General features: G+C 38.7%; 148 protein-coding genes, 1 pseudogene and 1 riboswitch. Of the genes and pseudogenes, 113 read left to right on the top strand and 36 right to left on the bottom strand.

The window, feature by feature from the left end:
* The first annotated feature begins 63 nt into the window (after positions 1-63).
* The gene (locus tag AC0L7T_RS17305) at positions 64-624 is read left to right on the top strand and encodes a transposase (protein ID WP_473336956.1); all 561 of its coding nucleotides are present in this window, start codon (positions 64-66) and stop codon (positions 622-624) included.
* Between the two features lie 248 nt (positions 625-872).
* Here the strand turns inward: AC0L7T_RS17305 and AC0L7T_RS17300 are convergent, their stop codons facing one another.
* Both AC0L7T_RS17300 and AC0L7T_RS17295 read right to left on the bottom strand, forming a co-directional pair.
* Positions 873-1,946 carry a hypothetical protein gene (locus AC0L7T_RS17300; RefSeq protein ID WP_473336954.1) on the bottom strand — a complete coding sequence of 358 codons (1,074 nt, stop codon included), beginning with the start codon at positions 1,944-1,946 and terminating at the stop codon, positions 873-875.
* A gap of 5 nt (positions 1,947-1,951) precedes the next feature.
* The gene (locus tag AC0L7T_RS17295) at positions 1,952-2,572 is read right to left on the bottom strand and encodes an ATP-binding cassette domain-containing protein (RefSeq protein WP_473336952.1); all 621 of its coding nucleotides are present in this window, start codon (positions 2,570-2,572) and stop codon (positions 1,952-1,954) included.
* Positions 2,573-2,985: 413 nt separating this feature from the next.
* Here AC0L7T_RS17295 and AC0L7T_RS17290 point away from each other — a divergent pair, with 413 nt between their 5' ends.
* Positions 2,986-3,351, top strand: coding sequence for a BlaI/MecI/CopY family transcriptional regulator (locus tag AC0L7T_RS17290; RefSeq protein WP_473336950.1), 366 nt, complete (start codon positions 2,986-2,988; stop codon positions 3,349-3,351).
* A complete protein-coding gene (locus tag AC0L7T_RS17285) occupies positions 3,348-4,595 on the top strand; it encodes a M56 family metallopeptidase (protein WP_473336949.1) in 1,248 nt (415 codons plus the stop codon). The genes AC0L7T_RS17290 and AC0L7T_RS17285 overlap by 4 nt, the downstream gene beginning before the upstream one ends.
* Positions 4,596-4,802: 207 nt before the next feature.
* Here AC0L7T_RS17285 and AC0L7T_RS17280 read toward each other — a convergent pair whose 3' ends face one another.
* Positions 4,803-5,762, bottom strand: a complete 960-nt coding sequence (locus AC0L7T_RS17280; RefSeq protein WP_473336947.1) for an amidohydrolase family protein — start codon at positions 5,760-5,762, stop codon at positions 4,803-4,805.
* A 632-nt stretch (positions 5,763-6,394) separates the two neighbouring features.
* On the opposite strand from AC0L7T_RS17280, the gene AC0L7T_RS17275 reads away from it, so the two are divergent.
* On the top strand, positions 6,395-9,157 hold the full coding sequence (locus AC0L7T_RS17275) for an outer membrane beta-barrel protein (protein WP_473336945.1): 2,763 nt from the start codon (positions 6,395-6,397) through the stop codon (positions 9,155-9,157).
* 121 nt (positions 9,158-9,278) lie between these two features.
* On the opposite strand, the gene AC0L7T_RS17270 is transcribed toward AC0L7T_RS17275, so the two are convergent.
* Together AC0L7T_RS17270 and AC0L7T_RS17265 are read right to left on the bottom strand one after the other, a co-directional pair.
* A complete protein-coding gene (locus AC0L7T_RS17270; protein ID WP_473336944.1) occupies positions 9,279-10,427 on the bottom strand; it encodes a DUF4221 family protein in 1,149 nt (382 codons plus the stop codon).
* Positions 10,428-10,682: 255 nt separating this feature from the next.
* A complete protein-coding gene (locus AC0L7T_RS17265; protein ID WP_473336942.1) occupies positions 10,683-11,789 on the bottom strand; it encodes a carbon-nitrogen hydrolase family protein in 1,107 nt (368 codons plus the stop codon).
* 354 nt (positions 11,790-12,143) lie between these two features.
* Between AC0L7T_RS17265 and AC0L7T_RS17260 the strand changes: the two genes are divergently transcribed.
* From AC0L7T_RS17260 to AC0L7T_RS17135, 26 genes are all read left to right on the top strand, one after another.
* On the top strand, positions 12,144-13,703 hold the full coding sequence (locus AC0L7T_RS17260) for a neutral/alkaline non-lysosomal ceramidase N-terminal domain-containing protein (RefSeq protein ID WP_473336941.1): 1,560 nt from the start codon (positions 12,144-12,146) through the stop codon (positions 13,701-13,703).
* 369 nt (positions 13,704-14,072) lie between these two features.
* Entirely contained in the window at positions 14,073-14,780 is a 708-nt protein-coding gene (locus tag AC0L7T_RS17255; RefSeq protein WP_473336939.1) for a 3-keto-disaccharide hydrolase, read from the top strand.
* Positions 14,781-15,357: 577 nt separating this feature from the next.
* On the top strand, positions 15,358-16,476 hold the full coding sequence (locus AC0L7T_RS17250; protein WP_473336938.1) for a FecR family protein: 1,119 nt from the start codon (positions 15,358-15,360) through the stop codon (positions 16,474-16,476).
* Positions 16,477-16,717: 241 nt separating this feature from the next.
* A complete protein-coding gene (locus AC0L7T_RS17245) occupies positions 16,718-20,260 on the top strand; it encodes a SusC/RagA family TonB-linked outer membrane protein (protein ID WP_473336937.1) in 3,543 nt (1,180 codons plus the stop codon).
* Between the two features lie 20 nt (positions 20,261-20,280).
* On the top strand, positions 20,281-22,053 hold the full coding sequence (locus AC0L7T_RS17240; protein ID WP_473336936.1) for a RagB/SusD family nutrient uptake outer membrane protein: 1,773 nt from the start codon (positions 20,281-20,283) through the stop codon (positions 22,051-22,053).
* 103 nt (positions 22,054-22,156) lie between these two features.
* Positions 22,157-22,432, top strand: a complete 276-nt coding sequence (locus AC0L7T_RS17235) for a hypothetical protein (protein ID WP_473336933.1) — start codon at positions 22,157-22,159, stop codon at positions 22,430-22,432.
* Between the two features lie 240 nt (positions 22,433-22,672).
* Complete coding sequence (locus tag AC0L7T_RS17230) at positions 22,673-23,035, top strand: endonuclease/exonuclease/phosphatase family protein (protein WP_473336931.1); 363 nt, start codon at positions 22,673-22,675, stop codon at positions 23,033-23,035.
* A 414-nt stretch (positions 23,036-23,449) separates the two neighbouring features.
* Positions 23,450-24,055: an RNA polymerase sigma factor gene (locus tag AC0L7T_RS17225; RefSeq protein ID WP_473336928.1), complete on the top strand. Its 606-nt coding sequence runs from the start codon at positions 23,450-23,452 to the stop codon at positions 24,053-24,055.
* A gap of 153 nt (positions 24,056-24,208) precedes the next feature.
* Entirely contained in the window at positions 24,209-25,318 is a 1,110-nt protein-coding gene (locus tag AC0L7T_RS17220; protein ID WP_473336926.1) for a FecR family protein, read from the top strand.
* 160 nt (positions 25,319-25,478) lie between these two features.
* Positions 25,479-28,793, top strand: coding sequence for a SusC/RagA family TonB-linked outer membrane protein (locus AC0L7T_RS17215; protein ID WP_473336924.1), 3,315 nt, complete (start codon positions 25,479-25,481; stop codon positions 28,791-28,793).
* 10 nt (positions 28,794-28,803) lie between these two features.
* Positions 28,804-30,486: a RagB/SusD family nutrient uptake outer membrane protein gene (locus tag AC0L7T_RS17210; RefSeq protein ID WP_473336922.1), complete on the top strand. Its 1,683-nt coding sequence runs from the start codon at positions 28,804-28,806 to the stop codon at positions 30,484-30,486.
* A gap of 47 nt (positions 30,487-30,533) precedes the next feature.
* Positions 30,534-31,868, top strand: a complete 1,335-nt coding sequence (locus AC0L7T_RS17205) for a TolB-like translocation protein (RefSeq protein WP_473336920.1) — start codon at positions 30,534-30,536, stop codon at positions 31,866-31,868.
* A complete protein-coding gene (locus AC0L7T_RS17200) occupies positions 31,865-35,026 on the top strand; it encodes an FAD-dependent oxidoreductase (protein WP_473336919.1) in 3,162 nt (1,053 codons plus the stop codon). Before AC0L7T_RS17205 ends, AC0L7T_RS17200 begins: the two co-directional genes overlap by 4 nt.
* A gap of 24 nt (positions 35,027-35,050) precedes the next feature.
* Positions 35,051-36,127 (top strand): hypothetical protein, encoded by a 1,077-nt coding sequence (locus tag AC0L7T_RS17195; RefSeq protein ID WP_473336918.1) that lies wholly within the window; start codon positions 35,051-35,053, stop codon positions 36,125-36,127.
* 674 nt (positions 36,128-36,801) lie between these two features.
* Positions 36,802-38,040: a T9SS type A sorting domain-containing protein gene (locus tag AC0L7T_RS17190; RefSeq protein WP_473336916.1), complete on the top strand. Its 1,239-nt coding sequence runs from the start codon at positions 36,802-36,804 to the stop codon at positions 38,038-38,040.
* Positions 38,041-38,499: 459 nt separating this feature from the next.
* Positions 38,500-40,179, top strand: coding sequence for an N-acyl-D-amino-acid deacylase family protein (locus tag AC0L7T_RS17185; protein ID WP_473336914.1), 1,680 nt, complete (start codon positions 38,500-38,502; stop codon positions 40,177-40,179).
* Between the two features lie 23 nt (positions 40,180-40,202).
* Positions 40,203-40,997 (top strand): DUF1961 family protein, encoded by a 795-nt coding sequence (locus tag AC0L7T_RS17180; RefSeq protein ID WP_473336912.1) that lies wholly within the window; start codon positions 40,203-40,205, stop codon positions 40,995-40,997.
* A 71-nt stretch (positions 40,998-41,068) separates the two neighbouring features.
* The gene (locus AC0L7T_RS17175) at positions 41,069-42,598 is read left to right on the top strand and encodes a sulfatase (RefSeq protein WP_473336910.1); all 1,530 of its coding nucleotides are present in this window, start codon (positions 41,069-41,071) and stop codon (positions 42,596-42,598) included.
* A gap of 45 nt (positions 42,599-42,643) precedes the next feature.
* A complete protein-coding gene (locus AC0L7T_RS17170) occupies positions 42,644-43,561 on the top strand; it encodes a hypothetical protein (RefSeq protein ID WP_473336907.1) in 918 nt (305 codons plus the stop codon).
* A gap of 512 nt (positions 43,562-44,073) precedes the next feature.
* Positions 44,074-44,652: a YceI family protein gene (locus tag AC0L7T_RS17165; RefSeq protein WP_473336905.1), complete on the top strand. Its 579-nt coding sequence runs from the start codon at positions 44,074-44,076 to the stop codon at positions 44,650-44,652.
* Positions 44,653-44,671: 19 nt separating this feature from the next.
* Positions 44,672-45,958 (top strand): hypothetical protein, encoded by a 1,287-nt coding sequence (locus AC0L7T_RS17160; RefSeq protein WP_473336904.1) that lies wholly within the window; start codon positions 44,672-44,674, stop codon positions 45,956-45,958.
* A gap of 18 nt (positions 45,959-45,976) precedes the next feature.
* Positions 45,977-46,513 (top strand): hypothetical protein, encoded by a 537-nt coding sequence (locus AC0L7T_RS17155; protein ID WP_473336902.1) that lies wholly within the window; start codon positions 45,977-45,979, stop codon positions 46,511-46,513.
* Positions 46,514-46,880: 367 nt separating this feature from the next.
* A complete protein-coding gene (locus AC0L7T_RS17150) occupies positions 46,881-47,621 on the top strand; it encodes a rhamnogalacturonan acetylesterase (RefSeq protein WP_473336901.1) in 741 nt (246 codons plus the stop codon).
* 93 nt (positions 47,622-47,714) lie between these two features.
* Entirely contained in the window at positions 47,715-48,050 is a 336-nt protein-coding gene (locus tag AC0L7T_RS17145) for a tRNA-binding protein (protein ID WP_473336899.1), read from the top strand.
* Positions 48,051-48,179: 129 nt separating this feature from the next.
* Complete coding sequence (locus AC0L7T_RS17140; RefSeq protein WP_473343378.1) at positions 48,180-49,211, top strand: glycoside hydrolase family protein; 1,032 nt, start codon at positions 48,180-48,182, stop codon at positions 49,209-49,211.
* A gap of 239 nt (positions 49,212-49,450) precedes the next feature.
* Positions 49,451-51,805 carry a TonB-dependent receptor gene (locus AC0L7T_RS17135; protein ID WP_473336898.1) on the top strand — a complete coding sequence of 785 codons (2,355 nt, stop codon included), beginning with the start codon at positions 49,451-49,453 and terminating at the stop codon, positions 51,803-51,805.
* 92 nt (positions 51,806-51,897) lie between these two features.
* On the opposite strand, the gene AC0L7T_RS17130 is transcribed toward AC0L7T_RS17135, so the two are convergent.
* Positions 51,898-53,100, bottom strand: coding sequence for a DUF6807 domain-containing protein (locus AC0L7T_RS17130; protein WP_473336896.1), 1,203 nt, complete (start codon positions 53,098-53,100; stop codon positions 51,898-51,900).
* A gap of 258 nt (positions 53,101-53,358) precedes the next feature.
* Between AC0L7T_RS17130 and AC0L7T_RS17125 the strand changes: the two genes are divergently transcribed.
* Both AC0L7T_RS17125 and AC0L7T_RS17120 read left to right on the top strand, forming a co-directional pair.
* The gene (locus AC0L7T_RS17125; RefSeq protein WP_473336894.1) at positions 53,359-56,172 is read left to right on the top strand and encodes a M16 family metallopeptidase; all 2,814 of its coding nucleotides are present in this window, start codon (positions 53,359-53,361) and stop codon (positions 56,170-56,172) included.
* A 195-nt stretch (positions 56,173-56,367) separates the two neighbouring features.
* Positions 56,368-57,522 (top strand): annotated as a pseudogene (locus AC0L7T_RS17120) (sialidase family protein).
* Positions 57,523-57,674: 152 nt separating this feature from the next.
* Here the strand turns inward: AC0L7T_RS17120 and AC0L7T_RS17115 are convergent.
* Positions 57,675-58,856, bottom strand: a complete 1,182-nt coding sequence (locus AC0L7T_RS17115; RefSeq protein ID WP_473336893.1) for a lactonase family protein — start codon at positions 58,854-58,856, stop codon at positions 57,675-57,677.
* A gap of 118 nt (positions 58,857-58,974) precedes the next feature.
* Complete coding sequence (locus AC0L7T_RS17110; RefSeq protein WP_473336891.1) at positions 58,975-60,819, bottom strand: alkaline phosphatase; 1,845 nt, start codon at positions 60,817-60,819, stop codon at positions 58,975-58,977.
* Positions 60,820-61,071: 252 nt separating this feature from the next.
* Between AC0L7T_RS17110 and AC0L7T_RS17105 the strand changes: the two genes are divergently transcribed.
* From AC0L7T_RS17105 to AC0L7T_RS17085, 5 genes are all read left to right on the top strand, one after another.
* The gene (locus tag AC0L7T_RS17105) at positions 61,072-61,350 is read left to right on the top strand and encodes a YtxH domain-containing protein (protein WP_473336890.1); all 279 of its coding nucleotides are present in this window, start codon (positions 61,072-61,074) and stop codon (positions 61,348-61,350) included.
* A gap of 64 nt (positions 61,351-61,414) precedes the next feature.
* Positions 61,415-62,137 carry an SDR family oxidoreductase gene (locus AC0L7T_RS17100; RefSeq protein ID WP_473336887.1) on the top strand — a complete coding sequence of 241 codons (723 nt, stop codon included), beginning with the start codon at positions 61,415-61,417 and terminating at the stop codon, positions 62,135-62,137.
* A gap of 402 nt (positions 62,138-62,539) precedes the next feature.
* Positions 62,540-63,580 (top strand): Gfo/Idh/MocA family protein, encoded by a 1,041-nt coding sequence (locus AC0L7T_RS17095; protein WP_473336885.1) that lies wholly within the window; start codon positions 62,540-62,542, stop codon positions 63,578-63,580.
* A 16-nt stretch (positions 63,581-63,596) separates the two neighbouring features.
* Positions 63,597-64,940: a Gfo/Idh/MocA family protein gene (locus tag AC0L7T_RS17090; protein ID WP_473336884.1), complete on the top strand. Its 1,344-nt coding sequence runs from the start codon at positions 63,597-63,599 to the stop codon at positions 64,938-64,940.
* Positions 64,941-65,019: 79 nt separating this feature from the next.
* A complete protein-coding gene (locus AC0L7T_RS17085) occupies positions 65,020-66,486 on the top strand; it encodes a sodium:solute symporter family protein (protein WP_473336882.1) in 1,467 nt (488 codons plus the stop codon).
* Positions 66,487-66,619: 133 nt separating this feature from the next.
* Here the strand turns inward: AC0L7T_RS17085 and AC0L7T_RS17080 are convergent, their stop codons facing one another.
* A complete protein-coding gene (locus tag AC0L7T_RS17080; protein ID WP_473336880.1) occupies positions 66,620-67,459 on the bottom strand; it encodes a sugar phosphate isomerase/epimerase family protein in 840 nt (279 codons plus the stop codon).
* Between the two features lie 313 nt (positions 67,460-67,772).
* On the opposite strand from AC0L7T_RS17080, the gene AC0L7T_RS17075 reads away from it, so the two are divergent.
* The gene (locus tag AC0L7T_RS17075) at positions 67,773-68,537 is read left to right on the top strand and encodes a glycerophosphodiester phosphodiesterase family protein (RefSeq protein ID WP_473336879.1); all 765 of its coding nucleotides are present in this window, start codon (positions 67,773-67,775) and stop codon (positions 68,535-68,537) included.
* Here the strand turns inward: AC0L7T_RS17075 and AC0L7T_RS17070 are convergent.
* Positions 68,534-69,946 carry a sulfatase gene (locus AC0L7T_RS17070; RefSeq protein ID WP_473336877.1) on the bottom strand — a complete coding sequence of 471 codons (1,413 nt, stop codon included), beginning with the start codon at positions 69,944-69,946 and terminating at the stop codon, positions 68,534-68,536. The genes AC0L7T_RS17075 and AC0L7T_RS17070 overlap by 4 nt on opposite strands.
* A 311-nt stretch (positions 69,947-70,257) precedes the next feature.
* On the opposite strand from AC0L7T_RS17070, the gene AC0L7T_RS17065 reads away from it, so the two are divergent.
* The 3 genes from AC0L7T_RS17065 (at position 70,258) to AC0L7T_RS17055 (ending at position 74,501) form a co-directional block, all read left to right on the top strand.
* A complete protein-coding gene (locus AC0L7T_RS17065; protein WP_473336875.1) occupies positions 70,258-71,388 on the top strand; it encodes a DUF4221 family protein in 1,131 nt (376 codons plus the stop codon).
* Positions 71,389-71,861: 473 nt separating this feature from the next.
* A complete protein-coding gene (locus tag AC0L7T_RS17060) occupies positions 71,862-73,031 on the top strand; it encodes a hypothetical protein (protein ID WP_473336873.1) in 1,170 nt (389 codons plus the stop codon).
* Between the two features lie 309 nt (positions 73,032-73,340).
* Positions 73,341-74,501: a 6-bladed beta-propeller gene (locus AC0L7T_RS17055; RefSeq protein ID WP_473336871.1), complete on the top strand. Its 1,161-nt coding sequence runs from the start codon at positions 73,341-73,343 to the stop codon at positions 74,499-74,501.
* Between the two features lie 1,199 nt (positions 74,502-75,700).
* Here the strand turns inward: AC0L7T_RS17055 and AC0L7T_RS17050 are convergent.
* Entirely contained in the window at positions 75,701-76,714 is a 1,014-nt protein-coding gene (locus tag AC0L7T_RS17050) for a LacI family DNA-binding transcriptional regulator (RefSeq protein ID WP_473336869.1), read from the bottom strand.
* Between the two features lie 274 nt (positions 76,715-76,988).
* Here AC0L7T_RS17050 and AC0L7T_RS17045 point away from each other — a divergent pair, with 274 nt between their 5' ends.
* The 11 genes from AC0L7T_RS17045 (at position 76,989) to AC0L7T_RS16995 (ending at position 98,302) form a co-directional block, all read left to right on the top strand.
* Positions 76,989-80,039, top strand: coding sequence for a SusC/RagA family TonB-linked outer membrane protein (locus tag AC0L7T_RS17045; RefSeq protein WP_473336867.1), 3,051 nt, complete (start codon positions 76,989-76,991; stop codon positions 80,037-80,039).
* Positions 80,040-80,051: 12 nt separating this feature from the next.
* A complete protein-coding gene (locus tag AC0L7T_RS17040; RefSeq protein WP_473336865.1) occupies positions 80,052-81,740 on the top strand; it encodes a RagB/SusD family nutrient uptake outer membrane protein in 1,689 nt (562 codons plus the stop codon).
* A 170-nt stretch (positions 81,741-81,910) separates the two neighbouring features.
* Positions 81,911-83,311 (top strand): sulfatase-like hydrolase/transferase, encoded by a 1,401-nt coding sequence (locus AC0L7T_RS17035; RefSeq protein ID WP_473336863.1) that lies wholly within the window; start codon positions 81,911-81,913, stop codon positions 83,309-83,311.
* A gap of 26 nt (positions 83,312-83,337) precedes the next feature.
* Positions 83,338-85,827, top strand: a complete 2,490-nt coding sequence (locus AC0L7T_RS17030) for a hypothetical protein (protein WP_473336862.1) — start codon at positions 83,338-83,340, stop codon at positions 85,825-85,827.
* A 20-nt stretch (positions 85,828-85,847) separates the two neighbouring features.
* Complete coding sequence (locus AC0L7T_RS17025) at positions 85,848-86,954, top strand: hypothetical protein (protein WP_473336860.1); 1,107 nt, start codon at positions 85,848-85,850, stop codon at positions 86,952-86,954.
* A gap of 7 nt (positions 86,955-86,961) precedes the next feature.
* Positions 86,962-88,791 (top strand): FAD-dependent oxidoreductase, encoded by a 1,830-nt coding sequence (locus AC0L7T_RS17020; RefSeq protein WP_473336858.1) that lies wholly within the window; start codon positions 86,962-86,964, stop codon positions 88,789-88,791.
* A gap of 14 nt (positions 88,792-88,805) precedes the next feature.
* Positions 88,806-90,242, top strand: coding sequence for a sulfatase family protein (locus AC0L7T_RS17015; RefSeq protein ID WP_473336856.1), 1,437 nt, complete (start codon positions 88,806-88,808; stop codon positions 90,240-90,242).
* 101 nt (positions 90,243-90,343) lie between these two features.
* Complete coding sequence (locus tag AC0L7T_RS17010) at positions 90,344-92,023, top strand: sodium:solute symporter family protein (RefSeq protein ID WP_473336854.1); 1,680 nt, start codon at positions 90,344-90,346, stop codon at positions 92,021-92,023.
* Between the two features lie 22 nt (positions 92,024-92,045).
* Positions 92,046-94,325 (top strand): FAD-dependent oxidoreductase, encoded by a 2,280-nt coding sequence (locus tag AC0L7T_RS17005; protein ID WP_473336852.1) that lies wholly within the window; start codon positions 92,046-92,048, stop codon positions 94,323-94,325.
* Positions 94,326-94,330: 5 nt separating this feature from the next.
* Positions 94,331-96,646, top strand: a complete 2,316-nt coding sequence (locus tag AC0L7T_RS17000; RefSeq protein ID WP_473336850.1) for a discoidin domain-containing protein — start codon at positions 94,331-94,333, stop codon at positions 96,644-96,646.
* Between the two features lie 423 nt (positions 96,647-97,069).
* Positions 97,070-98,302, top strand: a complete 1,233-nt coding sequence (locus AC0L7T_RS16995) for an alginate lyase family protein (protein WP_473336848.1) — start codon at positions 97,070-97,072, stop codon at positions 98,300-98,302.
* Between the two features lie 161 nt (positions 98,303-98,463).
* Here AC0L7T_RS16995 and AC0L7T_RS16990 read toward each other — a convergent pair whose 3' ends face one another.
* The 3 genes from AC0L7T_RS16990 to AC0L7T_RS16980 are packed head-to-tail and all read right to left on the bottom strand — an operon-like array spanning position 98,464 to position 103,240.
* Positions 98,464-100,011 carry a hypothetical protein gene (locus AC0L7T_RS16990; RefSeq protein ID WP_473336846.1) on the bottom strand — a complete coding sequence of 516 codons (1,548 nt, stop codon included), beginning with the start codon at positions 100,009-100,011 and terminating at the stop codon, positions 98,464-98,466.
* A 22-nt stretch (positions 100,012-100,033) separates the two neighbouring features.
* Positions 100,034-101,188, bottom strand: coding sequence for a YncE family protein (locus AC0L7T_RS16985; RefSeq protein ID WP_473336844.1), 1,155 nt, complete (start codon positions 101,186-101,188; stop codon positions 100,034-100,036).
* 3 nt (positions 101,189-101,191) lie between these two features.
* A complete protein-coding gene (locus tag AC0L7T_RS16980) occupies positions 101,192-103,240 on the bottom strand; it encodes a TonB-dependent receptor (RefSeq protein ID WP_473336841.1) in 2,049 nt (682 codons plus the stop codon).
* Between the two features lie 150 nt (positions 103,241-103,390).
* Positions 103,391-103,592: riboswitch (cobalamin riboswitch) on the bottom strand.
* A gap of 500 nt (positions 103,593-104,092) precedes the next feature.
* Between AC0L7T_RS16980 and AC0L7T_RS16975 the strand changes: the two genes are divergently transcribed.
* On the top strand, positions 104,093-105,883 hold the full coding sequence (locus AC0L7T_RS16975) for a sensor histidine kinase (protein WP_473336839.1): 1,791 nt from the start codon (positions 104,093-104,095) through the stop codon (positions 105,881-105,883).
* Between the two features lie 65 nt (positions 105,884-105,948).
* On the opposite strand, the gene AC0L7T_RS16970 is transcribed toward AC0L7T_RS16975, so the two are convergent.
* Complete coding sequence (locus AC0L7T_RS16970) at positions 105,949-107,817, bottom strand: heparinase II/III domain-containing protein (protein WP_473336838.1); 1,869 nt, start codon at positions 107,815-107,817, stop codon at positions 105,949-105,951.
* A 516-nt stretch (positions 107,818-108,333) separates the two neighbouring features.
* Here AC0L7T_RS16970 and AC0L7T_RS16965 point away from each other — a divergent pair.
* The 6 genes from AC0L7T_RS16965 to AC0L7T_RS16940 all read left to right on the top strand — a co-directional run bounded on the left by AC0L7T_RS16965 (position 108,334) and on the right by AC0L7T_RS16940 (position 117,204).
* Positions 108,334-108,852 (top strand): RNA polymerase sigma-70 factor, encoded by a 519-nt coding sequence (locus tag AC0L7T_RS16965; RefSeq protein WP_473336836.1) that lies wholly within the window; start codon positions 108,334-108,336, stop codon positions 108,850-108,852.
* 224 nt (positions 108,853-109,076) lie between these two features.
* Entirely contained in the window at positions 109,077-109,364 is a 288-nt protein-coding gene (locus AC0L7T_RS16960) for a hypothetical protein (RefSeq protein WP_473336834.1), read from the top strand.
* Between the two features lie 376 nt (positions 109,365-109,740).
* Positions 109,741-113,166 (top strand): SusC/RagA family TonB-linked outer membrane protein, encoded by a 3,426-nt coding sequence (locus AC0L7T_RS16955; RefSeq protein WP_473336832.1) that lies wholly within the window; start codon positions 109,741-109,743, stop codon positions 113,164-113,166.
* Positions 113,167-113,176: 10 nt separating this feature from the next.
* A complete protein-coding gene (locus tag AC0L7T_RS16950) occupies positions 113,177-114,925 on the top strand; it encodes a RagB/SusD family nutrient uptake outer membrane protein (protein WP_473336829.1) in 1,749 nt (582 codons plus the stop codon).
* A gap of 31 nt (positions 114,926-114,956) precedes the next feature.
* Positions 114,957-115,649, top strand: coding sequence for a DUF3823 domain-containing protein (locus tag AC0L7T_RS16945; protein ID WP_473336827.1), 693 nt, complete (start codon positions 114,957-114,959; stop codon positions 115,647-115,649).
* A 355-nt stretch (positions 115,650-116,004) separates the two neighbouring features.
* A complete protein-coding gene (locus tag AC0L7T_RS16940) occupies positions 116,005-117,204 on the top strand; it encodes a GAF domain-containing sensor histidine kinase (protein WP_473336824.1) in 1,200 nt (399 codons plus the stop codon).
* Between the two features lie 101 nt (positions 117,205-117,305).
* On the opposite strand, the gene AC0L7T_RS16935 is transcribed toward AC0L7T_RS16940, so the two are convergent.
* A complete protein-coding gene (locus AC0L7T_RS16935; protein ID WP_473336822.1) occupies positions 117,306-117,920 on the bottom strand; it encodes a DUF2911 domain-containing protein in 615 nt (204 codons plus the stop codon).
* 736 nt (positions 117,921-118,656) lie between these two features.
* Here AC0L7T_RS16935 and AC0L7T_RS16930 point away from each other — a divergent pair.
* The 11 genes from AC0L7T_RS16930 (at position 118,657) to AC0L7T_RS16880 (ending at position 129,798) form a co-directional block, all read left to right on the top strand.
* On the top strand, positions 118,657-119,904 hold the full coding sequence (locus tag AC0L7T_RS16930) for a PAS domain-containing sensor histidine kinase (RefSeq protein WP_473336819.1): 1,248 nt from the start codon (positions 118,657-118,659) through the stop codon (positions 119,902-119,904).
* Positions 119,905-120,117: 213 nt separating this feature from the next.
* Positions 120,118-120,882, top strand: coding sequence for a type I methionyl aminopeptidase (gene map / locus AC0L7T_RS16925; protein WP_473336817.1), 765 nt, complete (start codon positions 120,118-120,120; stop codon positions 120,880-120,882).
* Positions 120,883-121,001: 119 nt separating this feature from the next.
* The gene (locus AC0L7T_RS16920; protein ID WP_473336815.1) at positions 121,002-121,997 is read left to right on the top strand and encodes a hypothetical protein; all 996 of its coding nucleotides are present in this window, start codon (positions 121,002-121,004) and stop codon (positions 121,995-121,997) included.
* Between the two features lie 116 nt (positions 121,998-122,113).
* Entirely contained in the window at positions 122,114-122,881 is a 768-nt protein-coding gene (locus tag AC0L7T_RS16915; RefSeq protein WP_473336813.1) for an SGNH/GDSL hydrolase family protein, read from the top strand.
* A 568-nt stretch (positions 122,882-123,449) separates the two neighbouring features.
* Positions 123,450-125,051: a DUF5060 domain-containing protein gene (locus AC0L7T_RS16910; RefSeq protein ID WP_473336810.1), complete on the top strand. Its 1,602-nt coding sequence runs from the start codon at positions 123,450-123,452 to the stop codon at positions 125,049-125,051.
* A gap of 62 nt (positions 125,052-125,113) precedes the next feature.
* Positions 125,114-126,622 carry a nucleoside hydrolase-like domain-containing protein gene (locus AC0L7T_RS16905; protein WP_473336807.1) on the top strand — a complete coding sequence of 503 codons (1,509 nt, stop codon included), beginning with the start codon at positions 125,114-125,116 and terminating at the stop codon, positions 126,620-126,622.
* A 196-nt stretch (positions 126,623-126,818) separates the two neighbouring features.
* Positions 126,819-127,382, top strand: coding sequence for a hypothetical protein (locus tag AC0L7T_RS16900; protein ID WP_473336805.1), 564 nt, complete (start codon positions 126,819-126,821; stop codon positions 127,380-127,382).
* 336 nt (positions 127,383-127,718) lie between these two features.
* A complete protein-coding gene (locus AC0L7T_RS16895; RefSeq protein WP_473336803.1) occupies positions 127,719-128,003 on the top strand; it encodes a rhodanese-like domain-containing protein in 285 nt (94 codons plus the stop codon).
* A gap of 2 nt (positions 128,004-128,005) precedes the next feature.
* Entirely contained in the window at positions 128,006-128,323 is a 318-nt protein-coding gene (locus tag AC0L7T_RS16890) for a rhodanese-like domain-containing protein (protein WP_473336801.1), read from the top strand.
* A 23-nt stretch (positions 128,324-128,346) separates the two neighbouring features.
* On the top strand, positions 128,347-128,823 hold the full coding sequence (locus AC0L7T_RS16885; protein WP_473336799.1) for a Dps family protein: 477 nt from the start codon (positions 128,347-128,349) through the stop codon (positions 128,821-128,823).
* A 222-nt stretch (positions 128,824-129,045) separates the two neighbouring features.
* Positions 129,046-129,798, top strand: a complete 753-nt coding sequence (locus AC0L7T_RS16880) for an AAC(3) family N-acetyltransferase (protein WP_473336797.1) — start codon at positions 129,046-129,048, stop codon at positions 129,796-129,798.
* Positions 129,799-129,802: 4 nt separating this feature from the next.
* Here the strand turns inward: AC0L7T_RS16880 and AC0L7T_RS16875 are convergent, their stop codons facing one another.
* Positions 129,803-133,084, bottom strand: coding sequence for an amidohydrolase family protein (locus tag AC0L7T_RS16875; RefSeq protein ID WP_473336795.1), 3,282 nt, complete (start codon positions 133,082-133,084; stop codon positions 129,803-129,805).
* A 99-nt stretch (positions 133,085-133,183) separates the two neighbouring features.
* Between AC0L7T_RS16875 and AC0L7T_RS16870 the strand changes: the two genes are divergently transcribed.
* Positions 133,184-134,593, top strand: a complete 1,410-nt coding sequence (locus AC0L7T_RS16870) for an NAD-dependent epimerase/dehydratase family protein (protein ID WP_473336793.1) — start codon at positions 133,184-133,186, stop codon at positions 134,591-134,593.
* A gap of 189 nt (positions 134,594-134,782) precedes the next feature.
* Here AC0L7T_RS16870 and AC0L7T_RS16865 read toward each other — a convergent pair whose 3' ends face one another.
* The 4 genes from AC0L7T_RS16865 to AC0L7T_RS16850 are packed head-to-tail and all read right to left on the bottom strand — an operon-like array spanning position 134,783 to position 139,862.
* Positions 134,783-136,141 carry a Gfo/Idh/MocA family protein gene (locus AC0L7T_RS16865; RefSeq protein WP_473336791.1) on the bottom strand — a complete coding sequence of 453 codons (1,359 nt, stop codon included), beginning with the start codon at positions 136,139-136,141 and terminating at the stop codon, positions 134,783-134,785.
* Positions 136,142-136,180: 39 nt separating this feature from the next.
* Positions 136,181-137,377, bottom strand: a complete 1,197-nt coding sequence (gene uxuA / locus AC0L7T_RS16860; protein ID WP_473336789.1) for a mannonate dehydratase — start codon at positions 137,375-137,377, stop codon at positions 136,181-136,183.
* Complete coding sequence (locus tag AC0L7T_RS16855; RefSeq protein WP_473336788.1) at positions 137,374-138,189, bottom strand: SDR family oxidoreductase; 816 nt, start codon at positions 138,187-138,189, stop codon at positions 137,374-137,376. The genes uxuA and AC0L7T_RS16855 overlap by 4 nt, the downstream gene beginning before the upstream one ends.
* Before the next feature lie 26 nt (positions 138,190-138,215).
* A complete protein-coding gene (locus AC0L7T_RS16850; protein WP_473336787.1) occupies positions 138,216-139,862 on the bottom strand; it encodes a UxaA family hydrolase in 1,647 nt (548 codons plus the stop codon).
* 406 nt (positions 139,863-140,268) lie between these two features.
* Here AC0L7T_RS16850 and AC0L7T_RS16845 point away from each other — a divergent pair, with 406 nt between their 5' ends.
* The 4 genes from AC0L7T_RS16845 to AC0L7T_RS16830 all read left to right on the top strand — a co-directional run bounded on the left by AC0L7T_RS16845 (position 140,269) and on the right by AC0L7T_RS16830 (position 144,535).
* Positions 140,269-141,264 carry a TRAP transporter substrate-binding protein gene (locus AC0L7T_RS16845; protein WP_473336786.1) on the top strand — a complete coding sequence of 332 codons (996 nt, stop codon included), beginning with the start codon at positions 140,269-140,271 and terminating at the stop codon, positions 141,262-141,264.
* A gap of 3 nt (positions 141,265-141,267) precedes the next feature.
* Positions 141,268-141,756 (top strand): TRAP transporter small permease, encoded by a 489-nt coding sequence (locus tag AC0L7T_RS16840; protein ID WP_473336784.1) that lies wholly within the window; start codon positions 141,268-141,270, stop codon positions 141,754-141,756.
* 3 nt (positions 141,757-141,759) lie between these two features.
* A complete protein-coding gene (locus tag AC0L7T_RS16835; RefSeq protein ID WP_473336782.1) occupies positions 141,760-143,058 on the top strand; it encodes a TRAP transporter large permease in 1,299 nt (432 codons plus the stop codon).
* 199 nt (positions 143,059-143,257) lie between these two features.
* Complete coding sequence (locus tag AC0L7T_RS16830; protein ID WP_473336780.1) at positions 143,258-144,535, top strand: polysaccharide pyruvyl transferase family protein; 1,278 nt, start codon at positions 143,258-143,260, stop codon at positions 144,533-144,535.
* A gap of 224 nt (positions 144,536-144,759) precedes the next feature.
* Here AC0L7T_RS16830 and AC0L7T_RS16825 read toward each other — a convergent pair whose 3' ends face one another.
* The 4 genes from AC0L7T_RS16825 to AC0L7T_RS16810 form a co-directional block, all read right to left on the bottom strand.
* Complete coding sequence (locus AC0L7T_RS16825) at positions 144,760-144,960, bottom strand: helix-turn-helix transcriptional regulator (RefSeq protein WP_473336779.1); 201 nt, start codon at positions 144,958-144,960, stop codon at positions 144,760-144,762.
* Positions 144,957-145,364, bottom strand: coding sequence for a hypothetical protein (locus AC0L7T_RS16820; protein WP_473336778.1), 408 nt, complete (start codon positions 145,362-145,364; stop codon positions 144,957-144,959). The genes AC0L7T_RS16825 and AC0L7T_RS16820 overlap by 4 nt, the downstream gene beginning before the upstream one ends.
* A 298-nt stretch (positions 145,365-145,662) precedes the next feature.
* Positions 145,663-147,507, bottom strand: a complete 1,845-nt coding sequence (locus AC0L7T_RS16815) for a RagB/SusD family nutrient uptake outer membrane protein (RefSeq protein ID WP_473336776.1) — start codon at positions 147,505-147,507, stop codon at positions 145,663-145,665.
* A 22-nt stretch (positions 147,508-147,529) separates the two neighbouring features.
* Positions 147,530-150,652, bottom strand: a complete 3,123-nt coding sequence (locus tag AC0L7T_RS16810) for a SusC/RagA family TonB-linked outer membrane protein (protein WP_473336774.1) — start codon at positions 150,650-150,652, stop codon at positions 147,530-147,532.
* 871 nt (positions 150,653-151,523) lie between these two features.
* Between AC0L7T_RS16810 and AC0L7T_RS16805 the strand changes: the two genes are divergently transcribed.
* From AC0L7T_RS16805 to AC0L7T_RS16700, 22 genes are all read left to right on the top strand, one after another.
* Positions 151,524-154,526, top strand: coding sequence for a PSD1 and planctomycete cytochrome C domain-containing protein (locus AC0L7T_RS16805; RefSeq protein ID WP_473336773.1), 3,003 nt, complete (start codon positions 151,524-151,526; stop codon positions 154,524-154,526).
* A gap of 4 nt (positions 154,527-154,530) precedes the next feature.
* A complete protein-coding gene (locus AC0L7T_RS16800) occupies positions 154,531-155,970 on the top strand; it encodes a DUF1501 domain-containing protein (protein ID WP_473336771.1) in 1,440 nt (479 codons plus the stop codon).
* Between the two features lie 110 nt (positions 155,971-156,080).
* On the top strand, positions 156,081-157,361 hold the full coding sequence (locus AC0L7T_RS16795) for a M14 family zinc carboxypeptidase (RefSeq protein ID WP_473336769.1): 1,281 nt from the start codon (positions 156,081-156,083) through the stop codon (positions 157,359-157,361).
* Between the two features lie 1,151 nt (positions 157,362-158,512).
* Complete coding sequence (locus tag AC0L7T_RS16790; RefSeq protein WP_473336767.1) at positions 158,513-161,419, top strand: SusC/RagA family TonB-linked outer membrane protein; 2,907 nt, start codon at positions 158,513-158,515, stop codon at positions 161,417-161,419.
* Positions 161,420-161,430: 11 nt separating this feature from the next.
* On the top strand, positions 161,431-163,032 hold the full coding sequence (locus AC0L7T_RS16785) for a RagB/SusD family nutrient uptake outer membrane protein (RefSeq protein WP_473336766.1): 1,602 nt from the start codon (positions 161,431-161,433) through the stop codon (positions 163,030-163,032).
* 192 nt (positions 163,033-163,224) lie between these two features.
* The gene (locus AC0L7T_RS16780; RefSeq protein ID WP_473336764.1) at positions 163,225-163,632 is read left to right on the top strand and encodes a GNAT family N-acetyltransferase; all 408 of its coding nucleotides are present in this window, start codon (positions 163,225-163,227) and stop codon (positions 163,630-163,632) included.
* A gap of 750 nt (positions 163,633-164,382) precedes the next feature.
* On the top strand, positions 164,383-167,502 hold the full coding sequence (locus tag AC0L7T_RS16775; protein WP_473336762.1) for a SusC/RagA family TonB-linked outer membrane protein: 3,120 nt from the start codon (positions 164,383-164,385) through the stop codon (positions 167,500-167,502).
* 18 nt (positions 167,503-167,520) lie between these two features.
* Positions 167,521-169,077 carry a RagB/SusD family nutrient uptake outer membrane protein gene (locus AC0L7T_RS16770; RefSeq protein WP_473336759.1) on the top strand — a complete coding sequence of 519 codons (1,557 nt, stop codon included), beginning with the start codon at positions 167,521-167,523 and terminating at the stop codon, positions 169,075-169,077.
* 368 nt (positions 169,078-169,445) lie between these two features.
* On the top strand, positions 169,446-169,742 hold the full coding sequence (locus AC0L7T_RS16765; RefSeq protein WP_473336758.1) for a hypothetical protein: 297 nt from the start codon (positions 169,446-169,448) through the stop codon (positions 169,740-169,742).
* Positions 169,743-169,992: 250 nt separating this feature from the next.
* On the top strand, positions 169,993-170,805 hold the full coding sequence (locus tag AC0L7T_RS16760; RefSeq protein WP_473336756.1) for a GDSL-type esterase/lipase family protein: 813 nt from the start codon (positions 169,993-169,995) through the stop codon (positions 170,803-170,805).
* 334 nt (positions 170,806-171,139) lie between these two features.
* Entirely contained in the window at positions 171,140-171,565 is a 426-nt protein-coding gene (locus AC0L7T_RS16755; protein ID WP_473336754.1) for a 3-hydroxyacyl-ACP dehydratase FabZ family protein, read from the top strand.
* Positions 171,566-172,114: 549 nt separating this feature from the next.
* Positions 172,115-173,023 (top strand): alpha/beta hydrolase, encoded by a 909-nt coding sequence (locus AC0L7T_RS16750; protein ID WP_473336753.1) that lies wholly within the window; start codon positions 172,115-172,117, stop codon positions 173,021-173,023.
* Positions 173,024-173,237: 214 nt separating this feature from the next.
* Positions 173,238-175,601, top strand: a complete 2,364-nt coding sequence (locus tag AC0L7T_RS16745; RefSeq protein WP_473336751.1) for a right-handed parallel beta-helix repeat-containing protein — start codon at positions 173,238-173,240, stop codon at positions 175,599-175,601.
* A gap of 253 nt (positions 175,602-175,854) precedes the next feature.
* Positions 175,855-177,351 (top strand): IMP dehydrogenase, encoded by a 1,497-nt coding sequence (locus tag AC0L7T_RS16740; protein ID WP_473336749.1) that lies wholly within the window; start codon positions 175,855-175,857, stop codon positions 177,349-177,351.
* A gap of 241 nt (positions 177,352-177,592) precedes the next feature.
* On the top strand, positions 177,593-178,267 hold the full coding sequence (locus AC0L7T_RS16735) for a hypothetical protein (protein ID WP_473336748.1): 675 nt from the start codon (positions 177,593-177,595) through the stop codon (positions 178,265-178,267).
* 198 nt (positions 178,268-178,465) lie between these two features.
* Entirely contained in the window at positions 178,466-180,793 is a 2,328-nt protein-coding gene (locus tag AC0L7T_RS16730; RefSeq protein WP_473336746.1) for a helix-turn-helix domain-containing protein, read from the top strand.
* 154 nt (positions 180,794-180,947) lie between these two features.
* Positions 180,948-181,979: an NAD(P)-dependent alcohol dehydrogenase gene (locus AC0L7T_RS16725; RefSeq protein WP_473336744.1), complete on the top strand. Its 1,032-nt coding sequence runs from the start codon at positions 180,948-180,950 to the stop codon at positions 181,977-181,979.
* 12 nt (positions 181,980-181,991) lie between these two features.
* Complete coding sequence (locus AC0L7T_RS16720) at positions 181,992-183,011, top strand: serine hydrolase domain-containing protein (protein WP_473336742.1); 1,020 nt, start codon at positions 181,992-181,994, stop codon at positions 183,009-183,011.
* 203 nt (positions 183,012-183,214) lie between these two features.
* Positions 183,215-185,140, top strand: a complete 1,926-nt coding sequence (locus AC0L7T_RS16715; RefSeq protein ID WP_473336741.1) for a glycoside hydrolase family 97 protein — start codon at positions 183,215-183,217, stop codon at positions 185,138-185,140.
* Positions 185,141-185,221: 81 nt separating this feature from the next.
* The gene (locus AC0L7T_RS16710) at positions 185,222-186,013 is read left to right on the top strand and encodes a hypothetical protein (RefSeq protein ID WP_473336739.1); all 792 of its coding nucleotides are present in this window, start codon (positions 185,222-185,224) and stop codon (positions 186,011-186,013) included.
* A 246-nt stretch (positions 186,014-186,259) separates the two neighbouring features.
* Positions 186,260-187,075, top strand: coding sequence for an AraC family transcriptional regulator (locus tag AC0L7T_RS16705; protein ID WP_473336737.1), 816 nt, complete (start codon positions 186,260-186,262; stop codon positions 187,073-187,075).
* A gap of 75 nt (positions 187,076-187,150) precedes the next feature.
* Complete coding sequence (locus tag AC0L7T_RS16700) at positions 187,151-187,603, top strand: VOC family protein (RefSeq protein ID WP_473336735.1); 453 nt, start codon at positions 187,151-187,153, stop codon at positions 187,601-187,603.
* A gap of 165 nt (positions 187,604-187,768) precedes the next feature.
* Here the strand turns inward: AC0L7T_RS16700 and AC0L7T_RS16695 are convergent, their stop codons facing one another.
* Positions 187,769-188,905 (bottom strand): DEAD/DEAH box helicase, encoded by a 1,137-nt coding sequence (locus tag AC0L7T_RS16695; RefSeq protein ID WP_473336733.1) that lies wholly within the window; start codon positions 188,903-188,905, stop codon positions 187,769-187,771.
* Between the two features lie 505 nt (positions 188,906-189,410).
* Here AC0L7T_RS16695 and gloA2 point away from each other — a divergent pair.
* The 6 genes from gloA2 to AC0L7T_RS16665 all read left to right on the top strand — a co-directional run bounded on the left by gloA2 (position 189,411) and on the right by AC0L7T_RS16665 (position 194,925).
* Positions 189,411-189,797: an SMU1112c/YaeR family gloxylase I-like metalloprotein gene (gloA2, locus tag AC0L7T_RS16690; protein ID WP_473336731.1), complete on the top strand. Its 387-nt coding sequence runs from the start codon at positions 189,411-189,413 to the stop codon at positions 189,795-189,797.
* Positions 189,794-190,399 (top strand): DapH/DapD/GlmU-related protein, encoded by a 606-nt coding sequence (locus tag AC0L7T_RS16685; protein ID WP_473336730.1) that lies wholly within the window; start codon positions 189,794-189,796, stop codon positions 190,397-190,399. The genes gloA2 and AC0L7T_RS16685 overlap by 4 nt, the downstream gene beginning before the upstream one ends.
* 69 nt (positions 190,400-190,468) lie before the next feature.
* Complete coding sequence (locus AC0L7T_RS16680; protein ID WP_473336729.1) at positions 190,469-191,107, top strand: MOSC domain-containing protein; 639 nt, start codon at positions 190,469-190,471, stop codon at positions 191,105-191,107.
* Positions 191,108-192,023: 916 nt separating this feature from the next.
* Positions 192,024-193,607: a serine hydrolase domain-containing protein gene (locus AC0L7T_RS16675; protein WP_473336727.1), complete on the top strand. Its 1,584-nt coding sequence runs from the start codon at positions 192,024-192,026 to the stop codon at positions 193,605-193,607.
* Between the two features lie 331 nt (positions 193,608-193,938).
* Positions 193,939-194,190: a hypothetical protein gene (locus AC0L7T_RS16670; RefSeq protein WP_473336725.1), complete on the top strand. Its 252-nt coding sequence runs from the start codon at positions 193,939-193,941 to the stop codon at positions 194,188-194,190.
* Positions 194,191-194,409: 219 nt separating this feature from the next.
* Positions 194,410-194,925, top strand: coding sequence for a hypothetical protein (locus tag AC0L7T_RS16665; protein WP_473336723.1), 516 nt, complete (start codon positions 194,410-194,412; stop codon positions 194,923-194,925).
* 30 nt (positions 194,926-194,955) lie between these two features.
* Here the strand turns inward: AC0L7T_RS16665 and AC0L7T_RS16660 are convergent, their stop codons facing one another.
* The 3 genes from AC0L7T_RS16660 to AC0L7T_RS16650 are packed head-to-tail and all read right to left on the bottom strand — an operon-like array spanning position 194,956 to position 198,114.
* Positions 194,956-195,831, bottom strand: coding sequence for a bile acid:sodium symporter family protein (locus AC0L7T_RS16660; RefSeq protein ID WP_473336722.1), 876 nt, complete (start codon positions 195,829-195,831; stop codon positions 194,956-194,958).
* Positions 195,832-195,875: 44 nt separating this feature from the next.
* Positions 195,876-197,153, bottom strand: a complete 1,278-nt coding sequence (locus AC0L7T_RS16655) for an ADP-ribosylglycohydrolase family protein (protein ID WP_473336720.1) — start codon at positions 197,151-197,153, stop codon at positions 195,876-195,878.
* Positions 197,140-198,114: a phosphotransferase gene (locus AC0L7T_RS16650; protein ID WP_473336719.1), complete on the bottom strand. Its 975-nt coding sequence runs from the start codon at positions 198,112-198,114 to the stop codon at positions 197,140-197,142. Before AC0L7T_RS16650 ends, AC0L7T_RS16655 begins: the two co-directional genes overlap by 14 nt.
* A gap of 129 nt (positions 198,115-198,243) precedes the next feature.
* On the opposite strand from AC0L7T_RS16650, the gene AC0L7T_RS16645 reads away from it, so the two are divergent.
* From AC0L7T_RS16645 to AC0L7T_RS16625, 5 genes are all read left to right on the top strand, one after another.
* A complete protein-coding gene (locus AC0L7T_RS16645; protein WP_473336718.1) occupies positions 198,244-201,195 on the top strand; it encodes an FAD-binding and (Fe-S)-binding domain-containing protein in 2,952 nt (983 codons plus the stop codon).
* Between the two features lie 386 nt (positions 201,196-201,581).
* Positions 201,582-202,166 carry an RNA polymerase sigma factor gene (locus AC0L7T_RS16640; RefSeq protein WP_473336716.1) on the top strand — a complete coding sequence of 195 codons (585 nt, stop codon included), beginning with the start codon at positions 201,582-201,584 and terminating at the stop codon, positions 202,164-202,166.
* A 282-nt stretch (positions 202,167-202,448) separates the two neighbouring features.
* Positions 202,449-205,568 carry a SusC/RagA family TonB-linked outer membrane protein gene (locus tag AC0L7T_RS16635; RefSeq protein WP_473336714.1) on the top strand — a complete coding sequence of 1,040 codons (3,120 nt, stop codon included), beginning with the start codon at positions 202,449-202,451 and terminating at the stop codon, positions 205,566-205,568.
* 13 nt (positions 205,569-205,581) lie between these two features.
* Entirely contained in the window at positions 205,582-207,291 is a 1,710-nt protein-coding gene (locus AC0L7T_RS16630; protein ID WP_473336712.1) for a RagB/SusD family nutrient uptake outer membrane protein, read from the top strand.
* Between the two features lie 13 nt (positions 207,292-207,304).
* Positions 207,305-208,987, top strand: coding sequence for a sulfatase family protein (locus AC0L7T_RS16625; RefSeq protein WP_473336710.1), 1,683 nt, complete (start codon positions 207,305-207,307; stop codon positions 208,985-208,987).
* 439 nt (positions 208,988-209,426) lie between these two features.
* Here AC0L7T_RS16625 and AC0L7T_RS16620 read toward each other — a convergent pair whose 3' ends face one another.
* The 5 genes from AC0L7T_RS16620 to AC0L7T_RS16600 form a co-directional block, all read right to left on the bottom strand.
* A complete protein-coding gene (locus tag AC0L7T_RS16620) occupies positions 209,427-211,151 on the bottom strand; it encodes a hypothetical protein (protein WP_473336708.1) in 1,725 nt (574 codons plus the stop codon).
* 446 nt (positions 211,152-211,597) lie between these two features.
* Positions 211,598-213,373: a RagB/SusD family nutrient uptake outer membrane protein gene (locus AC0L7T_RS16615; RefSeq protein ID WP_473336706.1), complete on the bottom strand. Its 1,776-nt coding sequence runs from the start codon at positions 213,371-213,373 to the stop codon at positions 211,598-211,600.
* A 38-nt stretch (positions 213,374-213,411) separates the two neighbouring features.
* Positions 213,412-216,807 carry a SusC/RagA family TonB-linked outer membrane protein gene (locus AC0L7T_RS16610; RefSeq protein ID WP_473336704.1) on the bottom strand — a complete coding sequence of 1,132 codons (3,396 nt, stop codon included), beginning with the start codon at positions 216,805-216,807 and terminating at the stop codon, positions 213,412-213,414.
* 154 nt (positions 216,808-216,961) lie between these two features.
* On the bottom strand, positions 216,962-218,017 hold the full coding sequence (locus AC0L7T_RS16605) for a FecR family protein (RefSeq protein WP_473336702.1): 1,056 nt from the start codon (positions 218,015-218,017) through the stop codon (positions 216,962-216,964).
* Positions 218,018-218,079: 62 nt separating this feature from the next.
* Positions 218,080-218,691, bottom strand: coding sequence for an RNA polymerase sigma factor (locus tag AC0L7T_RS16600; protein ID WP_473336700.1), 612 nt, complete (start codon positions 218,689-218,691; stop codon positions 218,080-218,082).
* A gap of 476 nt (positions 218,692-219,167) precedes the next feature.
* Between AC0L7T_RS16600 and AC0L7T_RS16595 the strand changes: the two genes are divergently transcribed.
* The 5 genes from AC0L7T_RS16595 to AC0L7T_RS16575 all read left to right on the top strand — a co-directional run bounded on the left by AC0L7T_RS16595 (position 219,168) and on the right by AC0L7T_RS16575 (position 227,863).
* Positions 219,168-220,262: a FecR family protein gene (locus AC0L7T_RS16595; protein ID WP_473336698.1), complete on the top strand. Its 1,095-nt coding sequence runs from the start codon at positions 219,168-219,170 to the stop codon at positions 220,260-220,262.
* A gap of 154 nt (positions 220,263-220,416) precedes the next feature.
* A complete protein-coding gene (locus AC0L7T_RS16590; protein ID WP_473336696.1) occupies positions 220,417-223,719 on the top strand; it encodes a SusC/RagA family TonB-linked outer membrane protein in 3,303 nt (1,100 codons plus the stop codon).
* A gap of 42 nt (positions 223,720-223,761) precedes the next feature.
* Positions 223,762-225,210 carry a RagB/SusD family nutrient uptake outer membrane protein gene (locus AC0L7T_RS16585; RefSeq protein WP_473336694.1) on the top strand — a complete coding sequence of 483 codons (1,449 nt, stop codon included), beginning with the start codon at positions 223,762-223,764 and terminating at the stop codon, positions 225,208-225,210.
* 138 nt (positions 225,211-225,348) lie between these two features.
* On the top strand, positions 225,349-226,719 hold the full coding sequence (locus AC0L7T_RS16580; RefSeq protein WP_473336692.1) for an FAD-dependent oxidoreductase: 1,371 nt from the start codon (positions 225,349-225,351) through the stop codon (positions 226,717-226,719).
* Between the two features lie 16 nt (positions 226,720-226,735).
* Positions 226,736-227,863, top strand: coding sequence for a hypothetical protein (locus AC0L7T_RS16575; protein WP_473336691.1), 1,128 nt, complete (start codon positions 226,736-226,738; stop codon positions 227,861-227,863).
* 72 nt (positions 227,864-227,935) lie between these two features.
* Here the strand turns inward: AC0L7T_RS16575 and AC0L7T_RS16570 are convergent, their stop codons facing one another.
* On the bottom strand, positions 227,936-229,801 hold the full coding sequence (locus tag AC0L7T_RS16570; protein WP_473336689.1) for a heparinase II/III domain-containing protein: 1,866 nt from the start codon (positions 229,799-229,801) through the stop codon (positions 227,936-227,938).
* Between the two features lie 157 nt (positions 229,802-229,958).
* Positions 229,959-230,567 (bottom strand): Uma2 family endonuclease, encoded by a 609-nt coding sequence (locus AC0L7T_RS16565; protein ID WP_473336687.1) that lies wholly within the window; start codon positions 230,565-230,567, stop codon positions 229,959-229,961.
* Between the last annotated feature and the right edge of the window lie 119 nt (positions 230,568-230,686).

Below are 230,686 nucleotides of genomic sequence, written 5' to 3'. Positions count from 1 at the left end.
TTGGTTTGTAGGGGTTGAGATTCTTTTGAAAATAATTTGTAGTTTAGATAATATTGGATTTTCATGAGTAAATACAACCCAAATATCCACCATCGTAGGTCTATCCGTTTAAAGGGATACGATTATGCGCAAGCAGGATTGTATTTTATCACAATATGTTGTCAGGACAGAATTAGTCGTTTTGGACAGGTTGAAAATGGGAAAATGATATTGAATGAATATGGTGAAATCGCATATGATGAATGGTTAAAAACACCAGAAATACGCAAAAACGTTGAATTGGGCGAATTTGTAATTATGCCAAACCACATCCACGGCATCATCGAAATACACGATATGGGCAATAAGGGCGAATTGAATTCGCCCAATAAAGTCAGATCGCATGATTGTAGGGGTGTTTTGAAAACACCCCTACAATCCCCATCAAATAATATTGGGGCGATTGTTCGAGGATATAAATCATCTGTTACCAGACAAATTAGGTTGTTGGGATTTAATGAAAAATTATGGCAACGCAATTATTATGAACGCATCATCCGCGATGAAAAAGCATTTCAAAATATTTCTGAATACATAAAAAATAACCCAGTCAAATGGATAGGGGATAAATTTTATTTGAAATGAACATGGAAATTCCTGTCTTGGGATAATTTGTAATTCTATATTTATGAGTAGTCCGTTACAATGCGGTAACTAAGGCTTCAGCTCCGCTCAGCCACTATTTCTGTTTCGCCCATCCAGTTGTAATTTGTAATTACACCTTCTTATCTTTTGGAATTTGTAATTCCATTACCAATTGATAACTGGTTACGATCCGAATACTAAGACTTCGACTCCGCTCATTCTCTGGTTCGTTTTCTCTTTGCCGTTAATCATTGCTTATAAGCGGAATGGTTGGATATTAGGAAAGCGGACAATCCTAGCGCTGAAATTAGCAGAGCAGGAAAACCAAATATGATCAGGAAAAAAAGTGAAAAGAAACTTATGACTGTATTTCTGGGCAAGTAGACACCTGCTGTTTTAGCATTGATCAATGCATATAATCCAAGGTTCAAGGAAATGAGCAGTAATAACAATGAAAGAGCCAGCTTAGTGTCTGGGAGGTCTGGAAAATGAATCAACAAATACAAAAGTTCAGGAGCGAGAATTTGAAGGGTACTGTAAAAGTGAAGCCAGGCCTTTCGAAGGAAAGGACGAGGTAGATTAAGAAAATAGGCTAATTTCCCTTGTTCAAATTCTTTTTTCTCCAACCAAATGGGGAAGTTGATAACTACTGCACAGAGCATTCCAAATTGTAACCACCTTTCATCGTAGGTATCTGTTGTATAGGAATAAAAGAATAATTGAAGTAAAATCAATTGGAAGATCTTGGATGCCAACAGGAGAAGAGGTCTGTGTTCTTTTAGATGTACGATCAACCAGTAAGTTCTTTTTAGAGGGATGGATTTTAGACCAAAAGGCTTTAATTGAATAAATTTTTGATCGGGTAATGGCCGAGAAAGCATGGAAAACAATAAGTTTTTATGGGCGAAAAACATAACACCTAGCAAAAACCAGAGGATAAAAGGTTGAAACCAATAGCCATTTACTATGGCCAGATAAGTTAAAAAGGAGGCATAAAAAAGTAGTAACAAGTGGTTGTAAACCCAGACGCGCAATTGATACCTGGAAAAATCTTTGGCATTAAAAAGTGCTAACTGGTGAAATACCCGGTATTTAAGCCCTTGGATTAATTTTATGTGGAAGCGGTATTGGAGCCAGCCATAGCTTAAAAATAAAAAAAGCAAGGCAGCGAAAGCAATAGGGTTTTGTAATATCCTTTCACCAATCTTGATGTGCTGAGGCGCTTCCATTAAAAGGCCCAATACAATAAAAACAACTACAAAAAAGCCAAAAAAAGCCTTGTAAAATGGGCTGACAAAAGCTTTTACAAATAAATTTTTCATAGGAGCTATAGAATCCTTCCCTTAGAAATGGTATGTACAGAGTCAAATGAGATCAAATTGATAAATTCCGTTTGATGGGAGGAAATCAAAAAATTAACACCCTTTGACATTCCAAGCTTTACCAAATCGATTAGGTTTTCCTGAGAGGCCCTGTCAATGGTAGTGAATGGTTCATCGAGGATGATCAACTTTGGATTGCCTAAAAATGCCAACAGTAAAGACGCCTTTTTAAGCATCCCTGATGAATAGGTTGCGACAGGGTTTACCATAAAGTCGGATACGCCAAAGGTCGATTTCAAATATTCAATTTGATCTCTTGAAGCTTTTTTTGCTTTGGCAACAAACAAGATGAGCTCATTCAAACTCAGAAATTCGGGGTAAATAGGTTCTGCTTCAGCATAATTGACTTTTCTCCTGAATGTCAAGGGATCTTTTTTAAGGTCTATTTTTTCTAATAGTATTTTCCCTTGAAAGGTTTGAATGCCTGCTATTGCTTTAAAAAGCGTGGATTTACCGGCCCCATTTTCACCTTGGATCAAATGAATTCCTTCTTCCAGAAATAGGGAATCAATTTCTAATTGAAATCCAGTTGGGTATTTTTTTAAGAAGTGTTGAATCTCAAGCATTTTGTGAATATAATTTAAATATACTTTGTGCCAATTGTCTTAAAGTGTAATATTTTAATAGATTAACTTTTACTTAATAAAGCATTTGTAATCAGGTGGTTATCTGGTATTTCTAATATAGCCAAAAGGCTGGGATTCAGATGTACACTATATAGAAACGATACAATTTTGGCAGTGTTGTAATTTTTATTTCATCGGTCCTGACAAAACCTTGACCCAAGCTAACTACCCGACTTTGACTATCAGTGGCCTCGAATGTGTGATAAATTTTGAGTAAGCAATTGATTATAATTAAAGCAAAAAAGTAGGAGATGGTTAAACGACTCCTAGTATAAATAAATTAATCTACGATGGTATCGTAATAAAATGATTAGGCCGTAGGTTTTCTGGTTTTTGAAGATTATATTTGAATTATGGAAGATTTGATACCACAGGAGGAGCAGGCAATGCGCGTGTTTTGGAAGGTTAAAAGGGGAATTGTCCGAGACATCTTGGATCAACTTCCCGAACCTAAACCACCTTATACCACGTTGGCCTCTACCATTAAGTCATTGGAAAAAAAGGAATACCTTGGGCATAAAACATATGGTAAGACCCATGAGTATTTTGTAAAGATTTTAGAGGCGGAATACAAAAGGAAAAAGTTCAATAACATCATAAAGGATTTTTTTGAAGGCTCGGTCGATAATGTATTGTCTTTTCTGGTAAACGAAAAGAAACTGACAAGCAAAGAATTGGAGGAGGTAAACAAATTGATAGAAAAGGGAGGCAAATTATGAGTCCATTTTGGAATTTTCTGTTGGAAGCAAGTATAGGTTTGGCCTTGGTTTGGATGGTATATAGGCTTTTTCTCAGGAACCTTACTTTTTTCAGATGGAACAGGCTTTTCCTGCTCGCAGGTGTAGTATTGTCCTTGATATTCCCCATACTTGATATTGATCTTTCTTTCCAAAATACAGTTCCTGTACAAGAATTTATTATTTCTATAAATCCAGTTGAAAGCATTGAACATGTATCCAATGCTTTACCAACCACTTCACTATTTGAGCTAATCGGATACCTTTATTTAAGTGTAGCCGTGTCAAAACTTTTAATTTTTTGGGTGGGTACTTTATTGGTATTCAGAAAGATTAAAAGTGCTACAGTTCAATCATTTAATGGTATAAAGGTTTATATCCGTCCAGATTTTAAACCCTCCTCTATTTTCAATAAGATTCTGATGCCCGAGTTTGACTATAAAAGCAATGCGCATCTACAAATTCTTCTGCATGAATCAGAACATGTTCGTCAGGGACATTCCTGGGATCTTCTCTTCCTACATTTTGTGAAATCCCTCCTGTGGATTAATCCTTTTGTATACTTGATTGAACGTGCTTTAAGAGAGGTTCACGAATACCAGGCAGATAATAAAGTGATCCAGGATTTAGGCGTAAAAGCTTATTGTAGGCTTTTGGTCAATAATTTAGCTAAATATCAACTCAACCCACTGTTTCATGGGTTTAATCAATTTCAAATCAAAAACAGAATTGTCATGATGAACAAACGAAAATCGACAAATGTAGAAAAGTGGAAGTATTTTATTGGACTACCGTTATTGGTAATCATGCTTGGCATAATGTCCTGTAATAAGGCAGCACCTATAGAAAAGGTTATGGGGTTCCGATCAGATTTTGAATTCAAGTTGAGTGAAGGTCAAAATATAAATGACTTGATTGAAGGAGATACCATTCGCTTTATGGAAAGCAAACTTATAATGAATGAAGACAATACCTATCATTTTATTGATCCAAATGGTGCAACTAAGGAGGAAGGGAAATGGAATATAAATGGCAATAAATTGACCATTATTAGTTATGATGGGAATGCGACGGAATACGATATATGGGAAGGTGAAAAATGGAGCGATGGGTTGCCCAGTGATAATAATGATGCGGATATTAAGGTAGCTGGGAAACCGAAAATAGATGCGATCCAACAGTATCTTGGTGTTTCATGGAGAAAGGATAAAGAAGGAGCCTGTTGACCAATTTGAAGGCTAAAAAAATTTGAAACCTTCTACGATCTGATCGTAGAAGGTTTTGTTTTTTTGTCAATGTAGAAATTGATGCTCACCATTCAAAATTTACCTGAGACCATGAGGTCATCAATAAAGATGAGGAATTGCACCTTCCTATTTTGTGGATTCATAATGGTATGGATAAATAACGCTACAGAGCGTCTATTTCTTATTTCAGCTTTGATTACTATTTGGGAATTTCCATATTTTCAGGGCATTTTTCCCAAGAAGTAATTCTCTGTCATGTTCGCTGTAAAAGGAGCAGTATTTGTCCACAAATTCCAATTCCTGATCCATTGGCAATTCCCACCTTGGGAAGGGATAGCCTGTGCCCCAAATAAGTTGGTCGGGACCAAATTCTTCGTAGATGGCCTTGTAAAATGGTAGGGTATCCTCATACGGATATTTTTTTATTTCTGACATTTCATAAGGTTCAGAATTGCTTATCCAAACCTGTGGAAAACGTTTTAATGCGAACATTTTTCTAAACTCTTCCCAACAATCCGCAGCTTTCAGGTCTGGTTTCCCCGCATGGTCAATTACAATTTTTACTCCTGGAAACCTTTCCGCCATGTCTTCCAACATTGGCATTTGATGGGGGAGAATGTAATAGTTGAACACCACACCCAACTTTTCTGCTTCTTTCCATAATGGATAATGCTCAGGTGAATTCAGCCAGGTTGATTTTGGATCATAAATGGGACTGAACCGCATTCCCTGAAATCCATGTTCCTTAACCCAATACTTTAAATTTTCCAAAATTTTAGGGTCTTCGGGATTAAGTAAACCATGCGCTACAAAATGGTTAGGATAGGTTTTTAGGCAGTTGGCCATATAGGAATTGTCCCAGCCATAATAACGAGGGTTTATTAAAACGCCATAGCGAAGCCCAAAGTCCGCCATTTGTTTTATCTGATTTTCTATAGGTGCTTCTATGGATACTTTTAAGTTGGGATTTTCAGGATGCTTAAAGGGGAATCGCTCATCAAAATTCCAGGTTTCTACGTGGGTATCGATGATTAAACGATTTTTTTGCGCTTTATCCAGATTTGGAGGCAATAGTGTTTCATTAAACCCCATATTTCCCATTAATGGCAAAAGCGCAAGTTTTTTAATCAAATCCCTTCTTTGCATAGTTGCTGGTGTCAGTGTAAATTAATATTGAATTATAGGATATTTTTACATAAATACAAAGAAAGTGAGATAACACGTTTGTTTTTACACTAGAAATATGGAAGTAATTGTATAAGTGGTGTATTGATGTCGTTAAATAATCCTACTACTTCGTTTTGAGGCCGTTTCTGGACCCTAATGTTCCTGTGTTGGAGTAATTTGAAATTTTATATTTAATGGTTAACCATTTAGGATTCAGAAACTAAGGCTTCGGCTCCGATCCACCAGTACTTCTATACTTAATGATTATCGATCTCCGCTCAGGCAGCGTTTCTAAACCGCCAATGTTTCTAATCTCCCTTTTGTTGTATTTCGCAATTACACCTTCATATCCCTTAGAAATTTGGCAATCATTCTTAAAATAGATTTCGGATTTTTTGAGTCAAAAAATTATTTGAAAGAGTGTGTTTTTTTAAAATTCAAAATTAACCATTGATTTTATCAGGAAATTTAATCTTATAAGGGCCATTTCCCGTTTAATCAATTACAATTCCACTTATATAAAATTAACTAAAAATTATGTTGATTTTTGTATATTTGTATGCCATCCTTTAGATTTAATTATAGATTATTACAACTAATTCTAAGTTATTATGAATAAAATTGTATTATTTATTTTTATTCTTTTCTTTATACACGGAAATTTAAGATCGCAAAATAATCTTAGGGGGAAAGTGCAGGATAAAGAGACGAGTGAAACATTACCAGGGGCTTATGTTTTCGTGAAAAATACAGCTGGAGACACTTTGGCCAATACTTTCACAGATGATAAAGGACATTTTCATTTTGCCAAACCCAAAGTTTCATCCTTTGTGCTAACTATCAGCTTTATTGGATTTGAAGATTTTGAAAAGGCAATAGCGACACCATCAGGTAGCGATTTAGGGACATTTGAGATGGTTGAAGAGGGCAGTTTGTTGGAGACTTATGAAATTGAAGCAGCTACGCTAGCAGGGGAAATGAAAGGAGATACTGTCTCTTTAAATGCAAATGCATTTAAAACCAGACCTCAGGCTAGTGCTGGGGAGTTGATCCGGAAAATGCCGGGTGTAGTGATGCAGGGGAATACAATTGAAGTCCAGGGGGAAACAGTAGGGCAGGTTTTAGTGGATGGGGAGCCTTTCTTTGGAGATGATCCAGCCATGGCCATGCAAAACCTTCCTGTTGAAATCATCGATAGAATAGAATTTTTAGATCAACTTAGTGTTCAGTCCCAATTGACAGGCTTTGATGATGGCGAAACCATAAAAACCATCAATATCATTACCAAAAAAGAAAAAAGAGGAGGGGAATTTGGAAGAATGTTTGCGGGCTATGGCTCAGATAATAATTATTTGGTAGGAGGGAGTGTTAATTTTTTCAATGGTGCGCAGCGACTGACCATTTTAGGGCTAAGTAACAATATCAATCAACAAAATTTCTCAGCGGATGACCTCACAGGTGCATTTGGTGGAGGCGATGATAGAAGAGGTGGCAGAGGAAGGAATAGCAATCCCCTTACCACAGGTGAACAACCAGGTGTTACCAATACCAATGCCGTGGGAATTAACTTCACCGATAAGTTTGACGAGGGTAAAGCGAAAATTACAGGGAGCTATTTTTTCAATGAAAGCACAAATTTCCTGAATCAAAACTCATCACGTGAATACATTCTTTCCAGCGATAGTCTACAACTATACGATGAAATTAGAAATGACAAAAATTATAACCAAAATCATCGTTTAGACCTAAGGCTGGATTATGATATATCTGAAAAACATGCCATCATATGGAGGCCCAGGTTGAGATATGAAAAGGGATCGGCCAACAGCAGGTTAAGTGCTCAAAATCTTTTTACCCCTAGTACCCCCATTAATGAAACGCAAAATATCACCAACTCAACGAATGAATCTTTCAGCTTTTTAAATGACTTCATTTACCGGTACAAATTCAATAAAGAGGGGAGAACGTTGTCTACCCAATTCGATACTCGTTTGAGCGATTCCAATAGTAATTCCAGATTGGTTTCTGTAAACAGGGATTTTCAGACAAATAATTTGGACAGTCTAATCCAAAATTCCCTAAGCAACGCAAATTCCTTCAATTATGAATTAGAAGTTGAATATACTGAGCCTATTGGAGATCACTCTCAACTAAGAGTGGAATATGAAGTTGGGAATGATATTGGAACGACGAAACAGGAGGTAGCACAAAGAGAAATGGAGTCCAATCTATTTGAATTGGATTCTACCTTAACCAATGAATTTGAAAACACTTATCTACAGCATGAAGTAGGATTAGGGTATAGTTACAATAAAGATAAAATAAGGGTTTATTCTTCATTTGATTATCAGGTATCTATTTTAGACAGTGATCGCCTATTTCCTGGGTTTGAAAACACCAATCGAACCTTTAAAAATTTTGTTCCAAGAATGGTTTTCATGTATGACGTGAATGAAAATACCAATATTAGAGTTTATTATCGGGGTGATACTGATGCGCCTTCAGTAAGACAGTTACAAGATGTAATAGACAACAGCAACCCCATTCAAATTTCAATTGGTAATCCAGACTTAGAGCAAGAATATGAGCACAGATTGTATACAAGGATTAGAAATGTAGACCCAGAAACGTCCAGATCATTTTTTATGTACATGGGGGGATCAGTGAGGTCTAACTACCTGGGAAATGCAACTTATATTGCCACTAAGGATACCTTAATTCAAGGGGATGTGTTGCTAAGGCAAGGTGGGCAATTAAGTAGACCTGAAAACCTTGATAAATATTGGGACCTTCGCAGTTATTTTTCATTTGGATTCCCTCTGAAATTTATCAAAAGCAACCTCGATCTGAGTGCCAGAGCAAACTTCAGCAATCAGCCTGGAATAATTAACGGGCAGACCAATTTTAATAGAAATATTGGTCTGGGGCCGGGAGTTGGTATCAGTAGTAATTTAGGAGAAGATTTAGATTTTAATATTTCTACCAGAGGAAATTACAATATAGTGAGAAGTAGCTTGCAAGAAAGCCTGGATAACAACTATTATACGCAAAGTACAAGTCTGGATCTATACTGGAATTTTGCCTGGGGATTTTTTGTAAGCACCAATGTAAACAACCAGTGGTATACCGGTTTGGGAGAAGATTTTGACCAATCAGTTTGGTTGATGAATGCCGATTTGGGATACAGGTTTCCACCTAGTCAGAAGTTCGAATTAAAAATGACAGTTTTTGATTTGTTAAACCAAAACACGAGTATCAACAGGAATGTTACGGATGTCTACATTGAAAATGAGAGAACTCAGGTATTGCAGCAATTTTTCATGTTGTCATTGACTTATAATTTAAGAAGTTTTGGTCAAGGAGCTATGCCTTAAACCGGTCCAAGTGGTATTTAACAATTCGCTATCTGAGAATTTGCTCAGATAGGGTTTGCCTTATGATACTGATGGTCCTATTATTTCCGATCAAGCAATATTTATTTGATTTATTTTTAAATTACTCTATTCCTAACCGAAAGAACGCCATTTCATCTTCTATATTTTCAAATATCCAGATCTTCCCATCTTTGACAAAATGTTTTTTTGGTGGGGCATTTAGTTGGGGGACCAATGATTCGGCCAGTATATTCAAGTCTTCATCAAAAATATTAAGGTAAACATCTGCTCCAGTAGCAATGTATCTACCACTCTTGGTTTTTTCCTCTCCAAACTGTTGTTTGTTAGAGAATCGATAAAACCTTTTTTGTGTTTCATCCCAAATCAGTTTTCCATAATTAATCTCCTCCATCGAATTTCTCATTACCTCTTCTCTTTCGCCCGAAGAATAATCAACCTGTTTGGGAGGAATGTAATTTTTTTTGGCTCCTAAAATCGGCGTATTCCAGCTTTTTACATAAGTACTGTCTTTGTTTGTGTCATAAATTACCGCCTCATTAAAAGAATTGTTGGTTAGGATAATTTTACCAATTGTGGAGATGGTGTAAACTGCTGCCCCATAGCTCCCGACGGATGCTCCATCCAGTAAAATAGTTGTATTGTACTCCTGAAGTTTATTTATCTCAGGCAAGTCCGTTTTTTTAAATTCTTTGCTTTTCAGATCAAAGTCTAAAATGAAATAGCCATTTTCTTTCCAATTTATAAAAACTCCCAAAAGCCGATCAGGCTGTTGAGGATCCCCAAACAACATTTTTGGATAGAAATCTGAACCAGACAGGTAATCGACAGCTATTTTTTCCAGTTCTAAATCTCTTACTTTTTTGGCATTTTGATCAAATAGGGAGTAAAATTGATAAGACCATACCATTAGCTGCTCTTCAAGGTCTAAGCTGAAACCTGAAAAATAGACAGGTATTCCATTCGGTCCTTCCTTTTCAAAAGGTATCCGTTTTTCAAGTTTTAATTCATCCAGGTTGATACGCTCTGCGATAACATCCTTACGATTAAAATTGATCAGGTAGCTCTTGTCTGCTGAAAGATCCGTAAGGTATAAATTGTCTTGTAGATAAAGAATTTCATCTCCTGGATCAACATAAACGGTGTCCATGGAAAAACTAAGCTGATCTGAAAATTCATTTTCTTGTTCGGTTTTCTTGCTACAGGAGCTGAAGAAGGTGACAAAAGCAATCCCAACAAACAATAAACGCATAGAAAAGAATTTTAAGTGAATAGCGTAGGAAGTTAAATAATTCTAATCAAACCGTCTAATTTAGTTATAATATACTTACTAATAAATTAAAAATAGGCCTCTACTTTGTAGTTGGAGTTCTGTCATCAATTCTATGGCCTCGATTCCACGAAATCACCATTGATTCGTTGATTAGTATAGGTTTAGGGTGTTTTATATTAGCAAATTTGCTGTGTAAAAAGTAAAACAAAGGCCTAAGGACAGATTTATTATTATTTAACTTTTCTTCAAAAGCTGTGAATTCCTTGCTTTGATTTGAGCCATTTCGGAATCATGCCTATGTTGATCATAGGTTTTTAGGTTAAATTCTTTCAGAATATCTGCAATGAGGACGTCTGGGGAAAGACTCTCAATGACGGACCACTCCTCCTCATGAAAATTAGTGATTCGAATTTTCCGGCCATATTTTTCCTTGATTTGATCAAAATGCCGCACAAAGGGCCAGGTATGTAAAAATGCTTTCTCAAGGTTCACAGGGGCACAATACCAATTTTTCTCCCAAAATCCCGTTTGTGCCAGTTCACTGCCAGTAATGTCCCAGAGTTTGGCGCTTCCTTTTCGTGTGCTGGTGGCAAGCACATATCGATGTTGTAAGGCCTTTGCCTGAAGGCTCTGACCACCTCCATAGGCGGATGGCCAAAAAACAATTTCAGCTTCTTTGTCTTTCAGTTTTTGCCAGCCATCTTCCCACATCACATCAAAGCAGATCTGCATACCTACTTTCCCAAAATCCGTTTGGAACACAGGAGCATCAAGTGGACCAGGGGTAAGTCCATTATTTATTTCCTCTTCTGTTATGTGAATCTTTCGGTACTCCCCAACGCGAGCCCCTTCTCTGTCCAATAAGACTGCTGAATTAAATATTCTGCCCTTTTCCTCTGTGTTTACTGCAACTACCAAGTAACAATTGTTTTCTTTGGCAAAATAAGCCATCCTACTTAATACGGTATTGGAAATGGCTAGTTTTTCTAATAGGGAATATTTTTTTGTTAGGTTGGCGGTATGGAAAACCTCGGGTAAACAAATAATGTCTGGTTGATATACCATGACCTTGTCCATTAAGGAGAAAACCCGGTCTAACATGCCTTCAGTTGTGTCCGCATAAACACCTTCTTGGGAAATGCCGGCTACCCAGACTTCTCGTGGTAGTTTTCCGGGAATGCTTGAGTTGGGAAGCGGTTGACTATTGGCTGACAAAATACCCAAGGAGGAGATGCCGGAAGTCAATGCTGCGGTCTTTAAAAATTTTCTACGGGGATTAGTGTTTTTATCCATGGGAATGGCAAATTGATTAAGTTTTGAGTTTCCGAATTGAGCATTCATCTCTGAGATAGTAATTTACCAAAGCTTTTCAAACCTTTGAAGAAAAGTACAAAGTTTTTTTTATGCAAGAGGAGGCCTAATTAGGGGATTGTTAGTTGACATTGGCTACGCTATCTTTCCTTGGTAAAGGATTGCTTAATACCCATTTGGCCATCGATTCAACTTCGATAAATCTAGCCGTTGATTATTGATGATTTTAACGTATATTCCAATTATAAATTGGTGTGGGTGCGTGAATTATGAATGACCCCAAGCCAATTCAAATGGACATTGCTGTCTCTTTAGGAGAAGGTGTCATTTATCCATCAACGTTTGGTAAATCTGAATGAGTGAAAATTCTAAAAAAATTAAAGCATGCGTATATTGATTTTTTCTACATTGTATTCTAAAAACATACTCAGAAAATCAACGGTTTTTTTATCATCTCGAGTAAATCATTTCAGTAGGCAATGCTTGTGTTTCCTTGGATTCCTGCTTCTTAGTAGCTTTGTTTTGCAAGCCAATACGGTGTTCCTTAAAAAACCATTGAGAGTTGAGGCACTTTTACAAGTAGGCGCTGCATCTTTGAAGATTACTCCTCCAGTTGGGAGTGTTATGGGAAATTCCTATGGGCTCAGTATATCAGAAGGTGTCCATGATGATATTTTTGCAAAAGCTTTGGTTTTTGATGTCGACGGGGTAAAGGGGGCATTTATAGCTTTGGATCTTATTAGCTTACCTTATGGGTTAGTGGTTCAAACCAGGGAATTGATAGCCAATAAAACAGAAATTCCTGCGGATAACGTTATTTTGACGGCTACCCATTGTCATGCAGGACCACAGATGAATCCACGATTTTTGAAAAACATAGGTGGGGAAGCAGAAAAAAAGAGTCTGGAATACCTAGAAAAACTTCCGGGAAAATTGTTAAAAGCCATTCAAATGGCAGAGGCATCTCTACAACCTGCAAAGGCTTCTATCGGAAATTTTCATGAAGAGAAAGTCAATTTTAACCGCCGCTATTTAATGAAAGATGGGAGCTTTAGGACCAATCCGGGACGCCTAAATCCACTCATCAAACGCGCAATGGGCCCTGTAGATCCAAAGGGGTCGGTGGTGCTTTTTGAGACGATGGATGACAGCCCGTTAGCGGTATTGGTGAATTTTGCCTTACATCCGGCGATTGTGGGAGGAAACCAATTTTCTGCTGATTTTCCAGGGGTTGTCTCTCAACTGATGGAGAAGGCGTATGGAGAGGAATTGGTGACGGTGTATACCAATGGGAATTCTGGGAATATCAACCATATTGATGTGAAAAACAATTCTTCACTAAGTCAATACGAAGAATCCGCTCGAATTGGAACTATCCTGGCAGCTGATGTGCTGAAAGCACTGTCCTCGCTTCGTCCGCTTGAAATCAATTCCCTTCAAGTTGCCAAAATGAAAGTAGCATTACCCATACCCAATATAGCGCAACAGAAAGTGGTATGGGCAGAGGGAATTTTGGACAGGTTTGGTAAATCAGATCCTCCAAACTTCGCAGATGTAGTGGAGGCATGGAGAATTCTTGATTTAAAGAAAGGCAATACGGTAGAGGAGGCCAGGCAACAGTATACCACAACAGTGCCTTTGACAAAGAATGGAGAGGCAATTATAAGCGAGGTACAAGTCATGGGTTTAGGTACTGAGCTTGCATTGGTTGGTTTTCCGGGAGATGCCTTTGTGGAACTGAGTTTGGCCATTAGGCTTAAATCACCATATACCAACATTATTGTTTGCGAGCAATCCGGCAATGGAAACATCAGCTATGTTCCTGATAGAAAAGCCTTTTTGGAAGGTGGATATGAAGTAAACAGTGCTCGTTTTTCTCCTGGAGGGGGAGAGCTTTTGGTGGAAGCAGTTCAAAAGCTCTTAATCGATTTATTTTATGATTGATCTATCTAGAAACCAAGACCAATATAAATTGTATTCCCAGAAATTACGGCCAATAGCTAACAATTTGAAACCGTGGGCTTCGGTTCCGCTGACTTCGGCTCCGCTCTGCCACCGTTTTAAGCCCGTTCAGGAGTGATTTTCAATTACACTTCCAATCCCATGGAAATTACAATTTCATTAAAAATGTACTCCGTTTACAATTACTAAACAAGACTTCGGCGCTGCTAAGTAGCAAATTGACAGAGGATTTTTGGTGAATTTAATGTATCTTCAAATTGAAAAATATGCTTTCCTCGGCTGTGGGACTTCTCATAGAGCTATGAGATGATTTTTCATTTCGCAAAATTGGTTTTAAACAATTCATTGATTATGGTAAATATTGCACTTCGCTTGTTTGGTTCATTAGGTGTTTTCCTAATTGTTATTGTTTTAAATTCTTGTAAGCAAGACAACCTACAGGAGGAAGTGTCATTGTTTAATGGACATGACCTAAGCAATTGGAGCTCATCTGATATGAGTTATTGGTCTGTTTCAGATAGTTCCATTGTAGGAGGGGAGGGCAAAGACTCAATTGTACACAATCAATTTATTTGGCACAAAGAAAAAGTGAAGGATTTCTATTTGAAAGTGTTGGTAAAAATGGTGCCAAATACCACCAACGCTGGCATTCAGTTTCGCTCACAAAAGATGGGTGAGGAAGCATTGGGATACCAGGCCGATATCGGTCAAGGAGTATGGGGGAGGTTGTACCATGAAAGTGGTAGGGAGAAATTACACTGGGAAGGAAAAGGTGAGGCAGCAGTTAAGAAAAACGAATGGAACACCTATGAAATTTTGGCTGTAGGTAATAATATTTGGACCGCTATCAATGGTACCCTATCCGTAGCTTATCAAGAGCCCACTGGCGAATTAGAAGGATACTTGGCTTTACAAGTTCATGCCGGTCCCTCTCAGGTAGTGAAATATAGACCCATAAAACTACTACATAACCCTGAAGTGAAGTTAGGTAAATATAGCGAGTCAGAACTAATGGAGGCATTGATAATATCCAATGGGAGCCCTTATCTGGGGGAGTAATCACTAAATCCTTTTATCCATCTTTATTGTTCGCTAAAAGTATTATTTGTGATATTCTGGTTATGATTTGGCTTTAATCAGCTACGAATTCGATAACCTTCAGCCTTTTCTAGGTGTAATTTGCCATTTCTTTATACAAGTTTTTTTGTTTACAATTCTATACCGTTGACTTCGGCGCAGCACGCAGCTTCCAATTCGATACTGCTCAGTCCACATTATATCCCTAATTGAAGCATTTTCAACAGCCTTCAATCAATAAGCAATAAAATCCACAAGTAAGTTGGAAAGGACCGCATAATGATGCCACCAAAATTATGGATAGCATTGTACAGTCCTTTTATACCCTGGCTTGGAAGGCCATCGTGACCCTGAAGAGTCAATTTTTCTTGGTAGGGTTGAATTTTAATACCCTTAATTTCCTGATGCATTGCTAATTTAATATCCAGAACATAGGGTATTTAAAATAATGCTATTTAATTACTGTATTTTTTTATTTATCTGTAAATTTTATAAAAAAATCGTCGAATATGGATAGATTTTTAAGTTTGGGGACTTATGTTGTTAAGTTTTACCAAACATGGATACATTCAATTACACCATAGAAGATTTTGTATTAGACCCATCATTTAATAAATGGGTGATGTACCCTACTGCTTCAACCAATTTATTGTGGGAAAAGATTTTGAACGAAAACCCATCCAAACTAAAGGAAGCTAAAAAAGCCAGCAGGATCATCCTTCAATTGAATATTCTAAATGAAGCCATACCTACTGAAAATGAATTGTCGGTCAAGTGGAAAAATTTGGAAACTAAATTGTCAAAAAAGATGCAAAAGGATTTGGACATTGAGGATAAGAAAATGGTTCCTTTGCACAATTTCCGCACTTTTAAAGGAGTTATCGCTCCAAAAACAAGCCGCTTAAAATCCTTAAAATATCTCAATGTCAGTGTGGCCGGTATTTTTACCTTGGCCATTGTAATGGGTTATTTTTCGAATTGGTTGTTTTCAGATTTGGAAATGTTGGAAGAAGTGAACCCAGAGATGGTCTTTGTAGGAAACTCATCCATTCCGATGGTGAAGTCCTACCTTACCCTAAACGATTACACTCAACTGATCCTTAATTCAACAAGTAATTTAAAATACAACAACAATTTCAATAAGGATAAAAGTGAAGCTTTTTTAGCTAGAGGGGCTTTATTCAACATTAAAGAAAAGCCCAAAATACCAGTTAATGTAAATTCTCAGGAAACGACCTCCACGGCTTTGGGTACCAGCTTTAATGTGCGGGCCTATTCAGGTGAACCCATTGATATTTCTTTGTTGACGGGGAAGGTAACCGTGAGCAGAGATGGCACTGATGAGGAGCCTCTTGCCTTATCCCCTGGGGAATCTGTGGAGGTAAATAATGAAAAGGATGTGTTATTAAAATCCTCTTTTGACCGGGATTTGGTGATAGGATGGACGAAGGAATGGATTGTATTTCAAAATACCCCTTTATTAGAAGCGATTAGAGTACTTGAAAACTGGTATGGGGTTCACATTCAGGTTGAAAATAAACCTATCAATCAAGTATTGCTGTCAGGGAAATTTCATGATGAAACCTTGGAAAACATATTATATCAATTGAAAATTTCTACAAATTTTGAATTTAAAATTGACAAGGACATTGTAACAATTCTCTTTAATGACCAATAAAAGATAGCCTATGATAAAATCCAAGTGTATGACCAAATTAAGGAATAGCCAAGGGAAAAGGTGATGTTATCACTATCCGATTTTGTCGGAAAATTCTAATGCATTATCCGAATTTAATTGAAACTGAGGATGCGCCAACATCCTCCGCCAATCATTCTCCGGAATGCCTTACTCTGTAAATTCTGGGGCATGTTCATCAAAACACATTCAGAATAGTTTTAAAAACAAACAAAGTAAACGTATGAAAAATCTTGTACTAACCCATGTAATTCGCATGACCAAGCTATTTACTTACGCATTTCTGGTTCAACTTCTAACCATGAGCTTTTTATTCGCATGGAATGGAAATGCCCAAATCTTGGACATTGAAGAAGCAATGATTACGGTATCCTTTGAGGATACAAAAATTGAAAAAGCATTTTCCAGCATTGAGAAAATGACCGAATACAGCTTTGTCTATACAGATAAAGCGTTGCTTGGAGCGCCCTTTGTATCAGCCGTGAGTGAGGAGCAAAGTGTATTTGAACTATTAAAGAAGATCGGCCTACAGACAGGTCTTAATTTTAAACAGGTAAATCAAAATATTCATGTCAGAAATGTCGAAGAAAGGGATCATTGGGCTCCGCAGGAATTGCAGGAAACCATGGCTGACATTAGGGTTTCTGGGACCGTTACAGATGAAAATGGTGACCCCATACCTGGTGCGACCGTTTCTGTTCCAGGTACAGCTATAGGTACAGCGACGGATTTGGATGGGAAGTATGCCTTGACTGTTGCTGAAGATGCTTCATTGGTGTTTTCATTTATTGGTTTTGAACCACAAACCATCAAAGTAGGAACACAAAGTGTAATTGATGTAATATTAGTGGAAGACATTTCATCATTGGATGAAGTGATAGTGGTAGGTTATGGGGTACAGAAAAAGATGAACCTTACTGGATCGGTAGATCAGGTAACCAGTGAGGCATTGGAGGGTAGAAATGTGGGTAATCTTACGCAGAGCTTGCAAGGACTTATGCCCAATGTGAACATTACTCCCCTGGATGGAAAACCTATCCAGTCTCCCACGATCAATATCAGAGGTGCGGGCTCTATAGGGCAAGGTGGAAACGCACTGGTTTTGATTGATGGGGTGGAAGGAGATCCGAGCATGGTGAATCCTAATGATGTAGAAAGTGTATCAGTGCTTAAAGATGCTGCTTCAGCGGCAATTTATGGAGCTAGGGGAGTTTTTGGTGTGGTCCTTATCACTACTAAAACACCTAAAAAGGATGTGGTTACCGTAACTTACTCAGGTAACTACGGAATCAAAAGTCCCGTGGTACGGCCGGATTTTGTTACGGATGGTTACACTTTTGGCAAAATGTTCAATGATATATTTTTTGCCAGAGATGGTCTATATCCACAGAACATTAATAAAACACAGACGTTTTCGCAGGAATATTTGGCGGAATTAAAAAGAAGGTCTGAAGATCCAAGTCTGCCAAAAACAGATCTGGATGAAAATGGGAATTATGTGTACTACCACAATACAGATTGGTATGGACACCTGCTCAAAAACAATTTATCTTCAACTGAACAAAATATATCTGTATCTGGTGGTACCCAAAAATCAAGCTTTATGTTGTCGGGTCGATATTCAGATCAGGGAGGATTGTTTAGGTACAGTACCGACAAATTTAAAATGTACAACCTGCGAGCCAGGGGTAGCATCGAAGTAGCTCCTTGGTTACAGGTAAACAATAATTTTGATTACTCTACCAGGTATTATTTTAACCCATTAAATACAGGCGAGGGAAGCAGTGTTTTCAGAAATATAGCTGATGAGGGACATCCAACCTCTCCAATGTTGAACCCTGATGGTACACTTTCTTATGCTTCTGCCTATACGGTGGGGGACTTTTATTTGGGAAATAATGGCTCGCATCTGGACAGAACAGTAATTCGAAATACCAGCGGGTTTGAAGCAAAATTCCTTGAAAATAAATTACGGGTAATAGGTAATTTTAACTTTCAAAACATTAATTCTGATGAGTTAAGAATTAGAACCCCTGTACCCTACAGCCCAGCTCCTGGTGTAATAGAATATATAGGCACCACGCGAAATGATATTCAGAACACTTTGGACAGGACCAATTTCATTACAGCCAACTTATACAGTGAATATGAAACCAACTTTACTGAAAAAAACTACTTTAAAGCAATGGTTGGCTACAATTATGAACAATCTACTTTTCAAAGGCATCAATATTCGAGAAATGAATTGCTTTTCCCTACAGTAAAGGATGTCAATTTAGCAGTTGGTGACAATGTTCTTGCCTCCGGTGGATACGATAAATGGAGAATTGCAGGTGGATTCTTCAGGTTAAATTACATTTTTGATGACAGGTACTTGCTTGAAGTCAATGGAAGGTATGATGGTTCCTCCAAATTCCCTTCTGGAGAAAGCTTTGCGTTTTTCCCTTCTGTTTCTATGGCTTGGAGGATATCGGAAGAGAAATTTTGGACCGTCCCAGAGCAATTGGTTTCAGATTTGAAATTCAGAGCATCCTTTGGTTCTCTGGGAAATGCCAATATTCGGCCGTATACTTTTCAAGAGCAATTTTCTATAGGTACAGGGATAATACTTGCTGGAGCAAGACCCCGAACCACCAGCATGCCAGCAGTGCTACCGGATGGTTTGACCTGGGAAACAGCAACCACTCGAAACATTGGGGTGGACTTATCAATGATAGATGGTAAACTTAACTTGACAGGGGATGCCTATTTAAGGCACACTTCTGATATGTACACCATAGGAATGACCTTGCCTGCCACTTTCGGTACCACATCCCCAAGGGGGAATTATGCAGACATGAAAACCAAAGGCTGGGAGGCAATTTTATCCTGGCGAGATATGTTTACTGTTGCCGACAAGCCTTTTACCTACAATATTCGCTTCAACATGGCAGATTGGAAAGCTGAGGTAACCAGGTACAATAATCCTGAAAAATTCCTGAATGATTACTATGAAGGTATGATGGTAGGTGAAATTTGGGGTTTTGAGACGGAAGGATATTTTACATCGGAGGAAGATGTATTGAACCATGCCAATCAACAATCAATGTTCACTCCTAGAATTGGGACTTACCAACCTGGAGATATCAAACTTAAGGACCTCAATAATGACGGAATTATTGATTTAGGGAGGAATACTGTTGCAGATCCCGGAGACCGGAAAGTCATCGGAAATTCATCTCCGAGATATAGTTATGGTATGAACCTGAATGTTCAATGGAACAATATCTACTTGTCAGGATTTATCCAAGGGGTAGGCCGCCAGGAATGGTACCCGCATCAAGAGACGGTGAATTTTTGGGGTCAATACAATAGACCTTATGGGGATATCCCAAGCTGGCATTTGAAAGAAGGCATGATTTGGTCCGAAGAGAATCCTGATTCCTTTTTGCCACGGTATGTAACCCGAGGCGGGACGGGTGGTCTGCTAAGACAGGTCCAGTCTAAATACCTTATGGATGCTTCCTATATACGTTTGAGGAATGTACAGCTGGGCTATAATTTGCCAGTCAATTTGATCAGTAGGATCAGTGTTAGCGATGCAAGGGTTTTTGTATCCGGAGAAAACCTTTGGACCTGGTCCCCACTTTACAAGATAGTTTCAAATATAGATGTGGAAAACGCTATAGCCCCCTCTGACCAAATGTATACAAGTGGTAACTCTGGAGATGGCTACAATTACCCTATGTTGAAAAGCGTCACTATTGGCCTTAATGTTACATTTTAATGACCTTCAAATTAAACATTATGAAAACTAATTATATATGGCTATTTGTATTGGGTACGTATTTTCTTACCGGGTGTGACCTGGAAGAACTGCCTCAGGCCACTACGACAAAAAATGAAATTTTCGGTACAGAAACAGGGTTAAATTTATATTCAAATTCCTTTTACGATGCTTTACCTAGCGGAAATGACATTGTAACTGAGGATTATCTCTCCGACATCAATGCTAGGAAGGACCGGATAATATTCCTCACCGAAGGTGCTTTTAATGCCAATAGCACAGAGGAAGGATGGGACTGGGGAGATTTGAGAAATATCAATTTTTTCCTGAGCAATAATACGGATGAAGCAGTGCCACTTCAGGTAAGGCAGCATTACAATGCCCTTGCGAAATTTTGGAGAGCCTGGTTTTATTATGGTAAGGTGAAAAGGTTTGGAGATGTGCCTTGGATTAACAAACCATTGGATGTCTCTGACCCCCAGTTGTATGATGGACGTGATTCCCGAAAACTGGTAATGGATTCAGTGATTTCAGACCTGAATTATGCAATAGCGCATATTAATGGGACCGATGCGAGCAGAACCATGGTAACCAGAGATGTTGCCCTTGCTTTCAAATCCAGAATTTGCCTGTATGAGGGGACTTTTAGAAAATACCATTCTGAATTGGGGCTTACTGAAACAGCAGATGCCTGGCTTTCAGAAGCAGCAAGTGCCGCAAAGGTACTAATGGATGAAAACAATTACAGTATATATTCAGGTGCTGGAACAGCACTTTCCTATAGACAGCTCTTTACAAGTGTTTCTCCTGTTGCTTCTGAAATTATATTTGGACGAGCCTGGGATGTAGGTTTAGGGCTCTTACATGGCGCCAATTGGCATTATACAAGTTCTACCTATGGTGTTCAACTAAGTCCCATAAGAACATTTATACAGACTTATTTAATGATAGATGGGACACCTTTTACGGATATTGATGGACATGAAACCATGGTTTTTTCAGAAGAAGTGAAGAATAGAGACCTGAGATTAAAGCAATCCATAAGGACAGGGGATTATACCCGCATATCCGGAAATGAGCGGGTTTCAGCACTCCCACAGTTTTCCTATACGCTCACAGGATATTATCCGATCAAATGGAGTTTGGATGACATGTATTATGATAGTGATACCAGAAACGACAATTTTGTCTCAATTTTTCGCTTTGGAGAGGTATTGTTGAACTATGCTGAAGCAAAGGCGGAGTTGGGTGCTTTAACTGATGCAGATTGGGCAGAAACGGTAGGGGCTTTGAGGGCTAGAGCAGGAATTACCGGCGGTTTGTCGGCCAAACCTACAGTGGTTGATCCTTATCTTCAATCTACTTTTTTTCCAGATATTTCCGATCCTGTGATATTGGAAATTCGAAGGGAGAGAAGTATTGAATTGTATCTTGAAGTTTCGAGGTTTGACGACATCCGTAGGTGGAAGCGTGGTGAGTTAATGGAAATGCCATGGGATGGTATTTATGTTCCCTCAGCAAACCAGCACATGGATTTAAATGATGATGGAGTATTTGATGTCTATTTCTATTATGGTGATTTACCTCCAGCTGAAGAAAGATTTCCTGGAGTTTCCTATTTGAATATCACAGCTTCTGCTGGCAATCTCCGCACCCTCTCCGATGAGACCTCTGGCGAAATTCTTTGGCTTACCACCCAACCAAGAAAATGGGAGGATAAATTGTATCATTATCCAATTCCGGAAAGACATAGAATATTAAATCCTGAACTCGGCCAAAACCCAGGCTGGTAATCAATGGTAATGGGAGTTAGTTGTGGTATTTTTCACGACTGGCTCCTTTTACATACCTTTTAATTAAGACAATTTCACTAAATTTCCTTTTACCGTTTTTTTTATGAAAAATTCATTGTTATTGCTACTATTGGTTCTAGTTATGGGCTGTGGCACAAAGGACCTTACCTTAAATGTCATTACTTTTAATATCCGAAATAATAACCCAAATGATGGCATAAATATTTGGGATGCTCGTATTCCGATTGTGAAATCTTATTTAACCGCAGCAAATCCTGATATAATTGGAATGCAGGAAGTGATGCACCGACAGGTTCTTGATCTTCAAGACATGCTTGAGGATTATGCCTATGTAGGCACTGGCAGAGATGACGGTTAAAAAGCTGGAGAATATACCCCTATTTTTTATAAAAAGGACAAGTTTAAGCTTATCGACCATTCCCAATTTTGGTTATCAGAAACTTCGGATGTTCCTGGAAGCAAAAGTTGGGACGCTGCTATTACCAGGATAGTTACTTGGGCGCACTTTGAGGACAAGGAATCCGGAAAAAAATTCTTTGCTTTCAACACCCATTTCGATCACCGAGGTGTGGAGGCCCGCCATCAAAGTGCAGTTTTAATGTCTGAAAAAATTTCGCTCATTGCTGGCAATGCCCCGGTTATTGTCACTGGTGATTTCAATATCAGAAAAGAACACCCCACTTTGGGAAATGAATTGTACGATAACTTAATCGGAACATTTAAGGCCAATAATTCTCTACTGAATGCTGCCTATGTTTCTAAATCTCCCGTAACCACAGCAGGGCTCACCAGCACAGGTTTCAATCCCGATTGGCCGGACAAGGAGGGCTATGCGATTGATTATATTTTTGTAAGCGATCCTATTGAAGTGGATGCCTATCAAGTGGACCGGATTATGGATGGGGAAGTATTTATTTCAGATCATTGGCCTGTGGTGGCAAAGATTAGTTTTAAAGATTAGCTATGGTCAAAAAAAAACCAGCCTTCGACTCCGCTCAGCCACTAGCCTTCCGGTATGCTCAGTCAAGGCCTAGCGCTTAGGCCGTGTGAAAACATATATGTACAAGAGAGGAATCCCGATTGAAGGAAAGTTTGGGCAGGTAGCGTATGCTTTTGAAATAAATCGAGTTAGCGTCAGGCTATCCGCCAGGAGTAGATGGCTTTCACCCTTTATGTGCTAAATCTTGTCAATCTAGCAAGATAAGCAATCCAGTCATGTTTTATTTAATACTTTGTTTACTAATAAGAAAATAGTTTAATTTCCTATTCATAAGCTCAATGAATTTTTAAATCATAAAAATGCCAAAAGGCAGTACATTCATTTTTAATTTATTGAATTATACCTAATTTGGGATATAAACCCATAATGCCCAAAATGTATAAGGAAAAAAAATATGAAAATTCTGTTCAAAAAGCAGATGATACAGAATATTGGAAGCAAATCAAAAAAGGGGAAAGAGCTGGACTGGAAGCCTTATACGTTAAATATACGCATGAATTATTTAGGTTGGGTATGTCCATTAAAGAGGACAGAAGTTTGGTGAAAGATTGTATCCAAGAAGTATTTTTTAATATTTGGGAATACCGTTATACTGTTAAACCTACAGACAATGTCAAACTTTACCTTTTTAAGTGTCTGAGCAATAAAATCCATAAAGAAGTTGGAAAGGATAAAAAGCGTTATGGTTTTTTGAACCTGGAATTGGAAGACCATTTTTTAAGCGAATCAGAAGTAGAAAAAGACAGTTCAATTACCAATGATAAAAAGAGGCTAGACTTGATGAAATCCCTTGGCGCACTGCCTTCCCGTCAACGTGAAGTAATACAGCTTTTGTATTATGAAAACCATTCCTACGAAGATACTTCAATTATCATGGGAATAAATGTGCAGTCTGTATATACCCTAGCCTGGAAGGCTATTGCCAATTTGAAGAAATGTTTGACCTTGATAGGTTTGTTTTTACTTACTTCAATTTCGTGATCTATTATAAATTCAATAAATTAATCCCCATTTTTTAATATCGTCATTATTTTTATTGCTAATTTTTTAATTTAATGTAATTATTAAAAAATTACTGATGAGGATGAATAGATTTTTAGAAGTCAAGACTTATGTGGGTGAAATTTATCAAAAATGGAAATTTTCAATTATACCATAGAGGATTTTGTTTTAGACCCATCTTTTAAAAAATGGGTAATGCATCCCAATGCAGAATCGAATTTGTTTTGGGAAAATCTATTGGCACAAAATCCATTGAAATACAAGGAAGCCAAAAAAGCCCGTAGGATTATCATTCAATTAAATTCCAAAAAACAACCTATACTTTCGGATTCCGAATTTTCGGTCATGTGGAAAAATTTGGATAAGCGCTTGTCGGAGGAAAATAAAGTGAAACCGATGGGTGATGATGAAAAGATTATTCCTTTGCATTCCATTAGTATTTTGGAAAAAGTGACCCACCAGCAACCCTCCCGATTAAATATTTTTGATTATTTTAATTATAGGGTGGCCTGTGTGCTGATCTTGGCTATTTCATTTGGCGCTCTTTTCAGCTGGTTGTCTGCAGATTCGTACCAATCTACCGAAAATAAGCCTTTGGTGGTATTTGAGGAGCATAAGACCGTTCCAGGGGTTAAGTCTCATCTTACTTTAAGTGATGGATCTCAAGTGATTCTGAATTCAGGAAGTGAATTGAAATACCGCAAAAACTTTGAAAAAGATAGAAGGGAAGTCTTCCTAAAAGGAGAGGCATTTTTTAATGTTACCAAGGATTCTTTAAGACCCTTTATTGTTCATTCCCAAGAGGCAACCACCACAGCATTGGGAACCAGCTTTAATGTGAGGGCCTATTTGGGTGAGACCATTGCTGTTTCTTTGGTGACGGGAAAGGTTGCTGTGAATAGAGAAGGGGTAATAAAGGATTCAGTTACTTTATTTCCTGGAGAAGCTTTGAAAATTGATATGGAAAATGATCAGTTGGTAAAGTCTTCCTTTGACAATGATTTGGTCATGGGGTGGACAAAGAAACGCATTGTTTTTCAGAAAACGCCTCTTTTAGAGGCTATCAGAGTACTTGAAAATTGGTATGGAGTGCATATTCAAATAAAAAATCAACCTACCCGTCAGATTTTGCTTTCGGGAAAGTTTCAGGAGGAAACTTTAGAAAATGTATTAGAGGGGTTGAAATTTTCTACTCGGTTTGAATTTAAAATTGAAAAGGAAAATGTTACAATCCTATTTTAGGAATAAAAAAACTGTCTATGATATAAACCCAAGTTAAAATAAGCCTAAGGATGCGCTAACATCCTCAGGCTGTTATTCTCCGGAAAGTCTTACCAGGAAATTTCCGGCATGTTCATCTAAAACCATTCTGTATAGTTTTAAAAACAAACAAAGTAAAGGTATGAAAAATCTTGTACTCTCACATGTCATACGCATGACTAAATTATTTACTTACTCATTTCTTATTCAATTTCTTTCCATGAGTTTTTTATTTGCCTGGAACGGCAATGCTCAGGTAAAGGATATTGAAGAAGTGATGATTACACTATCCTTTGAAAACACTAAAATTGAAAAGGCATTTTCCTCTATTGAGAAAATGACCGGATTCAATTTTGTTCACACGGACGCGGAATTAAAAGACGTTCCAAGGGTTAATACCTTCGGTAATGATACCCAAAGTGTCTATTCCTTACTATCGGTCATCGGACAACAAACGGGCTTGTACTTCAAGCAGGTGAATCAAAATATTCATGTTCGAAAGACAGATGGTATAGGTAAATGGAATTATCCGAAGCAGGACAAAGAGGAGTTCTTCGAAATAAACATTTCTGGAAAGGTAACCGATGAAAATGGGGAGCCACTTCCTGGGGCCACCATTACCTTGGAAAACACCACTTCAGGCACGGTTACAGATATTGACGGTAATTTTTCTATAGCTGTAAATGAAGGAACTGTTTTGGTTGTTTCTTTTATTGGATACTCGACAAAGAGAATCACAATTACGAACCAATCCCAGATTGAAATTACCATGGAACTCGATGATACTTCATTGGAGGAAGTAGTGGTAATAGGGTATGGTACCCAAAAGAAAGTGAATTTAACCGGTGCTGTGGATGCCATAGAATCGAGTGATATTATTTCCAGACCTGTGGGGCAAGCATCAACTGCCTTACAAGGTTTGGCTCCAGGGGTTACAGTTACCCAGAGATCTGGAAAGCCTGGTGCAGATGGAGGAACTATTCGTATTAGGGGAATTGGCACTTTAGGAGATTCAAATCCTCTGGTGCTAATTGACGGAGTGCCAATGAGTTTAAACGATATTGATGTCAATGAAATTGAATCTATTTCTATTTTGAAAGATGCGGTTTCAGCCGCAATATATGGTTCACGTGCTGCAAATGGTGTTATCCTTGTAACAACAAAGAGGGGCAAAGACGGAGAATTTTCTATAAACTATAGGAATAGCATCGGATGGCAACAGCCAACTGCTTTGATGGACAAAGTAAGTGGTTATGACCATATGGTTATGATAAATAAGGCTTTTGAAAATGTAGGAAGAAACCCTGCTTTTCAGCAAGAATACATTGATGCCTATCGCGAAAATGCACCTTCAGATGCTTACCCTGAAACAAATTGGCATGACGTAATGCTAAGTAATAAGGCACTTCAGCAAAATCATTACCTAGGAATAAACGGTGGGGGAGAAAAAATTAATATTCTTGGCTCTGTGTCTTATATGAACCAAGACGGTCTAATGGATTCGAAATTTGAACGAATAAACATTAGGTTAAACACGGACATTAAAGTTCGAGACAATTTAAAAATTGGAATAGATCTTTTAGCAAGGAATGATGACAGGAATGAGCCTCCTCAAAATTGGCACTGGCTGGCAAGGTACCCCCATAATATCCCAGGTAAAAATGAAAATGGATCTTGGGGAGTAGGATGGGATGGAAGCAATGGATGGGCCTCTATGGAAGAAGGTGGTTATAATTCAGATAAACGACATGAGCTGATGGCCAATTTGAAATTGGATTGGCAACCAATTAAGAACCTTAATATAAACCTTCAGGCCGCCCCAAATGTCAATTACATGCACGTTAAAAATTATAGGAAACAGGTGGATTTATTTTTTCCTGATGGTACCATAATTAACCCTAGTCCTTATAAAGCTTCTTTGAATGAACGTTTTACTAGGTCCATTAATAATAATTATCGTGCACTGGTCAACTACAACAAAGATTTCGGTAAGCATTCATTGGAAATCTTAGCAGGTACGGAGGCAGTAGATTACCGAAATGATTGGCTTGCTGGATTTAGAGATCAGTTTCCACTTGAAAATTATGATGTTCTAAATGCTGGTTCAATTGCAAACCAACAAGCGACAGGCTCAGCCCTGGAATGGTCATTATTGTCCTATTTTGGGAGGATAAATTATAATTATAATGACAGGTATTTATTTGAAGCAAACCTTAGAGCAGATGGTTCTTCAAGATTTTTGGGGGATAACAAATATGGGTATTTCCCATCCTTTAGTTTTGGATGGAGATTGTCTGAAGAAGAATTTCTTTCTACAGCCTCATGGATAAACGAATTAAAAATTAGAGGATCCTGGGGTGCATTAGGAAACCAACAAATCGGTACTTATCCGTTTGCTTCTACTGTAACCATGGGGCAAAATTATGTTTTTGGAGACAATACCCCTGCTTTAGGAGCCGCATTATTATATTCAGGAAATCGAAACATTACCTGGGAGACTACCCGAATGATCAATTTTGGATTTGATGCCAATATCGGAGATTTTGAAATTACAGGTGATTACTATGTGAGAAATACCGATGACATACTTCTTCGTATTCCGGTTCCGCGTATTGCGGGCTTAATTGAACCCTATCAAAATGCTGGTAAAGTTAGAAATACAGGTTGGGATTTAAGTGCTGGATACAGAAAGACATTTGGAGAGTTGGATTTAAGTGTTTCTGCCAATTTATCCGATGTTAACAACCAAGTTGTTGATTTGATGGGTAGTGGACCTCATATTTATGACAGAGAAATCAATCAGGAAGGCCAACCATTTAGGTCATTGTACGGGCTTAGGTCTTTAGGTTATTTTCAAAATCAGGAAGAAATTGATCAACATGCTGCGCAATTTGGGCAAGTTAGTCCTGGAGATATTAAATACGAAGACATTAATAACGATGGAATTATAAATGCAGAAGACCGTACAATTTTTGGAAATACCATACCGAAATATACCTATGGCTTTAATGTTTCCTTAGATTATAAAGGTTTTGATTTTAGTTTGTTAGGACAAGGAGTTGGTAAGGTTGATGGTTATTTAGATAATTTTGCTACAATGGCTTTTTATTTAGGTGGGACTGCTCAGGAGTGGCATATAGATTACTGGACACCAGATAATCCTTCAGCAGCTTATCCTAGATTAACTTTTAACTATCCTAATAACGAACAAGTTTCTTCTCAGTGGGTAAGAAGTGCTTCTTATTTTAGACTGAAAACTATTCAATTAGGGTATACTATACCTTCTGCTATTACAAAAAGATTAAGTCTTTCGAAATGTAGGGTTTATGCCAATGGACAGAACCTGTTAACCTTCCATAATTTTTATGACAGCTTTGACCCAGAAGCACCAGTAGGTGAGGGGACATTTTATCCTCAGGTTAAAGTATTTGTTTTTGGATTGGAGATAACCATTTAATGATAAAATCATGAAAAATACTAAAAAATTCATAATGATAGCAATGGTTGTTTTAATGTCAACCTTATTGCATTCCTGCCAAGATTATCTTGAAAAATACCCTCTTGACCAACCTTCTGATGCCACTTTTTGGAGTACGGAATCTGAGCTTCAAATGGCCATTAATTCAGTTTATCGCAGCTTGTATTTTACGGATAGAACTGCAACCCATATTCCTTTTCAGTTTCTTTTTGACTTTTCAACAGATATTAGTTGGGACAGGAATTTAAGTGTTTGGCAATTATTAGGTCAGGGACAAGTAACTTCAGTCGAACCTACTCTAATCTTTGGTGCCTGGAGTAATGCCTATGTCAATATTGGGAGCTGTAATAGGTTGTTGGCCAATATGCATAAAGCAGAAGCAGTAACCAATCCCGAAACCTTTAAGATAATTGAAGCGGAAGCCAGATTTTTCCGGGCTTATTGGTATGGATGGCTTATCAATTTATATGGAGATGTTCCTTTTACAACTGATCCTTTAGATGTTTTTGATGCGCAACTTCCTCAGACAGATAAGGAAACTATATACCAATTTATCTTGGATGAATTGGAATTGGCTGGGGAAACTTTGCCTATTGAGTATTCTGCTAATGAGAGAGGTCGAGTAACCAAAGGTGCGGCCTGGGCCTTAAAAGCCAGAATGGCAGCATTTAACAATGACTGGGATGTGGCTGCTAACGCTTCAAAGCGGATTATAGACTTAGGTATTTATGATTTGCATCCTAATTTTGATGAATTGTTTACTTATGAAGGTCAGAATAATTCGGAAGAAATATTCACCATACAATTCAGTAGGGGTAACCAGCTGACTCATGAAACTCCAGTCCACACAAGAGGAAGGCTAGCAGGAGGTTTTGCGACAAAAATTCCTACTCAGGCATTGATCGATTCATATGAATGTGTTGATGGTCTTAGGATAGACAAGTCTCCCTTATTTGATCCAGAGAATCCCTTCGAAAATAGAGATCCTCGACTTAATGCCACCTGTGTTGTTCCTGGTTCTGTTTTCTTAGGGTACCAATTCGAAACCCACCCTGACAGCCTACTTGTTTGGGATTACAATCAAAATCCGCCAAAACGAATAGATAATCAGGAAGTGATTAATCCGTACGCAACCTTTTCGGGATACCAATACAGGAAATATGTTTCTTCAGATGAAAGAGAGTTTAGAAGGGAGTCTGAGCTTAATATCATGTTGATTAGGTATTCGGAAATTTTGCTGATTTATGCTGAATCACAAATCGAATTAGGTGAAGTAAATAATTCGGTTTATGAAGCTATAAATCTTGTGAGAGATAGAGCTGGAATAAAAACAATTGATCAAGGGAAATCCATTGAGATGTTGAGGCAAATTGTTAGGCAGGAAAGGAAAGTAGAATTTGCGTTTGAAGGATTACGGTTTTTTGATATCAGACGGTGGGATATTGCTGAAGATGTCATTTCAGGGCCATTATATGGTCGGCCTCTTGGGAATTATAAACCCCATTATATACCAGAATTTGATGAAAATGGAACACCTACATATGAAGCTTACGCTGATGAGTTAAGGATGTTTGATACCAGAAGCTTTAATCCCAGTAAGGATAAATTACTTCCTATACCTCAAAGGGAATTAGACATCAATTCAAATTTGACCCAAAATCCTGGGTATTAATAATCAGAATTGACCTAATAGGTTGATTCTATAAAAAATCGATAACAATGGCTAAATATATTTTCTATCCGTTTGTTTTTGCTCTGGCAATAATAAGTTTTTATGAAAATCCTTTAAAAAATCCAGCAAGTACCCAAGTAGAAACTGAGGTATTTGTTGATATCAAAGATCCTGTCCCCATAGTTAAAGTTAGAGGTGAAGGTCTGATTCATAGGTTTCATGATACTTCTCCAATTAGTCCTTCAGGAAAATATATTGCTCTATTCAGGCTTCCTTTCCAAGACAGGTATCCAAAACCGGGTGAGTTTGGCACCGTAGTTTTAATTAACCTTGAAACTGGTGAAGAAAAGGAAATTGCCAAGTCTTTTGGATGGGAAATGCAACTTGGGGCAAATGTTCAATGGGGAAAGAATGATAACCAATTGTTTTTTAACCAGGTGGATACTTTAAGTTGGGAGTCTTTTACCGTTGAATATAATTTGGAAAGTCAAGCGTCTAGGAGGATCAATGGAGGGCTGTTTATGGTCTCCATTAATGGAGAAAAACTGGTGTCCCATAACTTGAGGAATTCTGAGTATGCACAATCTGGGTACGGTGTAATAGTACCTGATGAATACCGATCAAAAAATTTCGGATTATCTAGTGACGATGGTATTTATGTTACGGATGTGAAAACAGGAAAAAGTAGATTGGTGGCCAGCATTGAAGACATTTATAACACCGCCAAACCAGGTGTAGGGATTAATAATCCAGAGGATTATGAAATATATTGCTTCAAAGCAATGTGGAATCCACAAATGAGTCGCATAATGACTTGCTTACTATTGAAACCAATTTCTGGTGGAAAAAGAAAGGTTGCTGTAATTACCATGAATGGTGATGGATCAGATATTCGAACAGCCATATCCACAACTCAATATGGAAAAGGCGGCCACCATATGGCATGGTTACCAGGTGGTGATCATTTGTCTATGAATATGGAGGTAAATGCTGAAAAGGAGGGTTTGGAGATAGTTACCGTTAAATATGATGGAACAGAGTTGAAGGAGGTATTTGATCCAGGATCTGGTCATCCTAGTTTTCATCCAGATGGACTTCCATTGATTATTACAGATGCCTATGCACATGAGACAAGGGTAACAGCTGGGGATGGTTATGTGCCCGTTAGGCTTCTTAATGTCCGTACTGGAAAAGAAATTGTGATTGCCAAAGTTAAAACACCTCAAGTTGAGGACAGCTCTTTCAGATTAGATGCCCATCCAACTTGGGATCGATCAGGTAGGTATGTAGTGTTCAATGGTTACGATGGAGATGTACGAAGTGTATATGTAGCAGATTTAAATAGAATTATCAGCCAAGAAAAAAAACACCTAAGCAGATGAACAGGAGAAAATTTCTAAATATTAGCTTTCCGGCAACTGGAGCCATTATGATGGGCCCAGGTTTAATGAATTTACAGGCAAAGTCGGAAATATATCGCCAATTTTCAGGTAAAAGCAGTTTTGATACTTATGATGTAGTTATCAATGGTGGAGGATTTGCAGGCTATTTTGCAGCTGTTAATGCGGTAAGTGCTGGGAAGAAGGTATTGTTGATTGAAAAAAGGACCAGTCTGGGATTCGAACTTTTCGCCAAGCGAAAATTATGGATGGATGCTGCTGGTTTTGAGGGTTTCAGTTCGGAGCTTTCCAATCTTTTTTTACCTCAAGGTGAGCAGGTAGAAATGGATAATCCACTTGGCAGTGGCGTAGGAAAAAGTACTTTTGACGATGAAATATTACTGTTTTCTGGAAGTATCAGAAAGGGTATGTTAAGGAATCTCCTCCTGAAAAAAGTACATGTATTGCTAATGACGGATGTATGTGGTGTTTTTAGGAATAAAGGCGCTGTAAAGGGTGTATTGATGGCTGGTAAGCAGGGTTTGCAGCATGTAAAATGCAATAATTTTATAGATGCTTCGGATCAGGTCATTTTTAGCAGGAATCTTTTCAAACAAGATTATGAAATTGATAGGGCTGGTTTCGTCTTGGAATTGAAAAATGTTGAGAATCCTCAAAAAAAGGTTTTGCCTATTTCTTCTGACTATAATATTTTCCAGGATCAGATAACTTTCCATAGAGGAAAGCTTTCTGAAGACCAAGGATATCTTGATTTTGAATTCAAGGTTGATAAGCAAAGTTTTGAAGAAATTGAACACCAAGCAAGACATAAAGCTGCTGAACTAGGTCAAAATTTCAAAAACCTAGACCCATCTCTTAAAAATGCCGAGATCTTCCAATATGGACTTGAAACATCCTTGATTTTAAAAGATGATCAGCTGCCTGAAGTGGGTCTTGAGGGGTATTTTATGTTAAGTGGAAAACCCATAACCAGTAAAAATATCTTGGCTATTAATGAAGAAGCCAAGGAATTGATTAAATCTCTGCCACGCAATTCAAGTAATACCAAGGCTTCAACCTTAATGATTAACAGTGCAGATATTCCAATAAGACAGATCCAATTCTCCAAATTGGACGAATCTAGCTTTTCAATTCCATTACAACAGGTGACTTTTGATTACAATTCTTTGGTTAAAGACAAAGAATATTGTCAGGTTGCTGTAGCAGGTGGTGGTACAGGAGGTGCTTTTGTCGCTAAAGGAGCAGCAGGGAAAGGAGCCAATACTATTGTTGCTGATTATTTCAATGATCTGGGAGGTACTAAAACTATGGGTGGAGTCATGGGGTATTACCATGGGTTGACGAGCAATGGCTTTTTCAAAGAACAAAATGAAGTGGCAGAAAGGACAGCTTTTGAAAACAATATGTCCAAAAAGGTAGGCCGTAAATATTATCACCTGAAAGAAATTTTAAATGCTGGAGGGAGGTTTATCCCAGGAGCTATTTTCTGTGGTGCCATGACAGTTGATCAGAAAGTTTCAGGGTTTTTGATTTGTAATAATGGTAAATTGCAAACTATCAATGGAGATATCACAGTTGATGCCACTGGAGATGGGGATATTGCTTCTTTTGCAGGAGCGGAATATAGCATCGGGAATTCTCGAACAGGTGAAACGCAGAATTACAGCCAATGGGATATTCCAGGTGCAGTTTCAATTCCTACCTCAACCACAAATCGTGATTATGATGTGCTAGACACCACAAAAATTGCAGAATTGCAACGAGGATTATTTCTTTCCCATTATGAAGCCCATTTTTATGATTTTCACCCATTTCTTACCGTTAGAGAATCTCGGCTTATAGAAGGGATACATGTGTTAAATTTGTATGATGTTGCTGAAAAAACACATTTCAAGGATGTAGTTTCAATGGCAAGCAGTGATTTTGATCCTCATATTGTAGGCAGTTCCGAATTTTCTAAATGCGGTTTCTTGTTGCCCCATTCTAATGATTTGGTAGTAGAAATTCCTTATCGGTGTATTGTTCCTAAATCCCTTGATGGGCTTTTGATTGCAGGTAGGGGCATAAGCCAAACCCATAATGCCATGCAGTTTACCCGCATGTCCGCAGATATTCTGGTTTTGGGATATCTGACTGGACAAATTGCGGCAGATCTCGCATGGAACAATACAAGACCTCGTGATTTTGATGTTTCTGACTTACAGCGAGAATGGGCCGAATTAGGGTACTTGCCCAAGGACTATGACCGTCCTTCTACTGAAAAGAAAAGATTTCAACCGGAAGAAATCAATGCCCGGATTGCCCAGCTTGCAGAAGGAAAGCAGGAGTATTTATATGAATGCAGCAGGTTACCTAAAGAACTTGCAATTCCTGTATTGAAATCATATTTTGAAAAATCCGGTGATGAAAATTCAAAACTCCTTTTGGCAAAGGCCTTGGCCTGGTTTGGAGAAAGCGATGGTATTGCCCTCATTGATAAGGAACTACAGGGAATGTTTGAAGAAGAACTAGAGGATGGCTATCCTGATGGTTATGTTGATGATTACGATTTCATAAGAGGTAGAGAAAAGAATGTTTTGGAAGGGCTGTTTTGGCGAATTAACCAAAATATTGCACTATTAGCAATGACAGGTAATAAAAGTTCAATTCCAACCATTCGAAAAATAATCGAAAATACTACCTCGGGAGGAGGGGTTGTAAACAGGACAAATGATTATTTTAATGGAAGAATTGATTTAAAGATTATTCCATTCTATAACCGTATTTTAAATCTTTGCTTCTACGGAGATAGGATACCTGATGTGCAATTTATTCCGGGATTTGAAAAGTTGCTGGAAGATGAAAATATTGGAGGATTTAAAACAGTTGAATATGATGAGGTGAGATGGAGAGTCTATGGTGGTCTGCTAGAAATGTCCATAGCTGCCACACTGACAAGGTGTGGTGCCAAGAGTGGTTACCAGCTCTTGGTAAGTTATCTTGAAGACATACATTCAAATTACAAGTCTTTTGCTAGGGCTGAGCTCAGGGATGTCACCCACCAGGATTTAGGATTAAACCCCCTAAAATGGAGAAGGTTCCTATCCGAGAAACAATTCCCTAGACCCACCAGAAACTTAGTAAAATATATAGAGGTATAAACCGAAATACATCAATTAAACTTCATGTACTATTTTCAACTTCTGTATACTTCCCTCTTCCTCTTTTATTTTCAAGGGGAAGAGGTTTACTTTCAAAGTGAGAGATTAAAGGGGGTATCGTGGCAACAAAATGCGCCTCTTCACCATATTATGGATGATAAAGGGGAAGAAATAGAAATTTTTGCCAAAAAGGATGAAGAAGGGCTTTTGTATTGGTACAGAAGGGCCTGGACACCAGTTTGTCTTATCGGTGAGTGTAAATTGATTGATATCGGTATTTATTGGGACTTTACTGGTGATTTCCTTGGCTTAGAGGTTTATGGAGAGCCTCTCACCAAAACTGACCATAGCGATTTCACTCCTGAGGACTACCATAGGTTGATTGAAATTTTAGAAAATGACTGGTCACCCCTAAGAGAATATGAGTTATCAGACTTGGTAGAGGAACCTTATAAAGAATCTTCGGAAGTAGATGGTACCTCAGGGGCTACAAAAAAAGAAATTTCCGAGGAGGCTGTTGCTGATGCTGTTTATACCACGCATACCATTTGGCATTTGTCCCACGTGGGAGAAAAAGAACAATTGGTGAATTTGACGGTTGATGAATTGAACAATGATGAGGAGTTATTTTCTTTCATTTTGCAGAATGAACAATTAGACGATCATGTTGATTTTTTTCTTGGTTTATATACCAATGGGGAATTGAAGAACGATGAATATCTCAATTCATTGGTTATAAGTAGTTTGAGCCATAATGGAATGTCTAAAAATAAAACCTTGGCTATTAAAACACTATCGAAATGCAATTATTCGGACCCTTATTTCCTTCAACGATTGATTGACATTTACAATGAATTGCCTCCAAGAGAAAAGGTTCAGGCATTGAATGAATTTCAAAAAATTAATAATTTTCCTGAGGCCTTATTTCTTGCCATTGTTCAAAACCTGGAAAACCAACAAGAGTGGTACATTTTAAAGGTATTTCAAGTAATGGAACATAGGAGTCAATTTAGGAGTGAGTTGTTCAACTTGGGAAAAAACCTTACCCAAATAGATAATTCTCAACTTCATAAAATTTTAAGTGAAATTAATGTGAGATGAGTAAAGGATCGCATTTATAGCTAGGTTAATTCTATTTTATTTTTATGAATTTCCGGCTTTAACACGAAATATGCAATAGACAATCTATTAATTGCTGAAATCGCTTCAAAATACCCAATCGTTGCTGTTTTCAATTTCACCATAACGGTGCTATGCTAAAATCCCCAAACACCCTGATTTTCTTGCGATTCAAACGCTTCCTGATGATTTGGACAATCCATTTCAAATTCCGGGTTAAACCTGGATTCAAATGCTTTGAAAAGAAACAATATGAAGTTACCTTAGGTGCAGATTTGGCCAACATTGTTACGGTAATAAGTTACAACCAAATTTATTTGGCGTTCCATCACTGATTCACCTACTTTGCTACAGCACTTTTATCCCGCTGTGGTACTTTTAGTTATTGTTAAATGAATCAATAAACAGCATATTGAAAAGATGAAAGCCAGAGGGAGTAATGCAATAGGGTTTCGACTTCAATAGAGGGAGGGGTGTAACTATTAGAAAACAAGCGTATTTGGAGATTGATGCCATATAATTAAAGAACAATTCTTTAAACAGATTACAGGACCATTACAATTCATTTGGCAAGCAATAGTAAATTTTTAAAAAACAGGTAGGAGGGGAATTCTTTTCGAAAACGAGGCAACAGTTAACACCGAACAAGAGAAATTATGTACAAGAAATATTTTTTAATAGTAATTGGCTTGTATTTTTTTATAAATAAAACAGAAGCTCAGGTATTTGGATGTACTGACCCGATGGCGGAAAATTTCAATTCATCAGCTACAAATAATGATGGGAGTTGTACCTATAGTGTTACATCTATTGAACCATCTTCAAGTTATAATTTAGGAGATAACCTTACTGAAACTTCTGGCTTAATATTATGGAATAATCAAATATGGACTCACAATGATAGTCAAGATTCCAATATTTACGCATTAGATACTATTGATGGAGCGTTGATCCAAACTTTTCCTTTACCTGACATTTTTAACAATGATTGGGAAGAAATAGCTCAGGACAGTGACTATTTATACATTGGAGATTTTGGAAACAACTCCAGTGGAAACCGCACGAACCTGAAGTTACTAAGAATTAGTAAAAATTCCCTCCTAATTGATCCAATAGAAATTGACACGATAAATTTCACCTATTCCAATCAGGATGACTTTAACCCTACTGGTTCCAATAGGACAGATTTCGATTGTGAGGCTTTTGTGGTCACAAAGGACAGTGTTTTTTTATTTACGAAGCAATGGGTTACAAATAAAACCAGTGTATATTCTCTTCCAAAAGAGCCTGGAACTTATACTGCAAAGTTAAAGTCCACTTTTGATGTGCAAGGCTTGATAACTGGTTCAACCTATCTTGAATCAAAAAACATCATGGTTTTGGTAGGCTACAACGCTTTATTACAACCATTTTTATATTTACTTTATGATTTTGTCGGGGATGATTTTTTTGGAGGGAATAAGCGAAAAATTAATATTTCATTACCTTTTCATCAGGTTGAAGGAATCGCAACAAACAATGGTTTTAAATACTATATCTCTAATGAATATTTTTCGCAAGCCTCCTATTCTACCGTTCCACAAAAACTTCATATTCTCCATTTAAATGCTTACCTGGAAAATTATTTTTATCCTGTAATCACCTCTATGCCTGAAGTCAATCCGGAAAATGACTTTGTGATTTATCCTGTCCCTGCCTCAAATTTCATTAATATTAAAACAAATAAGGATCTTTCTTTTGAAAGATATACACTGACAAACCAGTTTGGTCAAGAGGTTTTAATAGGCCAATTGTCAAATGAAAACCCTAGAATTAACATATCATTTTTATCCAAGGGTTTATATATGTTGAAAGTAGGTAGCGAAAGACAATCATTTAAAGTGCTAAAAAAATAGCATTTTCATGATGTACGATAGAAAGCTCCAAAATCCGTGGTTTTAAACATGGTACCAATTTTTTTCAGCATTCTAGCATGATAAAATCCCCTATCCCATACCTGGTAAAAATATAATTATTACCTCCTGAATACTAGATTATGCAATAGGATTCAGAACCATTCGGAAAGTGTTGCTATCGAATGAAAATAGAAATGAAGTGATAGATTTAGAAGTCGTTTCAGTTCGTATTTTAATGTTTCAAGTTAATAAAGAAACTGACTTTTTAACCATTTTCACAGTCAATTTCCCGACCTATAGTCGCTATTATTAGCAGATAACTTTTATATTAGTAAATTCACTGAAAGTACTAAATATCATGGGTATAACCAGTTTTGGCGGAAGTAGTTAGAAGTGATGTAAGCAGGCAAGCTAAGGCCAGAACTCACTATATTTTACCAGACATTTAAACCAAAAAATATGAAACCCCTTCTCCAGATTTTATTTAGTGTCATCATTTTAAATGGCTGTACACCTACCGAAACCTTTGATGTGTTGATCAGAAATGGTGAAATTGTTGATGGTTCTGGCGAGCCATCCTATACTGGTGATATTGGTATTAATGCAGACACTATTTCGGCTATTGGAAATTTATCCGGAGCTAATGGTGAATTAGAAATTGATGCTACAGGATTAGTGGTTGCTCCGGGGTTTATTAATATGCTTAGTTGGGCGGTCGATGCCTTGATTGAAGATGGGAAATCTCAAAGTGACATCAGACAAGGCGTGACCCTGGAGGTTTTTGGTGAAGGCAGTTCTATGGGTCCATGGAATGATAAAATGAAAAAAGAGGAACAGGAAATGCAGGGTGATATTAAATACCCTATTAGCTGGACTTCTCTTAGTGAGTACCTCGACTTTATCGTTGAAAAAGGTATCTCAACAAATGTGGCCTCGTTTTTAGGTGCAACAACATTAAGAATACATACTGTAGGTTACGAAAATCGAGCGCCAAGCCCAGAGGAATTAGAGGCCATGAAAGCCATGGTTAAACAGGGGATGGAAGAAGGTGCACTTGGGATTGGTTCTTCTCTCATTTATGCTCCGGCCTTTTATTCCAGTACCGAAGAATTAATAGCACTTTGTAAGGTAGCTTCCAAATACGATGGGATGTACATTTCACATATCCGAAGTGAAGGCAACCAACTCTTGGAAAGCCTTAATGAATTGATTCGAATTGCCGATGAAGCCAATATTCGGGCGGAGGTCTATCACTTGAAAATGGCAGGAAAAACCAATTGGAACAAATTCGATGCGGTGGTCTCAAAGATTGATTCAGCAAGAGCGGCAGGACTTTCTATAACAACAGACATGTACACCTACACCGCTGGAGCTACAGGACTCGATGCTTCCATGCCTCCATGGGTGCAAGAAGGTGGGTATGAAAAATGGGCAGAGCGCTTACAGGATCCGGAAATTAGAAAACGGTTAAAAATAGAAATGGTTACCCCTACCAATGAATGGGAAAGTTTGATGATGGGGGTTGACTCTTATGAAGACGTCCTGTTGATCGGATTTAAGAACGATAGCTTAAAATATTTGACAGGAAAATCATTGGCGCAAGTGGCCGAAATGCGCAATACCTCTCCCGTGGAAACAGCAATGGATCTCGTCATTCAAGACGGGAGTAGGGTAGGTACGGTATATTTTATGATGTCCGAGGAAAATGTAAAAAAGCAAATTGCACTACCTTATATGAGCTTTGGCTCTGACGCAGCGTCCTATGCTCCTGAAGGGGTTTTTCTAAAATCCAGTAGCCATCCTCGGGCCTTTGGAAATTTTGCACGACTTCTAGGTAAATATGTACGTGATGAAAAAGTGATTTCTCTAGAGGAAGCGGTGTACAAACTTACTACCTTACCCGCTACCAATTTGAAAATCAAAAAGCGTGGAACATTAAAGGAAGGCTTTTATGCTGATTTGGCCATATTTGATCCGAATGAAATTCAAGACCATGCAACCTACGATAAACCCATGCAGTATTCAACGGGGATGGTTCACGTTTTTGTCAATGGAAAGCAAGTGCTCCAAAATGGAGAACATACAGGTGCATTACCTGGTCAGGTTGTTAAAGGTCCGGGATACAAAGCAATGAAATAGTGTCATAGAACTAAAGTTAAAAAATGAAGAATACGCAATCTTACCTATTGATTTTTGCTTTGACCTTTTTTATTTTAGGATGCAACAATACAAATTCGAAAGAAACGCCCTGGGAAAAATCTACTCTTTTGTTCGAGGATACTGGTACGGAAAATTGGCAGCAGAAATGGATGTTGGATGGGCTACAATCCAAAGTGATTAACAGCAAAGATGGAATGGAGCTTGTTGCAGGCCCAAAACATGGAAATGATTCCAGCCATACAGTCTTATGGACAAAGCAAACTTTTGAAGGTAATATCTCCATTGAATACGATTATACCCGAACAGATACCACAACTAGATGTGTAAACATCCTGTATTTTCATGCTGAAGGTAAAGGCGGTCCAGAGTTCCCAAAGGATATTTCACTTTGGAATGATAAACGAACAGTGCCCTCTATGCGAACGTATTTTAATAACATGAATACTTACCACATTAGTTATGCCGCTTTTTCATCCAAGGTGTATTCAGGAGAAAACGATTATATAAGATTACGCAGGTACAATCCAAACAAAGAAGGTTTGGCAGGAACGGATGTTCCAAATGACTATTTTAAGACCGGAATGTTTAAGCCTGATGTAACCTATCATATTGAGGTTATTAAATACAATGACATTATCGAAATGCATATTCAAAACAAAAACGACAGTTCTGATTATTTGGTCTGCAAGTGGGATGCATCCATATTCCCTTTATATGATTCTGGAAGAATTGGTTTACGTCACATGTATACCAGAGGTGTCAGGTATAAAAATTTTAAAGTTTGGAGGCTTGATTAAGTGCTTTTAAAAAACAGATGCCTAATTTTAAGTGTATTTGACTATTTCAGGATAAGCCCAAAAAAATAAAAATGATTCCAAACATTTCAGTTAACATTAGAAAGAGCATTATAAGCCTTATTTTCCATGGGTTTATTTTGGCGCTATTATTTCATATATCCTACACAGCAAAAGCCCAGCAGCCCAATATATTGGTGATCATTTCAGATGATTTGAATACCAATATTGGGCCTTATATGGATACGGATAACCATACGCCCCACCTTGATCGGCTTGCTTCCGAAGGGGTAAGGTTTTCCAGGACTTATAGCCAGTTTCCACTCTGTGGGCCATCCAGGGCTTCTTTGATGAGTGGGTTGTATCCAGAGACCAATGGGGTATTGAGAAACAATGATCAACTGGGTAGTTATAGAAAGGAAACTCCAGCTCTGGCTGATCATCCTTCTATGGCGGGATTTTTTAGGGAACGGGGTTATTATACCGCCAGAATTTCAAAGATTTTTCACATGGGTGTACCCGGTGGAATAGAAAGAGGAGCAGTAGGTGGAGATGATCTGGATTCCTGGGATTATGCCTACAATGTGCTCGGACCTGAAACCTTGAGCCAAGGCCAATTGGAGTTGCTATCCCCTAAAAACCTCCATTATGGTTCAAATTTCGCTCAAATGATAATTCCCGATAGTTTGGAAGGAACGCAGACGGATTATCTGGCAGCCAGCCAAGCCATCGCAGTTTTGGAAAATAGAGCGGGAAAAATCCCTCAAGGAGGCACCAACAAACAAAGGGTCAAGAAGGATGCTCCTTTTTTTCTTGCTGTTGGCTTTGTCAGGCCTCATGTACCACTCATTGCTCCCGAAAGTAGTTTTATTCCCTATCCTGTCAAGGAGGTGGTTTTACCAACTGTGAATATTGGGGACAATGTTCCACTGCAGGCTTTAAAAAGGCAAAATGAAAAGATTTGGGGAATGGATGAGTTTCAGCAGCGAAAGACCATTAGTGCCTATATGGCCAGTGTTCGGTTTATGGATGAACAAGTAGGAAGATTGCTGAATGCCCTTGATAGGTTGGACTTGAGAAATGAAACGATTGTTATATTTATGTCCGATCATGGTTACAATCTGGGAGAACATGATTGTTGGTCAAAGTCCAGTCTATGGGAGGGAAGCATTAGGGTTCCTGTCATCTTTTCTGTTCCTGGCAAGGAATATGAAAAGGCATACGGAAGCAGTTCTGAAAGTATAACAGAATTGCTGGACATTTATCCTACACTGGTGGATCTTGCTGGATTATCATCAGAGAAACCAGCCATACTTCAGGGAAGAAGTTTGCTGACACAGTTAAAAGGTGAAAGTAAGGGTATGGAAGAAAACGTTGCCTACACCATTTACAATGACGGGGCCAGTTTGCGGACGGACAAATGGCGGTATACCAGGTGGGGAGACCTTGCTTTGGGGAACAATGAAGAACTGTACGATCATTCTACTGATCCTGAAGAAAACATTAATTTGGTAGGGAATAAAGGCCATGTTGCTGTTTTGGAAAGGATGCGTAAGAAATTGGAGGAGACAAGAAATAAAGCTCAGAGCAGCTTAAATAAATAGGCAATGATGGTTGTTGTTAAACGATTGCTAGACAATAATACTTTTATGAATAAGACGATTTTTTTGCTATTAATGTTGGTTCTATCCTTTACTGCCAATGCGCAAATAAACATGGCCGACTCAACAGTACAAGTTATTGGCTATTGGAGCATCGATGATACCCAATCCTATGAAGTATCACTTGAAAAATACAAAATAATAGAAGGGGATACCTCTGCTCGAAATTTTATCAAGTACGAGGTTGATATCACCATTAAAGATTCTACCGCTGATAGTTATCTAATTGAATGGTTCTATAAAAACTATGAAATTGAAACGGACAATGAACTCGTCCAAAAGCTTTCAAAAATATCGGAAGATTTACCGGTAATTATCAAAACGGATGAATTTGGTGCAATACAAGAAGTGATTAATTGGGAAGAGGTCGGGAGTTATATGGAAAAGGCAATGGACCTTATCAAAGTGGAATTTGGTCATTTCCCTAATTTTGATCAAACCATGGCTCAGTTTATGGGGGCGTATAAGAGTAAGGCAGCCATAGAAGGAAATGCCATAAAGGATGCCCTTCAGTTTTACACTTATCATGGTGGAGCATATACGCTCAATGAAGAAATCAATGGGCAAATGCAACTGATGAACAATTTCGGAGGAACTCCTTTTGATACCGATGTGGCGGTTGTTTTAGATGAAATCGACGAGGAATCGGGATCCTCAATAATTAGAATGTTCCAAGAGGTTAATTCTGAGCAATTGACTAATGCTACTTACGATTTCTTGGAAACCCTGACTGGTCTGAAAGGGAAATTGCCTGCAAGAGAAAACTTTCCAGCATTAACCAATAAAACCTGGACGGCATCTCGCATACATGCAACTACAGGCTGGACAACTTATAGTATAGAAACGAAAGAAGTTCATGCTGAAGGAACCACCAACGTGGATGAAAGGATTATACAAATTAAATAACCTAGGACAGTCCTAATTAGGATGTGTATAGTTGAAACTATTAGCATTACCTGATGCCAAACCGGTTTCTTCAAGTAATAGCCTGGGCATTGCTTAAGCCGGGTTTAATTACAATTTTCCTTTATTCTTAAAAATGGATTTCATAATTAATTTTTACGGGCAGCTTTTATTTATCGTTCTGATAAATAAAAGCTCTTAATATCTCATCTGAGTCAAAGTCCACTTTTATACCCACAGCAGTCTATTTATTTCCTACACTGTAGTTTAGAAATTCTCCATCTTTTAGCTCAATTATTTGCAGGATAGGATCAGAAATGTTCTAAATCAAAATTGAGGCTGAGCAGAGTAGATATTAATCAATTTTTCAAGGTTTGATTGACAAATTATATCATATAAGAAGATGATTTTAGTCATGATTAGCTCTGCTGGTATAGTTTACCTTTGACCTATCAAAACAAGCCAATAGCACAGTTTTGAACAGGTATTTTCAAATCAAGCTAAACCAAACCCTTATGAATAAACATGTAAAATGGACCATATTTTCCCTGTTAGTTCTTTTCAGTACTTATGGGAATCAGGTGTTTTCACAGCAGAATTATAAAGTTGCACCCGATCCTGAAATGAAGGTTTCAGGTACATCTACCCTTCACGATTGGGACATGGTTTCCTCGGAAGCGAAAGGAACGGCTTCGCTTAGGCTTTCTGCAGGAAAAGTAACAGCAATTCAATCGGTTGAGATTACCATGCCTGTTAAATCCCTAAAAAGTGGAAAGGGACCAATGGACAAAAATGCCTACAATGCTTTGAAGGAAGCAGATCATCCTGAAATCACTTTTAAAATGCTGGAAGCCCACCAGGATGGGGGGAATGATTGGAAGGTTTCTGGAAGGCTTCAAATAGCTGGTGAAACCCAAACAGTCCCTTTTCTACTTCAAATTGTAACTGAAGGAGAAAGCATTTCTCTTTCAGGTGCAGCTGATGTAAAGTTAACCGATTTCAAAGTGGAGCCTCCAACAGCCGTATTTGGCACCATTAAAACGGGTGATCAAATGACGATCAACATAAAAATGAAACTACATCCAATTAAATAACACATTAATTTTTGCTATCATGAAAAAGAATATTTTATTTCTGGCAGGAGCTATTTTACTGTTCTTTAGCAGTTTTGCCCAACAAAATGACTTGCAATTTTGGAGGGCTTATGACCAAAGAGGAATCAATGTATTTGAAACAGGAAAGGCTGATACGGTAGCCTTTGATGGACTAAAAGTAAGGATAGGGGGGGCATTTACCCAGCAATTTCAGTCCATAAGCCATGAAAACTCGGCAACTTCCATTTTAAATGACAATGGAGTCAACATTAATCAGTTGATGGACATTGGGACGGGTTTTAACCTGGCCACAGCTAACCTAAATATAGATGTTGCTTTGGCTGATGGAATTAGATTGAATTTGATTACTTACCTTTCCTCTAGACACCACCCTGAAACCTGGGTAAAAGGGGGATACTTGCAATTTGATAAACTTACTTTCCTTAATAGTGCAGCCTTTGATAAATTAATGGAAAAGGTGACCATCAAGGTTGGACATATGGAGGTAAATTATGGTGATTCCCATTTCAGAAGATCTGACAATGGCAATGCCTTCTACAATCCATTTATTGGAAACTATATTATGGATGCTTTTGCCACTGAAATTGGTGCAGAAGTGATTTATCAAAACAATGGATTCATCGGTGTGGCCTCCATGACTGGGGGAGAAATTCAAGGCGGAATAACCAACCCAAGCAAAAGGAAACCTTCCTTTATTGGTAAACTGGGTTATGACAAAACATTGGACAATGACCTTCGACTCAGAATGACCGGTTCCGTTTACACCACTGCTGGTTCGGTGAACAATACCCTTTGGGCGGGTGATAGGTCTGGATCCCGTTATTATTTAGTCATGTCGAATACAATGGCTTCTACTTCTGATTCTTTTACCTCAGGGCGTTTTAACCCAGGGATGCGTGATAACGTGACTGCTATGGTATTGAATCCTTTTGTGGCCTACCGTGGATTGGAGCTTTTTGGTACCCTGGAACAATCCAAAGGCAAAGCAGCGAATGAAAGTGTAGACCGAACCTGGAATCAGGTAGGCATTGATGCTGTTTATCGTTTTGGGTCCAGGGATAACTATTACCTGGCAGGTCGCTACAATCAAGTAGGGGGTGAAATGCCCGATGGATTGGAACCTAGCATTTCTCGAGTACAAATTGGTGGTGGTTGGTTTATCACCAAAAATATTCTAGCGAAACTGGAATATGTCAGTCAAAATTATCAGGATTTTGCTCCTACTGACATCCGTAATGGAGGTTCATTTAATGGGTTAATGATTGAAGGAGTAATTGGTTTTTAACAAATAGAATTCAGGACTATGCGTATCGCACTGCTACTTGGCTGTTGTTTTTTCTTGATAGGGGCTTTTGAAAAAAATGCCTTGATTATCGATCAAACAGAAATCATAGTGAAAGGAAAAACATCCATTGGAAGTTTTGAATGTAGCTATGAAAGCCAAAGGGAGGGTGATACGCTTTTTTTTGATAACAAGTCCGCAGAAATTACTTCACTAGATTTTGAAATCCCGGTTAGCGCATTCGGATGTGGAAATTTTTTACTGAATAGTGATTTTAAGAAAACCCTTAAAGCTGAGGAATATCCTATGTGCCTGGTTTCCGTAAATAATTTGCAAAGAGGTTCGCAAGCTATTTTTGGAGACATTTATTTGCAAATGGCTGGGAAAGAACTCTTTTTAGAAGGAGAAACTTTTTACAAATTGAAAGATAGATTACAGGGTACCCTACATCTTTCTACTGAGGAACTGGGCTTGGATGCCACAAGCCGCTTAGGGGGTCTTGTAAAAGTGGAAGAAACAATTGACTTGGAAATCAATCTGTATTTGGAGGGATCCTGATTGATATTGACTTTTATATTGGGTTATATTGCAACAGTGACCGGGCGGAGCCGGAGCAAGCCCAAAATAGTGCGACACTTTAACGGTGGCTGAGCGAATCCGAAGCCATCGATCAATTGAACCATTCAATATTCCCTTAACTATATAGTACTTTTTAGTATCCAACTTTCAAGTTCGATCAAATTTGCACTTAAGGCCAATATCCTTCCAGAATTTTGGTATTCTTTATACCTTAATGGCGAGCTGTTTTTATAAAAATCTTAACTTTACAAGGAGGCTATCATATCAGTGTTTTGATTAGGCTTATACAATTGCTAAATCCCTGACGGATTAGTAAATAACTATTATAGATATACCCATCATTCCAATGAAAATAATTTCCCTGATACTTACTCTTTTTTGGTTTGCTTCATCTACTGAAGATTTTCGCGCCACTCATGTTTTTATGGTTGGGGATTCTACCATGGCGAACAAACCCGAACACAATCTGCCTGAATATGGCTGGGGACAGGTTTTAAATCATTTTTTCACCGATGCTATCGTTGTGGACAACCACGCGAAAAATGGAAGAAGCTCCAAAAGTTTTATTGACGAAGGATCTTGGGAAAAGGTGATTACTCAAGTGCAGAAAGGTGATTACGTGATCATACAATTCGGTCATAATGACCAGAAATCGGATACAGCAAGATATACCGGGCCTTTTGATACCTATCAAGATAACCTTAAAAGATTTATAAATGAAACAAAGGAAAAAGGGGGCATTCCCATTCTTTGCACTTCTATAGTCCGTAGGCTTTTCAATGAGAATGGCACGTTGAAAGATTCCCATGGGGATTATTTGACAGGGGTAAAGCAGGTAGCCAATGAAACAGGTGCGTATTTTATAGACATGGAGGCCAAAACGAAAAAAATGGTGGAAAGTATGGGGCCGGAAAAATCTAAACAACTGTACTTATTCTTTGAATCTGGAATTTACCCGCACCGGCCAGAAGGTAAAGAGGACAATACCCATTTGTCGCAACTAGGAGCCTTTACTATAGCTGGTTTGGCGGTAGAGGAAATGAAAGCATTGGGCATACCTTTGGTTAAACAATTGGTGGAAAAGTAAGCCATTGACCATCAAACTCACAAAAGACAAGTGATTGGCATTGTAAAGTGCAAGCATTATTGGTTTCACGATCACCCTAATTAAGGCAAATAAATGGAAGAATTAACTTGGGATGACTTTATGCAGGTTGAAATGAGAGTAGGTACAATCCTCTCCGCTGAAACGTTCAAGGAAGCAAGGAACCCAGCTTATAAATTAACAATTGATTTTGGAGAACATGGCCTAAAGAAAACTTCTGCCCAAATTACAAAACTGTATAAACCACATGATTTAATTGGCCGACAGGTGATTGCTGTAGTAAATTTCCCGCCCAAGCAAATCGCAAATATCATGAGTGAATGTTTGATTCTAGGTGGGCTTGGTGAAAATAAGGAAGTAACTTTAATTCAACCGGATAGTGCCATCAAGAACGGAACCCGAATTGGATAGCACATTCAATAATGAAAACCTGAAAAAGGAAGTCTTATCTAGTATCCTCAATACTCTTTGCTTTCAAAAACCAATACATCAAAAAAGAAATCATTAAGAATGAAAAACCTATTTTTATCAATAGCCCTTATGGGTATTACTTTGTCTCTATCCTGTTGTAATCAAAAGGAAATAACCATTAAGAAAGAAGTTTCTCAGGAGGTTATGGAGCAAATTTTTGAAGAGGTAAAAACGCCATATAAACATGGGATAGTTTTTCAGCATCCGGATACAAGTAAAATGATTGATTCACCAACCATCTTTCGACAAGATGAAGTTTGGTACATGACCTATATTGTTTTCGATGGTCAGGGATATGAGACTTGGTTGGCAGAAAGTAAGGATCTACTACAATGGGAGTCAAAAGGGAAGATAATGTCATTTACAGAAAATACCTGGGATGCCAATCAAAAAGCTGGCTATGTTTCGCTTGTCAATACGGAATGGGGAGGAGATTATAGTGTGGAAAAGTTTGAGGATCAATACTGGATGAGCTATTTGGGAGGTAATTCGACTGGTTATGAATCTGGAACACTGAAAATAGGCATGGCAAACACCACAGCATTGACAGCTACAGAAGAATGGAAAACAAATGATCGCCCTCTTTTATCGCCAGAGGATGAGGATGTTCGTTGGTTTGAAAACAAAACAATATACAAAAGCCTGGTGATTCGGGACAATGAAAAGCATACGGGACATCCTTTCGTCATGTATTACAATGCCAAAGGTGATACCGCTAACTATGAGAGTATAGGAATGGCTGTTTCTGATGACATGTTATCCTGGAAACGCTTTGGTGAGGACCCTGTCATTACAAGAGGCAATGGCATTTGTGGAGACGCCCAAATTGCAAAGTTCAATGATATTTATATCATGTTTTATTTTGGGGCCTTTTGGAAACCTGGTGCTTTTGAAAGGTTTGCCTGCTCTTACGATTTAATCAACTGGACCGACTGGGAAGGGGAAGACCTAATAGCTCCATCAGAAGATTTTGACGAAAAGTATGCCCATAAGCCTTGGGTGATAAAATGGGATGGTATTGTTTATCATTTTTACAATGCAGTGGGTAGCCAAGGTAGAGTAATTGCCTTGGCCACTTCAGGAGATTTAAAAAAGAATTAAGCAGGATAAGGTGAGGTTATTCAGGAAATTTGATTGAGCTAAACTTATTTAGTGAAATCGGACCCTGCTTTTAAGACATAACCACCATTCAAAGAGAATGCTATATTTGCAGTAGTAAAAGCGTTAAGAAAATGGCTTAACTCAAACAATGGGATTCACTCAATCTCAATATTTTTTATTTATCACTAGGGGGTAATAGGCATTCGGTTGTCATTAGATAAACAAAAGAAACTTATCTTATGAAAACTGGAGTATTTGGCCTGTTTATTTTTGCCGCTTTTTTAATAGTGAATGCAGTTTCTGCACAAAGCCCTAATCAAACAATAAGAGGGAGAGTTGTGGATACTGACAGCAAAAGTGCTATTCCTTTTGCAAATATCACGATAGACAATTCTAATCCATTAATTGGAGTGACCTCTGATATTGATGGAAATTTTAAAATTGAGAATGTAGCGGTAGGACGTATTACCCTGGCAGTTTCTAGTTTGGGCTATGAAAGGGTAACCGTTCCAAATATTTTACTGATATCCGGTAAGGAGACTGTGTTAAACATAGAGATGAAAGAATCCTTTCAGCAATTGGATCAGGTGGAAATTAGGGCTTACAAAAGAGGTGAATCTACCAATGAGATGGCGATAAGTTCCACCAAGCAACTTTCCATTGAAGAATCGAAGCGGCATGCAGGAGCGATTAGTGATCCGGCAAGGCTTGTGTCTTCCTTTGCGGGAATAATCAATGAAGGTTCTGGAAACAATGACATCATCGTGCGAGGAAATAACCCTCGTTTTATACAGTGGAGATTGGAAGACATTGAAATCCCTAACCCAAATCATTTTGCCATTGAGGGATTGACAGGCGGCCCTATCAATGCGCTGAACAGCCAAATGTTGGCCAATTCAGAGTTTTATTCAGGTGCTTTTGCTTCTCAATACGGCAATGCATTATCGGGTATTTTTGACATGAAACTCAGAAAAGGAAATGATGAAAAACAGGAATATAGTTTCTCATTAGGCGTTCTGGGCTTGGATTTTACAGCCGAAGGACCCATCAGTAAAAAGAACAAAAGCAGCTATTTGGTAAACTATCGTTACTCCACTCTTTCCTTATTGGATGACGTAGGCTTAGTGGACTTTGGTGGTGTGCCTAGGTATCAGGATTTAAGTTTTAAGTTCTATTTTCCAACCGAAAAAGCGGGAATCTTCACCTTGTTTGGATTAGGGGGAGCAAGTAAAATAGGTTTTGTCACCACGGACGAGGAAGACGAAGAGATCATCCTGGAGGATGGTTCCCAACACAGTCAACTGGCTGTTACAGGGCTCAAGCATTTTATTCCTTTGGGTAGCAATACCTACTTAAAATCGATTGTCTCTTATGGCTTTAATGGGAGTGAATTGATCGAAAAAAGGCCCTATGAAGAGGAAATATTAAAAGAATTTTATAACGCTGGGTTGAACAACCAAACGTCTCGGGTATTGTCCACATTACACCATAAAATTAATTCCAAGCACAATTTTCAAGTAGGGCTAATGTATGCACATAGCAATTTTGATTTTGAAAATAGCTATTTCAGCATTCCTGAAAACCAATATTTAAAAGGCCAGGAGAATAAAGGCGCTGCTGATTTTAGTGAGGGTTATTTCAGCTGGAAATGGAGGATTTCAGAATTGCTAACTGCGGTAAATGGGGTGCATGTTTCCAAAAGTAGCTTGAATGACAAGGTTTATCTGGAACCTAGGTTGGCTTTGAAATACCAATTGGATGAAACACAAAATATAAATGCCGCTTTTGGCTTACATAGTAAAATGGCATCTCTACCAAATCATTATGCGCTGGTTTATCAGCCCAATGGCAATTATGCTATGCCCAACAAACATTTGGAGTTGATGCAGGCTTCCCACTATGTCTTGGGCTATGAGAATTTATTAAATAGCAACTTGTTTTTAAAGGTTGAAGCCTACTACCAGCATTTGTATAACATCCCAGTTGAGGACAAAGTAGGGAGTCTCTATTCTTTAATCAATCAGGATGACTATTTTGTAGACAAAGCCATGGTGAATGAAGGGGAGGGAAAGAATATTGGTTTAGAAGTTACCCTGGAGCGGTATTTTAGCAATCAATATTATTTCCTGTTTACAACTTCCCTTTATGATTCACAATACAAAGCCAAAGGTGGTGACTGGAAAAATTCGAGATACAATGGGAATTATGTAGGTAACTTTCTGTTTGGAAAGGAATTTACTGTGGGGCGAAAAAATTCCAATGACAAAACCATTGGAATAAACTCAAGAGTTACCCTATTGGGAGGTCGAAGGTATACTTCTATTGATTTGGAGGAATCCAGAGTACAGGAAAAGCAAGTGGAGAATGAAGGTCAATACCTGGGGAACAAGGCAAATGATGTATTTTACCTTAATATAGCAGTAAGTTATCGTGTGAATAAACAAAAGCTAAGCCATGAGGTCAAGTTGGATATTCAAAACCTGACCAACAACAAAACCACGATTGATTATTTCTACAACAACGTGAAAAAAGAAATCGATGAAATACCTCAGCTTTCCATGTTTCCAGTAATGAGTTACACGGTCCATTTTTAACCTATAGCTAAAGCTTTTGAAATAGGTCTATTTTTTGTCCCCTTTGTTGCCATTCAGTGCGACAAAGGGGACAAATTTTCTTTGGATCTTTACTACTTCACCAACTTGGCCTTAACAGGAGATTTTAAACTCTTATCGATATTTTCAATGACCTCCTGATTGGCTTTTCCATTGGGTACATAATACCTGAATTTGCTCTTATAACTGGCGCCTGGAGCAATATAGAACTCCCCATCCACCATAGGGGCATATACCCAATAAGGCATAGAAGGGTGAACCCGGATGGCTTGCGGATACCTGAAATTGTCAGGAAATCCAAATACGGTGACACCGACAGTTTTATTGTCAACTTGGCCTGAAGCAGTTACCCAAGAAGCATGAGTATGATTGGCACTTTCATTCGTATGGCCCTCAGAGGTGAGAATTTTCCAAGTATTGGTAAAGTTGATGCTGTCTACATTGTTCCACTCTTTACTTCCTCTGAATCCCATTCCTCCATAATGGTATTCCAAAATGAAAAGCGTGTCGGTACTGGTATTTGTTTGTTCTGAAAATAAATCAAATAGGAAATAGTCCTCTGTTGGGTAAACCATAATTGTCCATTTTTCTCCAAGAACTTCCCCATCCTTAAGACTTAGATGACGCAATTGACTTTCGATAACTGCTGCACTCACTCCCGCCTCAGCGGTATTCAAACTTACATGTTCCACCGTACCAGTTTCGGAATGTTGATTCCAGAAGTCTACTTTTTCCCCTTTGAATTTTGTGTTTACCCAAGCATTGAAAATAGCATGGTGGTGGGTATGTCCTGCGGGAAATGCATCGGTTAGGATTTGCCCAGTCGGACTGTAAAGGGGATGAATCATGCCACTTCTCTTGTAATAGTCTGGCAAACCATTGGGAGGATTGGCTACTGCTGTTTGGTAAAAAAGAACTTGTTTGTCATCTGATAGGACTTCGACCCCTTCTGCTGTCTGATTAACCGTTACCCTACCTTTTTCATTACCTGTTGACTCCCTCAATTCAAATACAGCATTTGTCTCAGCGGGCATTTGGTCAATAAATACCATTAGGTCTCCTGAGGGGAGCACCTGGCCTGGATAACTTTTATCACTTGCTTCATTTTTAAGCAAGTAGTCACCGGCTAATGCCAGGTCCTTATCTAAGGGAATTGTCAAAGGGTAATTCTCCCTCTTAATGCCATCCGCATTTAATTCAAGGTTTAAAATCGGGGCTGATGAGCAGGCGGTTAACCAAACAAGCACAACAGGGAGGAGAAATAATCGAAAAGTCATATTTTCAGTGGAATAAATCGAGATAATTAGAAAAATAAATATCGTTAGGAATGGACATTTATCCAACTATTAATTGATCAGGCAGGGTATGTTTTTATGGAAGGCGATAGGTTTTTATTGATATTAGGGTGTTTTTTTACGTTCTTTATATGAATTTAAAAGCCGGATTATACAGTGAAACGTCCTGATGTTTCGTAGGAAGAATAGATTGTCTATTGCATATTCCGGGTTAACCCTTACAGAATATAATTAGTACAGATGAAAATTTTAAAGCCCTTTTTAGTATTGTCATTATTGTTCCTTATTCAGTCGGTAGGTTATTCCCAGGATAAGCTTGAAGAATTGGTACCCTTAGACGATAAGGTACGCACAGGACATTTGGAAAATGGGCTGAAATACTTTATTCAATACAACCCAAAACCTGAAAATAAGCTAGAACTCCGCCTGGCCATAAAGGCAGGTGCCATGCAGGAAAATGAGAACCAGTTAGGGCTGGCGCATTTTGTAGAACACATGGCTTTCAATGGATCTGAGCATTTTGAAAAAAATGAACTAATCAGTTACCTGCAATCCATAGGGGTTGCCTTTGGGAGTGACCTTAATGCCTATACAAGTTTTGATGAGACAGTGTACATGTTGCCGATTCCTACAGATGAGGAAGAAAAGCTGAACAATGGTTTTCAAGTAATGCGGGATTGGGCAGGAGGACTCTTACTGAAAGCTGAGGATATAGATGCGGAGCGGGGGATTGTAGTGGAGGAATGGAGAACCGGCCAAGGTGTAAGTCAACGCTTAAGAGATGCTTACCTGCCTGTATTGCTTCACGAAAGTCGCTATGCAGAACGCATGCCCATAGGTAAAATGGAGATTATTAGGAATGCAGCAGATTCGCTAGTCAGACAGTTTTATCAGGATTGGTACCGACCAGATCTTATGGCTGTCGTTGCAGTAGGAGATGTGGATCCCGACATGGTAGAGGAACTGATCAGAGAATACTTTTCAGATTTGAAAAACCCTGTAAATGCAAGAACCCGAGAGTATTACAATGTCCCAGCCCACAAAGAAAATTTTGTAATAATCATTACAGATGAGGAAGCACCAGGCATACAGGTGCAGCTCTATTACAAGCAGGAGGCCAGACCATCCAATACCTATAAAGACTATAAAGGCAGAATCCTTAGAACGATGTTTGGTGGTATGATCACACAAAGGTTGGATGAGATCAGGCAAAAAGCCGATGCCCCTTTTATCTTTGCTGGTGCCAGGTATGGTAATCTGGTGAAACCGCTGGATTTCTTCACCATTTCCGGAGTTGTAGGCCCTGGAAAACTCAAAGATGGGCTTTTGTCTTTTCTTACAGAAAACCAAAGGGTTGTTCAGCATGGCTTCACACAAAGTGAACTGGATAGGGTCAAACGTTCTTTATTAAATAGTTCAGAAAAGTCTTATAAGGAAATGGACAAAGTGGAGTCCAGGGCTTTAGTCGGCAGATATGTTTCAAATTTCCTCAACAATAGCTTTGCTGATGGCCCTGAAAGCAGGTTTGATTTTTATCAGGAGATCATCCCAAAAATAACCCTCGAAGAAGTAAATGGCATAGCCAGTAAACTGATCAAGAAAGAGAACATTGTCCTAATTGTAACGGCACCGGAAAAAGACAAAGAAACCTTAACGGATGAAGCTGAACTTTTGGCTTTATTGGAAAATGCTGACGCAATCGAAACTACTGCTTATAAAGAAGACTTGGTAAGAGAAGAGTTGATGCTGACCAAGCCCAATTCAGGGGAGGTGATGAATGTGTCCCACAATGAAGAGGTGGATGTTACGACCGTGTTGCTAAGCAATGGGATGAAGGTTTATTTTAAGCCTACAGACTTTAAAAATGATGAAATAATTTTCACTGCCAGTAGCGAGGGAGGAACTTCCTTGTATTCACTGGAGGACCACTACAGTGCGAATTATGCTGGCACAGCAATAAACATAATGGGTATAGGTGATTTTACACCTTCCCAACTTAAAAAGGTATTGGCCGGAAAAAATGTTCAGGTAACGCCCAATATTAGTACTTATTCGGAGAGTATCTCAGGAGCCACAACGCCCGGAGATTTCGAAATGGCCTTGCAACTGATTCATTTGTATTTTACTTCACCAAGATTGGACAAATCACTTTGGGAGGTGTTTTTAGCGAATCAGAAAAACCAATTGGAAAGTGCCAGTGTAAATCCTGATTTTCAGTTCAATAAACGAGTAAACGAAATAATCAGTAATGGTAATCCTAGAGGGAGAGGTATATATACTGCTGAACAGTTGGATTCCATAGACCTGAGCGAAAGCCTAGAAATCTATGAGGAAAGGTTTGCCAATGCAGCTGACTTTAACTTGCTCTTCACAGGCAATATTGATATGGAGAAAATGCTTCCTTTGGTAGCCCAATATTTAGGGAGTTTGCCAGGGGATTCTACGGAGATAGAAGAATTTATCGATTTGGGTTTAACTCCTCCTCAAGATAGAAAAGAAACCATTAAGGTGGGAGTGGACGAAAAAAGTCAGGTGATATTATATTTCAGTGGTGAAACAACTTACGATTTGAAAAAATCCCAGCAGCTCTCCTATTTGGGAGAGATTCTAACCATTAAATTAATAGAAACATTAAGGGAAGAAATTGGAGGTGTGTATGGTGTAGGGGCAAGAGGAAGTTTAAGCAGAGTGCCGGAAGAAAGGTTTAACTTCTCCATTTCATTTCCTTGCGGGCCTGAATCAGTCGATAAGTTAAAAGCAGCTGTTTGGGAGCAAATTCAGAAAATTCAAGAGGAAGGACCTGAGGAAGCTGATCTGGAAAAAGTTAGGGAAACCAAGCGCCTGGATCTGGAAGAAAACCTAAAACGCAATGGCTTTTGGCATGGACAGTTAAATGCTGCTATAAATGGGGGGCTCCCTTTAAATACAGTATTAGGAGCAGAGGGCCGTGTACTTGGTGTCACTGCTTCAGAAGTTAAACAGGCTGCCAATGAATTTTTGCAAAAGCCATATCTATTGGAAATCACCAGGTACCCTGCCAATTTCGAAGAATAATAGAAGCAAGGTAATTATGCTTTAATCCAAACCCAAATACGCTGAAAAGTAACATTCATCAGCAATATAAACTTATCGAAGGTGGTGAAATCAAGTAAGCTGTCTAAGGCCTTTTCAGAAAAGCAATTTGTTTTATCAAAATGTTATTTTTCATCAAGAATTGACAATTAACAATTAACAATTATAAAAACCCCAATGATCAATTTTCTAATAACGCTAATCTCTTTTTATTTCGCTGATGCTAGTCAGATTAAAGACAATATTCCATTGAATTTAGCTACAGAGCAAGACCTATTCCTAGCGGGAGAAGGGGGCTACCATACCTATCGTATTCCTTCACTCATTGTAGCTGCAGATGGCTCTGTCTTGGCATTTGTTGAAGGGAGAAAAGCTGGAAGTTCAGACACTGGAGACATAGATGTCTTAATGAAGAAATCTACAGATGGTGGGCATACATGGTCCAAGCAGAAAGTATTATGGGATAAAGGAGAAACTGTTTGTGGAAATCCAAATCCTGTGTTGGATGAAACCACTGGAGACATCCACCTATTACTCACTTGGAATAGGGGAGATGACCATGAAGGAGACATAATTGCCAAAAAAAGCAATGATACCCGCAGGGTATTTGTGATGAAATCCACTAATAATGGAGATAGCTGGTCGGAGCCTTCAGACATTACTGAAACCACCAAGGATCCATCTTGGGGTTGGTATGCAACTGGTCCTGGTATGGGAATACAAATCAAACATGGCCCGATAAAGGCCGCTTGGTGATTCCGGCCAATCACAGTTATGATGATCCATGGGGAGGTAAGGGGAGGTCCTTATGAGTATGGGGCTCATGTAATCTTTAGTGATGATCATGGCGTTACTTGGGAACTTGGAGGTACGATAAAGCCCAAAATGAATGAAAGCCAGCTGATAGAAATGGCAGATGGAAATGGTACCCTATTAATGAACATGAGGTCTTATTTGGGCAAAAATAGGAGAGTATTGTCTGTTAGCAAAGACGGTGGTGTTTCCTGGTCTGATCCTGTGGAGGCAAGCGCTTTAATTGAGCCGGTTTGTCAGGCAGCTTTTTTAAGGTATTCCTGGCCAGGGAATAAGACTGGAGACCTTGTTTTATTTTCCAATCCGGCAAGCACAAAAAGAGAGAATATGACTGTCAAACTGAGTAGGGACAGTGGCAGAACCTGGACCGCATCAAAAGTTCTCAATGAAGGCCCTTCCGCTTATTCGGCTTTGGCAGCTTTGCCCAATGGAGAAATTCTTTGCCTATATGAAAAAGGAGAAAAAAATCCTTACCAAAAATTAGTATTGGCACGCTTGTCTATAGATGACATGCGATAAATGGACATAAAGAACAAAACCACTCCCCGCATATTGGCAGGGAGTGGTTTTATATTTTAACCTGAATTAAAAGACTTTAATAAGTAACGTTAGGCAGCTAACTGACAGCAAAGCCAATTTTTTTTTTCCTTTTAGGAATTAGTGAGAAAAAATTACTCAATAAACAATTGTTCGATAAAAACTGGTCTTGGAATTTCTATGTTTTTACCGGTAGCTTCAAGCATTCCAGTTTTGTGGTCTACATTGAAAACAGCAATATTGTCTGTTTCCATATTGGCTACAAAAACAAAATCACCTTTTTCATCTACCTTGAAATTTCTAGGGTGTTTGCCACCTGAAGGAACATGTCCCTGGGTTTCTAGTAAGCCGTTGCTTTGGTCTACTTTGTAGACCACTAGATTGTCCTGACCGCGGTTACTTGCATACAACCATTGACCATCCTTTGAGAAATGGATGTCTGCTCCCGCATTGTAATCACTGTGAAGTTTGTCATTTAGCATGTCGATCCGACCAATGGGACTTAGATCGCCATTGGTCTCATCCAAGCTGTAAACACTTACTGTATTGCTCAACTCCTCTAAGGAATAAGCATAGGGAAGGCTAGGGTGGAATACGAAATGCCTGGGACCTGCACCTGGTGAGGTTTGAACAATCACAGGATTCTCGTCAACCGAACCATTGGCCTTATTAACCTTGTATTTTAAAATCTGATCAATTCCTAAATCCGAAGCGTATACCCATTGACCATCTGTGGATGGAATCATGGCATGCATATGGGCGGTTGTTTGGTTGGCATGAACACTTTTACCTGTATGTTGAATAAATGATGCCGCTTCACTTATACCTCCATTTTCCAGGATTTTAAATGTGGACAAATTCCCTCCCTTATAATGAGACAGGAACACAACATTTCCTGTGGGGTCTACGCTAATATGGCAGGGACTGGCCCCTACGGAGGAAACTTCATTGATTTTAGTGAGTTTACCCGTACCTGAAGCAATGGAATAAGCGACCACCGTTCCTGCTTCATCCTTGGCATCTTTACCTTCCCTATATGCAGCATATAAAAACTTCTTGTTGGGGTGCAAGGCCAGAAAGGTAGGACTTTCTTTGTCATGGACCGTCTGTACGGTAGTGGTGGTCAGATTTTCTCTGTCAAATTCAAGTACATATATGCCTTCACTATTGTTTTGGCTATAGGTACCGACGTAGATAATTTCTTTGGATTTTTGGGCCATAAGGAAGTGGGGAAAACTAAATAAAACAAGCAATAAAACAATACCGACTTGTCTTACCCACCTGGTAGTTGACAAGTTATCAATTTCGTACTTCATCTTCGAATATAATATTAAACCCGGACTAATCAATAAGAATTGTGGTTCCCTTTAACCTCCCTACCAAGAAATTCCTCCAATATCAGGACAATAGGATAGGATTACCCACCTCAATGGATTATTTTAATTGTTGTCTTAGCACCTGGTTGATTTTAATAAACACATCAGAGTTTTCATAGATCCCACGGAAAAGGGCTGCCTTTGGGCCATAAGCAAAAATAGGAACCATGATGGCGGTATGGTCTTCAGTAGAAAATTCAAGTTCAACCTTATGGCTTTTCATATTGCCTTGAGGAAGAGTGATTCCGCCTGTTTCATGATCAGCAGTGATAATTACCAATGTTCTCCCATTCTGGTCAGCAAATCGGAGCGCTTCAGCTATTGCCTGGTCAAAATCTATCCCTTCTTCTATTACTGTTTGACTGTCGTTGATATGTCCTCCTGAATCGATAAAAGCACCTTCTACCATAAGGAAAAAAGGCTTGTTTTTGGCCGATAAAAACTGAAGACTAGCCTTGGTAGCTGCACTCAGGTAACCTTCTCTACCATTCATAACTTTAGGCAATTCGTCTGCTGAAGCAAAAAAACCAGCTCTTTCTGAATGGCTTTTTGCCAATTCTTCTAGTGAACTGGTTAAATGAAAACCAGCTTTTTTGAGATTTAAGGTTTCATCCTCTTCAAACTTTGTAAAATCATTCTTTCCAGCCCCAATAAATAGATTTAAGGGACTTCTGGACAGGTCACTGGCAATTTCTTTGGTCATGTCCCTTTCTGTCCTGTGTGCGTAGAATGCCGCTGGGGTAGCTCCAGTTAAATTGTCTGTAGTTACGATGCCTGTAACAAAACCCTGGCTACTCAATACCTCAGGTAAATTTTTTGCAGGACTGCCATCAGGAAGTGCTCCCACACTTCTGTTCTTAACCTTGTTGCCAGTAGCCAAAGCCGTACCGGCTGCAGCAGAATCCGTTGTGAAATCATCTTCGGATTGGGTTTTGAGCAGTCCAATATTTTTGAGCTGCGTTAGGGTTAACTCATTTCCATTGCCATACATGGCAGCGGATATTTGGGCAAGCCCATTTCCATCACCTATTAAGAGGATGACATTGTCTACAGGACCGCTGATTCCATCTTTTTCAAAGGTTGGCTTGTAGATCTTGCTTACCTCAGGGGTTTTATAATAGCGGTCATTTAAATTGCTTAAATAGGCATTGGCCGCATAAGGATGATCGGTATTGATAAAATCTACTCCTAATTCACTCAAAGCCTTCCAGGATGTTTTGCTGTCTGGCGTAGCCCAAAAACGGAACGGTTTCCCTAAACCGTGTACAAGTTCAAGAACAGCCTTTATCCTTTCGATGTCTTCATCTACAAGCCTACCTTTTCCATTCCATTGCGAAAAGTTTTTGAAGCTTAAACTAAAAAGTTCAATTTTTTCCAATGGTAAATTGGAAGTCTCTTTTATACTTTGATAGTCAAAAAATACTGGGAAAGGGTAATTGTTATAGTCCGCTACTTTTGGTCGGTTTCCAGAAATAACAATTTTAACAAATGGATTGTCCTGATCTTCCCACAGCATTCCATAAGGTTTTATAGCTTCTAACACCTTGTCTAATGTGGAATAAGCTTCTGTTTTAATGTCAACAAGAAGAATAATTGGTTTTTGTGTTCCTATGCCAAGATTTTTGGCTTTCAGCATAGGATCTAAATATAGGGAGCTCAAGGTTTGTCCTTCCTTTATACTATCTTTCTCATGTGCTACATATAAAGTGCCATTCTGAAGGATTACATCTGCTTCTATGGATGCCGCATCATTGGCATAAGCCTCCCAAAAAGGTGCCTTGTGTAGGTAATCATTATGGCTGTGTATTTTACCTTCTTGCCCAAAGCTTGCTATTGGGGTCAATACTATTAAGATATAGCCTATAATAACCCTTAAAATTGTCTTTTGCTTTTTTGAATGCATCGTAGGGATGGTTTTGAAAATTTCATGCTAAATTATAATTTATGAACCGATTTAAGGTTTAAAGTTGGCTTTATTTTTAGTTTTGGGAGTGTTTCTGACCTTGGAATTGTTGTTAAGAATTTTTTTTTCAGATAAAACCATATTTTTTTAAAATTAATATCACTTTGGTATAAAACTTGTAACATATCATACATAGCATTTTAGTAAAAAGTGCTAAGCTTTTAAATTTTAAACCACAATTATAAAGACATTATGAAATCAGCGAAAATAATTTTAGGGACATTGGCAGGAGTTGCAATAGGGGTACAAATTGGATTGTTGATTGCACCTGAAAAAGGCAAAACAACAAGAAAAAAACTATCTCAGAAAGGCGAAGGTTATTTGAAAGATATCAATGGACAATTTGACCATTTTGTAAAAGGAATGAACGAAAAATTGGACAAAATGAATAAAAATATAGCCTCTGTAGCCGAGGAAACAAAGAGTAAAGGAAAAAGCTTGATTGCAGAAGCGAAAGAGAAAACCAAGTAAATTTTTTTATTGTTATGAGGCCAATGGATAACATTGGCCTTTTTTTTATTTAAATTTTAATCATATGAATTTACAAAACACAACAGCCCTTATTACGGGTGGAAACACAGGAATTGGATTTGGCATTGCGCAAGCATTGGTAGCCGAAGGTGTAAATGTGGCGATTACCAGCCGGTCTTTAAATCGGGCTGAAGAAGCTGCAGTAAAAATCCGAAAAATGGATAAATCCAAAGGGAAAATAATGGCTTTGGAGATGGATGTAAAGGATTTTAATGCCCAAAAAGAGGTGGTTGCCAAAGTGCTTAAGGAATGGGGTAAATTGGATTACTTTGTAGCAAATGCAGGAGTTGGTCATTTTGCACCCATACAAGATTTAAGTCCCGAACAGTGGCAAGATACGATTGACACTAACTTAACGGGGGTGTTTTATGGTATAAAAGCTTCTGTTGAAGCTTTGAAAGCAACAAAAGGTTTCTTTTTGACGATTTCAAGTTTGGCAGGCACAAACTTTTTCGCTGGTGGATCTGCCTATAATGCCAGTAAGTTTGGATTGACTGGATTTACTCAGGCCGTGATGCTGGATTTAAGGCAAGATGGAATACGCGTAAGTACAATAATGCCAGGTTCAGTAGCTACTGGCTTTAACGACCACAAGGTGGATGATAGTGATGCCTGGAAAATTCAAAAAGAAGACATTGGAGAAATGGTTGTAGGACTGTTTAAACTTGACGCTAGAACGCTTCCTAGTAAAATTGAAGTTAGGCCATCCCAAACACCAAAGAAATAGTTTTTTGATGTTATCAAGATTCGACCCATTTCTGTGTCAAATTGGATGGCTGAAAGCTTTATACAAAATTTCACATTTAATTACATTAAGATACCGGCTAATTTTCTATAATGGCCGGTATTTTTATGTTGCTTACATTTTTTTAGTTCCGTTCATGAAATAATGCCGATTATTTCATGATTAAAATATATAGGGTAATTCATTGAATTATAGTGTATTACCTGTTGTTTTCACATTGCTACTTGTCCTGCCGTCCATTCAGATAGCCTTTAATATGTATTTCATGTAAAATCAATCCCGACTTTTTTAAATTTTTTAGTAAATTGTTTGATTAGATTTTAATAGGCCAAATTAAAATCGCAAAATAAGTCAACAATTTATTTTAAGTATTACATACAATTTATGGACACATTGATTAAACGAAGAGATTTTATGGGAAAAGCTGCAGTGGCTGGACTTGGCCTTGGATTGGCCACGTCAACCCTTTCATTTGGCGCCCCATCTGTTAAACGAAACAAAAGTGTTGGAATAATAGGACTTGACACCTCGCACAGTATTGCGTTTGCCAAAGCCTTTAATGCTTCAGATGCTGCTTCAGATTTGGGTGGTTATAAGGTTGTTGCTGCCTATCCTCATGGTAGTAAGGACATTGCAACATCTGTAGAAAGAATACCTGGTTACATAGAGGACGTTAAAAAGCTTGGTGTTGAAATTGTGGACTCTATAGCTTCCCTTCTTGATAAAGTAGATGTAATCTTATTGGAAACAAATGATGGCAGACTTCACTTAGAGCAAGCATTGGAAGTTTTTAAATCAGGTAAAACAGTATTTATCGACAAACCGATAGCGGCTTCTTTGCCAGATGCAATCGCAATATTTGCTGCTGCTAAAAAATACAATGTGCCGGTTTTCTCCAGTAGTTCTTTAAGATTTATGGAGAATGCAGTTGCTGTAAGAAACGGTGAAATTGGTGAGGTGTTTGGTGCAGATGCATTTAGCCCAGCTAAATATGAAGTTACTCATCCGGATTTATTTTGGTATGGAATACATGGTGTGGAAACACTTTATAGCTTGATGGGGTCTGGTTGTAAAACTGTCCAAAGAACGTATACTGAAGGAGCTGATGTAGTAGTAGGCACTTGGGAAGGTGGAAAAATCGGAACTTTCAGAGGAACCAGGTCAGGTAAAGGTGGCTATGGTGGAAAAGCTTTTGGTGAAACAGGTATCCTGGACATGGGTGGCTATGGTGGCTATCGTCCCTTATTGGTAGAAATCGCCAAATTTTTCGACACCGGAATATCACCTGTTAGCGAAGAGGAAACCATTGAGATTTTCGCCTTTATGCAGGCTGCTGATGAGAGCAAGAAAATGAATGGACGATCTGTTTCCCTCGAGGCTGTTTTGGCCAAAGGAAAAAGAGATGCCTTAAAAATTAAAATTTAAATAATTACCATTCAATATGAAAAATAGTAGAAGAACTTTTGTGAAAAAGGCTATCGCTGGAGCAACATTCGCTACAGTGGGAGGGATGCTACCTGGTATGTCTGCAAAGAGTTATGGAAAGATCATTGGTGCGAATGACCGTATCAATGTAGCAAGTATGGGAGTAGTAAGCAGGGGCCATGCTGTTGGAACCAACTTTGCTAGCCAGAAGCAATGCGATGTAATTTATAGCTGTGATGTAGACATAAGGGCAGCGGAAAAATTTGCTGGATCTGTTTATGATATTCAAGGCAGAAGGCCAAAAATTGAAAAGGATATAAGAAAGGTCCTTGAAGACAAAGATGTTGATGCCTTGATCGTAACCGCTCCTGATCACTGGCATGCACCCGCAGCCATTTTGGGCTTGAAAGCCGGGAAACATGTATATGTAGAAAAACCTTGTGCGCACAATCCTCATGAAGGAGAATTGCTAATGGCAGCTCAAAAGAAATACAATAAAGTCGTTCAGGTAGGTAACCAAAGACGTTCCTGGCCAAATGTAATTAAAGGAATTGAAGAGCTTCACAACGGGGTTATCGGAAGACCTTATATGGCAAAAACCTGGTACGCTAACAACAGAGCACCCATCGGTAACGGTAAGCAAGTTCCAGTTCCTGAATGGTTGGACTTTGAATTATGGCAGGGACCAGCTCCTAGAGAAGCCTATAGAGACAATTTAATCCATTATAACTGGCATTGGTTTTGGAACTGGGGAACTGGTGAAGCACTAAACAATGGTACCCACATGGTGGATCTTGCGCGTTGGGGATTACAAGTAGAATACCCTAACAAAGTAAACTCTTCAGGTGGAAGATACAGGTACAATGACGATTGGCAAACTCCTGATACGCAAATTATCAATATGGAATTTGACAACAAATCCATGATCACCTGGGAAGGTAGAAGCTGTAACGGAAAGAAAATTGAGAGCGGAAATGTAGGTACTTTGTTTTATGGCGAAGAAGGAAGCCTATTGATTGAAGGAGGAAATTCTTACAAGATTTTCAACCTTAAAGATGAATTGGTTAAAGAGGTTAAAAATGATCAAGTAATTGACCCTACCAATACCTCTAATCCTGCGCAAGCTTTGGATGCACTTCACATTCAAAACTTTTTTGATGGGATTACAAATGGAATAGAAGTGAGATCCGAAATTGTAGGTGCTCACCAAAGTACTTTGCTATTGCAGTTGGGTAATATCTCTCAGCGTATCGGTAGGACCTTACATGTAGATTCTTCAAATGGTAATATTAAATACGATCCAAAAGCAATGGAGCTTTGGAAAAGAGAATATGAGCCAGGATGGGAGCCAACAGTTTAATACTGGTATTTAATCAAACAGTAAGGCCAAACCATATTGGTTTGGCCTTTTTACCAATTAATCACCTAAATTTTCTTACATGGAATTAAGTACCATTGACCTGATCGTTATTGGGGTATTCTTTTTATTGATGCTGGTCATAGGCGTATGGTCCTATTTCAGAAACAATGATGCTGAAGATTATTTCGTAGCAGGTGGCAAGCTTCCCTGGTGGCTGTCAGGAATATCTCATCATGTATCAGGCTACAGCGGCGCAGTATTTGTCGCCTATGCAGGCTTGGCCTATACCCATGGTTTTTCTGTTTATATATGGTGGGCACTGGGTATCGGTTTATCTGTGGTCGTGTCCGCAAAGATTTTCCCAGTATATTGGGTGCGATTAAGAAAACTGTATAAAATCCAATCTCCTCTGGAATTTCTCGAACGCCGTTACAATCTTGCCACCCAACAATTGATGGCTTGGAGTGGAGTTATTCTAAAACTATTTGACATTGGTGCAAAGTGGGCTGCCATTGCTATTCTACTTAATGTATTTACCGGAATTTCCCTTACCTGGGGCATTCTTATTTCCGGTGGTATATCATTGATGTACATTACTTTTGGTGGTTTATGGGCAGTTATCATCACAGATTTTGCTCAGTTTATCGTTCAGATAATAGCTGGCCTGGTAATGTTTTATGTCGTTATCGAAAAATTAGGAGGAATCGAAAGTGTATTCACCATCTGGGATCAGTTGCCTGAAGGAAATGGTGACGCCTTTAATGAGCCGTATACCGTTGGTTTTGCACTCTTGTTTTTGTTTATCAATTTTCTTTCCTACAACGGAGGTCAATGGAATTTGGCCACCAGGTACATCTCATCACCCACAGAACAACAAGCAACTAAAGCGGCCAGATTATCTGGTATACTTTATATCGTATGGCCCTTAATATTGTTTTTCCCAATGTGGGCAGCGCCTGTGATCTTACCAAATTTGGAAGACCCTACGCAGTCTTACGGAATTTTGACCATGGAATTATTGCCAGTTGGTTTGATCGGTTTGGTGATCGCTTCGCTTTTCGCCAATACCATGTCCATGACTTCTTCGGATATCAATACCATCTCAGCGGTAATCACCCGTGATATTCTTCCTGCGATTAGCAAAAAATTCAGTCATGGTAAATCTTCACTATTGACGGCAAGGATTACCACCTTCGTGTTCACGCTAGGGACCATTTTAGTTGCTTTGCAATTTGAAAAATTCGGAGGAGTACTTGGTTTGATCATTAGCTGGTTTGCTGCTTTGGTAGGGCCTATCGCTGTTCCAATGTTGTTTGGCCTGATTCCTTGGTTCAAGTCTTGTGGACCTAAAGCTGCCATTGGATCAATATTGGTTGGCCTTGCTGCATTCGTAATTACTAAAAATGTAGAAATTGGTAGCCTGGCGCTTGAAATAAGTTTACCAGTGTTAAGTTCTACTTTCACTTATATTCTTATTGGCTTTATTGAGCGTGACAATGTACCTGAAAAGGTTAAGAAAATGATTGAAGACATTTCTCACGAGTAAAAACAAAATGTTTAGGTTATTAATATTAAGAGGGGCCACTTTATCGAACTGGCCCCTCTTTTTATAGCTGATTTGTCATCATTGAACCGGGCTTCCCAAAGGTGAATTCCGATCAAGACAAAGCATTTAATACCTACAACTGAGCAGCTACACGCTTAAAATAGGCAATGCTTTCTTCCACATCAGGAAGATTATTCTCCCAATTGTGTTCGTATTCTGCAGAGAATGCTCCTTCAAATCCTTGTCTATGCAATTCATGAAGTACTCCAGCTACATTGCTGTTGCCTGTTCCCCAAGGGAGGTCATGTGCCTCTCTGACTCCAAATTTGTTTAAATCTTTTATATGAAGGCTGATAACTCTACCTTCCAATTGTTTAAGACAATCGACAGGGTTGAGGCCTGATCTTACCCAGTGGCCAATATCCGCACATACACCCATTAATTCCGATCTTCCCTCCAGCATTCTGGAGGCAACCTCTGGATGCCAATAATAAGAAGGTACCGGATGGTTGTGTAAAGCAAGTTTGATTTGGTATTCCTCACAAAGCTTTTCAATTTGGTCAAATTGATTGGGCTTTGCCTCTGATGTGAGAATTCCTATTCCCAATTCTTTTGCAAAATCAAATAATTTGGGCAAGTCCTCATCGCTGGCATTGACTACCCCATAGCCTACAGCTTCTATGTCATATTTTTTTAATAGGGCTTTGATTTTTGCTTTTCCATCAGCAGTTATGCCTTTAAAATCAGTAGTTTCATTGCCGGATTTACTTATTTTCTGACCAGGGTACATTTCTACATATTTCACCCCAATACTATTCAATTTTTCGAGGGTTTCTTCAAGTGAAAAAAGCCTAAAAGTGTAAGCCTGACTGCCTACTTTCCATCCTTTAGGAAGTCCCTCTTGGGCTTGAACTTGCATGGCAAGTACCATAAAGAGAGCCAACATGCTAATTTTTAGTGATTTAATGTTCATAGGTAGATGTATTTTGTTAGGTTTGGTAAAAAACTTCTTAAAATTACTTGTTTTTGCTGACAGAAAGAAATGTTTAAATTTTCACTGGTATTTTTTCCCTTTCTCTATTGATACCTATATTTTAAATGGCTAAAAAGCCATTGGTTCTTTAGCCAACTGTAGCTTCTTTTTCTAAATAAACTATATAGACAAAAAGCATGCTACTGTATAAATTTACTTATACAATCTATTATATTGGGATAAACTATGAATTGAGTAAATGTTGTCAAGCTACCCTATGAAAATTTTATTTATCAATTTATTATTTTGTTTAATGGCATATACCTACCCAAGGATGGTTTTTGCTCAGCATGAAATTTCGGCATCTACTTCCACCATTCAATTGATAGCACATAGGGGAGGAGTAGTAAACAATCAAATCCCCGAAAACAGTTTGATGGCCATAGATGAGGCGATCAATAGAGGCTATTATATGGTAGAGGTGGATGTGAGGTTGACCAAAGATGGAACACTGATCACCCACCACGACAAGAACTTTACTAGGTATTATGGGGATGACCGACTGGTAGCTGAAATGACTTGGGACGAAATTCAGGAATTAACAGGTGATTTAGGTCAAAAGGTCTTGAAGTTAGAAACAGTTTTGTCCCATTGTGAAGGGAAAATTCAAGTGATGGTGGACAATAAAATCCAGGGTTTTGAGAAAAAGGCTTTCGATGAAATCATAAGCTTGATGGACCAGTATGAAATGAGAAAAGAGGCTTTGATGATAGGTACTGAGGCGTCTACTGAATACTTTACAGGAAAGATCAAACTAAGTTGTTCTATAGATCAGTTGAAAGAGAATGTTAAAAGAAATGACTTTAACCCTAACAATTATTATCTTTTTTCCGGCACAATTCCAGCAGGGGATTTTAATTGGGCCAAGGAGCGCTCAGTTATGGTGGTGGGGGCAGTGAATACATGGGCTTATGCGCATAAGAAGAAAAATGAAACTCCAGAAGAAACCATAGACAAGCTAAAACAAGTGGGGGTAACCTATTTTCAAATTGATTCAATATATGAGACTTTTTTTTAATTGGATCTCTTCTTAGCTATAAAATCAGGATTTAAGGTTTTTGGTATGGGTGCATTTGTTTTCTCTCGCCAATTCTCAAGTAGGGTTAAAAGTTCTTCAACCTTTTTCGGATTTTCACTTACCAGGTTATTGCTTTCGGAAATGTCTTCCTTAAGGTTATACAACTCGATTACATTGTTTTCAAAGTATTGAATGAGTTTCCAGTCTCCATATCGAATAGCAGAACCGGGTCGTGTTCTGAACACCGGATCCTGACTCTCTTCATTGCCTCCCTCCAGGTAAATAGGAAAGTGCCAGAATAGTGGCCTTTTCGGTAGATTTTGGTTCTCCGTCAGTAAGGCAAGTAAACTAAGCCCATCCAAATTTTTATTTTCTGGTTTAGCAATTCCCGTCAATTCCAGAAGGGTTGGAAAGATATCAAGATTGGTAATAGGTACCTCTGATACTTGACCCGGACTTATTCTACCCGGCCAGACAGCAAAAGCAGGTACCCTGATTCCACCTTCATAATAGGCTCCTTTTCCCGCCCTTAATGGCCTTTGTTTGGTTACCTTGAAAAGGCCACCATTGTCGGTAATGAAAAATATAAAGGTGTTGTCAAAAATGTCTTTTTCATGCAATAAATCTATCAGGAGTCCTATATTACGGTCTAAATTCTCCACCATGGTAGCATATTTAGCGTTGCTTTGACCATTGGAAGGTGATTTACCTAGGTACTTCTCCAGCAAGCCAGCTACCGGTTGGATAGGGGTATGTACAGCATAGGGGGAATAGTTGAGAAAAAAAGGTTGCTTTTGGTGGTTGGCTATAAAATCGAGTGTTTTGTCCACCACCAGGTCTGTCAGGTAATCATCGCTTGTAGACTGAATACTAGGTACATTTTTGTAAGGAGGATAATAGCTACCAGGATTCCCTGCATCAGAGCCACCGATATTTATATCAAATCCTCGGGTCAAAGGGTCTTTGCTGATGTGCCATTTCCCTGCATGGCAGGTGGTATAACCGTTTTGTTGCAGTAATTCTGCGAACAATAGGTGATGATCAGCAATGGTTGGATTATTGACGGTGGGAACAAGCTTTCGGTTTTCAGATTTCCCTCTATCGGAATTGGCCACTGTATATACGCCATGGCGGGGCGTGTTCTCACCACTCATCATACAAGCCCTGCTAGGAGCACAATTGGCCGCTGCAGCGTAAGCTTGATTAAAAATCACTCCTTTTGATGCCAAAAGGTCCAAATTTGGAGTTTCATAGAATTGACTGCCCATAAAACCAGTATCTCTCCAACCCATGTCATCCACATTGATTAAAATGAGATTGGGTAAGTCTTTAGGTTCTGTTTTTTGATACCCAAAAATCTGGATTGAAAAGAATAGCAGAAAGCAGGATAAGGTTAATTCTTTATTCATTGGGATGGGTTTATTTTTTGTAAAGAATAGCTTCAGTTTAAATGTAGTTGCTAAAAGAAGTTAAAAATTTATGAAATCACGAATTTTTTTATTCATCAGTATTCCTTTTCTGCTAACTTAGACCAGGGTTAAATCTAGGAGTTATTTTTAGTAATTATTGTGTCTCCACAAATTTAATGGAAGGATAGCTTAATAATAGCATAGTTTTTCAATTGACTAAAGCACCAATAAAACAAATAGCAGCGCCTAGAAATGGGTCTTCACACAGGGTATTCACCTTATTAAAGCGTTTAAGTAGAACCTAGAATCATATGAGACAAATAACCTTTCTATTAATTGTAGGCGTATTGATTGGCTGTCAATCCAAAAATAATGATCAGGGGAGTCATGATGTATCGTATTCGGTGGATACCGTAATCATTGATTCCAAGGATCGGCTTTTAGACATCAATAAAAGTCTGTTAATATCTGATTTAAATGATGAAGAAAGTTCGATTTTTTTGTTTAACAGCTTTGATCATTCAATTGATGAAGTAAACCTGAATAGGCTTGAGTTTGTGAACAATTATCCATTCGAAGCGGAAGGGCCTAATGGAACAGGTGAGCACGTCAATTTTATTAATATTTTAAAAGATGATTTAATTTTCATCAAATCATTTAGTAAGTCTGCTCTGTTCGATAAAAATGGACACTTAATAAAGAAAATGGACTGGTTAAATTCCTTAGATTCAAAGGGAATGAAATATGGAGAGATCCCACGGAATGAAGTGGGTATTGGATCTAGTGACTTTAAGGTATTTGGGTTAAACTATAACAACAGAAAGAGTGAAATTTGGCTTGACATTTTATCGGTAAAAGATAATGCCGTAGAGCGATTTGATATAGATTCTAAAAAGTCCTACCATAATTTCGTGCTTAAGTTAGATGATCCGGAATACTACACTTTTCTTGATCCCTATGTTTTCCTTTCGTCTGAAAATGATTTTATCATGGTTAGCCATCAACTTTCAAATGAAATCTACCTTTTCAATGCTGAAGGGGCGCATGTGAAAACCGTCGATTATCAATCTAAAAGCACGCCAAAGCGTGCCAAAGACCTTAGTGGAAATTTTACATCCAATGAACAAGTCGAAGAAGCCTATCAAAGCTTATTGGAACAAGTAAGGTTTGGACCGCCGGTATGGGATGAGGTAAAGAAACGATACCTCCGTTTATCTGCCATGAGAATTTTCTCGGACAATAGGGAGCAACATTCATCGCGACCCGAAATCCAGGAGGTGAATGTTTACCTGTCCGTTTTTGATGCTGATTTTAACCTGGTATCTGAAGTGGGTATTCCAGAGTTAAGTTCTGAATTTGTAAAGTATTTTGCTAAAGATGGGAAACTATGGGTTTTTCAAAATTTTTCGGATGAGTTGGGCTTTATCGTTATTGATATTTAATTCTTTAAGCAACCTTTTTTAAAATACTCAAGTAAGCTGATTTTTCTGCGCTTGCAATAACTTACAATGGGGATCCGATTAGGTAAATTCATCTAACTCTTTAGACTTAGTAATCATACATGAATGAGGTCAATTGTTCCTAATTTATCAGCACAGAAGGGCTTAACATACCAGCCACGAGTGTAGAGCGTGGTTTAGTGAATGTACTATAAATGATATTGACGGTATTGGTGCTTTTTCTGCAACAATACTGACAAAATCTCTACCGTCATAAGTTAGATTCCAAAATAAGGAATGTTAGCACCATTTTTATTATGCCCTTGGCCTAAGCAGTGTAAAAATTCGATTTTTTTTAATCCAAGCATAGGGTTTTTCTAAATATTATCAATAAATTAATAGCTTAGTTAAATGATGTAGAGATTGTCATTATTTGTATTTCAGGCTTTCTTTATTCTTTTAAACCCCTAATAGCCATGAAATACCTGGGACCCTTCCTCCTTTTAATGCTCTGTTTATCTTCCTGCGGAACAAAGGAGATTCAGGACAGTGCCGAAACCAGCCTTAAATCGATCACTTTTGAAAAGCTTGACAGTATTCGTATCGATTATTTGGGGAACCCAATTGTGCATGATATTGATCCAATATCAAAAAGGGTACTTTTTATGGAATTCATGGAGTTCTCAAATGATATAATGGTAGCGGATTTTGAGGGGAACATTTTGAATTCCTTTTTAAAATCCGGGGATTTTCCTGATAGCTACGGTGGCCTTGTTTCTACCCTTAGGATTGACAGTGACAGCTCATTTTTCGCCTATGGTTCAAATGGATTATTAAGATATGATTTTTCAGGAAAGCTTTTATCCAAGGTAGATCACCATGATTTTCAACCACCAATATTCAGCCACATTGCTATGCGGTTTGGGATGGGAAAAATTGGGGACCGTTATATTTTTGAGGAACAGGATTACCAAGGTGTAAACCCACGTGAAAATGACCATTATAAGGATTTGTATTTGCTCTCCTGGCTTGATCCTGAAACAGGAGAGAAAGAACCTTTTCTTCAGGTCCCAGAGGAAAGTATCTTTCGAAATGGAAAATATTTCTTTGGAAATTCCTGGAAACCAATTTTCACAGTTTCGGAAGACCTTATATATGTAGCATTTGGCATAGAACCAGTTATTTATGCTTATAAAAGCATACCTCCCTATTCATTAGTTAAAAGAATTCCACTTGATCTTGAGCAATATGAATATTTTAAAGGTGGAAATGATTACGCTTCCGTCGCCAACTTCATGCATTTGCGTAATAGTACTGGAAGAATAGAAACCATTAAAAAAATTAATGGATATTATGTTGTGGCCTATTTTCCAGGATTTAATAATGCGGATATAGAGCAGAGTTTAATGAATAAATTATCAGAAGAGGCAAAGGTTTTTAGAGCGCGAATGCAAAAAAAATATCCAAATAGAATTGCCATTTTTGATTCATTGGGTAATCGGTTACACGATTATGTTCCAATAGGCTTAGTGGCAGAGGAAATGTTACTGCGTAATGGCGAACTCTGGATGCTTGAAAAGCCTGACGAAAAAGCGGAAAAGGATTATTTCCAGCTTTTTAGGGTGGGGTTGAAGGGGGTTGAGTAGGTTGGAACAGAAGGCAGAGTGTTTATTCCCCTTCTCCTATCAGGAGATAGAAAATAGTAGTGGTGAAAGTATCCAGGCAAAAGTATTTTTAACAGCATTTGACGATGGAATTAATCAAATTGGAGAAAACAGTTTCCCCAATTGAACAAAAAGCCAGCTAAACATTTTTCCAAAGATGGGAAAATTTGGATTTATGGGAATATAAATGATGAGATGGGCTTTGTTCGATTGCAATTCTAGAATAAAGAGATCCATTTTGGAGAAGTAATTCACACCAATTAATAAAAATTAAAATATTAATTCTTTATCATGACTAAACTGGTTACAAGAAAGTTCGAATTTTTAGTTGTAAAATCTGCGATCATAGCGATCGCCTTCTATTGTATTGCCTGCAGTTCAGACAGGAATTCCGGATCGGAGATCAATCTTGATTACTACCTTGAAAAAGTTGACTCCATCCGTATACATAGGGACACTGACATTAGGATTCTTGATGTGAATACCAATAATGGTCGGTATTTGGCAGTAGATAAGGTTACAGAAGAATTTTTGGTTTTGGATGAGAGGGGCAAGGTTTTGGAAGCGATTTATAGAAAAGGGGAAGGTCCCAATGAATACAACTCCACCCTTCTCGCAGCTTCGTTTAATCAGGAAGAAGACGGTTATTTAGCCCAAAGCTCGCTTGAGTTTTTAAACTTTAATGATGAGTGGGAGGTGGAAAAAAGAACACGTTTTGCTTCTTCACAAACTATTATTTTTTATTCAGGACCACGATATAGTGTTCCTTATTATCGGCTATCCAATGATTCGCTTCCTTATTTTTTCACAAATTTTTTCTCTGGTGTTATTAACATGGGTGGCAGTGAAGGAGAGATGGCAAAATATTTAATAGAGCAGTATAACCCTCAAAAGCAGGATTTGGACTGGGTATTGCCATTTGATTCCGAGTTGCTCCCAAATTTTGAAGTGGATCAGAAAAACAAGGAAAAAAATCCAACACCAATTTATGCTTTAGATAGGGAGGGAAAGTTGCTTTATTTAACCTTTGAAAGGTCTACCGAAATGGGCATTTATGACATGGCTAACGGATTTGAGTTGAAGAAAAAAACAAGTTTTAACCATGATAGTTTTTCTTTGACGAAAAAAGCCAAAAATATTGGAGTGTTTCAATTCAGTCCAAACCTCCAATTGATTTTGTATTTTGAAGGGCTTTCTGAAGCAGCTACCAAGGTGCGCAAATCCAAAGAGTCCAACTTTTTCCCATTAATGGATCCTTCCCTTTACCATGGCATCGTGATTAAAGATGGCAAGCAGGTTCAAGAAATCAGTATTCCACTTTCCTTTGATCCTATGTCAGAGATATTACCACTTCCGGGTAACCGTATTCTTTTTAGAGACAGGTATCCTGGAGATGTGGAACCGGAGTTCCATACCTATTCCATGTATTCATTGAAAGCCGAAGAACAATAAAAGCAACAATATTTCCACAATCCTAGTAATTTATTTACCAATGCATGGACAAATTAATGGGGCGGGGAATAAAAATAAGTACCCCAACGCCTTAGCGTCTTTGCGCCTTAGCGAGCAAATAAAAATGAACGCATCCGTTTTTTGATAAGAGTTTCACGCAGAGCCGCAAAGCCGCAGAGAAAATGTGTATTGCCATTAACTAAAACCAAACCCAATAATACCTGATAATAAAAATAAGTATAAACAATTATTCCTTACCCACTTTGCGTCTCTGCGCCTTAGCGAGAAATTGATTGCTCGCAGAGCCGCGAAGTCGCAAAGAAATATTTTTTGACCCTTAGCTACAATAAAAAACCCTAAAATAACAGACCAAAGGCATAAGTATTCAAAATAAGTAACCTCACCACCTTTGCGCCTTAGCGCCTTAGCGAGAAATTGATTTCACGCAAAGCCGCGAAGCCGCAAAGAATTTTTTTTTGACTATAGTTAAAACAGGACACTAAAACCCTAAAATAACAGACCAAAGGCATAAGTATTCAAAATAAGTAACCTCACCACCTTTGCGCCTTAGCGAGAAATTGATTTCACGCAGAGCCGTAGAGTCGCAGAGAAAAATTTATTGACTATAGTTAAAAAAGGACACTAAAACCCTAGACTAACTGATCAAAGACACAAGTATTCAAAATAAGTACCCCAACCACCTTTGCGTCTTAGCGCCTTAGCGAGAGATTGATTGCACGCAGAGCCGCAAAGTCGCAGAGAAAAATTTATTGACTATAGTTAAAACAGGACACTAAAACCCTAGACTAACTGATCAAAGACACAAGTATTCAAAATAAGTACCCCAACCACCTTTGCGTCTTAGCGCCTTAGCGAGAGATTAATTTCACGCAGAGCCGCGAAGTCGCAAAGAATTTTTTTTACTCTTTAAATAAAATAAAACCTTAAAATAACTGATCAAAGGCTCATATATTCAAAATATTTTTCATTTCCTTCTTTGCGTCTCTGCGCCTTAGCGAGAAATTGATTTCACGCAGAGCCGCAAAGTCGCAGAGAAAAAGATTTTATGACTAGGTAAAACAAAAGCCTAAAAATCTACAATAACTAATTAAAGGCACAGGTATTCAAAAGAAGTAACCTCACTACCTTTACGTCTCTGCGCCTTAGCGAGAAAAAGAAATTCAACGTAAATGCATTACTCACGTACTCTCCCTAATAATGATTTCTGGTTTTATTATTTCTGTCCTAATAGGGCATGACTCCCCCGAAAGTTCGATCTCCTCCAAAATGATTTGGGCTGCCAATTCTCCCATTTCAAAAGAAGGCTGGGACATGGTAGTGATGGCAGGGCTGATAAAACGACTGGTTTCATCGTCTCCAAAACCCGCAACCGATAGCTGTTCTGGAATTTTAATGCCAAGATTATGGGCAGCATGTATGGTGCCTATAGCCAGAACGTCGGCAAAACAAACGACCCCGTCTGGTTTGATTGGCAAGTTCCATAGTTTTTCCAAGGCTTGCCCCGCCTGCTCAAATCTAAAATCCTCAACTTCCACCAAATACTCTTGCTTAAAGGGTAAACCTGCCTCTTTCAACGCTTCTTGGTAACCTGCTAACCTATCCCTACAAACCATTAAAGAAATCGGACCACAGATATAAGCAATTTTGCTTCTTCCTTTATCTATCAAATGCTTAGTGATGATGTGCGCACCATTTTTATCATCCGTGCTCACTTTTGAGGCATTTAAGTTTTGGCAGGTTCTTTCCAGCATTACGACTGGAATGCCTCTTTCTATCACATGCTGTACATGTATAAAGTCTTTGGTCTCCTTAGAGAAAGCAATAATAATCCCGTCTACCCTGCTATTGGCCAGGGTTTCCACGATCTCTACTTCTTTGGTATAGGATTCCCCTGATTGAAAAATCATCACTTTATAGCCTTCCTTATAGGCGATGTTTTCAATCCCAGAAATAGAATTGGACCAAAAGTACCTGTTGATGGTCGGTACCACCACGCCGATTATCTTTGATTTCTTACTACTAAGGCTACTGGCCAAGAGGTTTGGATGGTAATCCATTTCTTTGGCCATCTCCAGAACCGCCTTTTTGGTTTCCTTCTTTATTTCAGTAGAACCTCTTAATGCCCGTGATACAGTGGCGATGGAGACATTTAATTTTTCTGCTATATCCTTTATTGTAATTGATTTTGTCATGTATTATGGGATTTGGGTATTGTATGAAAACTAGCTAACTAAGTAATTAATTATATTATTTCTGGGTAAAGGTCAATTTATGATTTTTCAATAAAAGTAATGTTTTATTGCCTTTTTCCTAAATGATAACGTTGTCGAAAACGGTTACAATACAAAAAACTAAAAATTGATAAAAAAATGATGATAATGATTGTTAAATATCCGTAGCTTAGAATTTAATTTCGATCCTTTGTGGCTTAACCACTTTGGTATGTTAACCTAAAAATAACCTAAAATGACAAGAAAACTACTTTTATTCCTATGTCTGGCTTTGTTGCTGGGTTTAGGGAATTCTTTTGGACAATCGGTGCAGGTAAAAGGTACTGTCACCGATGACACTGATCTACCCATTCCGGGGGTAAGTATCCTTGCAAAGGGTACCAATCAGGGAACTGTTACAGATATTGACGGTAATTACCAACTTAGTGTACCTGGTGCACAAACAGTTTTGGTTTTCTCCTTCTTGGGATTTAAAAACCAGGAAATCACAGTTGGCAATCAAGACAAGATTGATGTTAAACTACTATCCGAAATTTCTGACCTCGGTGAAGTAGTAGTAGTGGGCTATGGCACCCAGAAAAAATCTGACTTAACGGGAGCAGTTGCTACCATTGGAGGCAGGGATTTGGCCAACAGAAGGACAGCAAATGTTTCACAGGCCTTGCAAGGTCAGGTTTCTGGCGTAATGGTTACTCGGAACAACTCTGCTCCAGGTTCATCGGCCAATATCCGAATTCGAGGCATTACTACGATAGGGGATAGCAATCCCCTTATAATTATGGATGGGGTGCCTGTAAATAGCATTGATCATATCAATCCCAATGACATCGAAAGTATATCGGTATTAAAAGATGCGGCTTCGGCATCCATATATGGGTCACGAGCTGCTGCAGGTGTTATTTTGGTGACGACCAAAAGGGCTAAAAAAGGAGAGTTAAGCCTAAATTATAATTTTGAGTATGGTACTGAAGTACCCACTAGAATACCAGAGTACGTGGACGTAACGCGGTACATGGAGATGGTAAACGAATTGAGATGGAATGACAATGGAAATGATGGAAATGAATATCCATTGTATCCTAAAGACATGGTGGACAATTACATGGACCTGAATGCTTCAAATCCTGATTTGTATCCAAATACGGATTGGGTTGGCCTAATATTGAAAAAAAGTGCGCCTAGACAACGTCATTCGCTAGATATTTCTGGAGGTACCGATGCCATTCGGACCAAAGCTTCTTTTGTATATGATAAATTTGATGCATTGTATGAAGGAAGAACTTTCGAAAGATTTACTGCCAGAGTCAACACGGATGGCAATATCACAGATAAACTTGGTTTTACAGCAGATGTTTTTCTTAGAAGGGAAATCCTAAATCAACCCAGTATGGACCCTATCTATATGATGAATATATCTGCACCTGTTTATGCTGCAGAGTGGCAGGATGGCAGGGTTGGTGAAGGCAAGACTGGAGCCAATATTTATGGGCAATTAAAATATGGTGGCTCCCGTCAAAATTGGGAAAACCAGGTTGGAGGCCGTTTGGGCTTGAATTATGAAATCACCAAAGGCTTAAAAATTTCTGCCATTGCTTCTCCAAACTTTGGTTTTGACAAGGGCAAAAACTTTCAGAAAAAAGTGAGCTATACGGCATGGGATGACCCTACTGTAACACTAGGGAATCTTCAATGGGCCAATTCTACTAGTTTGAGCGAAACCAGAAACGACAATCAGCAATTGACCACCCAATTGTTATTGAATTACGACAAGGTTTTTGGCAAGCATACCTTGAATGTATTGGCTGGAAATGAAAGTTTTCAGTCTTTTAATGAAGGGCTTTCTGCCTCTAGAGACCAGTTTTTATTGGACAATTACCCTTACCTAAACTTAGGGCCACTTGAGTTTAGAGGCAATGGAGGCAGTGCCTATGAAAATGCATATAACTCCTGGTTTGGTCGCTTTTCCTACAATTATGACAGCAAGTATTTCCTTCAGGGAAATTTGAGGTACGATGCCTCTTCTCGTTTTGCTAGTGATTACCGTTGGGGTTCTTTCCCATCCTTTTCTGCTGGCTGGGTGCTTTCTGAAGAAGACTTCTTGAAGTCCAATGAGGCCATTTCCTTCCTTAAAATCAGAGGTTCTTATGGCACCCTTGGCAACGAACGAATTGGAAATTATCCCTATCAGTCTACCATTGGTTTCAGTAATGTATTGTTTCATCAGGGTTCCAATGTAGTGTCTTCACAGTCCTCTGCCCAATGGCAATATGCCATCCCTAATATATCCTGGGAAAAGACCACTTCTTACAATATAGGAGTAGATGCAAATTTTCTCAACTATCGATTGAGGGTTTCGGGTGAATATTTCAACAAGACCACCAGAGACATGTTGTTGCCTTTGGAAATTCCAGATTATATAGGCTTTGACAATCCTGACCAAAATACGGGCAAGATGAATACCAAAGGTTGGGAATTTGATCTTGGCTGGGCGGATGATATCAATGAACTTGGATACAGTGTTAGTTTCAACCTCTCGGATTTCAAATCTGTAATGGGTGACTTGGGAGGAATTCAGTTCTTAGGAAGTCAGGTGAGAAAACAAGGATCGGAGTTCGACGAGTGGTATGGTTATGTATCTCAGGGGCTGTTCCAAACGCAAGAGGAAGTAGACAATTCTCCGGTAATGAATGCCAATGTAAAACCGGGTGATGTGAAATATCTGGACATCAGCGGGCCAAATGGTGAACCTGATGGTAAAATTTCCCCAGAGTACGATCGAACCTTATTGGGAGGCAGTATGCCAAGGTTTATGTATGGCGGCAATATACAATTGGATTTCAGAAATTTTGACTTTGGGCTTGTTATCCAGGGGATCGGCAAACAGAATAGCCGTTTATCAGGATTGATGGTGGAACCAATCGTAGAAAACTGGGGATCTGTACCTCAAATACTTGATGGGAATTATTGGAGCACTTACAATACGCCAACAGAAAATGAAAATGTTGGTTACCCCAGGTTAACCCGTAATAGCCAGTCAAATAATTATGCCATGTCAGACTATTGGATGATCAATGGTGGCTATTTTAGATTGAAAAACATTTCACTAGGGTATACCCTTCCAATAAGTGTGGCTGAAAGACTTGGCATGCAAAACATCAGGGTTTATGGCAATGCTTCAGATTTACTGACCGTTGACAATTATCCTCAAGGTTGGGATCCAGAGGTTTCTATTACAGGTTACCCGATTACCTCTTCTTTCCTAATGGGTGTTTCTGTTCAATTTTAAACCAACTTTACCATGAAATTAAAATCAATAATATATTCCACGCTTTTGGTAGGAATGGTTGGCTGTGCTGATCTGGATTTAAATCCACTATCTGAAGGTTCAAGTGAAGCCTGGTATTCCAATGCCACAGAAGTTGAAATGTCAGTCAATGATATCTTTAGATCTGTGTTTTGGCAGGGCTATGAAGATGCCTGGACCGATGACTTTACCAATAGAGAGGCGCTAACGCCTGTTACCAATGCTACGATCAATGGAGAATGGGGGACCTTAAACACCGTTTGGGCAAATACCTATAAAGTAATTGCCCGATCAAATACCCTATTGCTCAATATGGATAAAATTCAAGGAACCGTTCCACAGGCCACCATTGATAAATTTACAGGGAATGCTCATTTTGTACGTGCAGCTAAATATGGAGAATTGGTCTTTTATTTTGGAGACGTTATCTATTCCACGGATATTTTGAGTTTGGAAGAGGCTTTTACCATGGGCCGGACGGATAAGAACACGATAAAGGAAGCTGTTTACCAGGATTTTGATACCGCAGCAAGTTTGCTTCCTGAAGCATATGGCTCATCTGAAAACAAGCTGGCAACCAAAGGAGCGGCTTATGCCATGAAAGCCCGATTTGCCATGCAAATGGGAGATTATGCCATTGCAAGAGATGCTGCTAAAGCCTGTATGGATCTGGGTGTACATGAGTTGTATCCAGATTATGAGGAGTTATTTCTCACTGAAACAAGAAATCCAAGTGAGGTGATATTTGCCATGCCAAGGTCCAGGTCTTTGAATGTTACCTGGTCTGTTAGGAACTTTCTTCCCAGGAATGTTGGAGGTTGGGGAGCGGCTTATGCTCCTTCATGGGACTTATTACATGCTTATTTATGTACGGATGGGTTACCAATAGATGAATCTCCCTTATACGATCCAAGAAATCCATTTGAAAACCGGGATCCAAGGTGTGGGGCAACTATCGTTCCATTTCAATCGAGACATCTCAATTTCATCTACCAACCCCATCCTGATTCTACTCAGGTCATGAATTTCAGTACTGGAAGCTACCAAACCAATAATGATACCCGTTCAGTAGCTGCTTTTGCGTCTTTCAATGGATTGATGCGAAAAAAAGGAGTCGATGACCAGTGGTTGTTAAATTATGCTGCAGAAAATGATGAAATATTGATGCGCTATGCAGATGTATTGCTTATGTATGCTGAAGCAAAAATAGAGTTGGGCGAAATAGATGCCAGTGTGCATGAGGCCATGAATAGGGTTAGGGCAAGAGCCTACGGTGTAGACATGGGTCAGGTAACGGAATATCCTGCCATAACGACCACTGACCAAGCGGCGTTAAGAACCATATTAAGGACTGAAAGAAGAATGGAATTTGGTTTTGAAGGCATCAGGTACAGTGATATCATCCGTTGGAAAATTGCAGAAAAGGTTCTCAATAGAGATGTGTATGGCATGCTGGATGTGGCAGAGTTAAAAGAAAAAATAGTCGATCAAAACCTTTGGTTTTTTTCTGTCACTCCTGAAATAGATGAAGATGGAGTAGCCGATCTTTCACCTATGTACGATGCAGGCCTCGTCAAGCGTTTGGCCATAAGACAATTTGAAGCGCCAAAACAATACCTTTGGCCAATCCCTTCAAAAGAGATTTTGATCAATAGCAATCTGGACCAAAATCCGGGCTATTAATCTGTCTTTAGGAAAAGCATAAAAATCCGGTCAGGTGGACTGTAATTCCCCTGTCCGGATCCTTTTTATAGGACAAAATAAAATGAAAGTTCTTTCCAACCTTTAATGGTTAAGATTTCCGAATCCAGGTTTAAAATTTGATTGGGTGTCAAATGTTTGATTTTCAAAAAATGAAGAAATATGTATTTTCATGGTATATAGGATGTATGGCCTTGTTTGTTCAACCTTTGGGAACTTTGGCCCAATCAACCACAAAAGACACTCGTCCTAACATCATCTTTATCTATGCAGATGATCTGCGATTTGATGGAGTAGGATTCAATGGAAATCAGCAAATCATTACGCCAATGTTGGATCGCCTGGCTTCAAAAAGCGTTAGGTTCAATCAAGCCAATGTTGTTTTTTCCTTGTGCAGTCCCAGCAGGGCCTCTCTCCTCACGGGAAGATATGGCAGTGCCAATGGGGTTTTGGAATTGGGTAGTGACCTCAATGCTGGTGAAATTACAATCGCCCAATATTTAAAAGATGTAGGGTACCAAACTGGAATGTCAGGGAAATGGCATATTGGAAAAGAGCCAAAAGCCGCCGGGTTTGACTTTTCTGTGTTTTTTAAGAGCAATGGCACCTATTATGGAAGACAAATCAACGATGAGGGAAATATAAGGAAAGTAGAAGAACACTGTGACCTCTATTGTGCTGAAAGGTCTGTAGACTTTATTAAAGAGGCTGCAAAAAAAGAGGCTCCCTTTTTCCTTTTCCACAATACCCAATTGCCTCATATGAACGGTGATTTAATATGGGATGCGCGGAATGAGACCAAGGAGAAGTATGAAGTTTCTGAAATGCCAGTGCCAGCAAACCGCCTGGATAACTTGTCAGATAAGCCAGAATACCTTACATCCGTAAGGAACCTCAGCCAGGCAAAAGTATATGGGTACCCAGATGAAAAAGCGATACAAAAACACACCCGGGATTATTATGCTGTAATTACGGAAATGGATGAATACCTGGGCTTGTTGTTTCAAACCATAGAGGAACTGGGTTTAAAAGAAAATACCTACGTGTTTTTCATGAGTGACAATGGTTGGATGCTTGGAGAGCATGGTTTTACCAGTAAGGTATTGCCTTATCGGCCTTCTACGAGGGTGCCTTTATTTGTAATTGGCCCCAACCTTCAACCTTTGGATTTGGATCAAATGGTTGTTAATATTGACATTGCGCCTACCATTTTAGAGATGGCAGGAGTTCAACTTCCAAATAATCTCCATGGCAAGAGCCTATTACCACTTTTAAAGCAGGAAACGGTGAATTGGAGAAGTTCTTTTGTCTATGAAGGCCTGGGCACCTATGGTGGCGCTTTACCGAACCTAACAGTAATCAACAAAGATTTTAGGTATATTGAAACTTTCGAAAACAGTAACTTGGAAAAGGTTATTTTTCGGGAATTTTATGACCAAAAGGCGGATTCGCTCGAATTGATTAATTTAATGGGATCGGAAAAAATAATGTCAAAGGTCAGCGAAGCACAAAAATTAATAAGCGAACATAAAAAAACAGTTCTACAACAATAAACTTTACCCAGACTTGAGAAATTGATATGTTAAAAAGTAATTTTCTTTACCTGTTAATGCTTATAATCCTGGTGACCTCAGCTTGTCAACCTAAGGAATCGGCTACCAAAATAACCTATCCATCTATTAGTGGTATTTACCCTCATTTGGCCTATTATAACAATGAAGGAGAATGCGGAACAGGTGCCGTGGTGCCTTGGGCAGATAAATTGTGGGTGATCACTTATGGGCCTCATCTACCCTTGGGTTCTTCTGATAAGCTTTATGAGATCGATCAAGACCTAAACATGCAAATCAGGCCTGAAAGTATTGGGGGCACCCCGGCCAATAGGATGATTCACAAAGAAAGTGAACAATTGTTTATAGGCCCCTATGCCATCGGTAAAAACGGTGATGTAAGGACAATTCCTTATACAGATATGCCTGGAAGACATACAGGAAATGCCAGACATTTGACAGATCCCGCCAATAAGATTTATTATGCCAGCATGGAGGAAGGTTTCTATGAGGTAGATGTGCATGATTTGTCCGTCAAACAATTCTATGAGGATGGAAATATTCGCAGTAAGAAAAAAGACGACACAGATACCAACCCTGCAGGTAGCTTACTGAAAGGTGCCCACGGGAAAGGGTATTATTCAGGACAAGGCGTTACTGTTTACTCAAACAATGGAGAGTCAGGAAGTAAAGCATTGGAGCAGTTTGATATAGAAGCGGGTTCACTTTCTGAGTGGGATGGCAAGGATTGGAAACTTGTGCGAAGAAACCAGTTCGTAGAAGTAACTGGCCCGGGAGGGATTTATGGCAATGCCAATCCAGAAACAGATCCGATTTGGGCAACCGGATGGGACCATAAGTCGGTTATCCTTGCTTCCAGAGATGCGGAAAAAGGTTGGTCATTTTATCGCCTTCCCAAAGCCAGTCACAGTTATGATGGCGCACATGGTTGGAATACTGAATGGCCTAGAATTAGAAACGTAGGAAAAGAAGGTGAGCCGGACTATCTAATGACAATGCATGGTATGTTTTGGAAGTTTCCTGAAAGTTTTAAAGAAGGAAGTACCGCAGGAATTCGACCAAGATCCGCTTACTTGAAAGTTGTAGGAGACTTTACCCGTTGGAATGATGGGTTGGTATTTGGGACAGATGATTCTGCCAACAAGGAATTTTTGAATAAAAGAAGTGCCAAAGGAAATATTCAAGGTCCCGGCCAGTCCAATTCCAATTTATGGTTTGGTAGTATGGACCTGCCTGATGAATTGGGACCCAATACTGCCAATGGTGCATTATGGCTCAATGAAGAAGTGACCGCAAAAGTTGCCTCCGATCCCATGCTTTTTGCCGGTTGGAATAACAGAAACCTTTGGATAAAAAATGAAGGTAAATCCGTTGTGATTTTTACTATTGAAATTGATGCCAAAGGGGATGGCAATTGGGAAACCACGGATGAGGTGGAAGTGAAAGCAGGAGAGAGTACAAGAAAGTATTTTGATCAAAACACAAGTGGTGAATGGATTCGATTAACGGCCAATCAAAATACCATAGCTACGGCCCACATGGCTTTTGCCAATCCTGAAACCAGGAAAGCTATGCAAACAGGGATTTTTAAAGGAGTCAATACCATTGAGCAAAATGATTTTACAGGTGGCTTCTTGTATGGTTTGGGAGATGATAGGAGAAAGTTAGGCTTGGTTGCCAAGTCTTATAAAGAAGGGAAACCTACAGACCTGGGCTATTATGAAATGGACGATAAATTCCAATTGGTAAAAGTGGAGGATCCCACTACCCAGCAGTTTATCAATGACAATTTTCAGATTCCTAAAAATGTGTTTGAAGTGGATGAAGCTTCAGTGCTGGTTATTGATGACAAGGGCAGAAGGTGGCGTTTACCAAAAGGCAACGAGCTTTATACCGAGCCTTCAATGGCTGGTAACCTTCGTATCTGTAGAGAGGTCGCTACCGAAAGGGATTTGTTCAATTGCCACGGTACCTTCTATGAATTGCCTGCAGAAAATGCTGACGGTTATGCTAAAATCAGACCGGTGGCTTCCCATCAGTTAAAAATCAATGATTATGCTTCTTACAGGGGAATGCTATTGTTAACAGGAGTTGACCCTGAAGCAGCAACTTCCAACGAACATATAGTGGTGTCTGATGATGGCGAAGTAGCTGTTTGGACAGGAGCAATAGACGATTTATGGCAGTTAGGGAAACCTGTGGGTAAAGGCGGTCCATGGGCCAATTCAGCAATTAAAGCTGGAACGCCATCTGATCCATATCTTTTTGCATTTTATGACAATCGTTCTCTTGAACTTACTCACGATTCGGATGAAGATGTTACGTTCACCATTCAGATGGAGCCTATAGGACATGGTCCTTGGATGGATTGGAAAGAAGTAACGGTACCTGCAGGTAAAAAGCATGTGGAACAATTTCCTGATGGCATTGAGGCAAGATGGGTACGATTGGTAGGCAACCAAAACTGCAAAGCAACTGCTCAGTTCACCTACAAGTAAGCTTTAGAAACACAATAGGCATGATTGAATATCATTCAAAATACTTGACTCGTGGTTTAACCTTATTGGTTCTCACCTTGACCCTTGCTGGATTCCATGGCAATGTAAAGTTGAGCAATAAGGTTTTGATCGAAAGTCTGGAAACGGATTCTCTGCGCTATGACATGTTTCTATTGGAAGATGACAATGGTCAGCCAGAGGGCTACATGGCAGAAATCTTTACTCCAGTTTGTCATACCAACGAGTGCTACCCGGTTTATGTGAACTTTTATTGGGACTTGCTGGGCAATTATCAAAGGTATGACGTTCCAGAGGGTGAATTACTGACCAAATTGGATCATGTTCCTTTTGATGTTGCTGATCATGACAAATTACAGGAAATCCTTAGCAATGAGAGGTCCCTACTAAAAGACTATAAAATTGAAGAGCTCGTAGGAGGCACCCAGACAGCAGCAGCCAATGGAGTGGATGCAGTGACGGGTGCGACCCTTAAAACCATAAAAAATGAAGTGATTTATGGTGCGGTATACTCTTGTTATACCTTGTGGCATTTGGCACATGGGGACATGGCAGCTATTGCTAAGGCTTATACCACCGAAAATTCCACCGAAGAACAGTGGCTTAAATTTCTGGAAAGTGGCCATTATCCTTATCAGTATTGGGCCATTGAAATGGTCTTGGCCAAAGACTTACAAGAAGATGAAAAAACTGCTGCTGCAATGTTACAAATATTGCAAAGCGATAATATTTTCCTGGCGGCCCATTTAATAAAGGTCCTTCCACTAGAAGTTTTAACTACTTTAGAAAGACAAGTATGGCTTTGGGAAACCATGGAAAATAGTCAATACCGCTTGCAAATGGATATGCTTGACAAGATAAAGGAACTGACTTTGTACCCTGAAATTCAAAACAAACTGTTAATTGGATTGAATGAAGCCAATCCAGCACAGCAGAGGAAAATGTTAGCTGTGCTCCAAAACCAGTCAAACCTTAACGAAGCCCAACAATTTCTGGCTTTAGAATACCTTCAGGCAGGAAAATGGGAGACGGAAATGATTGAACTTCTGGAAAGTCAGGAAAAATTAGACAAAAAAGTAAAAAAACAATTGTACACTCAAAATAAATAAACCTGAAATGAAACGTATATTATGGATCTTTGGCCTGCTGCTGGGCTTTACCCAAATAAACCCGTCACAAGCCCAGAACAGGGTTTTGGTGGAAGCAGAATCGTTTGAAAATACTGGAGGCTGGGTCATTGACCAACAATCCTTTGATGTATTGTACAGTTCCTACCTGATGGCCCATGGAATGGGACGTGTGGTGGAGGATGCAAGTACGCAGGTGAATTTTCAAAAGGGAGGCACCTACCATATATGGGTAAGGACAAAAGATTGGGCACCATATCCCACAGGACCAGGCGCTTTTAAACTGACGGTCAATAATACCGAAATTGAGCAGGTTTTTGGACAGAGTGGTATTTTGGATTGGGACTGGTACTATGCCGGATCCGTTGAAATGAAGCAAGGGGAGAATTCCCTTACCGCCAAGGATCTTTCAGGATTCAATGGAAGATTCGATGCCATTTATTTCTCAACTTCCAAAGCAGACAAACCTACCAATGACAACCAAAAACTCTTGACACTACGCAAGGAATTGTTGGGATTAACCGATGGTCCCGAGGAGATAGGGAAATTTGATTTGGTAGTTGTTGGTGGTGGCATTGCAGGTACTACTGCTGCCATATCTGCCGCTAGAATGGGATTAAAAGTAGCGTTAATTCAAAACAGGCCTGTATTGGGAGGAAACAATAGCTCTGAAATCAGGGTGCACCTCATGGGGAGAGTAGATGTGAATCACTACCCTAAATTAGGGCGAATTGTTAGGGAATTGGACAATGGTGATCCAGGCAATGGAAATCCTGACGAAAAAAGGTATGGGGATGACAGAAAGCTTGAAATTGTAAGGGCTGAGCCAAATATCTCGCTCCACCTCAATACCCATGTGTATGAAGTTGAAATGGATGGCAATAGCATCAAGGCAGTTGTAGGCCGGGATATTGCTACCAATCAGGAATACCGTTTTGAAAGCACCTATTTTTCCGACTGTACAGGAGATGGTACATTGGGATACCTTGCAGGTGCAGAATACAGAATGGGACGTGAAAGTAAGGAAGAAACCGGTGAATCGCTGGCTGCTGAGACAGCGGATGATTTTACTTTAGGGACCTCTAATTTATGGGCTTCCCTTGAAAAAGAATACATTTCTGATTTCCCAGAAACGCCATGGGCACTTCAGTTCTCAGATGAATACCATATAGATGAGCACAAAGCCGATTGGCAGTGGGAGACTGGCTTTGGCAATTTCAATACGATTTATGAAGCTGAACAAATCAGGGACCATAACCTTCGTGCAATTTATGGGAACTGGTCTTATCTGAAAAAAGAGAAAGCCGAGAAGTACAAAAATAATGAATTGGCCTGGGTATCTTATATTGGAGGAAAAAGAGAGTCAAGGAGATTGATGGGAGACCATGTTTTGACACAAATGGATATTCAAGACGGGGTGATGTATCCTGATGGAAGTGTAACTGCTACCTGGACCATTGACCTTCATTTTCCTGATGCCAAAAACTCCAAATACTTCGAGGGAGAGGAATTCTTTGCTGCGACCAAACACATTAGGGTGAAGCCTTATACCATACCTTACCGTTGCTTGTATTCTCGTAATATTGACAATTTGTACATGGCAGGAAGAAACATAAGCACTACGCATGTAGCATTTGGCAGTACGCGAGTGATGCGAACTTGTGGCATGATGGGAGAGGCTGTTGGTTATGCAGCTTACGTGGCTAAAAAGAACAATGCCAGTCCTAGAGAAGTATATACGCGGCACCTTGAAGAGTTTATGAGCATCATAGAATCGCCTTTGAATATTTACAACTACCCAACATTGCCAAATAAATAAAGGCAATCTCAAAGATGAATTATTTTAAAATACCAATCCTTTTATCATTGTTGCTGTTGCTGGGGGCAATGGAGGTTTCGGCAGATACCAGTCCTCCAAATTTTGTATTTATCCTGACGGATGATATATCTGCAGAGGACCTTAGTATCTATGGAAATCAATCAATTGATACGCCTAACCTGCAAAGGCTGGCGATGATGGGGTTGGTATTTGACAATGCCTATTTGACCACAAGTTCCTGCTCGCCGAGTAGAATATCAATGATTACCGGACGATACCCACACAATACTGGGGCGCCTGAAATTCATGTTGAACTGCCAACCAGTCAAAAGACATTTGTCCAGGAGTTAAAAAAAGCTGGATACCATACGGTTTTATCAGGTAAGAACCACATGGCCCCTCCCAATCAATTGGGGTTTGCAGAACATTCAGACAGCAAGCCTGCTGGAAGCGAAAATTGGCTGTCCCATTTGCAAAACAGACCCAAAAACCAACCATTTTTTTTCTGGATGGCTTCTCATGATGCCCACAGGGATTGGCAGTTCAATGACAAGGCACGTACATATCTTCCCACTCAGGTGGAAGTACAACCCTATATGTACGACGGGCCACTTACCCGCCAAGACCTCACAGGATATTATCATGAAATCAGCCGACTAGATCATTATGTAGGAATTGTTCTGGATGAATTGGAGGCACAAGGTATATTGGACAATACTTACCTCATCTTTCTAACCGACAATGGCAGGCCTTTTCCCCGAAGTAAAACCTACTTGTATAAAAATGGTATACAGACACCTTTGGTAATTGCAGGACCTAAAGTCAATAAAGGAAGAACCAACGCCCTTGTAAGTGCCATAGATGTATCTGCTACGATTCTGGAACTTGCTGGATTAAGCATTCCTGAAACCATTCAGGGAGTAAGTTTCTCCAAGGTACTTCAAGACCATGAGGTCATTATCCGCGAAGTAGCCTTTGCTGAACGTAACTGGCACCGGTACAGCATGCATGAAAGAATGGTACGGATGGGGGATTGGATTTACATAAGAAACAACTGGCCTTACAAAAGGAACCTTTCTGGAGAGTCTGATCCGCATGGTTTTCCTGCAGCAAAAGAATTGTGGGAAAAGCATGAAGAGGGCAAATTGACTCCTGCCCAGTCGTTGATCACTTTATTGCCACAGCCAGCCGAAGAACTGTATAATACCATAAATGATCCGCATAATCTTAATAATGTGCGCTATGCATCTGAAAATAAGGCAGTATTGAATCAAATGAGGCTTTTACTTACGTCTTGGACCAACCAAACCGGGGATAATATCCCCAATAATCCCACGCCTCACAAAGCCACATTAGATGGCACCTTATTGGAATGGGAACGCAGAGAAATGCCGGGAGATGCCACTTTAGCACATTTAATCAATCATCCTGGACCAATTATGATAGACTAACATTTCAAGAAGTTTTATGAATTGATGATCCAGATTAAAACTTAAAAAATTAACTGTTTTCATTAATCTACCACCGTTTACCTATAGCCCTTTACATCATTATGCATCAATTAGACTACCTGACCATATTTGTTTTCACTATTATTATTCTTGGAGCAGGATTGTCCTTTGGGAAGCAGGGAGGAGATATGAAATCCTTTTTTGCTGCTGGTGGTGCAGTTCCCTGGTCCATCAGTGGCTTATCACTTTTTATGAGCTTTTTCTCTGCAGGTACCTTTGTAGTTTGGGGTTCCATTGCTTATGAATGGGGCTGGGTAGCCATTACCATACAGATGGCCATGTGTATCAGTGGGTTTTTGATCGGTAAATACCTTGCTCCTAAATGGAAGCAAACCCGGTCGATCACTGTCGCAGCTTACCTTACCGACAGGTTTGGTAAAAAGATCCAACAATATTATACCTTTATTTTTCTGGTGCTATCTCTGGGCTATACGGGTGCTTTTCTTTACCCTGTAGCCAAGATCCTAAATGTGGTGACAGGTTTTGACATCTACTATGCCATCTTGCTTTTAGGGGGTATGATTATGATCTATACAGCTGTAGGAGGGCTTTGGGCAGTTATCGTCACAGATGTGCTCCAATTTGTGATTCTTACTGCAGCCGTCTTGATCGTTTTACCCCTTTCTCTGGAGAAGGTAGGAGGCATAAATCAATTTATAGCCGAAGCGCCAGATACGTTTTTTAATATTTTTAATGGAGAATATACCTTTTGGTTTATACTGGCCTTCGTAGGTTACAACACCATTTTTATTGGAGGAAACTGGGCTTATGTACAGCGTTATACCTCCGTGAAGGATACAGCCTCAGCGAGTAAGGTAGGCTATCTCTTTGGTATATTGTACCTGATAAGTCCTTTGATTTGGATGTTACCTCCTATGATCTACCGGGTGCTTGACCCAAGTTTGGTAGGTTTGGAAACTGAGGGGGCCTACCTGAGGATGTGCATGAGCGTACTCCCTGTTGGGATGCTTGGGCTTATGTTAGGAGGAATGATCTTTGCCACTGCCAGTTCTGTGAATACTTCCCTCAACCTGGCAGCAGCGGTATTGACAAATGATGTCTACCAACCCCTTTATCCTAAAGCAAGCCATAAGACCCTAATGAAAGTGGCTAGACTGGCAACCTTGCTATTTGGGCTGGGCACCATTGGAGTGGCTTTTATGGTGCCATTGGCCGGTGGAATTGTTGAAGTGGTCTTGAGTATAGGGGCGGTAACTGGTGGTGCCTTGTATGCCCCAGCTATTTGGGGATTATTTTCCAAAAGGCAAACGGGTAATTCTATTCTAGTAGTTACAAGTGTAAGTCTGGTGATCAACGTGTTTTTTAAATTCGTGTCACCAACCTTGTTGTCCTTTTCACTGGGTCGAAGCAGTGAAATGATTGTTGGCGTCTTTTTGCCCATAGTCCTGTTGGCTATTTACGAGCTGTACGCTATGAATAAAAACATTGAAAGTGCCCAATACCAGCGGTATGCGCTTAAAGCCCAGCCAACACAAGAAGAATTGACTGAAAGTTTAAATTCAGGTCAAAATCAAAATACCTATGGTTATAAGGTAATGGGTTGGGCATTTATCAGTATTGCTTTATTGTTTTTTGCCCTTGGTTTGTGGGGAGGAGGAGGTGGAGTTTACCTCTTCATAATGGGATTATTAATCCTTGCTTTGGGAACCTATGCTGTGCGTTATGCAAGCAGTAAGGCCAAAGCTCAGGTTCTAAAATAAAACGTGAATTCAGTATATCTTAATGATTAAAGAAAATTTTACTAAGGAAAAGCGGTCTTTAAAAATCGAATCGATTACTTCAGATCTGGTAATAGTAGGTGGAGGACTTGCAGGAACTTGTTGCGCGATTACGGCAGCAAGAGAGGGCCTAAATGTTGTATTGGTGCAAGACAGGCCCGTTCTCGGTGGCAATGGTTCTTCAGAAGTGAGGCTATGGATCTTGGGTGCAACCTCCCATATGGGCAATAACAATCGATGGGCCAGGGAAGGTGGGGTAGTGGATGAAATTTTGTTGGAGAACCTTTATAGGAACCCAGAGGGGAATCCATTGATATTGGATACCATTCTTATCGAGAAAGTTACGGAACTACCAAATATCCGCTTGCTTTTGAATACGGCCATGTACGATTTGGAAAAGAAAAGCCCGGATGAAATTGATCATGTGTTGGCATTTTGTAGTCAAAACTCAATTCAATACAATCTCAAGGCACCCTTATTTGTGGACGGATCAGGAGATGGTATCATGAGTTTTATGGCTGGGGCAGCTTTTCGAATGGGTGCCGAATCCGCGGATGAATTTGATGAAGCCTTTGCACCAGATCACCAATATGGAGAGCTCTTGGGGCACAGCCTTTACTTTTACAGCAAAGACACAGGCAAGCCTGTTCGTTTTGTTCCTCCGAGTTATGCCAATACGGAAATCTCCCAATTGCCAAGGTTCAAATCTTTCAATTTGAAAGACCATGGCTGTAGACTTTGGTGGGTAGAGTTTGGGGGAAGAAAAGATACAATTCATGAATCGGAAACGATTAAGTGGGAACTGTGGCGGGTGATCTATGGTATCTGGAATCACCTGAAAAATTCAGGGGAAAACCCTGAAGTGGCCAACCATACTTTGGAATGGGTAGGGACAATTCCAGGCAAAAGAGAAAGCAGAAGATTTGAAGGAGATTATATTCTGTCCCAAAAAGATTTGGTGGAACAACGCAGTTTTGACGATGCGGTTTCTTTTGGAGGATGGGCCCTTGACCTTCATCCTGCAGATGGCGTTTATGGAGAAAAACCCGGCTGTACACAGTGGCATACCAAGGGCGTTTATCAGATTCCTTACCGGACCATGTACAGCAAAAATATCAGTAATTTATTTTTGACCGGAAGGATAATTAGTGCCAGTCATGTGGCCTTTGGTTCGAGTCGGGTAATGGCCACTTGTGCCCATAATGCACAGGCCGTGGCCATGGCTGCAGTGCTCTGTAAACAGCAGCAAATTTCTCCTTCAGAAATCCTAAAAGAGGGTAGGGTAGAAGCACTAAAAGACAGCTTGGTTTTACAAGGACAGTACATCCCCAATCATGTGCTCAGGCTGAAAGAAGACTTGGCTCAGGACGCAGAAATTTCCGCCTCATCTACCATGCGATTGTCGGGCTTGGCCTTTGATGGTCCGTGGAAATCCCTGACCTTTGCAGCCGCACAAATGTTACCCCTTGCTTCTGGAAAGATTCCAGCCATGAAATTCCAATTTAAGGCTACCGAAAACACAAAAATAGTGGTGTCGCTGTTGAAAAGTGAGAAGAAGGGCAATTTCAGTCCGGAGATCATTTTGGTCGAAAAAGAGTTTGAATTAACTTTAGGTGAACAGTATTTAACAGTTGATTTACAGGTTAATATAGATAAAACAGAATATTATTTTGTAGCCTTTTCAGTCAATGAAAAGGTGTCTATCAGAAGCAGTCAAACCAGGGCTACAGGTCTATTGTCAGTCTTTCAAAAATTCAATAAAGCAGTAGCCACCTCTAGCCGACAGGATCCTCCTAAAGGTATTGGTATTGAGGCATTTGATTTTTGGTTGCCTGAAAGAAGGCCAGAAGGGCACAACCTGGCATTCGAGTTTACAGAAGCCATTGACCCGTATTCAACAAATTTCTTAGTGAATGGAATTTTCCGACCCACAGTGGGTACAAATGCTTGGGCAGCAGCCTTAAATGATGCCGAACCTACCATTGAGATGTTTTGGGGTAAGCTTCAGATTATTAATAGTTTAAGTGTGTATTTCGATACTGATTTTGACCATGCTTTGGAGTCTACCTTGATGGGACATCCTGAATCGGAAATCCCTTTTTGTGTAAAAGACATTCAAGTGAGTGATGGTAGTGGAAAAGTCTTGGCAAAAATCCAGGACAACCACCAAACGGTAGTAACAATTAAATTTAAAATCCCGGTACAAACGGACAAGCTGTTGCTTACATTTAAGCGGCAAAATGCGCATGTTCCGGTGGCCCTATTTGGAATAGTATGTTTGTAAATTGTATGAATAAACGTGGAATTTTGTACCCTAAATATTGGGGAATTGTAGCGCTCTTTTTATTTGGGATTTCACCAGTGCTTGCCCAAAAAAACTTGTCCTTTTCGGCCACTGCAAGCAGCAGTTCTTCGCAAGAAAATCATGCTGAAAACTTGTCCATAGATGGAGATTTACAGAGCCATTGGAGTTGCTTGGTTGAGGATAAAAATGCTTGGTTGGTTTTACGTTTTCCGGGCGCCACAGAAGTTATAAAAGTGGAAATAAATTTCGCTCCAAACGCTGTTCCCAATGAGACGATATACCTGCAATATTTACTAAATGGAGATTGGAGAACTTTCCATAAGCTGGAAAATAATAGGGCAGAAAAAGTAGCAATCCAGTTGAAAAAACCTCAGCTAATTGACCGGGTTAGGCTGGCAGCTCAGGATGGAAAAGTCATGGAAATTAGTGAAGTGCTTTTGTTCGGTCAACAATATTCGGATGAAAGTGGCTTGGAAAACAAACCCATTCTTGTCAATCAAAGCGGATACAATCTTTACCGAAACAAACGTTTTACTGCTCCCGGAATTTCTAACGATACCCCTTTTTCTATTGTAAACATCAAAACTGGAAACACCCAATTCTCAGGAAAAGTTAAAGGAGAGAAAGGAGATTTTTCAGATTTTAACCCGCTAACTGAAGATGAGTTTTTGGTCCAAATTAAGGAACTCGAATCCTTCCCATTTAGGATTTCACCCAATTGGATCGAGCGGGTCACTTACAGAAACATGATCGATTTTATGTTGGGGGCGAGACATTATACTGGTACGGTTAAAGATATCCGGCGCATCAGTTTTGCCTGGCGAGATGGTGATTTTTTCAATTGGTCCATGCAAAGTTTAGTGGCCATGTACCTGAGCAATCCGGAAGCATACGAACGCATGGAAAGAAAAGGACAGTATGTTTCCAACGACAGTTTTGCTGACAATTACAAAGGACTATGGGGGAAGTTGGAACCCTTTGCACCGGAAACACCCGATATCATTCAACTGATCCATTGGGATGCGGATGTGAAAATAAGTCAACGCTTGGATCATGAAATGCAGAAAGCGGAGTTAGCCCACTTTCTATATGCCTGGCCATACATGAAGCAGTGGCTGCCGCAACAAAACTTTGACATTGTATACCTATATGTAAAAGACAATTGGGAAAAAGAGACAGTTTCGGAGCATTCCCTTTCTCAATACAACAAAAGCAAAGAGCACAATTTGCTGTCTTTAAAGACTCAACTTGGAACGACCAAAGGAGAAATGCCTCCCGGGTATTCGGTCATTCCAAACTTGATGTTGTATGAGGTAGCCAAAAGGGAAGGGGATGCGGAAGCAGAAAAATACTTTGATGCAGCATTCAGACAAATGGCCTGGATGGTAAAAAATCTGGATTGGTCTGACCCGATGACCACCAAAGGGCAAAGGATGTCTGAGCACATGACCATGCGGGCTTTTGCTTATTTCCACGAACAGTTTCCTGACAGGGCACCAAAAGGGATTCCTGAAAAGGTAAAGGAATGGGCACAAGTAATGTTGGAACGTTCCGACAATTTATGGGACTTTAGAAAATACAGTGCCGAAGAGTGGACGCCTCCGGGTTGGAATGAAACGGGCAATATATTGGGTTTTCCTGCTGCTTTATTTGCTGCATCAGGGATTTTAGAGGAGGCGGATTTAAAGAAAGATTTGGAAATGTTGGCCTGGTCTCACTTTGAAAATTCCTTTGGAAGGAATCCTACAGGAAGGCAATTTTCCTATAAAGGACCAGAAGAAGTAGAAGGAGTAGATCTGGGTTGGTACAGTCGACATAGGGGTGGAATTGGTTTATTGGATGACGTTCAATTTGTTTTTGATGGCTCCCCAAAATCCTTCCACTATCCCAATTTTCCCGAGGCAGGGGACCTGGGTTGGACAGAAGGCTGGGTACAGTTCAATACTGCTTTTAATTTGAGTATGGCCTATATGGCCAATTACTATACGGATATTGCATTGGAGAAAACTGGTGATGGAAAATATACGGTTGCCCTCACTGCCCCACTAAATTTTGATTACAAGACCATAGATAGCGCTTCGCTCAAAATTTTCAATCAAGCTGGAGACAGCATGATGGTCCAACTAAAGGAAGATCAACCATTAGAGGTGAAATTAATTGGCGCAATTGAATTTACTGGAGATGCCATTCTTTTCGAAAACCAGAAGCTTCCGTTTGGAAAGGATGATACCCTTACCTTGAGTTATGGTTATGGGTTTTTTCAGCGGAGCCTGGTTTTGTCGGTTGCAGATTTTAACTAAACCCGAGACAGGACAAAGAGCTTTCCACTACCCGATGGAGACATTCGGCAATGAAATTGGGCCAGGTTCTACCAGCCCAATTTCATTATTTCAGCTAATTCTGTGAAGCTTAGCATTTCTTCTAAGTAGCTTTTGATTGTGGAATTTTAGTAGTTAAGGGTAATATTCCTTAATTCGAGCAATAAGATCAAATCCTATATTTTAAAGGCTTAGTATAATCATAGTAGATTAGGGTTCATTGCTTCAATTTCACCAGCCCTGGCAGGGCGTAATATCACAGCCACGGGTGTAGCCCGTGGATTAGTGAATGCACATTAATTGATTTTGGCGGTATTGCTGCTTTTTTCTGCAACAATGCTGACAAAATCTCTCCAATTCTGATTAGTTTTAAAACAGTAAACGATAAAACCCAAAATCTCCAAAATGAGCTTTAACCCAAAAATTCGAATTGCCCTTAATGTTTTCCTGTTTATTGGTTTGGTCTCCCCAAGCTTGCTTTGGGCACAGCAGGATGGCTTTATTCTTTTGGAAGGTCCTGTAATGGAAAAAGCCAGAGAGAATATAGGTACTGTTTCTCCTGAAAAAACACCTGAATTAAAGGCATTGATTATGGCAGCGGACGAGGCCTTAAGTAGCGGTCCATTTTCAGTCATACATAAAAAGCAATTGCCTCCAAGTGGAGATATCCATGATTATACCAGTATGGGGCCTTACTGGTGGCCGGATCCGGAAAAAGAGGATGGACTACCCTATATCAGGCGAGATGGAGAAATCAATCCTGAGTACTATGATTATAAGGATAAAGAGGATATGGGTGAATTACTCAATTCCTTAAAAGTTTTAAGTCAGGCTTTTTATTTTACTGGCAATGAAAAATATGCTGCTCAAGCTATCCATTTAGCGAATGTTTGGTTTTTAGATCCCGAAACCAAAATGAATCCCAACCTAAATTTTGCCCAGCGGATTCCTGGAAGAACGGAAGGCCGGGGAATAGGTATTATTGATACCAGAAAGATGGCAGAATTACCGGATCAATTTATGCTGCTCTCAAATTCCACCCATTGGAATACCTCATTTGAGGAAGGCATGAAAGATTGGTTGGCAAACTATGTGTCATGGCTTGTCAATAGCAAACACGGTAAGGATGAAGCCGTAAATGGCAACAACCATACAACTTGGTATTTTGCTCAAATTATTCCCTTGACTTTGTATTTGGGACAGACAGATAGAGCGGATAGTTTGGCCAAGGCCGGGCTGCCGTTGATTATGGAGGAAATGATTGAGAAAGATGGAACACAACCTGCAGAATTGGCAAGAACTCGTTCCTGGGATTATAGTACCATGAACCTGTTGGCGATTATGTATTATGCCAAGGCTTGTGAAAAAGTAGGTATAGATCTCTGGAGTAGGGAGAGTGAAAAAGGAGGAAGCATACAGAAGGCCTTGGATTTTTTGAATGCCTATACAAGCAAAAAGAAAGATTGGCCTTATGAACAAATAAAAGAAAGGGATTTGTCCAGATTAAAGGAGCAACTTAATATTGCTGCTTACAAGTACCAAAATAAAAAGTACAAAAAATCCGCAGACAAATTGCTATCAGCAGATAGTCCTTTTAGTTATTGGGATTTGGTGAATTTTAAGCAGATACGGAGGTAGGTAAATTGAATGGGTAAGTTGAATATTGGATTTAGTTGGGAACTAATTCTCGAATTCACATTACTTACAATGCTTATAAAGGGACCGACTTCAGTTTATAAAGACTAAGAAATAGGAGGTTGCCCCAAAATCGAGACAACCTCCTTGATACTTAATCATTATTACAAATTAAGGTCGGTAAACCCTGAGACTTCTGTTGATACTTCACCAAGCCAGCCTCCTGCGGCAAGTGTTCCGTTATAAACTTTTATAAAATCTACACCGTGGAGCTTAACCGCATTGCCTTCACTGTCATGTGCCCAGCTGATGTCAATTTGAGCAGCTTCATTGTTATTAGACTGATTGTCTGCATAACCCCAATCAAAAGAAGGGTTGGTCCAGAATGTTCCTGTGCCTGATTGGTCATAGATTTTGGTTGGAAGTAAAGTTCCGGTGAAAGAAATACTGTCTGCTTCCCATCCTGGATAATAGCTTTGACTATTAAATGTATTCTTTGGTACGAATCCTGATTGTCCCTGATTGTCTTTCCAGGAGATGTAGTTTTGCTCATTTGGATTCGTTGGCTCCGATTCAGGTCGGTAATAAGTAACTTCGTAGTTTTTGATCGCTTCGGGGTTGCCGTGTTCAGAACCATAGATCTCATACCATTCGTCATCCGGTAATCCATTTCTATTTACATCTTCAGACACCATGATGATGCCCGGTTCTGCCCAACTGCTATAGGCATTGCCTTTTACCAAAAAGTCATTGCCTTCACCATTGACAATTGTATGGTCAAAGCCCATAGTAACATAACCTCCAAAACTTCCCAAGCTGATCAATGAATTGTTAGTTAGGGCCTTTTCGGCAGTTTTCAATACGCTATCCGCAGTTATGCCTTCTGACCAAATAGGAAGCTTGTTGATTTGCTGACCAGGGGCTGGCTTAAATTCAAATAGCCTGGTCAGGTTATTTTTGTACACTGCATCATTAATGGTAATGGTAACTTGTTCAGTTCTTACGCCAAATTCATTTTTGGCCTTGAGCTGTAATAGATGTTCTCCAGCTTTTGCAAAAACATAAGTAAGGTCTTTCGTATTTGCGAGCACTTGGCCGTCATAAAGCCACTCATAATTGGCATCTGCATCGAGTTTTACCACGGCTTCAACCTTAAACCAGGCCATTTTGTTAAATACAAATCCGCCGTCTGGAATAGTGAATGAAATCACTGGTGCTGAAGCATCAAAATTGATCGCTCTGCCATCAGCAAAAACAAAAGACAATTGCCCCGCAATTTGTGCCAAAGCAATGATGTTTGATCCTGCTTTTGCTAGCTGATTTTGAGCTGAAATCCCTAGATCTACATCATCTATAACCCAGTTTCCACCTTCTCCAATGCCTATCTCGGGCATGCTATTAGGATATTCTCCTGCTGCTTTACCTGAGTCTTGGTTGTCAATCCACCAATTTCCATTATCGCCTATTTCAATAAATGAAGGCGAATCATTGACGCTCATGACAGTGCCGTCACTTAATTCTATGCTGTAGGAACCACTATTGTCTTCATAACTTTTAATGTACAATCGATTATTAAGGGCGTCCAATAAGCTCTCATATTGTGCCATTTGTTCTTTAAGGCTGTCAACATCTTTTCGTAAATCTTCAAGATCATCTTTCAGACAGGATGTTAATAGGGTGATAAATAGGAGGCATGGTACTAGTTTTTTCATCTGTTTAGATTTTAGTTAATAGTTAGTATTTATTTGCGTTTTTGAATACAAATGCGATTTGGGAGGGAATGTCACCAGTTACTTGTTCGAAAAGCAAGGAATCAGCTTTTAGGTTATAGCCGTATAGTTTTCCTAGAGAAACATAATCTCCTGCATCTGTGATGTAAATGTTTCCTGTATATGGATCTACTGCCAGGCTATAGGGTATTTTGATCTTGTCTACTAATTCTTGGGAAATAAAGGGCTGGGAGAGGAGTTCCCTGGTTTGGGTATTGATCATCGCATAGTCAACTTTAAAATCTCCCAGAGAATAGTCAAATGCTGAACCGATTACATAAGCAGTATCTCCACATATAGTAAGGTTGGAACAAGGGATGTCAAAATTGTCAATTACTTGATCTAGTTGCGTGTCGATGACATATAGGTTGGAAGGTGTATTGTAATAATCACCCCTTGAGCTGACATAAATATTACCTTTTCCATCTGCTTTCACTCGGTGCAGGTTGATGGCAACTTCTATCGTTTTGATGATCTTAAATGAATCCAGGTCAATGACTGAAATGGTGCTTTCATACTGGGGAGGACTATAACCACCAGAATTGGCGATGTAAAGTTTACCATTGGAAACAGCCATTTCTTCAGGCTGTCGGCCTACCTCTATTTTGTTTATTAGGTCAAAATTGCTTGTGTCATATTTGGCTATGAAGCCATTTGGCCTATCATTCCCTAAAGAAACCTCACCATCATAGGCACTCACATAGACAAATCCTCCATCAAAAGTTACGTAGCGACCATTCTTCACTTCCAAAACGGCTATACGTTCTGTAGTCTCAGCATCCATCACTTCCACTTTATTGGAGGCATTGATTACAGCATAAAGTTTGGAGCCATATAGGCCTAAATCATTGCCTACATCTCCTAAGCCAAGCTTTGAGCTTGGGTTTGCTGTGCCATATAAATTCCTGGTATATAGCCCTGTTTGGTAATCATAATAATCCAATGATGCCTTGTTCATGTTCATATTGCCTTCATTAAGCAGATAAAATCCGGCAATATTTGAGGCTTCTTGCTCAGGTAGCTTGTCCTCGTCAGGCAAAGGAATAAAATCATCTTCCCTACAACTCGATAGAGTGGATAGAATAAGTAGGAATAAGAGGTAGCAAAATGAGTTTTTCATGGTTTAAAAGGAGATATTGAATTTTAGTCGATAGTTTCTTCCTGGCATTGGAAAGTTTAAAACCACATCGTAATACTGGTTAAATAGGTTGTTGGTCTCCAATCCCATGGCGTATTGATGCTTGCCAAAATGATTTTTCCAGGTTAATCCCAGGTCGCTGGTATACCAGGGTTGGACATAGTTGACAGGTAAATTTGCCTTTTGGCTAAAGCGTTCACCTGTATAGATGAAGCTGAAATTGGCTTGCCAGTGCTGATAGCTGGCTGATGAGGTAAATGTTCCACTATGAACTGGCGTATAAGGAATCTGGTCTCCATACACTGTGTTGCTGGCCGTAATATCTATTGCCTTCTGGAAGGTGTAACCCATTCCTATTTCGAGTGATACGTTTGCTATTTCTTTAATGCCACGTAGGTTGGTTTCAAGTCCTTTAATTTCTACCTCATTCAGGTTCATCATTGTCCACCGAAAGAGATTGGCAGATGGCATGGCCACAATTTTGTCTTTAACTCGGTTGTAATACGCATCTATCTGAATGGAGAATGCGTCTAAAATGAGGTTGGGCTTGACCTGCAATGTGCTGCCTAAATTGTATTGTGTTGTGAACTCCGGCCTTAAAAAGGTGTTTCCTACGAAAGTGTAATAGCGGTCATTGAAGGTAGGCATTCGAAAAGACTCTTTGTAAAAGGCCCTAATGCGGAAATTCTCATTTAAGGTAAAAGGCTGATAGGAAACTGATATTACTGGGTTGAAAACTTGTTGGTCGCTTCCTTTTTGGTAAAACTTTACCTTATCCTTTACATAAGCAGCTAAAAGGTTTGCTTGTATTTCTAATCTGTCTCGATGTATGGCGCTGGATACCGCGAAGTAATAAGAAGATCTGCTAGGATAAGTGAATCGGTATAGGTTGGCATCCAGGGTATTGAAGGAATAGTCTGCAGCGATGGACACATCCCACCAAGAGTTTAGCATGTATTGATTGACTAGAGAGGTGTAGAATTCCTTTTGATTATATCGATTGTCCAGTGCACCTTCAATCGTTTGATAGTTAGGGTCTATGTACCGATTGTAATCACTGCTGTACTTCATATTGACCATCAGCTCATGTTTGTCAAAAAATGATTTGTGCAACATGCCCTGCACAAAGAAATTCTTGTCCCAAAGACGCTGATAATGACTAAAAATATTGGCAACGATGGCTCCAGGAAGTCCCCGCTCTGATTCGTAATAATAGCCTTTTAGTGATGCTTTTCCTCCTGATTTGAAAGCCTGATGAATTGTGATTTCTGCCCTGAAGGATTCGATATCTCCGTTTTGTCGGGTAGCAGTGGTGTCGTAGCCATTCTCTTTTTGGTACCGGTATTTATATTTCCCATTGGCGGTAATGTATGCTGTGTTGAAGGACACAGAAAGCCCTTCATTAATCCGGCGCTGATAAAGCAGGGATGGGTTGACCAAGCCAAAAGATCCTGTTTTGAATGAAAGTTTCGCATGCTCTTTTTCGCCCGATTCAAACACTGGGATTTTACTCTGCATGAACAGTGTGTTAGAGGCAAAGAAACCTAGAGCTGGCTGGAATATATTGGACTTTTGACCATTGAAAAGTTCTAAAGCCTCAATATTGTCCAAAGAGAATTTACCCAAATCTACCTGCCCATTTTGAGCATTTTTGATGACCACACCATCGTAGAAAACGCTGGTATGTGCAGATCCCATACTTCGGACGTTGATGGTTTTCAGCCCTCCTATTCCTCCATAATCCTTTAACTGAACTCCTGAGAAATACCTGATGGCATCAGCTACTGAAAAACTATTTAGTTTTTCCAGATCTTTACCTCTAAGTGCCTGTACCGGCATTGGAGAGCGAAAACGGGATTGGTATCTTTCAGATTCGACAGTTATCCCTTCAATATCGAAAACGGAGGTTGTATCCCTTGGGGGGAAATATTTTTTGCCATACTTTTCCTGTGCTTGGCATAGGCAAGCAAAAAAGAGTAAAGCGCACAAAAGAAGAATCGCCTCCTGCTTCGGAAGCCATTTGTAAATGATCATTAAAACTATTTGTCTAAAGGCAAATAGCTTTCAACGAAACCAACTGAAATCAAAATCTTGCGTTGCAAGACGAATTTGTTTTCAAGCTTCAATCCCCGAAAGCTTTCAATTAAATCCGGATTCTGCAATAGATTGTCTATCGCATATTTCGGATTACAAATCGTATTGGCAAGTATTCTGACTTACTCACTATTTTCCGACCTTCCCCTCTGATTATACAGAAAGTGATCATTAAAATTTGGAAATAGCTTAATGAGATTACAGCTGCGGGACAGTTCCGGATTCACACCGGATTCCAATTTAATTTCTCTAGGACAATATCCAGGAGGAAACCATTACGGCGGCGAAGATAGGATTCTATTTTCGATAAAAAAATTTCTTTTTTGAATAAAAAATGCTTGAAGGGCAAATCCTTGATTAAGGTTCCATTTTAGGAAGGGTGTCGCTCGCAGCTTATTGGATGAGGATTCCTTAGCATTTATCTTAAATGGTTACTTTTTGACCAAGTGTTTTGTACTTTAAACTAAAGTATTGTATTTATTGACGACACTTTTCAATGATGGTTTGGTTTTTTTTCCCTAGCTTAAAAGATTAGAAAATTACGAAAGGTAAATTTTGAGGACAAAGGGTGAATTAGTAGGGGTTATTGGCTTGGTAGGATTGGTGTTTTAAGCCTTAGTTTAATTGTTTGAAACCAAATCGATAGCGCAGTTTATACCACATTTTGCTAAGTCTAGAAGTTGGCCTTCCTAAATATAGGGGGGATATGAGCTGAAATGCATAACGCTAGCGTAATAGTTGGTTTTAATAAGAAATTACTAATGTTTATTGTGTTGATTAGAATGTATTTATATGCCTCTATTTGATTTTAAGACTGTTTTTTTTAGTTATATTATAGTTAATATCATTAATTTAGGATTAATTGTCTCTTTATATTTTCAGGTAAAAAAGCGGTTCCCTGATATTTCTTTAGTATTGCTTAGTTTTTCAATGCTTACACTTGGAAATATTTCAATATTTTTGCGAGGTAATATTCCTGATTGGCTATCTATACCTGTGGCCAATACCTTAATCGTTTCTTCTACTGTTGTATTATTAATTGGATTAGAGAAATTTGTCAAGTTAAAAGGACCCCAAATTCAAAATTATTTATTGATACTTGTTTTTTTTCTTGGACACGTTTATTTCAGTTTTTTTCATCCCGATTTATACATTAGAAAAATAAATTTTGCATTGGCTTTTTTGCTAATTAGTTTTCAAGTTGCTTATTTAATGTTAAAAAGGACTCCGGTAGCTATGCGAGAGGTAACTCGGCCAGTTGGGTATGTATTTATAGGGGTCTTTTGTGTTCAGGTTTTGCACATTATATACATCATTCAGAATCAACCAGACCTTGCAGGCTATTTAGATTCAACAGGTTCAGAATCTTTATTTTTAATGGCATGGGAGGTCATAATTATATCTCTGACTTATAGTATTTTCCTGATGTATAATAAACGCTTGATGAATGATGTTAATGAGCAGGAGGAGAAATTTTCAAAAGCATTTCATAAAGCTCCTTTTATAATTATTTTATCTAAACTTAAGGATGGAGAAATTTTCGAAGTAAATAAAAATGTCCAATCAATTTCTGGCTTTCAACCTTATGAATTAATTGGTTTAAAATCAGTTGATTTAAATATTTGGAATCAAAATGAAGACCGATTAAAATTCACCTCAGATTTAACCTCAAAAGGTATAATAGTAGAAAAAGAATATTTGTTTCGTAAAAAATCAGGGGAATTATTCTATGGTCTAATCTCAGCCGAAATCATCGAAATAAATAATGTGAATTGTGTTGTGTCTGTAATAAATGACATTACGAATAGAAAGCAAGCAGAGTTTAATCTTCGAAAAAGTGAAGCTTCTTTAAGAGAATTAAATTCAACAAAAGACAAGTTTTTCTCAATTATCGCACATGACTTAAAAAGTCCATTCAATGGCATTATGGGTTTAAGTGAAATCCTAAGTGAACAAGTTAGGGAGAGAGATTATGAAGGAATTGATACTTATGCTGCCATTATAAATGATTCTTCAAAACATGCCATGACATTATTGTCAAACTTGATGGAATGGTCAAGGTCTCAAACTGGCCGAATAGCGTTCAATCCAGAAACAGTTGACCTTGTTAAAATGATTCAATTGACCATTGAATTGTTGAGAACTTCATCCGAGGAAAAAGCAATTGGGATAAGTTTAAATGCACCATTAAAACTTGTTCTATACGCCGATAAAGCAATGATAGAAACTGTATTGCGAAATTTTATATCCAATGCCATAAAATTTACTTCTTTTAAAGGGAAAGTAATTATTGCAGTTGAAGAAACAGAGCTTGAATATTTATTGTCTGTTACTGACAGTGGTGTTGGGATTGACAAAGATAATATTAAAAAATTATTTAGAATTGACAATTCCTATTCCACATTAGGAACTAACGACGAAAAAGGAACAGGTTTGGGGCTCATTCTATGTAAGGAATTTATCGAAAAACACAAAGGGAAAGTAGGCTTGGAAAGCGAACCTGGCGTTGGAAGTAGGTTCTATTTTACTTTACCCAAAAACAGAGATAATGCAACTCAGAAATCCAATATAGCTGTTAATTAGCTGTATATTAAGTGATTTCAAAAGAGAAAATAGAATGGCTTTTACCTAATTGAATTTGAATAAAATTAATCCTCTGAAAGCCGGACTTTAAGGTTGCCTATACTATTTTCCAGCGTCCAGGCAGGTATTCGGATTTCTATTCGTTTCAGGTTTTCCATGGTTTTGTCAATTTCTAACGGCGGTGGATCAAGAGAAATAACAGACAGACTGTATTTATCAGTATTTAGAATTCGGAGATGAAGTGTTTTACCATCCTGCTTTAATAGGGCACCATTTTTCTCCAGGCTAACCTCAGCTTGTGTCATCATTCCCCAGGTGATACTTTTGGTCTTTTCATTGGTCTCGAAAGTATCCTCGATGAGTAGCGATCGGTCCGTGTCTTTGGTGAATTTCCGTTTTACAGTGTTGATATTGTCAAAGTACAAGTTGGTCAGGTCTATGCTTACTTCAGGCAGGTCCTGGTCTTTGAAATCTATGATCGGAGCAAAGCCTTTTACATTGAAATCTTCATCATTCACCGTGATGGTACTATGTCCCTGATTGTTTTTGGTGAGCAGGGTCCATCTTGGACAATCCTGGCAGTGGCCAGCAAGGTTAAAGCCTATTTTATTGAGCAGATAATACCTTTGATTGCCTGGATCGACTACCCAACGTACACCATTTAGGTCAAATACAAAGGTACCTGCATCCATATTTCCATGACTCAATTGGGCTTTTCCGCCTTTCATCCCAGCAAAATAACCCGAGTCGCCCCTAAAAATAGCGATAGGGTTAGTACCTTTTCCAAGCCAGTTTTGGGTTATTTCCCCAGTGTTTTTCGGATCCATCTGGGAAAGCCAAACCAGTCCAAGACCTGCAAACCTTCCTGCCTCTTTTGGGTTTTGAAAAAAGGACTGGTCAAAATACAAAGCATCACCCGTTTTTGCACCAAACCAGGACAACAAGAGGGCAACACCTCCATTGTATTTGTCACCTGAATCTGCAAAATTGAAATAGTTACCTGATGGGGCAGTGGCGTTTAGTAAGAATTCGGCACTTTTCATAAACCCGGGACTTTCTGAAATCCCAAAATCTGAACCAAGTGCAGTATGTAGCGTGTTTGAAGCAATGATCGTATAACTTGTCCCATAACCCCAATAGGAAGGGCCTTCGGGATATACGCCATCTGGGGCATATTCTTTCAATGAATTGGGGAGTTTTTCCAGGGCCCTGGAAATGGTTTTTGCAGCCAGTTCAGGCTCAATATCCGCTACAGCTAAAGATGCGGCAATCATGCCTCCATGACAAACAGCATTCCAATTGTTATGGCCATTGATCCAAAACATTCTTTCCCCATCTTCATTGAAGCTGGGTATTATTCCTTTTTCAATCAGTGCTTTCTTAGCCAGGCTGACTGTCGTCTTTGGTAAATCCTCTCCAGCCCAGTCTAGCGCCAACGCTACGCCAAAGGACATTTCCGCAATATCAAGAAAGTGCTGTGGGTTCCAATCAGAAAAGGCACAGACCGCCTTCAACTCCTCTTCTATTCGTTGCAATATTTCTGGCTGGCGTTCAATTCTGTATACCATGGCAAGTGTACTCATTCTTTGTATCAGCTTTCTGGAAACAAACAAAAGCCGAAACCCTTCGAGCTCTCTTTTTAAGAGGGGTTGGTCAAGAATGTCATTGGCTTCCTTTTGCAGGTACTGGTAATAGGATTGCATCAGAGGATCTGATTGTAATTTCTTTTTCAGAGTCCGCTCGATAGCAGGGGTAAGGATTAGTTTAGGCGACGTCCTTTTTAGATTTCTTCTTAAATAGGCAGCGGTGATCGGATTCTCCAATTTCACCTTGGTAGTTGTTGCCAGGGTTTGTGCCTGATTGTCAGATAAAAAACCTGTTACAATAAATGAAGCCAACAACAATAAAAAGCTAACTATTTGGTGAGTGCGCATGGGGTTTAAGTTATCGGATTTAGGTTTATTATTTCCTTGGTTTTTTGAAGCTTTTGTTTACAATCATTCACAATTCCATCCTTAACCATGGTTTTGTGGAGTCAATATAAATAAAATATTATAATTGGATCCGTTTGCCCTGAATTGAGGTTAAAAGGTAAATGGTTTCTTACCGTAATGGAAGGCCAATTGCCTTACCTATTATTAAAACATTATAAAATTCAATACAATGTCAATAACCCGGTAAAATGTATATTATTAAATAAGGAGAGTTAAAGCAATCTTGTAAACTATAGTCTAATTTTCCCCTAATGTTTTAGCATAATTTTAAAATCACCCGAATTTTATATGATTCTCATATTAGTCGTGTGGTTGGGTAAAAACTAAACTTAAAATTTAATTTTCTTTTTCTTGCTAATTATCACATTAACCTTTAGCTTTAATAAGTTCTATTTTTAATTCGCTTAATTTAATTTTAAGAGTATTAAACCTTTTATTCAATATACTGACTCAAAATTGGTTGATTTGGTTAAACACGATAACCGGGATGCCTTTAAAGCCATTTACAACAAATATTGGCAGAGTTTATATCGTTATGGTAGTCGAATTATCCAATGCAACCAAGAGTTGGAAGACATTATTCAAGAATTATTTGTCTCTTTGTGGATAAATAGAAAGAACTTAGAAATCAAAACCTCACTTTCTAGCTACCTTTATAAAGCCTTAAAGTATAAAATAATCAATTTTATTGAACACAATTTGGTGAAGGATAATTACCTATATTCCTTGAATAGTAAAGTTTTAGAATGCGAAGGGAGTTTATCGGTTGAAGCGAAGGATTTAGAGAAATGGATTACTATTGGCATCAATGATTTATCACCTAAAGTGAAACAAGTTTTTAAACTTAGTAGGGAGGAACACTTGTCAATAAGGGAAATTTCTTTAAAATTAAATGTTTCTGACCAAACGGTTAAAAATCAAATTAGTAAAGCCCTTAAGGATCTCAAAATTCATCTTAGCAGAATTTATGTGTAATTTTTAACATTAATTGATTTTTAACATTTAAAATTTTCACAACTTACTTTTTTGGTTAAAAATATTCAATAAAATGGACTATTTATAGTAATTAATTGTACTTTTTATATAAAATTTAATACTTAAATAAAATGTTTTTTTAGTATTAGTACCATCGGTTCATTTAACTGACATATTGTTGATATACCAAAGGTTACCTGAGGGGTTTGATATAATCTATTCCATTGAAAGAGGAAGAAGCAAGGAGCTTATTAAGAAGATACCGTCTTGGAAAATGTACTGAGAAAGAAGTGAGCATTATTGAATTATGGTTACTGTCTTCGAGTATAAAAAATGCCAGTCAAATGGACCAAAATCAATTGTTAGATGATGGATATAAAATGCTATGTAAAATTGAATATGAAATTTATTTAATAGAGGGAAAAAATTTGGAATCTATAAAAACATCTCCTCTTTCAAAGGTAAAACGTATTTTATTGAATTGTTTTCTAAAGATTAGAGGTTTTTTTTAATTTCTATTGTGTCCTATATTATTTTTTTTAATAGTTAAAAGGATAATAAAACCCAATCTTTTTCAAGCATAGGAAAACAAATGAAAAGGCATTACCTGGCTAATGGTGGCAAAGTAAAGTCAAAAGAATATAGTGGGTTTGAATACATTTAAAATTTAAAAATTAGAACGAATGCTACTATCTTATTTGGTTTTTTTTCTTTTCTAAATGGTTACTTAGGTCTCGTATAGCATTTAAATTATAAAATTAAATCAATCCATTTAACTTAAATATAAAATATGAAGAAAACCTAAGCAATTCCCTCTCGGTCCCATAACCTTTCAATTTCAAAAGCGAGGGAGAAATCTGTTTTATTATTAACATAACCCAAAAATTTATGAAAAATGAACCATGTAGATTATTAGTACTTGGTAAAGTGGTAACAAGAGGATCAATATTTCAATTGGTTGTGATGTTATTATTTTCAAGTCTAACCCTAGCTAGTAACGGCAATTCCAAAGATTTGCTGGATCAAAAGGTTAGTGTTGAAGTTAAAGATCAGACACTGAAAGAGATAATTAATAGTATTGAGCATTTGGCCAATGTTAAATTTGCCTACAATCCAAGTGAAATTGGGGAAGGAGGCAGGTTAAATTTTCAGGTAAAGAATGAAAAATTGGGCACTGTCCTGAATAAATTATTGGCTCCTAAATTCATTGACTATGAAGTAATTGGGAATCTAATTTTTTTGAAACCAAAATTTCCTACTGATAAAATAAAAGTACTGCTTGATGTTTCGGGAACTGTTACTTCTTCAGATGGGGAAACTCTACCGGGAGTCACCGTATTGGTAAAGGGCTCCTCTATTGGAACAGTCACTAATGTCGAGGGTAAATACGTATTAAACGTTCCCAATGAAAATGATGTGTTGGTGTTTTCTTCCATAGGCTATGTTACCCAAGAAATAACAGTGAGTGGCAAATCCATAATTGATGTATCTATGGTCGAAGATATGGAGAATTTGGAAGAGGTAGTGGTAGTAGGATTTGGGGAGCAGAAAAAGGTGAATTTAACTGGTGCCATTTCGTCGGTAGAATCAGATGTTTTGACTTCTATTACCTCTTCTGATTTAAGTAATTCCTTAACAGGACGCTTGCCTGGATTGAGGGTGATGCAAATCGGAGGTGAGCCTGGACAATATGACAATAGTATAGATATACGAGGATGGGGAAATATGCTAGTGGTGGTCGATGGAATCCCGCGGGAAGATTTTCAAAGAGTTGATCCAAGTACCATCGCAAGTGTTACCGTATTAAAAGATGCTTCCGCAGCAGTTTATGGAGTGAAAGCTGCCAATGGGGTCATGTTAATTACGACCAAAAAAGGTCAGGCAGGAAAAATGGAGATCAATATCAACTCTTCCTACGGCACACAGCAAATGACTGAATTCCCCAAGGCCATTCGGAACTCTATTGATAACCTGATTTTAAAGAATGAAGCAGCTTTGGTTGCAGGTAATCCATTGCCCTATCCTGATTGGGAGAAATATACCGGAGAGGATCCTGATTTTCCAAGCGTAGATTATTGGGGGTTGGTAATGAGAGAAAACTCCCCTTTGTCAAGAAACAATATTTCTTTTAATGGGGGAAACGATAAAGTAACCTATTTTATGTCAGTAGGAAGCATGCATCAGGCTGATGTGTGGAAGCAACTAGACAAATCAAATAAATCTGGCTATGACCGGTACAATTTTACCGCCAACGTTTCCGCAGAAGTCTATAAAAATTTGACAGCCAATTTTATCATAAAAGGTATGATTGACGACAGAAATCAACCTTATGAAACCAGAAATGGTGTAGTTTTTCGACAAAATTGGATGGAACCGGCATACTCACCGATTTATGCCAATAATAACCCTGATTATTATTATGATGGTCTTGCAGATAGAAATCCCCTGGCAATCATTGATGCTGACCTTACAGGTTATAGAAAATTTAGTAATAAGCGATATGAGTCTACTGTCTCATTGGTGTATAAAGTACCATCAATAGAAGGACTTCAAATAAAAGGGCTTTTTGCATATGATATGAAATACAGTTCGAGCAAACAATTCAGGAAGGCCTATAGCGAGTATAAATACAATAGTGAAACAGATGAGTACGTGATTACGGGAATCAATAACCCAACAAATTTGGAAATGGCGTTTGATGAGACCATTTACATGCAAACGCAATTATCGCTGAACTATAAGAAATCCTTTTTCGATGATAAGCATGGAATAGAAGCATTGTTATTAGGAGAGCGAAGGAGCGGATCTGGAACCTTATTTAGTGCCCAAAGGAATTATGCCTTAAATGTTTTGGAGCAGCTGGATGCAGGCCTTACTGAGAACCAGTTGGCCTTTGGTAGAGATAAGGTCTTGGATGGAAATCTGGGGCTTGTTGGCAGATTGAATTATGATTACAATACCAAATACCTGGCAGAATTCAGTTTTCGTTATGACGGTTCTTCTTTGTTCCCAGAAACCAGCAGGTGGGGTTTTTTCCCTGCCTTTTCATTGGGTTGGCGAATAAATGAGGAAGCATTTTTTGAAAATAACATTAGCGCATTTGATAACCTTAAGTTGAGAATTTCCCATGGGGTAATGGGGGATGATTCATTTGCCAATGGTTTTGAATACCTGGAAGGATACCTTTATCCATCCGGCGCTTATATTTTCGACGGGGCCTCTTTAACTGCTGGTGCTGCTCCAAAAGGCTTAAATAATCCTTATATCACCTGGTACACCGCTACTACTTCAAATATCGGTTTGGATGGTAATTTGTGGAGAGGCTTGTTGGATTTTCAATTCGATTTTTTCCAAAGGAAAAGAGAAGGACTTCTGGCCAACCGGGCTGTTGCTGTTCCCAAAATATTTGGAACAGAATTGCCTCAGGAAAATCTGGAAAGTGATCTAAGTCGTGGTTTGGAGGTAGTAATCGGTCATTCCAATCAAATTAACGGATTCAATTACAGCGTCCGTGGAAATTTTACTTATACCCGTGTGAAATGGTTACATAAAGAAGCTGCATTAGCTGGAAACTCCTATTTAAATTGGCGAAATCGATCAGAAGACCGCTGGAAAAATATGAGATGGGGATATGGATTTGAGGGTCAATTTCAAAATCAGGAAGAAATTAACAATTCACCCGTTCAAAATGCCAATGGCCATTCTGGATTGTTTCCAGGAGATGTACGTTATGAAGATTGGAATGAGGATGGAATGATCAGCGATTTAGATCAATATCCAATAGGAAGAGACAATAATCCTGAAATTTTTTATGGGTTGGACTTATCTGGGGGTTGGAAAGGATTTACTTTAAGTATATTCTTTCAGGGAGCTACCAATTATTCTTTTTTACCAACAGGACAACTTAGAGGTCCATTGGTATGGGGAAGAAATTCCTCAGAAATATTCCTTGACCGATGGCATCACCAGGACCCACTGGATTTTGATAGCCCTTGGGTTCCTGGAAGATTCCCAATTTCCCGTGATAATTTTGGCTATCCTCCAAATCAACTGACTTCAGAATACATTGTTCAGGATGTCACCTATTTGAGGATAAAGAATATTGAGGTAGGATATGCGCTTCCGATTGAATGGGTAAATAAAGTTAAAGCCCAGCAAATAAAAATTTATGGCAATGCGATGAATGTATATACCTGGAAAGGTAAAGACGTTCTTTTTGATCCAGAGCATAGGCTGGATGGATCTGAAGCCCAAGGAGGCTATAAATATCCCTTGATGGCAAATTTTAATGCAGGGCTAAACATAACCTTTTAAAGATAATCTGATGAATAAAATATATCAATACCTAGCAAGTTCAATAATTGCCTGCATGTTACTATTGGGTACTGCTTGTGATCAGGAGTTTCTAAATAGCGATCCAGTCGATATTTTGAAGGAAGAAACGATTTTAACAGATAAAACAGCCTTTGAATCGCATCTGGCTTTTTTATACACCCAAATGGCGTTTGAAAGAATTGGAATATGGCTATCCTACAATACCGATGAGATGGTCAATTGCTTTTCCGGCCAAAATACTGCTTCACTCGATGGTCCAATGACCTTTACCTCCAACACAGAAGTGTACGACTGGTGGGAAAATGGGTACAAGTTGGTCCGGAATTTAAACAATATTATAGGTAAATTTCCCGAATCTACAGCATTTTCAGGAAGTGAGAAGGAACAGGTTTTTGGAGAGCTAAGGTTTATGCGTGCTTATGCCTATTATAAGCTGGCTCGAGGATACGGTGGCGTACCTCTCGTCAAGGAGGTATTAACCCTTCCGGAATCTGGCGATCCTTCGGGGCTGTACATGGCAAGGGATAAAGAGGCAGATGTGTTCAGTTTTATTGAATCTGAGATGACGGAAGCCATTGCCGTCATGTCCACCGTTCCAGGTGAATTTCGCCTAAACAAATGGTCTGCCCTTGCCTTTAAATCCAGGGCAATGGTGCATGCCGCCAGTATTGCCACATATGGGGAACTGCAGTTAGATGAAACCAACGGGATACCAAGCTCTGAAGCCGACTTTTATTGGACATCTGCAAGGGACGCCGCCAAAGAAGTAATGGATAGCGGGTTATTTGAATTGTATGATTACGATGAAGACAAGGCGTTGAATTTCCATAATTTGTTTTTTGATGAGTCTGGCACCAATAAAGAACGGATCTTTGTTACCGCCTATAAATGGCCTATCAGAGGACACAATATAGACAGGAATACGGCTCCTTTTAGTCATAGAAGTGGAGAAGGCTATGGCTCTTACTTTTGCCCCACCCTTGATATGGTAGAGAGTTTTGAATATGAAGATTCGAAAGATGGGTCCTTAAAAATGACTGCCTCAGATGGCACGCCAATAGTTTATAATGATCCGGCGGATCTCTTTGAAGGGAAGGATGCTAGGTTTTTTGCTTCAGTCCTTTTTCCAGGTTCGCCCTGGAAAGGAACTACACTTAAGATTTACGGTAATGTAATAGAAGGCGGGGAATTAAAATCCGGATTTGGAGCAGATGGAATTGCTCAACCTGAAGCTACTTCTACAGGATTCTTATTGTCTAAATGGTCCGACCCAGCACCTCCCAGACCCATTGCTGGCTCTTCTTCAGAAGTTGACCGGATATGTATAAGGTATGCTGAGGTTTTGATGAATTATGCTGAAGCCGAGCTGGAATTGAACAATGAGCCGGAGGCTAGGAAATATGTGAATAGGATCCGACAAAGGGCTGGGATCCCCGAATACCAGCAGCCAATAACGATCGAAGATTACAGGCAAGAACGGAAGGTTGAATTTGCATTTGAAGGGAACCGTTACTGGGACATGAAAAGATGGAGAATATTCCATGAGGTAGTTTTTAATAGCGATACTTATGGTGTCTGGCCTGTATATAACCTGGACAATGATACGTATACATTTTCTAAAAAAGCATTGCCTGCGGAAAAGTTTACCAGGACCTATACACCCAATATGTATTACTATAAAATAGCCACAGGTATAATTGAAACCAATTCCCTACTCATTCAAAATCCGGGGTATTAATACTATTCATTAACCTATAAACAAGAATATTATGCGTCAAAATACAATAATTTCATTGATAGGAATTTGTCTAATTCTCTCTTCCTGTGAATTAGACAATTACGCTATGCCGGATAAAATACTGGAGGGAATGGTAATAGATAAATTGACTGGTGAAACAATTCAAACCAGACAACCTGACGGAATTAAAATCCGATTGATGGAAGAGGGGTATACCAACCCTGTTCCATATGACTTCTGGACCAAATCTGATGGTACTTTTAAAAATACCAAAATATTTTCGGCAAAATATAAAGCCTTGACTTTAGAAGGACCATTTGAACAATCCAGTGTTGTGGAAGTGGATTTAGATTTGACAAAAAATCAGAACATTACTTTTGAGGTAGAACCTTTCGCCAGATTAATGGATGTAAGTATTTCCAAAAACGGAGCAGGAATCAAAGCAACGTACCAAATTTCCCAAACCAATCCAGAAAGGAAAATATTAAGAAGTATGTTGATTTGTGCTGATTCTCCCATTATCCACCAAACGACCACCAATAAATTGTCTTCTGCTGAAAATGAACTGGAAAGCTTAGAAAATACGAATATTTATAATATGACCTTTGAGGATGAGATACCTAATCTTGAACCTGGAAGAACCTATTATGCCCGAGTGGCCGTAATGACTGATAATTCCTTAAATAGGTTTAACTATTCTCCTATAATAGAAATTAATTTTTAATAAGGATTAATTCTGAGTTTAGAAAGTAAGGTAAAGGTCTCATTGTCGCTTATTTATGAAGAAGTTTTGTCGGTAGTGTTGGCTGTTTTTGCAACACTACCGACAAACATTGGGATTATATTTTCAACTTTGTATGAGGCCGGCTAAGACTATAATGGTTTTAGCTTAATGTAAGTTTATATGCGCCTAAAATTCAAAGAATAGGTATAAATACAATTGGATTACTGTAAATTCAACCATTCAAATAATCATTTGTCCACTCAAATAAGGTTGTAAAACCTGCTGATGTTGGATTATTTTAGGTAAAAGGCTTATTTTCTGTTAACTTTCTGAAAATCTTATACCCAATATTTTTATGGAAAGTCCTATTCCCAATAATGAATTCAACAGACTTTTAGAATTGGCCGATTATGATTTGGATAATCAGAAATTGGAAAGTCAATTAAAGGAACTTACCAAATTGGCAGCAAAGGTTGCTGGTACCGATATTTCTCTGGTTAATATCATCGACAATTTTACGCAATGGAGTGTGGCCAGTGAAGGGTTCCCCGTAATGCAGCTACCAAGAGAGGAATCTGTCTGTCAATATACTATCATGGAGAATCATTCGCTTGAGATCAAAGATCTATCTAAAGATGATCGGTTTAAAAATAAAAAATATGTAACCGAAAATCCCAAATTGCGGTATTATTGGGGAGTACCATTAACTACTGAAAATGGGTTTAATCTAGGTGCGCTGTGTGTTCTGGATACTAAAACCAAAATTATTAGCCCTGAAAAAGTTGACTTACTGGAAATAATTGCTGCCGAGATCATGAACAGGATAAAAATCATGAAATCTGTAACCTATTTACAATCAGCGGCCAGGAATGCAGAAGAGAAGCAACAGCAAGTAGCACATGATATCAGAGGCCCCATAGGAGGAATCATTGGCTTGGCGCAGATAATTAAAGAACAAGGAGACAATAATCGCTTGGCCGATGTTTTGGAATTTATCAAAGTAATACAAAGCAGTAGTCAATCCTTATTGGAATTAGCAGACCAGATATTGACCTCACATGCTGGAAAACTGGCTCCCACATTAAATCCTGAGAGTGAATATAACCTCTTGATTTTAAAGGAGAAGTTAAAAAACCTCTATGACATACAAGGTGATCAAAAAAATGTTGAATTAAGCGTTGAGATTTCTGATGACAATAAGGAAATTGCATTTCCAAAAGCCAAATTACTTCAAATATTGGGTAACCTGATTTCCAATGCCATTAAGTTTACTCCTGCAATGGGCAAAGTATCCGTCCAATTGAATCTAATTGAAAAGAGCCTACAAAAAGAATTATTGGTAATTGTAGAAGATACAGGGGCTGGAATGAATTCTGGACAAATTGAAGAAATCATGAATGGAGATGGTAAAACTACTCAGGGAACCTCTGGGGAAAAAGGGTATGGCTTCGGATTACCTTTGGTAAAACACCTAATTGACGGGATGGGTGGTTCTTTAAAAATTGATTCTTCTTTGGGAGAATATTCAAAGTTTGAGGTTAGGCTACCTGTCTAAGGATGAGAGTCAAAGTGTAGAAAAAAAACTTTTAGGCGGTTAAAAAAAAAACAGCATAAATAACTTCTGATTAGAGGTTATTTATGCTGTTGGTCTATGTATTAATTGAATGCTCCTTTGAAGCCTTCCATTTTCTGGTCTACCTGAGTGTCCACCATAAAGGAAAGCTTTACTTTATCCCATCCAAATGTAACTTTTGCTACTTTATTGTCTTCTGCTGAAATGCTGTAATTCAGTCTTTCCTGAGACTCGGTTGAAGTCGAAGGGCTTACTTTTATTGAAACTGCATCATCCTTAGCTAAGGCGGCAGCATTTACTTTTCCATCCTGAATATAGGCGTAGATTGCGTTGCCTTTACTATTTAGATGAATGGTCCAATCACCAGACTGCGCTGGTGTAATGAAAACAGAGTATTTACCCGCATTTATCGCTTTTCCCCCAATGTTTACGGCAGTGCTGAATTCAATGGTAGTAGGTGCATTGGCACCTGCTCTCCATGGGGTGCCATAAGGAACAAGGTCTCCAAATATTGTTCTTCCCTTAACCGCAGGGGAGGAATATTCGATACTAATTTTAGTAAAGCCAACATTTTGTGATACAAAGCTTGCAGGACTAGGTGCTGGCGTTTGAAGCTGGGCATGAGATTGGTAAGTGGCTGAAAAAACCATTAAAATGGTAAGAGTCATTGCCAAAAGAAGATATTTCGAATTTTTCATAAAATTGGGTTTTTTGAGCTTTAAAAGGGGAAAGATACAAAAGGCTTATGAAAATTCAGCTTTTTTATTTAATGAATTTCATAACATTATTAAAATCTGCCAAGAAAACCGATGTGAAAAATTATTGTAGATCCTTGAATTTCAAATGCTATATTAGCAACCATGTAACCATGCTGTATGGTTTAATATTTAATACCTATTTATCAAGATAGTATTGAAGGGGATACTTTAGGGGTGGAAAAGGATAGGTGGTTTTTCTTATTTTTTATTTTTAGGTACGTATTGGAGAAATCCTTGTAACAACTTGCACTGATGTAGTTTCAATAAAGTTTGTGACTTTTGTTAGAAATGCCTTTTTTTAGAGATATTTTTTTTTAAGCTTAAGGCAATTCTTTACAACTTTGACAGGTAATTTCAATGATGTTTTGGTTTTTTTTTCCTAGCTTAAAATATTAAACGATAATAATTAAGCTAATTTAGGAAGAACTATTTATATCGGACAGCTTCCGGATTAAGCTGGATTCTTTTAATATAGTATATTGGTATTGGGGCGCAATAGGAGCTAACTGTTAATAAACTAAGGCGTTATAAATAATTTGATTGCCATAGAATTCAGCGGAGTTACTAAGCTAATGGAGAATAATTGAATGGTGGAAGGGGAAATAGTGAATTCAAGAATTGTAATTAATGGTTGATTTTTATTTAATTAAAGTTACTATTGGGCAGAATCTATAATATGAAGAATAAGCTGACACGCCAAGAATTAGAGAATCAGATTGTCGAGCTCAAACATAAATATGAGCTTCTCCGATCACATATTTCATTGCAAAACGAAGAAGTAAAACCAGAAATAGAATCTTCAATTTTTAATGAAAGTGAAGGAATTAATGGGAAATACACAGAATCTATCTTTAACAATATGGGTGATTCGGTCTTTGTTAAAGATGAGCACAGTAGGTTGATTTTGGTAAATGATGCATTTTGTAAAATGTTTAAGCTTCCCAGAAATGAAATAATTGGCAAAACGCTGGCTGATCATGTGCCTTTAAATGAGCGTGAAAGTTTTCTAAAAATTGATAATGAAGTACTTCACGATGGAAATGAAAATATAAATGAGGAGTCGCTGACATTAGGAGACGAAGTACGTATTATTTCTACTCGAAAATCGAGATTTATTGATGCCAACGGAAAAAAGTTTCTCGTCGGAGTAATTCGTGATATTTCCGACCGTAAAAAAGCAGAAGTGGCTGTGAAAGAAAGTGAGGCCCGATTTAGAGAACTTAATGCCACCAAAGATAAATTATTTTCAATTATAGCCCATGACATACGCAGCCCTTTTAGTAATATAATAGGCCTTTCGGATTTACTCCATATTAACATACATGAAACGGATGATAAAAATGCTGAAAAATATATAACTATTATAAATTCAACCGCTAAAAGCACACTGATATTACTTGATAACCTCCTAAATTGGGCAAAATCTCAAACCGGAGAACTTAGTTTCTGGCCAGAAAGAATTGTTTTTCCAGAAGTTATCCATGAATTAGTAGGTCATGAAAAGTCACTTGCCAATGCAAAAAACATATCCTTAAATTATAGTCAAGTAGACCAGATTGAGTTATTTACTGATGAAAATATTTTAAAAACTGTATTGAGAAATCTAATTTCAAATGCCATTAAATTCACCAACTTCGGAGGTGAAATTGATATTTTGACAACATTGAAGGGAGACGTGGTTGAAATCTCTATTTCGGACAATGGTGTTGGAATAAGCAAAGAAACAATGGATAGGCTTTTTGATATTTCTACTAATATAACATCTCTTGGGACTGCGAATGAAAAAGGTTCTGGCTTAGGTTTGGTTCTTTGCAAAGAATTTGTAGAAAGACTAGGAGGGAATATTTGGGCTGAAAGTGTAGTAGGAAAAGGTAGTAATTTTACATTTAATCTGCCATTGCGTTATCAAAATGATACTGAATAAGTAGTGCCAAAATTTATAAACATACCCTAAGCCTAAAATCACCTATCCTTGTTATTATTTTCAAATTTTAGTTGGTATAATTTAAAAAAGGTGAAATGTTAACTTATCTTTTTTAGGTCTCTTCTCGTTAGCCTTGTTGATTTTCTAAACATCAGAACGAAGTGAGATTTTACGCTTATTTATTTCTTGGGAGATTAAAATAAAAAAAAAAATATGTCAATAACAAAAGAGGCTGACCTAATTGGAATGAAAAAAATTAGCGAAGTAGTTGGAACTACACTTAAGCTAATGATAGAATACGCCAAAATTGGTATGTCGACCAAAGAGTTAGACACTTATGGTGGTGAAATTATGAAAAGCTTTGGAGCAAAATCTGCCCCATATGAAACGTATAAATTCCCGGGTTACACTTGTATTAGTGTAAACAATGAAGCTGCTCACGGTATACCTTCTGTAAATAAAATACTGGCAGAAGGTGATTTGATTAATGTCGATGTTTCTGCGGAACTAAATGGTTTTTGGTCAGATAATGGTGCCTCATTTGTGATAGGAAAGGACCTTCACAAGCATCAACCGCTAGTAGATGCCTCCAAAAACATTTTATGTAAAGCGATCAACAGTATTAAGGGAGGGGTGAAAATTGCTGATATTGGCTATTTAATAGAAATGGAAGCGAGGAAATCAGGCTTTAAAGTAATCAAAAACTTGGCCGGACATGGAGTGGGAAGAAGTTTGCATGAGGCACCTGAAAACATTCTAAATTATAGGGTTAGAAGCAATAAAGATCGGTTTAAGAAAAACACTACTGTAGCAATTGAGACCTTTATTTCAACAAAATCTACTTATGCTGTCGAATTAATGGACGGGTGGACGTTGGTAGGAAACAAAGGTGGGTATGTTACCCAACACGAACAAACAATTCTTATTACAGATAATGCCCCTATAATCCTTACAGCATCCAATGGGCTTTGGGATTAATATTGAACATGTCGCCCCTATTGAGCAAATGATAAAGCACTTGTGAAATGCGATTGCTGCCAATTAATTAAATCAATAAAATAAGAGGTTTAAAACTTACCAAAATAATAGATGTCAATATGAATACAGTAAAATGGCTACCCATTTTTTTGCTTATTTTTTTACTGTTATTTGTGCATAAAACAAATGCCCAAGAGGACTTATTAGGAACCCTGAAGTCTCCAGTAATTTTTGCAGGAAACGATTCAGTGGCCTACAGAGACCCTGCTGTTTTATTTCATGAGGACACCTTCTATTTGTTTTACACGATAGTTAAGTCTGAAAATGGGCTTATTTATTCTTATACGGCCACTAGCAATTCTAAGGATTTAAAAAACTGGAGTCAAGATAAAATCATTACGCCCAAAGGGCAGCATTTAAATTATTGTAGCCCAGGTAATGTGATCCGATTTAAAGATGAATGGATCCTTAGCCTACAGACCTATCCCAGACCCGGATTGGGTGATAAAGATCCAGTCATGTATGGAACTCCTGATGCCAGGATTTTTATTATGCGTAGCAAGGACCTGGAAAATTGGAGCGAGCCTGAATTATTAAAAGTAAAAGGGCCAAATGTAAATGAAGCGGACATGGGAAGAATGATCGATCCATACCTGGTGGAAGACAAAGATGAAAAAGGAAAGTGGTGGTGCTTCTACAAGCAGAATGGTGTGAGTATGTCCTATAGCTATGATTTAAAAAACTGGACCTATTGTTGTCATACCAAATCCGGTGAAAATGTTACAGTCCTTACTGAAAATGAGGAGTACCTTTTGTTCCATTCTCCCCACAATGGCATTGGCATTAAACGTTCCACCAATCTAACAGACTGGGAAGATTGGGGTGATTTAATGGTATTCGGTCAAGAGGATTGGGATTGGGCAAAAGGTAGAATTTCTGCAGGTACGGTTATTAATCTCACTAAAAATCCAAAGGTTGGGAAATACCTTATGTTTTTTCATGGGTCAGGTCCGAAAACCGAGGAGGAAGGGGATTTTGATAGAAATGCATCTTTAGGTATAGGTTGGAGCAATGACTTAATTAATTGGGATTGGCCTGGGAAATCCTCCAATTGAACTTCAAGTCTTTATTATTGTAGGAGATGGTTAACGCCTTATATTGGTAGCTATTCAATACCGAAATTTTTGGCAGAATTTAAGAAAAAAATCAGGATAATTTTAAGTCGAAATCAATGCAGGCATCAAGAAGAAAATTCTTTACAAAACTCGGGTTAACCGGGTTGACGGGATTAAGTTTTACGAGTATTCTTACAGCAGCCAATCAGAAAAGAAGTCCTCGAAAAAATAAAAATTGGAAAGGATTGACGATACTATTTCAAGGGGACTCAATTACTGACGGCGCACGTACTAGAAACAAGGACTGGAACCACATAATGGGACATGGCTATGCCTATCTGATTGCAAGTCGGCTTTGGTTTGAATACCCCGAGGAAGATTTAATGTTTTACAATAGAGGCATTAGTGGAAATAAGGTAAAGGACCTGCTTGACCGCTGGCAAGAGGATACCATTGACCTTAAGCCTGATGTGCTTAGTATTTTGATTGGTGTAAATGATGTGGCTAGAATTATTTCTAATGAATATTCCATAGAAGAGTGGGAGGAGAACTACAAAAAGCTTCTAAATAAAACAAAAACCGAACTCCCCAATACTACCCTTATTCTATGTGAACCATTCTTATTGATTGATGATTGGCCAAAAGAAAAAACAGTGGTTTGGGAGTCAATAATTTCCAAAATGCAAGTAATGGTCCGTCAGTTGGCCAAAGACTATAATACCATCCATGTTGACATACAAGAACCATTCAATCTATCCCTTCAAAAAGCGCCAGCTAAATATTGGGTTTGGGATGGGGTTCATCCAATGCCTGCCGGTCATGAATTAATTGCCCGTCTTTGGGTAAAAGAGGCAAGTAAAAAGTTGGATTTTATAGGGAAGTAATTACAAACTGGACCATATTTTTTATATAAAATGCTTTGTTTCTTGTAAAGCCTAAGACTTCATATTCCCTAGAGCCTGATTTTGGAGTAATTTCATCACTTAATAGAGGATCTATAGCCTGTTCGTGTATAATAGAGGGTAAGAGCAATTGACTGCAATTAATCCTTAAGCACCTCATTCCATTAAACTGAAACCTATATTGTTTATTATTTTATAGTCCATTTGTATTTTCGTTTATTTTTTTATTGTTACTTTTATTTGTGTTTTTATGAAAAAACGAAATATATCAATAGTTTTATGATGGCATTCCTTTTTCCGAGGCTTTAATAATAATGCGCTGTTTTAATTGGGAAAGAATAATGGGAGCAGGTTTTGAAATATTGCCATTCGTTCAAATATATAATGGCTATATGCAAATTAAGTGGCGCTACTTATTAAAGTTATGGGGGGAAATTTTTCTGATGCTTATTAGTAATGGATTTCAGGAGAATGGCCAAATTTATATTGTAGCAATTACCCACTACCAAACCTGCAAATAATACCACACGCTTAAAATAGAAAACCTGATATGAAAAATCATCCATTCAAAATATTTGGAGTCTTACTGTTATTTGCAATTACATATAGCTTTATAACATCCTGTCAAACGCATACTATTCAAACTGTTGAACGCTGGGCTGTACAGGAAATTCATCTAGAGGGACCTTCTGAGGGCAACCCCTACATGCAAAATACACTAGAGGCAATATTCACTAACGGGGCCTTAACAGTTACTGTTCCTGGGTTTTATGATGGCAATGGAAATTATATTATACGATTCTCCCCTGGGGAATTGGGGGAATGGTCTTATAGTACTAAAAGTAATGAGGCAGCATTAAACAACCAAAAAGGTACTTTTCAGTGTATTGAGCCGACTGCTGATAATCATGGGCCACTAAAAATCGTTAATACCCATTACCTGGAATATGTTGACGGTTCACCTTTTTATTCAGTTGGTACAACTGCCTATCAATGGACAAGTGTCAAGCAAAGCATACAGGACCAAACCATAGAAACATTAAAAACCGCACCTTTTAATAAAATACGTATGTGTGTGTTTCCTAAGCACTATGTTTATGGAAATGACGTTGAACCGTGGATGCTCCCTTTCAGTAAAAAAGACAGCATAAATGACCCTAGCCAACCCAATTACGCTTTTTTTCAAAATTTTGACAAAAGGGTACAACAACTTATGGAAATGGGTATACAAGCGGATGTAATTCTATTTCATCCCTATGATGTATGGGGGTATTTTAAAATGGGTAAGGAAATGAACGAAAAATATGTGCGCTATATGATTGCCAGACTGTCTGCTTATCGCAATGTTTGGTGGTCACTGGCCAATGAATGGGATGTACCCAACATCAAAAATGAGATTGATTGGGAAGGGATTGGCAGTTTGTTGCAAAAAGAAGATCCGCATCAGCGTTTTCGGGGAATTCACAATTGGTACCATGATGAAAGCCATTTTTATGACCACACGCGTCCTTGGGTGACGCATGTAAGCACACAAACCTATTTTTTCTTCAATGCCCTAAAATGGCGCGATCAATATCAAAAACCAATTCTTTTTGATGAAATGCGCTATGAAGGAGATGTGAATAGCAACTGGGGAAATATGAATGCCAAAGAAATGACTAGCTATTTCTGGAAGGCAGGATTAAGTGGTGTTTACGGAACCCATGGGGATACCTATAAGAATGATTCCGACGAAGAAACTGAAGTGCGTTGGTGGGCAAAGGGAGGAACATTAATGGGGGAAAGTCCTGAACGGATAGCCTTTTTTAGAAGCATTATGGAAGCTGCACCTGTAACAGAAATGAAACCCGAGCTCCTGTCTTTGTCAGGACTGGATGTACCAGATACTATTCCAGACAATAATGACGGCACATTGATTAAAGCGCTCAACAATAATATATATACTTTCCAAAAGGAGGGTGAATACTATTTAACTTATACAGAGGAGGTAGACCAGCCAGTTGAATTAAGTCTTGCTGGTACAAAAGAGTACAATTTAGAAGTAATCGACACTTGGAACATGACCATCCAACCGGTAAAAATAGTGCAACCGGGTAAGTTTGAATTTAAGACTGAAAAGCCATTTACAGCGCTTCGACTAATCGTAAAATAAAAATTTTGGTTGCCTAATTCAGGATAAATTAATTGGTTGATATAAAGCTTAAACAATGATATATGGCTCAGTTGAAAAATGAGAATGGTGTTAACCCTTCTTCTTATAAAAGGAAAATATTTGCTGTAATATGTGCGCTTACTGTGGGTATCTCGGGCTTTGTCGTGGTTAGTTATTCTAGTATAAATACCTCCCAGCAAGAACAAGATTATCCTATTTCAAAAATTCTAGAAGGGCATGATAAGGAGTCTAATAAAGAAAAAAATCAGAAAAAGGGTTTTATTGACCTAACTGGTGAGCGTATTAGTTATAAGCCACGTGTGATTAACACTACAGACTTGGGAGCTGATCCTGATGACAAACAATCTATGGTGCGGCAATTGGTTAGTGCCAACGAATTCGATATTGAAGGCTTGATCGTTTCTACAGGTTGTTGGAGGAAGACTCAAAGCAATACGGAGATGCTGGACCAAATTGTCAATGCTTATGGTGAAGTTTATGACAATCTTGCCGTTCATGCAGAAGGATTTCCAAGTCCTGAATACCTAAAGTCTATTTCTGTCATGGGACAATTGGGTTATGGCATGGCGGATGTAGGTTTAGGAAAGGACAGCCCTGGTGCTGAACTCATCATAAGTGCCGCTGACAAGGACGATCCACGACCAGTGTGGATAATGGGTTGGGGAGGAATGAATACTGCAGCACAAGCCATTTGGAAAGTGCGTGAAACGCGTTCTCCTGAAGCATTCAATAAATTTCTTAGAAAGCTGAGGTTGTTTGATATCCTGGGTCAGGATGATTCCGGAGCCTGGATAGTCAAAAATTTTCCACAAGTATTCTATATCCGTGCCACAGGAGTATATGGCTGGGCACCTTCCGATGAATACCTTGACAATCACATTCAAAATCATGGCCCTCTGGGTGCCGAATATCCTGATCGTCAATGGGCAACAGAAGGAGATTCACCTGCTTTTATGCATGTCTATCCCAATGGATTAAATGACCCAGAACAAATTGATCAGGGGGGCTGGGGCGGTCGCTTTAGTTTTGCAAAACAAGAAGGCATTAGAAGCATGTCTGAAGTGCAGAAAATAAAAGAAGATGCAGAACTATTGTTCGATCCTTATTTTATGTATGGCAATACCCCTGAAAAGGCCAAAGCAATAAAAAAATGGAGCAATGGTTACAATAACGATTTTGCTGCACGTATGGATTGGAGTATTACAAGCAACTACGAGGAGGCAAATCATCATCCAAGACCGGTGTTGAATGGCGATAAGTCCCTAAAAGTGTTAATAAAGTCGGCTAAGGCAGGATCAACCATTGAGTTAAATGCGATTGGTTCCAATGATCCTGATGGAGATGAATTAAGCTATACATGGTCTTTTTATGAGGAACCCAGTTCCTATGAAGGCTCGGTAATTATACAGGACAGTGAATCTTCCACAGCTAAAGTGTTAATTCCATCGGATGCAGTTGGTAAGAATATTCACCTTATTTTAGAATTATATGACAATGGAACTCCCAATTTATATGCCTATCGTCGTTTAATAGTTGAGGTGCTTCCTTAGGACCTTCTGGTACTAATGCAAAAGCGAGTATGATCAAAATTATGACTTGGGAAATACCACTTTTGCTACCAGCCGACCATTTCCACAGGCTTCAAATCCGGTTTTATTAAATTTTATTTTATAAATTACCATTGGTAAATGGCTCAAAGAAAATTCTTGGAAAGGCTATAGTATTTGAAAATAATTCCACAAACAATTGACAATCCTGAAGGAAATCATAGAAAAAAACGCATCAGGGAAAAAGGTTTTGGGCCTTTTTATACTGACCAATATAGTTTACATCCTAATGCTTGCCGTTACAATTCCCCAAACAATGGCATTCTCGGATGGAATGGATTTGTTGGACATGATGCCCATGGGATACGATTGGACTTATGTAGATAATTTATTCAGTAACCTTGGAGAGGAGGGACGCAGAACTTATCTGACCCTACAGTTGCCTGTAGACATGCTATACCCGTTGCTTTTCGGAATTTCTTATTGCCTAATTATAGCTTACTTTCTCAAAAAATTGAACCAACTGAAATCTCCTTTTACTTATCTTTGCCTATTGCCTGTAATGGCTGGAATAGCGGATTATTTAGAGAATTTTGGGATTATTGCAATGTTGAAAAGTTATCCTGACCTGACCAAATTTTCAGTAAAAATTACAAGTACTTTTTCTGTTATAAAGGCTACATCGACAAGTTTATTTTTTATCGTTATTATTATAATGTTACTGATTTTGGGGTTTAAAGCCATTTCTGGAAAAAAAGTTTAGGCCTATTCATTGGCAATCTTGTGCTTATAAATAACCGATAAAAAAGCGCCTGGAACTCAGTTCTTATTAGAATAAAACTTTGAAACGAATTAGCTAATAATCGCTTGAGCAGGAATTAATTTTTCTTATGTAACAAAAGTAACTGTACAGGTAAATACATTTTCACACCTTTACATTGTCAAAACAACAAACAGTTTACCGTCATTGCTGGAAACACCTTATAGGATGGTAATTGTAGCAGAATCCAGGCAATTGAATTGAAGACTAAAACTAAAACGAATAGTCGGATAGTTTGTTGTAAACAGTGTTTGAAGAGGAAATCTTAACTTGAAAAAAATGAGCTTAAAAGAAATAATAAAAGAAAAATTAGGGACGATTGTAGATGTACGAACCCCTATGGAATTTAGTGGCGGAAATGCAGAGGGATCGCTAAATATACCTTTGCAAGAGATGGATAAAAGGATTGAGGAGCTGAAAACTTTGAAACAACCTTTGGTGTTGTGTTGCGCAAGTGGTGGAAGAAGTGGACAAGCTACCCAATATTTAAAACAGCAAGGAATTGAATGTTACAATGGTGGCTCTTGGTTAGACGTTAATTATTACCAAACTCAAACCGCATAATTATGATAAATACAATCAAACAAATTTTTGGATTTGGCCCAAAGGTGGATTTTGCCGAATTGGTAAAACAAGGGGCTATTGTTTTAGATGTTCGAAGTAAGGGTGAATACCAAGGTGGACATATAAAAGGGTCCACCAATATAGCTGTGGATGCCCTAAGTAGTAATCTGGGTAGGCTTAAAGACAAGAACAAGCCAATCATTACCTGTTGTGCAAGTGGTATGAGGAGCGCCTCTGCAAAGCGAATATTAAAATCAAAGGGTTACAATGAAGTATACAATGGAGGGGCCTGGAACAGTTTGCAAAATAAAATTCATTAACAATTTTTAAAAAATAAACCAAAATGGAAAAAACCAATCAAATCGGACTCGACGCAGTTAAAAGCAAATCCTTAGCTGAAGGTTTAAACAATTTACTTGCAGATTATATGATGTTTTACCAAAACACCAGAGGTTTGCATTGGAATATTAAAGGAGACAAATTTTTCGAGTTGCATTTGAAATTCGAAGAACTCTATAACGACCTTCTATTGAAGGTAGATGAAGTGGCCGAAAGAATATTGACTTTGGGGGCCACTCCATTACACACATTTGACGATTACAAAAACGTTGCAAAGATTCAATCCGTTAAAAATGTTTCAGATGGAAAACAGGGTGTTCAAACCATTTTGGAGGCATTTAAAACAATTATTTTAAAACAAAGAGTGTTATTGTCCCTTTCAGCTGATGCTGAAGATGAAGGTACCAATGCCCTGATGAGTGACTACATTAGTGAGCAAGAAAAGCTGGTTTGGATGTATTCCTCTTTCTTAAATAAATAAAATTAAAAATAATTAAAAGCTTCCCTATTTTGAATGGTTCATTCATATATAGGGAAGCTTTTTTTTGTTATATAAGGGCAGAAGAATAGCCAACGCGAAACTTGCAGGTAAGTTTTCTCAATTATGGGACAATTTTTACTAAATTTAAGGTGTTATACCAAGACTATTGCCTAAAAATTGGACTTGATTTCCATTGCCTTTTTTAATTTATGAATAATTTTTATGAAGGAAATTTCGAAGCGCTTATCTACAGATCTTTACCGATTAGGGGTTAGAAAAGGGGACCATTTACTAATCCATTCTTCACTTAACGCTTTGGGGAGATTTCCCAATCGGGCTGAGATATTTGTCAAATTTATTTTGAATTATTTGGGCGATGAAGGAACCCTATTAATGCCAAGCCTTTCCTACAAAACAGTACATAAAACACAGCCGATTTTTAATGAATTAACCACCCCATCTTGTGTCGGAGGTTTAACGGAGTTTTTTAGGACTTACCCAGGTGTAAAAAGAAGCATTCATCCCACACATTCCGTGTGTGGTTTGGGAGCCAAAGCAGCTTTTCTCTTGAATGATCATTTAAAAGATGAGACACCTTGTGGCCCTTATTCACCTTTTGCCAAATTGCCTTTAGTGAATGGGAAGGTAATGTTTTTGGGATGTGGGACCAGACCCAATACTTCTATGCATGCGGTGGAGGAAAAATTCATACCTCCCTATTTATTTGGTGAAAAAGTAATCCACGAATTGCAACTTTCAAATGGTAAAACGCTTGTTAAAACCTATCAAAGGCATGGTTTTAAAGGATTTGAGCAACGTTATGACCGTTTGTTTAATGTCCTGGAACCTAAAGATTGTCGATTGGGAAAAGTATTGGAAGCGAAAACTGTTGTTATGGATGCCATGGCTATTTGGGAAAAAGGGATCCTGTATTTAAAACAGGATCCTTTTTACTTTGTCGATAGGGCAAACTAACTGATTATTGTGTAGCCGCATGACAAGCACAGCCACTGTGCATGTAGGTTTGTATGCTTTCATGCCACGGAAAAGCCTCGTTAAAGAGATTGTTTTCCCAATAAAAAGGCTTTCTTATTTTAGGTTCATTTCCTATTTCATCCATGGTAGTTGAATTATAGAGCCTTCCATTGATCATGGTGTGGGTGATAGAATTTGAATTTTTAATGTCCTCCAACGGGTTTTTATCCATAATGATAAGGTCTGCTAATTTCCCTTCCTTTAAAGAGCCAATGTCCTTGTCCATTCCTATGTATTTTGCGCCATTTATCGTCGCTACTTTTAGCGCATCATGATTGGACATGCCTCCCTGAACAAAACTCCATAACTCCCAATGAGCGCCTAATCCCTGCAATTGACCATGTGCTCCTAAGTTTATTTTCACCCCTTTTTCCGCAAGTGCATTGACTTGTTGGGAAGTGAGAATATGACCATTTTCATATTCCTCATCAGGTGCCATGGTTCTATGTCTGGACCGTGCATCAATTACCCCTCTGGGAGTAAAGCGCAGGAGCTTCTCATTTTCCCATACATTGGTCTTTTGGTACCAATAGTTTTCACCATTAAGCCCTCCATAATTGACAATAAGGGTAGGGGTGTAACCAACTTCTGACTGACTCCAGAATTCAAGAACATCCTTGTAAACCGGTGCAATTGGGATATTATGTTCGATGCCTGTATGGCCATCCTGCACCATGGATAAATTGTGGAACAAGGTAGAACCTCCCTCTGGTACCACATTTACGCCAAGTTCTCTTGCTGCTTGTAACACTTGTTGCCGTTGGTCTCTTCTAGGTTGGTTATAAGACTTGACCGAATTGGCTCCAAATGCTTTGGTACGACGGATAGAAGATTTTGCATCCTCTAATTTATTAATAACAGCCTTAAAGTCTCCATCCGCTCCGTATAGAATAAAGCCTGTACTAAATACACGTGGTCCTACCAGACTACCGCTTTTTATCATTTCTGACAAGGTAAATACGGTTTCACTATTGGCAGAAGGATCATGAGATGTAGTGACTCCAAAGGCAAGGTTGGCATACAATTGCCAGTTTTGTTGTACGGTAAGGCCATCTCTAAAGGCGCCGATATGTGCATGTGCATCTACCATACCAGGCATGATCGTTTTACCATTCATTTCGTAGACCTTAGCGTCTTTTGGTAGCCTTACCTTATCACTTTCTCCAATTGCAAGGATTTTGGCCCCATCTGTTACAATGGTGCCGTTTTTAATGACCTCATCTCCCTCCATGGTGATAATTGTGGCTCCTGTAAATGCTATGCTGCCGTTTGGTTGGTCCACTTCAGCGCTGAGGCCTATGCCAATGCCTTCTTCCTTCAACTCATTTTCTTCTTCGGTCTTTGCTCCGAGGAAAGAGAACGTCTCGTTAAGGTTTTTACTGTAATACTGGTCACCCAAGTTCCAATGAACGGTCTTGCTATCCTTAGACCAGTGAAGGTAGAGCCCTGCGTCCTTATCCAGCGTTGCAACGGGTACAGATTTACTTTTGTCGTCAAGGTTATTCGTTTGCCCATTGAGGACCAGGGGAGCTACGTAGGCCTTATGCAGGTGAATAAAAGCGATCCATTTATTGTCCGGACTAGGCACCAATCGGTTGCCATATTTCGATTCAATATGTGTCCTTTCGTCTTTCCCATTTAGGTCTACAGATTTCAGACTTTTGGTTAGGCTGCCAAAGAATTTACCCCCTGTTTGGAAGAAAATTCTATCATGCCCCTCTGTAAACAATGGATAATCTCCAGTGGCGGTTATATATTTACTTTTTCCTGTTTCGAGGTTTAGTAAATAAATCCCCGGGTTTTTGGTGAATGTTCGCCCTTGATCCAGGTTGCCACCTTCTTTTCTGTACACCAGCCTTTTCCCATCTTGGGAATAGGAGGGATGTCTATAAATACCCTTTTCCTTGGTTATATTGGTAGTATTTTTACTTTTCAGGTCAATTTCTGCAATCGTACCTTTGTTTAAATCATTCCAGGTAACCAATACAATCTTTTTGCCATCCGGAGAAAAAGAGGGTTCCGCTTCAAAATCTTCTCCCGATGTTAACCTTTTTGGTTTGCCATTGGGTAATTCCTTTGTCCAAACATAACCTAAAGCCCTAAATACGATGGATTTTCCATCAGGGGAGCTGCTTACATCTCTTATCATTTTGGCAGTGAAAGTTTCCCGATCAATTTGATGTTCAAAGTGTACCCGTTTTGCCAATGGCATGTTTACAGCTACAGAAAAAGGAATGATGCTTTGACTTAGGTTGGTGGTGTTTATTTTCTGCAACTTCCCTTTCGCCCATATTACCAATTCATCGCCTTTAGGCATCCATGAGAAACCTGGATAAACACCAAAAATAGCCCATGCTGTTTGCTGGTCTTTGTTTAACTGGTCATAGACCGGCCATTCTTCACCAGTTTCCAAATCATGAATGTACAATACTGTTTTGGTTCTCACCCTTTTAATAAATGCTAGCTTAGTCCCATCAGGAGATACTTGCGGTCTTGCTGCTCCGCCTGGACCGCCAGTAATAGTTTTTATTTCACCGTTCTGAAAATCATATCTCTTGATGACATAAATTTGACCATTTGGATCTCGGTTGTATTGAAAACTTCCTCCTGGAGACATATCCTCGCTATAATAAAGGTACCTGCCATCGGGTGAAACCGATGGCTCATTGACGTCTTGTTGGTCATTCTTTCGCTTGGTCAGTTGTAAGCCATCCCCTCCTGTGATATGGTATTGCCACATTTCTCCAGCGCCTAGGGACCTTCTGGAGGAGAAGTGTTTCCTAGCCACTAAATAGTTACCATCGGGCATCCAATCTGCGTTATTGAGCAGGCGGAAGGATTCCTTGGTGATTTGTTTTGCAGCTGTACCATCCTCCTTCATTACCCATATATTGTCACCTCCGCCTGCATCAGAGGTGAAGGAAATCCATTCGCCATCTGGACTGAACCTGGGTTGAACTTCAAAGGGCATTCCAGTTCTTAAAGGTTTAGCCTTGCCTCCATCTATTGGGATGGAAAAAATGTCTCCTAGCATATCAAACACAATGGTACGGCCATCCGGACTGATATCTAAATTCATCCATGTTCCTTCGTCCGTATTGAAATTAATCGAGTCAAATTCCCAATTGCCATTTGGCTCGGAAATATTCCAATCCGTTTCCTCCTGAGCCATTAAAGGGGATAGCAGAAATAACCCAAACATCCAAACTATTAAAAACTTTCGCATAATGATTGATTTTTTACATACCTACACAAAGATATAGGCAATAAAATGAATAACTTATAGAAGCGCCAACAATTTGGCCATGGACTTGTTTGTATTAAGATGAATATAAAAGAAAAAAAGGTTGTGGCCATTGCAGGCGCGACAGGATATATAGGTAAATGGTTTATGGACAGGTTTAAAGACCAGTACCATATAGTAGGTTTGAGTAGAAAGGAGGTCAATGACAATCCTGAACCGAAAATTGAATGGAGGCAGGTGGAATTGTATTCCATTTCTTCTACTACTGAGGCACTCAAAGGGGTTGACTACGCCATCTATTTGGTGCACTCAATGAATGCATCCACCAGACTTAATCAGGGAAGCTTTGAAGATACGGACTTACTTCTGGCAGATAATTTCTCAAGAGCAGCAACGGCCAATGATGTGAAACAAATTATCTATTTGGGAGGTATTTTGCCTAAAGGAGAACCCGAAGAGGAGTGGTCGCAACATTTGAAAAGTCGACTTGAAGTGGAGCGAACCTTATCTACCGGAACTGCTGCGCTGACTGCTTTAAGAGCAAGTATCATTGTAGGGCCAGGGGGATCTTCTTTTGATATGATCAAGAATCTGGTGAAAAAGTTACCTGTTTTGATCTGTCCCCAATGGACTGAATCAAAAACACAACCTATTTCACTTAAGGATACACTTACCATCATAGCTGCTTGTTTAGGAAATGAGGAAGTATATCATAAAGCCATAGAAATAGGCAGTCCGGAGGTGATGAGTTATAAGGAAATGCTTGTCAAAACTTCCATGGTGATGGGAAAAAAAAGGTATGTATTTTCTGTTCCTTTTTTCTCTCCGGGGCTTTCGAAATTATGGGTAGGGTATTTTGGAGAAAGCCCCTCTCAACTTGTCTCTCCCTTGGTGGAAAGCCTGAAGCATACCATGACGGTATCCAAGGAATTGGCTTTTGATGCGGCTACTATTAATTACCAAAGTTATGAAGAGGCGGTAAAGATTGCACTTGAGACTGAAAAAGAACCTTTATTACCTTCTTTCAAACCACTTAATAAACAAAAAAATACGGTAAGAAGCATACAGCGATTACCCAATACCCTTGGTAAAAGTGCCTATTGGGCAGCCAACCGGTACAAGGTATGGTTACCTATTTTTTTTAAATCTATCATTGTAGCGAAAGAAGACAAGGACAAGATCATTAGTCTCTACGTATCCTTTATAAAAACCCCGATGCTACAATTGTCATGGGTGAAGGACAGAAGTGATAAAAAAAGGCAACTTTTTTACATTTCAGGTGGCTGGCTGGTCAGTCGGGCAAACTATGGTTGGCTGGAGTTCAGAGAGGTATTGGGGGGTAAATTCATCATTTCCGCCATCCACGAATTTGTGCCTAAGATTCCCTGGTTCTTTTATGTAAATACCCAGGCAAGGTTACACCTTTGGGTAATGAACAGGTATGCAAAATACCTAAACACGATTAGTAAGAAAAAAAGACATTTAATTTGAAACCGAAAGCAAGATTTCGAATGGCTGTGACGGGCAAATTAAAGGATATCCTTTTAACAATTGAATACTAGATCGTTTAGTTGAAACAGTTTTTCTGTTTTGTATATATGGAATAAATTGGTCAAAAAAAATCCCCGAAGTTTATCCGGGGATTTAATATTGATTGTATTTATGTAAAGGTATAAATGGTTAGGCTTTTAAATTAGGCTCCCATCCTTTTTCATATTCTCTTTTCCAAAGGGCATTTCCTTTTTTACTATTGGTAATGTGACCATTTGAAGAATCACAAGTTAGCACCTCTCCAGTTCTGGAAGCGATGTTTGCCAGGTGGCAAAGCAACACACTTTTTGCACCTTCCTCGATAGGACTTTTTTGTTCCGCTTTTCCTCGGATAGCATCAAAGAAGTTAACAACATGAAGGGTAGACATATCGCCTCCCCCGCCTAATGCAGTGCCAGCTTCGTTGCTTTCTGATTCACTGGTTTTGATTAAATCACCTTTTCTATCATAAAGTTTGTAACCACCCCTGTCAATATATACAGAGCCATCTGTTCCATAAACGATAGTACCTCTTCCCGGACCATAAGTATTGTGTCCATTTCGGCTTTTACAGTCCCACTGAATGGTTCTATTGTCTGAGAATTTAAAAACAGCATCCATTGTATCGTACATGGTCCAGCCATCATTTGGCCAATGGTACTTTCCTGAATCTACTGAAACTTTTTCAGGAAAATCTACCTGAAGTGCCCATCTGGCAACATCTATTTCGTGGGTACCATTGTTTCCTGCTTCCGCTGTTCCATAGTCCCAGCCATACCAGTGCCAGTTGTAATTCCAGGTTTCTTCTGTATAATCCCTTCTAGGAGCAGGTCCTTGAAACAAATCCCAGTCCAATCCATTTGGCGGTGAAGCCTTCTTTTGGTTAGGAACTTCTCCTCTTGCGGAATTGTAAAAGGCTGTGGCTTTGTAAACATTTCCTATCACACCTTCATGGATATCCTTAATGATTTGGATACTTTCAGGGGAAGAGCGCTGCTGGTTACCCATTTGCACCACTTTATTGTAATGCTTTTGGTAAGCAACTAATAGTTCTCCTTCATACGGGTTGTGACTACAAGGTTTTTCTACATAGACATTTTTACCTGCCTCTAGTGCGAGCCAGGTACCTGGCGCATGCCAGTGATCTGGGGTTGCGTTGATCAAGGCATCAACTTCTTTGTCTTCCAAAACTTTAAGTAAACTGTTTTCAAGTTTTGGTTGATAATCTATGTGTTTAGAGAAATTCTTTGCAGCCCTTTCTCTTTGTGAAGGCATGACATCACAAAGGTACATAAGGTTTATATTGCTGGATTTTAATTTTACAGGCTCATAATATGCGCCCAATCGTCTTCCTAAACCAGCGATGGCTAGGTTGATCCTGTCATTTGCTCCGATGATATTTCCGTAGCTTTTGGCAGAAAACCCTACAGCTCCTAAAGAAGAAATACCCATGGTTGCCAAAGCAGATTTTTTAATAAAATCCCTCCTGCTATCATTAGATTTATTCATAATTATTCTTAGGTTAGTTGAATGTATTGTTAATAACTTTTATTCTGTTTTCATGATGCTTCTGGCAATGCCAATTTCTAAACCGCGCAATTCAGCAAGCCCTTTCAACCTTCCAATAGCTGAGTAGCCAGGGTTGGTGATCTTACCCAAATCGTCCAACATTTGGTGTCCATGGTCAGGACGCATAGGAAGTGATTTACCTATTTTCTGTTGTAATTTAACAATGGCTTCTACTACATCTGCCATAGGTACATCTCCTTCCATATGGTTGGCTTCGTAGAAATTCCCTTCTTCATCCCTCTGAGTACTTCTCAAGTGAATGAAGTGAATGTGTTCACCATATTTTTCTACCATTGCGGGTAGATCATTGTCAGCCCTGATTCCTAAGGAACCTGTGCAAAAGGTGAAACCGTTATAAGGACTATTGTTGTTTTCTAGAATACGGTCATAATCCTTGGCAGTACTCACCACTCTCGGCAAGCCAAAAATAGGGAATGGAGGGTCATCAGGGTGAATGCAAACGGACACCTTGTTTTCTTCAGCTACAGGCACTATTGCATCGAGAAACAAATTAAGGTTTTCGCCTAGTTTCTTTGCATCGATACCTTTGAATGTATCCAGTGCTTTTTGAAAATCCTCTACAGAGTATCCTTCTTCTGCACCTGGTAATCCAGCAATGATATTATTGACCAGCTGGTTCTTTTCCTCTTCAGACAAGGTATCAAAATGAGCCTTGGCCTTTTGCTTCATGTTTTCGCTGTAATCTGCAGCAGCACTTGGACGTTTAAGAATAAATAAGTCAAAGGCAGCAATGGCCTTCATTTCAAAGCGAAGTGCTTTTGCGCCGTTAGCCATTGGGTAGGCAAGGTTGGTTCTTGTCCAATCCAATATGGGCATGAAATTATAACAAACAGTGTAAACACCTTCAGCAGCCAGATTTCTGATGCTCTGCTGATAATTTTTAATGCACTCTTCAAAATTCCCTGATCGGGTTTTGATGTTTTCATGCACAGGTACACTTTCCACGACGGACCAGTTCAATCCAGCCGCTTCTATGATGGCTTTCCGCTCTTTAATTGCATCCCGTGTCCAGACCTGGCCATTTGGAATTTGATGTAAGGCAGTAACAATGCCTGTAGCTCCTGACTGGAGGATATCTGACAAACTTACTGGGTCATTTGGACCATACCAACGCATGGTTTGTTCCATATATATTGGTTGCTTATTATTGCTCATACTCCTGAATACGCGCTAAATCCCCCATCTATTTCTGTAATTGTTCCAGTTACGAACTTTGATGCTTCACTACTCAACCACTGTACAGCTCCAAAAAGCTCTTCTGGACTTCCAAATCTGGCCATTGGTGTATGGTCAATGATCTGATTGCCACGCTGTGTGAGGCTACCATCCTTGTTGGTTAGTAAAGCTTCATTTTGAGCGGTTAAAAAGAAACCGGGCGCTACAGCATTGACGCGTAATCCTGCGCCATATTTTTTAGCAAATTCCACAGACATCCATTTGGTCATATTATCAATAGCCGCTTTGGCTGAAGCATATCCCATTACACGGGTCATAGGCCTGCTGGCTGCCATGGAAGAGATATTGATGATTGACGCCTTATTTGATTTTACCAATAAAGGTAAAAAGGTCTTTATTGGTAAGAAGGTTCCCATATAATTGAGATCCATAATTGTTTTTACAGCATCTGAAGACAAGTCAGTAACCATTTGATCCGGCATGACAGTAGCTCCAGGCATATTTCCTCCAGCAGCATTAATCAAAACATCTACCTGCTCAAATTCTTTCTCCAGGTTATCTTTGATCTGGGTAAGGTCATTTTCATTGGTTACATCCGCGATGGCAGGGTAGGCATAACCGCCATCATCCTTGATTTCATTCACAAGTGTACTTACCTTTTCCTCATTTCTTCCAAGGATTATCATCTGTGCACCTTCCGATGCTAGGTGTTTGGCAATGGCTTTGCCTAAAACACCGGTTCCACCACTAATTATGATGACTTTGTTTTTTACTGAAAATAATTGAGACATTGTATGTATTATGGTTATTATTTATTTTAAAGTGAAACTCCTCGTTTCCAAGGTATAAAATCGTCCTGATTCAACAATACCGCTTTTGCTTTTATCTTACCACTAGCCACTTGTATAATATGCTCCATTAACTCATCTCCCATTTCAGGAATGGTTTTTTCACCTGAAATGATTCCTCCGGTGTCTACATCTATGATGTCAGACATTCTTTTGGAAAGTTTGTGATTGGAAGACACCTTAATAACAGGTGTGATTGGATTTCCTGTAGGGGTGCCCAAACCTGTTGTGAACAAAATGATATTGGCTCCAGAACCTGCCATTGCAGTGGTGCTTTCTACATCATTTCCCGGGGAGCACAATAAACTTAGTCCAGGTTTTGTAACAATTTCAGTATAATCAAGGATGTCTACAATAGGAGAGGTGCCACCTTTTTTGGCTGCTCCTGCTGATTTAATAGCATCCGTAATCAAGCCATCCTTTATATTCCCAGGACTTGGGTTCATGTCAAAACCAGAACCTACCGCTTCAGCGGATGCTGAATAGGCACGCATTAACTTCACGAATTTTTCTGCATTCTCATCACTGGTACACCTGTTAATCAATTCCTGTTCTACACCGCATAACTCGGGAAATTCAGATAAAATGGTTTTCCCTCCCAATGCGGCAAGGATATCGGAAACCTGACCTAAGGATGGGTTGGCAGAGATCCCTGAGAAACCATCAGATCCACCACATTCCAAACCTATAGTCAATTGGCTCAATGGCGCTGGTTCTCTTACAAGTTGATCAGCCTCTGTCATTGCCAAAAAGGTAGATTGGATGGCTTTGGTGAGGAGTTGGGGTTCGGTCCCTTCTTCCTGCTGTTCTAAGATGATTACAGGTTTTTTGAAATCAGGATTAATATTGGCTAATTTCTCTTTTAAAATCGCAGGTTGAGCATTTTGACAACCCAGACTTAATATAGTTGCACCCGCCACATTTGGGTTATTGATGTATCCGGCGATCAAGGCACAAAGGGCCTCAGAATCTTGCCTGGTGCCACCGCAACCTCCGTTATGGGTTAGGAATTTGATGCCGTCTAAGTTTTTAAATAGCTTTTCTTCCCCTGCGAGTTCTAGCGTTTCCACGCCGACTTGCTGAAGCCCTTCCTTGTCTCCATCGAGATAAAGTTGCTTCATTTGTTTTACAAAGGATTTATAGGGATTGGGCTTAGCAAAACCCAGCTCCTCTACAAAAGCCTGCTTCATGATTTCTATGTTTCGGTTTTCACAAAAAACCAAAGGTACAACTAGCCAATAGTTGGCAGTTCCTACCTGGCCATCAGGTCGATGATAGCCTTCAAATGTCCTGTTTTTCCATTTGCTTACATCAGGAGCATTCCATTCAAATGCTTTTCTTTGGCCAGTGTAGGTGGCTGTCTGATGGGCAAGGTTGCTCGTTGTGATTACATCACCTGATGCAATGGGGAACAAGGCTTTTCCCACAATTATACCATACATATAAACCTTGTCATCCTGACCTAAGTCAGAAATGGTGAATTTATGCTTGGCAGAAACACTGCTTTTTAATGTAATTTCATGATTTCCAAATTGGATAATTTCGCCCTTATTAAGGTCCGTTAACGCAACCAGAACGTTGTCGTCAGGATGAATTTGTAAAACTTTATGCACCATTTCAATTATTTGATTATCTTGAGCAATCGATTGCACAATTTATAAATAAATTAAAAGAAAAGAGGCTAAGGGCTTCTTTTTTTTAAATCCCCATTAATTTTGATGGTTTATTGTCAACATTATAAAATCATATCAGAAGGTGTCACAAAGAGAATTGACATCGAAATACCCGAATTGCTGGAAATTGGTAATTGAGGGATGGAATAAATTGCGAGTGAAACCTTCTGTGAATACTAAGCTAAGCCATTATTAGTCAGACTATATTTAAGCGTGACATTGTGTTAATTTGATTCAATGCTTGATATTAGGTTAGAGATATTGTGAATGAATTATTGAAATAAAACTTAATTCATATAATTTTAAGAAGTGAACGAATAATAGAAACCCAAATTATATTGCAATTCATATGTTTAAATTTAAAAAGACGAATTTCCCAATCTACCTAAGTTTGCTGTTTTTGGCAGCTATTTTGGTGAGCTGCTCGAAACCTGGAGGGGTAAGGATATTAAAACTTGGTCATGGATTGGATACCAGTCACCCTGTCCATGCAGCCATGTTGTATTTAGCTGAAAAGGCAGAAGAAAAATCTGATGGAAAAATGATAGTACAAGTATATCCCAACCAGCAATTAGGAACTGAGCGGGAACTTGTAGAATTGCTACAAATAGGGAGTTTGGCCATGACCAAAGTTTCCACTGCAGCGATGGAAGGATTCGCACCAGAAATTAAAATATTGGGTCAGCCTTATTTGTTTCGCGATGATGAGCAGCAGGCCAAGGTTCTGGCAGGGCCTATAGGTAAAGAACTGCTAGCAGCTGGTGAAAAATACTGGTTGAAAGGTTTGTGCTTTTATGATGGTGGTAAGCGTAGTTTTTATACCAAAGACAAGCCTGTAATGGTACCCTCAGATATTGAGGGTTTGAAAATCAGGGTAATGGAAAGCCCTACTGCAGTAAATATGGTGCAGAGTTTCGGAGGCTCGCCTACACCAGTATCTTTTGGTGAGCTTTATACAGCATTGCAACAAGGCATAGTAGATGGTGCTGAGAACAACCCTCCAAGTTTTGTTACTTCCCGACATTATGAAGTGTGCAAGTACTATTCTTTAAACGAACATACCGCCATTCCCGATATGATGATTGTAAGTACCAAAGTATGGGACTTGCTTTCCGCAGAAGAAAGAACCTGGCTTCAGGAAGCTGCTGATGAATCTGCAGTTTACCAATACAAACTATGGGAAGAATCTGTCGCTGAATCTATGAAAATTTTGGAAGAAGCTGGAGTTGAGGTACTTTACCCCGACAAAGAACCATTTAGAAAAGAAGCGGAAAAGGTCTATGAAATCATGAAAGAATCAGATCCGGAAATGTATAAGTTGGTGCAAGAAATTAGAAAATATTAAGCAATGAGCAGTCTTAAATTAAAATTAGATAAAATTGTAGGGATCATGCTAATGGTCATTATGGCTGTGATGGTTCTTAATGTTACCTGGCAGGTTTTTTCCAGGTATGTGCTCCAATCACCTAGTTCTTTTACAGACGAACTATCAAGGTATTTATTGGTGTGGTTAGGTATGTTGGGTGCTGCTTATGTGGCCGGACAAGGAAATCACCTTGCCATAGACATATTGCCAACCAAGCTGGTCGGCGAAGCCAAACGAAGATTATTAATAGTTATCAATATTGTCATCATACTATTTGTTATTCCTGTGATGATAATGGGAGGGGCAAACCTGGTTTACATTACCTTCATTCTGGAACAAAAATCTGCGACTTTGCAATTGCCGCTGGCTTATGTTTATATGATGATCCCTTTTTCAGGTCTGCTGGTACTTTTTTACCAATTAACAGACATTAAAAGTTTAATGAACAAAAAAGACCTCCAAAATATTTAAATCATGGAAGAATATTTAAGCATACTTATACTGATTGTTAGTTTTATTATTCTAATGGGTATTGGCGTTCCGGTTGCCTGGGCATTGGGTTTTTCTAGTTTTCTTACGCTTACTGTTACCATAGCCTCTGTACCTTCAGCCACCACTATAGCCCAAAGAATGGGAGTGGGGCTGGATAGTTTTGCCTTATTGGCGATCCCGTTTTTTATATTGGCAGGAGAGATAATGAACAAAGGAGGCATTGCCAACAGGTTAATTGATTTGGCAAAAGCCATGACAGGAAAACTTCCCGGTGGATTGTTGTACGTAAATGTAATTGCTGCCATGCTTTTCGGAGCCATTGCAGGTTCAGCCGCAGCGGCAGCTTCTGCCATTGGTGGTATATTGGCCCCTAGAATGGAGAAAGAAGGGTACCCTAGGGAATTAGGCGCTGCAGTAAATATCACTGCCTCTACTACTGGCTTGATCATTCCCCCATCCAATGTGCTGATTGTTTATTCTTTGGCCAGTGGTGGTGTGTCCATTGCTGCTCTATTTATTGCCGGATATATTCCAGGCTTATTGATTGGTTTATTCTTGATGATCACCGCAGCTATTTTTATCAAAAAGCACAACTTAAAGCCAGGTGAACCTACAAGTGCGAAAGAACTTGGTACAAAATTTCTAGCAGCCTTCCCTAGTTTGATGCTTTTGGTCGTTGTAATTGGAGGGATAGTAGTTGGTGTATTTACGGCAACAGAGGCATCTGCAATAGCTGTCGTCTATACTTTGGTCTTGTCCTTCATTTATGGGGAAATAAAATTAAAAAACCTCCCATCTATTTTATTGAAAAGTTCCGAAACAACTGCGATTGTAATGTTGTTGATTGCTACTTCTATGAGCATGTCATGGGCCATGTCCAGTGAAAATATTCCTCAGTCGATTAGTGCTGCTTTACTCTCCATGAGTGACAATAAGTTCATGATATTAATTATGATAAACCTGATTTTATTGTTTGTTGGTACTTTTATGGACATGACACCGGCAGTATTGATTTTTACGCCTATTTTCTTACCAGCAGTGGTGACTTTAGGTATAGATCCAATCCACTTTGGTATCATGATGGTGTTGAATTTGTGTATTGGGGTTTGTACCCCTCCCGTTGGCTCCGTTTTATTTGTTGGGGTAGGAGTGGCCAAGACTTCCATTGCTAAGGTATTCTTTCCTTTACTTCCCTTTTTCTTTGCGATGTTATTAGGCTTGCTTCTGATCACATTGATTCCAGAGCTTACCCTTTGGTTGCCATCTGTTTTTGGTTTATAAGAAATTAGACATTTAATATATTCAACTCCTCAGCCTTCGGTTGAGGAGTTTTTTTATATCCAATTAACATTAGGCATGTGAAGAGGGTGGTTCCTGATGAGATTGAAATTGCAGCCATAAATTACTTGGATCAATTGTTTTATTTTGCCTTAAATAACGCCACTTTAGTATTTTAATATAGAAAAAATTAGGAAGGATTATGGAAAGAAGAAATGCTTTGAAAAGAATTACTTGCCTTTCAACAGGGATGTTTATCGCTTCCATTACAGGTGCGATTGCAAATAATAATTCTTCAAATCCGAACAAAACCATTTTGCTGGTATCTGGCTGGCAAGATGTGAACATTGGTGATATTGCACATACACCAGGATTGATTCATGTAATTCAGACCTTCCTGCCTGATTATGAAATCATACTTTGGAAAAAATCCAAAGGTGAAAAAGTAAAGGAACTTCTTCATAAGAACTATCCAGAGGTGAAAATCATCTATGGATCAGTAGCTCAAGACAGTAGTGTGGAAAATGAAGAAGTAATGTCGGCCATTAATAAAGCAGCTATTTTGGTTCATGGCTCTGGGCCTTATGTGGTGGGGCAAGACAACCTTGAGGCCTGGATGAAATATACCGACAAACCTTTTGGTATTTTTGGTACCACCATCCAATCCATTTCTCCAGAATTAAAAAAAGTGTTGGATGCTTCCTCTTTTATTTATACCAGAGAAACCGCTTCCTTAAAGATATTGAAAAGCCATGGGCTGAGAGGAAAGGATATTTCATTTGCTCCAGATGCTACTTTTTTCTTTGATCTCTTGGATGAGGACAAAGCCTTGTCATTTTTAGAAAACCATCATTTAGAGGAGAAGAAATTTATATGTGTCATCCCCAGGCTAAGGTACACTCCCTACCATAAAATCAAAAAAGTCAATTGGTCGGCTGAAAAAATTAGGGAAGTAGAAGAAACCAATGCAAAATACAAAGAAGTAGACCATGCCAAGATGAGGGTGGCGATGATAGAATGGGTAAGGAAAACAGGGAACAAAATATTGATTTGTCCTGAAATGACCTATCAGGTAGACATTATGGATGAATTGCTGATTGATCCACTTCCGGAAGATGTGAAAAGTAAGGTGATCAAACGGGATTATTGGCTTCCGGATGAAGCCGCTTCGATTTATGCAAGGGCTCATTCTGTGCTAAGTTTTGAATGTCATTCTCCTATAATAGCTGCGGCCAATGGAACACCCATGTTTTATTTGAGGCAACCTGAAGACACCATCAAAGGACAAATGTATTATGACCTGGGCTTAGCTGATTGGGTATTTGAAATAGAAGAAACGGAGGGTAAGCAAATTGCCGATAGGTTGATGGAAAACTGGAAAGACTACAATAAAGCTGAACAAAAATTGGAGAAAGCAATGAAAAAAGTAGCCAATATTTACAAAGCTTCCTCAGGAAAAATCAAATTAGTTACCAGCTGAAGCTGACGGTTCAGTTCTTTTGATTTTCCCAAATGGTTTAACCCCGAATGAAATATTTATATGGGGGTGAAAATTATAAAGCTATGGGTGCTCGCCACTTGGGAAAATAAAGAGTAAAACATGATTTTGGCGACATTGTCGCTGTTTTTCTGCAACAATGCCGCTAAAGTCTCAACCTAAATTAAGCTGGATAAATTCCATTTTTCATGTCTGAGAATCTGGGTTTAATCTTCACTTTCATCATCAAATATTTCTTCAATTGAGCTCCCAAACAGTTTGGCGATCTTAAAAGCAAGAGGGAGACTTGGATCAAACTTTCCCTTTTCTATGGCATTGATGGTTTGCCTAGATACAGCCAGGCTATCGGCAAGGTCTGCCTGGGTCCAGTTGTTTTTCGCACGGAGTACTTTTAAATTGTTTTTCATTGGTAACGCATTTTCCCAATTGCGATTGCAGCCAAATAAGTTAGGCTAATGGCTATTACCAAAAAGGAAATTTCTGCATCACCAGAAATTAAGTTTGTAACATCCAAAAGACTATAAGCCAAGCCTCCAAATACGCCAACCCCTAATGCTATTCCCATGGCTTCCAGTTGAATTTGCTTCTCTAGTTCGTCAAGAGACTTGAGAAAGCGAATATTGGCCAAAAGCAAACCTACTGCGAAAAGTAGGTTGACAAAAACCCCCAACCAAGTCAGCAGGCTATTGTCTTGCCATAAAAATTGAGGTCCGAAAGTAACCAAAGCCACAGTCATTACCCATAAAGAAGTCCATATTCCCAAGTTTCTGGTAATTTGTTTGCGCTGTTTTTTCCAATTTTGAGTTTCCATACTGTTTTCGATTTATGTAAAACAAACTTTACATAAAGGTAAGCGTATTATTTATAAAGTCAAGTTAACTTTACATAAAATGAATTGTTTTAATACTTATTGCGCTGTATGGCCTTAAGTTTAGCGTGAAAATGTCAATTACTGTAGAATAAAGAGGCCTTGGCAATCTTTGCATTTTATTCTAAATATTTATAGACCTTCAATAACCTGAGCATATAAAAGGTAAAACTGAAACTAAAAAATAAAGCCCTGAAAAAGGTTAATTTTTCAGGGCTTTGGTATTGGGTATTAGGGTGATTTATTCACTAGTACTTTCCTCTATTGTAGTTAATGGAGGGACATTGTTCTCATATCCGGAATAACCCTTGTTTTGATTGAGTATTCCTTGGGTATTACTATTAATTGCAGGAGCAGGTATAGGCCACAAAACGTGATATGGACTATAGGTGTAGGTATCGCCATGCCTGGTTGAAACCCCTTTATTGTAAAAATCAGTTACGGACATTATTCTGTCGTAGAGGAAGTTTTCATCGGAGAATTTATCTAGAGAATAAGTTTTACCATTATAAGCCTGAATGCCAGTGTTGGCAAAAATGAAAGCCATTCTGGTAAGTTCTGTTTTTCTAGGTTCTTCGTAATACAATTCTCTAGCTCTTTCATCTAATATAGTCCCAATATTCATTTGATCAGGCGAATAGGGTGCTGCACCAGCACGTGTTCTAACCGCATTCAGGTCATTGGCAGCATTGGTTAAATCACCTTTCCAAACGTAGGCTTCAGCTCGTAAAAGGTAAGTTTCGGCTAACCTAAATATATACCAATCACTATGACCTCCGCTAGGTCTTATGTTCTGGGGTTCAGGTATAAATAGTTTGTAGTGAGGCCAGGAAAACCAACTTCTAATGGTGTCCACTACCAAAACTGTTCCTTCATTGTTTCGGAATTGTAAAGGTTTTCCATAGTAGTCATCAGTACCTTTTAAATCAGGGTTGTTATGTACCATATCCGTCATGTCCATCCAGTTTCCAGGTGCATGCCTTAGGTCGTTTTCATCATCCCATATCATGCTTTGGTGGTACCAGGTGCCACGTAGTCTACCAATGCCTCTGCCATAGTTGCTTACTTGATCAATTTCAATTCCTGGTTGATCAATTGTTCCTCGATTACCATTTGGTGTATTGATATTTGTAAACCAAAACGGTACACCTTGTCGCATGGAAGACATCCCACCTGAATTTCCTTCAGTATCGATTCGGTCCATGACCATTAAAATCGCTTCCTTATTTACATTTGCTGATTTGTTTTCAGGCCGATGTAAATCCCAGATTAAATTTTTCTCTGGGTCATTACCTGTAGAACCAAATCTATCAGTCATCAGGGAATGGGTACCTCCATCTATCAATCTTGAAGCAGAAGCAATGGCATCGTCAAATTCTCCAAGCGCAAGATTTACTTTGGTTAAAAGGTGCTGAATGGCTCCTTTAGGAACCTGTCCTTTGTCCATTACTGCTGGAACCCAAGGCTCTGCCCATTCTAAGTCTTCTTTCATTTTACGCAGAATTACTTCTCTTTTAGTGGAATAGAAGTCAAGTTTTGGATAAAGTATTTCTTCGAGAATCAAAGGTACATCTCCAAATTGGTTTGTAAGTCTATAGTACCTTAGTGCTCTATGGAAATAGGCTGTCCCTAGTATGTGGTTTCTTTCCTCTTCTGATTCGTAATCTGTTGGATCGTCAATCCTGGATATTACAGTGTTAGCATATTTTATACCCTTAAAACCTTCATACCAGTACCAACCAATTCTATTGTAATTTGCTGAATTAAGGTTGGCATCTGGTGTTATCAAAAGGTTCATGTCCTGAGCTGGACCAGATTTGTCCGTAGTACCTTCCACAGCCACCTCGGTAAAGATATGCTCGGTCAGAATTGGAGGGCCATCACCCGTAAGTTCATGCCTCATGTTTCTTTCACAGGCTACCAATGCACTCCAAAGCCCACTTGATGAGTTAAAGGTGTTTTCAGGTGCATAGAAGGACAATGGTTTAGGGTCTAGCCAACTTTCATCACAGGAGGTTGTGCTAATCATTAAACCTATCGCCAAAAGGCCTAGGTAAAATGTAGTTTTTATTATATGGATTTTCATAATATTTTTCTTTAGGCAGTTATTACAATGTCAAATCAACTCCAAGTGTAAAGATCCTTGGTGTTGGTTCTGCAGATTCGGGATCCCAAAAATTGAATTCAGGTGCATAGAAGCCTACATTTCTTACATTCATATAAAATCTTAGGTTTTCTATTTTTGCTCTTTCGACTATGGTACGTGGAACTGTATAAGCTATAGATATATTTTCCAGACGTACAAAAGACCTGCTTTGATAGACATTAAATCCACCTGCTCCACCTTCGCTTGAATAGAGTCTTGCCCATTCATTGCTTGGGTTTTCCGCAGTCCAATAAGGTAGAATATAAGAATTGGATCGATCTAAAAATCCTTGTCTGTTTTTTCTTTGATTGAAAGTACCCGAATGCCCTAAATAAGCATACATCATAAATGAAACGTCAAAATTTTTCCAGACTTTAAATTCATTTCTTAAGCTCCATCGGGACCTGGGTTCCGTAAATCCTAAAAATTGTTTGTCTTCACTAGTGAAAATTCCGTCCCCGTTTACATCTTCAATTTTGAAGTCACCTGGTCTTACGCCATAATCATCTGCTAGGTCTGCTTCAGGAGTTTGCCAAATCCCATCTGTTTTGTAGTCCCAGATGGCATCAATTGGAATGCCTAAAAACCATTTATTCTCCATGTCATCCAATTCTTCTCCATTTTTATCTAAATCTCCATACAGGCTTATTATTTTATTACGGTTCATCTGGAAGTTAATGCTTGCTCTCCAGGTTAAATTTGATCTCTGTACCAGCTGGCTATTTAGGCTAATTTCAACGCCACGGTTCCTTACTTCACCTAAATTGTCATAGACAAAGTTAAATCCCAAAATATCAGGTAGCGATCTTTCCACCAATAGGTTCGTTGTGGACATGTCATAGACTTCTATGGTTCCATCAAGAATACTATTGAACAGAGAAAAATCAATACCAAGATTTGTTGAGGTGGTTTTTTCCCATTTGAGATTGGCGTTTTCCATGGTATTTACATACAACTGACTCACAAAATACAATTCACCACTTGGTCTTTGGTAAAAATATTTACCTGTCTGTAAGTCCGATAGCGCAGCATACCTACCAATGTCCCGGTTTCCATTTACTCCCCAGGAAGCCCTTATTTTACCATAATCCAACCAGGGGATATTGACAAAGTCTTCATCAGTAAAAATCCATGCAAATGCAGCAGAAGTGAAAGTGGCTCTAGGGTTTCTTTGCCCAAAGGCAGAGTACCCATCCCTTCTTACAGAGAGCGTAGTTATGTATTTATCTGAAAGCGTATATATTACTCTTCCCATAAGTGCATCTGCTGTATGGTATTCATCTTTACTGGAAATGATAGCATTGATACCAGCTCCAATATTGTGGTATCCCAATCGGTCATGTGGTTCAAATCCCACGTTGGTCATGGTATTGTCCCAGCTTTGGTATTTTTCTGAGTTGGCTAAGAGTGTCACATCAAAATTGTGGATGTTGTTGAAATTTTTGCTCCAGCTTAAAATATTATCAACCTGCCAGAAATATACTTTTCTTTGCTGTCTGCTCGCTCTTCCTCCCATGTTTTCAAAATCCTGGTGGGCAGCCATTTCATGATTGTAACGTTCATAAAATTCATAACGAGGTGTGAAGTTTGTTCTAAACTTAATGCCAAAAGGAAGTTCAACCGCTGCAAATAATGTAGCATTGATTGTGGTTTCTTTTTGTAATCGATCCGTAAATCCTGGAGTATAGTAAGGGTGACGTCCGCCACTTCCTTCTTCGTTTGGTCTGAACCTAAGGCTCTCTCCATCTTCTAAGAAGGGTTCTGCCCAGGGTGATAAATTGACCATGTCGCCCCAGTTCACTGCAATTTGGCTTTCATCCCTATCTGCGAATTGTGTGTTCATACCGACCGTAAGCCAATCGTTAACATTGCCTTCAATATTGAACCTACTTCTAATGGTCGTGAACTTGTCACCTACGATCAATCCCTCATTGTCCAAGTAGCCCATGGACCAGTAATATTGAAAATCTTCGTTTCTACCGGAGACACTTACTGTATGGTCTTGTCTTAACCCATTTTGAAACATCATATTGTACCAATTGACACTTTCTCCAGCCTTATAGTTTGCAATCTCAAGGGGTTGCATGTTCAAGCGCTGTAGCCAAACCGTTTCTGGATCTCCTTCCGAGCCGTCATAGTCCAGCCATGTGTCTAGGGAAATGTTATCAGGTAAAGTGTTAGGGTTTGAAAATCTATAAGGTTCGAATCCTCCTGCATTTATACTTTCCATCACGTCTTGTCTCCATGAAAGAAATCCCTGAGGACCATATAAAGGCTCATTTTTTGACATCGTGGCCAAACCCCAGTTGGAATTGACCTTAATTTGGGTCTTTCCCAATTCCCCTTTTTTAGTATTGATAAGTATAACTCCACTGGCGGCTTTCGCTCCAAATACTGCTGCAGAACTAGCATCCTTTAAAACATCTATGCTTTCGATGTCATTTGGGTTGATATCTGCGAGCTGCCCATAATAAATGGCACCGTCAAGTACCAAAAGGGGACTTGAACCCGCATTTAATGAATTCCTTCCACGAACTTCCAAACTGCCTCCTCCTTTTGCGGATGTGCTCAAACCAACATTCAAACCAGCAATATTTCCTCTAAGAACGTCTTGGATTGAGTTTGGATTCTCATTTTCAAGTTTGGAGGCTGTAACTGATGAAACAGCACCTGTAAGGTCTCTTTTTCTAGCGGTACCATAGCCAATAACCACAACCTCATCTAATGAAGCGGTGTCCATAATTAAGGTGACATTCAATTCTGAACGGTTTCCTATTGCTAGAGTTTGGGTAGTAAAACCAACAAAAGAAAAAGTCAAACTCGCATTTTCAGGCACAGTAATTTTATAATTGCCTTCAATATCAGTGACTGTTCCCGTTCCCTGCCCTTCTATAAGTACCGTAACTCCTGGAAGACCCTCACCATTTTCATCAGTTACCTGACCAGATACCGTAATGTCTTCTTCAATCCTAATATCTGGTAATTCTGCTGCAGCATCTATTGAAATGCACAGCATGCAGAAACAGAGTATCAGAATTTTCATTTCTGATACTCTGAAAAATTGCTTTTGTAATAAGTTTTTCATCTTTTTTGGGTTAGAGTTTAAATATTGTTTTAGAATACTAATAGGAGAATTGATTAAATAGATCCTATATAATATTCAATAATAGTAAAACAATATTGAATATGCAATCGGTTTCATTATCAAAAAAATTGATGTACGTAAACGATTTTACAATTTATATTCTGAAAATTTGATGTTATGAAGAATTTAGTTGAAATAATACATTATTAATTGTATCAATAAATGTATTAGGATATTTATAATTTTTAATTTTAAAAATCAAATTTTAAGTATATAACAATATATTAAAATATTTATATTTCAAATATTTTAATATATTAATTATGAAATCATAAAAAATAAAAACAAATGTCATATAATTAAATTATTTAAAAAAGATTTAACTTGAATTATTGAGATTGTTTGTATTCAATACTTGTCATCCAATCATTGGGTGGAAGTTTCAATTTAAATTAAGCTCACTTTAAGTGATAACATTAATTTTCACTGGGTTCACTTTTTTGTTAAACCATGATAATGCAATAAGATCTCCAGACTACACCCTGAAGTGTTGCAATCGGAAGAAATTAAAGTTGTTTGGAGATTTTAACTTAATACCGCATCTATGCTGGGCTTGTCTAGCTGTCAGCGTCATAAATGGGGTGAAGTGGCTGATATTAGGGTGATTTCAATACCTAATAGATTGTCTATTGACTATTTCGGTTTAAAATAGCATTTCAATAAAAATTCTTTCTATTTACCGTTTGTATTACTTTTGATTTATAAGTTGGTTTTTTCCTTCATTTGCCATTGAAGTTTTTGCAAAATAAAGTAAATTGAAGATTATTCATTTCACTTTATTTATAAAGTATCAATTTCATATGGGATGTTAATGCTTAAATGGGTCTATTCTTTTCGTGTTCTAATGGCATTTTGTTCTATTGTAGGCATAGGTGCTTTGTTTTCCTGTGAACAGGAAACAAAGCAGGAAATGCCTGCTCAGGTGGACTTTAATTTTCATATAAAACCTATACTTGTACAGAAATGCTACCTCTGCCATGGCCCAGATCCTAGTAGTAGAGAAGCAGGTTTGAGACTAGACCTTGAAGAGGGAGCAATAAAACTTTTGGAAAGTGGGAATAGGGCCATCGTACCAGAATCAGTGCACAAAAGTGCTTTAATCGACCGGATCACCAGCGAAGATGAGGACTTCATGATGCCCCCGCCTTCATTAAAGCAAGCGCTTTCTGATCATGAAGTGGCATTGATAAAAAAATGGATAGAAGACGGTGCAGTATATGAGCCTCATTGGGCTTTTTTACCTGCCAAAACTGAGAAAGTCATTGGGAATGATGCTTTTAGTGAACCTATTGATGCGCTAATCGATGAAAAAATAGCCGAAAAAGGCCTGGAACCTGGCTTAAAAGCTGATAAATACCAATTGATTCGTAGGTTGTCTTATGTTCTGACAGGTCTTCCTCCAGAGGTAGAAAGGGTAAAGCAGTTTGTGGCAGATGAAAGACCGGAGGCTTATGCTGAGTTGGTGGATGAATACCTTGATAACCCTGCCTTTGGTGAGAAGTGGGCCAGTCATTGGATGGATGTGGTGCGCTATGCGGAGACCAAAGGACATGAGTTTGATTATCAAATTCAAGGGGCCTGGAGGTACCGGGATTATCTAATCAGGGCTTTCAATCAGGACGTACCTTATGACCAATTGATAAAAGAACAATTGATGGGAGACATGCTTCTTTCTCCCCGTGTTAATCCTGAAACAGGAGAGAATGAATCCGTTTTAGGTACGATGTTTTTCACCATGGGCGAAGGGACACACAGTCCAGTAGATGTAAAAAAGGATGAGGCAGACAGGATAGACAATATGATAGATGTGGTAGGCAAAAGTTTTCAGGGGCTTACTGTGGCTTGTGCCAAGTGTCATGATCATAAATTTGACCCCATACCTACTGCAGATTATTATGCGCTTTATGGGGTATTGGGAAGCACTCGATTCAGCCCTGTTCCTGTTGGTGACTCCAATTTAAAATTTGAAAAAATCTCTCAGGCGGCTGACTTAAAACAAAAAATAAAATCTTTATTGGCCAATTCATGGGTAGACTCCACAACTGCGGATACACTTCCAGTCCAACTCGTGAATTTAAGATCAACATCAGCGTATCCAGAAGGGCTTGAAGTCCTGGGAGATTTTAGAGGAGCTGATTTTCAGGACTGGAAAACGGATGGTTTTGCCTTTGGTAAAAATACTACTTTGGGAGATCCATTGTTTTCTTCTCCTAAAGGTGATTTGCAAGCATTGTCTCCGGGAATGGCTTCTAGTCAAAAATTTGGAAGGGGTATTTTTGGTGCTTTAAGGTCCCCTGACTTTATTATTGACAAGCAGTTTATAGGTGTTAGAGCAAAAGGGAAAGGCGCAAGCATCCGTATTGTAATGGAGAACTTCCAACTCATAAGCAATCCTATCTACGGTGATTTAGATCAGAAAGTAAATGAGGAAGAATGGCAAAATTATACCATTGATGTGAGCAGTTGGAAAGGCAAGAAAGTCTATATAGAAATATTGCCTGGCTCATTTATCAGACATAATTATATCCAGGATGCAGAGGCTTATATAGCCGCTGCGTATGCCATTGCTTTTGATGGTGCCTGGCAAACCCCCGAATTAAACGATCAGGAAACTAATATTTCACTTTCTCAGGCAGTACAGAACTGGAATACTGGTCAAAGTACGCCTTCAGAAATAGCCTATCTCAACCAGAAATTAAAAAAAGGCGGTCTTGAAAAGCATTTCTCTACGGCCATTGCATTAAAAGTAAAAAGTGATGCTATCGGAAGCCAGGTAAAAGACAGTGTATTCATACAAGGTGTGACGGATGGTTTTGCGGGCGGTAGTCCCATTTTTATTCGAGGAAACCATGCGGATCAAAGCGAAGAGAAAATGCCGAGGATTTTCCTCTCCGGTATATTTGAAGAACAAAAACCTTATCGTGGTGAGGGAAGTGGAAGGCAACAAATGGTAAAGATGATATTGGCAGCCGATAATCCATTAACCTCCAAAGTCATGGTAAACCGGATCTGGCACCATGTATTTGGCAGAGGAATAGTAGAGACCGTTGATAATTTTGGGCTTCAAGGGAAATTGCCTACGAATCCCGAATTGTTGGATTTTCTGTCTTTACAATTTGTTCAGCAATCCTGGTCCATTAAAACCATGATTAAAAACATGGTGCTGACCCAGGCTTTTCAAAGAAGTACAATGGGTGGAAGTGTAGATAAAGATCCTGATAATCTGTACCTGACAAGGTATTCCGTCAGACGGCTTGAAGCGGAAGGAATCAGGGATGCTGTTTTGTCAGCCGCTGGAACTTTGAATCCTAGCATGTATGGAAAACCTGTCCCAGTTCATTTGACCTCCTTTATGCAGGGGAGAGGAAGGCCTGGAAATTCTGGTCCTTTGGATGGAAATGGAAGAAGGTCTGTTTACCTTGAGGTCAGGAGAAATTTTCTTGACCGAATGATGACTGCCTTTGATAGACCGACTCCTTTTACCACTTTCGGAAAACGTGATGTGACCAATGTGCCAGCGCAATCTTTGTTTTTAATGAATGACCCTTTCATTGCAGAACAGGCAGGCCTTATGGCCACTGAATTGTTGGAGAACAAAAAGCTTTCTGAAAATGAAAAAATCGTTGAAGCTTATTTAAGGTCTTTTTCCCGGTTGCCAACAGCCGATGAAATCAGTAAAGGTTTGGCCTTTCTAAGTGAAACCAAGGCAGTAGCTGCTTCTGATGCTGAGACCGAAGAAAATTTTGACTTTCTCGTGTGGAAGGAGTACTGTCATGCCTTATTTAATATGAAATCATTTATTTATTTACTGTAAACCCATGAACAATCACAAGCCACTTCTCAATAAGGCCTTAAGTAGGAGAGAGATGTTAAAATTTAGCAGCTGTGGGTTTGGCTCGCTTGCTTTAATGGGTATGATGGGTGGTTTGAGTACTGCTTGCAAGTCTACAGACAAGAAGTCGCAACATATACTAAGCGAGTTGGCCAAAGCGCCTAACTTTTTACCGAAAGCCAAGAACGTTATCTTCTTGTACATGGATGGAGGGGTGTCACAGGTAGATTCATTTGACCCAAAACCCCGTCTTGCCAGGGAAAATGGTATGGATCCCAAATTTAAAATAGATGCGACACAGTTCAACAACAATGGTAAAATCCTGAAAAGTCCCTGGGATTTTAAGCAATATGGAGAATCTGGAATGGCGGTAAGTGAGCTTTTTCCGCATATAGCTGGCTGTGCAGATGATTTAGCCTTGATTAGGTCAATGGTATCCAATTTCCCCGAGCACACCAACGCCAATTATTTTCTGCACACGGGAAGTGGCCTGCAAGGAAGGCCAAGTGTTGGTGCATGGGTCAATTATGGATTAGGGACAGAAAACAGTAATTTACCTGGCTATGTGGTTTTGGATGGGGGATTAATTCCTCCTGGAGGGGTAGATAACTTTAAAAATGGTTTCCTGCCTGCAGATTACCAGGCTTCTATTATGAAAACCGGAAAAACTCCGGTGGCAAATATTAAGCCGGACAGCAGTTTGACAAGTCACCAAAAGCAAAAGTTGGATTTCATAAAAGAAATGGATGCGAAAGAGGAAGGGAAATCCAATGAAATTGAAGCTGCCATCAAAAATTATGAGCTGGCCTATCACATGCAATCATCCGTGCCTGAATTGACAGAGTTTTCTTCGGAAACGAAAGCTACAAAACAGCTGTATGGCTTATTTGACGAAGATATAAATACAAGAAATTATGGTGCCCAATGCCTAATGGCCAGGAGACTGGTTGAAAGAGGGGTTCGTTTTGTGGAGCTTACTTGTCCATCCATGAGCGGGATTGACAGGTGGGACCAACACCACAGTTTAAAAGATGGACATGAGCGGAATGCCCATGCGGTGGATCAACCCATTGCAGGTCTTTTGAAAGATTTAAAGTCCAGAGGGCTTTTAGAAGAAACTTTGGTGGTTTGGACTGGGGAGTTTGGTCGCACACCCTTTGCTCAAGGAGCTGATGGGAGGGACCATAATCCTTCGGCATTTAGTATGTGGATGGCTGGTGCAGGTGTCAAAGGAGGTAAGATATATGGACAAACTGACGAGTATGGATATAGGGTCGTGGATAAGCCTGTAACAATTCATGACCTTCATGCCACCATTCTTCACCTACTGGGTGTGAATCACAAGCAGTTGACTTACCATTTTGGAGGAAGAGATTTCAGGTTAACCGATGTACATGGAAACGTGGTTAAAGATATTCTGACTTGACAAGTAGACTAGTCTGTAGAAGTTCACCTTAGAAATGCAATTGGATGAATTGTGAATGCCTCCATTTTAAATGTTTAATTAAATAAAATAACGCTTACAGCTAACCATTTATGTTGTTAAATAAACTGATTCCCTTTATTTTTTTTGCCACTGTTCTGTTTACTTCCCATATACTACTTGGCCAAGATGAGTTAAAGAATCCTTTAAGAATAGGGAGTGCGAACAAGTTGAATTTTGCCGCTAGGACTGCTCAAATACCAATTATAGATAGCGATTTTCCAGGTGGAAATGTTGTCATCGATAAGGTTTTAGGTGACACTATTTTTTTTAAGCCAGATCTTCGAGATACTCCGAGGGAATGGTTTTATTGGTGTTTTACTGTTAAAAGTACAAGCAATAAAAAATGGTTTTTTAAAGCGACTAAACCCAATTCATTGACCAATTTGGGAGCGGCCTACAGTACAGATGGTGGTTATGAATGGAATTGGATTGATAAAGAAAATCACCTGGGGCCTGATCTTTTCAGCTTTGAGTTTTCTGGTAATGGAGAGCCTGTTATGCTTAGTATGGGTATGGCTTACACGCAGAAAAATTTCGATAAATTTATGTTAAAACACAAAGATTCCAAATATATTAGGAAATCAGTGCTCAGTACAACGCGAGCGGGTAGAGAAGTTGAGCAGTTGTTGATAAGTAATTTTGATTCTAAACCAAAGGTGAGGGTATTGTTTACTGCCAGGGCGCATGCTGGAGAAATGATGAGCAATTATATTATTGAGGGGATGCTTGATGCTTTGGTATCAGGAAATAACACGATGGAAAAACTGTTAGCTAAGGTTGAGATTATGATCATTCCATTTTTAGACAAAGATGGGGTAGAACAAGGAGATCAAGGCAAATACCGAAGTCCAAGGGATCACAACAGGGATTATTCCGGAGAAAGTATTTATACGAGTACAAAAGCCATAAGAGAAGACATTCCGAAATGGATAGATGGATTGCCTTGGATAGGCATAGATCTTCACAATCCCTGGATCAAAGGAGAAAACAATGAATGGGTTTATTTTGTAGGAAATGAAGACGAGAAGATTTCTGCTTCTCAAGAAAAATTCGTAAATACTTTGATCCGAACGCATAAAGGGCCCCTTACAATTGATAGCGAGACGGGCTTCCTTGCCTATGGCACTGCCTGGAACAAAGGGAGTAATTTTGAACAGGGATACTCCTTTAGTAAATGGGCTTCAGGATTTTTAGATGAAGGTTTAATAATGACCACCACCCTGGAGTTTCCTTTCGGGATCAATAACGGGCAGCTTGTTACCCAAGAAAAAGCCAGGTTATTTGGGAAGGATTTAATATTTGCAATTTCGGAGTATTTGGAGAATCCATAAGCAAATCATTAAGCTTTTTGGCCATAGAGCCTTTTAAGTTAAGGTATAATCAAGTATTCATTAACCTAATTGTCAATATTAATATACACCCCTATTCGGTGATGGGATATCTATAGGAATAGGTTAAATCTGAAATAGGCAACTGGTCTTCTATCACGTGGTGGAAGCATTTAATAATCAACAAATTGTTGCTATTCTGTATTCTACATTATTACGGCAGACAGGTTCACTGTAGCGGTGGGTATGATTCAGGTAATCCAAATGGTTATTTCCATTCATTTTTTTAATTGCCTAACATCACTTCCAATATTGAAATAGACTGGAAATTTTAAGCAATGTTAAGGCCTGGAAGTACCAAATCGATGCTGCGAAAGGGGTGGTCCTGTAGGTTATTGAAAAAGCATAAATTGATTTTTGCTGTATTGTCGCCATTCTTCTGGAACAATGCTGGCAAAATCTCAACCCAAGTTAGTTGACTAAACATTCTATTAAATGTTTTCGGATTTTGACCAAAAATATAAATGGCAATATTTTTTAAATATGACTTCCTAATTATTTTTTTTATGGAGATATAGTTCCTATTTAATTTGCTTAATAGAATATAACCCCAAACTTAATTTCATCTAAGACCAAAAAAAATGTTATCAAAGCATATTTTTACAGGAGTGGTTAAAATAGGTGAATTTCCCATTTAATTTTAGTGATTAATGTTAGTTCAATTTATTAGCATTAGACAATTTTAGTGATTTTTTAATATTGGGATTCTCTCCTTCTACCTGTTTGGCTATCAGGAAATTACATCTCCTTTTCCTTAATAATTATCGTTATATTTTATTTCAATGTTATTTAAATGAAACAAAATTATAATAAATATTAATTTTATAATATTTATTATGACTGGATTTTTAAACGATTTAATTCTATCTATATTTAAATTCTTATTTAAATTAATTAAAAATGTTCACCATATTAAGTGAATATTTTAAAAAATAATGATGAAAGGAGGTAAAATATGGTATGATTAATAGATTATGATCAAATAAATTGATTAATTCAATTGTTTGATTTAAGGAGAATAAAATTTTGTTTTAGATTTATTCATATAAAATAAATTATTGATTAAAAAATTTACCAAATTTAAATATTTAAATATGTTAAAAAGTAGAATTGTACTACTGCTATTAATAATGTTGCCTATTTGGTCAGCTTTGGCTCAGCAGAGAACTGTTTCGGGTAAGGTTATTGACGAAACAGGTGAGGCCATACCTTCAGTTTTGGTACTTATAAAAGGATCCACTGCTGGAACCACCACAGATTTGGATGGAACCTATAACATTTCTGTTTCAGGAGATGTTACTTTGATTTTCAATATGATTGGGTTTAAAGGGCAAGAAATAAGTACTAAAGGAACCAATACCATTGATGTAACCCTTCAAGAATCAAGCTTAGATTTAAATGAAGTAGTTGTTGTAGGTTTTAGTGAGGTGGAACGACAGCATTTGGCCTCTTCAGTAGAGCAACTTGATATGGATCTGGTAAAGAGCAGGCCAATTTTTAAATTGGAAGAAGCATTTAGTGGTACCATACCGGGGGTTACCTTGATGCAAGGAAACAACTTGCCAGGCAGTGTGCCAGGATCCATCTCTATTAGGGGGATAAGCACTTTGCAGAATGCAGGCCCATTGGTTATCATTGATGGAATGGAGCAATCCTTAACGGATATTGATCCAAATCAGGTGAAAAATATTACTGTATTAAAGGATGCTGCCTCTGCTGCCCTTTATGGTTCAAGGGGTGCAAATGGAGTTATCATTATTGAAACAGATCGAGGAACAACTGGGCAGTTTAAAGTTAACCTACATTCTTGGGGAGCACTACATAAACCGATAGATCTTCCCAATTTTGTTGGTGCTACTGATTATATGAAACTCAATAATGAGGCTAGGGGTCATCAAGGTCAATCCCTTTTGTTTTCTGATGAAGACATTGCAGCGTCAGAAAGTGGGAACTACACCAATGTAAACTGGCTGGATGAAGTAATGCAGAGGCAATCTTATTCCCATAATACTTCAGCAAGTATTTCTGGTGGAGGAGGAGTAGGTACATTCAATTTGATGCTTGGCTACATTGATGAGAATGGAATGAATGAATTAGAGGGGTCTAACAAATTTTCTGCTCGTTTTAATACAAATATAAACATTGCAGATAAGTTTGTTTTGCTAGCGGATTTCTATGCTCACAGATTACAAGTGGACAGACTCCAAGCAAATAATGATGGCCACGGTCTTTATCAATTGGCATGGAGAATGAATCCAACCCAACCGATATTTTACGATTCGGATTTAGAAGACAATTATATTCTTCACAATAATATTAATCCTATTGCCTCCATTAAACATGGAGGAGCTTATAATGCGCTTTATGACAGAAGTACAATCAACCTAAGACCTAAATATTTTATAAATCAAAATCTTAGTGTAGAAGGAAATGTTTCCTATATGATTAATAAGTCAGCAAATAAATACAAAAGACTGACCTATAAGTTTTTTGATGGGGATGGGAAGCCGGTTAACATCTGGAGTAACTCTGTTGGTGCTAGTCAGGGCGTCAGCCAGAGTCAAGTTACAGCCAGAGCACTTATCAATTATGAAAAGGAATTGAGAGAGGGAGCAGATAAGATTTATTTGCTTGGTGGTGTAGAAATAATGAACAATACTTACACTGATTACCGTGAATTTACTAAATCATCCTTTTTCGCAAAGCTAAATTATTCTTTCGACAACAGGTACCTTTTAGAAGCTACAGCAAGGGGAGATGGATCCAGCAAATTTGCACCAAACAACAGGTGGGGCTTTTTCCCTTCCGGTGCCTTTGCATGGAATATTCATAACGAATCCTTTATGGGTGGGCTTGTTAGCTCTGGTTTGATTAACAACCTAAAATTCAGAGCTTCATATGGTCTTATAGGTAATGAAAATGTTGATCCTTATTTATGGCAAGAGGTAGTGAACACCTGGGGCTGGACAATGAGAGTTCCGAACCCAGATTTTAGTTGGGAAAAGCAGCGCCAATCTAATTTTGGCTTGGATTTGACCACGTTCAAAAACAAGTTGAACTTTACTGCTGAGTATTATCACAAGTTTTCTTATGATCTAATTTATTCAAATTTTCCAGTTCCTCCATTGACAGGTTCCTATTACCTAACTTCTTCTGTAAATATTGGAGAAGTTGAAAACAAAGGTTGGGAGTTTTCGGCCAACTACTCTGATAAGGTTGGAGAAGTTGAATATAGTGTAGGCGGTATTTTATTTGACAACCAAAATCGTGTCTTGAAAGCTGGATATAATCGTTCTGATACACTTATTTTCAAGGACAATCAAGATAAAATATGGTATGAAGGAATTGCGATTGATAATTATTTCGGATACCAGAGTGATGGTCTTTTCCAGTCTTGGGAAGAAGTAGATGCTACCGATGCGAAATTACCAAATACCTATCCTGGTGATATCAAGTATGCCGATAGGAACGGAGATGGTGTAATTAATGATGAGGACAAAGTCAATCTTGGAGACCCATTTCCCCACATGAATTATTCTATAAATTTCAATTTAAGATTTCGTAGATGGGATTTTAATTTCCTTGGACAAGGTGTAGGAAAAAGGTTAGGTAGGCTGAATGGTCAGGAAGGATACCCTGTATTGATGGACGGTGTTAACAATAACCTTGGAGCCCCAAGTGAATACTATATGAATAATAGATGGACACCTGATACTCCTAACAGTAGATTCCCTAGAGTTTGGACAGGTACCAGTCCAAATGCGGTACTTAGTGATGTTTGGCTCAGTAACGCAGCCTTTTTTAGGGTAAAAATGCTACAGCTAGGATATACAATACCTAAAATAGGACGCAATATCAAAAGTGTAAGGATTTACTTTAATGCCCAGGATGCAATTACTTTTACCAAATGGGAGGGCTTAGAGCCAGAACGAAATGGAGGAAATGGTAATTACCCAAGAATGGCAACTTTTAGTTTGGGAGTCAAAGCCACTATAAATTAAGAAGGAAAACCATGAGAAAATTAATAATAATTATAGGATTTATAGGGTTCAGTTTGTCAGGATGTGTAGAATTCCTTGACAAAACGGATCCAACAGCAACCTCCTTTGTCGAATTCTTTAATGATGAAGAAGATTTACGAAGGGTAGTGTACAGTAGTTATCTTGATGTTTTTACCAATCCGGGCGTTCATCAGACGCTATTTTATATGGAAGAAGGGAAATCCGATAATGCTTACAGCAGGGTAGATGGTCACCATCACCAAAGAATAGCCAACGGGAATATCAATAGTACAACATCTGCATTCTTATACTATTATGAATTGCAAATGAAGCACTTGGGAAGGTTAAATACCTTTGTTGCCAATGCAAATATTCCTTACGTAGAAGATGAATCCGTTCGAACTAAGTATAAAAGTATATTGGAAGCACTAAGGGTTTGGCATTATTTTAAATTAACCTTTAGATGGGGAGATGTTCCATTTCATCTGAAACCAGCGGATTTGGTGGATGCCCTTCAGCCCACCACTCCTAAAGAAGAAATCCTAAATGAACTTTTTCCTTTAGCTGATGATATTGCTTCCAGGTTACCTGCTGATGAGTATACGTCTGATAAATACATGTTCAATCGCTATTCTTTTAAAGCAATGACCATGAGGTATGCGCTATACAATGAGCGATATGAATTGGCTGCCAAATTGGCCAAAGAAATAATGGATAGTGAAAAATTTTCGCTTTATACCAATTATGGCGATCTTTTTCAATATGAAGGTTCTTCGACAAATAATGAGGTAATTGTTCATTTTGATAAACAAAGCCATGGTAACAGAGCGACAAACTCATTCAGGGATATGGGCCCCCATTACCGTACAGGAAATGGCCAATCCTACGTAGTGCCTTTGAAATCTCTGGTTGATTCTTATTGGACCCTTCAGGGAAGATCTATTGAAAACTGTCCGTTGCATACTGAGGAAGAATACTTGCTGAATCCAAATCTTAACAGGGATCCACGGTATGAAGCGAGTATTATGGGACAAGGAGATGCATTTTATGGGGAACCTATTGATATTTACAATACCAATAACCCCATGTATTTTGAAAATCAAAGGGCTAGTAAATCAGGATATTGGTTTAAGAAATACGTTTCTGAAGCAGACGCTTTTAGGTCAGGTGGTAATTTTGATTTTGGATTGTTACGTTATGCAGAAGTACTGCTGACCTATGCCGAGGCGAAAATCATGTTAAATGACATTGATGCATTGGCATTAGAGAGCATCAATATGGTAAGGGAGCGAGCTGGACTTGACATGTCTGTGGCAGATGTAACAGGAAGTGAGTACAGTAACTTCAGCCAGGAAGATTGGATCAATTTGATCAGAAATGAAAGAAGAATTGAATTTGCAGGAGAAGGTTTAAGGTATGAAGACATTATTCGATGGGGAATTGCAGAAGAGGTGCTGAATCAACCGGCTTTGGGCCACACGCGTATGGAAAATGGAGAGATGGTCTCTTTAAAAATTGAAGACCGTTCTTTTCAATCTCATAATTACCGTTGGCCTTTCCATGAAAATAGTCTAAGAGTAGAACCAGGGTTAACTCAAAATCCAGGTTATTAAGAAATTGTAAATAGGATAATAAAAAAGGCTCACTTTTAAAGTGAGCCTTTTTTATTTAGTTACTTTTTTATATAATTAGCATCATTAGCCGATGTACAATTCTAAATATGCCGCCTAACTTTTAAAACCATCGAAATCCAGCTAGCTTAGGGGCTCAGGTTGGAGCAATGTAGTAATGTATAAAAACCGAATATGACCATTTCTATTTCAGAAACCAGAGAAATTGATATTGAACAAATTGTAGCCCTTTACAAAGCAAACAAATGGACTGCTGCTGAGAAACCCAATGAACTGAAAAGTGCATTGTTAAATTCTCATTCATTAATCTCAGCTTGGGACAAGGGGAAATTGGTTGGATTGGGCAATGCCATTTCAGATGGTTTTTTAGTCGTCTATTATCCACATTTATTGGTTCATCCCGATTATCAGGGAAAAGGTATCGGGAAAAGAATTGTAGCCAAACTTCAAGAAAAATACAAAGACTTCCACATGCAAATGTTAACCGCTGATGGGGAAGCGATGGAATTTTATGAAAAGGTTGGTTTTGAAGTAGCAGGGAAAACGCTACCTATGTGGATTTATAAAGGCAATGATCATTGAGGAAATATCTTCTACTCTACCAGCACAATATGCGAAGTGAAAGTCGCATGACAAAACTGAAGACCTAATTCCATTTTTGGAGTAAAGCACCTTGGTATTGTTTGACAAGGTCACATTATTAAATTCTTATTTAAAATATATTTTTTACTGGTAATTTTCTTTTATATTTTTAATTTTATCAGTATCATTATGCCAATATAGAGCAGAAATCTTCCCAAAAACCTTCTTTTTTCTTAAAAGTGCAGAATTATTTAATGAATTATTCACTGTCTTTGCTTATAAAAGGAATTTTATCTAATTTGATAATGAACAATTGCTTTGGCTATAAATAAAACAATATTTACACCAATTGGATATTAAAGTTAAATAGTTATATTTATTATCTTTAAAATACAAGGTTTTAATTTAACTGTGTGTTATATTTTGTTTTATAGTATAAAATAATTATTTGTACCATAGATTATAAGAATTTATAACCATGATTTTTTTGAAGTATGCTATTAATAAATTGCCCCAATTGACCCAATAATCAGCTAGTTATATGTTTCCTGACCTAAGTAATTAGGGAACATTTCAATCTTTTAACCAATAAAATGAGTCAGCCTTATGTAAAGAAAAAGCAAAAAAAGAAAAAGCCATCTATATATAGATGGCCTTCACACAAGAAAGACAAATGGGTAAGTTTCTCAGGTTCATCCATTTGATCTAATTTAATGCAGTTCATAAAACAACACTAAAGCCTACAAAGTTATGAAAAAACGACTACTCTCGGGGTATCCGTCAATCAAAATATTGATATTCCTAATGGCTATTCAGCTATTTTACCCCAATATCCATAAAGGGCATGCGCATGCCATTTATGAAGAAGTGCCTACCTCCATTAATTCTGCTGAACGCAATACGCCAAAAGTTAATTTGGTGGCAGATGTTACGGTAACAGGTACAGTAACAGATCAAAATGGTGAACCTATTCCGGGAGCAACTATTTCTTTGCCTGGAACTACCATAGGTACCGCTACTGATTTAGATGGTAAGTATTCATTGACAGTACCAGAAACATCTGAATTGGTTTTTTCCTTTATAGGATTTGAAAGTCAGCGGATAAAAATTGGTGATCGTTCCATTATTAATGTAACCTTATTGGAGTCAACGTCCTCCTTGGATGAGGTAGTAGTGGTTGGGTTTGGTACCCAGAAAAGAGCCAATGTAACTGGTGCTGTAAGTACCGTTTCAGGAGAGGATCTTGCCAGAAGGCCCGTAGTCAATACCGCTGCAGCATTGCAGGGTACAACACCAGGGCTTTCTATTCAAAACAACGGTGGTGCACCAGGAGAAGAAAGTACAAGTATTAGGATAAGAGGGGTAGGAACACTGAATAATTCCAATCCTTTGATCCTTGTAGATGGGGTAGAACAATCGCTAAGTACGGTGGAGCCAAATAACATTGCATCTATTACTGTATTAAAGGATGCAGCATCCTCTGCCATTTATGGTTCTAGAGCAGCAAATGGTGTAATTCTAGTAACTACCAAAAGAGGTGAAGATGGTGCTGTCAAGATTACCTACAATAATTTTGTGGGATGGCAAAACCCAAATTTCTTCCCTGAACCAACAGATCCTGTTACCTGGATGAGGTTAGAAAATGAGGCCCAGGCAAATGTAGGGGCCAATCCAACCTATAGTGAAACCTATATAGAGAATGTGGCTGCAGGTACCAATCCTTTACAATATCCTTTTGCGGATTATGAAGGTGGAATCTTTAATCCAAATGCTTTGCAGCAAAGGCACTCCATTTCCCTTTCCAGTGGTGGAAAATCCGGAAGAGTATTCGCATCTGTAAATTATTCTGACACAGATGGGATCCTTCAAAACTTCAATAACAAGCAGGTAACCATGCGGATAAATTCCGACATGTATGCTACTGATAAATTGACGATTAAAACCAACCTGATGTATAGGAATAGAGGCTTTAGTGGACCAGGATTTACTGGTCAGCGAATCACCCAAGCCTTATTGCATATCAATAGAAATATTGTAATGGAATATCCTGACGGAACTTATGATCTTGTTTCAGGCCAATGGAATGCAAGAGCAATGGTTCAAGAGGGAGAAACTAGCAATATAAGTGATGATGTTTTTGGTCAGTTAGGTTTTGCTTATACGATTAATGAAGCTTTATCTCTGGAAGGGAACGTAACGCTCAACACTGAATCTACAGATGGATTTGTGTTTCAAAATAGCCTGGCAGGCATGAGAAATTATTTGACTGGTGATTTGGTAAATGTTGGTGGTTGGTTTGCCACTTCGGTGCTTACAGAAAGTCAGATGAACCAACGTGAATTGAGTCAAAGATTGTATTTGAATTATGACCAAACCTTTGACAAGCACAGTATACAAGGAACGGTTGGTTATGAGGAAATTTACAATAGGTACAAGCAGATTTCTGCAACTAGAGACAACTTCTATAGCAATGACTTGCGGGATATAAACGCTGGTGACATTCAAAACCAGAAGACAAGTGGTTATTCTCAGGAGTGGAGACTAAGGTCATTTTTCGGAAGGGCAAATTATAGTTTTGACGACAAATACATGTTCCAGGCCAATGTTAGGTATGATGGATCTTCCAGGTTTGGAGAAGGCAAACGATGGGGAGTTTTCCCTTCCTTCTCAGCAGGCTGGAGAATATCAGAAGAAGACTTCCTTAGTGAAGGTGATTTGTTCAGTGATTTAAGGCTTCGAGGCTCCTGGGGTCAATTGGGTAACCAGAGTATTGGACTTTACAGGTACCTCAATACCTATAATCTTGGAACTGGCTACCAGTTTAACAATAACCTGGTACCAGGAACAGCCATCACTAGCGCAGGTAATCCTGACATTACCTGGGAAACCACTACCATGACAAATATAGGGTTGGACATGGGCTTTATGGACGATAGGATTGAAGTAATCGCGGAATATTTTTACAAATACACTGATGATATTTTGATAGAGTTACCGATACCTAGAACCATTGGTTACAACCCTCCAGTACAAAATGCAGCTGCAGTTTCTAATAAAGGTTGGGAATTGGCCGTCAATTATCATGGCGCTCCTGCTTCAGACAATGGGTTTGAGTATTCTGTAGGTTTGAATTTTTCTGATGTAGTCAGTAGGATTGAAGATTTGAAAGGTACGGGGCCATTTTTCCCAGATAAATTTACAGTATGGACTGAAGGTGAATCAATCAATTCTTTGAGAGGTTTAAAATCTCCTGGTATTTATAAAACCCAAGAGGATTTAGACAATTATCCAGCGACCATTTTTCCTACAGTTACTATTGGAGACATTATATATGAGGACTTAAATGGGGATGGTGTTATTTCTCAATCTCTTTATCCTGCAGGCGATCAATATATCATGGGGAATGAAGACCCAAGGTATGAGTTTGGAGTTCGGTTTAGTGCTTCTTATAAAGGATTCGATTTTTCTATGTTTTGGCAAGGAGTTCTTCGTCAGCAACATTCTTTGGATGGTGCTTTGATGGAAGGACCTAATTACACGAACTTTATTCCTGAAACCATGGCAAGAGAAGCTTATCACCCTGAAAGAAACCCGAATGGCACCTGGCCTATGGTAAGGTCTGGGAATTCAGCCAACCTAATGGAGTCAGATTTTTGGTTGCAGAATACCAGTTATCTTAGGTTAAAGAATTTCCAATTAGGGTATACTATTCCTCAAAATCTTGTAGCCAACCTTAGGGTTTATATATCCGGTGAAAACATGTTGACTTTTACAGAAACAGAGTTGTTCGATCCGGAAACACCTAGAGGAAGAAGTCAATTCTTCCCTCACAGCAAACTTTTCAGTGGTGGCATAAACGTCAGGTTTTAATCTAAAAAAGGAAAAGCGATGAAATTTATAAATAAATCAATAAAATACATAGGGCTCTCATATTTGGCTATTGGCTTATTCAGTTGTGATGATGGGCTGGATTTGGTGCCTCCTGGACAAGTTTCAGAACTAATTTACTGGCAACAGGAAAAGGATGCTAATCTCGCAGTAAATGGGATTTATGCGGAATTGGATGGTCAGTTAATGGTAAAAGAATTGGATGGTGCAACGGATATTGGATTTCGAGCACCTTCCGGACCTGGCTCTTTACATGATGTGACTATGGGGTCTTTTGATCCAGTCAACGCAGCGATTGGTTCTCAGTGGGACAGGTATTACAGAGGAATTCAAAGGGCCAATAATGTGTTGGCAAATATTGACAGGATAGAACAAGGAGATCAAGAATTGTTGTCCAGATACAAGGCAGAAGCCAGGTTTTTACGTGCTTTCTTTTATACCCAATTGAGCAGTCTTTGGGGGGATGTGCCACTGATTTTAGAGCCATTGGAAATTACTGATCAAATCGGGAGGACCGCAAAGTCTGAAGTGGTTGATTTTGTAATTGCTGAATTGGATCAGATAATTCAGGGAAGTCAATTGCCATTGAGTTATTCCCAGGAAGTAGGAAGGGCTACGCTAGGCGCTGCTATGGCTTTGAAAGCCAGGGTTGCCTACAGAAATGAAAGGTATGCTGTTGCCAGAGATGCCTCCATGGCAGTAATGGATTTAGGAATCTATGAACTCTATCCTGACTATGGAAAATTATTTAACTATGCAGGGCAGAATTCTTCAGAAGTGATCTTTGATAGACAATATGCAGTAGGTGGTGATACTTACAATGCCTTTTCGTTTTCTGCGGCCTCTATAGGTGGCGGATCTGTAGTGGAACCCATCCATAACTTGTTTTTAAAATATGGGTACAAAGGACCTAAAAATCCCAACAACCCTTTTGAAAACATTGATCCAAGATGGAATTTCACGACTTATTATACAGGACAGCCAATAGGTACCAGCACCTTTAACTCATTGCCGGATAGTCCGACAGCCGATAGGGTGAGGTCTTCGGAATTTTCTACAGTAAATGGCTACAACTTGAAGAAGTGGGTGGATTTTGAAGCTGACGGTACCAATCCAAATACTGGATCTATCAATATGATCTTGATACGTTATGCCGATGTGCTACTAATGTATGCTGAATCTAAAATCGAATTGAATGAAATTGACGATTCAGTCTACGAGGCGATAAATAGGGTAAGACAAAGACCAACAGTAGATATGCCTCCAATAGAAACAGGTAAAACCCAAGAGGAGTTTAGAGCAATCATCAGGGATGAAAGAGCGGTTGAATTGGCTTTTGAGGGATTACGTTTGTATGACATGAACAGATGGAAGATCGGAGAGGACAAGATTGGCACGGTAGAAGGACTGTATTACCTCAACGAAGCTAGTGGAGAATGGGAAACCATTACCAGTGGCTTGACAAGGACATTCAGACCTGAGCGGGATTATCTATGGCCAATTCCTCAAGCAGAGATTGATATCAATGATAATATGACGCAAAACCCGAATTATTAAGGATACGCTGCATTTATCAAGTTAAAGTATAGATCTTAAAGTTGAATGAAAACCCACAAACGATTTGTTTGTGGGTTTTTTTACTTAAGACTCTCCCTCAGCATTGCAATTTTTCAAATTCTATAAATTGAGAAACCTAATTTTTTGCTTAACTATGGTTAGGAAATAATTTTAACAAAAGAATTTTATCTTCTGCTAAAATCAATACTATCAAAATCATAAAAACTTAGTTATATTAGTAGGCAATAATAACGAGAGGAATTTAAAGGATATACTTTATTCGTAATGTAGCTGTTCGTTTGAAAAGCTTACACAAGCAATTTAAAATAAAAAGTAGGTATAAAAAATCTACCTATATCAACTCAACAATGTATAAAATAATCTTATTCGGTGTGACACTGTTGTTTTCTTTATCCTGCAATTTGGATAAAGAGGATGATTTTATTATTCAAGAAATTGGAAACGTTTGGTTAAGTGGCGGTTTAGCAACCTGCGCTGAACAAATACACCTTAACAATGGAGACACATTAATAGTTAATTTAGACGATATAATAACTTTTACTTCTGGAGATAAAGTAAGTGTGAAATACAAAGAAATCGGCATAAATGAATCTTGTTCTCCAAGTATTGACTGTGAAATTGTTGAGATTAAAAAAATTGAGTAAAGCCTCACGTTTTGACCACCGCAAAATTTCCTATTTAAAGCACAAATCCGGTAAGATTAAAATAAATCTGGCATCTTCTTTAATGTTGATTCCAATAATATGTGCAAGGCCCTAAAAGTCTAAATTTCGCCCTTTTTCATAAGCTACTAAACAATTCTAATGAGTTATTGGCCAAAATAACTAGGTTGGAAGTCAATGTCCAGCTATTTTTATTGCTAACTTGTTTATACTATTAAAACCTCATTATGAAATGAAATCAATAACAAAGCTCCTTTATTTTGCCCTCTTTTCCATTTGTATTATTGGCTGTAAACAGCAAAATAAGCAAGTAGCCCAAGCGGTTGAAAAACCTTCCAATACAGCGATAATACCGGTTCCAAAACTTGAAGATGACAGTTATGATTGGTTGGTGCGGCATAATGATGTGCTTGGTGTAAAAGATTCATTGAATCCAGAAATTGTTTTAATTGGCAACTCCATCACTCATTTCTGGGGAGGAAATTATCCCCCACTAAAGTACGACGATGGCAGGTCAAGAATATCCAATGGTCCGGCTTCATGGCAAGCAACCTTTAAAAACCATCGTGTATTGAATTTAGGATTTGGTTGGGACCGTACTCAAAATGTACTGTGGCGTTTGAAAAATGGGGAACTTGATGGGCTTGACCCAAAATTGGTAATTATCCATATTGGCACCAACAATACCAGCGAGACAAAAAACGCCCGGATGAACACTGCCGCAGAAATAATTGAAGGAATTGCTGCAATTTATACCAGCGTACGGACTAAAGCGCCAAATGCTAAAATTGTATTAATGGAAATAATGCCCCGTGAAGAAATGCCAGATAATCCACGCAGGAAATTAATAAACGAAACTAACCACCTATTGAAGCAATATGCAGCTGATAACAAGATAATATTGCTAGACATTGCTTCTAAAATGCTGACCTCAGATGGCCTCCTTACCAAAAAGGTTACACTTGATTTCTGCCATCCAAATGAAGCTGGATATCAAATTTGGGGCGAAGCCCTACGCCCATATATTGATAGTATTGAAGAATGAGAATCAAAAATCATTTTAGCACTGGTAGATGTCAAAAGCGGACGGGATTGGACCCTTTACTTAAGGAGCTGCTATTTTAGGTTTGGGGTAAATTCTATAAGAATTTAATATTGTATGATGGTTTTCACATTAGCCCAACACGCATTGTATTAAAAGCCTGCTTTGCTTATCTTTTTCTTTGGCGGATTTTAGTCAAATGACTGCATATTTACCTATCTTAGGAATGCAAGAATAGAAATTTTCTAAAGTGCCTATTACCCAAAGAAAGATAACCGGGACTCCTTGAGCAATGCAAGATACTGGTGCCCTATTTAATATTTAAATGAACAAGAATATGGAATCTGAAATTGAAAAATTACTACCTCATAGATTTCCTTTTTTATTCTTAGATGAAATTATTACTGCGAACGAAAAAGAAATAATAGGACTAAAAAGTTTTGACAGATCGATTGACAAAATGTTAACAGGTAGCTTTCCTGAATTTGACTTTATTCCTGGAATGATATTAATTGAATCAATGGCGCAATGTGGAGGTGCAGGTGTCAATAAAGCAGGCCTTGCGAGTGGATTTTTTGCCTTAGTAAGTATGGAGAATGTTAAGTTTTTAAAAGGAGTGACCTATAACGAAGAAATCAAATACATTATTAAAAACATTAGAGTAAGTAACAGACTAATAAAACAAAGTGGAGTGGCTTACAATGCTAAAAACGAAGCTATTGCTGAAGCAACTTGGATGTGTGCAAGAATTGAAAGTGAATAAAAATATAAAAATCAGGCATTCTGCAAAAAGTATAACTTTAATGCCAGATTGAAAGCTTCGGGAAGCTAAGGATTATTTTCAATGGATCAATGATGGACTGCTGGTGTTTAGCCCGACATTGGAGAAATGGATTTATCTCTTTTAATATTTTTTGTGCTTAAAAGTGGAGCCGTTTGAAGCTTATGGTTTTATCTTAAATACGTGCAATTTCGCCTTATCAGAAGGAAGCACTGCTTATGGCATTATTCCGCTTTCTTCCTCCTATACCAAGAAGGGGTTCAATTTCCGTTTTTAATGAAGAAGGCAGGTAAGTATTTATGGATGCTAGAAATGGGGGGATTATTGGCTAAACAGAAAAGGAGTCCCTGATAAAGCGCTTCATGGTTTAAATTCCCCACTCGCATGGCTTAAAGAATAACTGCAAAATTTATCGGAGAATATCTTTCAGCTTATTGCATTTAGAGATTTGAATATTTACATTAATGACAACATAGTTTTAAAGACTTTTGTTCTTATAGAAATAAAAATTCAAGAATTAATTCCAAATCCATGAAATCCATTGCTATAATACTATTTCTGATTGTTGCTATTCAACTGGAAGCACAACAAATAGTTGACCTCTACCCAAATGCCATTCCTAACAGCAAACTTTATTCCATGACAGAAGAAGTCATTGAGAAAAATGGTCAGGTTTCCTGGATTAAAAATGTTTCAAAACCAACATTGACATTGTATCTCCCTGAAAAAGAAATTGCTACGGGAGCGGCAGTAATCATTTGCCCAGGTGGAGGTTATTCAGGGGAGAGTTATCTGCGCGAAGGAACCCTAATTGCTGAAGCATTTGTAAGCAAAGGGATTGCAGCTTTCATCCTGAAATACCGTTTACCAAGCGATTCAATCATGATTGATAAAGCAACAGGGCCTTTACAAGATGCGCAACAGGCAATTAAAACGGTGCGACAACATGCTTCAGAATGGGGCTTGGATGCTCAGAAAATTGGGATTATGGGCTTTTCAGCAGGAGGACATTTAGCTTCAACGGCTGGAACGCATTTTAATAAATCCTATATCCCAAATGATGAAAAGGTAAGTTTAAAGCCCGATTTTATGATTCTGATTTATCCGGTAATCAGTATGACCGACGAATTGGCCCATTTGGGCTCTCGTCAAAATTTGCTTGGAAAGGATGCCTCTGAAGAACAAATTTTGTTGTTTTCAAATGAATTACATATTGACGCAAATACTCCTCCCACCTGGTTAACCCATGCAGGTGACGATAATGTGGTTACAGTTGAAAACAGCATCCGGTTTTACCAGGAATTAATTCGAAATCAAGTTCCTGCAGAAATGCACCTTTACCCAAAAGGAAATCATGGATTTGTCTTGAGTTCACCTGCTGACGAATGGATGCAGCCACTCTTTGCTTGGATGAATAAAAGTGGCATTGTTAAGTGGTGATTTTAATTTCTGTATAGGAATAAGAAACTCTTTGATCAGATAGAAGTGTAATAATGCATGCTACAATATGGGGTTATGTGTCCCTAAACTGTGGTAACCCTGTTTGATAAAAAGGCCTGATGGTTTACCGATTGATGCTATTTTTAACAGTATTAATAGGGGTAAGCTTTCAAACAATGTCATTTCCCAAAGCCCTAAAAAGATCCGGTATTAAATGAAAAAGAAAAAATCAATACTCATAGCAGTGCTAGCAACATTTATGCTCATAAGTTGTGGTACAAAAGAGCTGGATATTTATGTGAGTTCCAATGGTAATAATGAGAATGCAGGCACGAAAGAAATGCCAATCCAAACCATTGAAAAAGCCATGGAAGAGGCCATGAAGATCAGGAAAAGTAACAATGAAACGATTACCATCCATTTGAAGGAAGGAGAATATCATTTGTCAACACCTTTGGTAATCCCCCCAGAACTAAGCAATATCGCTATTATTGGAGAAGGTACAGACAAAGTAAGTGTTAAAGGTTCAACGGTTCTGAATACAAATTGGAAAGCATTTGACGAGAACATTTGGGTTACCAAAGTTAAAAAAAATGTGGTTTTTAACCAGCTTTTCATCAATGGAGAAAAGCAGATTTTGGCCAGGTATCCTAATTTCGATGAAAACGGAGGGGCCTGGCAAGGGCATGCCGAGGATGCAATAGCAAAAGAACGGGTAGCGACATGGAAGGATCCTAAAGGAGGTTTTGTACATGCCATGCACCGTGGCCGATGGGGTGGTTTTCATTATAGGATAACTGGGGTTGATTCAATTGGAACACTTATCCTTACTGGTGGCCATCAAAATAATCGCCCTTCACCCATGCACCCTGAACTAAGAATGGTAGAAAATATTTTTGAGGAGTTGGACAGTGAAGGAGAATGGTTTTTCGACAAACAGGAAAATCAACTTTATCTGTGGGCTAAGGACGGGACTGATTTAATCAATTCTACTACTGAAGTATCCACACTAAAACACCTTATCGAGGTAATTGGAAATCCAGAAAACCCTGTTAAAAATGTCAATATTGAAGGTGTACGTTTTGAACATGCCATGCGAACCTTTATGGAGGATTATGATAAGTTGCTTCGTAGCGATTGGACCATATACCGAGGAGGGGCAATTTTACTAAGCGGAACCGAGTCCATCTCTATTAAGGATTGTGAATTCACAAATTTAGGAGGGAACGTAATTTTTGTCAATGGGTACAACAGAAATACAGAAATTATTGGCAATCATATTCATGATGTTGGCGCAACAGCCATCAGTTTTGTAGGAGATTCGACTGCTGTGCGCTCACCTTCGTATCAATACAGCGAATTTGTACCTATAGCAGCAATGGATACTATTCAGGGCCCAGCCAATGATTTGTATCCGGCAGATTGTAAAGTAGAGAACAACCTGATTTATAAAATAGGTCGCATTGAAAAACAAGTGGCAGGAGTTCAGCTCTCAATGGCCATGAACATTCATGTCAAAAACAATAGTATTTATGACGTGCCAAGGGCAGGAATCAATGTAAGTGAAGGTACCTGGGGAGGACATCTTATTGAAAACAATGATGTATTTAATACCGTTTTGGAAACTGGAGATCATGGGGCCTTCAACTCCTGGGGTAGGGACCGCTTCTGGCATCCTAATAGGAAAGTAATAGACAGTTTGGTGCAGGCAAATCCTCAAATGCCTTTCTGGGATGCAATGCATACAACCATAATCCGAAACAATCGTTTTCGTTGTGACCATGGATGGGATATTGACCTTGATGATGGCTCATCCAATTACAATATTTATAATAATTTATGCTTGAATGGAGGGATCAAACTTCGGGAAGGTTTTGATAGGCTAGTTGAAAATAATATAATGATAAACAATGGCTTTCATCCCCATGTTTGGTTTGCCAACAGTAAAGACGTTTTTAGAAAGAATATCACAATGACCAAGCATTTCCCAATACGCCTTACGGGTTGGGGTAAGGAAGTAGATTATAACCTATTTCCTGAAGCTGTTTCATTGGCTTTGGCCCAGGAAAACAATACTGATGCACATAGTCTTTATGGAGATCCGATGTTTGTATCTCCTGAGACAGGAGATTTTACCGTTGCGGAAAATTCATCTGCACTTCAATTAGGGTTTAAAAATTTCCCAATGGACAATTTTGGCGTTCAAAAAGCTGAATTAAAAGCCATTGCAAAGCAAGCCAATATCCCAGAATTAAATGCCTCTTATTCTCAAGAAGAAAGCAGTAAAATAAAAAATTGGCTAGGAGGCACGCTTAAAAACGTTGAAACACTTGCAGAACAATCTGCGTCAGGTTTACACAGCATGGATGGAGTCATTGTATTAAGCGTAAGAGATAAAAGTAAATTAGCCATGTCAGGAATAACTGGTGGCGATGTTGTTGTTGGAGTTGAAGGCGAAAAAATAAAAAATATTTCAGAATTGCTCATAAAATACCAGGAAAACTTATGGCATGGCTATCTTAAATTAAGCATTGTCCGTAACCAGAAGGCACGTGAAATAAGGGTTAATTTGCAATGATTTGCATGATTATAGCTACATATTTGGTAATATTGTATAAAAATAATGGCCGAATAAACTTTTAATTCAAGGATTTTAACCTGTCTCAATTGCTTGTAGTTTATCAGGATAGTCCGAAACACAGTCGGCTACCTAATCTTATCATAAATGTTGGGTGTAAGGCAGATACTGGCTTCAAATGAAGAATTAATGACAAATTTGGCCCTTCTAACAGAATTATTCTCTAATTTTGCAAAATTTTATTTGAAAAAATATGGCAAATATCATAAATGAAATTTCAAGAACTTTTAGTGAGTACTTGATATTACCAGGATTAACAAAAAAGACCAACACCCCAGACAGCGTAAATCTAAAGACCCCTTTAGTTAAATATAAAAAAGGGGAAATCCCTAGAATTTCTTTAAACATTCCATTTGTTTCTGCCATTATGCAATCAGTTTCTGATAATGGACTCGCAATTGCTTTGGCAAAAGAAGGAGGCTTATCCTTTATCTTTGGTTCTCAGTCAATTGAAGAACAAGTTAAAATGGTAATGGAAGTAAAAAAATATAAGGCTGGGTTTGTAGAAAGCCGAGCCAATTTAACTCCAGAACATACCTTAAAAGATGTATTGGCCTTAAAAAAGAAGACGAGTTTCTCAACCGTTGGCGTAACAGATGATGGTTCCTCGTGTGGGAAACTTCTAGGACTAATAACGAGTCGTGATTATAGAGTTAGCAAGGACAATTTAGATAAGAAGGTGAAAGAATTTATGACACCCTTGTCAAGTTTGATAACCGCTAAAGATGGGATTACTTTAAATGATGCCAATGATACCATCTGGGAACATAAATTAAACAATTTGCCGATTATCGATAAAGATGGCAAATTAAAATATTTTGTGTTTCGCAAAGATTATGACAGTCATAAGGATCACCCAAACGAACTTTCAGATGATAAGAAAAGATTAGTTGTTGGCGCGGGGATTAACACAAGAGACTTTGAGGAAAGGGTTCCTGCATTAGTAGACGCAGGTGTAGATGTATTGTGCATTGACTCTTCAGATGGGTTCTCGGAGTGGCAGAAAGAAACCATTTCTTATGTAAAGGAAAAATACAATAACAATGTTTTAATTGGAGCTGGTAATGTAGTGGATAAAGATGGCTTTCTTTATTTGGCCAAAGCTGGTGCTGACTTTGTGAAAGTTGGTGTTGGTGGTGGTTCTATATGCATTACAAGAGAGCAAAAAGGAATAGGCAGAGGACAAGCTACTGCGCTTATTGACGTTGCCAAAGCACGCGATGAATACTTTATAGAAAGTGGTGAATATATTCCTATCTGTTCAGATGGAGGAATTGTACAGGATTATCATATCACATTGGCACTGGCAATGGGGGCAGACTTTTTAATGATGGGTAGGTATTTTGCCCGTTTCGATGAAAGTCCGACAAGAAAACTTCTTGTGGGTGGAAATTATGTCAAAGAATATTGGGGTGAAGGTTCCAATAGGGCAAGAAATTGGCAACGCTATGATATGGGCGGAAAGGATAATTTGAAATTCGAAGAAGGCGTTGACAGTTATGTTCCCTATGCAGGTAAGCTCAAGGATAATTTAGACCAAACAATTGGAAAAACTAAATCAACCATGTGTAGTTGTGGTTTATCCTCAATTAAGGAATTACAATCCGATGCTAAACTGACTTTAGTGTCCTCTACCAGTATTATTGAAGGTGGCGCTCATGATGTAATTGTAAAAGATGGTAAGAATTAAGGGGCTATGAAATTCTGCAGCGTAGATTCATATAATTAGATAATAAAGAAGGCTATCAGTACTCCTTGTAGGAAAATACTTTGTGTTCCAGGTCAGGGTGCATTTTAGTCGTTTATTATCTTTATCATGCTTTAATGACTAAAGAAGAAATAGTTAATACAAGTAGTGAAAATTACGCTCCTTTGTCCTTGGAATGCTGGCAGGAATTGGCAGACCAAGCCTAGCCCAATATAAGATAGTAATGGAAAATCTACCTTTATACATAAGTCTACTGTTTGGGCTAATAGTAATAGCCACAATTGCATGGTTTTACTATGTGACCCAATCTAAAACCTTTCTACTCATTGGTATTGGCTGGACATTTTTACAAATTATTCTTGGGCTTAGCGGCATTTATCAATACACAGAGGCCTTACCGCCAAGAATTTTACTCTTTGGTGTTTTCCCGACCATAATATTTATAGGATCCATTTTTTTGACAATCAAAGGAAGAGCATTTATAGATCAGATTGACCTGGAAAAACTGACTTATTTCCACAGTATTCGGATACCAGTTGAGATCGTTTTAGCTTTGCTTTATTATCAAGGGGTCGTATCTGTTTACATGACATTTGAAGGGACAAATTTCGATTTGTTTTCAGGCATAACGGCACCTATTGTGGCCTATTTGGCTTTTCGGGTGGTCAAAGGAAAAAAGAAATTCTTGTTGTGGTGGAACATCATTTGCCTCTTACTTCTACTGAACGTTGTGATAACCGCAATATTAGCATTTCCAACACCTTTTCAGCAGTTGGCATTTGACCAACCTAATATTGCCGTCTTGTATTTCCCATTCAATTTGTTGCCAACAGTTGTTGTCCCTACAGTATTGTTTGGACATTTAATAGCCATTAGACAACTTACGAAAGGGTTTTGATATTAATTAAGAAAGCCAAAAGACCTTCTTAAACCAAGAAGGTAAACGGCTGGAACCACTTAGAATGTTTAACCTAATGAGCGAAAAGTGCTGACAGTTTGCTTTTTATTCCTATTTTTAAAGGTTGAAATACGAGTAAGCGTTCAATTGCTATTTTCCTAAGCCATTGGATTCTTAAATCTTCAGAAGAAATAGTCAATGAAAGGTAAGGTAATACGCCAATTGGCAGCGGTCATGTTTACAGATATTGTTGGTTATACAGCGCTGATGCAAAAAGATGAAGCCTTGGCCGTGAGTATCAGGGGCCGACATCGGGAGGTTTTCGAAAGCCTTCATAAAATTCACAATGGTGAAATCATACAATATTATGGAGATGGTACCCTTAGTGTTTTTAAAAGCGCCATCGAAGCAACAAATTGCGCCATCCAAATCCAGAAACTTTTGCAAGAAGGCGATCTAGTACCTGTGCGCATAGGTATGCACATGGGTGACATTGTTTATAGTGAAACGGAAGTATATGGTGACGGAGTAAATTTTGCTTCCCGGATTGAAAGCATGAGTGTGGCTGGTGGTATTCTTTTGTCGGAGAAATTAAATGATGAGCTAAAAAACCATCCTACTATTGCTACAACTTCTCTTGGTCATTTTGAACTTAAGAACATTGCAAAGCCCGTTGAGGTATTTGCAGTTTGCAATGAGGGAATTAAAGTCCCTTTATTTCAGGAATTAAAAGGAAAGCAAAAAATTGCCTACAAGACCGTTGCGGTGCTTCCCTTTACAAATATGAGTACGAGTGCGGAAAATGAATATTTTAGTGATGGCATAACGGAAGAGATCATCAACGCCTTGGCGAAAATTAAGAGCCTGAAAGTTACTTCCAGGACTTCCTCTTTCTTCTTTAAAAATAAAAATATTCCAATCAAACAAATAGCGAAAGAATTGGATGTTTCTGCTATTCTTGAAGGTAGTGTTCGTTTGGCTGGCGATACAATGAGGATTACTGCTCAGTTGATCCAAACAGAGGAAGATTTTCATTTTTGGTCGGAAACATGGGACAGGAAGCTGGAGAATATTTTCGAAGTTCAGGATGAGATCAGTCTTTTGATTGCGGATAAGTTAAGAGAGCATTTTGGGCACTTTGAAATAAATGAACACCTTGTAACCAAACCAACAGAAAGTATCAGTGCCTATGAGTACTGTTTAAAAGCAAAATTTCACAAGAACAAATGGAATCCGAAAGATGTTGAAACGGCGATTTCCTATTATGATAAGGCTTTAAAGATTGACCCCAATTATTCTGAGGCATTGGTTGGAAATGCGGACTGTTATAGTTTTTTAGGAACTACTGGATTTATGCCGTTTGAAGAAGCATGGGGGAGAACTATTCAGTATACGAATCAGGCGATCGCATTAAACGATGAATCTTCAGGTGTTTATTATCAGTTGTCCAATCAATCTTTTTTTATAGGATGTGATTATGCCAAATCGCTTACTCAAATGAAGAAAGCGATAGAGATCAATCCAAACAATGCCGATGCCCAACAATTCATTTCCTTTTTATACATCATTGCAGGCAATAGGGATAAAGCAAAAAATCACCTTGATATTGCATTAAGCATCAATCCACTTTCAGATGAAACCCATTTTTTCCGGGCTTATTTCCATTATATGATTGAGGATTACGCGAAAGCCCTGGAAATGCTCAATCGCTGCATAGCCAATAATAATAAAAATATACCTGCGCACAGTATTAAAACATTGTGCTTATTGAAATTAGGAAAATACGAGGAGGTAATTACTTACTTTGATGATGTGCCTGAAGACGTGATTATTGAAGGAGAAAAAACCGGAGCCATTGCTTTGGCTTATGCGATGAAAAAAGACAAAGCCAAAACTTTAAAGTACCAACACCTATTAGAAGAACAATCCAAGGCACCTAATGGATTTACGTCTGATTCCTATTTATTTTTGATGTACGCTGTTTTAGGGGAGGCCGACAAGGCATTTCAATGGGTTGAGAAGGCCCTCCAAAACAAGGCTTCCCTATTGCTCCTTCGGTACACCGATCCTTTGGTTAATGATTTAAAAAAGGATTCAAGATATACCAAATACCATAAAGTCATTTATCCCAATTGCAATGAGGCTCAATCTATAGGCCCCAAAAAAGCTTTGTTAGATGAGGAAACTACAGAAAGCTACAAAAACCGCTTATTAGCACTTTTCGATGAGGAAAAACCCTACCTGAACAGTGATTTGTCATTGCGATCTTTAGCCAATCATTTAGAAATACATCCAAATCAACTCTCCTGGTTGCTTAATGAGAGCATTGGTAGAAATTTTAATGAGTTTGTCAACCATTACCGAGTGGAAGCTTTTAAGGAAATTGCGAATGATCCTAACAATTCCCACTTGTCTCTAATAGGCTTGGCGTATGACAGTGGGTTTAATTCAAAAACCGTTTTTAATACTTATTTTAAAAAAGAAACTGGTCTAACTCCTAAGCAGTTTCTTAAAAGTCAGAATTAAAGTGGTTTTCAATAGGTTCTGATTTATAATCACGAACATTTTACCAAAACCTCCGGCTTACTTTTGTTTCATTATTAAAATAAAATCTTTAACCCGGACTACGCAATAGATTGTTTATTCCATATTTCGGGTTTAATGTCAAAAACACTTAACGATGAAAGCAATAATAAGCACAGGGTATGGATCAGCTGAGGTTCTTCAAGTACAAGAAGTAGCAAAGCCTATACCTAAGGAAAATGAAGTTTTGATAAAAATATACGCAGCTTCCGTCACCAGAGCTGGAAGTATGATGCGCACAGGTAAGCCTTATATTGGTCGTTTATTTTTAGGTCTTTTAAAACCCAAAAATCCTATTCCCGGAACTGGCTTTGCAGGCGTGGTTGAAGCAGTAGGGAATGGGGTGAGGACTTTTAAGGTAGACGACCGGGTATACGGGGAGTCTCTAGAGATTTATGGCACACAAGCTGAGTACCTGTGTCTGCCTGAAGATGGTTTAATTACCACCATGCCTAATAATATGACTTTTGAGGAAGCTGCACCAGTTTGCGATGGGGCATTAACTTCCATTAATTTCCTAAAGGAATTGGCTGAAATAAAACCTGGACAAAAAGTTTTGATCAACGGCGCTGCTGGAAGTTTAGGTACCTCTGCGGTACAGCTTGCCAAATACTACGGGGCCGAGGTGACGGGGATCTGTAGCACCACAAACCTTGAAATGGTTAAGTCATTAGGGGCCGATCATGTTATTGATTACACGAAACAAAACTTTTCTATAAATGATCAAACATATGACATTATCTACGATACCATAGGGAAGCTGTCATTTTCAGCATGCAAAAGTTCTTTGACTGAAAAGGGAATGTATGTCTCACCTGTTCTGGGAATGCCGCTCCTTTTCCAAATGTTACGGACCTCAATATTTGGAAGTAAGAAGGCAAAGTTTTCTGCTACAGGATTAAAACCCGTTGCTGAATTGAAAATACTATTTAAAGAAGTAAAGGAAATCATTGAAGCAGGTAAACTAAAATCATTCATGGACAGGAGCTTTCCCCTGGAACAAGTAGGGAATGCCCATAGGTATATTGATAAGGGGCATAAGCGAGGGAATGTAGTTTTGGTCATGGAACATAAAACGGACAAACTTCCGATAGCAAATCCGCAATTAAACAATAGCGAATCGGCTTGAAACGATAAGACTATGAAACGGACAAAACAAATACTCAGGATAGTATTTATCCTTGCAAGCATAGGCTCTTTGGCCTTCGTACCGTGGATTTTGGTTAAGGCTTGGATAATGCCATTACCGGACACAGTTCAGGAACAAGTAAATGAAGCAATTGACTATGGCTTTGATGGAATGGTAGTCTATGTGGATAAAGCAGGCCAGTCACCCGCATTGTATACAGCCGGCTGGCATGACCGGGAAAAGAAAATACCTGCCCGTCCAGATGCCCTATTTAAGATTGCCAGTATAGGCAAGTTATATGTCGCAGTTGCTATCGCTAAATTGGCCAATGACAAACGTTTGTCTTTGGACAATACCCTTGCTGATTACTTCCCTGAACTTGTGGGGAAAATTGAATTTGCAGAAAGAATTACTTTGAGATTAATGGTGCAGCACCGATCTGGTATACCCAACTTTATCGACAATCCTGCTTACTGGGAAAATCGTCCGAATTTCAATAAGGAAGCACTTGAACTAGCCATTGAAATGCCTGCTAGTTTTGAACCAGGTGAAGATTATGAATATTCGAACACCAATTACCTGTTGCTTACCCAAATTATTGATAAAATCGTAGGGTACAACCATAACCAATATATCAAGGAGGAGATTTTAATACCACTTGGACTAAACAATACTTTTGCTTCACTTAGTGAAGTGGATATAGAGGAGGTAATGAGTGGCTATTATGTGGGGGAGGAGCAGGATTTTAAGACGGAAGAACAAGGAATGTTAGCTACTGCAGCTGACGTAGGTACATTCTTGAGAGCATTAAACGATGGCTCACTGTTTGATGAAGGGGAACAGGAAATCTATTCCTCAATTTATGTGTATGAGCATACCGGTTTGATTGTTGGCTATCAGAGTATTGCAAAATACTTCAAAGACATGGATACGGTTGTGATTCAATTTAACAATACAACTAACTTTGATGGGTATGACTGGAATCTAGCAGAAATCATGTACAGCCGTATAGTGAAAATAGTAAGGGATTAAAAATATGCATTTCAGCAAACATTAGGGGATAAGGTTGCCGCATTCACATAGACGTTAGGCCAATCCAGTAAAACCACAGGCATTCCCATTATGTTGGAGAAAATCCTTTTAAATACCTTAAAAGCATACTAGATTGAGGTATTGTTGCTTAGTAATATTCTAGCGACACATTTGGCCTCCATTAAATCAAAAAACTTGCCTGTATGAAGATTAAGATTTCCACAATTTTGGTATTGTTGGCTTTAGTAGCTTGTTCAAAACATAGTGATTTTCAGTTGTTTTCACCAAATGGGGTGCTGCAGGTAAATGTTTCAAATATTGACAATTCCAGTGCTTTTACTGTAATTAATGGTTCGGATACCCTTCTGGAATCCTCCATAATAGGACTAAAAGTAAATGGTATACGTTTTGTCGAAAATGTATCATTTAGCGACTTTAATAAGACCGAGCTTAATGAAACCTGGGAAACTATAAATGGAAAACAAGCGACTGTCAACAACCATTATAATGGATTTAATTTCAAAGTTGCAAAAAACCAGTCCTCATCTTATTGGTATGAATTTGAGTTCAGGGTTTATGATGATGGTTTTGCCTATCGGTATAGCTTCCCATCCGAAGCCATTCAAGACAGTATAAAAATTGATCAGGAATTAAGCAGCTTAAATTTCAAGGATGACTATACCTATTGGGCATACAATGGTGAAAAACACAATATAGGACCGGTTCTCAGGACTGAAAAAAGTAATGAAGAAGTTAGAACCCCTATTGTTATGAAATTTCATGACAACAGTTTTATGGCCATCCATGAAGCAGAAATAATGGAATTTGCTCCTTTTACTATAGCTGCTTCGTCCAATGATACATCACTTGGTTTCAATATAGCCTATTCAAAACGCAACCAACCTTTTAAGACCTCATGGAGGGCTTTTATGTTGGGAGAAAAGGTGAGTGATTTGGTTGAATCTGACTTGCTGGTGAATCTAAATGAACCCAGCAAAAATCAAGACTTTTCATGGGTAAAGCCGGGTAAATCTCTGTGGGATTGGCGTGTTTTAGGTTATAAAGCTGCCGATGGTTTTGAATATGAACTTAATACAGCATCCCATAAAAGAATGATTGATTTCGCTGCTGAAAATAATATTCAGTACTTGTTAATTGATGCTGATTGGTATGGCGATGAGTTCAATGAAAATTCTGATCCTACCACTACAAGAGAAGGAATTGACATTGAAGCATGTATGCAATATGCAGCCGATAAAAACATTGGGATCATCCTTTATTTAAATGATGTAGGCGCTAAAAAATTCGGACTGGAAAGGGTTTTGAAACAGTTTTCAGAATGGGGTGTCATTGGGGTGAAATATGGCTTTATGAAAGGTGGGCCAGAAGAAAAGGTGAAGAATACCAGGGGCATTGTAGCCCTGTGTGCCAAATATAAATTAATGGTAGACTTTCATGACAATCCCATTCCCCCAAGTGGAGATAGAAGAACATGGCCCAATCTTATTACCAAAGAATTTGGTCATGCTCAGGGAGATGCCAAATATTCTCATTTCCCTGAAACAGCTGTCAATCAAGTTTTAATCAATCAGATAGCAGGGCCATTGGATATGACCAATGGATGGTTTGATTTAAATAGTGCACATGTGGGTAGGCCTAAAGTTTTTGAGGAGCTACCAGGAACTGTGGTTGCAGAAGTAGCTAAGCTTATTACCATCTATTCTGGATGGATAGTATTGCCAGATAGCCCTGAAGCCTATTTTAAAAAAGAAGATTTGTTTGACTGTATTCGGAAAATGCCAGCACAATTTGATAGTTATAAAGTGCTGGATGCAGCAATGGATAAATATGTCAGCATTGCCAGAAAAGCTGGAGATGATTGGTTTGTAGGCTCCCTTACCAATAGAGAAGCACGCTCGATTACATTGGATTTAAGTTTTTTGTCGAAGGATGAAAAATACGAGGCAATACTTTATGAGGATGCCGAAAATTCTAATTTCCTTACCAACAAAGAATACTATACAATTCGAAGACAGGCAGTTGATGTTAAAACCAAACTTGATGTCCGAATGGCTGAAGGAGGGGGGCATGTGGTGTATTTTAAAAGGATTTCGAATGAAGATGAATAACAAAAGGCAACTAAAAGACATAGTATAGTGGGGTAGTAGCTAGCTAAACCATACCTTAACCATTACGCTTCAAGATCTATAATGAATAAAACACTTAAGTTTTTTCTGTACCTTATTGCATTTGCAGCATTAACCATTCTTACACAAATTGGCGGAATCGCCCTATTAATGGGAATTATTGCTTGTCGTTACTTCAATTTTAGTTACAATAGATTAGCTCTCCCGATTGTTGCATATCTCATGTTAACATTTATAATTGTCCCTATTATAGCGCCAATCTTCGGTAGAGAACGTGTCAAGAACACCAACAATATCCGACCAACCAGTGTAATTACAATACTTTTAAACAGGAATTACGTTAAGCCTCAGCTCAATGAACTACTTCAACAAACGGCAAATCAATTGCCTTCTGAATTTGAACTTCAATATTTAGACGCAAACTTTCCATTTATTGATAAATTTCCTCTTTTACCGCACTTAAGCCACAACGACGGCAAAAAAATCGATATAAGCTTGATGTATCTATCCTCTAGTGGTAGTTTAATCAACTTAAAACCTAGCAGAACGGGGTACGGAGTATTTGTTGAACCCACATCTTCGGAATTTAACCAAACAAACGAGTGCAAAAAGATGGGATACTTTCAATATGATTTCCCAAAATACCTAACATTGGGCACCATAAATATTGACATTGACTTTTCCAGTGAAAATACCAGAATACTAATTCAAAAACTTCTTAGTTGTAAACAATTAGAAAAGTTGTTTGTAGAAAAGCATTTGGTGCAACGTATGAACTTAAAAGATTCAAAAATAAGGTTTCAAGGTTGCCAAGCGGTGAGGCATGATGACCATCTACACGTTCAAATAAAATAAAAAGGTATACCATTTATTGAACAATGATTTAAACTAGTATTAAGATGGAATGAAATTCGACTTGATGATGATTTAATGAAAAGACAATGCACACTAGCACCCACCCTAAAAGGGGTAGCTAGTGTTCTGTGCTTTACGAAGTTGTTAACAATCGAGTAGTAATTCAAATGGAGCTTAATAGTGTAAATCAAGATTTCCAAGTAGCTTAAAACCTTATTCTTAACGAAAAAGACTTTCAAAGAAGCCATGAATTATCAAACATTTCAACCCCATCCAGATTTACAAGCGCTTGTAAACTGCTATTGGACTTTAGAAATCCCTGCTGAATTGAATGCTCAAAAACAAAGGATTATACCTGATGGCTGTATTGAAATGGCTTTTATCCTGGGAGATGACATAAAACGCTATACTACCGAAAGTGAATTCATTATTCAACCACGTGCAATGGTGCTTGGGCAAACAATAGAACCTTTTTATATTGAACCAACAGGTTATGTCAATACTTTTGCGATTCGATTTCACCCTTATGGTTTTGCTAACTTCGTAACCATTCCGATTAAAAAACTGGTGAATAAGGAAACGCCAATTGAATTATTGTTTGGTGAAAAAGACGCCAATGCCCTAATACAAAAGATAATTAAGGCAAGCGATAGTAGGGAACGAATAGGGGAAATTGAAAGGTTTCTTTTAGATAAGATGAATGAAAAAACAACTATTGATACTATCGTGAAATCGACCATTGATGCCCTGTTATTAACCAATGGAAGTGCTTCGATAGGGACAATTCTTAAGAAGGATCTATCCAAAAGGAGACAACTTGAAAGAAATTTTTTGAAACAAATAGGTGTTAGCCCAAAGCAGTTAGGTAAAGTAATCCGATTACAAACTGCGCTAAAAATGATGCTCAACAAAGAGGCAGAAAACCTAACCAATATCGCTTATGAAAGTGAGTATTTTGACCAAGCCCATTTTATAAAAGATTTTAAGGAGTTTACCGGAATCAACCCGAAAAAGTTTTTAGGCAATGAAAGCATGGCACTTTCTACCCTTTTTTACAAATAGTCTGGCTGACGCATTTTTACAATTTTGCACCGTACAAGTGTTCTAAATTTGTATTGTCGATTTAAAGATGACAATATGATCAAAACAATACTTTATACAGCCACATTACTAAGCTTTAGTATGATGGCCTGCAACAGCCAAAACGAATCCACAAACGATATGAAAAGCCATGTTTCCATTTTTGAAATTCCAGCCACGGATCTTTCAAGAGCAGTAGATTTTTATCAAGCAATTTTAGGCATTCCCATTGAGAAAATGGAAATGCCAGGGATGGAAATGGGATTATTTCCATACGAAGACCAAATGGTTACAGGCGTTATAATGAAAGGGGAAGGGTACAATCCTTCAGCTGATGGCCTTACGCTGTATTTAAATGGTGGAGATAACCTGCAAAACATACTTGGTAAGGTCGAATCAAATGGAGGGAAAATTATTGTCCCGAAAACAGCTCATGCGGATGTCAGTGGGTTTTTTGCCTTGTTTTTAGATACAGAAGGAAATAAACTTGGTCTACATTCGCCTAATTAGGTTGGACAGAGTGAAGCGCAAAGCATTGAACACAAAAAAAGGTTCGGGTTTTAATCCGAACCTTTTTTGTCTTTAATTGTGTATATTTCTATCGGACTTTAAAGCAGAATCTTAATCGCTTTAATAGGTGGACTGGTTTTATCGGCCCAAATAGTAACCGTGAGGTTAAAAATCTAAGGTTTCACTATCCACCATATCAATATAGCGCTTCATTTTCTTGAGAATGACTTTGAAGTGATGGGTTTCATCTCTTGTCACAAAAGTGATGGCCAAGCCCTCTGTTTTGGCTCTCCCGGTACGGCCTACACGGTGCACAAAGTCCTTAGGAGATCTAGGCAATTCATAATTTATAACATAAGGAAGCTCAAGGAAATCAATCCCTCTGGAGATCAAATCTGTAGCCACCAATATTTGTAGTTTTCCTGATTTGAAATCCTCCAAGGCCTTCAATCTTGCATATTGACTCTTCTTCCCGTGAATTGAATCTGCTTCAAATCCATTATGATAAAGCTTTCTAGCTACCGCATCTGCTTTAACGCCAGAAGAGGTAAATACCAAAACCTGGCTCATTTCATTTTCTTTGAGCAAGTGTCTTAGCAAAGGTCCTTTGCGGTCATCACTCACAAAGTAGCCGGATAAGTTTATCAATTCCACATCCTCAGCATTGTCTTTTATCTCAACTACCTCTGGATTTGAAAGCAATACCCGGTTGATTCCTGCCAACTGATCACTTAATGTTGCCGAAAACAACATGTTTTGCCTTTTGCCAGGCAATAGCTCAAAGATCTCTTGCATTTCTTTTTCGAAACCAAGATTTAACATCTTATCCGCTTCATCGAGCACCAATGTCTCCACTTTTGATAGCTCTATAGCACTGGACCTTTGCAAGTCTAGCAAGCGACCAGGGGTGGCAATTAATATATCCACACCGAAAATAGCTTTCATTTGTGGATTGATAGATACGCCGCCATAGATGGCCATCGATTTGATCGGATGGGGTAACTTATGGGACAATTCTTTAAATACTTCAACAACCTGAATCGCCAATTCTCGAGAAGGAACTAGAACCAGGACTTTAGGCTGTCTACTTTTTTTAGCTGCGGGCCCATAGGCCATTTTATTTAATATTGGCGCTACATAGCTAACTGTCTTTCCTGAGCCTGTTTTAGCGATTCCTAGTAGATCCCGTCCTTTGATTAACACAGGAATGGCTTGAGCTTGAATAGGCGTAGGGCTCTCGTATCCCAGAGAAGTAATATTGGAAAGTATCGAAGGATGGAGCTTGAGTTTTACAAAAGACATGTTTCAAATTTATAATTATGGACTTATGGCCTGAACCATACTATAATAGTACGAAAAATAAAGAAAATCCTTCTAGAGGTATTCTTTTACTATCCGTGAAGTTAAAGGTAATTGTTTTAAAAAATGAGCTTAATCCAATGCTTTTTAATTACTTAATGAATAGGGGGTTGATTAATTATATTTTAAAAACTTTTAGGAGGTGAAATAAAACATTCTTTAAAATTGAATGAGCCTGCCAAGGTCACCCATGTCTTGAATGCAAATGTAGCGGTTGAAGTATTCGTATTGCCCGAAAAAGCCCTCTAAAGGGGGCTTTTTAAACAGATTTTAGGTGCATTACAGTTAATTTGAGCATATATGAAAAAGTAGCGGTGAAAATTACTTTTATGTAGGCATCCTTATTTTTAAATCCATTAAATTAGTAAGGCATATATGGGTGGACACTACTTAGCAGTAGCCATTTACCTGCTTTATTCATTACCTTCAGAAACCAACGGCATAATAAGTGAAAATTGAAAAGCTGCACCACATCGCAATAATTTGTTCCGACTACCCTAAGTCTAAAAAGTTTTACACCAATATTTTGGGATTTACGATCGACAAAGAAATTTATAGAGAAGAAAGGCAATCCTATAAACTTGACCTTTCCTTAAACGGGCAATATTTAATCGAACTTTTCTCTTTCCCTGACCCGCCTTCAAGACCCTCAAGACCTGAAGCGAAAGGCTTGAGGCATATTGCTTTTGGAGTAAAGGATATTGACGAGGCAATTGAATATTTGAAATTAGAGGGGGTAATAGCAGAGGATATTCGAATAGATGAATTCACCAATAAGAAGTTCACCTTTATCGCTGACCCAGACAATTTGCCAATTGAATTTTACGAAACATGATAAATATTGGGCGTTATATTGATGGGTTTAATTTTCTTTTTCCCCAAAGCATAGACAAAGCGCCTTGGGAGTTTATCAATGACTTGGAAAACATAATAAATGAACGAATTCCCCAATTATCAACAAATTATAGGATTGAAAACAATATCGCAATACATAAAACAGCAACAATAGAACAGGGTGTAATATTGAAGGGGAGCGTCATCATTTCAGAAAATTGCTTCATAGGAGCAAACGCCTACTTTAGAGGGCCTATTTATTTAGGTAAATCTGTTAAAATTGGTCCGGGTTCAGAAATCAAACAATCTATAATCTTCGACAACTCAGCAATTGCGCACTTTAACTATATTGGAAACAGTATTATAGGCAAAAACATTAATTTTGAAGCAGGTTCAATTTGTGCCAACCACTATAATGAAAGGCAAAATAAAACGATTTTCATTAATTATAATGGACAGCTAATTGACACCAAAACGGAAAAATTCGGATCTTTGGTTGGTGACAATTCCAAAATTGGTGCCAATGCAGTATTGTCACCAGGCTCAATTTTAGAAGTAAACAGTATTGTCAAAAGACTCGAATTAATTGAACAATTAAAATGAACAAAAAGAGCAAGGTACAAGCCCTTTTATCATCCTCCATAAATAGTGAATTCTTGAAATTAGCGCCTTATGAAAATAATCTCAACGAATATTGGAACACCAACCACCTTTCTTTGGAAAGGCAAGGAAGAAACAACTGGTATCTATAAAAAGCCTACGAATGAACCGCTTTATTTAACGAAAAACGATGTTTTAGGCGATGAGATTTCCAATCGATTGAATCATGGAGGTTATTATAAAGCATGTTATTTGTTTTCTGCAGAACAATACCCGTATTGGAAGGATTTGTATCCAGATCTTGACTGGTCCTGGGGCATGTTTGGGGAAAACCTTACAGTAAGCGAGTTTGATGAAAGAGAGGTGTTTTTGGGGGCCATTTATAAGGTAGGGGATGCCCTGGTTCAGGTTTCCCAGTACAGAGAACCCTGCTATAAATTTGGGCATAAATTTGGGACCCAAAAAGTGCTGAAGCAATTTATTGAACATGGTTTTGGAGGTACTTATGTAAGCATTCTAGAAGAAGGACACGTTACTGTAAACGATGAATTTAAACTGGTAGAACGGCCTGAAAACAGTTTAACGGTAGCAGCATTATTTGAACTTGTATTCGCAAAAGATAAGCATCCAGAATTGCTAAAAATTGCCGCCAATAGCAAAGCCATTCCTCCCAAAAAGCGGATTCTATTAAGTAGTTTTATCGAATTATAGGGTTAATCTAGCCTGGATGAGAAAATCTTCTTAATGGTATATATATCATTTTTAGCTTCAGGCCTGGAATTTCAAGTACAATACGTTTTTACTTAAATGGTTGATTTAAACAGATTAAAACAAATTTTTAAGTTTGGTAAAGAACTTATTTTAAAGGACATTCAGGTTTTATTAAAGGCTGCTAAAAGTGGTTCATTCGACAAGAAAGAATTCCTTATAAATGAAGGATAAACAAGGAATGATGTTTTCTTTATCAAAAGCGGTCTGGTTCGCTTTTTTTATCCATCAAATACTAGGAATCTAAAATTGGAGGCCATTAGAATTTATGTTCTCCAACCATTGTTAAAAGAGGTAATAAAATGGGCTGAATCTTTAGTCTTACTAACTCAGAGAGAAAACTATTTTAGATTTTGAGACAGGTTATTAAAGACAGAAAACCCAAATTAAAAGGTGAATTATGACCGGATTCAAAAAAGGAGGTTCGGGCAATGGCCAGGTAAAAGCCTGTAGTCACGAAGGCAATCCATTGTCGATTGCCTTATTCGGGTTAAAGATGCTTAAAAATCATTAGACATGGGTTTCAACCTGTGGAATGGAAGAATATGAGAGTAGGATTTTGTGGGTATTGGTACTTTTATTCTGCTTCTATATCGCCGAAATATCGACTTATGTTTGCATCAGCACCCTACTTATCAATGTCTTCGAATCCAGGTTTTATTTCTCCTTGCTTGGGTACAGACATGCAAATTGATTTGTAAGTGGAAAATGGAATTCAAGGGAGGGATTATAACTTTCATTCCAGCTTTTATTTCCCTAAACCTTTGTAGTAATTATTTACCTTCGCTATTTTAGTACTTTGTCAGCCATTCGAGGCAAAAGCATTTTTAGTAGGCCTTTTGCTCAAAACAAGTAAATAATGAAAACCTTAAATAGTTACCTTCTTTATTGCTGCATTGGAGCAATCCTTTTGTCCTGTAATACAAAAGAATCCCCTGAACTGATAGCCGAACGTGCTTATCCGACTTATTCCGATGCTTACAAAGCACCAGATTTTATTTTTGACGATCGGATAGAGAAAATTAAAAAGATTGGTCCTGAAATTCAGAATTTAATAGAAAACCATGCCAAGGCTAATAATATCCCTGGCATTGCTTACGGAATTGTAGTAGACAATGAGTTGGTGTTTTCATCGAGTACAGGACTAATAAATATTGAGAAGGAGGTAGCTGCGTCTCCATTGTCTTCTTTTAGAATAGCATCAATGACCAAAAGTTTTACGGCTATGGCTATAATGAAACTTATGGAGGATGGAAAGCTGACTTTGAGTGATCCTGTAAGTAAATATATTCCTGAAATGGCTACACTAGAATACCTTACCAAAGATGCACCGATTATTGATATTGAAAACCTATTAACCATGACGGCTGGTTTTCCCGAAGACAACCCTTGGGGTGACCGGCAATTAGAGGTATCGGATCAAATGTTGAAAAATCTTATTGGCGAAGGTGTTTCCTTTTCCAATGTTCCTGCTTTCGAATTTGAATACAGCAACACAGGGTATGCTATCCTGGGGGATATTGTATCACGTATAGCTGGAATTCCATTTCAAGATTATATTACTCTCAATATACTTAAACCATTAGGTATGGAACAAACCTATTGGGAATACGATAGTGTTCCTGTTGGGGATTTGGCAATTGGTTATCGTTGGGAGGACGAACAATTGATATTAGAACCGATGCTTCATGATGGAGCTTATGGCGCTATGGGAGGGTTAATTACCTCAATTGAGGATTTTAGTAAATATGTCAGTTTTCATCTTTCTGCATGGCCTCCAAGGAATGATGATGACAATGGGCCTATTAGTAGGAGTTCACTAAGAGAAATGCAAACACCACAGTTTTCTAGTCTGAATTCAAATGGAGTAGACTTCAATGGGGATCCATGTGCCATGATTTCTGGCTATGGATTTGGGCTGGGCATAACAGAATTTTGCAATAATTTAAAACAGGTGGGGCATGGAGGTGCGCTTCCTGGTTTTGGGAGTAATTATAGGTTTTATCCTGAATACGGTATTGGGGTCATGGCTTTTTGTAACCTCACCTATACAAGTCCATGGCCTTTTAGCGAAATAGGAAAATTGCTTTTTGAGACATTAGAATTAAAGCCAAGACAACTTCCAGTTTCAACTATTCTTGCCGAACGACAAGCACAAATAGTCCAATTGATTCAGCATTGGGATATTGAATTGGAAGACAAAATACTGGCAGAGAATTTTTACCTTGATCAATCCAGAGAAGATCGTATGAAGGGAATAAATAATGTTTTGGATAAAGCTGGACCTATTGAGAAGATTGATGAAATTGAAGCTTATAATCAACTTAGGGGTAAATTCAAAATGGTAGCAGCGCATGGTGTTGTCAATGTCTTTTTTACGCTTACACCAGAAAAATTTCCGAAAGTGCAACAACTGGATATTTCATTTGAATCAAATGAATGAAAATGTACATGGCAGAAAATAAACGGCTTCATGTTAAGGATGGAAAGTGCATTTATTAATGGAACAGTGTAAATAGAGAAAAATAATAAGTTCCTCTAGTACCTATTTCGGATTAAAGAGCCTTTTTCTAGCCAAATCAACATAAAATTCTTTAAAATCAAGAGAAAAAAAATAAACTACCTATATTAGAAATGTTTATAAAATGAAAACCTAGTTATCAGTACTTGTTTTCTGTCTTTCCAGTGATCCGCTGATTCAATGGCATAATTGAAAAATCATCACTTATTTCAGGTTAATTAACCGGACAATTATTAATCAACACTAAAATTACATGATGCAAGCACCTAAAAAAGACAATGGCCTATTCATTGGAGGACTTGTTGCCATACTTTTGGCCAGTTATCTTTCATGGACGATGTTCTTTATATTTCTAAGCTTTATTTTGTATCCATTCGGGATAATTCTTGTTTTACTTTCAAAAAAGAAGTGGTGGATAAAAGTGCTCACAATTTTTTTACCTTTAACTTTCACCATTCCGACAGCTATGATGTTAAGGGATTTCTTTGAGTCTCTAGTCTCTTAATTATGGGGAAATGTTTCCCTAAATCAAATCCTTGAGATGACGCTACTTGCAATAAGCATTGTTAAATGATTTGGCTTTTTCAATGCTGCCTATATCGTTTGTGCTTATTAAAGGATGCCTCCTTGAACCGGGAAGATTGGAAATCTAATTGTAATGGCTACTTTAGAGGCTTTATTTGGCTTTAGCTATCCATACTGAGATATAGACTAAACAGAAAAGATGCGTAAACAAATCCTGATTAATAGATTAAAGAAATATTACCCAATGGAAAGGTTTCACGCTTTTGTTTCATTTCCATTGATTTTTATCTACCTCCTTCTTAAAAATTCTTTTTCTGATGTACTTTTTCTTTTATATGGTCTTTTGATTTGTATCATAATATTGATTCAAGGACAACACTATTGGAAATTGAAATACTACCGATTGATAGAAAAGCCTTTCAACCAAGAAAAAAACTTACATCTTTTCAAAAATGCAAAGAAATTAAATTTACTGTTGATTGGACTAATACCTGTAGTTTTTGGGATTCAACTTTTTTTCACTAACTGGAAAATTATACCTGAAAACTTAATGATTTGGGCTATTCTAGCCAATTTACTTGGCATTTTGGAACATATCAATTACTACAACCGCCAGCTGATGGTTGACAATTCATCAGACCTCGCATACATAAAGCGGAACAGAAAATTGAAAGTAGCCAGTCTGGCTAAAGATTTAAAAGAAAATCAATTTTAAAATTAGCAATAGTTGCGATTGTATTCTCTATCAATTCCCTGCCAATGCAGGTTTTTCATTTTTCCCTGCAAATATGACCACCAATATGGAGGCAATAAACATGATCAGACTGTAGATGACTACAGGGATCACCATGGCGGAATTTTGCAATAAAGTGGCGGCGATCATAATACCAAGCGTACCATTTTGTATGCCTGATTCAATACTTATGGATATTTGTTGCTTGTAAGGCAAGGCAAAAAGGCGGGCAAGCAAGAAAGCAAAACCGAAAGTAAGCACATTCAAAATTAAGGTAACCGGACCTGCCTCAGCAAAGAAACCGATAATATTGTCTTTCTCCTTAAATATGGCACCTCCTACAATGACTACAAAAAACACAATTGAAGCGATCCTCACCGTTTTATCCGCTTTTTGAGAGAGTGCAGGAAACAGGTGTTTTAAGAACATACCAATAGCGACAGGAACTAGCGTCACCCCTGTTATTTGGACAATGGTTTGCAAAACAGGCAAGGCAACGGTTCCTTCTTCACCGAAAAAGACGATGGAATAGTTGATGTACAAAGGAATAGTAACGATTGTTATGACCGAGCTCAATGCGGTAAGACTAATAGAAAGGGCCGTGTCACCTTTACAAAGGTGCGTGATCATATTCGAAGTAGGCCCACCGGGGCAGCTTGCAATGATCATAACGCCTACAGCCATTGAGCCTGTGAGCCCAAAGGCAAGGATGAGGATAAAGCCCAGCACCGGTAACATGATGAGTTGACAAAAAAGTCCAAGACTTATGGCCTTTGGAGAAACGAAGATGTTTTTAAAATCCTTAAGGCTGAGGGTAAGGCCCATGCCTAACATAATAAAGGCCAATGCCAATGGTAAAAAAACGGCGGTTAACACATTGCTTTCCATAGTTGATATTTTGGGTGGTTTATTCTATACTACTTGCATTCAATTTAATCGGGCCATAAGTACAGGGACTGAATATTTTGAATGTGCTTTTCAGCTATTTTTTCAAGATTAATTCCCAATTGCTCCTCATTAACTTTCTCTACTTGCTCACGCATCTCAATAGGCAGTTGGGAATAGCCATGAAAAGCACCTAAAATGGCACCGGCAATGGCTGCCGTGGTGTCATTGTCCCTCCCATAATTTGTAAGGAAAATTAGGGTTTCTTTGAATTTAAAGTCGCTAAATAGCATGGCCGTTAATACCTGTAAGTGGATCTCGGCAGCATGAAATGGCATGTCCTGTTGGTTTTGATCCAGCAATTCATAAGCTCTATGAATACTGGCGTTAGGTATTAAGCCTCCATCTGTACTTGTATTTTCTAATGACAAGCTATCCTTGGCCTCCAATACAATGGACCTGGCAAGTTCAAGAATCCTGTAACTGCTTCGACCTACCAGTCGGCTGGAAAAATAACCTTCAGGATCTACCTCCCTCAATACGTTCAATACTTGATTTGGATCACCTTTGGCCGTCATAGCTGCTGCAGTCATTGCTGCTGACAGGGAACTGATGTCTTTGGCCAAACCCAAATCAAAAATACTCAATTCGAAGGCTTGGTTGTATGCCTCTTCAGGCTGTCCAGGAAACATCAAGCCAACAGCTGGCGAATATAGCAAGCCGGCACAAACCATTTCTCCCCCATAAAATTTCCCCAATGCTTTATGGAAACCCTTCAAATTATTGTCTTGATAGGAGAGCGCTACCTTGTACCATTCTTGTAACCATAAAACCTTGAGATTAACGGATTCCAGGGCCAGGGTTTGTTCAGGTTTTAGTGGCTTGAGGGCATTGAAATATTTCTCATAGTCGTGAATAATATGTTTTGAAAAGGTACTTGCATCAAGTGTCAGGTTATTCTGATCAGCCATATAATCCACAATCAGGGATTTCCATCGGGTGTCATCTGTAGTACCACCCGCTGGGAGGTTGGCTTTCCAAATTCCTTCGGGAGAAACTTCCCTAACCATGGAATCCAGACCTGTGACCCAGCCATAAGTTTTCTGGATGTCTTCTCTTGCCCACATTTCAGTGGGTGCACCCATGGCATCGCCAATGGCACTGCCCACTATTAAGCCTTTAACTTTGTCAGAAAGCTCAATTTTGGTTATCTCAGAGATTTTTAAGTCGGTCTCTTTCGTGGCGATTGTGTTTTGTTTACCATCTTCACAAGACCATAATATACAGCCAATTAAAATCCATATACAATGGCTAAATTTTTTCATCAAAGATTGAATTAATAGCATAAGTTGCCAGTTCTTTTTTTTCTTCCAATGACAAAAACAAAGGAAGTTGGGCCAATCCAAACAAGCGGCGCAATATTTCTACGCCTGTATACTGTGCTAAAAGAGTGTTTTCGAGTGGATAGCTCTTTATGATTCGCTGCAGTTCACTTTCCGGTATTCTAGCCATTTTCAAATGTGCCAACATGATTGCTAAATCGAATTCAGGATCCCCAAGGAAGGAAAATTCGGTGTCAATTATTTTTAAACCCCTTCCAGTTTCAAACCAACTACCAGGATAGAAATCACCATGGATAAGCACCTCTCCCGGACGCAAATATCTTTCTCCCAAAAGATGTATTTTTTCTTTCAAGGCGGAATTGAATTTTACCATAGCAGACAATTCCTGCAAGCCTACCTGAACATCATCTAAGTCGAAGCCATTTTCGGAAAGATATGGAAAAACAAAAATGTGCTGGTGATTCAATTCTCTCATTTCCTGGTTGGTTGGGAAATCAGGGACAGCCAATTGATGAAGTTTCTTTAGATAGGTTAGCATAAGATCGGTAACTCCTTCTTTAAGCGTAGTATTTTCATCATACAGCCATAAATAGTCGCCTCCCGAGTCCAGGAACTCTATAGCCAATAGGTTGGAAGCCTTATCGAAACCCAATACATCTGGGGAAAAGTTGGCCAGTAAATTGTCTTTGTTTATTGCTTCATAATATTTGTATTCAATTTCAATTCGGTTCAATGGAGCAGGTATTTGTGGGTACTTTGCCACAAATGGACGGGATTGTTTTAATACAAAAGTGCGCTTATTTGTTTTTATGGTTAGGGTAATGTTCATGTTACCTTCCCCTGCCTTGTAGGAATCTAAAACATCTTCATCCGGATGTAACATTCCATTTCTTTTCAGATAGGCGATATGGGTTGAATCAAGCGGTTCTTTGATTAAAATCATATTGGTTTTATTAGAAAATTACCTTTCAATTTACAAATTAGAAATCATATTTTTAACAAAGGTCATTTTACTTGAATAAAATTCATCCTCCTAGTTCTTTTCTAGCATTAACTGTTTTATTTTTGGGCCATGAGTAAAAAAACTATAGACAATCCACTTTTTAGCCAATTATCGCTTGAATTGGATGGTGAGCTGCATTACGATAGTTTGATGAAAACTTTGTATGCTACTGATGCTTCAGTGTACCGGTCCCTACCCACGGCAGTGGCCTTACCTAAAAATCAATCTGATATCAAAAAACTGATTCATTTCGCCAATTCAAATAGTCTTTCATTGATTCCAAGAACCGCAGGAACCTCTCTTGCGGGTCAATGTGTAGGAGATGGGATAGTTGTGGATGTTTCCAAATACTTAAATAAAATCATTGAATTCAATAAAGAAGAAGCATGGGTAAGGGTTCAACCGGGAGTTGTAAGGAATGAACTGAACAATTACCTCAAAGAGTACGGATATTTTTTTAGTCCGATTACCAGTACTGCCACCCGCGCAATGATAGGGGGAATGGTAGGGAATAACAGTTGTGGAACCACTTCCATTGTTTACGGTAGCACCCGAGAACACGTACTTGAACTCAAGGTTTTGTTAAGCGATGGGTCAGAAACTGTTTTCAAATCCATGACACCCGATGATTTTGACCTTAAATGCAAACAAGATAACCTGGAAGGGGAGCTTTATCGGCATGTGCGAGAAGAGTTAAGTCAACCAAAAATTCAGAACAATATCAGGGAACATTTTCCCAAAGAAAGTATTCACCGAAGGAATACAGGTTATGCTTTGGATTACCTGTTGGAAACCCAGCTTTTTTCTGATAAAGAGGATCCATTCGATTTCTGTAAATTGTTGTGTGGTTCTGAGGGTACGCTGGCAATTACTACAGAGATTAAGATTCACCTTGATCCACTTCCAGAGCCTTTTGATATTGTGGTGGCTGCCCATTTTGACACCATCCATGATAGCATGAAAGCAGCACAGGTGGCCATGAAGGAAAAGCCTACAGCTGTAGAACTGATGGATAAAAACATTCTGGATTGCACCAAGGAGAATGTTGAGCAGAGTAAGAATAGGGACTTTGTACAGGGCGATCCTGCGGCCATATTAATGGTAGAATTCAGGGGCAAAACAATAGAAGAGGCAAAAAATCAAGGAGCAGTTTTTATAGAAGCCCTTAAAAAAGCTGAACTGGGCTATGCATACCCTATAATAGGTCCGGAAAGAACCAGCAGTGCCTGGGAGCTAAGGAGTGCAGGCTTGGGCCTGTTGGCAAATATACCGGGAGATAAGAAAGCCGTCGCTTGTATAGAAGACACTGCGGTAGATATTGATGACCTCGCAGATTATATTGATGAATTTGCGGAATTGATCGCAAAATTTGGTCAAAAATCAGTTTATTATGCCCACGCTGGGGCAGGGGAAATCCATTTAAGACCTATTCTTGATCTTAAAAAATCTAAGGATGTAGATGAATTTTATAAAATAAGTGAAGCCAGTGCCAAATTGGTAAAGAAGTACAATGGTTCATTGAGTGGTGAACATGGGGATGGAAGATTAAGGGCTGCATTTATTCCATTGATGGTAGGTCAGGAAAATTACGACCTATTTAAGCGGGTAAAAGCCAAATGGGATCCCAAAGGAATTTTTAACCCAGGGAAAATAGTAGATGCGCCCCCCATGAACTCCTCTCTCAGGTACGAGCCTGATCTGCCAAAGAGAGAACATGATACAAAATTTGATTTTAGCCAGGTAGGAGGCATTCTCCAAATGGCAGAAAAATGCAATGGTTCTGGGGATTGTAGAAAATTACCCAATTCCGGGGGCGGTACCATGTGTCCAAGTTATCAAGCTACCAGGTATGAGAAAGATACGACTAGAGGTAGGGCCAACACTTTACGTGAGTTTTTAACCAAAAGCGACAAGAGTAATCCATTCGACCATCCTGAAATAAAAGAGGTAATGGACCTGTGTCTCTCTTGTAAGGGTTGTACTTCAGAATGTCCTTCAAATGTAGACATGGCCACGATCAAGGCTGAGTTTCAGTACCAATATTTTAAATCCAATCCAGTTCCATTACGCTCTAAGGCATTTGCTTATATAAATTCTTTGAATGAACTGGGGAGTATGGTTCCAGGTATAGCCAATTTCTTTTTGTCCAATGGGGTCACGGGTGGCCTTATGAAAAAAGTGCTCGGAGTAGCTTCAGAAAGGCATTTGCCAGCATTAAGTCCTCAATCCTTACGCAAATGGTACAAGAAAAACTATGCGAAACTTACGGGAAAACCTGTAATTAAATCCGTGTACTTTTTCTGTGACGAATTCACCAATCACAATGATACCGCCACAGGGATTAATGCAATTAAGTTGCTTAGACATCTGGGATATGAGGTGAAGATGGTGGACCATTTAGAGAGTGGAAGAGGAGCCATGTCCAAGGGCTTGCTTGACCATGCCCAAAAAATGGCGGATAAGAACGTGGAAATATTTTCTTCGCTTATCAGTGCAGAAAGTCCGCTATTGGGCATAGAACCCTCAGCCATTCTTAGTTTTAGGGATGAATACCCGAGATTGGTAAGCGCTAATTTGAAAGAAAAGGCAAAATCCATAAAATATCACTGTGAGTTAGTAGATGAGTTTTTGGCCAAAGAAGCCATTGCGGGCAATATAAAACCAGAAAGCTTTACCAAGGAAACACGTCAGATAAAATTGCATGGTCATTGCCACCAAAAGGCTTTGTCATCCGTCAATTATTCCAAGAAAATCCTGGAATTACCGGAAAACTACCAAGTGAGTGTAATTCCTTCAGGATGCTGTGGAATGGCAGGTTCATTTGGTTACGAAAAAGAGCATTACGAATTGAGTATGCAGATCGGTGAGATGGTTTTATTCCCCGCTGTTAGAAAAGCAGCGGAAGGCGATTTGATCGCAGCCCCTGGTACCAGTTGTCGCCACCAGATCTCAGATGGAACGGGCAAAAAAGCCAACCACCCTGTTGAGATTTTATTTGATGCAGCAGGCCTAAAAGATTAAGCCCAAGCTCAACCGGATAGCAAATTGTCTGGTTGAGCATTTTTTTGTTCAGGGATATCCTACATTGAGATGCGGTATGGTGAGAAAATAAAGTATAATTGTGGCTATGTCCTAAAAAATTTATAGAATGGCTGAATTTTAACATTAAAACCACCTTATTTTGGCCGTAAATTGACCTGATAGCTAGAATATTATAACCAATCCATATAGTTTTTCTTGATAATTTTTTCTAAAAAAGTAAACTACTTATTCCGGGCTTGACCAAACAACTTACATAGTAGCCGTTACACAAAATACCGCTTGTAGGAAAAATTTATTTTGGTTATCATTGAGAACTTTATTTTCACAAATCCAAAATGAACCCAATAAGCAAAAACAGTCCAGCTATGGAGCCCAATTTTTATTGGGACATGTTAATGCAAGGCAACCGGCAGGGATTAGAAGGACTTTACAAAGAATTCATTAAAATACTTTTTAATTATGGGCTAGCCCTTGTAAAGGATGAAGATTTCATTCAGGATTGTATTCAGGAGGTATTTATAGATTTATGGAAGTACCATCAATCTTTAGGAAAAGCTGAAAATGTTAAAGCGTACCTTTTCAGGGCTTTGTCCCATAAAATATACCGGGAAACTCAGCACAAATCCAAAAGAAAGACAGAGCAATGGAATGATGGATTGGCCAATACCTTTGTGGTGGAATCTATTGAAAGTGAGCTGATTGGCATCCAAAGGGAAAAGAGCCTGCAGACCAAATTGGCCAAAGGATTGGATATATTACCCGTTCGGCAAAAGCAAGTCATTCATTTGCTTTTTTTCGAGCAAATATCCTATGAAGAAGTTTCAAAATTGATGGGGATTAATCTCCGATCAGTTTATACCCTTGCATGGAAAGCCATAGCAAATCTCAAAAAGCACATCGTTTCTGTTTTGTGCACAGTAGGGCTATCAATTCTTTTACAGTTTTACTAAGATTTACAAAAGAAATTAAAATTCCTTTGCTCCCTAAAGTACAATAGAACTGAATAACCAATATTTCAGGAACCATACAGCAACTTAATATTGATTCGCTTTAATGAAAGATTTCACCATTATTAATTAGGTTCAATGCCCTCATGACAATGATAGTTTAAATTTTGCACCCTAAACTTTATAAATGCCTATGTAAAAACTAAAACTTCCTTTAAATAGTAATACCAGATATCCAATAGTGGATGGATTTAATAAATCAATTACCCAAAATAACGAACAGATATGCAAAAAAATATACTGAATAACCTGAGTAATACTTTCAAGTTATTTGCCCTTACTTTCTTCCTACAATGCTTCACCTTTGGCTATTTGCTAGCCACACCAGAGCATGAATCATTGAAAGTGGAACACAATAGCCTTGATAATGCTAAAAACTTTTCAAGCTTAAAAGGCATTAATACCAGCCCAAACCTTCTCTGGGAAGTTCCAGTGACCATAAAAGGAGTGATTACAGATGAAAATGGAGATCCTATGCCAGGAGCTACCATTACCATAGCCAATAGTACCCAGGGAACAGTCTCAGATATTGATGGGAATTTCTCTCTTGATGTAGAAGAAGGAACTACGTTGGTAATTTCTTTTATCGGCTATACTACCAAAAGAATTCAAGTAGGTAACCAAACGCAATTCCAAATATTAATGGAATTGGACGATACAGCACTTGAAGAAGTGGTGGTTGTTGGGTACGGAACTCAAAAGAAAAGGGATGTTACCGGTTCGGTGGTGAGGGCAGATATAGAGGCCTTTCGAGAGTCTCCGAATGTTAACCTTGCCCAATCTCTTCAGGGATCTGTTCCTGGATTGAATGTAGGTCAGGTAAATAGAGCAGGGCAAAACCCCTCTATTTCAGTACGTGGTAGAACTACCCTCAGTGGCAATCAAAGCGTTTTAATAGTAGTAGATGGAATCATTTTTACTGGCAGTATGGCGGATTTAAATCCTGCAGACATTGAATCTGTTGATGTCTTAAAGGATGCAAGTAGTATGGCCATTTTTGGTGCCCAGGCAGCAAATGGAGTGATCATGATCACCACAAAAAGTGGTAAAATGGAGCAAAAGCCCATTTTCAATTATACGGGTACGGTCACCACTCAAACGCCAACCAACAGGCCAAAGCTTTTGGATAGGGATGGGTTTTTGCAAAAAGTCAGGGATCAGGATTGGCCTCAGTCTTACCTGGCACCTGATTATACTCAACCCAATCCGGATTACAATGTCGCAGCTTTATTCGAACCTACCGTCTATGCTGGTTTTGAAAATGGAACCAACTTCGATTGGTGGGATGCAGCCACTCAAAAGGGCTTAATAAACAATCATAATTTAAGTGTAAGGGGAGCTTCAGAAGCTACTTCTTATTATATTTCTACTGGATATACCAAGCAGGAAGGCTTTATTATGAATGACCAATACGAAAGGGTAACTGCCAGGATCAATTTGGACCATCAAATATTGGATTGGTTTAGATTTGGAGTTCAAACCTTTGGCTCTTTTGCTGACAATTCTGGAGAAATTCCTGCCTTAAGTCAAATTACCACCATGCCCCCATTGGTGACACCCTATGATGCGGATGGGAATGTAATTCTTAATCCTGATGGAGCCATTCGGGCCAATCCATTTTTAAGTCCATTGTCCAATGATTTTGACAAAAGCAATAATTTATTTGCCAATGTCTATATGGATATAGAGATCCCTTTCATTGAAGGGTTGAAATACCGTGTTAATTTCGGTAACAACTATAACTGGAGAAGGCATTATAGAAGCAATGTATATGGAGCAGGTGCAGCAGGAGAGGCCTTTAAAAGAAATTATAGCAAATATGACTGGACCCTTGACAATATTGTAACCTATCGCAAAAGTTTTAATAACAACCACAACCTGGACCTCACAATGGTGGTAGGTCGTAGGGAACTGAAATATGAAAGTACAGAGGCCAATGGGACCAATTATTCAAATCTTAGCTTAGGATACAATGACCTAAGTTTAGGACAGCTTCAGTTGATTAATTCCAGTGCATGGGATGAAAGTTATGTTTACCAGACGGTGAGAGCCAATTATGATTTTAGTAGCAAATACATGCTGACAGCAACTGTTCGTAGGGATGGTTTTTCTGGTTTCTCAAAAAACAATAAATTCGGAATTTTCCCTTCTCTAGGGGTAGGATGGGTGATAAGTGAGGAAAGTTTTATGGAGGAATCCATCCTTAATTACCTTAAATTTAGAGGCTCTTATGGTACCAATGGAAACCTAACCAGCAGGTATTCATCTCTGGCCAGAGTTTCCATATATCCAGCCTATGTTTTTGGGAATGGAGGGAGTACTGTTTTTGGTCAAACAGTAAACACCTTGGCAAATTCAAACCTGGCCTGGGAAACAACTACTGGTTATAATTTTGGTTTTGATTTTTCCTTATTGCAGGAGCGATTTTCAGGAACTCTGGATTATTACCAAAACACTACCAATGATTTGCTTTACAATATAAATATCCCTGAGGTTACAGGTTTTTCAAGCATTGCTACGAATGTAGGAGAAATAGCCAATAGAGGAATTGAGTTTGTATTGAGGGGGGATATCATGGAAAAAGGTGATTTCAATTGGAATGTTAGTTTTAATATTGCCTCGAATAGAAATAGAATCGTCTCCTTATTAGGCTTAGATGCAGATGGAGACGGAAACGAGGATGATTTAATCGGTAGTGGGTTATTTATAGATGAATCCATCAATTCCATTTACGATTATGAATCCGCTGGAATAATTCAGCTGGGTGAAGAAGCCCCTCCTGGATTTTTTGTAGGAACACACGAAGTGATAGATCAAAATGGTGATGGTGTAGTGGATGCCCTTGACCGTGTGATCAGAGGTAGAGAAGAGCCCTCTTATAACTTTGGTTTATTGAATGAATTCAATTATAAAAACTTCACCTTTAGGTTTTTTATTAATTCTATCCAAGGCGGTAAAAATGGCTATTTAGGCTTGAATAACCCCAATTTTGGACAGTCAGACAATGCCAGAAGAAACAATTTATTTGTCGACTACGATTATTGGACTCCAGCAAACCCAACTGCCAGGTACAGAGGTCAGGATCAGGAAGCAGGAATTGAGTACAGGTATTATGGAGACAGGAGCTTTGTTAGACTTCAGGATGTGTCGCTTTCTTATCGATTAAATAAGGCATTAATAGTTGAAAAATTAGGCCTTCAAAGCGTTAAGTTTTTTGTAAGTGGAAAAAATTTAGCTACCTGGACAAGTTGGGAAGGATGGGATCCAGAGACCGGAAGTGGTCTTGACCAATCTGGATTGCCAGTGATGAAAGGGTATTCGTTAGGCCTGGATGTAAGTTTTTAATTCTAATTTAGTTATGAAAAATATAAAATATAATTTCGTTTTCTTAGGCTTGATACTGCTGAGTTTTCAAGCTTGTGATGAATCCAGTATACTTGAGGAGATTCCATTGGACTTTGCAAGTCCTGAAAACTCCTACATAAACTATTCTGATTTTAATTCGGCCGTATATGCCCTGTATGACCAATCAAGGGAGATTCTTTCCAATGGTGAACACCGTCCGTTGGATTATTTATATGGTACCGATTTGGGTTACAATGGAGCCAATCAACTTAATGTTAGATTTGGTTCGTATTTGGCTACCCTTTTACCTACCAGTGTGGTGGCTGAATTTCATTGGCAGAGTTATTATAAGGTAATTTCAGGAGCCAATATTATTCTTAGCAGGATTGAAGGGTCAATGATGACCGCTGAAGAAAAAGCTTCTATTGAAGCCAAGGCCAAACTATTTAGAGGATTGTCCTATCGAAATTTGGCTCATCTTTATGGAGGAGTACCTTTAGAGTTGGAAGAAGTAAGTTCTCCTAAAACAGATTATGTAAGGGCTAGCAGAATTGAAGTCTACCAACAAGCAGCATCTGATTTAGAATTTGCTGCTGCTAATCTTCCGGGTATTGCGGAAGTTCAGGACGGAGAGATTAATAACCTTGCAGCCTACCATATTTTGGCTGAAGTTTACGTGTCTTTGGAAAGATGGTCTGATGCAATTCAAGCAGCTACAAAGGTAATTGATGACCCCAATACGGCATTAATGACTGAAAGATTTGGATCCTTGTCCAATGCCGAAGGAGATGTTTATTGGGATATGTTTAGAAGATACAATCAAAACCGAGGAGTTGGAAATACTGAGGGGATTTGGGTATGGCAATACGAGGTAGATGTACCTGGAGGTGTCATTTCATCTTCGTCAAAAGCAGGCCCTCAATTGGAAAGAGACCATGCGCCAAGACCATGGAGTTTCATCGTTAGAGACCCTTCAGGAGTTTCACCATTTTTACCCGTTGGCGTTTCAGATTATACCGGAGGTAGAGGTATAGGAAGATTTAGAGGAACAAATCACTTCAATTATGGAATATGGGATTACGATTGGGATGACATGCGTAATTCTGAATACAATTTCGTAAGGGATGTGTTGTTCAATAACCCGGAATCAGAATGGTATGGACAGAAAATATCTGAACATATGGATTTATTTCGCCAAAGCCTAGATGACACTATAAGGTATTTTTACCCTTATCAGTCCAAAGTGACCACTCCTGGTCAGCACCCTGCTGAATTGTATGTAGATACGGAACTAAAAACCTTAAATTCGTCAACAGCGGGTACCACATATAGCGATCAGTACCATATTCGATTGGCAGAAACGTATTTACTACGCGCTGAAGCCTATCTTGGAAATAGCCAGCAAGCAGAAGCAGCCAATGATATTAATGTTGTGCGCACCCGTGCCAATGCCAAGTTGGTATCGCCATCGGAGGTGGACATTGATTATATTCTGGATGAGCGGATGAGGGAACTTGGTGTAGAGGAGAAACGCAGACTTACATTAAATCGACTGGGTATGTTGTTTGAGCGTACCAATAAATATTGTGATGGAAGACCGGATGTAACGAATCATGGGGTGGATGTGCAGCCTTATCATAATCTTTTTCCAATCCCATATACAGAGATAGAAAGAAATATAGGGGCTGTATTGGCTCAAAACCCAGGATATGGGGCAGATTAAACGTATAAAAAATATGAAAAAGAATAATAAATTGGTGGTCCTCTTAAAGGGCCACCAATCCAAAAACAGGAAAAACCAAGGCTGGATCTTTGGTATTCTATTTATGCTGGTGGTTGCTAGCTGCGGTACCAAAACTGAAGAAAGGAGTAGTAAGCCGCCAAATATTTTGTTTGTAATAAGTGATGACCAGTCATTTTACCATACGAGTTTTGAAGGCAGTAAATTTGTGAATACGCCTGCTTTTGATCGAATTGCTACGGAAGGGGTTTACTTTACCAATGCCATGTCGGGTTCACCGGGATGTGCGCCTTCCAGAAGTAGCATCATCACCGGTAGGTATCACTGGCAAAATGAGTCCTCTGGCCAGCATGCTGCCCCTTGGCTAAAAAAGTATGTGCCTTTTGTAGATTTGTTAGAAGCCAATGGGTATAAAACCGGTAGAACAGGTAAAGGGGTTTCTCCTTTTCGATACGCCCGGGATGAGAATGATTCGCTTTGGAGAGCAACAGATGCAGCTGGAATTGAGTACAGCAAAATCAGGTATGAAGAAGGCCCTGGGGACATCAGAACCGGTGATAAAATCAGTAATATCAATTATTTCGAAAACTTTAAGTTTTTCTTGGAAAATGAACGAAAGGACAAGCCCTTTTTCTTTTGGTTTGGAGCGACAGAGCCACACCGTGCGTATGAAAAGGATTCCTGGAAAAGAACGGATAAGAAATTGTCTGATGTGGAAGTACCTGCCTTTTTTCCTGACAATGATATTGTTCGGGGAGATATGTTGGATTACGCTGTGGAGATTGAATGGTATGATCGCCACCTTGACTCCATGATCAATTATTTGGAGGAGATAGGAGAACTTGAAAATACCATTATCATCGTGACTGCTGACAATGGAATGCCTTTTCCAAGGGCCAAAGCGAATAGTTATGATTATGGTATACATGTTCCATTTGCAGTAAGGTACCCCAAAGATTTCCCAGGGGGTAGAATTGTGGATGATCCTGTAGGCTTTGTAGATCTTGCACCTACCATCCTGGACCTGACCCAAACGAATGAAGAGGGGATGATGCCGATTACAGGAAAAAGCATAAGGGCACTGTTGGAGTCTGACAAACAAGGGACAATTGACCCTGCTAAAAAGTATGCTTTTTCTGGAAGGGAAAGGCATTCAGCTTCCAGGTATCTAAATTGGGGTTATCCGCAACGCTCCATAAGAAGCAAAGACTATTTATTGGTTTGGAACATGAAACCAGATCGCTGGCCAGCAGGAGCGCCTCAAAGGATAAACCCAGAGGATGAAAGCGAATTGTTGCCGATGTATGGAATAGATGAGGATGGAATCAGTCATTCAGATTGGGCTTTTACAGATGTGGATGAATCTCCAACCAAATCATTTATCATTGAAAATTACCAAGATCCGGCTGTAAAACCATTTTTCGATGCTGCCTTCGAAAAAATTCCTGAAGTACAGTTTTTTGACATCAACCAAGATCCTTATTGTTTAAACAATCTTGTAAATGATGCTGAATATGCTTCTGTAAAGGAAGAAATGCAAGCTGCTTTATTGAATGAATTAAAGGCTTCGAAAGACCCTAGGGTGGTTGGCCCTGATAAGGAAGTTTTTGACTCCTATATTCGGTACAGCCCAATGAGAGAATTCCCAGAGCCAATACCAGGAAGTCGGTTAAAATAAAGGCTTTCTTATTAACTTTAATTAATAAAAATACCGGACTATTTTCCGGTATTTTTATTTAAAAAACCCTTTATGTTTTAAAGTTTCTATTGTGTGGAAGAATCAATAAAAGCATTGTTTACACTTTCCCCTGTCTTTATCACATAAAAGCATTTGAAGACTCCTCTCCACCCACCTAGGTGTAATTCGCAATTACACCTTATTAGCGACCGTGAATAGGCATTAGAATAGCTCTTTTAAAATAGTCATTTGTAATGACCAAATGAAGATAACTCATTTATAATGGTAAAATATGGTTTCGAATAGCAGACTTTGGCTTTATTAAGACCGCAACTGGCTCAAAAATAGGTGCAATTTATATTTTCATCCCAAATTTATTTCTGGATAGAATATCCCAACTAACAAAACGATACATTTTGTAAAGCCCTCGAATAAGGGTTTAATTAGGTTTGTCTATCCCATCAACCGACAATCCTGGGCCTCCTCCTGCTGTATAACCTCTGCTTTCACCCGTTTCCCATGGAGAAACCCAAAATGAATAAAGGTCCCCTTGGGTCAAATAGAATTTAAAGCGGATGATTTTTCCATTCAAAGAATTTAAATCTTTCTCGTCTTTCCACATGATCCTATGTTTTGTAGCATTGAAATTTTTAAAGGGAATACAATCTTCCTTAGCAAAGCCTTTCAATGGATTTCCTTCCTCATCCAGGACTTCAACCAATAACTCCCCATCTTTCATATCCGCATTAATAAATAAAAAATCACCATCAAAGGTTAGCTTCTCGGTCTGAAGGTACCCTTCTTGATTCCCAGCTCTCTTAGAGATAAACCCATCTCTACGAAGGGTTGCAAGTCCTGTAGACATATACCTTTCCCCAATATCGGCACTTTTAAGTTGCGTTCGCCCACTAGAATAAAAGTAGAGTGAGTCCCCGACGATAATAGGGGCACCATTTACAGATTGAACATTTGACCCATTCCATGAACCATCCTCATCATTTACTCCTATAAAAGGTTTGTAGGAAGGACGAGAGAAGTGAAAGCCATCTCGACTGTAGCCCAGTAGCATTTCGTTTCTTTTTTCAATGCCCGTTTTATAAGTTATTGGGTTTTCCGGGCCTTGCCAAATATTGAAGAAACCTAACATTATGCTTTCATAGGCGATCGCATCAAAATTATAAATTCCAGGGCTTATATTTGGGAATTTTGGATGGCGAGGTTCCTTGTCGCTTGCCGAAAGCCAAAAGAAATTATTTGGATCCTTAACGCCTTCTCTTATATAATGGGCAAGGTTTACCGCCATTTCAGGATCTTTGTTTTCCAGGTAAACCCTGGAGCGAACTTTAGGCGGATTGTCCAAGATCTTCATTTGGTCTTCATATTTCATGCTCCAATAGCGAATGCTTAAAACCCAAACCCCTCTGAAAGGGTTGTAAAATGCAGTCGATCGATCATCTATTAGCCCTGACATCGCTTTTTCCTCTGACCAGTTTATTCCATCAGCCGAATACTTTAAAATAAAGCTACATCTACCGCGATGTGGATGACCTCTAATTTGAAACATCTTGTATCTTTTATTAGGGTCGGACTCCAATTTATCCAGCCAAATTGTTTGAGAATCAGTCCTGTCAACATCAACAATATTGGTTTGACCTGTAACTCCCAAAATTGGTTTTTCCCAGACTTTTCCATCATTGGATTCTGCGTAACCAGTAGAAAAAGAAGCACCGCCTGCAAGGTACCAGATCTTGAATTTTTGTGCCTTTTCATCATACCAAACCCCATCACTAAATGGTGCAGCATAAAATTGCCTTTCCGATTTGGCTTCCCATTCTTTGTCAGGTGCTAAAACAGGGTTGTTTTTATAAATAACCGGTGAATGAGGAACGGAAACTAAATTGGTCTCAGCAATCAAAAAATCATCCACAAATAATTGTCTCCCTATATTAATAGGGATCACTTCTGGTTTATTCTTAAGATAGGGAACTGGGGCTTCCCTTGGCTCATCTGGTTCAATATAATAGGGAGGCCATTGTTCTGGTAATGCTATCCCATTGTACAATACCTTCCCATTGGCTACATCTTCATTGCTCTTATCAACGTTCTTATCGCTGCAGCCAATTAGAATTGGTATAAAAACAAATAGTATTGAAAGCCTTATCATGTCCAAATAAATCTATTAGTGATCTTTAAATTTAATCTTCCAGGGTTCAACTAGCCGAGGTTTATTGCGCTTAAAATGTTTTTTAATCGAGGTTACAAAATAGAAAATTTATTCATAAGGTTTCGGAGTTTCTTTACTAATTAGACAGTAGTGTGGCATATCAGCAGATGGTGATTACCGATTCGGTCGATACTGCTTTGACGGTGGGAGGTGTTCAGAGGATTAAAAAAAAGGAACATAATTTCGCTTCTGGAGAACGATTATTTGTTTAGCGGGTGCTGTTAGCCTGATTTTAGAATAATTACATTAAATGCTAAAAATGCCATAAGCCCCTTCCTTTTCAGGAAGAGGCTTATGGTTAATAACTTCTTAATTTTTATTCTTCTTTGTGAATCAACAACTATTAATATTTAAAAGTGTCCTCACCATTTGGAGGTGTTGAACACTCAATAACCAGGGTTTTGAATCAATTCATCACTGGTATTTGATTCAAATTCCAAAGGAGGAATAGGCATAGCATAATGTTCATCTCTCCACACAATCTGCCGTCCAGAGGCAACTGACTTGTAATAAACAGATTCCTCATCTCCAAGACGCAAACGACGGATATCTTCCCACCACTTTGCTTCTCCAAAAAACTCAGCCCATCTTTCATACAATAGTGGATCATTTGACAAATGATCACCTGCTGGAGCCTTTGTGTCGTCAGTTAAACTCATATAATCAACCGGAGAAGGAGCGTCTGGATCATATCCGTATGCTCTCCTATGAACTTTATTAACATACTCCAGAGCAAGAGTAGGGTTTGAATCCTTAATCACTTCAGCATACATCAAATATATATCTGGTAATCGAATAAAGTAGAAGTTAGCTCCGGCAACCGCCCTAGTTTCCCAAATAGTACCTCCAAGAAATTGATTTTTCTTCAATGGCCACCCGTAGAAGGTGTTTGGGTCAATCCCAGTAGTAGGGGACATTTGCCACCATTTTCCGAACTCTGCTTGAGCTACGGGATATTCCACACCTGCAACAGTAACCGAATCAAAGAATGGTTGCAAAGCGGAAACGTAAAGGCGTGGATCTGGTCCATCTGTCTGCATCCCTGCATTTGCTCTTCGGTCCATCTGTTGGGTGACGTAACTATCTAGAAGTTTCCATTCTCCATTAACTTCTTCCATTTGCGTCAATGGAGCTGGATCATTGTAACCAAATCGCTTAAGGTTCATGTCATGAGTATACTGATTACTATATCCCATAGCACTTCTCTCATTATTATTATCTATATAAAATGGAGTATAGAGAATCGTCGCTGATGAGCCGGTATTTTGTTGTCTCGACCCATTATTATTTGTCTTTTCCGGTTCTGCTCGATTCCCAACTTCATAAAACGATTCCGAATTATATTCATACTGGGTATCTCCGTTAAACATGTTTTTGTAATGATCGAAAGAGACCAAAGATTTACCGCTATTGTTGATACAGTCCTCCAGGATTACCTTTGCATTATCATACTGTTCGGCAAATAAATAAACCTTGGCCAAAGCAGCTTTTGCAGACCATTCTGTTGCCCTGTGATTATCAAATTGACCTTCTAGAAGAACGGAAGCATTATTGAAATCTTCGATCATGGCTTGATATGTTTCCATAGTCGAAGACCTTCCAACTGACATTTTTTCTAATGAACCAGGTATTTCTGTTATCACTGGAACTCCCATTCCATCCAAATTAGGTTGACCATAAAAGACCTGAAGATGCCACAAATAGAAGCCCCTCATAAATAAGGCTTCTCCTTCATACTGGTCTAATCGTTTGATTTCTGATTCTGGAGCAATGCTGCGATAACTTCTTATCCCTTCCAAAGCACTGTTAGAGTAATAAATACCTCTGTATAAATCCCTCCATTCATTGACCAGTTTAGAATCACCTAACTCTGCCATTCCAATACTCATTCCTATCCAGCTTTCGGTCCCTTTCCATTGAAAATCTACCGTATGGTCGAAACAATATATACCGTATCCATGCCAATAGTGACCTAAAAATCCCCAATCATGCTGAACGCCATAAGTGGAAGCTACTAATAGATCTACATGCTCTAGCGTAGTTGGAAAAGAACCTGCGGAAATTGACGTATTGTCTTCTAGTTCCAGATAATCCTGACAACCAATTAGTGAGCAAGAAATTACTAATACCAGCAACCAATATCTTTTATTAAAATATTTCATATCTTATTGATTTAATATTTATAAAATCTAATTTTTTCTTATATACCTAATTCTAAACCAAATGAAATCAACTGGGTCTGAGGATATGTAGATGTATTATACTGTCCATGATTCTTTACATCATTGGAAAATTCAGGGTCCAGTCCGGAAAATTTGGTGAAGGTAAATAGGTTTTGACCAGACAAATATATTCTCAGGTGATCCATGCCAACCCGATTTAGAATTGATTCTGGAAAAGTATAACCAATCGATATATTTTTGATCTTCATGTAAGATCCATCCTCTACCAAATAAGTGGAGTAATACCGATAATTTTTACTAGGATCTTCAATGAAAGCGCCTGATCCTGATGGGTCGAAAAGTCCTAACCTTGGTTGATCCGTTAATCCATTTCCCAAGAAATAAGATGCATTAAAAATATCATAAGTTGATTGAAAGTCCTGCTGGAAATTTTGCTCAAAAGCTTTGACATCATTCATTACATCCCTTCCAGCAATACCTATTATGGTAGCATTCAAGTCAAAACTTTTCCATTCCAAGTATAAGTTAAAACCATATTGGAGTTTAGGCCACGGATTTCCAATTACTGTTCTGTCTTCTGCGGTAATCCGACCATCACCATCAAGATCACGGAACCTTAGATCTCCAGGTCCTGTATATTGATGATTATAGAATGCTGATTGACCTGCAAAATCGGATGCAGTCTGGTTCAATCCGTCAATCTCTTCCTGGCTCTGGATGATACCATCTGCAATAAAGCCGTATAATTGTCCTACCGGTTGACCATTTTCGGTAATAAAAGGCCTTGAATTTGAACTAAGGGGCCATGCGCCCCCGCTGTATATGTAGGCAGTTGGTAAACCCAGATCTAGAACCTTATTCTCATTATGTGATAGATTTCCTCCTATTGAAAACTTTAAATCACCCAAGGTATTTCGATATTGAGAACTTATTTCCCACCCTTTGTTCAATATACTTCCAATATTAACTGGCATCAAACTGGGATTGCTATTTACTCCTCCAATTCCTGAAGACAATGGAATTGATAAATTATAGATCATATCCTTAGTATTCCTCCAGTAGTAATCAGCATTGACTGTAACCTTACCATCGAGGATAGCAATGTCAATACCGATATCAGTGGAATGTATCTCTTCCCATTTAATATTTTCATTCACAACTCTTATGGAATTAAACCCTCCAATACTGCTTACTTCATCAAAACTATGCATGGTAACTTGCTGATAAGAAGGTTGATACAGGAAATTCCCAAGGGCACTGTCATTACCAAGTATACCCCAGCTGATTCGAGGCTTCAATAGGTCAAAGAAACTTGTATTGAAGAACCGCTCTTCATTTATTTTCCACCCTGCTGAAAGCGATGGGAATACACCCCATCTATTTTGTGGTCCAAACTTTGGAGACCCATCTCTCCTGACATTTGCAGTTAAAATATACTTACTGTCATACATATAATTTAACCTTCCAAATTGAGATAAAAAACTGCCATAGGAGAGTCCCCCACTTGCTGTCTTGTTATTATTAGTGGATAATGCAAATGACTCTGCTACCCTTACCGGAAATCCTGTTGCTTGTGAACTTAGGCTTGCACCATGAGAGTTTCTAACTTCATATCCGCCCATTATTTTAAAGTCGTGTTTTTCACCAAACACATGATCATAAGTCAATGTTGAATTTAATATATAGGACTCAGAATAATTCAAAGATTTACTGTAGTTTTCATTTGTTTGGGCTCTTCTCAGAAGGTTTGCTTCACTAAAATTATCGTCATATCCTGAACCAAACGAACCCGAACCTGTCGTTCTAAAATTTAGGCCAGGAGTAATTTCCCAATTCACATAAAAAATACTATTAACGGACAAATCCCGGCTTTTGTAATGTCGATATCCCAGTTCAGCAATAGGGTTTCCTCCTGAGAATTCAACTACAGGAGGTACAGCGGCGAAAGTGCCATCATCATTGTATACATCCATATAAGGTAAAGTTCTCCATGGTAATTCCATGGTATAGGGATCCTGTTGCATTTTGGCCAAATACAGTTGATGTCCAAGAGTGATATTTTTGGTAACTGCATAATCCGCATTTAGTCTGATTGAATACCTCTCCCAATAGTTGCCTTTTTGTATACCTTCTTCTTTTTCATACCCGCTAGACAGGTAATACTTTATCTTTTCACTTCCACCACTAAATGAAAGTAGATAGGACTGCTCAAGCCCTGTTTCAAATAATTCGTCAAACCAATTGGTATTTGGAAGGTTTGGGTCATCCCATAGATCGTAGTCATCTCCAATTCCGTTTCGTGCCCTTACGTAGTCATCAGTTTCTAACATTTTGTAAGAATTGGAAATTTGCCTTACACCAGTGTTTGATGTGAATTCAATCTTATTCTTCTGACCAAATGACCCTCTTTTTGTGGTCACCAGAACTACTCCACCCGCCGCTTGTGCACCATATATTGCTGCTGCGCTTGCATCCTTAATTATTTCAATTGATTCTACATCGCGAGGATTGAAGGTTGGCGAGTTTCCTGAAATAACACCATCTACAACAAAGAGAGGACTTAAACCATTTATAGACCCAACACCTCTTATTATTATCTCAGATCCAGAACCTGGCCTCCCACTACTTTTGTTAACCATAACACCTGCTACCCTTCCCTGGATTGATTCAGCAATTGATCTTACAGGCAGGCCTTTGATTTCTTCAGATCTAATTGAAGCAATTGATCCTGTCAAATCACTTTTTCTGACTGAACCATACCCTACAACTACTACCTCGTCCAAAGAAGCCATATCCTCAATTAAGATAACATCGATCACACTCTGGGTTCCAACCACAACCTTCTGAGTCTCGAAGCCTATAAAAGAAAACACGAGTGTAGACGTTTCTGGAACAGGTAATGAATATTTTCCCTCAATGTCTGTTGCTGTTCCTATTGAAGTGCCTGGGACTGACACCGTAACCCCAGGTATAGGCTCTCCATTTTTATCAGTCACTGTACCGTTGATGGTAATGGGATCGGGAGCGGAAATTACTGCTTCCTCTTGGCCCTCTCTTTTCAGTACATCTATTCCATGGTTTACCTGCCGGAAAGAAAGCTCCGTCTGAAGGGATACTTCCCTTAAAAAGTCAATTACCATCCCTTCCTTTTGGGAAAAGCTAATGTCTAAACTCCTTTCCATATCCCTGTTTTCAAAGGAAAACTTGAAAGGGGTCTGTCGCTGCACCTCTCTGAAAAACCGGTCAAGCGTCAATTGATCTGCCTTTAAAGTGACCCTAACCTCCTCTATGGTTTTATATTGGCCGTTGGCATTCAGGGCCATGACCAGATTTAGCATAAGGGTCTGCAATACGAAACCATAAAGAAAGCATTTGGACAACATAATGATTGTCTTTAGTAATTTATTTTTCATAATTTTACCTTGGTTTATTAAATATTCGATTTTGGTAAGCCCAGCCTGCCACGGTGCATTCCCCAATGATTGCCGTGGACAGGTTGCTTTTGTTGCCGTAGAGGAGCTCGCTTCTCTACGGCTTTTTTATGAAGTATCGGGGTATTTCATGTGATCAGAATTTAATAATTGCTTCCTTGCCCTTAATCTGATAATCAAAGCCCTTGATATAGGACATGCTTTCCAGTACTTCCTCAAGAGTTTGTTGAGGGTAGGTCCCCGTAAACTCCCAGGTAACCCCATTGGCATTTTGTAACTTGATGTTAGCCCCATACCATTCTTCAAGTGCTGCCTTTACTTGAGGCAAAGTGGCTTTATGGAATTGCAAAATCCCCTCTTTCCATGCCAATACTTTGGCAGGGTCGAATAAACCAATAGTATGGGTTCCATTGGAACCATCATAATCCAGCATTTCACCCGGTGACAAGGGTGTTTGGGTCTTGGAGGAGGATACTTCTACTTTTCCACTCACAAGTGACACCTTGATTTTCCCAGGGACTTTGGTGTTGATGTTAAAACTGGTGCCTAGAACGGTAGTCGTCAGGCCATCTGTATTCACTTTAAATGGCCGTAAACTATCCCTTTCCACCTCAAAATAAGCCTCTCCCATCAAATGAATGAACCGCTCACCACTTGAGAATTTTTGTGGAAACTCTACTTGGCTAGAGGAATTTAACCATACCTTGGTTCCATCCCCTAAGGTCAATTGCAATTTCTCACCCGGACCTGTACGCTTTATCACAGTGGTAGCTTCCTCCAACTTCTCTTCCACTAAAGAATTTACTTTGGTAATGGGGCCAAATAACGCTGCCATACCCAAGGTCAATAGGAGAATTGCAGCTACTCTGTTCATTTGCCCCAGGCCGTTCCACAAATACCGATACCCTCGTTTTTTTTTCTCTTTTTCATCGGCTATTGGTAGTTTACCCTTTTTTTTCCGTTGCCTAAGCACTTCCTGAAGCACCTCCTGCTTTAATCCCGCCGGTGAAAGGGTAGGTTTAAATGAGGTTCTAAGCAGCATCTCCCTTGCCAATCGCATGTTATGCAATTGCTCCGGATTCGCCCTACGCCACTGGTCCCAATAGGAATCCAGCTCCTTGTCAGGTTGCTTTACCCATCGTACAAACTCCGGGTGGGTTAAAAAGTCTTCTATATTGTTCAATGTTTTCACAGATAATTGAATAATTGGTGCTTTGTCTTTCTTTTAGATAATTATTGACGAACAGAAGTGGGCTAAATACATTTTCTAAGGTATCGAATGGCCTTATACATCAGGTTTCTGGTGGCCTGTTGACTTTCAAGCCCCATCATATCCTGAATCTGTCTGTATGTAAATCCCTCATAGAAACTGTAATAGATAATTTCCTTTTGCCTGGGACTCAGCCCGGCAACTGCAACATTCAACTTTGTAATTTTCTCATCACTCAATTGACGGTCTATCAGTTGGGCTTCATAAGAAAGGGTAAACTGGAAACCCAAAGGCAAGGCTTCAAGCGATTCTCTTTTACCAGGCCATTTGGCCAATTCTTTGATAAGTCTTCTTTTCAGACATTTGAAGAGGTAAAACTTTACGGCATCCGTGTGGCCAAGGTGTATTCTTCTTTCCCTAAGCTCCACAAATAAGTCCTGTAAGGCATCTTTTACCAAATTTGGATCTGCAACAATGCTGAATCCATAGGCATATAATAACTCAAAATACTTTTCGTAAATAAAGATGAAAGCGGATTCATTTCCCTGCCTGAACGCATCCCAGGCAGCAGTATCCGAAGAAAAAGGTGAACAGGTGAGGGAAGGATTTGGCTCTTCCTTGGTTAAGTAGGCCGTAGAGATTCTCTTTGCAGGCATTTTGGGTTATACTTTTTAGTTGACCATCATCATAAGATATGAAAAACTTATTCGAATGAAAACCTATATACGCGTACAAGATAACAATATACTATATGGGTTTTGAAGTATAAAGTAGAATAAAACATATATGTAACCTCTATATTTAAAAATCTTTTCACTAATTTTTATAAATTTCTGATAATCAGTTAGTTTATTTTTCATTTCCTTAACAAAAAAAGATAACCTCTCTTGGAAAGCGTGTTTTTTTATCTGTAGGCTATGCCTGAGAACCTCATTGTCAGAATAAGTCAACTAATTGAGAATAGGAAAAGCGTACAAGGAATTGCAAAAGAAGTATCTGTTGAAATTATTTAAATGCCTTAAGGGCCTGCCCAGAGTATTGTATGCGTTATTGCGAAAAAATAAATATTTTTTTTCGGGAATGAAGGATAACTTTTGGAGGTTCCTGTCTCCTTTAAATGAAACCCCTTGGTATGTGTAAGCGAGATTATAAAATAGCCGACTTTGTACTGGATCCAGAATTCCAAAAATGGGTGCTTTCTCCTGATGCCCAAACGAAAAATTATTGGGAAAAATACCTGCATGAAAACCCCAAAAAGGAGGAGGACATTGCTTTGGCCATGAGATTGGTGTTAAACATGTCAAGGAGGTCCTTTGAAATATCACCTACTAAAATTGAAGAAACGTGGGGTAATATTGAGCAAGCAATAGGCAATACAGTGGTCAAGGAGAAGCCCAAAAGCCCTGTTCCATTAAACGCTGTTAGTACAATTCTTCGCTTTAGAGCCAAAAAGGCTGAAGGCAAAAGGATCATTCCCCAATTTTACCGTTTAGTAGGGATTTTAGCCATTGTATTCTCAATGGCTATTATGGCCAATATTTATCTTCCTAATGAAAAAACTCCAGAGGTTGTGGAGAAAGTGGAAATGCTTGAACATTACGCTCCTCCGGGAGTAAAAGCCAACCTTACCCTGCAAGATGGTTCCAAAGTCATCCTTAATTCCGGAAGCACTTTAAAATACATTAATAATTTCGAAAGCAATCAGCGCATTTTGGAACTTACTGGTGAAGCCTATTTTGAAGTAGCAGAAGACAAAACCAGACCCTTTAGTGTGAAAACTGGTGCGGTAACTACCACAGCTCTTGGTACAACTTTCCTTATCTCTTCCTATAAAAACGAGCCTTTGGACATTGCTTTATTGACGGGCAAGGTGGCTGTTGATATTGACCTTATTAAGGAACAACGAATTAACCTTACTGAAGGAGAAGGACTTCAGATAGATTTAAGCAGTGAAAGTATTAAGAATGTATCCTTTGATCAAGACCAAATATTGGCATGGACAAGAAAGACCATCGTTTTTGATAAGGTGTCTATGTTTGAGATCAAGAGGGTACTTGAAAATTGGTACGGAGTAAAAATTACTTTTATTAACAGACCGTCAGTCGATTTGGAAATCTCAGGAAAGTTCAATGACCAGAGTCTGAAAAATGTATTGGTAGGACTAAGTCATTCAGCCAGATTTGATTACAAATTGGAAAAAGATAAAGTTACTTTAAAATTCAACTAGAAGAGTATGCCTATGTAAAGCCTCAAGTACATAAATTAAAAAAGGCCATAAATGTGTTACCATTTATGACCTTCAATGAAATCGAAAAAAGGACTGCAATCCTCTTTCCGAAAATGTTTATTTAAACGATTAGCCAAACAAACAATGTAAAGATATGAATAAACGACTACTTAAGCATGTTATCTACATGACCAAATTATTTACAATAGCCTTCACTATCCAGTGTTTGAGCATGAGTTTCCTAATGGCCTTCAATGGCAATGCCCAGGTGAAAAGCATAGAGGAAGTGCCAATATACCTTTCCCTCAAAGAAGTGAAGGTTGAAGAAGCCTTTAAACGCCTTGAAAAGCTAACGGAATACAATTTCGTATTTGCTTCAAGGGAGATCAAAAACGCGCAATTAATCAACGTTGATAGTAAAGGAGAAAGCCTTTACCATCTACTGGCAGCCATAGCTGCACAAACAGACCTAAGTTTCAAGCAAGTGAATGACAACATTCATGTAAAGAAAGCAGGTCATCAAAGGACTGTTGTTGATGCGATCTACGAGCAAGTTGAGGTAAACGGAACTGTCACAGATGAAAATGGTGATCCATTGCCAGGAGCAACGGTGACCATTGCAAACACGACGAAAGGTACGGTTACAGATTTAGATGGAAATTTCTCTATTCAAGTTGAAGAAGGCGCCACATTGGTGGTTTCTTTCATTGGTTATAAATCCAAAAGCTTAAAAATTGGCAATCAAACCCAATTTAACATCAACATGGAGCTTGACGATACAGCTCTCGATGAGGTCGTCGTTATAGGTTATGGAACAGTTAAAAAGAGTGATTTGACAGGTTCAGTTTCCAGTGTGAAAGCAGATGAAATCAATGCTTTTCCCACATCCAATGTGATGCAAGCCATTTCAGGTAGAGCTGCAGGCGTTCAGATCATTCAAAACAGTGGTGCTCCAGGTGCCGGTATAAGTGTTAGGATTCGTGGTACGAATTCCATTCAGGGAGGCAATGAACCGCTATATGTAGTGGATGGTTTTCCATTTTCAGGGAACCCTACAAATTTGAATAACTTCGATATAGAAAGTATTGAAGTGCTAAAAGATGCCTCTGCTACTGCCATATATGGTTCCAGAGGAGCCAATGGTGTTGTTTTGATTACCACCAAGCAGGGAAAAGAGGGTACTTCCAAAGTGGATTTTGAAACGAGTTATAGCATCCAATCCATTCGCAATACCTTGGATTTAATGAATGGAAGTGAATATGCTGAGATTCAAAATATCCAGGCGGCGAATGACAATATTCCTTTATACTTTACGGAACAGGAAGTAGCAGGTTTTGGTCAGGGGTTTGATTGGCAAAATTTGATTTTCACAGAAGCTCCAATATTGTCCACTTCCTTAAATGTCAGTGGAGGAACTGCCAAAACCAAATATTCCATTTCTGGAAGCTTTTTTGGTCAGGATGGAATTATTAAGGGAAGTGATTACGACAGGTACTCCCTTAGAGCAAATATCAACCATTCGATAAATGACAAAGTTTCCTTGCTTTTCACAAGTAACCTTACCCACCTAAAAACAGAAAGAAGAGACAGTGGTGGAGGTTCACGTGGAAATTCAATGATTGGTGCTGCATTGTCTGCTGCGCCTATCTCTCAACCTTATAATGAAGATGGCAGTTACAATGTCTTGGGCAATGAGTATCCCTTTATCGCTCCTGATATTGTCAATCCGCTAAATTTTCTCAATGAACAAATGAGTATTGTGAAGGCCAATATTGTCTTGACCAATATGGCGTTTGTTTATAAACCTATTCCAGACCTGACATTGAAAATTTCAGGAGGTATAGAAAACAGAGATGACAGAACTGATGCCTACACTTCTAGAAATTTCTTTAACTCTGCTGGAAGGGCAAGTGTGAACACAGGTCAGTTTAGGAGTCTTCTAAGTGAAAACACCCTTAGCTATGATAAAACTATCGGGAGCAAACACCAATTAAATGCGCTTCTTGGATTTACTTATCAAGATTTTACTGATACTTATCTTAGTGGAAGTGGCGTAGGATTCTTAAGTGATGCTTTTGAAACCTATAGCATCCAGGCAGCAGGAACTCCTGGGATTCCAAGTAGCGGGTATTCAAATTCAGTATTGATTTCCTATCTAAGTAGGGTCAATTATACGTTTGATGATCGATTTTTATTCACTGCTAGTTTTAGGACTGATGGCTCTTCCAAGTATAGTCCAGGCAATAAATGGGGTTTCTTCCCTTCAGGTGCCTTTGCTTATCGGGTATTCAAAGAATCCTTTGTTGAAAACAGTAGCTGGCTTTCAGATTTAAAGATTAGAACAAGTTGGGGACTTACAGGTAGTCAGGCAATTTCTCCCTATGCAACCTTAAACCAACTAAGTCCGGGAAATACAGTCTTTCAGAATAGTCTTCACAACACTTTTGCACCCAGTACAGTACTACCTGGCAATTTGAAATGGGAAACTACAGAACAAATTGACCTTGGCTTGGATTTTGGCTTTCTAGAGGATAGAATCATTTTTAATGCGGATTATTACATTAAGAACACGCGTGACTTGCTTAATACGGTAAGACTTCCAAGTTCCCTTGGCTTTACAACTACAATTCAAAATGTTGGTAAGGTTCAAAATAAAGGAGTGGAGTTGAGTTTAGATGCCAAAATTTTGACTGGTGACTTTAAATGGGATGTTTTTGGCAATGTGGCCTTTAACAAAAACAAGGTGATAAGCTTACACAACGGCGAAGATATTTTAGGCGCATATGTTAGTGTATTGGTAGTTGGAGACAATGTTACCATTTTAAGAGAAGGAAGGCCTATCGGTCAGTTTTGGGGCTACCAGGAAGATGGTTATGATGAAAGTGGAAACATCAATTTCGTGGATCAAGATGACAATGGCATCATCAATGACAATGATAAAACCTATATTGGAGATCCTAACCCTGATTTTATCTACGGGTTTAATTCCAGCATGAATTATAAAAACTTTGAGTTTAGTTTCTTTCTACAGGGATCCTTTGGAAATGATATTTTTAATGTAAGTTCTATTACTAGCACGATGGATTTTGGGCAAGGAATGAACATGCCAAAAGAAGTATTGTACGATCACTGGACACCTGATAATACGGATGCTAAATACCCCTTGATCAGCAGAAATACGGCTGTTAGGGTATCGGATAGGTTTATCGAGGATGGATCTTACCTAAGGTTTAAAAATATTCAGTTGGCCTACAATTTACCTGCAACCTTCCTGTCTAAAAAATCACTTAATAGTGCACAAGTTTATGTGAGTGCTCAAAATTTCATCACTTTGACTGGTTACTCCTGGTGGGATCCTGAAGTAAACTCAAGAGGTGCTGGTACTCAACTTGGAATAGACCATTACAGTTATCCTATTCCAAAATCCCTCACTATGGGTATAAGATTGGGTTTTTAAACCGGAAAATGAAAACGAGTATTCAACCTAAAGTGAAATAAAATGAAAAGGATAAAAACCATTCAATTATATATTCTTCCAGTATTCCTCCTAATGTTCACAAGTTGTGAGGAATTATTGCTAGAACAACCTAAAACTGTTGCAGTAGAAAATTTTTACAATACTGCAGAAGAAGTCGAGACCGCAGTGAACGCTATTTATTCTCCTTTGCGTTCAACCAGAGCAGAGCAAATCGCGATATTAGATGCACATACAGACTGGGGATATGGTAGAGGAAGTCGGGCACAATACAATGATTTTGCCGGGCTTAATGCTACCAATATCAATACAGCAGGGTCAAGGTGGAATTCTTTCTATCAGGCCATAAGAAATGCGAATCTGGTCATTTTCAATGCGCCTAATGGCAATAATATTAGTCAGGAAGATGTAAATTATTATATCGCCGAAGCTAAGTTTTTAAGAGCTTTGAGTTATTTTGATCTGGTAAGAAACTGGTCTGGTGTTCCTCTGAGAACAGAAGAAAACATGTTGGAAATTGATTTGCCTAGAAGTTCTGAATCTGAAGTATATGAATTGATCTTGTCAGATCTTGAATATGCTGAAATGCATCTAAATGCTACGGCCGATCTAATCGGAAGACCTACGGCCAATGCTGCTAAAACTTTGCTTGCTGATGTCCATATGTTTATGGGAAATTATGACCTGGCGATGGCAAAAAGCAAGGAAGTTATTGATTCAAATGATTATTCATTGGTAGCTATAGAAGAGGCCAATGACATTCGTACTGATCTTTTCGGTGCTGATTTGGTTACAACCACAGAAGAGGTGTTTTATTTTAAATATTCCAGAGAGATAGGACAGGGGAACTTCATGTTATTCATATTGAACCATCCAAGCACAGGTTATTTTAATTTTGGAGGTGCCTATGCGCATTATAGCGACGCTTCTAATCCATTTTATATCAATTGGGAGGATGGAGATTTAAGAAAAGAACTTTGGGACAAGGTGGATTTTGGTTTGGGCCCAAATACATTGGTAAGCAATAAATACATGGAGCTTGATGCCGTTGGAAGGAGTGATGGCGGAAATGATTTACCCATTTACAGGTATGCAGAAGTTCTTCTAATATTTGCAGAAACTTCAGTTAGAAATGCCAATGCTGTAACGCATGAAGCTTTAGAAGCATTGAATAAAATAAAAAGAAGAGCTTATGGTGTAGCAATTGATTCACCTTCGGAGGTTGATTATACTTTCTCTTCAGGTGAAATCACAGAATTCCTTGATGCCTTATTACAAGAAAGGGCTTACGAGTTTATCTTCGAAGGAAAGCGTTGGTTGGATTTAAAAAGAACAGGAAGAGCACAAGAAATGCTAACGAAAAACAAAGGTTTAACCATAGCGGAGGCACATTATTTATGGCCAATACCATTGTCAGAGTTAAACTTTAACGGTGCGATAGATCCTGATACAGATCAAAACCCAGGATACTAATTCTTACAGTAAATTAATTAATTAACCCGAATGATGCAGTTGCTACTTAATTAGCAAGTGAATGAATTTCTCAGGAATCCATTACACTTATTAATAATATAGCAGTTGCATGGTTCGGGTTTAATAAAAAAAAGGATTATGAAAAGAAGAGATATGATCGCCGCGATGGGAACACTTTCCCTGGGTGTGGCGGCTTCTCCCTTTGCCAAAGGGGATGTTTTAAAGGAACCCTATAAGGTTGTTCAAAAAAACATTACAACGGACGTTGTAGTAGTAGGAGGAGGTACAGCTGGTGCAGTGGCAGCGATTCAGGTTGGAAGAGCTGGTAAAAAAGTAACCCTTATTGAGTGTGTTAGCCAATTAGGTGGTACTACTACTACCGCAGGAGTGGCATTTCCGGGAATATTCTTTGCCTGGGGAAAGCAAATAATTAGTGGTATCGGTTGGGAAAATGTACAAGAAGCAGTAGAACTAAATGGAGATACGCTACCCAATTTTTCGATTCCTCATGGACGGCAACATTGGGAACATCAGGTGAGACTAAATGGTCTTTTGTTTTCTGTAATTCTAGAGCAAAAATGTGTAGAAGCTGGGGTTGATTTACGCTATTATGAAACGCCTACGAAAATAGAATTCAAGAATGGATTCTGGGAAATGGAGACCGTAGGTAAAGGTATTACTACCAAAATAAAATGCAAGCAAATTATCGATTGCTCAGGAAATGCAATTGCTGCAAATATTGCAGGGTTTGACTTGTTGAAAGAAGCTGAAACACAACCTGGAACGCTTATCTTTAGATTGGGTGGATATGACATGAAAGCCTTGGATTTGGAGATGATCAAAAAGGAATATGAAGCAGCGATAAACAGCGGAGAGTTGATAAGGGAGGAGTTTCGAGGAAATATTGTTCGCCTTTTAAGTTCCAAAGGGGATAATATTCAACATATCAGAGGAGCAGACTCTACAACTTCCGAATCACATACGGCCGCTAATATACATGCGAGAGGATCACTGTTAAAGCATCTGAAGTTTTTGAAAAGATTGCCAGGCTGTGAAAACATAGTGATAGAAGACATGCGAACAGAAATCGGTATCAGGGAAACCTATAGGATTGATGGTTTGTATAAAATCACGCACGAGGATTATACTTCAGGAAAAAAGTATAAAGATTCACTTTCCTATTCTTACTATCCGATAGATTTGCATATAATTGAACATGGTGTAAGCCCAAAACAATTGAGTGAAGGAGTAGTTGCTAGCATACCCTTGAGGGCATTGATTCCTAAAAACAGCACAAACTTTATGGTAGCAGGCAGGTGTTTGTCTAGCGATAGGCTAGCCAATTCTGCTCTAAGAGTCCAAGGGTCCAGCATGGCGATGGGACAGGTTGCCGGAGCTACAGCAGTGATTGCTTGCCAACGAAATGTGTCTCCCGCTGATGTTCCTTTGGATGAAGTGAGACAACTTTTAAGAAATCATGGTGCCATTGTTCCGACTGGCAAAGCTTAATTATTCAAATGGTTCAATGAACAAAACTATTAAGGAACATTTTTTATTAATTATTGCCGTGTTCTTAATTGGTATGGTTCCCGTTTCCAATACGGGAACCATACAATTTATCAATGACAAGACTTTGACCATAGAAGCGGTTGAAGTAGAAAAGAGACTTATTGATTTCGAAGAAGAGATTTCAATAGATACGCTTTATGGTCATTTGTCAGATAAAGGTGCTCCAGTATTTTTTTCACGGAATGTAGTGACAAGTGTTTGCTTTGATGACAAATGCAGGTTGCTGGATGTTATTCTTTATTGGAATCCTACAGGCAGGTATCTTGGTTTTGAATTGCCTGAAGAAGAGTACCTCAGTAAACATGACCACGAACCATTTACAGAAGAAGAGTACCTTAGGCTGAATGCTTTGTTAGCAGACCCCTTTCTTCCCCTTGGAGGTTATTCCTACAATGAGATTGTGATGGAAGGCTCCAAAGGCGCAAATTCTCAAAGCCAATACGTGGATGAAGAAATCGATGGAGTATCCAGTGCTACTTCTAAATTTATTCTCGACTATGTGGTAGAAGGTGCAGCCTACACGACCTATAAATTATATCACTTGATCTATGGTCCTACCAGCGGGCTTATTAAGCAATGGACTATTGGGAGTTTTGATTCCGATTATATCGGTCTTTTGCTAGCAAGTGAAAACCTTTCAGATGTATTGTGGACCTTGGAGCAATTGGAAGGAAAGCTTGATCTATATCCAGAGATAAGCCCATTGGTTTTTGATTTTATAAAAAGCAGTGAGTTTAGTCTTTCAGAAAAAGCCATTCAAACCATTAGCCCTCAAAATTTAGCTACCGAATCCTTCCAATCAAATCTAATTGCACTATTTCCACAAATGGACAGCGGGAGAAAGAAATGGATTTTGGAATTGTTCAAGGATGCGCCAATTGTTTATCCGGAAACAACTGCATTTTTCAATGAGGCTATCCTTGATTTAGAGGTTCCTTTAATTGTGTTACTCCTAGAGGTATATCAATATCAGAAAATGTACGATGCTGCCAGTCTGGAAAAAGTTCGTTTGTTGAGTAATTCGGATAACAACTATTTGGCCCAAAAAGCAAAGCAGTTTTTAAAAAACGTTCCGAAACCATAGCATTATCATTTCACATTTGAATTTTCTCAATGAGTAAAAAGAAACCAATAAGCTGAGTATTCTGTATTCACGCTATTCCCCATATAAGCGCACTTTTATTTCCACTTTATTATTCTTTAATGTCCAAGCAGGAACCCTTAACTCAATTCTTTTTAGATTTTCAATGTGCCTATCCAATTCGAGTGGAGCTGGATACAGAGAGATGACGGACAAGCTAATCTCTGGATGTGACAATTTTTCTAATCTGAGGCTTTTCCCGTCCTGAGTCAAAACAGCTCCACCATCTACAAGCTCAATATTGGCCTGCGTCATAAGTTGCCAAGTGATCAATTTTGTAGCATCGTTGGTTTCTATTTGGTCTTCGATTACAATTGATTTGGGGCTATCTTTTGTAAATTTTCTTCTAGCGCTTTTGAGTTGTCCTGCAAATGTCGGTGTAAGGTCAAAAGTGGCTTCGGGGTTTTCTCCTCCTTTAAAGTCAACAATGGTAGCCAAACCATCTACCACATGTCGCTTATTATCCACTGAGATGGTACTATGTCCAAAATTATTCTTGGTAAGTAATTTCCATCGGTCACATTCCTGACAACTATTCCATAAATCAAATCCGGCCCTTGCCAATAACCCATAGCTTTGGTTGCCCGGATCAATTACCCATCGAACGCCGCCCAATTCAAAAATGAAAGAGCCGGCATCCATATTTCCATGGCTTATCGAACCTCGACCTCCTTTTCCTCCAAAATAAAATCCTTCTTTATTATCCCCCTGCCCAGTGAAAATCACAAGAGGGTTTGCTCCTTCACCCTTCCATGCACTTGGAATAAATCCTGATTCCTTTTCTTCAAATTGTGCCGTCCAAACCAAACCGGCTCCTGCCAGACGTGAGATTTTCCCTATCTCCTCAGGTGTTTGAATGAATCTTTCATGGTTCAAATAGTTTTTATCTCCTGTTTTGGAGGCAAACCAACTTAAGGTGAAATCGGTATAGAGCTCTGGTATTGCTGGACTATCAGCATAATTGTATAAGAGTTTGGAAGGGGCTGCGGTTAAAAGGCCGAAATTAGCACTCTCTTTAAAGCCCGGATAGGAACCTATTCCAAAATCTGTTCCAAATGCACTCTCAAGCATGGCCGCAGTCACTACTGAAAACATAGTACCATAACCCCAATAAGTTGGACCTTCAGGATAAGCACCATCCGGTGCATATTCTTCAAGCGCATGGTTCATACCTGCGATTGACCTTTTTATCGTTTTTGCTGCCAATGCTGGGTTTTCTTCTGCAATAGCAATGGATGCTGCAATCATACCTGCATTGCAAACTTGATTCCAGTTATTGGTTCCATTGACCCATTTAGGGGTCTCTCCATTTTCAGGCCAGCTGGGCATAATTCCCTTTTCTATTAAAGACTCCTTCGCCAAAGAGATGGTAGATTTGGGTAATTTTCCTGCGGTCCAATCTATCGCCAAGGCAATAGCCAACGACATTTCACCGACATCGAGAAAATGCTTTGGGTTCCAAGTAGGGAAATTACAAGCAGCAAGTACTTCTTCATTTAACCTTTGCAAAATTTCCGGATCCTTTTCAACTAAATAGACCATTCCCAATATATTGATTCGATAGAGGAAATCTCTAGAAATACGGAGTTGGTTTTTTTGTGATCGGGGATTATCAGGAATTTCAACCGTAATTAAATCCATAGCCAATACCGATTCAGCATTGTACTTGATCGCTTGAAAAATATGCTGAATAAAAGGATCGGATTGAAGCTTTTCTCTTAGCCTTTTTTCAGTTGTTTGATTTAAAACTAATCTAGGTTGGGCTTTCTGAAGATTCTTTTTCAGATACGGTACCGATATAGGGTTATTAAGTTGATACGATTGATTAGCATTGTTTTGTGACAGCTGAGCATAAGCCAGGTCGCTCCTTAATGTTACCATAAGAAGGCTTGTTATAAACAACAATTGATGTAAATATTTCAAGACAGTTATGCTTAAATAGTTGTATAATTCAAGAAAGATTCCTTACCCAGAAAGGAATCATATAAACTTTAATAAGATTGAACGGATAGCCTCACCTTACTATTGATTTTAAATACTATTCGATATCCCCAAAAAACTCCTCCAAATCCAGTTTAAACCCTTGGATCACCTTTGACTCTGCCACATCTCCGGAGGTAAGCAAAAGGGAGGGGACGTATTTTCCGTTAGTAAGACTATAGATTAACAAATCCTGGGTTTCAGCATGTATGATCCAATATTCCCGGACTCCATTGGACTCATAAAGCTTAAACTTATGCTTCAATTCGGTTTTACTGTTGCTGGGAAAAAGAATTTCCACAATCAAGTCTGGTGCTCCAATGCAGCCCCGGTCATCCAATTTTTCTCGATCACAAATCACACAGATATCTGGCTGAACCACATCGTGGATTTGATGATCTTCTTTGGATGTTTTTGGAAAACGCACATCGAAGGGAGCGGAATAAACCTGGCAATTTTTACCTTTCAGAAAATTGCCAATTCTGAGAAAAAGCTCTCCCGACACCTTTTGATGAATCCTTTTCGGTGTGGCCGCAGCTTTTTTAAAAACCCTACCTTTGATCAGTTCGACCACTTCCTCCATAGGCCATGTAAGGTAATCGGCATAGGAATAGTTGCCGTAATCCAAATCCGGTTCTTTGACATTATCCGGTTTTTTAACTTCCATACTTTAAATATACTGATTTTAGCCCTACTTAAGATTAAAAGAGATTTGAAAAGCTGAAATACTCATGTTATTTTGTGGTATTATCTATGTTCGTGGAATTGACCTTGCAGTTGAATACC

It is taken from the genome of Cyclobacterium sp. 10D3-21 (assembly GCF_055809755.1).
This window is presented reverse-complemented; position numbering and strand designations above follow the sequence as displayed.

What these genes read in the sequence shown, in the direction of transcription:
- AC0L7T_RS17305 (WP_473336956.1), top strand. Translation starts at nt 64, where the DNA reads ATGAGTAAATACAACCCAAATATCCACCATCGTAGGTCTATCCGTTTA.
- AC0L7T_RS17300 (WP_473336954.1), bottom strand. Translation starts at nt 1,946, where the DNA reads ATGAAAAATTTATTTGTAAAAGCTTTTGTCAGCCCATTTTACAAGGCT.
- AC0L7T_RS17295 (WP_473336952.1), bottom strand. Translation starts at nt 2,572, where the DNA reads ATGCTTGAGATTCAACACTTCTTAAAAAAATACCCAACTGGATTTCAA.
- AC0L7T_RS17290 (WP_473336950.1), top strand. Translation starts at nt 2,986, where the DNA reads ATGGAAGATTTGATACCACAGGAGGAGCAGGCAATGCGCGTGTTTTGG.
- AC0L7T_RS17285 (WP_473336949.1), top strand. Translation starts at nt 3,348, where the DNA reads ATGAGTCCATTTTGGAATTTTCTGTTGGAAGCAAGTATAGGTTTGGCC.
- AC0L7T_RS17280 (WP_473336947.1), bottom strand. Translation starts at nt 5,762, where the DNA reads ATGCAAAGAAGGGATTTGATTAAAAAACTTGCGCTTTTGCCATTAATG.
- AC0L7T_RS17275 (WP_473336945.1), top strand. Translation starts at nt 6,395, where the DNA reads ATGAATAAAATTGTATTATTTATTTTTATTCTTTTCTTTATACACGGA.
- AC0L7T_RS17270 (WP_473336944.1), bottom strand. Translation starts at nt 10,427, where the DNA reads ATGCGTTTATTGTTTGTTGGGATTGCTTTTGTCACCTTCTTCAGCTCC.
- AC0L7T_RS17265 (WP_473336942.1), bottom strand. Translation starts at nt 11,789, where the DNA reads ATGAATGCTCAATTCGGAAACTCAAAACTTAATCAATTTGCCATTCCC.
- AC0L7T_RS17260 (WP_473336941.1), top strand. Translation starts at nt 12,144, where the DNA reads ATGCGTATATTGATTTTTTCTACATTGTATTCTAAAAACATACTCAGA.
- AC0L7T_RS17255 (WP_473336939.1), top strand. Translation starts at nt 14,073, where the DNA reads ATGGTAAATATTGCACTTCGCTTGTTTGGTTCATTAGGTGTTTTCCTA.
- AC0L7T_RS17250 (WP_473336938.1), top strand. Translation starts at nt 15,358, where the DNA reads ATGGATACATTCAATTACACCATAGAAGATTTTGTATTAGACCCATCA.
- AC0L7T_RS17245 (WP_473336937.1), top strand. Translation starts at nt 16,718, where the DNA reads ATGAAAAATCTTGTACTAACCCATGTAATTCGCATGACCAAGCTATTT.
- AC0L7T_RS17240 (WP_473336936.1), top strand. Translation starts at nt 20,281, where the DNA reads ATGAAAACTAATTATATATGGCTATTTGTATTGGGTACGTATTTTCTT.
- AC0L7T_RS17235 (WP_473336933.1), top strand. Translation starts at nt 22,157, where the DNA reads ATGAAAAATTCATTGTTATTGCTACTATTGGTTCTAGTTATGGGCTGT.
- AC0L7T_RS17230 (WP_473336931.1), top strand. Translation starts at nt 22,673, where the DNA reads ATGTCTGAAAAAATTTCGCTCATTGCTGGCAATGCCCCGGTTATTGTC.
- AC0L7T_RS17225 (WP_473336928.1), top strand. Translation starts at nt 23,450, where the DNA reads ATGTATAAGGAAAAAAAATATGAAAATTCTGTTCAAAAAGCAGATGAT.
- AC0L7T_RS17220 (WP_473336926.1), top strand. Translation starts at nt 24,209, where the DNA reads ATGGAAATTTTCAATTATACCATAGAGGATTTTGTTTTAGACCCATCT.
- AC0L7T_RS17215 (WP_473336924.1), top strand. Translation starts at nt 25,479, where the DNA reads ATGAAAAATCTTGTACTCTCACATGTCATACGCATGACTAAATTATTT.
- AC0L7T_RS17210 (WP_473336922.1), top strand. Translation starts at nt 28,804, where the DNA reads ATGAAAAATACTAAAAAATTCATAATGATAGCAATGGTTGTTTTAATG.
- AC0L7T_RS17205 (WP_473336920.1), top strand. Translation starts at nt 30,534, where the DNA reads ATGGCTAAATATATTTTCTATCCGTTTGTTTTTGCTCTGGCAATAATA.
- AC0L7T_RS17200 (WP_473336919.1), top strand. Translation starts at nt 31,865, where the DNA reads ATGAACAGGAGAAAATTTCTAAATATTAGCTTTCCGGCAACTGGAGCC.
- AC0L7T_RS17195 (WP_473336918.1), top strand. Translation starts at nt 35,051, where the DNA reads ATGTACTATTTTCAACTTCTGTATACTTCCCTCTTCCTCTTTTATTTT.
- AC0L7T_RS17190 (WP_473336916.1), top strand. Translation starts at nt 36,802, where the DNA reads ATGTACAAGAAATATTTTTTAATAGTAATTGGCTTGTATTTTTTTATA.
- AC0L7T_RS17185 (WP_473336914.1), top strand. Translation starts at nt 38,500, where the DNA reads ATGAAACCCCTTCTCCAGATTTTATTTAGTGTCATCATTTTAAATGGC.
- AC0L7T_RS17180 (WP_473336912.1), top strand. Translation starts at nt 40,203, where the DNA reads ATGAAGAATACGCAATCTTACCTATTGATTTTTGCTTTGACCTTTTTT.
- AC0L7T_RS17175 (WP_473336910.1), top strand. Translation starts at nt 41,069, where the DNA reads ATGATTCCAAACATTTCAGTTAACATTAGAAAGAGCATTATAAGCCTT.
- AC0L7T_RS17170 (WP_473336907.1), top strand. Translation starts at nt 42,644, where the DNA reads ATGAATAAGACGATTTTTTTGCTATTAATGTTGGTTCTATCCTTTACT.
- AC0L7T_RS17165 (WP_473336905.1), top strand. Translation starts at nt 44,074, where the DNA reads ATGAATAAACATGTAAAATGGACCATATTTTCCCTGTTAGTTCTTTTC.
- AC0L7T_RS17160 (WP_473336904.1), top strand. Translation starts at nt 44,672, where the DNA reads ATGAAAAAGAATATTTTATTTCTGGCAGGAGCTATTTTACTGTTCTTT.
- AC0L7T_RS17155 (WP_473336902.1), top strand. Translation starts at nt 45,977, where the DNA reads ATGCGTATCGCACTGCTACTTGGCTGTTGTTTTTTCTTGATAGGGGCT.
- AC0L7T_RS17150 (WP_473336901.1), top strand. Translation starts at nt 46,881, where the DNA reads ATGAAAATAATTTCCCTGATACTTACTCTTTTTTGGTTTGCTTCATCT.
- AC0L7T_RS17145 (WP_473336899.1), top strand. Translation starts at nt 47,715, where the DNA reads ATGGAAGAATTAACTTGGGATGACTTTATGCAGGTTGAAATGAGAGTA.
- AC0L7T_RS17140 (WP_473343378.1), top strand. Translation starts at nt 48,180, where the DNA reads ATGGGTATTACTTTGTCTCTATCCTGTTGTAATCAAAAGGAAATAACC.
- AC0L7T_RS17135 (WP_473336898.1), top strand. Translation starts at nt 49,451, where the DNA reads ATGAAAACTGGAGTATTTGGCCTGTTTATTTTTGCCGCTTTTTTAATA.
- AC0L7T_RS17130 (WP_473336896.1), bottom strand. Translation starts at nt 53,100, where the DNA reads ATGACTTTTCGATTATTTCTCCTCCCTGTTGTGCTTGTTTGGTTAACC.
- AC0L7T_RS17125 (WP_473336894.1), top strand. Translation starts at nt 53,359, where the DNA reads ATGAAAATTTTAAAGCCCTTTTTAGTATTGTCATTATTGTTCCTTATT.
- AC0L7T_RS17115 (WP_473336893.1), bottom strand. Translation starts at nt 58,856, where the DNA reads ATGAAGTACGAAATTGATAACTTGTCAACTACCAGGTGGGTAAGACAA.
- AC0L7T_RS17110 (WP_473336891.1), bottom strand. Translation starts at nt 60,819, where the DNA reads ATGCATTCAAAAAAGCAAAAGACAATTTTAAGGGTTATTATAGGCTAT.
- AC0L7T_RS17105 (WP_473336890.1), top strand. Translation starts at nt 61,072, where the DNA reads ATGAAATCAGCGAAAATAATTTTAGGGACATTGGCAGGAGTTGCAATA.
- AC0L7T_RS17100 (WP_473336887.1), top strand. Translation starts at nt 61,415, where the DNA reads ATGAATTTACAAAACACAACAGCCCTTATTACGGGTGGAAACACAGGA.
- AC0L7T_RS17095 (WP_473336885.1), top strand. Translation starts at nt 62,540, where the DNA reads ATGGACACATTGATTAAACGAAGAGATTTTATGGGAAAAGCTGCAGTG.
- AC0L7T_RS17090 (WP_473336884.1), top strand. Translation starts at nt 63,597, where the DNA reads ATGAAAAATAGTAGAAGAACTTTTGTGAAAAAGGCTATCGCTGGAGCA.
- AC0L7T_RS17085 (WP_473336882.1), top strand. Translation starts at nt 65,020, where the DNA reads ATGGAATTAAGTACCATTGACCTGATCGTTATTGGGGTATTCTTTTTA.
- AC0L7T_RS17080 (WP_473336880.1), bottom strand. Translation starts at nt 67,459, where the DNA reads ATGAACATTAAATCACTAAAAATTAGCATGTTGGCTCTCTTTATGGTA.
- AC0L7T_RS17075 (WP_473336879.1), top strand. Translation starts at nt 67,773, where the DNA reads ATGGCATATACCTACCCAAGGATGGTTTTTGCTCAGCATGAAATTTCG.
- AC0L7T_RS17070 (WP_473336877.1), bottom strand. Translation starts at nt 69,946, where the DNA reads ATGAATAAAGAATTAACCTTATCCTGCTTTCTGCTATTCTTTTCAATC.
- AC0L7T_RS17065 (WP_473336875.1), top strand. Translation starts at nt 70,258, where the DNA reads ATGAGACAAATAACCTTTCTATTAATTGTAGGCGTATTGATTGGCTGT.
- AC0L7T_RS17060 (WP_473336873.1), top strand. Translation starts at nt 71,862, where the DNA reads ATGAAATACCTGGGACCCTTCCTCCTTTTAATGCTCTGTTTATCTTCC.
- AC0L7T_RS17055 (WP_473336871.1), top strand. Translation starts at nt 73,341, where the DNA reads ATGACTAAACTGGTTACAAGAAAGTTCGAATTTTTAGTTGTAAAATCT.
- AC0L7T_RS17050 (WP_473336869.1), bottom strand. Translation starts at nt 76,714, where the DNA reads ATGACAAAATCAATTACAATAAAGGATATAGCAGAAAAATTAAATGTC.
- AC0L7T_RS17045 (WP_473336867.1), top strand. Translation starts at nt 76,989, where the DNA reads ATGACAAGAAAACTACTTTTATTCCTATGTCTGGCTTTGTTGCTGGGT.
- AC0L7T_RS17040 (WP_473336865.1), top strand. Translation starts at nt 80,052, where the DNA reads ATGAAATTAAAATCAATAATATATTCCACGCTTTTGGTAGGAATGGTT.
- AC0L7T_RS17035 (WP_473336863.1), top strand. Translation starts at nt 81,911, where the DNA reads ATGAAGAAATATGTATTTTCATGGTATATAGGATGTATGGCCTTGTTT.
- AC0L7T_RS17030 (WP_473336862.1), top strand. Translation starts at nt 83,338, where the DNA reads ATGTTAAAAAGTAATTTTCTTTACCTGTTAATGCTTATAATCCTGGTG.
- AC0L7T_RS17025 (WP_473336860.1), top strand. Translation starts at nt 85,848, where the DNA reads ATGATTGAATATCATTCAAAATACTTGACTCGTGGTTTAACCTTATTG.
- AC0L7T_RS17020 (WP_473336858.1), top strand. Translation starts at nt 86,962, where the DNA reads ATGAAACGTATATTATGGATCTTTGGCCTGCTGCTGGGCTTTACCCAA.
- AC0L7T_RS17015 (WP_473336856.1), top strand. Translation starts at nt 88,806, where the DNA reads ATGAATTATTTTAAAATACCAATCCTTTTATCATTGTTGCTGTTGCTG.
- AC0L7T_RS17010 (WP_473336854.1), top strand. Translation starts at nt 90,344, where the DNA reads ATGCATCAATTAGACTACCTGACCATATTTGTTTTCACTATTATTATT.
- AC0L7T_RS17005 (WP_473336852.1), top strand. Translation starts at nt 92,046, where the DNA reads ATGATTAAAGAAAATTTTACTAAGGAAAAGCGGTCTTTAAAAATCGAA.
- AC0L7T_RS17000 (WP_473336850.1), top strand. Translation starts at nt 94,331, where the DNA reads ATGAATAAACGTGGAATTTTGTACCCTAAATATTGGGGAATTGTAGCG.
- AC0L7T_RS16995 (WP_473336848.1), top strand. Translation starts at nt 97,070, where the DNA reads ATGAGCTTTAACCCAAAAATTCGAATTGCCCTTAATGTTTTCCTGTTT.
- AC0L7T_RS16990 (WP_473336846.1), bottom strand. Translation starts at nt 100,011, where the DNA reads ATGAAAAAACTAGTACCATGCCTCCTATTTATCACCCTATTAACATCC.
- AC0L7T_RS16985 (WP_473336844.1), bottom strand. Translation starts at nt 101,188, where the DNA reads ATGAAAAACTCATTTTGCTACCTCTTATTCCTACTTATTCTATCCACT.
- AC0L7T_RS16980 (WP_473336841.1), bottom strand. Translation starts at nt 103,240, where the DNA reads ATGATCATTTACAAATGGCTTCCGAAGCAGGAGGCGATTCTTCTTTTG.
- AC0L7T_RS16975 (WP_473336839.1), top strand. Translation starts at nt 104,093, where the DNA reads ATGCCTCTATTTGATTTTAAGACTGTTTTTTTTAGTTATATTATAGTT.
- AC0L7T_RS16970 (WP_473336838.1), bottom strand. Translation starts at nt 107,817, where the DNA reads ATGCGCACTCACCAAATAGTTAGCTTTTTATTGTTGTTGGCTTCATTT.
- AC0L7T_RS16955 (WP_473336832.1), top strand. Translation starts at nt 109,741, where the DNA reads ATGAAAAATGAACCATGTAGATTATTAGTACTTGGTAAAGTGGTAACA.
- AC0L7T_RS16950 (WP_473336829.1), top strand. Translation starts at nt 113,177, where the DNA reads ATGAATAAAATATATCAATACCTAGCAAGTTCAATAATTGCCTGCATG.
- AC0L7T_RS16945 (WP_473336827.1), top strand. Translation starts at nt 114,957, where the DNA reads ATGCGTCAAAATACAATAATTTCATTGATAGGAATTTGTCTAATTCTC.
- AC0L7T_RS16940 (WP_473336824.1), top strand. Translation starts at nt 116,005, where the DNA reads ATGGAAAGTCCTATTCCCAATAATGAATTCAACAGACTTTTAGAATTG.
- AC0L7T_RS16935 (WP_473336822.1), bottom strand. Translation starts at nt 117,920, where the DNA reads ATGAAAAATTCGAAATATCTTCTTTTGGCAATGACTCTTACCATTTTA.
- AC0L7T_RS16930 (WP_473336819.1), top strand. Translation starts at nt 118,657, where the DNA reads ATGAAGAATAAGCTGACACGCCAAGAATTAGAGAATCAGATTGTCGAG.
- map (WP_473336817.1), top strand. Translation starts at nt 120,118, where the DNA reads ATGTCAATAACAAAAGAGGCTGACCTAATTGGAATGAAAAAAATTAGC.
- AC0L7T_RS16920 (WP_473336815.1), top strand. Translation starts at nt 121,002, where the DNA reads ATGAATACAGTAAAATGGCTACCCATTTTTTTGCTTATTTTTTTACTG.
- AC0L7T_RS16915 (WP_473336813.1), top strand. Translation starts at nt 122,114, where the DNA reads ATGCAGGCATCAAGAAGAAAATTCTTTACAAAACTCGGGTTAACCGGG.
- AC0L7T_RS16910 (WP_473336810.1), top strand. Translation starts at nt 123,450, where the DNA reads ATGAAAAATCATCCATTCAAAATATTTGGAGTCTTACTGTTATTTGCA.
- AC0L7T_RS16905 (WP_473336807.1), top strand. Translation starts at nt 125,114, where the DNA reads ATGGCTCAGTTGAAAAATGAGAATGGTGTTAACCCTTCTTCTTATAAA.
- AC0L7T_RS16895 (WP_473336803.1), top strand. Translation starts at nt 127,719, where the DNA reads ATGAGCTTAAAAGAAATAATAAAAGAAAAATTAGGGACGATTGTAGAT.
- AC0L7T_RS16890 (WP_473336801.1), top strand. Translation starts at nt 128,006, where the DNA reads ATGATAAATACAATCAAACAAATTTTTGGATTTGGCCCAAAGGTGGAT.
- AC0L7T_RS16885 (WP_473336799.1), top strand. Translation starts at nt 128,347, where the DNA reads ATGGAAAAAACCAATCAAATCGGACTCGACGCAGTTAAAAGCAAATCC.
- AC0L7T_RS16880 (WP_473336797.1), top strand. Translation starts at nt 129,046, where the DNA reads ATGAAGGAAATTTCGAAGCGCTTATCTACAGATCTTTACCGATTAGGG.
- AC0L7T_RS16875 (WP_473336795.1), bottom strand. Translation starts at nt 133,084, where the DNA reads ATGCGAAAGTTTTTAATAGTTTGGATGTTTGGGTTATTTCTGCTATCC.
- AC0L7T_RS16870 (WP_473336793.1), top strand. Translation starts at nt 133,184, where the DNA reads ATGAATATAAAAGAAAAAAAGGTTGTGGCCATTGCAGGCGCGACAGGA.
- AC0L7T_RS16865 (WP_473336791.1), bottom strand. Translation starts at nt 136,141, where the DNA reads ATGAATAAATCTAATGATAGCAGGAGGGATTTTATTAAAAAATCTGCT.
- uxuA (WP_473336789.1), bottom strand. Translation starts at nt 137,377, where the DNA reads ATGAGCAATAATAAGCAACCAATATATATGGAACAAACCATGCGTTGG.
- AC0L7T_RS16855 (WP_473336788.1), bottom strand. Translation starts at nt 138,189, where the DNA reads ATGTCTCAATTATTTTCAGTAAAAAACAAAGTCATCATAATTAGTGGT.
- AC0L7T_RS16850 (WP_473336787.1), bottom strand. Translation starts at nt 139,862, where the DNA reads ATGGTGCATAAAGTTTTACAAATTCATCCTGACGACAACGTTCTGGTT.
- AC0L7T_RS16845 (WP_473336786.1), top strand. Translation starts at nt 140,269, where the DNA reads ATGTTTAAATTTAAAAAGACGAATTTCCCAATCTACCTAAGTTTGCTG.
- AC0L7T_RS16840 (WP_473336784.1), top strand. Translation starts at nt 141,268, where the DNA reads ATGAGCAGTCTTAAATTAAAATTAGATAAAATTGTAGGGATCATGCTA.
- AC0L7T_RS16835 (WP_473336782.1), top strand. Translation starts at nt 141,760, where the DNA reads ATGGAAGAATATTTAAGCATACTTATACTGATTGTTAGTTTTATTATT.
- AC0L7T_RS16830 (WP_473336780.1), top strand. Translation starts at nt 143,258, where the DNA reads ATGGAAAGAAGAAATGCTTTGAAAAGAATTACTTGCCTTTCAACAGGG.
- AC0L7T_RS16825 (WP_473336779.1), bottom strand. Translation starts at nt 144,960, where the DNA reads ATGAAAAACAATTTAAAAGTACTCCGTGCGAAAAACAACTGGACCCAG.
- AC0L7T_RS16820 (WP_473336778.1), bottom strand. Translation starts at nt 145,364, where the DNA reads ATGGAAACTCAAAATTGGAAAAAACAGCGCAAACAAATTACCAGAAAC.
- AC0L7T_RS16815 (WP_473336776.1), bottom strand. Translation starts at nt 147,507, where the DNA reads ATGAAAATCCATATAATAAAAACTACATTTTACCTAGGCCTTTTGGCG.
- AC0L7T_RS16810 (WP_473336774.1), bottom strand. Translation starts at nt 150,652, where the DNA reads ATGAAAAACTTATTACAAAAGCAATTTTTCAGAGTATCAGAAATGAAA.
- AC0L7T_RS16805 (WP_473336773.1), top strand. Translation starts at nt 151,524, where the DNA reads ATGCTTAAATGGGTCTATTCTTTTCGTGTTCTAATGGCATTTTGTTCT.
- AC0L7T_RS16800 (WP_473336771.1), top strand. Translation starts at nt 154,531, where the DNA reads ATGAACAATCACAAGCCACTTCTCAATAAGGCCTTAAGTAGGAGAGAG.
- AC0L7T_RS16795 (WP_473336769.1), top strand. Translation starts at nt 156,081, where the DNA reads ATGTTGTTAAATAAACTGATTCCCTTTATTTTTTTTGCCACTGTTCTG.
- AC0L7T_RS16790 (WP_473336767.1), top strand. Translation starts at nt 158,513, where the DNA reads ATGTTAAAAAGTAGAATTGTACTACTGCTATTAATAATGTTGCCTATT.
- AC0L7T_RS16785 (WP_473336766.1), top strand. Translation starts at nt 161,431, where the DNA reads ATGAGAAAATTAATAATAATTATAGGATTTATAGGGTTCAGTTTGTCA.
- AC0L7T_RS16780 (WP_473336764.1), top strand. Translation starts at nt 163,225, where the DNA reads ATGACCATTTCTATTTCAGAAACCAGAGAAATTGATATTGAACAAATT.
- AC0L7T_RS16775 (WP_473336762.1), top strand. Translation starts at nt 164,383, where the DNA reads ATGAAAAAACGACTACTCTCGGGGTATCCGTCAATCAAAATATTGATA.
- AC0L7T_RS16770 (WP_473336759.1), top strand. Translation starts at nt 167,521, where the DNA reads ATGAAATTTATAAATAAATCAATAAAATACATAGGGCTCTCATATTTG.
- AC0L7T_RS16765 (WP_473336758.1), top strand. Translation starts at nt 169,446, where the DNA reads ATGTATAAAATAATCTTATTCGGTGTGACACTGTTGTTTTCTTTATCC.
- AC0L7T_RS16760 (WP_473336756.1), top strand. Translation starts at nt 169,993, where the DNA reads ATGAAATCAATAACAAAGCTCCTTTATTTTGCCCTCTTTTCCATTTGT.
- AC0L7T_RS16755 (WP_473336754.1), top strand. Translation starts at nt 171,140, where the DNA reads ATGGAATCTGAAATTGAAAAATTACTACCTCATAGATTTCCTTTTTTA.
- AC0L7T_RS16750 (WP_473336753.1), top strand. Translation starts at nt 172,115, where the DNA reads ATGAAATCCATTGCTATAATACTATTTCTGATTGTTGCTATTCAACTG.
- AC0L7T_RS16745 (WP_473336751.1), top strand. Translation starts at nt 173,238, where the DNA reads ATGAAAAAGAAAAAATCAATACTCATAGCAGTGCTAGCAACATTTATG.
- AC0L7T_RS16740 (WP_473336749.1), top strand. Translation starts at nt 175,855, where the DNA reads ATGGCAAATATCATAAATGAAATTTCAAGAACTTTTAGTGAGTACTTG.
- AC0L7T_RS16735 (WP_473336748.1), top strand. Translation starts at nt 177,593, where the DNA reads ATGGAAAATCTACCTTTATACATAAGTCTACTGTTTGGGCTAATAGTA.
- AC0L7T_RS16730 (WP_473336746.1), top strand. Translation starts at nt 178,466, where the DNA reads ATGAAAGGTAAGGTAATACGCCAATTGGCAGCGGTCATGTTTACAGAT.
- AC0L7T_RS16725 (WP_473336744.1), top strand. Translation starts at nt 180,948, where the DNA reads ATGAAAGCAATAATAAGCACAGGGTATGGATCAGCTGAGGTTCTTCAA.
- AC0L7T_RS16720 (WP_473336742.1), top strand. Translation starts at nt 181,992, where the DNA reads ATGAAACGGACAAAACAAATACTCAGGATAGTATTTATCCTTGCAAGC.
- AC0L7T_RS16715 (WP_473336741.1), top strand. Translation starts at nt 183,215, where the DNA reads ATGAAGATTAAGATTTCCACAATTTTGGTATTGTTGGCTTTAGTAGCT.
- AC0L7T_RS16710 (WP_473336739.1), top strand. Translation starts at nt 185,222, where the DNA reads ATGAATAAAACACTTAAGTTTTTTCTGTACCTTATTGCATTTGCAGCA.
- AC0L7T_RS16705 (WP_473336737.1), top strand. Translation starts at nt 186,260, where the DNA reads ATGAATTATCAAACATTTCAACCCCATCCAGATTTACAAGCGCTTGTA.
- AC0L7T_RS16700 (WP_473336735.1), top strand. Translation starts at nt 187,151, where the DNA reads ATGATCAAAACAATACTTTATACAGCCACATTACTAAGCTTTAGTATG.
- AC0L7T_RS16695 (WP_473336733.1), bottom strand. Translation starts at nt 188,905, where the DNA reads ATGTCTTTTGTAAAACTCAAGCTCCATCCTTCGATACTTTCCAATATT.
- AC0L7T_RS16685 (WP_473336730.1), top strand. Translation starts at nt 189,794, where the DNA reads ATGATAAATATTGGGCGTTATATTGATGGGTTTAATTTTCTTTTTCCC.
- AC0L7T_RS16680 (WP_473336729.1), top strand. Translation starts at nt 190,469, where the DNA reads ATGAAAATAATCTCAACGAATATTGGAACACCAACCACCTTTCTTTGG.
- AC0L7T_RS16675 (WP_473336727.1), top strand. Translation starts at nt 192,024, where the DNA reads ATGAAAACCTTAAATAGTTACCTTCTTTATTGCTGCATTGGAGCAATC.
- AC0L7T_RS16670 (WP_473336725.1), top strand. Translation starts at nt 193,939, where the DNA reads ATGATGCAAGCACCTAAAAAAGACAATGGCCTATTCATTGGAGGACTT.
- AC0L7T_RS16665 (WP_473336723.1), top strand. Translation starts at nt 194,410, where the DNA reads ATGCGTAAACAAATCCTGATTAATAGATTAAAGAAATATTACCCAATG.
- AC0L7T_RS16660 (WP_473336722.1), bottom strand. Translation starts at nt 195,831, where the DNA reads ATGGAAAGCAATGTGTTAACCGCCGTTTTTTTACCATTGGCATTGGCC.
- AC0L7T_RS16655 (WP_473336720.1), bottom strand. Translation starts at nt 197,153, where the DNA reads ATGAAAAAATTTAGCCATTGTATATGGATTTTAATTGGCTGTATATTA.
- AC0L7T_RS16650 (WP_473336719.1), bottom strand. Translation starts at nt 198,114, where the DNA reads ATGATTTTAATCAAAGAACCGCTTGATTCAACCCATATCGCCTATCTG.
- AC0L7T_RS16645 (WP_473336718.1), top strand. Translation starts at nt 198,244, where the DNA reads ATGAGTAAAAAAACTATAGACAATCCACTTTTTAGCCAATTATCGCTT.
- AC0L7T_RS16640 (WP_473336716.1), top strand. Translation starts at nt 201,582, where the DNA reads ATGGAGCCCAATTTTTATTGGGACATGTTAATGCAAGGCAACCGGCAG.
- AC0L7T_RS16635 (WP_473336714.1), top strand. Translation starts at nt 202,449, where the DNA reads ATGCAAAAAAATATACTGAATAACCTGAGTAATACTTTCAAGTTATTT.
- AC0L7T_RS16630 (WP_473336712.1), top strand. Translation starts at nt 205,582, where the DNA reads ATGAAAAATATAAAATATAATTTCGTTTTCTTAGGCTTGATACTGCTG.
- AC0L7T_RS16625 (WP_473336710.1), top strand. Translation starts at nt 207,305, where the DNA reads ATGAAAAAGAATAATAAATTGGTGGTCCTCTTAAAGGGCCACCAATCC.
- AC0L7T_RS16620 (WP_473336708.1), bottom strand. Translation starts at nt 211,151, where the DNA reads ATGATAAGGCTTTCAATACTATTTGTTTTTATACCAATTCTAATTGGC.
- AC0L7T_RS16615 (WP_473336706.1), bottom strand. Translation starts at nt 213,373, where the DNA reads ATGAAATATTTTAATAAAAGATATTGGTTGCTGGTATTAGTAATTTCT.
- AC0L7T_RS16610 (WP_473336704.1), bottom strand. Translation starts at nt 216,807, where the DNA reads ATGAAAAATAAATTACTAAAGACAATCATTATGTTGTCCAAATGCTTT.
- AC0L7T_RS16600 (WP_473336700.1), bottom strand. Translation starts at nt 218,691, where the DNA reads ATGCCTGCAAAGAGAATCTCTACGGCCTACTTAACCAAGGAAGAGCCA.
- AC0L7T_RS16595 (WP_473336698.1), top strand. Translation starts at nt 219,168, where the DNA reads ATGTGTAAGCGAGATTATAAAATAGCCGACTTTGTACTGGATCCAGAA.
- AC0L7T_RS16590 (WP_473336696.1), top strand. Translation starts at nt 220,417, where the DNA reads ATGAATAAACGACTACTTAAGCATGTTATCTACATGACCAAATTATTT.
- AC0L7T_RS16585 (WP_473336694.1), top strand. Translation starts at nt 223,762, where the DNA reads ATGAAAAGGATAAAAACCATTCAATTATATATTCTTCCAGTATTCCTC.
- AC0L7T_RS16580 (WP_473336692.1), top strand. Translation starts at nt 225,349, where the DNA reads ATGAAAAGAAGAGATATGATCGCCGCGATGGGAACACTTTCCCTGGGT.
- AC0L7T_RS16575 (WP_473336691.1), top strand. Translation starts at nt 226,736, where the DNA reads ATGAACAAAACTATTAAGGAACATTTTTTATTAATTATTGCCGTGTTC.
- AC0L7T_RS16570 (WP_473336689.1), bottom strand. Translation starts at nt 229,801, where the DNA reads ATGGTAACATTAAGGAGCGACCTGGCTTATGCTCAGCTGTCACAAAAC.
- AC0L7T_RS16565 (WP_473336687.1), bottom strand. Translation starts at nt 230,567, where the DNA reads ATGGAAGTTAAAAAACCGGATAATGTCAAAGAACCGGATTTGGATTAC.